The sequence below is a fragment of the Arthrobacter sp. K41 genome (assembly GCF_059089645.1).
Genome location: NZ_JBNHEW010000002.1, coordinates 113148 through 337134, shown reverse-complemented (window position 1 = coordinate 337134; position 223987 = coordinate 113148). Strand labels below are relative to the sequence as shown.

The following is a 223987-nucleotide window of genomic DNA, read 5'->3' as shown; positions in this document are numbered from 1 at the left end:
TCTCCACCGCCCTGCCCTGTTGATCCTATTGACGGCCCTGTCAGCCACTTGGGTTGGTGTGGCTACCGGAAACGCCGCACCAGTTGCTGCCTTCGGCGGGCCAAAAGAAGCAACAAGCCGCTACATCGTGGAGTATGCCGAGGGGACCGGCGCTGCAGCCGGGCCGAAAGCACTTCATGCCCGCAACCTCGCCGTTAAGCGGACGTTTTCCAAAGCGCTCAGGGGCGCCGTAGTAACGGCAACGCCGGAACAGGCCGAGCAATTGAGAACTTCAGGCGAGGTGGCAGGGGTGGAAATCGATGCACCGGTAACTGCAACTGACGTGGACCAACCGACGCCGTGGGGATTGGACCGGATTGATCAGCGCGCCTTGCCGCTGTCGGCCTCCTATACCCCTGCGGCTTCAGGTGCCGGGGTGAGCGCCTATGTCTTTGATACCGGGGTGTTGGCAACCCACACCGAATTTGCTGGACGGGTGACGGCCGGATGGACCCCCTTCCCAGAAGGCAACGGCAGTACCGACTGCAGCGGTCACGGCACGCACGTGGCAGGCACAATTGGCGGCAGAACCTACGGTGCGGCCAAGGACGTTACCATCGTTCCCGTTCGAGTGCTCGACTGCGCAGGTTCCGGCTACATCTCGGACATGATCGCGGGCCTGGACTGGGTCGTCGGGAACCACAGTGCCGGATCTCCCGCTGTGGCGAACATGAGCCTGCGCACCCCACCCAGTTCCATGCTCGACTCCGCCGTACAAAACCTCATTGCTGACGGCGTCACCACAGTTGTGGCAGCCGGCAATTCCGCTGTCGATGCCTGCACCGGTTCCCCTGCCCGGGTCCCGGCAGCAATTACAGTTGCTGCCAGCGACACCTCGGACCGACAAGCCTCCTTCTCCAACTTTGGCACCTGCACCGACATCTATGCCCCGGGGGTTGGGATCAAATCGGCAGGGCACTCGTCTGCTACAGCCGCGGCCACCCTGAGCGGAACATCCATGGCTGCACCGCACGCGGCCGGAGCGGCGGCGGTCCTTCTATCCCAAAGCCCTGCAATGGCCCCCTCGGCGGTGGCCGCCAACCTGAACGCCGCTGCAACCACCGGCGCGGTCAGCGGCACAGGGGCGGGCTCACCCAACAGGTTGCTGTTTTCTGGTCCCGCAACTGCCGCAATAGACCATGTCAAGGCAATAGCCGAGGCAGCTGCCGCTGCTCCGGGGATTGGTACAACCATGGGGCCGGTGACGTGCGGTCTGGCTAACGGCGGTTGCTACCAGAACTACCTGGGCGGTGTTGTTCACTGGTCTCCGGCTACCGGCGCGCGCATCACCAAGGGTGCCATCAACGCAGCCTGGGCAGGGCAAAACTGGGAAAACGGCAGCCTCGGATACCCCACCAGCAACGAGACCGGTGGCTTGAAAAACGGCGGCGTCTACCAAAACTTCCAAGGCGGCGTCATTCACTGGTCGCCGGCAACCGGGGCCCGCATCACCAAGGGGGCAATCAACGCCGCCTGGGCTGCGCTTAGCTGGGAGAACGGCTTCCTCGGCTACCCGACAAGCAACGAAATTACCGGGTTAAGGAACGGTGGGGTTTACCAGAACTTTCAGGGCGGGGTTATCTACTGGTCCGGGGCCTCGGGCGCACGCAGCAACGCCGGCGCCATCAGGCAAGCGTATGCATCACAAGGCTGGGAGAACGGCCGTCTGGGCTATCCAACCTCGAATGAGACTCCCTTAGGCTCCGGCGTGGTGCAGTACTACCAAGGCGGGCACATCACCTGGTCCGCCGCCAACGGCGCTGCCATCAGCTACCGGTAAGACCTCGCCGAAGCTTTGATGGCTTGGCATTCCCGACCGGCGGGTGGAGCCGCATGTGGACGTCCGCTGCCGCTGGGGGCGCTTAGCCTGGCTCGTCATTGCCCGGGCGGCGCTGCGCTCCCCCGGCGCACCAGCTCCGGGATGACTACTGTTGAACTGGCGGCGGCACCGGCCTCAATCTCCTTCAGCATGGTGTCCATGCAGCGCCTGCCCAGCTCTTCGAAGTCCTGCCGCACGGTGGTGAGCGGCGGGGTGAAGTAGCCGGACTCCGGCTGGTCGTCGAATCCCACCACGGAGACGTCGTCGGGCACGCGGACCCCTGCCTCGTTGAAGGCACGCAGCACCCCGAGGGCCATCTGGTCATTGCCCACGAACACAGCGGTGGCGGTGCGTTCGGCTGCCAGCCGGCGCCCCACCTCGTAACCGCTGCCCGCGCTCCAGTCGCCTTCCAGCAGCAGGTCGTCCTGAAGCCCTGCATGTTGCAGCGCCGCGCGCCAGCCTTCAGTGCGCAGGGCGCCGTCAATCCAGTCGGACGGCCCGGCAACATGCCCGATTCTGCTGTGCCCCAGCTCGATGAGGTGGCCCACGGCGATCTCCGCACCGCGTTTTTGGTCCACCATTGCCCCGCTGACTGCTTCATTTCCAGGCGAACCGACGGCCACAACTGGCACCCCGGGGCTGAACTCCTCAAGGATTTGCAGTGTTTCGGTGTGCGGCACCAGGAGAGCGATTCCGTCCACCGCCTGGTCCAGGAAGTGCCGCAGCGCATCGAAGATGGCGTCCCGGCCCACCGAACGCAGGGCGGCAATGCTGACGAAGTAGCCCGCGTTCCGCGCTGCCTGCTCCACGCCGAGGAGCGTGTTGGCCGGGCCGTACTGGGAGAGCTCACTGCCGAGCACACCTATGGTTTGTGAGCGCCGGGTGACGAGGCTCCGGGCTGCAGTGTTCCGCCGGTAGCCCAGCTCGGCGATGGCCGCCTCCACCTTTTCCCGGGTTGCTTTACTGACATTCGGGTGCCCGTTGACCACCCTGGAAACAGTTTGATGGGAGACGCCGGCACGTTCGGCCACGTCCTCAAGGCGCGGCAGCCGGCCGGCGCTGCTTTTTGTCATGTCCCCATTGTGCCGGTTGCCGCAAACAACAAATCCCCCGGCTGCCTCGGGGAGGCTGCCGGGGGATTTCCCGCTCTTCGCTAAAAGAGTGGGCCCTGTGGGGCTCGAACCCACGACCCACGGATTAAAAGTCCGATGCTCTACCAACTGAGCTAAAGGCCCAAGCCGGGCTGCTTCGGTACGTTGTACCGCCAACCCGGCCCATCCATTTCTGGACGTTAATACTCTAACCCATGCTCGAGGCAGCATTCGCACACGGGCCGGGCCCCGCCGTCGGCCCTGCCTGAGAGGCCCGGCAGCAATTCCTGAAGCTCGATTTAGCGCAGGGCACAGGAGTAGCGTTGGGGGCATGAGCGAGCAAACAGGTTCCAGTCATTACGGCGGCGCCAACCGGCACCACAAGCCCAAGCCTTTCGCGCCCGTCGACTTCGAACCGTTTGCCGGCGGCGCCGATCCCGCCCGCGTGTCCGAAGCCGCCCACCTCGCCGCCCAGGCGCTGGTCCGCCACGGGCGGGACAGCGACGACCCCGTAGTGACCGAGCGGCTCGTCAAGCTTGCGGACGAGCAGGGCCTGGAGGCCATCGCAGAGATGTGGGCCGAGAGCCCGGCCCGTTCACTTCCCGGAGCGCTGTGGCGGCTGTACGCCCTGCGTGCGGCCACGGTCCAGGATCCCGAACGAATTTCGGTCTACTTCCGCGCGGGCAAAGACACGGCGCAGGTCTCCAATGTGGTGGCCGGGGCCGCCGAGCCTCCCGGCGCTGATGAGATGAAGGCGATGGCGGACGCCATCCTTTCGGGAGCGTTCGACGGCGAGTTCGACGTCGCATTGGAGCGTTCCGCCGCATTCTGCCGGGTGGTGGCGCTCGGCCAGGCCACCCTCGCCGACGGCGCCGAGCACGGCAATGAGGCGCACGCGAGCAAACTCACCCGCAACTCCCACCAGCTGGTGAAGACCGCCGAGGACCTGGAGCACGCAGCCAACGCGTGGCGCCTCGGTGAGCTGGATTGAGCGAACCGCATGGCCCAGGAGCCCGGATCTGTCAATGTTGACTTGGGCCAACCAACGTAGAACACTGAAACTGGTGCCGAGCCGCGAAACCCCCGGGCTTCAACATTCAGCCGCCTAGAGCGGCCTACCGCCGAGAGGCGTATCCGGTTCGGCACCATTTTTCTGCCCAATTACTGTTTGCCCGTTTGCTTGCTGCCCAGCTACCGTCCTCCCATTTCGAAGGTGCAGTTACGGGCCGGTAGAGTTAGCGACAGTTGCGCGCCGGGGTCAAGTCACACGGCAGGCAATTCCCGCCCTGTTCTTATCCCGGAGACCGGTAACTGTGAAGCTGCGCCTTTTTCCCCAGGAGCCCGCCGGGCTGAACCTTTTATCGCAGATGGCGCAGCAAATTGTGCTGGCCAGTGCCACCCTGGCCGAAATCCTCGGTGTGCCCGCAGCCGAGCACGGCAAGCTCGTGGAGGACATGCACAACCACGAGGCCAAATCCGCTGAACTGCACTTTGCCCTTCTGACCCACATGCGCACCAGCTTCGTGAACCCCCTCCCCCGCGAAGACATGTATGCTCTGTCCCGCTACCTCAACGAGGCCATCGAGAAACTGGACGCTGCGGCGGAACTCGTGGCGCTGTACCGCCTGGAGCGGCTGCCAAAACGGGCAGCGGACCAGCTGGAAATCATCAGCCGGCAGGCCGAGCTCACCGTTGACGCTATGCGCCGGCTCGACAACCTGGATGACCTGGAGGATTACTGGATTGAAATCCTTCGCCTGGCCAAACGTGCTGAACGGACGCACCGGGTCTGGGTGGCGGACATGATCAGGGACATGAAGTGGGCGCAGTACTCACGGAATCGTGATGTCGCCAACCAGCTGGTGGAGGTCACCAAGGACATGCGGCGCATCGCCACCCAGGTAGGCAGCATCATCGTCAAGGAATCCTGAGGTGACGGCAGTCGTCTTCGGCACGGTGGTCCTGCTGACAGCCGTGTTCGCGTTCGTCAACGGCTTCCGTGACGTCTCCACCTCGGTGGCGCTTGCCGTCCGGACCCGTGCCCTCACACCCAGCGTGGCGGTATTGCTGGCCGCCTTCTTCAACTTCCTCGGCGCCCTGCTCAGCGCGCTCCTGGCTGTGGCGGTCAGCCAGACGTGGATCCACCTGCCCGAAGGGACGGACGGCCTCAGCATCCTGCTCGCCGGCCTGGGCAGCGCCACCGCGTGGGGCATCCTGCTGTGGTGGCGGGGCATACCTGCCTCGTCCACGCACGCCCTGGTGGGTGGCCTTGCCGGGGCCGGGCTCGCCAGCCTCGCACTGGGTGGCACCGGGGTAGGCGCGGTGGACCATTCACTGCTATTCCAGGTGGTACTTCCGCTGCTGCTGTCGCCGCTGGTGGCCTACAGCGGCGCCTTCATGCTGGTTTACCCGGCTACCTGGGCCGCCCGCTACACCCAGCCCAACGTGGTCAACCAACGGTTCCGCCGGAGCCAGTCCATAGCTGCCGGGGCGGTGGCGTTTGGCCACGGCCTGCAGGACGGCCAGCGGATCAGCGCCGTCCTGATCCTCGCCCTGCTGGCAGCAGGCTATTCCGACGGCGGCACTATCCCCGCGTGGGTGGCGCTGCTTACCGCGGTAATGATCACCGCCGGCACCCTTTACGGGGGGTGGAGGATCTCCCATACGATCGGCTACAAAATCACCAAGATAGACCCGCTCCGTGGCTCCGTGGCTCAGATCTTCAGCGCCCTCATGCTGTTTGTGGGTGCCATCGGCCTGCAGTGGCCGCTTTCCACCACGCATACAGTAACTTCTGCCGTGCTGGGAGCGGGCGAAAACCAGAACTTTTCGGTGACCAACCGGAAGCTGGTGATCCGCATTGTGGCACTGTGGATCCTGACGCCGGCCGCCACTGCGGCATTGGCGTTTGTCCTGGCCCTGTCGCTGTCCCCGTTGGCCGGCTGAGTAAACCCACCCTTCAGGCTGCAGAGGGCACCATGGGCCGAAGCGGCTGCCGGGCAGGGACCCATGCTGTCCCTCGGGGAGGGGGGAGCCCCTCCTGCCCTGTACAGGCAGACCCGTGTGACGTAGATTCGAAAGTACGCCCCCAAGCGCTGCTGCCGGGGCTGACATCCGCCGCCGGGTGCAGGGCCGCGGATTAACGCTGCTGCAGCATATCGGCGGCCCGGATGCACAGCGCGGAAAAGAGCAGGCATCATGTCTAACTCGAATCCCCGGCATTCCCTGCCCCAGCCCCGGCACATGGAATGCGAGATCTGCGGGACGGAACATCATCTGACCATCCATGCCATCACGGCGATGGGAGCGGCCAACGGCGACCTGGTTACCGTGTCCTACACCTGTAATGACTGCCACAGGTTCCACGAACACCTTGCGTACGCAGAGGACGTGGCCGCGGCGCTGCACCAGGTGCGCTGGATGGCCAAGGTGATCATGTTCGGTGACGAGTACGTCCACTGCGGTTTCCCCATGGAGGAAGCCGAGTTCGAAATAGAACGCCTTTGCTACCGCACCAGCAACAGCAGTGGCGGACTCAGCGCCGTCTCGCTTCCCACCAGGGTCCTGCGCTGCCGGTGCGGCTTCCAGCTGGAAGTCCCGGAGTAGCCGCCTGGTTCAGCCGGCTGTGGGGCCACGGCCGCAGGGGTCCCCGGGCGAGCGTGCGAGCCTGGTGCAGCCGGCTCTGGGCCCACAGCCGCCGGGGTCCCCGGGCGAGCGTGCGAGCCTGGTTCAGCCGGCTGTGGGGCCACGGCCGCAGGGGTCCCCGGGCGAGCGTGCGAGCCTGGTTCAGCCGGCTGTGGGGCCACGGCCGCAGGGGTCCCCGGGCGAGCGTGCGAGCCTGGGGCGCGGCTGGGGATTATCCGAACCGGCCCGAGACGTAGTCCTCGGTTGCCTTCTGGCCAGGGTTGCTGAAGATGGTGTGGGTGTCGTCCACCTCGATAAGCTTGCCCGGCTTGCCGGTGCCCGCGATGTTGAAGAAGGCGGTCCGGTCCGAGACGCGGGCTGCCTGCTGCATGTTGTGGGTCACGATCACCACGGTGTATTGGTCCTTGAGCTCGTTGATCAGGTCCTCAATGGCCAGGGTGGAGATGGGATCCAGCGCGGAGCAGGGCTCATCCATCAGGATCACCTGAGGTTCCACAGCAATGGCCCGCGCGATGCAGAGCCTCTGCTGCTGGCCGCCGGAGAGGCCTGACCCGGGCTTGTCCAGGCGGTCCTTGACCTCGTTCCAAAGGTTGGCGCCCTTCAGCGAGCGTTCCACCAGGACGTCGGCCTCGCCCTTGGAGATCTTTTTGTTGTTTAGCTTGACGCCGGCCAGCACGTTGTCACGGATGGACATGGTGGGGAACGGGTTGGGCCGCTGGAAAACCATGCCGATCTGTGAGCGGACGGTCACGGGGTCCACGCCGGGGCCGTACAGGTTGTCGCCGTCGAGCAGGACGTCGCCCTCCACTCGGGCGCCCGGAAGCACCTCGTGCATGCGGTTTAGGGTCCGCAGGAAGGTGGACTTACCGCAGCCGGACGGACCGATGAACGCGGTAACGGATTTGGCCTCGATGTTAATGGTGACGTCTTCCACCGCGAGGAAATCGCCGTAGTACACGTTCAGGTCCTTGACGTCGATGCGCTTAGACATGGTGTTCCTTCACTGACTGGGTATGAATTGAAGTTTATGATCGGGGCCGTGTGACCGGAAGGAGCAGGCGCTCAGCGGCCTGTCTTGGGGGCGAAGATCCTGGCGATCAGCCGGGCGCCAAGGTTGAGGATCATCACCAGGATGATCAGCACCAGGGCGGCACCCCAGGCCCGCTGAGACGACGGGTCCGGGTTGGCCGGCGAAGTGGGGTTCAGGATCTGGGTGTAGATGAATGTAGGCAACGAGGCCATCCAGCCGCTGAACACGTTGGAGTTAATGCTGGTGGCGAAGCCTGCCGTGACCAGGATGGGGGCCGTCTCGCCGATAACGCGGGCGATCGCCAAGGTGACGCCGGACGCGATGCCGGATATCGCCGTCGGGATGACCACCTTGACGATGGTCCGCCACTTGCGCACGCCCAGGGCGTACGCCGCTTCACGGAGTTCGTTGGGAACGATCTTCAGCATCTCCTCGCTTGACCGCACCACCACCGGGATCATCAGCACGGAAAGCGCGACGGCGGCCACTGCACCGGTTTTAGTGCCGGGACCCACCACGGCGAAGAAGAAGGCCGCGGCGAAGAGTCCGGCCACGATGGAGGGGATGCCGGTCATCACGTCCACGAAGAAGGTGATGGCGCGGGCCAGCCGGCCGTCGCTGCCATACTCCACGAGGTAGATGGCGGTCAGCAGGCCCACCGGCACCGAGATGATGGTGGCCAGCAGCGTGATCTGGATAGTACCCAGGAGCGCGTGGTAGATGCCGCCCAGCACGGGGGCACCTTCTTCCGCGGCCCGGTTGTCGAAAACGCCCGTGACGCCGTTCATGGAGTTGGTAAGGAATCCGGGAGTAAGAAGCCCGGGTACACCGTTGACCAGCACGGTCCAGATCACCGATAAGAGCGGAAGCAGGGCCACGAGGAAGGAACCCACTACGAGGCAGGTGGCCAGTTTGTCCTTTGCCTTGCGGGAACCCTCAACAACCGCGCTCCAGGACACCAGGCCGATGGCGAAAAGGAGCGCGGAGACAATGCCCCAGCCGAACACGTTGAAGCCCACCAGGGCGAGGATGGCGGCGCCAAAAATAAGCGCGCCGGCCAGGACCACGTAGGGCGCGTACTTGGGCAGCTGGCCCTTGGTGAGCGCCGAGCGCTTGCTGCGAACGGGGGTAAGCGTGGAGGTCATTTAGTTGGCTCCCGAGAATTCTTTGTGCCGGGTGATGATCCAGCGCGCGATCATGTTCACGGCCAGGGTGATGACGAACAGGACCAGGCCGGCGGCGATCAGTGTGCTGACCTTTAGCCCGCTTGCTTCCGGGAAATTCAGTGCAATCTCCGCCGCGATGGTCTGGTTGCCTGACTGGATGAGGCTGGCGGTCAACGCTCCGGAGGACAGGACCAGTGCTACGGCCATGGTTTCCCCGAGGGCACGGCCAAGACCCAGCATGACGGCGCTGATGATGCCCGGGCGGGCGAACGGCAGGACGGACATCTTGATCATTTCCCACCGCGTGGCTCCAAGGGCGAGCGCGGCTTCCTCATGCAGTTTGGGGGTCTGGAGGAATATCTCGCGGGAGAGCGACGTGATGATGGGCAGCACCATGACCGAAAGGACGATGCCGGCCGTGAGGATGGTCTTGCCGGTGGCTGAGGCCGGGCCCTGGAAGATGGGCAACCAACCCATGTTGGCCGCGAGCCAGTTGTAGGCCGGGGAGATCTCCTTGGCCAGGAACGCGGCACCCCAGGCGCCATAGACCACGGACGGGATGGCAGCCAGCAGGTCAACAACGTAGCCCAGCCCGGATGCGAGGCCGCGCGGAGCGAAGTGTGAAATGAACAGCGCGACGCCGATGGCAACGGGCGTGGCGATCACCAGTGCGATCACGGCTGCAATAAGGGTGCCGATTACGATGGGCCAGATGTAGGCGAAGAAGCCTTCGCCGCCCTGGATCTCGGCAGCCGGCGCGGTCAGCGCCGGAATCGCCTGGACCACCAGGAAGAGTGCGACGCCGAAAAGGACGGCGAGAATAAGGCAGCCGGCGGCCAGCGCGGCACTCGAAAAGATTTTGTCCCCGGCGCGGCCGGCGCCCCGGGTGCTGGTCAGGGAGGTGGCGGTCATTCGACGGCCCTTCGATCGATTGCTGGGAGGGGAAGGCGGCGACTAAAACCAAGTTCCCCGCACTGCCTCTCGGCAGGCGGGGAACCCGGATTCAGAGCGGTGATTAGGACTTGACCTTGATGGACTCGACAGCCGCGGCGGCCTTCTCGGCCAGGGCCGGGGAGAGCGGTGCGGACTTGGCGGAATCCGCGGCGGCCTGCTGGCCTTCCTCGGAGACTACGTAGTTTTCAAAGGCCTTGACCAGGTCAACAGTTTCCTGCTTGTCGTAGGCGCTGCAGACCACGTGGTAGGAAACGAGGACCACCGGGTAGGCACCGGCGGCGGTGGTCTTGCGGTCCAGCTTGATGGCCACGTCGTTGGCGGAGCGGCCTTCAACCGGGCTGCCGGCCTCGACTGCCTTGGCAGCTGCTTCGGCGGAGATCTTGACGTATTCCTCGCCTACCTTGATGGAGGCGGTGCCGAGGGCGCCGCCAACAGCGGAGTCGTCAGCGTACGTTACGGCACCGGGGGTGTCGGTAACGGTCTTGACCACACCGGAGGTGCCCTTGGCGTTCTCGCCCTGCAGGGTTGCGGGCCAGACGCCTGCGGACTTGTCGGTCCAGACCTCAGGAGCTGCGGAAGCCAGGTAGTCGGTGAAGTTGGTGGTGGTGCCGGAGTCATCCGAACGGTTCACCGGGGTGACCTTGAGGTCCGGGAGCTCCACGCCCTCGTTCAGGGCGGCGATGGCGGGATCGTTCCAGTTGGCGATTTCGCCCCGGAAGATCTTGGCCACGGTAGCGGCGTCGAGCTTCAGCTCGGTGATGCCGGGAAGGTTGAAAGCCACGGCGATCGGGGAAATGTAGACGGGGATGTTGATGGCTCCGTCGGGACCGCAGACGGCCTTGGAGCTCTCAAACTCTTCGTCCTTGAGGTAGGCGTCCGAACCGGCGAACTGTGCCGAGCCGTCAACGATGGCCTTGCGGCCTGCGCCGGAGCCGTCCGGGGAGTACTGCACGGTGGCGCCCTGGTTAGCGGACGCGAAACCGGCCTTCCATGCGTCCATGGCTGCACCGGTGGAGGAAGCGCCGATGCCGGTGAGGGTGCCGGTTACCTTGGGGCCGGCGGACGTCTGGCCGCCGGCGGGCGCAGTGCCCGTGGCGTTGTCTGAACCGCAGGAGGTGAGCGCGAGAGCGCCGGCTGCGATAACAGCGATAGCCGCGTGGCGGCCGAAGCGGAGTGCCTTCACTGAATGTACCCCTTCCAGGGTCTCAATTGCGGGCAGGACCGGAGACGCCCTGCAGCGCGATGCGTACGTTTTGTACCTTCATCGAAGTTAGGGGCCGCAGGTAACAGGATTGGCTGTCCAAAGTGAACGGAACATTAACGGCGGCGGGATATCGGCTTACAAGTGCCGGGTTCCCATTGCGCAGATCACAGGTCCGGCCGTAGTGCGGAGGCTGTCAAGGTCCGGGCAACAAATAGACTGGACGGCATGGCCCCAGCAGCAGGACTCTCAGCAGGCAGGCGTTTCCTGCGCGGCCGTATCCGCACCGGCCTGATCCGCAGCCGGAACTCGCTGGTGCCTGCCATCCAGATGACCGTCTGCGCTGTGGGTGCCTATGCCTTTGCCGAGTATGTACTGGGCCATTCCGGGCCCCTGTTCGCAGCCACGTCCTCTCTGATTGCCCTTGGCTTTTCCCGGGAGCCGCGGCTGCGGCGGGTGGTGGAGGTGGGACTTGGCTGCACCATAGGCATAGCCGTGGGTGACCTCCTCCTGCACTGGCTGGGCGGCGGTATCTGGCAGGCCGCCGTCGTCCTTCTTTTCTCCATCCTGCTGGCCCGCTTTTTGGACAGCGGCACGATCTTCACCACCCAGCTGGGGCTGCAGTCGCTGCTGGTGGTCCTGCTGCCCGCACCGGCCGGCGGGCCGTTCACGAGGAGCATAGACGCCGTGGTGGGCGGTCTCTGCGCGCTGCTCGTCACCATCCTCATCCCCAAGGACCCACGGCGGGAGCCGCGGAAAGACGTCCAGAAGCTGCTGCACGAGCTGGCCGAGGTGCTGCGTGAGTGCGGGGAGGCGCTCGTCCGGAGTGATTCCACCCAGGCCTGGCACGCACTCATCCGGGGCCGGAACTGCCAGCCGTTGGTGGACGGGATGCGCCAGTCACTCCGCGCGTCCGGCGAGGTGGCCACCCTGGCCCCCGCCTACAGACGGCACCGGGAAGAACTGGACCGGCTCAAACAGTCGCTGGATTTCATTGACCTGGCACTGAGGAACAGCCGGGTTTTCGCGCGGCGCCTTACCAGCGCCATCAACCATGCCGCGCTTTCGGACGAGGCGACGGAGAACATCGCGGAGGTGCTGCAGGAGACCGCTGCCGCCATTGATGAGCTGTCGCTGGGCTTGGCGGAAACGCACGACGGCGTCCGCCGCGCCCACCTGCGGACGGCCCGCCGGGACCTGAGCGAGATTGCCCTGCGCCTGCACCCCAAGCTGCTGGAGGTGCAGAGGCTGGAAGGGGAAACGGTGGTGATGCTGTACCGGCCGCTGATGGTGGACCTGCTGGAGGCCACCGGCATGGACGCGCGCGAGGCCAGGGACGTGCTGCCCGCGCTTTAGGAAACGCCCGGGCTGGAGTCGTTCGCGTACCGCAGGCCGAGTTGCTCCCGGGCCTGGTCCAGCAGCTCCATCACCTTTATCGTTTTGCTCCAGGGCATCAACGGGCTTTCCTGCAGGCCGGCCCGGATGCAGCGTGCTGTCTCGCGCAGTTCGTGGATGAAACCCTCGGTTTGCTCGGGGAACTCCTCTGCCCGGATTTCGCCGTTCAGGCCGCATACTTCGAGCATCCGCGGGTTGTACAGCGGGGAACCGGTCCTGATCCAGCCTGCGGTTCCGCTGATGGTGGCCATTCCCGGCCCGGCGGCCTGGATCGAGGAGGTCAGCTGCGCGGAAGCTCCTTCCGGGTACTCAAGGGCGATGGTGTTCTGGACATCCACGCCGTCCTGGTTCAGGTGGCCCCTCGCCGTCAGCTTCTCCGGGAACCCCAGCGCCGCGATGGCCCAGGTCAAGGGGTAGACCGCGAGGTCCAGCAGTGCCCCGCCGCCGGCCGCCGGATCCCAGAGCCTGTCCCGGGGGTCATAGGCAGCCGGAAAGCCAAGGTCGGCCTGGAGCCAGCAGACCCTGCCGATCTCGCCGCTGCCGATCAGTTCCAGGGTCCGGCGCATGACGGGCAGGAAACGCGTCCACACCGCCTCCATCAGGAAAAGCCCCCGTTCACCCGCCAAGCGGACCAGCTCACGGGCCTCCCGGGCGTTGATGGTGAAGGGCTTCTCGCACAGGACGTGCTTCCCGGCTTCGAGGGCTGCGCGGGCAACCTCGAAGTGCTGTGCGTGCGGCGTGGCGACATACACCACGTCTACCTTGGGGTCCGCGAAGAGCTGCCTGTATCCGGATCCGGAGGGGCCGTCGTGGTAGCTGGCGGCAAAGCCGTACTCCTCCGCGAATGCCTCCGCCGAGGCTTTGCTGCGCGAGCTCACGGCATAAAGCTCGGCGTCCTCGAGGAAGGCAAGGTCGCGGGTGACCTTGTGCGCGATCCGTCCTGTTGCCACAACACCCCAGCGAAGGGAGCGGTTAGTGTCCGTGTTGGCGCCGGGCCCGGTGGCATCCATCACGCCGACTCGCGGATCACCAGTGACGTGGGAATCTGCGTCACCCGTTCGGCGTCCTTGCCCTCAATCAGGTCCACTAGAATTTCGGCCATTTTCTTTCCATCTCAATAATCGGGTACCGCGGGCTTCAGTTTACGTGGTCCCGATTTTTCCAATGGGCAGCGGCGGTCTCCCTCCCCTCCGGGGTGGCCAAGGAATGTCAGGGCCCGCCACTAGGGTTGATCCCATGGCAACAAAGACTTCCCGGGCGTCCAAGGCGCCCGCCTACAAATGCGCCGAGTGCGGCTGGACCACCGTCAAATGGGTCGGCCGGTGCGGTGAGTGCCAGGCATGGGGCACCGTCGAGGAAGCCGGCACCGCCGTTGCACGTACGACGCCGGCGGCAACAGTCGCGGAGCCCGCCCGCCGGATTGCCGAGGTGGACGCAACCACCGCTGCTTTCCTGCCTACCGGCGTGGACGAACTGGACCGGGTACTGGGCGGCGGGCTGGTGCCGGGCGCTGTCATCCTGCTCGCGGGTGAGCCTGGCGTGGGCAAGTCAACGCTGCTGCTTGATGTCGCTGCGAAGTTTGCCCGGACGGCGCAGGACGTGCTGTACGTGACCGGGGAGGAATCGGCGGCCCAGGTGAAGCTCCGTGCCGAGCGGATCGACGCCGTGGCTGAATCGCTGTACCTTTCCGCTGAGACGGATCTGGGCCAGGCGCTGGGTCAGGTCGAGAAGATCGAGCCCCGCCTCCTGATTGTGGACTCCGTGCAGACCCTCAGCAGTGCCGATGTGGACGGCAGCGCCGGCGGTGTTTCGCAGGTCCGTGAAGTTGCCGCGTCCATCATTGCCGCGGCCAAGCAGAGGAACATGACCACCCTGCTGGTGGGCCACGTGACCAAAGACGGCTCCATCGCCGGGCCGCGGCTGTTGGAGCACCTGGTGGACGTGGTGTGCCAGTTCGAGGGCGAACGCCACTCCCGGCTTCGGCTGCTCCGTGCCGTCAAGAACCGCTACGGACCAACGGACGACGTCGGCTGCTTCGACCTGAACGAAAACGGCATCGAAGGTCTCGCCGATCCCAGCGGGCTGTTTGTCAGCCGCACCAAGGAGCCGGTCTCCGGCACCTGCATTACGGTAACGATGGAAGGCCGGCGGCCCCTGCTGGCCGAGGTGCAGTCACTGCTCGCCGAAAGCCCCAACTCGCAGCCGCGGCGGGCCACCAGCGGCCTGGACAGCTCCCGCGTCTCCATGCTGCTGGCTGTCCTGCAGCAGCGTGCCGGCACCCTGCTGCACAAGGACGATTCGTACGTGGCCACGGTGGGGGGCGTGAAGCTGAGTGAGCCGGCGACGGACCTGGCTGTTGCCCTTGCGGTGGCTTCGGCAAAGGCCCGCAAACCGCTGCCCATCCGGCTGATCGCTTTCGGCGAGGTGGGCCTCGCGGGCGAGGTCCGGCCTGTCCCCGGCATCAACCAGCGCATCCAGGAAGCCCACCGGCTGGGGTTCACCCACGCCGTTGTGCCCGCCAGCCACGCCGGGCCGGGTCCGGTGCCGGCCGGTTTCTCGGTCCGCGAAGTGGAGCACTTGACGGAGGCCCTGAGCCTGTTGATCGGCTAGCGCCGGATGGTCAGGCTAGCGGTGCTCCGGCAAGGGGTCCGGGTCGTCGCTGTGGGTGTTGAAAAGCCAGCCGGATACGTCGCTGCGCAGCACCAGGAGCGGGCCGCCGGTAGCGCTGACGTTTCCGGTGGGAACGTAGTAGCCGCGGCCAGCACCGGGTCCGCCGGCGGCACGGTCCAAGGCGTCAACCAGGTATCGCGGCAGGTGTCCCTGCGGCCCGAGGGTGCGGAGTTCATCCAGTTCATCCGGCGTGAGCCGTCCCAAAACCTCGGCTATGTTGGCCATGACGGGGTCCCTTCGAGCAGAGTGCCTAGGGGAATAACCTAAAGCAGCGCCGTGAACTGCAGGTTAACGTTGAAGGGCGGTTTCCGATCGTTTTAAAATCTTCAGCAAGTGGAGGACAGGTGCCGGTTTTCAGCGCAGGGATTCTGCTGTACAGGAAGACAGACCCGGGCGGCCTGGAAGTCTGGATAGCCCACATGGGCGGACCGTTTTGGGCGCGCAAGGACGCCCATGCCTGGTCCATCCCTAAGGGTGAATATGGCGGGGACGAGGATCCGCTGGCTGCTGCCCTGCGGGAGTTTGCCGAAGAGATGGGCTCCCCTGCCCCGCCCGCGGACTACCGGCAACTCGGACAGTTCCGGCAGCCGTCCGGCAAGATCATCACGGTTTTCACCGCGGAGCAGGACTTCCAGCCGGCAAGGATCGTCAGCAACACGTTCCCGCTGGAGTGGCCCAAGGGTTCAGGCCGGATCCAGCACTTTCCGGAGATCGACGACGCCCGCTGGTTTACGGAGGCCGAAGCGCGCCTCAAGCTGGTGAAGGGCCAGCTGCAGGTCCTCGACGCACTCACTGAAAAGATCCGCCGTCGGACGTGATAAAGCCGGCAACCCCTGGAGGGGTCACCGGCTTCAGCGCAGTTTCATCTGCGGTTCCCGGCTGCTACGCCGCTGCCAGTTCGCGCTGCTGCGTCACCCTTGTGACGGATACGTCGTCCCCGAAGTAAACCATGGTCCGGCCGGCACCGTCGGTGCGGATCATCCAGAAAACGCTCCGGTCGGAAGCGATCATGTCAATCGTCCCGGCTATGATCGTCCCGTTCGAGGAGCGCACCTCTACATTTTCGTTCCTGCAAAGCCTTGACCAGTCCGGCACCGGAGCCTCGGGCAACGACGGTCTCCGCCTTTTGGAATCGTACTTGTACATGCTGCTATCGCCCTTCCGGTGCTAGAAGTTTCCGCCGTCGGCTTTGACCGCCAGGACCGGGCGGTCAGCCTGCATCAGTATCCGCTGGGCGTGGCTGCCCAGAATGAACTTGCCTACCTGGGTGCGGTGCCGGAGCCCGATGACGATCAGGGAGGCGTCGGCTTCACGGGCCACATCAAGGAATTCATCGGCGAGGTCATGCTGGTACGGGGGCTGGATCACCCGCACCTCAACGCCGGCGTCGGCAGCACGGCGGGCGGCCTTTTCCAGCAGGTCATCCGGAGCCACAGACTTGTCCACCAGCGCACCTTCCCGGGCGGAGTTTACGATCAGGAGATCTTCGCTCCGTAACCGGGCCTCGGCAATGCCTGCTGTAAGGGCCGCTTCTCCTGCGGGTGTGGGAACAAATCCGACGACGATGCTCATACCTTTTCCTTAATGTCCGGCCTGGCGGCGGCTGTTGGTGTGGAGGAGGTCCTGCGCTTGGCGATGGCACTCCGAACGAGCGGAAGCACAGCCACCAGCAAGAAGACCAGCAGCAGGGTGGCCGAGATGGGACGGCCGAAGAAGCCTGTGGGGTCACCGCCGAACATCAGCAGCGAACGCCGGATCGAGCTCTCGAGGAGTTCTCCAAGCACGAAGGCCAGCACCAGCGGTCCGGGCTCGAAGCCGAACTTTTTCATCAGGTAACCGATGACGCCGAAGACTACAACGAGGGTTACATCGAACATGCTGTTGTTGATGGTGTAGGCACCCAGCAAGGTGATCAGAGCTGTAATGGGCGCTAGGATGGCTGCCCTGACACGCAGGATCCGAACGAAGATGCCCACGAGCGGAAGGCTCATGATCAGCAGCAGGATGTTGCCGATGTACATGGAATTCACGACGCCCCAAAACAGCTCCGGGTCCTGCTCCACAAGCTGCGGTCCGGGCGTGACGCCCTGGATCAGCAGGGCACCGAACATCAGCGCCATGGTGGCGTTGGCAGGGATGCCCAGAGTCAGCAGGGGGATGAAGGAGGAGGTTGCGGCGGCGTTATTGGCGGTTTCCGGTCCTGCCACACCTTCCGGCGCGCCCTTGCCGAAGCGCTCAGGCTGCTTGGCCCGCTTTTTTTCCATGGCATAGGACGCCATTGACGCGATCGTAGCGCCGCCGCCGGGGAGGATGCCCAGGAAGAATCCCAGTACCGAGCCGCGGCCGATGGAACCGGATGCCTGCTTCAGGTCCTTGCGCGAGGGCCACACGTTAGCCACCTTCGACGGTGCCTTGGCTGCGCGGTGCCTCTCCTCGAGGTTGTAGAGGATCTCGCCGAGGCCGAAAATACCCATGGCGATGGGCACGAAGTCGATGCCGTCGGCAAGCTGGAGGCTGCCGAACGTGAAACGGCTTTCACCGGTGAAAACGTCACGGCCTACCGTGGCGAGCAGCAATCCGAGGGCTGCTGCGATGAGCGCCTTGGCCTTGGCTCCGCTGCTGATGGTGGCTACCAGCAGGATGCCCAACAGCGCCAAAGCGGTGTACTCGGGCGCACCGAAGTCCAGGGCAAAGCTGGCAACAAGCGGCGCGAGGAAGGTGAGGCCGATGATGGCGGCCGTGCCGCCGATGAAAGAGCCGATGGAGGCCAGGCCCAAAGCGGTGCCAGCCTTGCCCTGCTTTGCAAGCTGGTAGCCGTCGAAAACGGTGACCACCGAGGACGCTTCGCCGGGAAGTCGAAGGAGCACCGAGGTGATGGTGCCGCCGTACTGGGCGCCGTAGAAGATGCCTGCCAGCATGATGATGGCGGTGACGGGTTCAACGCCGTAGGTGAGCGGGAGCAGGATGGCGATGGTTGCCGCCGGCCCCAGGCCGGGCAACACACCGATGAGCATGCCGATGACGACGCCGACCAGGCAGTAGAGCAGGTTGGTCGGCTCCAGGACAACCGCAAATCCGTTGATGACGGGATTTAGAAAATCCACGGGGTTCTCCTAGAAAAGATGGGGAATGGAGGTGTTGAGCGCCAGCACGAAGATGCCGTAAAAAGCTGCAACGACGATGGCACTGACCAGGAGCGTTGACCGCCAGGTTTCCCCGCCCAGGAAGCGCATCCAGATGATGCACAACACAAGGGCGGGCAGTTCAAACCCGATCAACGGCATGAGAGCAACCATGGCGGCCAGCGTCACGAGTCCGGTGAGGGGTGCCGTGGACAGACGGGTGAACTTTTCGGCGTCGCGGTTGTGCCGGCCCAGAACAAGCTGGAACAGGCCCAGCGCAACCATCGCGCAGCTGATGATGAATGGCCACAATCCCGGCTGGGGGCTGGCGGGAGTGCCCAGACCCATGGTTATGGACAGGACGACGGCGGCAAGCCCCACGCCGAGGACCACCAACGAGGACGCGGCGTTGGCGAGGGCGCCTGCCGCGGGGGGCTTTTCTTCTTCCCACTGTGCTGCAAGCTGCTCCGGCGTCAAATCGTCAATAAGTCCGTCAGACTCCGTGCGGGGGGCGTCCCTGCCGGAGGAGGCAGCGGTGCTGCCTCCTCCGGCAGGTACTGCGGGTGTTCCTTGCACTGGAATCACTTAGTTCCGCTGAGGCTGATGTCGTACTTCTCCACCAGTTCCTTGTACTTTGCCGCGTAGCCCTTCCACTCCGTGACTACTTCCTCCCCGGAAATTTCCTTGGGGGTAAGCATGTTCTTCTCGTTGAACTCCTTGTAGGCGTCCGACTTAAAGGTTTCCTGGAAGGATGCGAACAGCTTGTCCTTGACTTCCTGCGGCGTGCCCTTGGGCGCGGCCACGGCCCGGTACTGGGCTACGGGAACGTCATAGCCGGCTTCCTTCGCCGTCGGGGTGTCCTTCAGGAAGGTATTGCGTTCTTCGGAGAAGACCAGGAGCGGGGAAACCTTTCCTGCCTGGATCTGCGGCATGGCTTCCCCAAGCTGGATAGTGGCCAGTTCCACCTGGTTTCCCAGGACAGCCGTCAAGGCGGGCTTGCCGCTGTCAAAGGGAATGTCCGTACCGGTGACGTTGGCCTGCTTGAAGAGCACAGTCTGGGCCAGCTGGCTTCCGGTTCCAACACCGGTGGTGCCGAATGTGATGCTGCGGCCGGCGCTGGTCACGTCCTTGAAGCTCTTGAAGCCTGAATCAGCGCTGGCGACGAGGACGTAGTCGTCCTGCGAAAGGCCGGCAATGATGTCCAGGTCGTCAATGTTGACGGCCTCATCCGGGGTAACTGCGAGCGGAGTGATGGTGATGAGGGAGGCGGTCAGCAGGACCAGTTCCTGCCCGTCTGCGGGCTTACCGGCAACCTCCTTTGTAGCCAGGGCGCCGTTCGCGCCGGGCTTATTGACCACAGGCATCGGCTGACCGAGGCTCTTGGAGGCACCTTCGGCCAAGGCGCGGGCAATGAGGTCGGTGCTGCCGCCGGCTGCCTGTCCTACCGTGAGGTTGACGGGGCCGGAGGGGTATTTCGACGTGTCGTCGGCGCTGCCGCCGGCGACGTTGCCGCATGCGGTCATGGCCAGCAGGGTGATGGCGGAGGCTGCACCGAGGACGGTGCGGCGGGTGGGGAAGTGCTTCATTGGGACTCCTTTAACTGCTCCGGAACGGGTCCGGTTGTCTTTGTGAACCGAATCACTTCGGGCTCGCTATGACGAGTTTAGGGAGCAGTTATGATGCATGTCTAAGCCCATATGAGCATCAAGTGATACCTGGAAGGCATCATGTTTACCTTTGACCAGCTAGCGGGTTTCATCGCCGTGGCAGAAGAACTTCACTTTGGCAGGGCGGCGGAACGGCTCAGCATGACCCAGCCTCCCCTCAGCCGGCAGATCCAGAAGCTCGAAAAGAGCATCGGCACCGAGCTGCTCGAACGGGACAACCGGAAGGTTCAGCTGACGCCTGCCGGCGAAGCCTTCCTTGAGGAAGCAAAGCGGCTGATGGCGCTGGCTACGCGCGCTCCCATCACGGCCCGGCGGATCGCGACGGGCCGCTCCGGAATTCTCCGCATCGGCTTTACGGCCGCCAGCGGCTTCAGTATTTTGGGGCCGCTGCTGGAGGAGATGGCGGAGATCATTCCGGATGTGGACATCGACCTCCAGGAACTCGTCACCGGCGAGCAGATCCAGGGTCTCCTCACCGGCGGACTGGACCTCGGCCTGGCCAGGCCCCCGTTCGACCGTGACACCTTCGACTCACACCTGCTGTACCGGGAATCGATGATGCTCGCGGTCCCCGAAGGCCATCGCCTCACCCAGCTGTCCCGGCCGGTGGAGGATAACGACATAAGCGAGGAGCCGCTCATCATGCACTCCCCCACCAAGGCGACGTACTTCTATGACCTTGTGGTCAAGATGATTCCCATCCAGCACGCCAACGTGATCCATACGGTTAGTCAGGTCCTCACCATGGTGTCCCTGGTGGCGGCGAGGCGCGGCGTTGCCTTTGTCCCGCACTCTGCCACGTTGCTGGCAATCAAGGGCGTGGAGTTCCTCCCCGTTGCTGGAATGGAAAGCGAGCAGCCTGTTGAACTGCATGCCATCTGGAACCGGAGAGTGGACAACCCCGCCCTCCGCCGCCTCCTTCGGGACCTGGAGTTCCGTTCAGAGTAGGCTGCACAAGTATGACGGTTGATGCTCATAGAGCATCACTGGATACATAAATACACTTAGACAGGCATTACGTCCTCTGCCTAATCTGAGCAGGAACCCACAACACCTAGCCGCCCGCGGCGATCACACGGAGGACAACATCGTGGCAAAGTACTCACCCCAGGAACTGGCGGACACTCTCAAGGAAGGCCTGCTGTCCTTCCCCGTGACCTCGTTCGATGCAGAGCTGCAGTTCGATGAAGAGAATTACCGCAAGCATCTGGCCTGGCAGGCAAGCTTTCCCGTTGCGGGTCTCTTCGCCGCCGGCGGCACCGGAGAGGGCTTCTCCCTGTCGGCAGCCGAGTCCGAGCGCGTCGTCCGCACCGCCGTGGAGGAAGTGGGCGGCCAGGTTCCCGTCCTGGCCTCTGCCGGCGGATCCACGGTCCAGGCCATTGAGAACGCCAAGGCTGCCGAGGCAGCGGGCGCCGAAGGCATCCTCCTGCTGCCCCCGTACCTCACCGAAGCCGACCAGGGAGGGCTCATCGAGCACGTCAGCGCTGTCTGCAGCGCCACTTCCCTCGGCGTGATCATCTACAACCGTGCCAACGCCATCTACAAGGACACCACGGTGGCCGCGCTTGCCGACCGGCACGAGAACCTCATCGGTTTCAAGGACGGCGTGGGTGACCTCGAGCACGATGCCCGCGTCTACGCCAAGCTCGGCGAGCGGCTCTTCTACCTCGGCGGCCTCCCCACTGCCGAGACCTTCGCCCTGCCGCTGCTGCAGCTAGGCATGAGCACCTACTCCAGCGCCATGTACAACTTCGTGCCGCAGTTCGCCCTGGATTTCTACCAGGACGTGCGGAACAACGACCGCGTAGCCGTCAACAAGAAGCTCAATGACTTCGTCATCCCGTACCTGGACATCCGCGACCGGGTCAAGGGTTACTCTGTCTCCATCGTCAAGGGCGGCCTTGACGCTGTCGGCCGCTCCGCCGGCCCGGTCCGCCCGCCGCTGCAGAACCTCGCCGAGCAGGACCTCGCAGACCTCAAAGCCCTCATCGCCACCGTCTCCTGATCCACCACCTCTCATAGGAGGAACCATCGTGACCCTCACCGGACACTCCCTGATCGCCGGACAAACCGTTATCGGCGAAGGAAAAACAGCCCACGGCTACAACCCCGCCACCAACGGGCAGCTCGACCCCGCCTATTCGCTCCTGACCGAGGACCAGCTCAAGGCAGCCACCGCAGCGGCCGCCGCCGCGTACCCGTCCTTCTCGACCCTCGACCCGGAATCCCACGCGGGGTTCCTCGAGGCCATCGCGGACAACATCGAAGCCATCGGCGAGGAACTGATCATCCGTGCAAGCCAGGAAACCGGCCTCCCGGCTGCCCGGCTCCAGGGCGAACGGGCGCGCACCACCGGCCAGCTGCGGCTCTTCGCAACAGTTGTCCGTACGGGTGACTTCCGCGGCGTTCGCATCGACCCCGCCATCCCGGACCGCACCCCGCTGCCCCGGGCAGACATCCGGCAGCGCCAGATCCCCCTCGGACCGGTGGCAGTGTTCGGTGCCAGCAACTTCCCGTTCGCCTTCTCCACCGCCGGTGGCGACACCGCGTCAGCCCTGGCTGCCGGTTGCCCGGTGGTTTTCAAGGCCCACAACGCCCACCCGGGCACCGGTGAACTCGTCGGCCAGGCCGTCGTCAAGGCCGTCAAGGACTTCGGCCTGCACCCGGGAGTGTTTTCCCTGATCTACGGACCGGGTGCCAGCATCGGCCAGGCCCTCGTCGCCGACCCCGCCATCAAGGCCGTCGGCTTCACCGGCTCCCAGGGCGCGGGCATAGCACTCATGAAAACCGCCGCTGCCCGCCGCGAGCCCATTCCCGTCTATGCGGAAATGTCCTCGCTGAACCCGGTCTTCGTCTTCGAAGGTGCCCTGAGCGGCTCCACCGAACAAATTGGCGCCTTGGCCCAGCAGTACGTCACCGCCGTCACCGGCAGTTCCGGTCAGCTCTGCACCTCGCCGGGCCTGCTGTTCGCCCCCAAAGGTGAGGCAGGGGACAAACTCGCAGCCGCCGTCGCGCGTGCCGTGGCCGCCTGCGCCGGCCAGACCATGCTGACCGAAGGCATCGCCGGCTCCTGGAACGCAGGCACCGAAGCACTCGGCAACGCCGCAGGTGTGGACCTCATTGGCAAGGGCCTGGAGGGTGCAACGAAAAACGCGCCCGCTCCTGCCATCTTCGGCACGCAGGTCAAGGACTTCGTGACCAACCACGTCCTTCACGAGGAAATCTTCGGTGCTGCCAGCCTGGTCATCCGCTACGCCAGCTCGGAGGACCTGATCGAGGCCATCAGCGGACTCGAAGGCCAGCTGACAGCATCGCTGCATCTCATCGAAGAGGACTACCCGACGGCGGCACCCCTGATCCCGGCGTTGGAGCAGAAAGTGGGCCGCATCATCATCAACGGCTGGCCCACCGGCGTCGAGGTAGGCCACGCCATGGTTCACGGCGGCCCCTTCCCCGCCACCTCCGACAGCCGCACCACCTCCGTTGGAACTCTCGCCATCAACCGCTTCCTGCGCCCCGTCGCATACCAGAACATCCCCCAGGAACTCCTCCCTGCCCCGCTGCAGGACGAGAACCCCTGGAAGGTCAACCGCCTCATCGACGGCACCGTAGTCCTGGCAGCTGAAGAGAAAGCCGAGGTCGGCGCATGAGCAACCAGCCCATCATTACGGGAGTAGAGGTGGTCCCCGTTGCGGGCCACGACAGCATGCTGATGAACCTCAGCGGCGCCCACGGCCCGTTCTTCACCCGCAACATCGTCATCATCACCGACTCGGACGGGCGCACCGGCCTCGGTGAAGTTCCCGGCGGCGAAAAGATCCGCACCACCATCGAAGAAGCCGGTGCCCTGATCAACGGCAAACCGGTGGCCCGCTATCGCTCACTCCTGCGGGAGGTCGCGGCCGAATTCGCAGACCGCGACGCCGGCGGGCGCGGCCTGCAGACCTTCGACCTGCGCACCACGGTCCATGCCGTTACCGCCGTCGAGTCAGCCCTGCTGGACCTGCACGGCCAGTTCCTCGGCGTCCCCGTGGCCGAACTGCTCGGTGATGGCCAGCAGCGCACGTCCGTGCCCATGTTGGGCTACCTTTTCTTCGTGGGCGACCACAAGCGGACGGACCTCCCCTACCTGGTGGAGGACGCCCCCGCTGACCGCTGGGAGGAGCTCCGGCGCCAGGAAGCCATGACTCCGGAGGCCGTCGTCGCGCTGGCGGAAGCTGCGCAGGAACGCTACGGCTTCAGCGATTTCAAGCTCAAGGGCGGCGTGCTGTCCGGCGATGACGAGGTGGACGTGGTCACGGCCCTCGCCAAGCGTTTCCCGGACGCACGGGTCACGTTGGACCCGAACGGCGGCTGGTTCCTGGAGGAGGCCATCCGGCTGGGCAAGCGGATGCAGGGTGTGGTGGCATACGCCGAGGACCCCTGCGGCGCCGAAGGGCGTTTCTCCGGCCGGGAAGTAATGGCGGAATTCCGCCGCGCCACCGGGCTGAAGACGGCCACCAACATGATCGCCACGGACTGGCGCGAAATGTCCCACGCCATCCGCAGCAACGCCGTGGACATCCCGCTCGCCGATCCGCACTTCTGGACCATGCACGGTTCAGTCCGGGTGGCCCAGATGTGCCACGAGTTCGGCCTCACCTGGGGCTCGCACTCAAACAACCACTTCGACATCTCGCTCGCCATGTTCACGCACACCGGCGCCGCGGCTCCGGGCGAGATCACGGCACTGGACACCCACTGGATCTGGCAGGACGGACAGGGGCTGACCAAAAACCCGCTGCAGATCAAGGACGGCGCCATCGAGGTCCCGGCAGCCCCAGGCCTGGGCATAGAGCTGGACCGCGAAGCCCTGGACAAGGCCCACAAGCTGTACCTGGAGCATGGCCTCGACGCCCGCGACGACAGCATTGGCATGCAGTACTACATCGACGGCTGGTCCTTCGACCCCAAGCGGCCCTGCCTGGTCCGGTAGCACCTGCCCCGGCCAACACGCCGGCACCATCTTCCGCACGGCCGGACCTCCCTCGCAACAGGAACCGGCCGTGCGGAATTCCACGTGACAAAAAGGCAGACATCATCCGGTCCGTCCCGGCTCGTAATTACGACATCTGGAGCCCCATCGTGAAGTCCCAAACGGCACTGCTCGGCCGAAGAAACACAGTTGACGCCGCTCGCCCTGGTCCCCTTAACGTCAGCATTGCCGCGGCGATGAGTCGCGACTGCGATGACGAGTGCCACTTTTGCCAGGGGCCTGAAACTGACTGACGTCAGTCAACCGTAGGCCACGCCTGCGCCATGAGCGTTTCACCTCATTCTCCCCGCCCCGCAGCAGGCCCGGGATCTCTACCCCAAAGGAAATACATTCAATGACGTCTGTGGACAGTGCTGTCTCGGATGTGGCCACAGCCACAAAGAAGTTCTTCAAGCGCGTGCTGCCCATCATGCTGGTCATGCTGGTGTGCAACCAACTGAACCGGTCAAACATCGGCTACGCACAGGACCACCTCCAGGCTGACGTGGGCATCGGCGCCGCTGCGTACGGATTCGGAGCCGGGCTTTTCTTTATCGCCTACGCCATCTTCGAACTTCCCAGCAACGTGATGATGGAAAAGTACGGCGCCAAGGTGTGGCTGGCCCGGATCATGGTCAGCTGGGGCATCGTCTCCTTCCTGATGGCGTTCGTGCAGAACGAGACGATGTTCTATGTCCTGCGTTTCCTGCTGGGCGCAGCCGAAGCCGGGTTCTTCCCCGCCGTCATCTTCTACTTCGCCCGCTGGGTCCCCGCCGGCCAGCGCGGCAAAGCCACCGCAATCTTCATCGCCGGTTCCTCCATCGCTGCCGCGATCTCAGGCCCCATCGCCGGGATGCTGCTCAGCCTCCACGGCGCCCTTGGCCTGCGCGGCTGGCAATGGCTCTTCGGCTTCGAGGGCGCCCTGTCCGTGGTTGTGGGCTTTACCGTGTTCTTCCTCCTGGACGCCAGAATCGCGGACGCCAAGTGGCTCAACCAAGCTGAGAAGACCGCCCTGTCCCGCGCCATCGCCGATGAGGACGCCCAGCACACCGCAGCAGACGGTGGAAAGATCAACCGCTGGAAGATGCTCCTGAACCCGCAGATCCTGCTACTGTGCGGCATCTACTTCTCCATCCAGCTGTCCATCTACGCCAACACGTTCTGGCTTCCCAGCATCATCAAGCAGATCCCGGGCACCACCGACCTCACCGTGGGCTTCCTGTCCTCCATCCCGTGGGTCTGCGCAGTGTTCGCCATGTACTTTGCCGCCAAGCTGCAGGACAAAGCCAGGTCCAAGCGCCCGCTGCTGGTGGTTGCACTCCTGGTAGCCGCCGCAGGTACATTCGCCGCCGCGGTCGCCTCGCCGGTCATGGCCCTGGTCTTCCTGGCCATCGCCGCCATGGGCTTCAAGAGCGCCTCCCCGCTGTTCTGGACCATTCCGCAGTCCGGGCTGCATCCGATGGTCCTGGCTCCGGCCATCGCCATTATCAACTCCTTGGGAAACCTGGGCGGGTTCGTTGCCCCGTTCGGTTTCGGCATCATCAAGGAGCAGACCGGAAGCGTCATCCCCGGCCTGTTTGCGCTGGCAGCGGCCTCCACAGCCGCTGCAGGCCTGGTGTACTTCCTGAAGGAACGCCGCAGCGGAAACGGCGAAGCACTGGAGTCACACGCAGTCCCAGTGGAGGCACCGGTTCCGAGCCGGGCATAACGCCTTCAAGGCCGGCAGGAATCCTGCCGGCCAACGGATGAAGCCCGGAGCCAGGGAACTGGCTCCGGGCTTTTGCGTTATTCCCCCGTGATTACCAAGGCAACACTGTGCCCGCCAAACCCGAAGGCGTTCACCAGGCCCGCCGGGGCGTTGCCTGGCTGGAGCTGGCGGACGTCTTCGGTGACGACGTTGAGCTCTACCTCGGGGTCAAGTTCCTGGACGTTCAAGGTTCCCGGAAGCATCCCGGTCCGCAGTGCCTCAACCACCACAACGGCCGCGAGCGCACCGGCACCGCCCAGCAGATGGCCGGTATGGCCCTTGGTGGAAGTGACAGGGATGTCCGGACCGAAGATTGCGTTGATCGCCTGGCCTTCCAAACGGTCCCCCACCGGCGTGGACGTGGCGTGGGCATGCACAAACCCGATGTCTTCGGCAGCAAGGCCCGCGGAATCAAGCGCCTTCTGCATAACCCGCCGCTGCATGGCAGGATCAGCCGCCACAATGTCATTTGCGTCCGATGTCACAGCACCGCCTGCCACAGCACCCAACACGGCTGCGCCGCGGGCGCGGGCGTGCTCTTCGCTCTCCAGCACCACCACACCGGCGCCCTCCGCGAGGACAAAGCCGTCCCGGCCGCCATCGAACGGGCGCGAAGCCTGCTGCGGGTCCCCGGAACGGGTGGACAAGGCGCGGATCTGGGAAAAGCCGGTGATCACCAGGTCATTAACCGAGGCGTCAACGCCGCCGGCAATCACGACGTCGGCAGCACCGGAGCGGATCATCTCGGCTGCCTGGACAATCGCCTCCGCCCCGGAGGCGCAGGCGCTGACCGGCGTCCGGGCGCCGCCGCGGGCACCGAGGTCGATCGAGACCCAGGCCGCCGGGCCGTTCACCATGAGGCGGGTGAGCGTGTGCGGTGAAACCTTGCGCGGACCGGATTCGGCAAGGGTCCGGTCCTGCTCCAGGGTGGAGCCGAGCCCGCCGTACGCCGAGCCGATCACCACCGCGAAGCGCTCAGGATCCACGTCCGGCGCGCCGGCCTGCTTCCAGGCTTCCCGGGCAGCGATGAGCGCGAGCTGCCCGCAGCGGTCCATGCGCTTCATTTCGCGGGTGCTGAGGTGGCCGGAAAGGTCGGTGGTCACCTGTCCCGCAATTTTCACGGGCAGCTGTTCCGCCCAGGCTTCCCCAAGCGGTCCAATGCCCGACTTGCCGGCCACCATCCCGGACCAGGTTTCGGCCACCGAGGAGCCGAGCGGGTTGATGGTCCCGGCGCCGGTGATCAATGCGCGGGGTTGGACTGCGCTGGGTTGCACTGCGTTCACGGTTCCTACTTTGCGGGGTTGTGGGTGCCGATGGGCACGAGGGTCAGGTCCGGGTGGTTTTTTTCGATCCTGCGAAGGGCCCAGACGTCGTTGAACAGGGCGAGGTACTCGCCGTCGGACCGCAAGAGCACCTCGGCGCCCGGTACGTTGGCGAGCGCGGGCATGGCGTCCGCCGTCGTGATCCTGGCCAAAGAGTAGGGCAGGCGTTCCAGCCGCATGGGGGCACTGAAGTCGTGCGCCATCCGGTCCTCCACCACTTCGAACTGCATGGGTCCGACGGCGGCAAGCACCGGCGCCTGGTCCCCCCGGACGTCGGAGCGGAGCAGCTGGATAACGCCCTCGTGCTCGAGCTGTTCGATGCCGCGGCGGAACTGCTTGAACTTGCTGGGGTCCTTGGACCGGGCCACCTGAAAGTGCTCGGGGGCGAACAACGGGATGGCCGGGTATTCCACGGCGTCCTCAAGGTAGAGGCTGTCCCCCACGCGCAGCGAGGAGGCGTTGACCAGGCCCACGACGTCGCCGGGGTAGGCCTCGTCGATCACTTCGCGCTCCCGGCCGAAGACCTGCTGGGCGTATTTGGTGGCGAACGATTTTCCGGTGCGGGTCTGGGTGACCACCATGCCGCGCTCGAAGACGCCGGAGCAGACGCGGATGAAGGCCACGTGGTCGCGGTGGGCTTTGTTCATGCCGGCCTGGACCTTGAAGACGAAGCCGGAGAACGGGGAGGCCACCGGACGCGGCGTGCCGTCCACGTCCGGCCGCGGTGCTGCCGGCGGGGCGAAGTCCACCAGCGCGTCCAGCAGTTCCTTGACGCCGAAGTTGAGCGCGGCGGAGCTGAACAGGATGGGGGTGGTCTTGCCGGCGTGGAAGCTTTCGACGTCGAACTCCAGGTTCGATTCGATGACCAGGCCGGCTTCGTCCACAGCGTCGGACCAGTTGCTGCCCTGGCTTTCCGCCGCTTCCTCAGGGGTGAAGTACTCGGTAATGGCGATCTGTGCGCCGGCGTTGTTGCGCTGGAAACGGGCGAAGCGGTCATTGCGGAGGTCCCAAACGCCGCGGAAGTCGCCGGATATGCCTACTGCCCAGGTCAGCGGCATGGGCTGCAACCCGGTTCGCTCGGTGATCTCATCCATCAAAGCAAGAGCGTCCAGGCCGGGGCGGTCCCACTTGTTGATGACGGTGATGATGGGCAGGTTCCGCTGCTTGCAGACTTCGAACAGCTTCATGGTCTGGGTTTCCAGGCCCTTCGCGGCGTCCACGAGCATCACGGCGCAGTCGACGGCGGCGAGCACCCGGTAGGTGTCCTCCGAGAAGTCGGCGTGGCCGGGGGTGTCCAGGAGGTTGATGACGGTGTCCCGGTAGGAGAACTGGAGCGCCGCGGAACTGATGGAAATACCGCGGTCCTTTTCCATCTGCATCCAGTCCGAGACTGTTTCCTTGCGGTTTGCCTTGCCGCTGGACGCGCCGGCGGTGCCGATCACCTTGGCGTGCAGGGCCAGGGCCTCGGTGAGCGTGGACTTGCCCGCGTCAGGGTGGGAAATGACAGCAAAGGTCCGACGCCGGCCCGCCTCTTTGTGAATCTCCGAGATCCGGGCGGGGGTGAGGACATCTTGGGACACGGTGCTACTTTCGGTGCGGTTTTGGGCAAACCCCGTTCACTGCCTCATCAGGCGCGGCTGGGGGCCGGGGAAACGGGCTGGCGAACAGCCAAATTCAAGTTTATCGCAGGGCTGCAAACCGGCGGGGGCGGCGTTCGTACCTTCCATCGCCGCACCCGCCAGTCACCCGGCTCCCGGCCGGCCCACCCGATCAGGGAATGAGGTTCTCAGCCCGGTAGCGGTCAAACAGGGCAGTGAATGCCTCCAGCGTCCGCCGGTACCCGGTGAACCCGGCATCCCGGCTTTTGCCCATGTCCGTGACTACTTCAATATTGCGTCCCAGGTCGCTGTCCGTGTGCCACCAGGACGCGACGCGGTCCAGGTCCGGCTCGATCAGGTTATGGCGCCCGGCAAGTTCCCTCCACTGGTCCCCGCGCCCTGCCATGGTTTGTTCGAGGGGGCGTGGTTCCCGTTCGAACCCTTCCCAGGCCACGCCGAAGTAGGCCGCGAGCTTCGGCCACATCCAGCGCCAGCGGAAGACATCCCCGTTCACGATATTGAACGCCTCGTTGGCTGCTTTCGGCGTGGTGGCGGCCCAGACCATGTGCTCCGCAAGCACGCCCGCCTCCGTCATGTCAGTCAGTCCGTTCCACTGCGTCTCGGATCCCGGGAAAACGAACGGCTCGCCGTTTTCCCGGCAAAGTGCCGCCTGCGCCGCAAGCGTGAGGCCCATATTCATGGCGTTGCCCACCGCGTGCCCGATCACGGTGTGGGCGCGGTGGACGGACCAGGTGAAACCTTGCGCAGCAGCGGCGGCCCAGAGCTCATCCTCCTGCGCATAATAGAAGTTGGCCACCGGCAGGCGTGGCTCCTCCTCGTGGAAGGGCGTATCCGCCATTTCCCCGGCCGCATAGGCCTCAAAAGGTCCCAGGTAGTGCTTGAGTCCGGTCATCAGGGCAACGTGGGCTACGTCCTTGCCTCGGAGTGCCGCGAGGAGATCGCGCACCATACCGGCGTTAACGGTGATGTTTTCCTCTTCGGTGTCACGCCGCGACCATGCCGTGAAGAAGACATGCGAGGGGTTCTCAGGCCCCAGTGCAGCGGCCAATGACACCGCCGAGGTGAGGTCAGCGGAGAGCCAGCGGACACCGGGTCGCTCTGCTCCGGGTTTCCGGGACAAGGCCAGGACAGCCCACCCCTCCCCTGCCAAATTGTCCACAAGAGCTGATCCGGCGATGCCGGTGGCCCCCACTACCAGCGCCGTCCGCTCCGTGCGGGCTGTTGTTCCTGAGGCTAAATCCATGGTGCTCCTATTGGTCGGTGCTGCCCGTGCGGCAAACGACTCCGGTGGGCCGGGCGCCGGTGTGTAGCTGCCCTGCGGGCACGGCCGCTGCCGGGCCGATGTCGGTCTCTTAGCGACAAGCCACCTGGCCGGGCAGATATTCCTGCAGCTGCTGAGGGTAGTGAACGGAGCGGAAGCCAAAGTACTCACCCGGCCGGCCGCCGTCGGGCGCGTTAATGTACGCTTCCACGGACCCTTCAGTGGGGCACTTTAGGGCATCACCGTGCGGAAGTTGGGTTTTCTTACCCCTATCATTGAGCTTGCGGGAAAATGAGTACTTTTGTTCCTGCCGGCCAAGCGTGAAAGCCGGCATTTCTGCGGGCCGCAACCCGCACCTTTGAAGGGAAACACCTGATGGCGCGGAGCCCCGAAGAATCTTTGAGGGCAACTCTTGCCAGGGTGGCACCCGGGACCCCGCTGCGCGATGGCCTTGAGCGCATCCTCCGCGGCCGGACCGGCGCACTGATCGTACTGGGCTCGGACCGGACCATCGACTCCATTTGCTCGGGCGGCTTCGACATCGGCATTGATTTCTCCCCCACCCGCCTGCGCGAGCTCGCCAAGATGGACGGCGCTATTATCTGCGACAAGGACGCCGGCAACATCCTCCGCGCCGCCGTCCAGCTTGTGCCGGACTCAAGCATCGAAACCCAGGAATCCGGCACCCGCCACCGCACCGCCGAGCGCGTCGCCATCCAAACCGGCGTTCCCGTCATCTCCGTCAGCCAGTCGATGCAGATCATTGCCCTCTACGTGAACGGCCTGCGCCACGTCCTGGAGGGCTCGGAGAAAGTCCTGGCGCGCGCCAACCAGGCCCTCGCCACCCTCGAGCGTTACCGGTCGCGCCTGGACCAGGTCACAAGCTCCCTTTCTGCGTTGGAAATCGAAGCGATGGTGACGGTCCGGGACGTGGCCGTCACCCTGCAGCGGCAGGAAATGGTCCGCCGCATTTCGGAGGAAATCTCCCAGTACGTCCTTGAACTCGGCGAGGACGGCCGTCTCCTTTCACTTCAGCTCGATGAGCTCACCGTGGGCCGCGGCCCCGGAAGCGACGTCATTATCCGCGACTACGCCTCGCCCAACGCCTCCCCCGAGGACATCGAAAAAGCCGTCAGCGCCCTCGTGAACCTCGGGCCTACGGAGCTGATCGACCTCGGCCGGATCTCGGGAATCGTCGGCTTCGCGGGGGGCGAGGCGAACCTTGACGCCGTGGTGCAGCCCCGCGGATACAGGCTTCTTTCGGGGTTGAAGGCAGTTCCAAAGGCCGTGGCGGACCGCCTCGTGGACCACTTCGGCGGGCTGCAGTTCCTGATGGCAGCCACGATTGATGACCTGATGACAGTGGACGGCATCGGCGACCAGCGCGCCAGGACCGTACGGGAAGGCCTCAGCCGGATGGCCGAAGCAAGCCTGCTGGACCGCTTCCTCTAAAGCCTTCGCGTAACAAGCCCTTCGGAGAACCCGTCAGTTCAGCTGGAAAACCGCCTTGGGGCTGGCTTTGGATCCGAGCTTCGCAGTGAAAATGTAGTACGCCCCGCCGTCTCCTGGTTTGGCTTCCACGGGCTGGCAGCCTTCAACGCTGCGGTTCCGGGACCACGGGAAGTTGGCGGTCTCGCTGGCGCCGGGTGCGATGATTTTCACCAGGTCCTCGCTCTTTGCCTGGCAATCGCGGGACGAGAAGATGCGGTCCGGCCCACTCGTCACCAAATACTCCATCTGAGAGGTCCCGATGTTGACCTCGCAGGGCATGGTGCCGCCATTGGTCACCTTGAGGGTGAGCATCGGGTTTTCCCCGGGCCCGTAGGAGGCCTTGTCCGTGGACGCGGAGACCGTGACCAGGTTCTGGTTGCAGGTGGGTGTGGCTGATGGCGTCGGGGTGGGCGTCGGTTCCGAAGCCGAGCGCGACAGCGACGGTTCCGCTGAGGGGTCAGCTGAAGCCGTCGCGCCGGCGGTTGGGTCCGCTGAGGACGCCTGCTCAGACTTGCCGCCTAAGGCACCGGCCAGGGTGAACCCTCCGGCTACCAGAGCGATCACCATCAGCAGCGCCGCACCGAGGAACAGCCGGCGGCGGCGGTACACGGCCGGGCTCGCCTTATGTACGCTGCTGGAACCGGATGCCGTCGCCCTGCCCTGTGATGCTGAATCGCCTTGCCTGCCCATCCTTCTAGGCTAGAGAACCGGCGCGGATCTGCCTGCCCACCACGCCGCCGCCCTGCCGATGCTCTGGTCACATCCCGTTTCAACGGTGGAGCAGGATCAATTACAGTGTTGGGATCGACACTCCAGCCCCCGCCACAGCAATGCCCGCACTCTTTCCCGCCGGGACGGAACTGCACAGCCTGCACGGCGTGATTAACAACTGGTTTGCAGAAATTGCCCGGGACCTTCCCTGGCGGAAACAGGAATGCTCGCCCTGGGGCGTGCTTGTCAGCGAAATCATGCTGCAGCAGACCCCGGTGGTCCGGGTGCTGCCCGTTTGGAATGAATGGCTGCGGCGGTGGCCCACTCCCGCCGGCCTGGCCGAGGCACCGGCCGGCGAGGCAGTCCGCTCCTGGGGCCGGCTCGGCTACCCCCGGCGCGCGCTGCGGCTGCATGCGGCAGCAGTGGCGATCGTGCAGGACCATGGGGGCCAGGTTCCGGACAACTACGCTGAACTGCTGGCGTTGCCCGGGGTGGGCAGCTACACGGCGGCTGCGGTAGCTGCTTTCGCCTACGGCCGCCGCGAAACGGTGGTGGACACGAATATCAGGCGGGTCCATGCCCGGCTTGTTTCCGGTGTTGCGCTCCCCTCCCCGGCGCTGACCGCAGCAGAAATGCGGCTCGCCGCCCAGCTCCTGCCGCACGACGACGGCACGTCCGTGCGCTGGAACGCTGCGGTGATGGAACTGGGGGCGCTCGTCTGCACAGCCCGGGCACCCAAATGCGGCGACTGCCCGGTCCGGAATTCCTGTGCGTGGCGGGCGGCAGGGGAGCCGCCGCCGTCGTACATTCCGAAGGGCCAGGCATGGCACGGCACGGACCGCCAGATGCGCGGCGCCGTGCTGGCCGTACTGCGCGAGGCCGAGGCGCCCGTGCCGCCGGAGATGTTCCAGCGGGAGCCTGCGGACCTTGGTTTTGCGCCCGAGGGAATCGGCGTGCCGCTGGGCGCCCTGCACAGGCTGAATTCCGCTCCGGAGCAGCTGGAGCGGGCTTTGGCGGGACTGCTCGCGGATGGCTTGGCGGAACTTCACGGCGGCGGATACCGGCTCCCCGCCTAAGGATAACGATGTTTGTACCACTTAGTCGGGGGCGGCAGAGGTCTTTCCCGCCCGGCCGTACCCTGAAGTATGGGCAAGCGCGTGCTGCTTTTGGCTCTGATGACGACGGCGGGACTTGCCTCTGCTTGCGGCCCCGGTCCCGGCGCCGTCCCCTGCCCGGCCATCGCACAAGCCACTGCCGTCTCGGTGCGTGTTTCGGCCGACTACGCCCCGCGGGTGGCAACGCTGCATCTGCAGGCCTGCCAGGACGGCACCTGCACCGAAGATGACGTGCAGCTCCACCCGGGCAGTGCCTCCATCGACCAGGGCTGCACCCCGGAGGGTGTCTGTTCTGCCACCGCTTCCCCGGATGGCACGAAGTTCGCCACGCTGTTCCTGCAAACCCTCACCGAGGCGCCAATGTCGGTAACGGCAGCACCAGCTGCCCCTGACGGATTACCCCTACCCGTGAAGACCCTGGACTTCCGCCCCCGCGGCGACTACCCCTTCGGAAAGCAGTGCGGCAGGTTCATCACCGCATCCCTGCTGCTCGACGCAGAGGGGCTGCACGAGCAGGCCTGACGGTCAGAACAGCGCCGCTTGGCTGAAGCTTTCTTCGGTACCAGCCTGGTCCGGGCATCCCCCAACCCCTGATTCCGGCAGCCACTCGAAACCCAGCTCAACAAGGAGTTCTTCAACGGACGTCTGCCCCTCCAGCACTTCAATATCCGGGGAATTGTCTTCGAGGCACAGCCGTTCCATGGCATCGAGCATATGCGCAGGAGCGCTTTGCGGTGCCGCTAACACACCGCCCGGGCATCATCCAGGTTGGACCCTGCCGTCCTATGGTTCCCCGAAGCCGGCCTGCACCAGCCCGCCGACGTAGTTGACTGCACGTTCCGCGTCCGTTCCCCACGCTTGGACGTGCAGCACTGAACCCTTGCCGGCGGCCAGCGTCATGAGGGCTGTCATGGACGCGCCGTCAACGCCATTGACCTGGACTTCCGCATCGAGCGCTGAAAGCCCGCCGGCGATTTTCGCGGCTGGGCGCGCATGCATGCCGGCCTGGTTTACCAGCTCAAAATCTCCGGTGTAATCCGGGGCGGGACCGGTGGCAGAACCATTCCTGCCAGGCGATGCCGGTGTTTCGGACTGCAGGGCAGGGCCGCGGACGGCTTCAGCCGCCCTCTTAACCGTTTGGAGGTCGCCGCCACCCTGGGCGGCGACTGCAGCTGCCACCAGCCCCTCCACCAGGGGCGCGTCCGCCAACACCATCTTTGAGGCGTCTTCCGCAAATTCCAACGCAGACTCGGCTGTCATCACGGCCGAGCCCAGGTCGGTCATGATGACCGCACCATCACCCCCGGCCACCTTGTCCAGCGCGGCAAGAACCTTTTCCAGGCTGGTGCCGATCCTGCCGTCCATGGTGCCGCCCGCTGCCAGCAGCACGACGTCAGGCGCCATCTGCGCGGCGAGCTCCACAGCGCCGTCGGCGATCTTTCCACTATGGGAGACCACCACAATGCTGACGGTCACGCGGCCGCCTGCACGGCGGCACGGAGGATCAGGGCACTGGAAGCGGCGCCGGGGTCGCGGTGCCCGGCGCTCCGCTCCCCGAGGTAGCTGGCGCGTCCCTTGCGGGCAACCAGTGGATCGGTAGCCACCGCTCCGGCTTCAGCGGCCTCCGCCGCAGCCACCAGGACGGTCAGTGCATCCGGGCTGCTGCCGGCGGCTGCCTGGCTTGCTGCCTCCGCTGCAGGAGTCCAGGCATCCACCATGGTCTTGTCCCCCGGCTCCGCCTTTCCCCGTGCCACTATCCCGTCCCGCGCAGCGGTAAGGGCACCGGCCCAGGCGGCAGGAGCAATTTCCGCCGCGTCCCCCAGGGAAGTGGCCGCGCGAAGGAACGCCGTCCCATACAGCGGGCCGGCCGCGCCGCCCACCTTTGACATCAAGGTCATGGCGGTCAGCTTCAGCGCGGCTCCGGGGGTTTCCGGAGGGGAGTCGGACAGTTTATCCAAAACAGCCTGAAACCCGCGGTCCATGTTTTCGCCGTGATCGGAATCCCCAATGGCGCGGTCCAGCTCGATCAGCTCCACCCTGTGCTCCGCCATTGCCTGCGCGCACAGGGTCAGCCATTTGACCGTCCACACCACATCCAGGACCACAGTCACACGCCCCAGCGCAGGGCCGCCGTGTGCACCGGCGCGTCCCACAATTCGGTGAGTTCATCATCCAGCCGCAGGACCGAGATGGAGCAGCCCTGCATCTCCAGGGCGGTGATGTAATTACCTACGAGGGAGCGCTCGACGGCGGCTCCCCTGTCTTCGAGCACCTGCGCAGCCCTGCGGTAGACGATGTAAAGCTCGCTCAGGGGTGTGCCGCCCATTCCGTTCACGAACAGCAGCACCTTGTCCCCCGGCGCGATTCCCAGGTCGGTCAGTACAGGTTCGAGCAGCCGGTCAGTGATGCCGTCTGCGTTTTCCATCGCGATCCGGTGCCTGCCCGGCTCGCCATGGATCCCAATACCGATCTCAATTTCATCCTCGGCCAGATCGAAGCTGGGCGAACCCGCGTGCGGTACGGTGCACGCGGTCAGCGCGACACCCATGGTGCGGACGTTGCTGTTGACCCGTTCACCTATGGCGGCAACAGCTTCTAGTCCGTCACCGCGCTCGGCAGCAGCTCCGGCGATCTTTTCCACAAGCACTGTCCCGCCCACTCCCCGACGGCCTGCCGTGTACAGCGAGTCCTCCACGGCGACGTCATCATTGACCAGGACGGTGCGGACGTTAACGCCTTCCGCTTCGGCAAGTTCTGCTGCCGTCTCGAAGTTCAGGACGTCGCCGGTGTAGTTCTTCACGATGTGCACGACGCCGGCGCCCGAGTTTACCGCGAGGGTCGCAGGGAGGATCTGGTCAGGTGTGGGCGAGGTGAACACCGCGCCGGGCACGGCGGCGTCCAGCATGCCGCGCCCCACAAAGCCGGCATGGAGCGGCTCATGGCCGCTGCCGCCGCCCGAGACGAGGCCTACTTTCCCACCAACCGGTGCGTCCTTGCGCGTGATGTAGGTGGGATCGGCACTGACGGTAACGAGATCTGAATGCGCCAGGCCAAAGCCCTGCACCGATTCGTCAACTACCGATTTTGGATCGTTGATGAGCTTTTTCACGGGTGTGCTCCTGGTGTGCTCCTGGAGGATGACATTCCCGACCCTACTACCGGCGTATGGGGAGGCGGTAGGGTTCCCGTGCTGTCGAGCGGAGAAAAGGGACAGCCCCCAATGACTGTCCCTTTCCTTGGGCCCCCGTCCCTGCCCTCAACAGTTTATCCATTGATTCGAGTAAAAGAAAGCGCAGGTCAGGGCTATTTTGTTAGGCATTGGGAAGAAACGGGTGGTTACAGGAATTTGATCATGCGGGTGTTTCCCAAGGTATTTGGCTTGACCCTGGCCAAGTCGAGGAATTCCGCCACGCCTTCATCATGGGACCGGAGCAATTCCGAATACACCACCGGATCCACTACCGATTGGTCGGCCATTACTTCGAAGCCGTGGCGCTTGAAGAATTCCACCTCGAAGGTAAGGCAGAAAACGCGGGCGACCCCCAGGGCGCGCGCCTCCTCAAGCAGGCTCTCCACCAGGACATGCCCTATGCCTTTTCCCCGCCAGTCCGCCGAAGCGGCAAGGGTCCGCACCTCTGCAAGGTCCTCCCACATTACGTGGAGCGCGCCGCAGCCAATGACTTCGCCGTCCGAGGACTCGGCAATCCGGAACTCCTGCAGGCTCTCGTAGTAGGCCACCGTCTCCTTGGCCATCAGGATCCGCTGCTCTGCCAGCGGCGCCACAAGTTTCTTGATAGCGGAAACATCACCGGTGCGTGCAGGGCGGATATGGAAGGAGTCAGTCACAGAGCAATCCTACGAGGCGAGGGCTTCCGGTTTGGGGACTGCGACATTTACCGCGTGCTCGCTCGTTCCTCGCTTAGACGCACGCTACGTAAATGCCCCAGCCCCTTCGCCTCGTGCTTAGCCTCCTGAATGGACCTGTGCACCCATTGGTCTGCAGGGAAATGTCCCAGCCTTCGAGCCGGAGGTGAGGTGCTACAACCCCAGCTCAGGAGGCACCGGAAGGTCCTGGTCCAGCACATTCCGGGCCAGGAAGCTCTCCACGATGCCGTACCAGACCTTTGCGTGCTGCGGCTGAAGCACCCAGTGGTTCTCGTCCGGGAAGTACAGGAACCGATGCGGGGTCCGGCCGTCCTGGTCAGCCGCGAGCTGTGACCTGGACAGCAGCTCGTACCAAAGGCGCAGGCCTTCCCCGATGGGTACGCGGTAGTCCTTGTCCCCATGGATCACCAGCATCGGTGTGCTGATTTTTTCGACGTGAAGGTGCGGGGAGTTCTCCAGCGCCATCTCCTCAGTCATTTCCTTCAACCAGTACTGCGACGCGTCCGTGGTGGGGCCAAACTGGTCCAGCGCCCAGAGGCTCGCATGGGTGACGATGGCTTTGAACCGGTCGGTTTGCCCGGCAACCCAGTTGGCCATGTAGCCACCAAACGAGCCGCCCATTGCCGCAGTGCGCTCGGCGTCGATGTCAGGGCGTTCGACGGCGGCATCGGTCACGGTCATAAGGTCGGTATACGGGCTCTTACCCCATTCGCCCCAGCCCCGCTGGATGTAGTGCTGGCCGTACCCGGTGGAGAGAGCGGGGTCGGGCAACAATACGGCATACCCTTTCGCCGTGAGCAGCCACGGGTTCCAGCGCCAGGTCCAGGCGTTCCAGGATCCCAGCGGTCCGCCGTGGATCCAGAGGAGCATCGGCGCCGGGGCTTCCGCGGACGCGCCATCCGGCAGCGCGAGGTATGCCGGGACGCGTGAGCCGTCCGCCGCCGTCGCCGCAATCCGTTCCAGCTTCCCAGGATGGGAAGGCCGCTCCGCCGGTGCCGGCAACCTGGTGGTCTCCCCGGTTTGCAGGTCGATGCGCACAGCCTCCGGCGGGAACTCATAGGAACTGCGGAGGGCATAAGCACTGCGCCCCTCCGGTGAAACCACGACGTCGGTGTACGCCGCCGCGTCCTGCGTCACCCGGGTGACGCTCACTTCAGCCGCAGACGCCGGGACGCTGATCCGGAAGACGGGCGACGCGCCGTCGTCGTCCGCGGTGACCAGGAGGGCGGACCCGTCCGGCAGCCAGGCTGCCGGCTTGGCCCACCGGTCCCAGTCGTGCGCCAGGGGTGTCAGGAGCTTCACTCCGTCCGCGGCGTTATCGCTGACATCCAAAAGGTGCAGTTTCACCTGGGGCGCCTCGTGCGGGGTGGTGTCACTCTCGCTCAGCACCACCAAGGTCCGGCCGTCCGGACTGACCGGGCCGGGGAAGTAGCTCATGCCCTCGCGGTCCAGGAGCACCCTGGTATTGCCGGAGGCTGTGTCAATGGCCAGCAGGACGGAGCGGCTGTCCGCCTTGGCCAGCGGCTTGGTGTAGCTGGCATAAATGGTCCGGCCATCGGGGCTGACGACTGTTTCCGCCTCGCGCAGCCTGGCACCTGCATCAGGGGTGAGGTTCCGGAGAACCAGCGGAGCCGTGGCGTCCAGGGTGGCGGGTTTACCGGGATCCTTCTCTTTTCCGGGCTCGACAGCGAAGATCCTCGGCTGGCCGGGCCCAAGGTCCGCATCCCAGAACCGGACCGGATATCCGCTGTGGAGTATGGCGGAGACTTTGTTGTCCTTGCGTGCCTTTCGCCGCTCGGCGTCGTCGTCTTCATCGGCGGATCCCGCCAGGACCTCCGCTACGACAAAGGTGGCGTCCGCGGCTTTGGCTGTCATCACGGCAGCGACGCCGCCGGGCCGGTTCAGGACCACCCTTGCCTCGCCGCCATCGGCGGGAAGGAGCCAGAGGGCGTTGACGGGGTCACCACCCTCGGGGCTGTCAGGATCGGGCCGGGCAGAGGTGAAGTACACATCGCCGTTGGCAGCAAACGCCGCTCCAGCCTCACCCTTGGCGCTGCGCGTTATGCGGCGGGCATGCTTCTGCCCTGCCGGGTCAAGCTCCCACAGGGCCGTGCCGAATTCGGTTCCCTTGGCGTTCAGGGTGGCCACGGTGGTAACCAGCCGGCGGCCGTCGGGGCTCACTGCCAGACCACTCACCCGCGGGATGGACAGGTAATGGTCAAGATCATGAAAAGGGGTCAAAGGTTGCTCGTCCGGGATCGCCGGATTCTCAGTAGCCATGCCCCGATTCAACCCCACTGTGCCCCACATCACAAAAGACCCAACGGCGACGCTCACCATGCCCCTCATCGATGCCAAGCGCAAACGCTGCTGCGGGGCACTGGGCGGCCGCGGCTGGGGCGCTCCGGCCCCGGCGCCATTTGCCGCTTGCTGCTCCTTCGTCGCTTTGACGCAAGCTACACAAATGACCCCGGCACCCTCGCTTCGCTTAAGGCGGCAAATGCACGAGGTGCCGGGCATCAGGGATTTATGTAGGCGCCGTCAAAGCGAGGAACGAGCAGGCGCCGGGAAATCTCTGATGGCCGGCACCGGACCGAAACACTGCAGCCTCGTAAGCAAAGGTAACCGCCGGACGCCAACGCTTTGACGGGACGGGGGCAAGCGAAAGCCCCGCCTGCTCGGGGAGCGGGCGGGGCCTTTGCTTTGGTGTTTAGACGCTCGGGGCGATTTCCGGGATGCGCGGCTTGGCATTGCCGGCGAACGTGAACTTGGCGTCGTCGCCGTCGCCTTCCACATCCACTACGACGATGTCGCCGGCGTGGATTTCGCCGAACAGGATCTTCTCGGAGAGCTGATCCTCGATCTCGCGCTGGATGGTGCGGCGCAGCGGCCGTGCACCCATGGCGGGATCGTAGCCGCGGGTTGCCAGGAGAACCTTGGCCTTGGGCGTGAGCTCGATGCCCATGTCCTTGTCCTTGAGGCGCTTCTCCAGGCGGGTGACGAACATGTCCACGATCTCGATGATCTCGTCCTGGGTGAGCTGCGGGAACACCACAACGTCATCCACACGGTTCAGGAACTCCGGGCGGAAGTGCTGCTTGAGCTCCTCGGTGACACGGGCACGCATGCGATTGTAGCCGGTCTGCGTGTCGGTGCCGGACTGGAAGCCGGTGGCAACGCTCTTGGAGATGTCCCGGGTACCCAGGTTGGTGGTCATGATGATCACGGTGTTCTTGAAGTCCACCACGCGGCCCTGGGAGTCGGTCAGGCGGCCGTCTTCCAGGATCTGCAGCAGCGAGTTGAAGAGGTCTGCGTGGGCCTTTTCCACTTCGTCGAACAGGACTACGGAGAACGGTCGACGCCGGACCTTTTCGGTCAGCTGGCCGCCTTCCTCGTAGCCGACGTAGCCCGGAGGTGCACCGAAGAGCCGGGAGACGGTGTGCTTCTCGGAGTACTCGGACATGTCCAGGGTGATGAGGGCGTCCTCTTCACCGAACAGGAACTCCGCAAGTGCCTTGGCCAGTTCGGTCTTGCCGACGCCGGTGGGGCCGGCGAAGATGAACGAACCGCCCGGACGCTTGGGATCCTTGAGCCCCGCACGGGTACGGCGGATTGCCTGGGACAGTGCCTTGATTGCCTCGTTCTGGCCCACGACCCGCTTGTGCAGTTCCTCTTCCATCTTCAGCAGGCGCGAGGACTCTTCCTCGGTCAGCTTGAACACGGGGATGCCCGTGGAGTTGGCCAGCACCTCGGCGATGAGATCCTCATCCACCTCAGAGATGTCGTCCATGCCGCCGGACTTCCAGTGGCGTTCCTTTTCGGAGCGCTCGGTGATCATCTTCTGCTCTTTGTCACGGAGCGCGGCTGCACCTTCGAAGTCCTGCGCGTCAATTGCGGACTCCTTTTCCATCTTCAGCTTGGCGATGCGCTCGTCCATGGCCTTGAGCTCCGGCGGAGCGGTCATGCGGCGGATGCGCAGCCGTGCGCCGGCTTCGTCGATCAGGTCGATCGCCTTGTCCGGCAGGAAGCGGTCAGAGATGTAGCGCTCGGCGAGGCTTGCAGCCGAGGCGAGGGCGCCGTCGGTGATGGTTACGCGGTGGTGCGCCTCGTAGCGGTCACGCAGGCCCTTCAGGATCTCAATCGCATGCGCAACTGAAGGCTCCTTGACCTGGATCGGCTGGAAGCGGCGCTCCAGCGCGGCGTCCTTTTCGATGTGCTTGCGGTACTCGTCAAGCGTGGTGGCACCGATGGTCTGCAGTTCCCCTCGGGCCAGCATGGGCTTCAGGATGGACGCAGCATCGATTGCACCTTCGGCGGCACCGGCACCCACAAGGGTATGGATCTCGTCGATGAAGAGGATGATGTCGCCGCGAGTGCGGATTTCCTTGAGGACCTTCTTCAGTCGCTCTTCGAAGTCACCACGGTAGCGGGAACCGGCCACCAGGGACCCGAGGTCCAGGGTGTAGAGCTGCTTGTCCCGGATGGTCTCCGGAACATCGCCGCGGACAATCGCCTGGGCAAGGCCTTCGACGACGGCGGTCTTGCCGACGCCGGGCTCACCGATCAGCACCGGGTTGTTCTTGGTGCGGCGGGAGAGGACCTGCATAACGCGTTCCATCTCCTGCTCGCGCCCGATCACCGGGTCCAGCTTGTTCTCGCGGGCAGCCTGGGTCAGGTTGCGCCCGAACTGGTCCAGTACAACTGATCCTGCCGGCGTGCCTTCAGGCTGGCCCGAGCCGACGCCTGCGCCGGTGGTTTCCTTGCCCTGGTAGCCCGACAGGAGCTGGATGACCTGCTGACGGACCCGGTTGAGGTCGGCGCCGAGCTTGACCAGCACCTGGGCGGCAACACCCTCGCCCTCGCGGATGAGTCCCAGCAGGATGTGCTCCGTGCCGATGTAGTTGTGGCCCAGCTGGAGGGCCTCGCGCAGCGAGAGCTCCAGCACCTTCTTGGCACGGGGGGTGAAGGGGATGTGGCCGGACGGCGCCTGCTGGCCCTGCCCAATAATCTCCTGCACCTGCTCGCGAACGCCGTCGAGCGAAATGCTCAAGGACTCAAGAGCTTTGGCGGCAACGCCCTCACCCTCATGGATAAGACCCAAGAGGATGTGTTCGGTACCGATGTAATTGTGGTTCAGCATGCGTGCCTCTTCTTGGGCAAGCACAACTACGCGACGGGCACGGTCCGTAAATCGCTCAAACATTTCGCCACACTCCTAGCTACGACGTACTTTGATGCTACGTGGCCCGCCCATACTTGTGGAGCGTGTTCGCCACGGGGGAAACCGGGGTGGACCGGGAATACCGGCAGCCGGTCCCGCCAGGCACCGCCGGTAGCCGGGGGGAACCCGAAAAAGTACGGTGAAACAAGCCTTATTCCGGGCCCGATGCGGCGACCCGCTCCGGGCCTTTGGACACCGGTGCCTCCCAGCGCGGGTTCGCCTCCTGCAACGTCCTGCGCCCTATATGCAGCCCTGCACGCCGATGCCGCCGGCCTGTGGGAGTAAATGCGGCGTGACGGGCTCTTTCGGCGCGGGAAACCAAAGAAGCCCTGCCTCCCAAAGCGGGAAGCAGGGCTTATAGGCCGGCTCTGGCTGAAACTAGGAATTGGCCTTTTGGTAGGCTTCCTGGATTTCGGCCTGAATTCGGCCGCGGCTGTTAACGGTGTAGCCGTTTTCCCTCGCCCATTGGCGAATCTGCGCTGAATCGTGGCTGCGGCCGCCACTCGGTGCTTTGCTGCGGGCAGTCCGGCCGCTGCTGCCGCCGGAAGCCTTGCGTGAAGCGTTGATAAAACGTTCCAGTGAGGAACGGAGTTCAGCGGCATTGGCTGCCGAAAGGTCAATCTCGTAGTTGACCCCGTCAAGGCCAAACTTAACATTCTCGTCTGCGGATCCCCCATCCAAATCATCAACGAGGATGATGTTTACTTTCTGTGCCATTTAAAGTCTTCCTTTGGAAAGGGTTCGGTTTTCAGAAAAGCAGGATGTTTCACTGAAAGTATGACTCTTTTTATGGCAACGCGTCAAAGCGTAAATTGGTTCCTGGGGATATAAGCGGAAAGTCGAGCGGTTTATCTATTCGATTCCGGACCAGGGCTGCCGGCAGGCCCGGCAGCCTGCTCCTCTGCTTCAGCCTGGGCCTGTGCCTCCGCCTGGCGTTCGGATTTGTCCGCATTAAAGATCGCCTTCATGGCGAACCAGAAGAGGAGGCCCACTACCAGCGAAGGCAGGAGTACAGCTACATACTCCATGCTCAGTGCCCTTCCGGCTTCAGCAGCGGGAAGAGGATGGTTTCGCGGATTCCGGCACCGGTGAACAGCATTACCAGCCGGTCTATGCCAAGCCCGATACCGCCCATTGGCGGCGCCCCGTATTCGAGTGCGCGCAGGAAATCCTCATCCAGCTGCATGGCCTCGTCATCACCGGCGGCTGCGTGCCGGGACTGCTCGGTAAGCCGTTCACGCTGGATAACGGGGTCGATGAGTTCGGAGAAGGCCGTCCCGCGCTCCATGCCGCCGATAATGAGGTCCCAGGCCTCGATCAGCCGTCCGTCCTCGCGGTGCGGGCGGGCGAGCGGCTGGGCAGAGGGCGGGTAGTCGTAGACGAAGGTGGGGTTCAGTAGGGTGGGCTCCACGATTTCGCCGAAGAGCTCCACTGCCAGCTTCTCGGCGTCCCACTTGGGATCAACCTTGACCTCGTGCTTGTCGGCGATTGCGCGCAGCACCTCCAGCGGCGTCTCCGGGGTGACTTCCTGGCCAACGGCGTCGGACAATCCGGGGTAGACGGAAACCCAGGCCCATTCGCCGTCGAGGTTGATCTCCCCCGCTTCGGTCTGCAGGACGCGGCCGGCACCCACGGCGTCCGCGGCATCGAGGATCATTTCCTTGATGCGCTGCGCCATAACGAACTGGTCCGCCCATGCCTCATAGCACTCCAGGGTGGTGAACTCCGGGCTGTGGGTTGAGTCCACGCCCTCGTTGCGGAATACGCGCCCCATGTCGTAGACGCGGTCGATGCCGCCCACCACGGCCCGCTTGAGGTAGAGCTCCGTGGCGATGCGCAGGGTCATCTTCTGGTCGAAGGCGTTCATGTGGGTCTCAAACGGGCGTGCGAGCGCGCCGCCGTGGACCAGCTGGAGAATGGGGGTTTCGACTTCCACGTAGTTGTGGCGGAAGAGCGTCTCACGGATGGAGCGCGTGATGGCGGCACGGGTATAGACCATTTCGCGGGCTTCGTCGCGGACCATCAAATCCACGTAGCGCTGGCGGACGCGGGTCTCCTCGTTCAGCTCGGCGTGGAGTACCGGCAGCGGACGAAGCGCCTTGGAGGCCATGGACCAGGACTCGGCCATAACGGACAGCTCGCCGCGGCGGGAGGAGATGACCTCACCCCGGATGAACACGTGGTCACCGAGGTCCACCAGCGCCTTCCAGTCGGCCAGCGCTTCCTCCCCCACATTGGCGAGGCTGAGCATGGCCTGCAGGCGTGTTCCCTTGCCGTCGGTGCCGCCTTCCTGGAGGGTGGCGAAGCACAGCTTTCCGGTGTTTCGCACGAACACTACGCGGCCGGTGACGCCTACAACGTCGCCGGTGGTGTCGTCCGCCTCAAGGTGGGCATACTTTTCGCGGACCTCCGCGAGAGAATGCGTCCGTTCCACACCCACCGGGTACGCCTCAACGCCGCGCTCAATCAGCTTCGCGCGCTTTTCCATGCGGATGCGCATCTGCTCACTGGCATCAAGCGGCTCTGGGGCGTTTTTGGGCGAGGGGGTGTTTTGGGAAGTCACAATCATCAAGTTTACCGGGAGTTGGGCCCGCCCCGCTTCGCACCGGCGGACGGCGCCACGGCCCGCGGAGCCGCGGCACCGACCGCCGGAATCACCGCCGCTCGCCGCGGCTGAACCCGGCGAGGGCAGCCTCCCCCAGGTTTTGCCACACGTTGCGGGTCTCGTGCTGCTCACGGCGGTCCGCGGGCTCATTCCGGTCCGCCAGCCAGTCGCCGTAGTGCGTGATGTCTTCTCCCTGCGCAGCTGCGACAGCATCACAGGCGAATCCGACTGCCTTCGAACCGTCTGCCAGTTCCACCGCTCCGAGCAGCATGGGTTCGGGGAGTGCGGCCAGGAATCGCCCAAGCCCTGCTTCGGACACCAGCCACCGTTCACCCGCAAGCTCTGCGCCGCCGTCGTCCGAGCGGTACACCCCGGGTTTTGGCGGCACGGTGTCGAGGGACACCATCCGATAGCGGGCCGCGGTCCGGACCGGGCCGTCCCAAGCGGCTCCGAGTTCTTCCAGTTGCGGCGCGAGCGGCTGGCCCTTGCGGTGCGCACCCACTACTACGAGGGGTACAGCTACGGCACCCGCGGCCACCGGCCAGGGAACGGACGACGACGTCTGGCCGGAAAAATGTCCAGCTGCGGGGGCCGCGCCGCCGGCAAAGAGGGCCGGAGGATCCGGGGTGACCTCCAGGGCGCGTGCAATATCGGCAGCAACAGCATCATCGAAGGTGCGGCCCACTACCGTCAGGCCGAATTGTGCGCCGTCCACCTCGCCGGCCGGGACGGCAACAGCGCACAGGTCGAACAGGTTGCAGAAGTTTGTATAGGTACCCATCAGGGAATTGACGCCTACCGGGTCCGCCGCAACATCGGCCAGCGCGGGGTGGAAGGGTGCGGTGGGAATCAGCAGGGCGTCGAAGCCTTCAAGGCGAGACATCGCCCGGCGCTTGAGGTCTCCGAGTTTTGCTGTGTCGGTTACGTAGCGGTGGGCCGGCACCTGGCCGGCGGCCTGGATGATGCGTTTTACAGTGGGGTCGATGCCCGCCTGCGTCTGCGCATGGCCGTCTGCAGCGTCGAGGAAATTCCCGATGGCGGCGTAACGCTCCGCGACCAGGGCGCCGTCGTACAACAACCTGGCAGCGTCGAGGAACACATCGAATTCGAGAGGTTCGACTTCCACGCCCAGCGCCTGCAGCCGGTCAATGTGCCGGTGGAATTCGGCAACCCAGGCTTCGGGCAGGGCCGGCAGGGTGGCAGGGTAGGCGACGCGCGGCTTTTCCGGGGCGGCCAGCCTGATGTCCGCCGGCCAGGCCCTTGCCCCACCAGCCATTACGCCCATGGCGAGCTCGGCGGTGGACAGGTGGCGGGCAAAAATGGTCACGGCATCCCAGGACTTGCAGGCCGGAACCACTCCTTCGGTGGACACCACGTGCAGGGTCGGCTTGATGCCTACGATGCCCTGGAGCCCTGCGGGCACCCTGCCGGAACCGGCCGTGTCCGTCCCGATGGCGAGGTCCGCGAGGCCCAGTGCCACCGCGACCGCGGAACCGGAGCTTGAGCCACCGGAAATGAAGTCCGGACGGCGGGAATCGCGGACCGCCCCATGCGGGCTTCGGGTGCCTACAAGGCCTGTCGCGAACTGGTCAAGGTTGGTGGCCCCGAGTACCAAGGCTCCGGCGGAACGCAGCCGTGCCACGGCTTCGGCGTCCTTTTCCGGGAGGTAAGCGAACCCGGGACACGCCGCCGTCGTCGGGATTCCTGCCACGTCCACGTTGTTCTTGACGGCGAGCAGGAGCCCGGCCAGCGGCAGATCCGCACCACCGGCAACGGCCGTATCAATGGCAGCGGCCTCGGCCAACAGCTCGTCCGCTCCGCGCAGGGTGATCCAGATTTCCGGGCGGTCGATGGTTTCCAGGGCGGCGAGGGCAGCCCTGACCCGCCTGGTGGCCGCCCCTTCGGTTCCGTTGCTCATACTGCCAACTCCTCCAGGTCCTGCGCTTCCAGTCCGCCACCCGGAGCTGTGGTTTCCAGGTCCACGTCCGGGCCGCCCAGCACTACCACTGCTTCGCCCGCCACAACCTGCGAACCGGCGACGGGCAGGACCCGCAGCACCACGCCGTCGCAGGGAGCTTCCAGCACGGTTTCCATCTTCATTGCCTCCAGGGATACCAGCGGCTGGCCCTGGACCACCCGGTCGCCTGCCTTGACATCAACCTTCCAGACGCTGGCCGCGAACGGCGCGGCGACCAGGGAGCCGCCGTCCGGCACCGCCACCTCGTCCGCAACCGGGGAGACCACAGCGGCCAGCGCGTCCGCGCGGTCAAACTCTCCGGCGTCCGCCCAGGCCTGGCGCTCCACCGAGAACGCCGCGCCCTGCTTCTCGCGGAACGCCGCGATGGACCCGCGGTTTTCCTCGAGGAACACCTCGTGCTCGGCGAGCGAGAACGTGCCGTCCTCGATTTCCACGCCGCGGCCCCTGCCGGCCGCCATATCCGCGCGGAGATCCAGGAGTTCCTCCGGGCTGACCGGGTACCAGGAGATCCGGTCAAAGAACCGGAGCAGCCACGGCGAACCGGCCTCGAACGGGGCGGAATCCGCGTACCGGGACCAGACCTGCGTGGTGCGGCCAACGAACTGGTAGCCGCCCGGTCCTTCCATGCCGTAGATGCACATGTACGCCCCGCCGATGCCCACCGCGTTCTCCGGCGTCCAGGTGCGGGCCGGGTTGTACTTGGTGGTGACCAGCCGGTGGCGCGGATCCAGCGGCGTTGCCACCGGAGCACCAAGGTAAACGTCGCCCAGTCCCAAGACCAGGTATTCGGCGTTGAACACTGTATCGAATACGTCGTTCACCGACTCCAGCCCGTTGATCCGGCGGATGAACTCGATGTTCCAGGGGCACCACGGGGCGTCGTCACGGACACCGGCCATGTAGCGTTCGATCGCTTCACGGGTGGCGGGGTCGTCCCAGGACAACGGCAGCCGGACGGTGCGGCTGGGAACCACCAGCTCCGAACTTGCCGGGAGCGCGGCCTCGATCTCCTGGACCACATCCAGCAGGCGCCTGGTGGACAGAACGGAGGGATCCACCTTGATCTGAAGGGAACGGATCCCCGGGGTGAGGTCCACGATTCCCGGTACGCGGAGCTGCCCGAGGTGCTGGTGCAGGGCGTGGACCCTGGCACGGAGTCCCAGGTCCAGCACCATCTCGCCATACTCCACCAGGAGATTGTCATCGCCCGACCGGCGATAGGTGACCGCGGGCCTTCCGGCGCCCTGCGGCACCCGGCCCAGCACACCGTCGTCGCCATCCCCCCGTGCGGTGCGGACAGCAGAGGACAACCCGGCTGCAACCGAAGGGATGCCGCCGGACCACCCGGCGTCTCCGGGCAGCACCAGCTGGCGGCCCGGTCCAAGATCCCTGGCCGACGGCGACTGGCTGACAGGGATGGGAACGAACCGGACCTTGTCCCCCGGCCGAAGCTGGCCGAGCTTCCAGCGGTCCGCTGTCACCACCGTGACCGGGCAGACAAAGCCGCCCAGGCTGGGCCCGTCGGGACCGAGCAGGATGGGGGTGTCACCGGTAAAGTCCAGGGCACCAACAGAGTAGGCGGTGTCATGGATGTTCGAGGGGTGCAGCCCTGCCTCACCGCCGTCGGTCCGTGCCCAGCGCGGCTTGGGACCAATGAGCCGGACACCGGTGCGGGCAGAGTTGAAGTGGACCTCATACTCGGAGGCGTAGAGCTCCTCGATGTCCTCACGCTGGAAGAATTCCGGAGCACCGTGCGGCCCTTCCACAACGCTTAGTTCCCACGTTGAGGTCAGGGCGGGCCGGCTGTCCAAGGGGACTGCCGCCGTCATCGCTTTCCTGCCTGAACCTTTCGCGGCGTCTGGGGCTTCCGCAGCCGGCTGCACTGCCCGCAGCACATCCCCTGCGCGAAGGACCCGCCCCGCGTGGCCGCCGAACTGGCCGAGGGTAAAGGTGGAGGCGCTGCCCAGGTACTGCGGTATGTCCAGGCCGCCCTGGAACAGGATGTAGCCGCGGAGCCCGTTTCCGCCGGCAGTGCCGACGTCGAGGGTTCCTCCCGCAGGGACAGTGACCGGCGCCCAGGCCGGCACGGTAGTGCCGTCGACTGTGACTGTTACCTCGGCCCCGGTGACACAGAGGGTAGTGGGGTGGGTGAAGGTCAGGCTGGGGCCGGTCATGGTGAATTCCAGGCCGGGGGCGCCTTCGGGATTGCCAAGGGCGGTGTTTCCGAGCCGGAAGGAGAGGTCGTCCATGGGTCCGCTGGGCGGTACCCCGATCTGCCACAGGCCGGTCCGGCCGGGCCAGTCCTGCACGGTTGTCTGCAGGCCCGGGCGGCCCACTGTGATGCGCGGCTCCGGATCGCCCACGCTGTCCAGGGTGCTGGTGGAGTGCTGGACCGAGCGGACTTCCGTGAGCCCGGTGGCGGCGCGGAGCATTCCGAGGTTGGTCTCGATGCCGTCGATCCGGGTGCCGGCGAGCGCCGCGGCCAGGCGGTCAAGGGCTTCGGTACGGTCCGCGCCGGAGGTGATGATTTTGCCCAGGAGGGGATCGTAGTTGGTGGAAACTTCAGTTCCCGTTTCGGCCCAGGCGTCCACACGGACATCTGCGGGGTATACGGCGTTGGTCACGGTACCGGCGCTGGGCTGGAACCCACGGGCGGGGTCCTCGGCGTAGACGCGCGCCTCCACCGCGTGGCCGGTGACCGGCAGGCTGTCAGGAATCCCGGCAAGGACCGTTCCGGCGTCCGTTCCGCCCTGAGCCAGTCGGAGCATCCACTCCACCAGGTCCACGCCGGTGACCGCCTCGGTGACAGGGTGCTCCACCTGGAGCCGGGCGTTGACTTCGAGGAAGGAGGCTTCGCGGCGGGCGGAGTCGTAGACGAACTCAACGGTCCCGGCGGAGCGGTAGTTCAGGGAGGCGCAGAGTGCGCGGGAGCTGCGGTGCAATTCTTCGCGCAGGTCCTCCGGCAGGTCCGGTGCGGGTGCCTCTTCGAGGACCTTCTGGTGGCGGCGCTGGAGGGAGCAGTCCCGGTCGCCGAGGCTGACTACCCGGCCTTCGCCGTCCCCGAAGATTTGGACCTCGACGTGGCGCGCGTTCTCGACGTACCGTTCAGCGAAAACACCGGCAGTGCCGAAGCTGGCGCCGGCCAGGCGGGCGACGCGGGGGAAGCTTTCTACAAGCTCTGCCTCGGTGCGGCAGACTGTCATGCCAATGCCGCCGCCGCCGCCGGTGGCTTTGAGCATCAGGGGGAAACCAATTCCGGCGCCTGCAGCGACGGCGGCGTCTACGTCCTCAAGCAGCCCGGACCCTGCGATCATTGGCACCCCGGCTGCCCGGGCGGCGTCGCGCGCTGTGTGCTTGGTACCGAAGATGCGCAACTGCTCCGCAGTGGGGCCTACAAAAACAAGCCCCGCTGCCTCCACGGCCTCGGCGAAGCCCGCGTCCTCGGAGAGGAACCCGTAGCCGGGGTGGATGGCTCCCGCGCCGGTGGACTTGGCCGCTTGCAGGAGTGCGTCCACCCGGAGGTAGGACTCCTTGGCCGGAGCCGGTCCAAGGAGTACTGCTGCATCTGCCAGGCGGACGTGCTTGGCGCCCCGGTCCGCTTCGGAGAACACGGCCACGGTGCGCAGGCCGAGCTTTTTGGCGGACTCGATGATGCGGCAGGCGATCTCGCCGCGGTTGGCAATCAGGAGAGTGTCGAAAGTGTTCACTGGTCAGCCTCCGGCCGGGTGACGATCATACGGACGGGGGTGGGGTTGAAGCCGTTGCACGGGTTGTTGATCTGCGGGCAGTTGGAGACGAGCACCAGGGTGTCTACCTCTGCCTTGAGTGCCACGCGCTTCCCGGGGGCGGACAGGCCGTCCACAATCCCGAGTGCCCCGTCCGGGTCCACGGGCACGTTCATGAACCAGTTGATGTTGGACACCAGGTCCCGCTTTCCGAGGTCCCAGCGTGAGCCCTCGATCAGGAAGTTCTCCACGCAGGCATGCTGTTCCCGGGTGTGCTGCCCGTAGCGGAGGGTGTTGGCCTCCTGCGAGCAGGCGCCGCCAATGGTGTCGTGCACACCTACTTCGTCTGCCACCACTGTCATGAGGGCGGCTCCTGTCTCTGCCCGCAGGACGGAACCGGTAGTGAGGATGATTGACTGCTGCCGGGCGATCGTGACGGCGGCGGAGTAGCGCACGGCGGCATCGCCGGCGGCATACAGCAGGCAGTCCACGGCCTGGTTGCCTTCGAGGTCCACGATGGTCAGCACGTCCCCGGCAGCCACAACGGCGGACCAGGGGCCGCGGGCCTCGACGAACTGGTCAAGGACAACTTCGCCGGGTGCCAGCGCGATGTCGCGGGGGTCTGTGATGGGATCGATGTAGGTGGCGGTGTTCATCGGGCGTTCCTTGCGGTCAGGTCGTGTTCGGTGTTGTGCAGTGCCTGGAGGTGCTCCGGTGGCAGTGCACCGGTGAGACTGCCCGCCTCCAGTGCTGCCAGGTCCTGCGGTGCGTGCCAGGCAGCAATGTCCGCGGCGGTTCCAGTGAAGCCTGCGCGCGGGTCCAGTGGATGGGCGGTGTTGGCGAGGACCAGCACCGAATCCATTTGGAGGAGAAGTTCGACGGCGGCCCCCGGCCCGGCGCTTCCGGTGAAGGTGATGCTGCCGGCTGGGTCTACGTTGATTCCCTTGAACAGGGACAGCGAGGGCGCCACGTCACGCGGCCCCAGCCCGCTTTTCAGGGCTCCGAGCGTGAGGAGTTCGCGGGCGGCGGGCGACGCACTGTGGGCGGTACCGGCGCCGTAGCGGGCAGTGTTGCCCTCCAGCGTGGTGGCCCCGGTCAGGGCATCGTGGCGGGAGGAGGTATCGGCCACGATCGTGGCCATCAGGCGGCCGGCGTCGGAAAGGAGCGGGTGGCCTGCGCCCGGATACGCCTGCCAGGGGACCTTGACGGTGTCCGCAATGTTGAGCCGCTCGTGCAGGACCCCGGCACGGTAGAGGAGGGTGTGGACACAGGCGTCCCCGGCGGTGTCCGTAAGCCTGATCCTGGTGCCGCGGACCAGGTTCAGGGTGGTGTAGTGGCCGAAAGCCAGGGATTCGGCCCAGGTGAGGTTCGCGATGGCTTCTTCCGTCAGGCCGGCGGTGAGCCGGGCGGGGGCGGACGCGGCGGGCACGAACCGCATGGTGTCCGCGGTCCGGCCGTGCTGCTCCCTGGCGTGGGCTCGGGCGCCCGCCGTGGTGGCGGTGCCGGCTGTTGCTGGACTTTCCGTTACTTGTGTCATATCGATCCTGTGTTGGTTCGTTCGGTTGATACCGGGAAATGCTGTGGAGGTTGTGAGCTGCTCAGGCATTGGCTGCCAGGTTGCGGCGCCGGACCCAGAGGCCCAGGAGCAGGACCAGGGCGACCATGAGTGGCGCGGAGTAGAGGAGCAGCCCGTTTTCGCCCGAGGGGTCGTAGACCTCGGGCCGGGGCCAGGCAAGGTTGACCACCATCATGGCCCCGTACAGGACGGCCAGGATGTTGACGGGCAGGCCCCAGCGTCCGAGTGAGAAGAGTCCTGCCGGAAGGGTCTGCCCAACGCGGTTCCAGTCGCCCCGGAGCCGGTTGATCAGCTGCGGCACGGTGACCAGCAGGTAGGCGAGGTAGACCATCACAATGCACACGCTGCAGAGGGTGGTGAAGAGGGCTGCGTTGCCGACGTTGATGGCCAGCACGCCAACTGCCAGGGCACCGATAACAATCGACGGCCACATGGGCGTCCCGCGGATGGGGTGCACCGAGGACAGCAGCGCCGAGGCGGGAAGTTTCCCGTCCCGTGCCATCGAGAACACCAGGCGTGAGCCGGCCGTCTGGATGGCCAGGGTGCAAACGAAGATGGCGATGGCGACATCCACCAGCAGTACCTTGCCCCAGAAAGTGCCCAGGACTGCGGTGAGGACGTAGGGCAGGCCTTCGGTGGCGAGCCGGCCGTCGTCGAGGCTGGGTGCGGCCATCAGGGCGGTAATGATCATCAGTGCGCCCCCGACGCCGGAGATGAGCAGCGCGGAAAGGATGGTCCGCGGCGCGGTCCTGCGCGGGTCCTTGGTTTCTTCCGAAAGCTCGCCGGCGGAGTTGAAGCCCACCATGACGTAAGCGGCCATGAGACCCGAGACCAGGAAGGCGCCCACCGCGCCGAGGTCCGAATTCTGCAGCACGGTGGTGTCGGCCACGACTTCCGGCCCGCGCTGGGCGGCGCTGAGAAGTGCAAGGATCACGGCCACAACGCCCACGATCTCGCAGGTGACTCCCACGGAGTTCACGTGCGACATCAGCTTGACGCCGAGTGAGTTGATGATGGTGGTGGCCACCAGAAGCACGGTTCCCAGGATCACGGCGTTCGCGGCACCGGTGACAGTGTTGAGTGCCGGGTCACCGCCCACCACCTGGAAGCCGTCCCACAGCTGGGGCAGCACCACCTGCAGGGCGATGGCGGCGGCTGCAGCGGTGACCACCTGGGCGATCGCCATGAACCATCCGGCGAACCAGCCCACGCCCTCTCCCCCAACCCGCCGCGCCCACTGGTAGACCGCTCCTGACAACGGGTAGCGGGCAGCGAGTTCCGCGAAGTTCAGTGCAACGAGCAGTTGGCCCACCAGCACTACCGGCCAGGTCCAGAAGAAAGCCGGGCCCGCGAAGGAGTAGCCGAAGGCGAACAGCTGGAAAATGGTGGTGAGGATGGACACAAAGGAAAAGCCGGCCGCGAAGGAAGCGTAGCGGCCGAGTTTCCGGTGCAGGGTGGGCTCATAGCCAAGGGACGTCAGGTCCGCATCGTCCGCATGGACGGTGGGAAGAACGGTTGAAGTCATCGGATTCTCCAGGGGCTGGAACGGCGTCGGGGTGGAGCCTGCCGGCGGTGCAGCACTCGGCCGAAGGCTGCGGAATACCGGTCAATTGACAGTTTTCCAGCGGCATGTCCCCAAACCGTTTCACCTCTGTAAAAGGCACATAGACATCTTGTTTCGGCCTTATTTCCGTCCCCTCACCGGCGGAACTGCGGTGCGGACGGACCTGCCGGCCGGGGCGGGCGGCCGGGCGGGCGGCCGAGGGCGCGGCCGGGAAAGAGGGTGCAAGAATGATGCCGTGACTTCAGCCGGACCCGGGAGACCCCGCAGCCAACAGCCCTCCAGGCCCGGGGCCACCGCCCGTGAGGAAATCCTGGATGCTGCGGCCGAGCTTTTCACCACCCAGGGCTTTGCCAACACTTCCACCCGATCCATTGCCGACGCGGTGGGAATCAGGCAGTCCTCGCTCTATCACCACTTCAAAACCAAGGACGACATCCTTGAGGACCTGCTGGAGGGCACGGTATTGAGCGGACTGAAGTTCGCGCGCGCTGTGGCGGCCGTGCCGCCAACTGAAGGCCCGGACGGAAGCCGGCTCCACGCCGTCGCGCTTTATGACGGTACGCAACTGTGCAGTGCCCGGTGGAACCTCGGAGTCCTTTACCACCTGCCCGAGGCCCGCACCGCACGCTTCGGGCGCTTCCTCGCGGACCGGCAGGAGCTGCGCAACCTGTACGGGGAACTCGGAGCGGCACTTTCCCCGGCAGGCCCGGCAGCAACTTCAGGAGCCAGTCCAGGCGATCTGGCCTTCCGCCTCGTCGAATCCCTGATCAATCTCCGGGCAGACAAAATGGCCACTTCAGACTCACCGCTGCAGGCGGCAGACGCCGGACTCATCCTCTGCGGGCTTGGCAGCGGACTGCCCGTCATCCGCGAGCACAGCGCAGCGCTTATCAAACGCCTCGGCTGACAGCCGGCACGTGCTTGGGCCGCTGGCGGTCGAGGTGCCTGCGTCCAGGTTGCTCGGCTAGGCTCGGCATATGACGCGTGAGAACATCAGGACCCCCGACGGCGGCACACTGGAACTCTTCTCCACGGGCGCGGAACATGCTTCCGCAGGCTCTGGCGTAGTAGTTGTGGTCCCTTCCATGGTGACAGCTGCGGATTACACAAAGTTTGCGCAGAAGCTCAGCGCTGCCCTGGGCCGCCCCGTCCACACGTTCAACCGGCGGGGCCGTGGATCCTCCTCGCCCCAGCCGGAGGATTACACCCTTGACGTGGACATCCGCGATCTGGATACGGTGATGAAACACACGTCCAGCACGGATGTGTTCGGGCACAGCTTCGGCGGCGCCGTTGCCCTCCATGCGGCCAGGACGCTGCCGGTGGAGCGGCTCGCCGTCTACGATCCCGCCGTCTCCGTGAACCACAGCGTCAAGGCCGACTGGACCACCGAGTACGAACGTGCCGCCGCTGCCGGGGATGATGACCGCGCTCTGGCAGTCCTCCAGCGCGGCCTCGAAGCAGGCGGCGCTTTCTCGTCCCGCATGCCGCTCTCCATGCTGACCCTGGCCAACAAACTCACCGCCGGCACGTCAGAGGGCAAGCAGCAGCGCGAGCTGATGAGGACCGGTGTCCGGGAAATCAAGGCCATCATCGCCGCGGACATGCCGGCGGAGCCGTTCCTGGAGCTGCCCCTGGAAACGCTGATCGTGGTGGGCGAAAAGAGCCCGGCCTACTTCGGGGTGGCCTGCGGCCAGATCCACGACGTCCTTTCCGGCTCCAGCTACACCATCCTGCCGGGCTATGGCCACGACGGCGTCATCAAGGCCCCGGACAAGCTCATCGGAGAGCTCGCTGACTTTTACGCCGGCTGACCCAACCAGATAGCGCAAAGTGCCGATTTGAACGTTCGAAACGGCACTTCGCGCTGCCTGCGCCGGTTAATGTGCGGGACCGTGGCCCGCGCCGGCACCGTCGGTCTTGCGCATCATCGCTGAAAGCACGACGGCGGCGAAAGCGATGACGGTTGCCGTCAGGAAGGCGGCGCTCATCCCTGCAACCAGGCCCGACGCCGCGGAAACGACCGCGAAGATGGACACCAGCAGTGCGGTGCCCGCGGCGCCGGCCACCTGCTGCGTGGTGCTCATGATCGCGGAACCATGCGAGTACAGGTGGGGCGGAAGCGGGTTCAGGCCGGTGGTGAACGCCGGGGTGAAGAGCAGCGCCAGTCCGAAACTCAGCGCGACGTGCAGGGTGACGATCCACGCGATGGAAGTGCCGGCGTCGAGCATTGAAAACTGCCAGAGGGCCGCCACCATCAGTATGGAACCGGTGACGGTGAGCGGCAGCGGGCCCACCTTGTCGAAAAGCCGGCCGATGACGGGCCCCAGTAGACCCATCGCCAGGCCGCCCGGAAGCAGTGCCAGGCCGGTCTCGAGGGAGCCCAGGCCGCGGATCTCCTGCAGGTAGAGGGGCAGCAGGATGACGCCGCCGAACAGCGCCATCATGGCCACCACCATCAGCAGGACAGAAACGGTGAACATGCGGAAGTTGAAGGCGCGCAGGTCCAGCAGCGGGGCTTCGGCCTTCTGCAGCTGCAGCTGGCGAAGGACAAAGGCCGTGAGGCCGGCAACGCCGACGACCAACGCGGTGATGGCGGTGGCACCCGGTCCTGCCTGGCCGCCGTGGCCGCCGCCGATCTGGCTCAGGCCGTAGACCAGGCCGCCGAATGCAGGGACGGTGAGGACCACGGAGAGCACGTCAAGCTTTGTCTTTTCCGCCTCGCCGATGTTGGTGAGGTACTTGGCGCCGATGGCGAGTGCTGCAAGGGCCACCGGGAGGACGAACACAAACATAAAGCGCCACGTGAAGTGCTCCAGGATGAGTCCGGACACTGTGGGGCCCATGGCGGGAGCTACGGAAATGGCGATGCTGACGTTGCCCATCACGGCGCCGCGCTTGGCCAGCGGGACCAGCGTAAGGATGGTGGTCATCAGCAGGGGAAGCATGATGGCGGTGCCGCCGGCCTGGATGATGCGGGCCAGCAGCAGGATCTCGAATCCGGGGGCCACGGCGGCCAGTGCGGTGCCGCCGGCGAAAAGCCCCATGGCCAGCATAAACACGGCGCGGGTGGACAGGCTCTGCAGGATGAACCCTGTGGTCGGGATGACCACGGCCATGGTGAGCATGAATCCGGTGGAGAGCCACTGGACGGTGGGCGCGTCCACCCGAAGTTCCACCATGAGCCGCTGCAGGGCAACGTTCATGATGGTCTCGTTGAGGATCACCACAAACGTCGCCACCAGCAGCGTGCTGATAACAGTCACCGATTCGCGGGACATCTTCTCCGGTGCGGCGGGCTTGGTTCCGGGAGCTTGAACGGACTGGCCGCTGGCGTTCGGAGAGACTTCGGTAGACATGCGTGTTCCCTCAGGGAGTTGTGTAAGTGAAAGGTGCGCGGTCAATGCCGCTGCAGATTCCAACACTCTACCGCCTGGAGTAATTCCTCCACGCGGGACTTTTCTTTAACCCTGAGGGAACAGTGGGGGTCGGAAAGGGATGGGCCGGGGCGGCCGCTCCAGTCCGCTTAGGCCGTTTGGCCGGCGTGCTGGCCCTCCGAAATCTCCTCCACCAGCTTGCTGCTGTTGAAGGCCGGGAGGTCATCGGGGTTGCGGCTGGTGACCAGGCCCTGGTCCACCACCACTTCCTCATCGGTCCAGTTGGCGCCGGCATTCTTCAAATCCGTCTGAAGCGTGTGGTAGGACGTGAGGTTCCGTCCGCGCACCACGCCTGCTTCGATGAGCAGCCACGGTCCGTGGCAGATGGAGGCCACCGGCTTGTGCTGTTCGAAAAAGCTTCTGGTGAAGCTCTGAGCGTCCTTGTCCACGCGGAGGTGGTCTGCGTTGATAACGCCGCCCGGGAGCACCAGCGCGTCGAAGTCCGAGGCGTTTGCCTCTGCGACCGTCAGGTCGACGTCGAAAGTGTCGCCTTTCTCGGTGCCTTCGAACCCCTGCAGCTTGCCGCTTTTCAAGGCAACCAGCGTGGGCTCACCCCCGGCGTTCTTCACTGCATTCCACGGACTGGTGAGCTCAACCTGCTCGACGCCGTCAGTCAAAAGAAAGGCGACCTTCTTGCCGGCGATGCTGTGTTCTGACATTCGTCCTCCTCACTTGAGGCGGGCCACCGGCGCCTGTATGAGGCCGTGGATGTGCCGCCTTGAGAGTTGCTTGCCTGACAGCTTCCAGCCTAGGAAAGCGAAAAGTAATAAGCAAGCTGAGTATTTTTCATGGCGGGCGGAAACCGGACGATAGCCATCGACCGCTCATGCACGGTCGCCATACTGTGCATCCCGCCTGGAATTGTCGGTGCCTCGATGGATGATGTCGGTATGAAAAACGGCGCGGGGACAGCGGCAGCGATGAAGGGTGTTCATGCCTCCGTGGCCGTCCTGGACGCGCTGTTTCGTAAGGATGCCGCCCTCACCGCTGGCGCCGCCGGTGCCTCTGCCGGCAGCCGTGTTGGCGGCGGAATCGATGTGTTGCAGCGCGCCTACGAGCTCCGGCTGGACCGGCTGGGGCTGCTGTCGAAACTCGAAGCACAAATAGCCGGGCTGAAAGCCCGCGACGCCGCCGAGGCCCTCGACCTCCAACACGCGATGACCCCGCCGGAAGCACCCGTGCACGAACGGACCTACGCCGAAATGTCCGCGATCGAGGAAATCGCCGGCATCCTGACCATCAGCTCCCCCGCAGCCGCAGCGCTCATCACCCAGTCCCGTCAGCTCTGCACCCTGCCGCTGGCCATGGACGCCCTGTCCTCCGGCACCATCTCGTGGCAACACGCCCGGATCATCGCCGACGAAACCGAGACCCTGGGCCCCGCCGGCGGAACCGCCCTGACCGCGCACTTCCTGGACCCGGACGCACCCAACCCCGCCCGCGGAGCGGCCGCCGGGGACCTGATCCCCTCCCGGTTCCGGGCCAAAGTACGGACCTGGCGCGAACGCCACCACCCCGAATCCCTCGAAAAACGCCACAACAAAAGCGCCGCCGACCGGCGGATCGAATACAGCCCGGACCGGGACGGCATGGCCTGGATCTCCGCCTACCTCCCCGCGGACAAAGCCTCTGCACTGTGGAACAACATCACAGCCACCGCCCGTAGCCTGCAAGGACCCAACGAACCCCGCACCCTGGCCCAACTCCGCCCCGACATCCTCTGCAACCGGATACTCCGCACCCGCGAACCCGGCACACAGGAACCCGGCACGCAGGTACCCGGCGCCCGGGTCCTTCCAACCGGACCCGTTCCCGCCGGGAACGCGGCACCAACCGTTGGCGGCGGGTCAGGGCAGCCAAGCGCTGAAGTGCCCACCCCCCGGACCGAGGTGCTGGTCACCGTCCCGGTGTTCGCGCTCCTAGGCCTCACCGACGAACCCGCCATGCTCGACGGCCACGGCCCCATCCCGGCATCCATGGCACGCCAACTGGTCGCGGACGGGGCACACTCCTTCTACCGGGTCCTGGTCGACCCAAGGGATGGGGCGCCCCTGGAGATCGGCCGCAAAAGCTACCGGCTCCCCGAAACGGTGAAGCGCTGGCTGCGGATGCGGGACGGTAAGTGCACCTTCCCCTGCTGCAACAACCACACCCTCGACAACGAAACAGACCACCTGCTCGCCTGGCACCACGGCGGAACCACCGGAATCAACAACCTGGCCCAGCTCTGCCCCAAACACCACCGCCTCAAACACAACACCCCATGGGCACCCACACCAGCAACCCGAAACGAACCACCCGGCTGGACCTCACCCACCGGCCGCCACTACAAAAGCGAACAACCCGACCAGGAACCACCACACTGGCCCGACGGGTGGCATCCCACCGGACCAGACGGCTACCTTTGTGCCGGGATGACCGGCTCTGCCCCGGTGAAGCCGCCCCAGCCCCTGCATCCTCCCAGCGCCCAAGTTCCTGCCTACCGATAGGAGCCTTTTCGAAGACACTCTTGCGGGCCACTTAACCGGGTGAGGTGCTGAGCTGCGTGGGCAGAATGTGTTTGCAGGCAGTTTTGTCTGGCTAACCCCGGTGGTGCTCAATCAGCCAGCCGGCCATCTGCCGGGCGCGCCCGGCGGCCTGCACGTCCCCCTCTATGGCCTGAAGAATGGAGCCTTTCATGAGGATCAGGAGCGAACTGGCAAACTCCCCGGTGCGCACCAGCCCCGCCTCTTCGCCTGCGCCCTGGATGTGACCATGAATTTTCGCGAGGTACTCGATGCTGGCCCGCCCCAGGGGATGGGCCGGTCCCATCTCGAGCAGAACTTTCGCGAAGGAACAACCCTCGAAGTCCTCCCGCCTGAACCAGTCCGAGAACACGTCAAAAATGGCCAGCAGCTGCTCCTCGGGATTGCGGCCCCGGCGAAGGGCCTCAGAGAGTATTGCATCCACGGTCCACTGTTTGTCCCGCTGTTCAAGGAAGGCCAGGACCAGGGAGTCCTTGGACGGGAAGTGGCGGTAGAAAGTGGCCTTGGCCACGCCGGATCGTTCAATCAGCTCATTGACGCCGACGTCACGGACGCCGCGCTGGGAGAAAAGCTCGTAGGCCACCGACATGATCCTGGCAACGGACGTGCTGGCAGCGGTTTCAGGTGCGGGTGCGGCAGTGACCAGGGGTGAAGGAGCCACCGCGGAAGGCGTGGCCGAAGGTTCCAAACCCACCGCAGCCGGTGGAAGTTCCGCTTCTGGGTTCATTGCAATTCCAGCTTACCGCCGCCAGGGAAGACAGACCGGTCTTACCCGCTGTAATGTTGCTTCCAGCGCAGTGCTTGAGACGCCGCGGAGGCACCGGAAGGGCCGCTTCGGATTGGTGCAAGGAGGCCCCTATGTCAGCGGAGCGGATATTCCAAAGCGTGCCGTCGGATCCGGACCCCTGGATGTCCAACGATACGCCCGCCGAAATTCGTCGGCTCGCCCTTGAATCGCTTCGATGGCAGGCGCAGGAAATCATTGACGAAGTTCTCCACAGCAAGGCACCCGATGGAGAACTGGCCAGGGCCAGGATGCGGCGCTGCGTCGCCCGGCACCCGGGCGAACCGGAGCAGGCGTTGCTGGAGCAGCTGGCATGCAACCCGGATCTGCCGGTTTAGGGAAACTTTCTGGGCCAGAAGAGCTGGCAGCTACGAGCTCAAGGGCATATTGTCGATCAACCGCACCGGCCCCACCTTGGCGGCAATCAACGCCAGCGCTTCACCGCGGAAAGGGGTCTCGCGGCAGTTTTCGGCCAGCGGCTCCAGCGTGTCCGGATCCACCACCTCCAAGTAGTCCAACGCCACGAGCGGCTGGGACTCCACCATCGCCTGCGCCGATTCCAAATCCAGGGGTTCGCGGGATCTCGCCCTCTCCTTGAGTAACCGCAGTGCGCGGGACAGCACCAGCGCGGCTTCGCGTTCGTCCTCGTCGAGGAAGCGGTTGCGGCTGGAGAGCGCCAGCCCGTCCACGGCGCGCACGGTGGGCACGGCCACGATTTCCACCGGGAAGTTCAGGTCGGCCACCATCCGCCGGACCAGCGCAAGCTGCTGGGCGTCCTTCTGGCCGAAGTAGGCGCGGTACGCCGGCAGGCCACCCTGCACCTGCCCGGAATCCTGCAGGCCCGACCCAGGTATGCCATAGTGCAGCAGCTTGGCCACCACCGTCAGGGCGCCGTCGAAGTGACCCGGCCGTGAGGCACCCTCCCACTTTTCACCAAGAACCCCGGATGTGACGCGCACCAGCGGCTCGCCGCCCGGGTACACCTCGTCCACGGAGGGCGCAAAAACCAGGTCCACGCCCTGTTCTTCCAGGAAGGCAGCATCGGCGTCCAGGGTCCGGGGGTAGCGGTCAAGATCTGCCGCGTCGCCGAACTGCAGCGGGTTGACGAAGATGGTGGCCACCACAACGTCATTCTGTTCGACGGCGGTGCGGGCCAGGGCAGCATGCCCCTCATGCAGTGCCCCCATGGTGGGCACGAGTCCCTGGGACGTGCCGCCTCTGAGCGTCAGCAGGCGGCCGCTCTCCGCGTGCAGGTCGGCAACGGTGGTAACGATCTTGATGGGCATTCTCAGTCTTCCTCAGGTTCCAGGGCCTTGCGCAGTTCATCCAGCTGGCTTGGTTTCAGCAGCCCGCGGCCCTCGGCGCGGAGGCCCGTGGCGCGCGCCATCGCGAGGTAAGCTGCCAGCACATCGCCCTGCCCGCCGCCGTCGAACTCCCGCAGTGCCTCCGCATGGGCTTTCACCGTTCCGACGTCTCCCCGGGCAACGGGCCCGGTAAGGGCGGACTCCCCGGAGGCCAGCGCGTTCTCGAGGGTTGCCCTCAACAGGGGGCCGAGCATGCGTTCCGGCGCCTCCACCCCGACCGCACTGAGCAGCTCGGAAGCCTGCGCAACGAGGGTTACGAGGTGGTTGGAACCGTGGGCCAGGGCTGCGTGGTACAGCGTCCGGTCCGCCTCGGCGATGACGACGGGTTCGGCCCCCATCTCCACCACGAGCGCCTGCGCGATCGGCAGCATGGCAGCATCAGCGGTCACGCCGAAAGTGCAGTCCAGCAGGCGCGTCAGGTCCAGGCTCATGCCGGTGAACGTCATAGCGGGATGCAGGGCCAGCGGAACCGACCCCGCGGCGCGAACAGGATGCAGCACCCCCACCCCGAACCGGCCTGATGTGTGCGCAACCAGCTGGCCCGGCTGCCAGGCGCCCAGTTTTGCCAGTCCTTCAACCAGGCCCGGCAGGGCGTCGTCGGGCACTGCCAGGAGCACCAGCTCTGAGCGCTCCACGATCTCCTGGACTTCCAGGATGGGCACGCCGGGGAGCAGTGTCCCGGCCCGTTCACGGCTTGCTTCGGAAACGGCCGAGACGCCGACGACGGCGTGTTCAGCTGCGCGCAGGGCGGCACCGAGCACGGCACCCACCTTTCCGGCACCGATGATTCCGACGCCCAGGCGTCCGGGTTTAGCCATGCTGCTGGCCTTCCTGTTGTTCAGGCTCAACCGCCGGGGCGACCTGCGCCAGCCACTGTTCAGTAGTTTGCCGCTTCCGCGCCAGCCGGGCGCGGGCGGACTGTTCGTCAAAGAGTGTCCGCGCCTGCTCAACGCCTGCCTGCCGCAGCCGCGGCACAACCGGCCCGGCGGTGGTATGCAGGACCAGGTCAGTCACCCCGAACCGGCGCGCCACGGGGCCCTGGTGCAACGCCATCGATTGGGTCCGCTGGTGGGGCACCACCACGAGATCGCGCCACCAGCGGCCTGAGCGGATCAGCAGGGCGGTGCCGGTGGCGGTAAATCCGTTCCGCCGCCATCCCAGTGGCGCCAGGAGACGCGCCCTGCGCGGCGTGGTGACAAAACCGCCGTCGGAATCCATCCCGTGCAGCCCGGCACCGAAAACATCGCCCGGCTGCGGAGTCCCGGGGTCCGGAAGCACCAGCGCGAGAATCGACATCACATCCTCGAGCCTGCCCACTGGCAGGAGCGTTGTACGACCGGAGCCCTCGCCGGCTCCCTCAACGGCGCCGTATCCTGCGACGTTCACCTGGATCCGGTACCAGCCCAGCGCCCGCCACATCGGCGGCTGGGCTACTTTCAACGCCTGGATCCGGCCGGGCGGAAGTGTTTGGGCCTGCGTATCAAGCAGTCCGTACCGCAGCCGGATGCCATCAGGAGAAATGGCCGCAGTAAAGTTGTACCCCTTGTTGAACAGGCCCCAGTAACTGGCTGCGAGGCCAAGGGCGGCAGGGATCAGGTAGAAGTAGAACGCCGCGTTGCCGGTGATGGTGGAAAGGACCACTGAGCCCACCGCGCCCACCACCACAAAAATGCTCTGCTCGCTGAGCAGCAGGGAACCGATAAGGCGCGACGGCGGCACGGAGAGTACCGGAAATTCCGGCGCCTCAGGTGCCGGCTCCTCAGGGCGGGATGGATCCAGCGTCACTCCGGCTGCCCGGGCGAGGATGGTGGCCCGGAGCTGCCGGGCCTCGTCCATCTTCAGGTAAGCCAGCCGGACAGCGGACTCTCCGGCATCTGCAACCTCGAACTTGAGCTCGGCCAGGCCGAAGATCCGGGCCAGGAGGGGCTGCACGATGTCGATGGCCTGCACACGGTCCAGCCGGGCCTGGCGCTGCTGCCGGAAGACGAAACCGGTGTTGACCCGGACATAGCCTCCCGAGACCTGGTACTTGGTGAAATACCAGGTGAGGATGAAGCCCAGCACCGCGATGAGCAGCACCACGCCGCCTCCGGCCAGCAGCATGGGCGCCCGGCCGGCGAACTCGTCTTCCAGGATGGGCCTGCCCTGCAGCGCCCGCTCGAAAACGTCCCGGCCGAAAAAGAAACCAATGGCGGCCAGGGCTACCCAGCCACGGACAAAAGGCGACGCAGGGTGCACCCGCAGCCATTCGCCGTCGCCCGCGGCGCCCTGTGTGGACCGCGACGCGGGATTTTCGGAAGCGGGGACAGCAACGGGGTCCCCCAGTTCCGGACGCGGCCCCTCCGCCGTCACAGTCCTGCCAGCCTGGCTTCGCCCCGGGCAGCGAGCTGCTCACGCAGCCGTGCACCTTCGGCCGCGGGTAGGCCGGGGATCTGGGCGTTGGTGCCGGGTGAGGCCGTGTGCAGCTTAAGCGTGCACAGGCCCAGCCCGCGTTCCACGGGCCCCACTGCGATGTCCACGTACTGCATGCGGCCGTACGGAACAGCCATGGCGCGCTGGAAGAAAATACCCGTCCTGATCAGGAGATCGTCGTCACGCTCGGCGTATCCGATGGCCCGCACCTGGCGCGGAATCAGCACCAGCCGCCAGACAGCGAGCACCAACGCCGCCGCAGGCACGGAGGCGGCCAGCCACAGCGGCGGCCAGGCCCAGACATCCAAAAGGACAAACAGCAGGGGCAGGGACAGGACAAGCACCGTTATAAGGTTCCCCAGCGCCCACTGCACCAGCCGGACAGTGACGTACTTCGGTGATACCCGCTGCCAGACAATTCCCGGCGGATCAATCGCCTCGGTATGCATATTCGCCTTCTCCTGCGGCAGCTTCTCCGCGAACCGCGCGGCCGGGCTTGCCGTCTACGCCGTTCGTATCGCCGTCCTCCGGCGGAATCCTGCAGAACCGTTCAACCAGCAGGCCCACCACGATCATGACCAGCCCGCCGGCGGCCATGGCGAGGGCCAACCATGTGATGCCCTGGTTGCTGCGCAGGCTCCAGATCCGCAACTGGTCCAGGAAAATTCCCACGTGCCAGCCGAGCAGGACCGTCCCGGCGTAGGCGCAGGCCTGGGCCAGCACCAATGTGCGCGCTGCAAGGAGGGGATCGAGCATCCTCTTCTTTTGCGTGCTGTTGGGCTTGTTGCTGTTGCGCCACCGCAGGACCCTGACGCCGAGGACCAAAGTGATGACGACGATGACTGCCATGGTGGCGAGCGCCGTCAGCGGCAGGACCGGAGTGCCCATGCCATAACGGCTGGTCACCACGGTGGCGGACCAGCCCGCCACGGCCAGGATGAATCCGATCAGCAGGAGGCGCAGCGGGTTAAGGGGTTTCATCGCTTCTCCACCGCCCCCGCGGTGGGCAGTCCGTCAAAGTCGCCGAAGCCGTCGAAGGGGGCAATCCCGGCAAAATCCTCCGCCCGCGCGGCCAGGGTGCTGACGCGTTCGCCGTTCAACGTGGCGCCCGGCTCGATGAGCGACCAGGGATAAAGCACGAAGGCCCGGGAAGCTGCGCGGGGGTGGGGAAGGGTGAGGTCAGGATTATCGCTGCGCAGCTCGCCATAGGTGATGATGTCGACGTCGAGCGTGCGCGGCCCCCAGCGCACTTCCCGCACGCGGTGGTGCTTGTTTTCCACGGCCTGGCAGTGTTCGAGCAGTTCCTGCGGAGGAAGGTTGGTTTCGACCGTGATAACCATGTTCAGGAAGTCGGGCTGGCCCGGCGGCCCGCCAACCGGCTTTGTCTGTACTATCGGTGACACGGCGAGGAGGCGGATTTCGGGCGGGTCGACGAGGTCTGCCACCGCCTCGGTCAGCGTCTCGTTGCGCTCGCCCAGGTTGCTGCCCAGAGACAGCACCACCTTGGAATAACCCGGATTCATTGTCCCTCCCCCTGGACTGGTTTCTCCCCGTTGTTCCGGGCACGGTGGACGCTGACGGACACGTCACCGAAAGGCACCTCGATGGGGGCCTGCGGTTTGTGCACCGTGACGTCCACGGCCTGGAGCCGGAATTCGCTGAGCAGGCTCTCCGCTATCCGGACCGCCAGCGCCTCGATCAGGTTCAGTGGCTCCCCCGATATCCATTGAGTAATACGCTGAGCCACCTCGCCGTAGTGGGCGGTGTCCCGGACATCGTCAGATTCCGCCGCCGGGGCGAAATCCAGATAGAGCACCGCGTCCACAACAAAAGGCTGGCCCTCGCGGCGCTCAAAATCAAACACACCGTGATGGCCGACGGCGGTGACGCCGGTCAGCGTAATCCTGTCCATGGCTGGTCCTACTGGGTGGTTCTTGGGGCGGCCATGCGCGCGGCCACCTTGACGGCGTCGAGGCTGGAGCCGACGTCGTGCACGCGGACGGCCCAGGCACCCCGGGACGCGCTGATGGCGGTAACCGCAGCGGTGGCGGCGTCCCGCTCCTGGGGCGCGGCGGACTTGCCGGCCACGGTCAGCAGCGTCCCAAGGAACCGCTTGCGGGAGGCGCCCACGAGAATCCTGTGGCCCAGGCTTTCCAGCTGGTCCAGGTTTTGCAGGAGCTCCCAGTTCTGGGCGTCGTTCTTGGCAAACCCCAGCCCCGGATCGATGATGATCTGGTCCTGGGCAACACCCGCGGCATAAAGCTTGTCCCGTACTCCGGCCAGTTCGGCCACTACCTCCCCGGCAACATCCGTGTACTCTGCGAGGGAGTTCATGGTGCGGGGGTCGCCGCGGCGGTGCGTGAGGATGTAGGGGGCTTTGGAGGCGGCTGCGAGTTCAGCCATCTCCGGTTCCATGGAGAGGCCTGAGACGTCGTTGATGATGGCGGCTCCCGCTGCGAGGGCGGCAGCGGCAGTGGAAGCGTGGATGGTATCGATGCTGACCAGGGCACCGGCCTTCACCAGCGCCTCGATCACGGGAATCACGCGCTGCTGCTCTTCTTCCGGGCTGACGTCCTCAGCACCGGGACGGGTGGACTCTCCCCCGACATCGATGATGTCCGCTCCCGCGTAGAACATGCGCAGTCCGGAGGCGATGGCAGTGTCCGCCGTCGCGTTCTGGCCGCCGTCACTGAAGGAGTCCGGGGTGACATTGACGATGCCCATGACCAGGGTGCGGTCCGTGGGCAGGTCTTCGAACCGCGCCAGCGGACGTGGTTTCCGGAGGACCGGCAGCGGAGAGGTCGCCGGGCCGGTTCCCGGCGCTGCAGCAAGTGAATCCATGGTGATGGTTACCTTCCGAGGATGAGGCTCATGGCTTCGGCGCGGGTGGCCGGGTCATGAAGCTGCCCGCGGACCGCACTGGTGACGGTCTTCGCTCCGGGCTTGCGGATACCGCGCATTGACATGCACATGTGTTCGCATTCAACTACGACGATCGCGCCACGGGGTTTGAGGTGGGCGACCAGCGCTTCGACGATTTCCGTGGTGAGGCGCTCCTGCACCTGCGGACGGCGGGCGTATATGTCCACGAGCCTGGCGAGCTTGCTCAGCCCCGTGACCTTGCCTTCGTGCGAGGGGATGTAGCCCACGTGGGCCACCCCGTGGAACGGCACCAGGTGGTGCTCGCAGGTGGAATAGAAGGGAATGTCCTTGACCAGGACCAGTTCCTCATGGTCCAGGTCAAACGTGGTGGACAGGACGTCTGCAGGGTCGTGGTGCAGCCCGGCAAACATCTCGGCGTAGGCTTTGGCCACCCGCTTAGGGGTGTCCACCAGGCCGCCGCGGTCCGGATCCTCCCCGATGGCCAGGAGGATCTCACGGACAGCGGCCTCGATCCGGGGCCGGTCCACCTTCAGGTGTTTGGAGTGGTGGGCGCCGCCCTCCGCCGGGTATCCGGCGGAGGCGGGAACGTCGTCATCGTCGAAGTGGGTCACGTAAGAAGCTTAGCCGCGAAGGACGTCAGGCCCCGAGTCGGGGATTCCTCCCTGGAAGGGGGCGTCTTCGGAAACCCCCTGCGGATGCGGCGGCTGGGCGTCCAGCGGCTCATCCAGCCGCGCCCGCTTGGCTTCCTCCTGGGCCTCGCGCTCTGCCTTTTCCAGGCGGGATTCCACCGGTCCGGCCTTCTGGACGGGACGGGTTTCCTTGGAAAGCCACACCTCGCGGAAGTCGCGCTTGCGGATGTCGCGGAAGATGTCGGAAATCTCGTTCTGGTTCAGGGTTTCGCGTTCCAGCAGCTCGAGGGCCAGCCGGTCCAGGACTTCCCGGTTTTCGGTGAGGATGGCGTAAGCCTCGTCGTGGGCCTGGTCAATCAGCCGGCGTACTTCCTCATCCACCACGTAGGCGATCTGGTCCGAGTAGTTGCGCTCGTGCCCGGCGTCGCGTCCCAGGAACGGTTCACCGCCGCCCTGGCCCAGCCGGACAGCGCCGACACGCTCGCTCATGCCGTATTCGGTGACCATCTTACGGGCGGTTCCGGTGGCCTTCTCGATGTCGTTCGATGCGCCGGTAGACGGGTCGTGGAAGACGATCTCTTCGGCGACGCGCCCGCCCATGGCGTAAGCCATCTGGTCCAGCAGCTCGTTGCGGGTCACGGAGTACTTGTCGTTTTCCGGAACCACCATGGTGTAGCCCAGTGCCCGGCCGCGGGGAAGGATGGTGATTTTGGTGACCGGAGCGGAATTCCGGAGCGCGGCTGCCACCAGGGCGTGGCCGCCCTCGTGGTACGCGGTGATCTTGCGTTCGTGTTCCTTCATGACCCGGCTGCGCTTCTGCGGGCCTGCCATCACACGGTCAATGGCCTCGTCCAGTGCACGGTCATCGATCAGGTTCGCATTGGAGCGGGCGGTCAGGAGGGCGGCCTCGTTCAGCACGTTGGCCAGGTCGGCGCCGGTGTAGCCGGGGGTCTTCTTGGCGACCGCCTTGAGGTCAACGCCGGGCGCCATGGGCTTGCCCTTGGCGTGAACCTGCAGGATCTGGTCGCGGCCAATCAGGTCCGGCGCGTCTACGCCGATCTGCCGGTCGAAGCGGCCCGGGCGCAGCAGTGCGGGGTCCAGCACGTCCGGACGGTTGGTGGCGGCGATCAGGATGACGTTGGTTTTGACGTCGAAGCCGTCCATCTCCACCAGCAGCTGGTTGAGGGTCTGCTCGCGTTCGTCATTGCCGCCGCCGATGCCGGCGCCGCGGTGGCGGCCTACGGCGTCGATTTCATCCACGAAGATGATGGCCGGCGAGTTGGCCTTTGCCTGTTCGAAGAGGTCGCGGACGCGGGAGGCGCCGACGCCGACGAACATCTCAACGAAGTCCGAGCCGGAGATGGAGAAGAAGGGAACACCGGCTTCGCCGGCAACAGCGCGGGCCAGGAGGGTCTTGCCGGTGCCTGGAGGGCCGTACAGCAGCACACCCTTGGGGATCTTGGCGCCTACGGCCTGGAACTTGGCCGGTTCCTGCAGGAATTCCTTGATTTCCTGGAGTTCCTCCACGGCCTCGTCCGAGCCGGCCACGTCAGCGAATGTCACCTGAGGCATGTCCTTGCTGACCATCTTGGCCTTGGACTTGCCGAACTGCATGATCTTGGAGCCGCCGCCCTGCATGCGGGTCATCAGGAACCAGAAAAGGGCGCCCAGCAGGATGACCGGGATCAGGAGGGAGAGCAGGCCGGAGAACCAGTTGCTTTCAATCGGCTGGTCCGTGTAGCCGCCGGTGGGGGCAGAAGCGGTAACAGCCCGGACAACGTCCTGGGCACGGGCGTCAACAAAGTAGAACTGGACGCTTTTGCCCTTGTCCTGCCCGTCCTGCTGGTAGTTCTCCTTCAGCACCAGGTCAACGCGGTTTTCGCCATCAAAAATCTTGGCCTGCTCGACGTTGTCGCCGGCGAGCAGTTCCAGGCCCTTGTCAGTGTCAATCCGTGCGGCGCCGCCAGGGGCCAGGGTTGCAAAGGCCACCAGGAGCATGCCGATCACGACAACGATCCAGATGCCCGGGCCCTTGAAGAAGTTCTTAGCTTTCATCTGTTCGGGGGCTGGCCCCGTCCCTCCTGGTAGTGCTGCACGGCGAGTAGTCTGCGCGCGTGATGGTGCTGCGTCAGCTTCTAGCTATACACCGTCCGGAGTAGATCACGCATGGTACGGGGCAAAAGTTCCCTCTGGGCGTACTGGAGCCGCCCAGGGCAGGACCCTTCGCTGCCCTAGGTCCGGGGTCCTGCCACGGACCCGCGCGGCACCAGCGGGCAGTCCAGGAGGACCGGTTCGGTGACTGCCTCGTCAGCTGCGGAGTCCTCTTCCACTGTTTCCACCAGCCGTTCCGCGGCCCAAGCGCCCATCTCGTAGTGGGGCAGGGCCACGGTGGTCAGCCCCGGGTGCAGGTTGGCGGCAATCAGTTGCAGGTCCTCGAAGCCAACAACGGAAAGGTCGGCAGGAATGGACAGTCCCAGCTCGGCGGCAGCCCGGTAGGCGCCCATCGCCATTTCGTCGTTGTAGCAAAACAGGGCCGACGGCGGGTTGCCGGATTCGAGGATCCTCCGGACCGCCTCGTAACCTCCCTTTGCGTCGGCCGGAGCTGCCTCCACAGCCGCCGAGCCGCCGTCGAGCCCGGCGGTGATGAGGGCGCCGCGGTAACCACGCAGCCGCTCCCGCGCAGAGAGAACCTCCGCTGCGTTGTTGATAAAGCCGATGCGGGTATGCCCGGCAGCAAGCAGGGTTTCGACGGCGGTTCGCGCGCCGCCGCATTCGTCCGGAACCACCGAGGGGAAGCCAGCGCCGGCGCCGACGGCGTTCACGAGGACAGCCGGCACCTTGGCGAGACTAGCCGGGGCCTCTCCGGCCAGGTTGCACGCGGAGGCGTAAAGGACACCGTCCACCTGCCGCCCCAGCAGTTCCTCCACGTCCGCTTCCCGGGACTCCCGACTGTCAGATGGGGAGCTGCTGACCACCATCAGGGTGTACCCGCGGGACCGGGCAGCACGGTCTGCTCCCAGGATGATCCGTCCGGAATGCGGGGTGGTGGACGTACCCCCGCTGACCAGCCCCAGTATCCCGGTGCGCCTGCTGCGGAGCGCCTGCGCCAGACGGTTCGGCCCGTAGCCCAGTTGCAGGGCGGCGGCCCGCACCTTGTTCCGCGTCGCGGGGCTGATCCGCGCGTGGGCGGCATCGTTCAGGACGTGGGAAACGGTGGTAACGGACACCCCCGCGGCCAGGGCCACATCCCTAATGCCAATGTTCCCGGGCAAAGTCCGCGGCGCAGCCTACTCGTAAACGTGCGGTGCCAGGGTTCCCACGAAGTCAAGGTTGCGGTACTTCTCGGCGTAGTCCAGGCCGTAGCCCACGACGAATTCGTTGGGGATGTCGTAGCCAACGTACTTGACGTCGATTTCCACCTTCGCGGCCGTGGGCTTGCGGAAGGCGGTGCAGATCTCAACTGAGGCGGTACCACGGGACTCCAGGTTGGTCTTCAACCAGGACAGCGTCAGGCCGGAGTCGATGATGTCCTCGACGATCAGTACGTCCTTGCCCATCAGGTCAGTGTCCAGGTCCTTGAGGATACGGACAACGCCGGACGACTGGGTGCCCGAACCGTAGGAAGAAACAGCCATCCAGTCCATGGAGATGTGGCTGTGGAGTGCCCGCGCAAGATCGGCCATGACCATGACGGCGCCTTTGAGGACGCCCACGATCAGGATTTCGCGGCCCTCGTAGTCCTTGTCGATCTGGGCAGCAAGTTCGGTGATCCGCTGCTGGATTTGCTCCTTGGTGTAGAGAACGTGCTTGAGGTCTGCCTGGACGTCGTTTGAATCCACCAATGGCTCCTGTGTAGATGCGGGGTGCGACTATTTTGCGGGCGGTTTTTGAGGCCGGAATACTAGCTTCCCACAGCGTGCGCCTCCGCGGGGACCGGGTGAGTCCGGATCGGCGGCGGCAGGGCGGTCCGCGGCAGGTACGTCCTCAAGCTGCGCCAGCGACAACCTGTACACTCCCACTCCCCCGGGCAACTCAACCGGGCCGGCCGAGCCCTGCCGCCGCAGCAACGCTTCCGCCGCCAGAAGCCGCTGGTAACTGGGCTGCTGCCCGCCGACGCCGGCCGCTGCCTTGGCGATCACCCGGAACCGGATGGCGGGGGCAAGAGCGCGCAACGCCTCCTCGGGAAGGCTTAATTCCGAGCCGTTCCGCTCCACCAGTGACGTGAAGGTGGCTTCTGCCACATCCTCCAGGTAGTCGGCGTCCAGCTGAAGGATGGACGCGGTGCGGGCCAAGGATTCGGCGACGCCGGGACCCAGCTTTTCCTCGAGGTGTGGCAGCACTTCCACCCGGGTGCGTGACCGGGCGAAGGCCGGGTCAGAGTTGCTGGGATCGTGCCACGGACGCAGGTCTTCAACTGCACAAATTTCCTCGGTGTCCGCCCGGCGGAGTCCCAGGAACGGCCTCAGCAGCTTCCCCCGCGACGGCCTCATCCCTGCCAGCGAACGGGTGCCGGAACCACGGGCCAGGCCCAGCAGCACCTGCTCGGCCTGGTCATCCAGGGTGTGGCCCAGCAGGACTGCGTCCGCTCCCTGGGCGCCTGCGGCCGCTTCGAGCGCTGCGTGCCGGGCTTGACGCGCCGCGGCTTCCGGCCCGAGCCCTTCTCCGGCTACCGTCACCCGCCTGACTTCCACGGGGGCAAGGCCGAGTTCCGCCAGGACCTCCGCTGTTTCCGCCGCGACCGCTGCAGAACCCTCCTGCAGTTGGTGATCCACCACCACCGCGCCCACCGAGATGGGGTGGCCGTCAACGTGTCCGCGACGGGCGAAGTAGGCGGCCACCGATGCCAAGGCGAGCGAATCCGGGCCGCCGCTGCACGCCACCAGTACGTGCCGCGGATAACCGGCCCGGGCCAGAGCGTCCTGAAGCATCTTCCGCGCCGTCCCGACCACGGGCGCGAGCCGTCCGGGCCGCAGACGGCCGCTGCGCTGGGCGGGTTGGGGCGCGGTATTGATCAGATTCCCATCCGCTCGAGCCACAGCTTGGCGTCGTGGATTTCCGGCTCGGTGGGCAGGTGGTCCACGGACTCCCAGACCCGGTTGAAGCCGTCCATTCCGGCGGCGTCCACCACGGCACGGACAAAACGGGCGCCGTCGGAGTACTGGCGCATCTTCGCGTCCAGGCCCAGCAGGCTGCGGATGAACTTTTCCACCACGCCGCGGTCCTTGCCGCGGTCGTTGAACCGCTGGCGGATGGTCTTCACGGACGGCACGATGCTGGCATCCACGGCGTCCATCACCACGTTGGCGTGGCCTTCGAGCAGGCTCATCACGGCGGTGAGGTGCGAAATGGCGGCCTTCTCCTCCGGATCCTGCAGGAGGTCCAAAATGGCGCCCCGTCCAGGCGTGTTTCCATTGCCCGTACGGTCCTTCAGGGAACGGGCAGCGGCGGTGGCCCGCTCCATCAGCGTGTCAACGTTGCCCAGCAGATGCCCGCTGAGTTCGTCGATCTGCTCCAGCATGTGGTGCCGCAGCCAGGGAGCGGCCGCGAACTGGACCCTGTGCGTCTGTTCGTGGAGGCAGACCCAAAGGCGGAAGTCCTCGGGAGTGACGTTCAGTTCGCGCTCCACGGCCACGATGTTGGGGGCGACGAGGAGCAGTCGCCCGCCCGACGGCGCCGTGGAACCTTCGGCAAGGGCGGCAAAGGGATCGTACTGGCCCAAAACCTTGCTGGAGAGGAAGGCGAGGACCGCACCGAGCTGGCTGCCGGTGATGGCGCCGCTGACACTGGCCGCGGCGGGACTCACCGTGCCGCGCCGGTTCTCGAGCATCTTTTCCATGGCGGGCTTGAGCATTACGGCGAAGCTTTGGGTGTTGGCTTTCGCCCATGAGGCGCGGTCCACAACCAGCACTGTGGAATCGCGGAGGTCCCGCGCCGCTTCCAGGCCGGTAATCTCGTGGACGTGCTCCACCGAGGCATCCGCAAGGCGGCGAAGGCTGTCCACGGCGTCACCTATTTCCGCCTGGTTCAGGACCGGGCCGGCAGGAACCAGCCGCGCCGCGGTGGAGGCGGCGAGGTCCCAGTTGATCAGGGACGATGCCTGGCTGGACAAGGTTTGGGCTGACGACTCACTTGCAGTGGACTCCATAGCTCCCATCAGACCACAGCAGCCCCGGGATAGTCCTTAAGTTCGCTGACCGGCGAACCCCGGCACGTCCGCGAAGTGGGCGCGGTGTCCTGACGGCCTTGTCCGGCGTCACCGGCAGCCGCAGGCCGCCAGCGCCGTCGCGGCCTGGTCCAGCGCCGCCCTGTTGCCGGCGGCGCCCGGCGTAAGCCCGTTGCCTATGAAGGAGAAGACCAGGAGGCGGCCGTCGGCGTCCACCACGTAGCCGCTGAGCGCCAGCACTGTATTCAGCGTGCCGGTTTTGGCCCGGACCAACCCTGCACCCCGGGCTGTTGAGTCGTCACGGTAACGGGTGTTCAGGGTTCCGGTGAGGCCGGCCACCGGGAACCCGTCCAGGGCGGCCCGCAGCCTTTCGTCCGTGCCTGTGGTTATCACCCGGACCACTTCGGCGAGCTGCCGGGCCGAGACCTGGTTTCCCATGGCCAGGCCGCACACGTCAACCAGCGTCACCGCATCAGCGGGGATTCCGGCTTCGGCGAGCTGCGCGCGGACGGCGGCAGTGGCCCCGTCATTACTGCCTGGCTGGCCTGCCGCTGCCGCTGCCATCCGTCCGAGGACCTCCGCAAGGTAGTTGTCCGATTCGCGGAGCATGAGGTCCACATGCTCGGCCACGGTGGCGGACTCCACTTTGGCCAGTGCTGCCCCGCCTGCTTCCCCGGCCGGCCCGCCCGCTGCCTGCCCAGTGCCGGGGGAACGTTCGACGGCGGCCGCCACGGTCAGTCCCGCGGCCGCGCCTGCCGCCCGGAGCCGGGCCGCGAACTCCTCGCCTGCCGTGATGGCCGAGTCCTGCGGGCGGGGCCCGGTAGTGACGGCGGGGTCGTAGCGTGCCGAGTTCAATGCCAGAGGGTAAATTGGCGCCACTTCACCGGCCGCCACATCGCCGCTTCCCCAGGCGGGATTCAGCGCCGGGCCGGTGAAGAGGGAATCATCCACGAGGACCTTGATCTCTCCGGTTGTCCCCGCTGCAGAAAGCGCCTGGACCGCCGCGGCAGCAAGCGTGGCAAGGCCCCCGTGGCCCATCACCTCGTTCCCGTTGGAATCCCCGGGCGCCAGGAGGACGTCACCACCCCCAACAAGCACCACCTGCCCGGCAGCGGGACCTGCAACAACAGTGGTGGTGAACCGGTGTGCGGGGCCAAGGGAACGCAGGGCCGCCACTGCGGTGAGCAGCTTCAGGTTGGAAGCGGGGACCCGGCTCTCGGAACCGCCCCGGTCAAAGAGGACCTGACCGGTGAGGGCATCCTGCACCAGCCCTGTGAAGTTGCCGCCGCCGTCGGCCTTCAACAGGGGCTCCAGCTGGGCTGTGACGCTGGAGGCCAGCGGGACGGCCGCATTGTCATCCAGCGGCTCGAGTCCCTGCTCCGGACTTAGCGTGGCGGGGGGCTGCTGCCACGCAGGTGCCGGCGGAACGGGCGCGGGGGGCTCGGGCCCCAGGAAACCAGGGGCAACCAGCAGGGCTGCGGGGACCAGAAGGGCAACAAGGAGGGCTGTCAGCAAGAGCACAGGCCAGGACCTCCCGGGGCCGCCAACGCCGCCTGGGACACTGCGGCGGATACGGCCCGGCAGCGGCTCCCCGGCAGTTGGTTTGGTCATGCTGGTGCTGGTCCTCAAGTCCTGAAATATCCCCACAAGTTCCTGATTCCAGGGCCTCTCGCTATATCCTCAATAATAGTCGGCGGCACGGACACTCCTTTTGGTAGGCCGTCCAGTGTGCCGCGAACCCCCTGCAATTGCCGAGGAGCATTCCATGAAGCATGACGTGACCATCGAGATTCCCAAGGGATCACGCGTCAAGTACGAAGTTGACCACGAGACCGGCCGCGTCCGCCTGGACCGCGTCCTCTTCACCTCCATGCAGTACCCCACGCACTACGGGTTCTTCGAAAACACCCTGGGCGAAGACGGCGACCCGCTGGACGCACTGGTGCTCCTGCAGGACTTCGACCTCCACCCCGGCGTCATTGTTGAATCGCGCCCCATCGGCGTTTTCAACATGACCGACGACGGCGGCGGAGACGCCAAGGTCCTGTGCGTGCCGGTTGACGCCCGTTTCGACCACATCCAGGAAGTCAGCGACGTCAGCGACTTCCTGATCAAGGAAATCGAGCACTTCTTCACCCGCTACAAGGACCTGGAACCGGGCAAGTGGGTCAAGGCCGAGGGCTGGGGCGACCGCGCCGCCGCCGAAGCCGAGCTGGAAGCCTCCATCAAGCGTTACGTGCCCACGGGCCACTAATCCCCACTGTCCCCCTCACCGGAGCAGTACAACGGCGGGTGCCTGACTTGCGAAAGCCAGGCACCCGCCGTCGTTGTCTGTCAGTACCTCCAAGCAGGATATGAAACTCTTGATGCGTGAACTCCGCACCAACTTTCAGCCCGCCCTGCGGCCCGGTCACCGGCTGGCGGGACGGCGACGTCATCCGGGCCACCGGCATTCCCTACGCCACCGCCGGCCGTTTCCAGGCTCCCGTCCCTGCCCCTGACTGGACCGAGCCGTACGCTGCAACCTCCCCGGCTCCCGCCTGTCCGCAAGGGCCGGTGCCGTTCCTCGACGACGTCCTGGGCACCCGCTACGGCGAGCTTCCGGGCAGCGAGGACTGCCAGAACCTCTCCATCACCATGCCCGCAGACCTTGCCCCGGACGAGAGCCTGCCCGTGATGGTCTGGATCCACGGCGGCTCCTACACCACCGGTTCAGGCGACCTGGCCATCTTCGACCCGGCGGTCCTCGCGGCTGAAAACCGGGTGGTGGCGGTCTCGGTGACCTACCGCCTGGGACTGTTCGGATTCCTGGCAACCCGCAACGGCCGGCCCGGCAACCTGGGCCTGCTCGACCAGCTTGAGGCATTCCGCTGGGTGCAGCGGAACATCGCTGCCTTCGGCGGCGACGCCGGCCGGGTGACCGCCTTCGGCCAGTCGGCCGGCGGGGACGCAATCGCCCATCTCATGGCAACCCCTGAGGCGCCGTCGCTGTTTCAGCGGGCAATCATCCAGAGTGCGCCCCTGGGCATCTCGCGCGGGCGGGCAAAAATGAACCACGCGATGGGCATCGCCGCGGAAGCGGTCACGGAGGAAACCCCGGCGATGGACGTGGTGGAACGGGAGGACCACGTAGCGCAGGTGGCCCGAAAATTCGGAATGCTGGCCGCCATGCCTTTCGGGACCCAATACGGCCATGCACCCCTGCCCGGGGAAGCGGACATCGAGGCTGCCTGGAACCGCGCAGCCCCCGGCATCGAAGTGCTGATCGGACACACGTCCGAGGAGGCACGGCTCTTCCTGCCGCGCAGCCCGTACCTTCACCGGCTCGCAGGCGTGCCTGTGGTCGGCAACGCCGCCGTCAAGGCCATTGACTGGGTGGTCACCGAAACGGTCTATGGCCGGGCGAGCCGGAAATTCGCCCGCCGCCATGCCCGGGCCGGCGGAAAGGCCCACCGCTACGTGCTGGATTGGCATGCCCCCCGCAACATTTTCGGCGCTGCCCACACCATCGATCTCCCGCTGCTCCTCGGCAACCGGACCACGTGGGACGGCGTGGGGCTGATCGCGGGAGCCCGCTGGGAGGACGTGGATGCCGTCGGCCGGCAAATGCGCAGCCTTTGGGCAGCCTTCGCCCGGGGCGAGGACCTCGAGGACAAAGGTGGAATACCCGGGGCGCTGCAGCTCACATCAGAACGGCCCGCGGCACGGTCCGGCCTGCCGGCAACGGCGTTGCGGACTGCTTCCACCATGTTCCGGCGCCGGTAGCAGTCATGGCCGGCGTACTTGCGACCCCCGCGAAGCATCCCGGCTAGGCACCCAGCTTCCAGTTCGTGATCTCCTCCGGGTCCTCCCCGTGGGTGCGGGTGTGCTCACGGGCACGGATCCTGCTGTCCTGGAGCTCCTGCCGCAGCAGCGAATGCTTTTCCGCCAGGCCGGGCACGCGGTCGATGGCGTCGATGGCCAGCTGGAACCGGTCGATGCCGTTCAGCATCGCCATGTCGAAAGGCGTAGTGGTGGTCCCCTCCTCCTTGTAGCCGCGCACGTGCAGGCCCTCCTGGTTGCTGCGCCGGTAGGTCAGCCGATGGATGAGCGCGGGATAGCCGTGGTAAGCGAAGATGACGGGCTTGTCCGGGGTGAAGATCCCGTCGAAATCGCGTGCCGGAAGGCCATGCGGATGTTCGCTTGCGTCCTGCAGCCGCATCAGGTCAACCACGTTCACCACGCGGACCTTTAGTCCGGGCACCCCGGCGCGAAGCAGCCCGGCCGCGGCCACCGTCTCGACAGTGGGCACGTCCCCGGCACAGGCCAGGACGACGTCGGGCTCCTCGCCGGGGACCTCGGACCCGGCGAACTCCCAGATGCCCAGTCCCCGCTGGCAGTGGGTGGCGGCGTCGGCGGGCCCGAGCCACGTAGGTGACGGCTGCTTTCCGCTGACCACAATGTTTACGTAGTCCGTGGACGCCAGGCAGTGCTCCATCACGGACAGCAGCGTATTGGCGTCCGGTGGCAGGTAGACGCGGATAACCTCTGCTTTCTTGTTCACGGCGTGGTCTATGAAACCCGGGTCCTGGTGGGAAAAGCCGTTGTGGTCCTGCTGCCACACGTGCGAGGACAGCAGGTAATTCAGCGACGCCACAGGCTGGCGCCACGGCAGCTTGCGGTGCACCTTCAGCCACTTGGCGTGCTGGTTGAACATCGAGTCGACGATATGGATGAAGGCCTCGTAACAACTGAAAACACCGTGCCGGCCGGTCAGCAGGTAGCCCTCCAGCCAGCCCTGGCACAAGTGCTCGCTCAGCACCTCCATAACCCGGCCGGAGCGCGCAAGGTGCTCGTCGGCGTCGTCAATCCGGTACTGCCACACCTTGTCCGTGACCTCATACACGTTTTGGAGCCGGTTGGACGCAGTTTCGTCCGGGCCGAACAGCCGGAACGTTTCCATGTTCAGCTCGATGACGTCCCGCATCCACGAGCCCAGGGTGATCATAGGGCTGACGCGATCCGTCCCCGCGGCGGCAACCTCGACCGCGTGGTCCCGGTAGTCGGGCAGCTTCAAAGGGCGGCGCAGCAGGCCGCCGTTGGCGTGGGGCGTAGCGCTCATCCGGTAGTCCCCGGTGGGTGCACCCCGGGCGACCTCGGGCCGGAGCCTGCCGTCGCCGTCGAACAGTTCCTCAGGACGGTAGGACTGCAGCCATTCCTCGAGCAGCCGCAGGTGGTCCTCATTGGTGTGGACGGCCGAGAGGGGCACCTGATGGCTCCGCCAGGTCCCTTCAACCTGGAGGCCGTCAACCTCACGTGGTCCCGTCCAGCCCTTCGGCGAGCGCAGCACAATCATGGGCCACCGGGGCGCCCCGCCGTCACTTTCCTCCGCGCCGTCCGTCCCGGCGGGCGTGCGCCGGGACTCCTGGATGGCGCGGATGCCGGCCATGCAGGTTTCCAGTGCCGCGGCGAAGTCCCGGTGCGCCTGCGCGGTGTCGTCCGGGTCCTTCACGGTGACGAAACAGGGCTCGTGGCCGTAACCCCGCAGGAGCTGTTCCAGCTGGGCTTCGGGCATCCGCGCAAGGATGGTTGGGTTGGCGATTTTGTAGCCGTTGAGGTGCAGGATGGGCAGCACGGCGCCGTCTGTCGCCGGGTCCAGGAAGTTGTGCGAGTGCCAGCTGGCCGCCAGCGGCCCGGTTTCGGCCTCGCCGTCGCCAATCACGACGGCGGTTACCAGCTGGGGATTGTCGAGCACTGAACCGTAGGCGTGTGCCAGGGAGTAACCGAGTTCACCGCCCTCGCTGATGGAGCCGGGGCTTTCCGGAGCGGCGTGGCTGGGAATGCCGCCCGGGTAGGAGAACTGGCGGAACAGCTCGGCCATGCCGTCAGCGTCGTTGCCTACGTGGCCGTAGATTTCGGAATATGTTCCTTCCAGCCAGGCGTTGGCCACCACGGCCGGGCCGCCGTGGCCGGGACCTGCCACAAAGAGCATCTCGGCGGAGTCGCGGCGGATCACCCGGTTCAAGTGCGCGTAAACGAAGTTAAGCCCGGGTGTGGTTCCCCAGTGCCCCAGCAGGCGGGACTTGGTGTGCCCGGCCTTCAGCGGTTCGCGCAGCAGGGGGTTGGAGCGGAGGTATATCTGGCCCACGGATAGGTAGTTGGCAGCACACCACCAGCGGTCTACGAGTTCGAGTTCGTCCTGCCCCATGCTGCCGGCCATAACCATCCTCACGTCGGGTTCGCCGCCAAAGGCGGCCGTCGGTCCATCGCATCAGATGGCTCCGGGCGAGGCAACCCCGCTTGCCCCCACTCTGCTACCTGCGGGTAGTCTTTGGTTCAAATGTTCACCTTGACCATCAACCAGACCGACAGCCGGCGTGACGGCGACCGGGTGCCGCAGTTACTTAAGGACCTGCGGCACATTCCTGCGCGCCTGGATTTTGACCGGTCCGTGGAGGACGAGGTCCAGGGCATCGTGGACTGCCCGCACCAGGCCGTGGAAGCCGCGCTGATCGCACTGCGCTGCGGCTCCTGGTACGTGGGAATCGGCGTTGGGCCGGTCAACAAGCCGCTGCCCAACCAGATTAAGGACGCCTCCGGTCACGGACTGGTGTACGCCCGGCGTGCAGTGGACCGGCTGCGGAACAGCAAGGAGCGGGTTCCGGTGGCGGTAGAGGGACCCCTGGCCGATGTCGCCCATGACGCTGAAGCGGTGCTCCGGTTGCTGGGCCATATCGTCCGGGACCGTTCCAGCGCTGAGTGGCGGGTCCTTGACCTGCTCACCCCGGGCGTCCGCGGCCAGCAGAAGGCTGTGGCCCAGGAACTGGGCATCACCACCCAGGCGGTCAGCAAAGCAGTGGCCCGCGCGCAATGGAACGAGGAACACGCTGCCCGGCCGGCCGCAGCAAGGCTGCTCGCACTGATCCTCGAGGTGCGGTAGCGGCGCTATTGGCGTGCTTGCTGCAGTTCAGTCGACGGCGGTGATCACCTCCGTGCTGTCCGTCCCGTTGCTGCTTGGAGCCGCCCTGCTGCTCGGCTGACCTGGGGTGCGGGTCAGCCCTGGCTGGCGGCCAGCACCGGTTCGCCGTTGAAGTACTCAAGCTGCCAGCCGTCGATCGCGTGGTGGTGTGCGAGGTTCAGTACGGCGTTGTCAATGCTCTTGAGGGTGCTGCCAACGGCGCGGCTGAGGGTCACCCGAAGCAGCGTTCCGTGGGCGACGACGAGAAGCCGGCGGCCGCGGAATTCCTCAGCCAGAGCCTCCAGGGCTGCGAGTCCGCGGTCCGCTGCCTCGTCCTCGCTTTCGGCGCCCCGGAAACCACCGGGAATGCGCATCGCATCGAGTTCCGGCCCGGCGCGCATGCCTTCCGCGGGCCCGAAGCTGCGCTCGACCAGTTCGGGGACGCGCCGGACATCGCTGAGGCCAAGCCCCGCGGCGATGACATCGGCGGTCTCAGCTGCGCGGCTCAGGGGTGAGGACACGATGGCGTCCCATTCGTAGGCCGCGAGGACAGCGACTGCATCCCGCGCCTGGGCCCGGCCCACCTCGTTCAGCGGGATGTCCGTGGATCCCTGCAGCCGGCGCTGCGCATTCCAGTCGGTCTGGCCATGGCGGATGAGGGCGAACGTCGTAAGGGTCATGCTTTCCATTCTGCCCGACGACGGGCGTCCGCTTGGCCAGGGACCGTGCGCATCGGCGTGCGCTCCGCCGGCAGCTTTAGAGGAGGCTTCGCAGCACGTGGGCAGCGCCGTCGTCGAACACGGAGTGAGTCACTTCGTCCGCGGCGGCGATGACTTCCTCGGGGGCCTGGCCCATCGCCACGCCCCGTCCGGCCCAATTCAGCATCTCGATGTCATTGCGGCCGTCGCCGACAGCCACCGTGAGGTGCTGTTCGATCCCGAGGCGGCCACGCAGGCTTTCCAGGGCGCTGGCCTTGGTGACGCCGGCAGCGGCGATGTCCAGCCACGCGGTCCAGCCCACCGAGTAGGTGACGCCGGCAAGGCCGATGTGCTCGATCGCCTCAGTGAATTCTTCGGGTGTGTTTTCGGTGCTGAACACCACCACACGCACTGCCGTGGCCTCGAGCATGGTGTGAAAATCCACGCCAACGGCCTCGACGCCGAAGCTGGCATCCTGGAAGCGTTCGGTGGAAAGGAAGTTGCCGTCCTCGTCCTCCAGCGCGTACTTCGCCGACGGAAGCCGCTCGCGCAGTGCACGGAGCGCAGGAGCGGGATCGAAGGTGGCCTTGTGGATGACCTCGTACCCGTTTTCAAGATCCGGGTGAAGCCGCAGCGTCACGCCGCCGTTGCAGCACACCGCATAGCCGCGCTCGATGCCGATTTTCTCAAGGATGGGGAGCATGGCGTTGAGGGAGCGCCCGGTGGCGATCATTACCTCGTGCCCGGCTGCCACTACTGCCTGTGCCGCTTCGCGGACGGCCGGCGTCATGTGGCCGTCGTGGTCCACCAGCGTGCCGTCCACATCCAGGGCGATCATCAGCTTTTGGGCTGCGTTCTTGTTTTCGTTCTCTCGCCGGTCATCGTTGCCGGCGACTGAGGTTTCAGTCAGCGTAGTCATCCATCAAGTAGAGCAGATGCCGCCAAAATCCTGCTAGGACGCGCGCCACAGTGTTATTGAACAGTTGGTAAATGCCTCTGGCGGGCCCGGCACCGGCGAAGTGCAGGTGCAGAGTCCGCCAGAGGGGGCGAAGCCCAGGACCAGCCGAACCTACAGGACCGGGAGGACCTCCAGCCCGCCGAGGTACTTCTGCAGTGCCTTGGGCACGTTGACCGAGCCGTCCGCATTCTGGTGGTGCTCCAGCAGTGCCACGATCCAGCGGGTGGTGGCCAGCGTTCCGTTCAGGGTGGCAACAGCCCGGGTGCCCTTGGCCACGCCCTCGGAATTGAGCGCGCGTTCGCGGATGTTCAGGCGGCGGGCCTGGAAGGTGGTGCAGTTGGACGTCGAGGTCAGCTCGCGGTACGCCGCCTGGGTGGGGACCCACGCTTCGCAGTCGTACTTACGGGCGGCGGACATGCCAAGATCGCCGGCAGCGGTGTCAATGACCCGGTACGGCAGCTCGCACTTGGCCAGCATCTCCTCTTCCCAGGCCAGCAGGCGCTGGTGCTCGGCGGCCGCTTCCTCAACTGTGGTGTAGATGAACATCTCCACCTTGTTGAACTGATGCACGCGGATGATGCCGCGGGTGTCCTTGCCGTGGGATCCGGCTTCCCGGCGGTAGCAGGAGCTCTGGCCGGCGTAGCGGATGGGGCCCTTGGAAAAGTCCAGGATTTCGTCGGCGTGGTAGCCGGCCAGCGCAACCTCGGAGGTGCCCACAAGGTAAAGGTCGTCTTCGGCGAGACGGTAGATCTCGGCGTCGTGCTTTACGTCAAAGCCCGTTCCCTGCATCGTCTCCGGGCGCACCAGAGTGGGCGTGATCATCGGGACAAAGCCGGCCTCGATGGCCTGGTCCATGGCCATCTGCAGCAGTGCCATCTCCAGCCGGGCACCTACACCGCGGAGGAAATAGAACCGCGCGCCGGAGACCTTCGCGCCGCGTTCCATGTCGATCGCGCCGATCAGCTCACCGATTTCCAGGTGGTCCCTGGGCTGGAAGTCCGGGAACTCCCGCGGGGTGCCGACGGTCTTGACCACAACGTAGTCGTCCTCGCCGCCCTCGGGGACGCCGTCCTCGACGAGGTTGGGAATGGTGCGCAGCAGTTCTTCCTGCTTCAACTGCGCGGCGTCTGCCTCAGCGGAGGCGGCCTTGACCGAGTTGGCCAGCTCCTTTACCTCGGCCAGCAGGGCCTTCTTCTCGTCGCCCTTGGCCTGGGCCACCTTTTTGCCGAATACATTTTGCTCGGCGCGGAGGTTTTCGAAGCGGATCAGTGCCGCCCGGCGTGCAGAGTCCGCGGAGATGATCGCGTCCACCACTGATTCGTCTGCGCCGCGGGCGCGCTGGCTGGCTCGGAACTTATCCGGGTTTTCGCTGAGGTCTTTTACGTCGATCACCTCATAAGGGTATCCAATCCGCAGGAGTACGACGGCGGCGGGCCGGGGTACGGGACCGGCGCACCTGACGCCGGGATACTGTTGAACCACCATGAGCGACCTGATTCTCTATCTGCTGATTGCGGTGGCTCTTGCCTTCGCTGTCTCCAGCTGGTGGGGAGTCCGCAGGCTCAAGGCGCTGCACGTGCGCAGTGCCGTAGGTGGGGATGCGCACGAACCAGGGCTTACCCAGCAGCGGGTCGCCGTCGTCCTCAACCCGGTCAAGGCCCGGTCGGAAGAAGCCAGGGCAACCATCCAGCGCGCATGCCTGACTGCCGGCTGGGACGAGCCGGTGATCTACGAAACCACGGCGGAGGACCCCGGCTTTTCGCAGGTGCAGGCGGCGCTGCGGCACAAGCCCGACGTCGTTGTGGTGGGCGGCGGCGACGGCACCGTACGGGTGGTGGCTGAGTCCCTTGCCCGCACCGGAGTAGCGATGGGCCTTATTCCGCTGGGTACCGGTAACCTGCTGGCCCGCAATGTGAACCTGGATGTCAACGACCTCCACGGCAGTGTGCAGACCGCGCTCTTCGGCCACCAGCGCTACATCGACACCGCCCGGATGGGCATTGAGAACTCCCGCACCGGCCAGTCCTCCGAGCACGCCTTCCTGGTGATCGCCGGCATCGGCATGGATGCCGAAGTTCTGGCGGACACCAACGCCGGCCTCAAAAAGACGTTCGGCTGGCTTGCCTACACCGAGGCCGGTATGCGCCACCTGCCCGGCCGGCGGAAAAAAGTCTCGATCTCGCTGGACGGCAGCCCGGACCAGGTCCGGAACATCCGCAGCATCCTTTTCGCCAACTGCGGCCTGGTTCCCGGCGGCATTGATTTCATCCCGCAGGCCATGATCGACGACGGCATGCTGGACGTGGTGGTGATGAGCCCCCGCAGCGCCATCGGCTGGCTGCTGATGTACGTAAAGATCATGTTCAAGCACAGCGGGAAGCTGCCCATCATGACCGTTTACAGGTCAGGCAGGATCGTCATCAAGTGCCCGGAACCGATGCCCACGCAGATCGACGGCGACACGGCAGGAGAAGCCACCAGGGTTACCGTCCAGGTGGAGCCGCGTTCGCTGTTGGTCAGGGTTAAAGGGCAGGATTTGCTGGTCTGAGGAACGAAGATCAGGCGTGGGCTTCCTTGTGTGCCTCGGCGGCTGCTTTCGCGGCGGCGCGGGCCTCGGACTGCTCACGGATCATGGCCTGTTCCTCTTCGAAGCGCAGGCGGTCAGCCCGGTCTGCCTCGTCGCCGTCCCAGTCCTGGTTGTCGGCGGTGGGGCGGGGATTGATGATCATTCCCTGGCCATCGTTGTCAGAGCTGTTGGTACTCATGACCCGCTCCCTTCGTTAGGGGCCATCCCCCAATGTGGATCAAGTAAGCATACGCATTGTCCACAGCCCGCGGAAGTGGTAGGAAGTGCAATTACCTACGCTGTGGGCGAAGGGCCGGAACCGGTTTCCGGCCGGCCCGCGGGGGGCTGCAACCCGTCCACCCACTGCCGTGCCGCTTCGAAGGCATTGTCGGAGGTATGCGGCTCCACCCGCGTCTCCTGGCCATCGGCCCGCGGGTAGGAGCCAAGGAAACGGGTGGCCGGACTGATGCGGTGCAGCCCCGCCAGGGCATCGGTTACGCGAGCGTCATTGAGGTGGCCGTCCGCATCGATGCTGAAGAAGTAGTGCCCGAGGTACTGTCCGGTGGGCCTGGATTCGATCCGGCTGAGGTTCACGCCCCTGCTGGCAAACTGGTCCAGGATCTCCATGAGCGCGCCGGGCCGGTCCTCGGGCAGGGGCACTACAACCGTGGTCTTGTCCGCCCCGGTCCGTTCGGGCAGGATGCCGGGGCGGCTGACCAGGATGAAGCGGGTAACAGCGCCGGGGTTATCGCCGATGTCCTCGGCGAGGGCGGAAAGCCCCGGCTGTTCCCGGGCAACAAGCGGCGCGCAGATGGCGGCGTCGTAGTGGCAGTCCGCGTCCAGCAGTCCCACGGCTGCTGCGGCAGTTGACGATCCCGGCACGTATTCTGCTCCCGGCAGGTTTGCCTCCATCCACAGCCTGCACTGTGCCCAGGCGTGGCCGTGGGTTGAGACCCGCCGGATGTCCTGCAGCGCTACGCCGGGCCGGGCCACCAGGACAAAACTGATGGGTACCAGGACTTCGCGGATGATCCGCAGTTCAGGACCGGTGGCAATGGCGTCGAGGGTGGCCGTTACACCGCCTTCCACTGAGTTCTCGATGGGAACCATCGCCGCACTGACTGCTCCCTCTCGCACCTTGTCCAGCGCGGCGTTGACGTTTGACGCCGGGACGCGGTGGGCCTCGGCAGCGCCGGGCACCTTCAGAAGGGCTGCTTCGGTGAAAGTGCCCCCAGGCCCAAGGAAGGCATAGGTGGCAGCGGGCGCAGGCATAGGTATTCCTTCAAAGACATGGAAGCGCCCGTGGCCGGGCGCCGAAAGTAGCGAAGCTTGCGGGGGCCCTACAAAACCAGCGGCTTGAGCCCGTTGTCGGAGACCAGGGGCTTTCCGGCCTCCAGCCACTGGTCCATGCCGCCGGAGACATTGATCGCGGTGTAGCCCTGGCCCGTCAGCCACTGCGCTGCGCGGAAGGAACGGCCGCCGGTGCGGCAAATGACGTACAGATCCTGGTCCGGATCGAGTTCGTCCAGCCGCGCGGGAAGCTGGTCGAGGGGGATGTGGAGGGCGCCGTCAGCATGCCCGGCAACCCATTCGTAATCCTCGCGGACATCCAGGATGGCGGCATCGGCGGGGAGGTCGTTGACGCGGACGGTATCAAAATCGCTCATGGCAAGTCCTGTCTGGCAGATCGGGTTCAGGGTTAAGCCTAGTGCCCGCGCCGTGCCCGCAAGTTCGGCAAGTTCGGCAAGTTAGGCTTCTGGATAAAACTTTAGGAGGCCCTTTGCCTGCAGAGCAGCCCACCATCCTTGCCACTTCCGGCGGCATCAGGCCCGGTATGCGCACCCGCCTGGAGTTCGGCCCTTTGCTGCACCACGCCGTCGAACTTTCCGGCGTCAGCGGCCGGGCGCCGAAGGTGACCCATATAGGCACCGCCGCAGGGGACCAGCGGGCGTTCCATGCAGAACTGGACGAAGCGGCACGGCTGGCGGACTTCGACTTCAGCCACCTGAACCTCTTCACCATGCCCAATCATGCCGACCCCGAGGCGCATCTGTTGGAGCAGGACGTTGTGTGGGTCAACGGGGGCTCGGTGGTGAACCTGCTGGCAGTGTGGCGGGCCCACGGCCTCGAACATATCCTTCGCCGGGCATGGCAGAGCGGAGTGGTCCTGGCCGGTGTGTCCGCCGGGTCGATCTGCTGGTTCAAGGGCGGAACCACGGATTCCTTCGGGCCCGAACTGCGGGCAGTAACGAATGGCCTGGCCTTCCTCCCTTACGCCAACGGGGTGCATTACGACTCGGAGGAGCGAAGGCGGCCGCTGGTTCACCGGCTGGTGGCGGACGGGACGCTGGGCGAGACGCACTGCACGGACGACGGCGTCGGGCTGGTTTACCGGGGCACCTCACTGGTGGAGGCCGTAGCCGAAGTCCCCGGAAAGGGCGCCTACGTCGTCACGGCTTCCCGGAACGGAGATGGCGTGGACGAGGAACGCCTGGAACCGAGGTACCTTGCCTGAATTACACGACCTTTCCGCCGTCGCCCTTCGGGACAACCTCCGGAAAGGCGAGGTCTCCTCAGCGGAAGCGGCAGCGCACTTCCTGGGCCGGATTGACCAGCACAATCCCCTGCTCGGGGCGTTTGTCACGGTGACGGCTGAACAGGCCATGGACCATGCCCGGGCGGCCGACAGGCTTCGAAACCGGATTCCTGTCGAGGAGCTCCCGCTCCTGCACGGCATGCCCCTGGCGTTCAAGGACCTCACTGACGTGGCCGGGGTGGTGACCACGCACGGCAGTGCTGCGCTTGACCACAAACCTGCCGTGAACGACGGGCCGTTGGTGGCGCTCCTGAAAGATGCCGGCGGCGTGTCCCTGGGAAAGACCCAGGTGCCCGAATTCGGGCTGACCGCCTACAGCGAAAACCGCGTGGCGCCGCCGTCACGGAATCCGCACGCTCCCAGCAGGAGTTCCGGGGGTTCCTCGGGTGGAAGCGCCGCAGCGGTGGCCGCCGGACTTCTTCCGTTCGCGCCCGGCTCGGACGGCGGCGGGTCCATCCGCATCCCGGCCGCCGCCTGCGGATTGGTGGGGCTCAAGCCGGGCCGCGGGCTGGTGCCGGCAGGGGAAAGCCTGGGAGACCCGGCCCGGCTGGTGGTGTCCGGCCCGCTGGCCAGGAGCGCCGCCGACGCCGCCCTGATGCTGGATGCCCTCACACCTTCCGGGTCCGCCCGGGATCGCGGCTACCTCGCCCGGCTGGAACAGGAGCCGCCCCGGCTAAGGATCGGCGTCACCTTGGACAGCCCCTGGTCCGGCACCTTTCCTTTTACTCCGGACCAGGAGGCATTGGACGCACTCCGGGCGGGGGAGAAACTTCTCGAGCACGCGGGGCATTCGCTCAGCGAAGCGAACATCCGCTATGACAACCGCTACCCTGATGCCTTCACCACCGCCTGGACGGCGCCGGTGGGCACGGCCAGGATCAGTCCGCACCGGGAAGCGCTGCTGGCGCCGCTCACGCGGACATTCCGCCGCCGGGCCCAGCAGCGCAGCCAGGCGAAGGTGAACGAAGCGGTTGCTTTCCTGCGGCAGTTTGAGCGCGACACCGTAGCGCAGTACGCGCAGTGGGACCTGCTCCTGATGCCGGCGCTCGCCCAGACGCCGCGCCCGGTGGGCTGGTTCACCGGCACCGCGCACGGCGGCGACCGCTGGCCGGCGGCACAATGGGCAGGCGATGCCGACGGCGACTACCGGAAACAGTGCGAATTCGCGCCATGGTCCTCCATGGTCAATGTGTGCGGCCTGCCCGCCGTCACCCTTCCGGTCCACTGGACCGGCGACGCCCCCGGCCTCGGGCTGCCGATGGGTATCCAGCTCGTAGGTTCCTCGGGTTCCGAGAAACTCCTGCTGCAGGTGGCGCATCAATTGGGTTATTGAAGCCTCGGATGGGGGCTTGTTGACCTGGTTCTAACGCGGGTTTAATACTGCCGTAACCGTGATGCATAAGACTGGCAGCACCGCACCGGTTCCGTTCCTGCAAAGGCCAATACTCAACGAGGAGTTACTCTCATGGGCGCTGAACATTCCACCACCGCCAGCGAAACCTCCCGTCCCACGTATCAGGGCAGGCGGGACCTCAGCAACGCCAACGTCAGGGAGGACCTGGCCAGAACCGGCCGCTGCGCGTTGGTCCACTTGCCCACCGGCCGGATCTGCCTGCTTCCACTCAGGCATCACGGGCCGTGCGAGTTCCACCGGCCGCAGGACGCCGAGGACCTCATCTCCGGCGTCGCGTAAGCTGCACCTCCTCCTTGCAGGGCATGCTACGGATCCCTCGACTCCGTGGGCGAACAGGAGGACGATTAAAGGGCAGTCACCATAAGGAGGCCTGTGATGTGTTATTCCTACAGCAACAAAGACTTCGGGCGGAGCACCAGAAAAGAAGCTGACCGCCAACCCGAAGCGAAGCAGGAAAGCCCGGTAGAAACACCGGAAAAGCCGGTGAAGGCACAGAACTATACGTTCTGGGCATTCCCGAACTGGCGCAGGACGCCGGCACCGCGCACCCCTTCAGCCGAACGGAGCGAGGAAAGGGTCTGACGCCGGCATGGTCAATGACAACGGAAGGGACTCCAATGGAGGCCCTTCCGCTGTGTCGGGACGGCTCCAGGCCACCCCCATCCCGCCACGTGGTGATTTTCCAGGACTCAGCTCCTCCCCCGCGTTGTGCTGCAGGAAGACCTCCGACTAGGGTGGGACCATAAGCATGCTTAGTATTCACGTCCGCAGGAAGGGAACAGCATGAGCACGGAGAACTACCCGTCCCCCGCGCCGGACCGGCAGCCGGAGCCCGGCACCGGGAACTACACCGCGGCCCCATCTTCAGCCGGAACGTCTTCCCCCGCCGACTCCCCAGCCCCCGGGACCGGAGTAAGCCAAAGCCCGCGGGCAGCAGAGAGCACCCCGGCAAACGGACCCCTGCCTGCCGCTGACCAGCCACGGGTGACCCGTGCCGGGGTGGTGTGGGCCGCCGTCGTGGCCGCCCTGATCCTGCTGATCCTCCTGATCATCTTCATCCTGCAGAACCAGGACCAGGTGGCCGTCCGCTACTTCGGGCTGGAAGGATTTGTCCCGCTGGGGATGGCACTGTTCATCGCCAGCGTGACCGGTGGCGTCCTGGTGGCAGTGGCCGGTGGTGCCCGCATCCTGCAGCTTCGCCGGAACGCGCACCGCGCGCGCTCTCCGCAGCGGTAATAGCGCACCGCGCTCCGGCACCTGGCGGACCACACAAGGCCAGGGTGCTTCCTTACATACCCGCCACCTGATGAATAAGCTGGGGCTGTACCTGGAATACAGGAGGGCTATATGCGCGGTGATAAAGATGCCTCCGCAGAGCGCCGTCTGCGGCCCACATTGACGGCAAGGACCCGGCGCCCGCTGCCCCGCCGGATGCTGGCAATCCTTGTCCTGGCCATGGCGGGTTGTGCATCTGGTGGCGACCCCAAGCCTGCCGAACGCACCCTTTTGCCCGGAAGCACCGTCAGCACCGCATCCCTTCCGGCAGGGACCTCGGACTGGGCCCTTTACGAAAGCCCACTGGTTCCACTCGAGGACAGCTCCGCCGACTTGGCCATGCCGGTGGTGTCCGCGAAGGGAGGAATGCGCGGAACAGCCTACTTTGACCTCGTGACCGTTACTGAGTACCGGCCGGATGGAACTGAGATTCGGGAGGTCTCACACGATGACCTCACCAGCAAGAGCATCATGAAGTGGTACGAGTGGAGCAGCGGCACCGGGAACCCGCCGCCCACGTTCTCGCGGCAAACCACCGGCTACCAGGACGATGGAAGCCTTTCGATCTCCAACGCCGAGGGAGCAGACGCGATTACGGGCTGGAGCAATGACGAGCACCTGTTCAAGGTGGTGCCGGGCAACCAGTACCGGATTCACGGCTACATGCGGGGACAGGATATCGAGCTGACCGGCGCCGGAACGGACATCGGCTTCCATCTGGACTTTTACGCGTTGGAGGAATAACAGAAGGCGCCGGCCCCTTAGGCTGCCGCCAGGACACGCCCGGGCCGCCGTCGCAGGTCTACTGCCCCAAATAGGGCAGCACGTAGACGGCGAAAGTGACGAACGCCGCCAGGAGCGCGAGGGCTCCTGCTCCCGACGCGCCGTGCCGTCGAGTGTCCGGATTCCGCCCGCCGGCCGCCGTTCCGCGCACGTTTCCCTGGCCCCTGGTACGTGGAGGCACAACACGGGCAGCCGGCACGGGCCGGGGCTCGCCTCCAGGATCCGAGGGCGCGGGGCGTGCACCGGCCGGTTTCACCACCGTGCCGGAACGCACGTTGCGGAACGCCGTGATTCCGGGTTCCTGTTCGTGCGTGAGCTGCTGGCCAAGGTGGGCATAGAGCCCCGCCACGGTCTGCTGGTCCAGCACCGGCGGCAAAGCTTCAATGGCTCCCACAACGCGCTGCGAACCAGCCACGGGCACGTCAGCGTTCGTCACGCCGAACAGATCAGGTTGGGCCGCCATACAAATCAGGGGACGCACCAGCCGGCGGTGGGGCGGCGCCATCACGGAGGCGACGGCGGCGCATTGGGCAAGCGCCCCTTCCACGGCCTGGGTGCGGGCGTACCGGCCCTGCCACAGCACACCGGAGGAGACGCGCACTTCGCCCGTCCAGTTCTTGGCGTCCACCACCACCACACCGCCCGGGCCCACCAGGACATGATCCAGGCTGGCTTTTGGCCGACCCGGCCAATAGACGTCATGCAGCACGTACCAGCCGCGCGGCACGAGCTCGCTGAGCTTCTCCGCCACCACGCGCTCACCTGCTGCTCCGGCATCCCATGCCTTGGTGGAGTGCTCGGCCTGGTCGAGCCGGCGTTTGAGTCTCGCGACCCTTTCGGCGGCCAGCCTGGAGTGCTCCGCTGCCCCGTCCCCTGCCCCCATGGCCGTCCCTGCTTTCATTGGAATTTCGACGGCGGAAGGCCGTCGTCGCCCTTTGCTTACGGACTCTCCGCCCGGTTTTTCCGAAAGTAACAGGAGGCGGTGGCGGCGGTATATAAGTACTTTTCCGGACCGGTACTCAGGCGGGCTACTCGGCTGATGACGCGGTTCCGTCACAGGCGGGACACACGACCGGATTCTGGACGGGTCGTTTTGACTCCGGCCCGGGTCTGGCATGCTGTAGCCATGGCTAGCCGCGCGGGTACAGTTGCCCAACCCCAGGACCTTGTTGACATCACTGCGCTCCTTGACGCGTATTACGACATCACGCCGGATCTGGGTGATCCCGGCCAGCGTGTGGCGTTCGGAACCTCCGGGCACCGCGGCTCGAGCCTTAAAGCGTCATTCAACGAGCAGCACATCGTTGCCATCACGCAGGCGATCGTGGAGTACCGGGCAGGGCAGGGCATCACCGGCCCGCTGTTCCTGGCCAAGGACACCCACGCCCTCAGCGAGCCGGCGCAGAACTCCGCGCTCGAGGTCCTGGCTGCCAACGGCGTCCAGGTCCTTATCGACGCCCGCCACGGCTACACGCCCACCCCGGCACTGAGCCACGCCATACTCACCTACAACCGGAACGCCGGCGCCGGCGCTCCCCAGGCGGACGGCATCGTGGTCACCCCCAGCCACAACCCCCCGGCCGACGGCGGCTTCAAGTACAACCCCCCGCACGGCGGCCCTGCCGACTCCGATGCCACCGGCTGGATTGCCAACCGCGCCAATGAGCTCCTCGAAAACGGCCTGAGGGGCGTGAAGCGCGTACCGCTGGCCGACGCACTCGCTGCCGACACCACCGGCAAGTTCGACTTCCTGAGCAGCTACGTGGATGACCTGCCTTCGGTCCTGAACCTGGACGCCGTCCGTGACGCCGGCGTGCGCATTGGTGCTGATCCCATGGGCGGCGCGGCAGTGGACTACTGGAGTGAGATTGGCGAGCGCCACCACCTGAACCTCACAGTGGTCAACCCCACGGTGGATCCGCAGTGGGCGTTCATGACACTGGACTGGGATGAGAAGATCCGGATGGACTGCTCCTCCCCCGCGGCCATGGCTTCACTGATCCGGCGCATGGCTGATGCGTCGTCCTCCGGCCGGCCGGCCTTCGATATTGCCACCGGCAACGACGCCGACGCTGACCGCCACGGCATCGTCACACCTGTTGTTGATGGGGTGGGCGGGCTGATGAACCCCAACCACTACCTCGCTGTCGCCATCGACTACCTCTACCGCAACCGCAGCGGCTGGAACCCGAATTCCGTGGTGGGCAAGACCTTGGTGTCCTCCTCGATCATTGACCGGGTGGCAGAGAGCCTCGGCCGGAAGCTGGTGGAGGTTCCGGTGGGCTTCAAGTGGTTCGTTCCCGGGCTGCTCTCCGGCGAGGGTGCGTTCGGCGGTGAGGAATCAGCCGGCGCCTCCTTCAACAAGAAGGACGGCAGCGTTTGGACCACGGACAAGGACGGCATCCTGCTGGCCCTTCTCGCTTCGGAAATCACGGCGGTCACGGGCAAGTCCCCGTCCCAGCTCTACAAGGGCCTGACCGACCAGTTCGGCGCCCCGGTCTACGCGCGCATTGACGCCGCCGCTACCCGCGAGCAGAAATCTGCACTCGGCAAGCTCTCGCCGACGGACGTGACGGCAACCGAGCTGGCCGGCGAGCCGATCCTTTCCAAGCTCACGGAAGCGCCGGGGAACGGCGCGTCCATCGGCGGGCTAAAGGTGGTTACAGAGAACGCCTGGTTCGCCGCCCGCCCGTCCGGCACGGAAGACGTTTACAAGATCTACGCCGAGTCCTTCAAGGGCGAGGAGCACCTCAAGCAGGTGCAGGCCGAAGCCAAAGCCCTGGTGGACGGCGTCATCGCCTAAACGGTTGCTGCGGGCCCCTGGCCCCACAGCCGCAGGATGCGCCGGACGGTGCGGTCACCGTCCGGCGCCATGTCCACCAGGGCAATCCGGTCCAGCACCACCTCCTCACCCGGGTTCAGCCGCCTGCCGCCGTGGTGCGAAACGTGGGGCCGGTAGCCGGAGAGGGTATGGCCGGGCGTCAGGACCTTGCCGCCGAGGTTCCCAACGGCCGCCACCAGCTCTTCGTGCAGGGCCTGGAGGTCCGGCTGCGGTTCGATGAGGCTGACGGGCACGGAACCGTTCCGGCCAAACCCTGCGTCCTCCCCTGCGGTGAGGCGGGCGCCGAGTGCCCTGCGGGCAGGGCCGTCGGCAAGTGCGGCAGCGCCGACGGCAGGGTCGGAACCGTCCGGGCTGTCGACGTCGAACCTCACCAGGGTGATGTGCAGCGGCCAGTCAGTGCGCAGGAAAATTGCGTTGTCGGCCACGGCTTCGACGAACACGACGAAGATGAGATTCCGCATCTGCCCAGTCTCCCACCACCCCCCTGCGACGCTTCCTCACTTAATGCAGGTTAAGCACAAACGCTCTTTCATGGGGTGAAAGAGCGTTTGTGCAAAAGGCGCATTAAGTGAGAGAGCGTCCGGGTGGGGCGGGCGCAATCAGACGGTGCGGACGACGTCCTCGTAGGCGAACTTGGGCTTGGCTTCGCCGAAAGCGTCCTCGGCGGGCTGGCCGATGTTAACCACAAGGAAGCTCTTCTGGTCCCCGTTGGGGAAGAACGCAGCGTCAATCGCACCGAAGTCTGCGCCCGTCATGGGACCTGCGGCGAACCCGAGGGAGCGCACGGCCAGGATGAAATAGCCGGCCTGCAGGTGGGCGTTGTTGTTGCCTGTGGCGGCTGCGAGCTCCGGGTTGGCGTCATACATGGCCTTGGGGGCGTTGTAACCGGGAAGGAAGCTGTCCCACCGCCCGGCCCAGTCGGTGTCGAAGCTGAGGATGGCCACCAGCGGAGCAGAGGCGGTCTTGGCACGGTTGCCCGGCATCAGGGCGTCAACCAGTGCGGCCCGGGCCTCATCCGAGCGGACGTAGGTTACGCGCAGCGGCTGTGAGTTGAAGGCTGTTGGGCCGAACTTGGTCAGCTCGTAGATAGCCTGCGCCTGCTCCTCAGTCACCTCTCCCGTGAAGGAGTTGGCGGTCCGGGCCTGGGCAAAAATGGCGTCGACGGCAGCCGGATCGATGACTGCTTCTTCGTGGGCAATGGTCATGGGCTTACCTTTCGCTGCGCCTCCCCGCTGCTTGGGGCGGCCTCGTTGCTTTCCATACTTGCAACTTCAACCACTGCGGTCCTCTTCCCGTGACGGCCCGTGACATCCGACACAGCGGACCGGCACCTGGGGCTGGCGGTATTCTGGAGCAAACTGATCTTCGCCCTCCGCGGCACCCCCCTTTTGAAAGGCTCCCGCCATGAGCATGCTCGGAACCAAGTGGAAGCTGCACGGCACCGGCAAGTCTATCCGCCCAGGCCACGTTGTGGCCCCTGACGAGCGGCTCGCCTGGCCGCTGACCATCGGCGTGGGCATGCAGCACGTGGTGGCCATGTTCGGCGCCACCTTCCTGGTGCCCATCATCACCGGCATGCCGCCCGCCACCACCCTGTTCTTCTCGGGCATCGGCACGCTGCTTTTCCTGGTGATCACCAAAGGCCGGGTGCCCAGCTACCTCGGGTCGAGTTTCGCGTTCATCGCGCCCATCATGGCGTCCCAGCAGCAGTTCGGCGTGCCCGGGGCCCTGGGCGGCGTGGTCCTGGCCGGGGCAACCCTTGCCTTGGTGGGCGCCATTGTGCAGAAGTTCGGCGCAGGCTGGATCAACCGGCTCATGCCGCCCATCGTCACCGGGGCCATCGTCGCACTGATCGGGCTCAACCTTGCCCCGGCAGCAAAGAACAATTTCGACGCCGCCCCCGTCACTGCCGTTATCACCCTTGCCACGATCATCCTGGTCAGCGTCCTCTTCCGCGGCATCCTGGGCCGGCTCAGCATCCTGGTGGGTGTGGTGGTGGGCTACCTCGTAGCCATGCTGCGCGGCGAGGTGAGCTACGAAAAAATGGACGCCGCCGCCTGGGTGGGCCTCCCGCAGTTCCAGACCCCCGAATTCCACGTGGGCGTCCTGGGCCTGTTTGTCCCCGTGGTGCTGGTGCTGGTGGCCGAAAACATCGGCCACGTGAAATCAGTGGCCGCCATGACGGGCCAAAACCTCGACGGCGTCTCCGGCCGCGCGCTTATGGCTGACGGTGCGGCCACCGTCCTGGCCGGCTTCGGCGGCGGGTCCGGAACCACCACCTACGCCGAAAACATCGGTGTCATGGCCGCTACCAAGGTCTATTCGACGGCGGCCTACTGGGTGGCAGGCATCTTCGCCATCCTGCTGAGCTTCTCCCCCAAGTTCGGCGAGCTCATCGCCACTGTTCCGCCAGGCGTTCTGGGCGGTGCCGCCACCATGCTGTACGGCATGATCGGCATCCTCGGGGTGAAGATCTGGGTGCAGAACAAGGTGAACTTCTCCAATCCGGTGAACCTCACCACCGCGGCCGTGGCCCTGATCATCGGCATCGCCGACTACACCTGGACCATCGGCGACCTCAAGTTCACCGGCATCGCGCTCGGTTCCGCCGCTGCCCTGGTGATCTACCACGGCATGAAGTCCATCGCGAAGGCCCGCGGGACCGTGGCCGAGCCCGAAACCGAACAGGCCGGTTTGCCGCCTGCAGACAAGGCAGCCATGAACGCAGCAGCAAAGCGCACGCCCAAGAAACGCTAGCGCCGCCCTGCTAGGCCACTTCGCCAACTTCCCCGGTGTCCTCGAGCGCGCCCGAAGACACGGTTCCAGCGGGGTGGCCGGGCGGGAACGGACCAGGGCGCCCAAGTCCGAAGACCGGTCCTGGCTGGGGACGTTTCGCCGCCAGGGACTCCACCGTGTGGGGCCGGAGCCGGCTCAGCACCCAGGGGAACAGGTACTGCCGCGCCCATACCAGGTCATCGGCCCTTGCCTGCTTCCAGCCGGAGGTAGGAACAGGGCGGGGCTGCAGGGCCTTCAGGGAATGCGGGACTCCCAGTGCGTCAAGGGTAGCGGCAGCCACAGCGTGGTGGCCCAACGGTGAAAGATGCAGCCGGTCTTTGTCCCAGGTCCGGGGGTCGTGGAGCGCCGGCAGGCACCACAGGTCCACCATCACTGCGTGATGGCGCATGCCAATGCGGTGGAGGTGCTCGTTGTATATGGCCAGCCTTCCCCGGGTCTGGCCCAGCATCGGCGTGTTGCCCCAGTCCGGCCCGGCAAACAGCAGGACGGTTCCGCCCGTCCCGGCCAGCAGGCCCACCGCCTGGTCCATCTTTTCCGCCAGCTTATCCGGGTCTCCCCGGTGGAAAACCACATCGTTTCCGCCACCGGACATCGCCGTCAGGTCTGGCTTAAGGGCAAGTGCCGGTTCGAGTTGACGGTCCAGGATCTCCTGGAGCACCAGTCCCCGCACGGCCAGGTTGGCATAGGCGAAGTCGCTTTGGCCGCTGCTGAGTTCCTCGGCGGCACGGTCCGCCCAGCCACGGAACCCGCCGATGCTGCGTGGCTCCGGGTCGCCGATTCCTTCCGTGTAGGAGTCGCCGAGGGCGACGAAGCGGTGCCACGGATGCCGTTGCGCCGGGGGCCTCCCGGAGTGCGCTTCCTGCTCTTCGATGGTCATGCCGGCCGTCCTTTCGCCGTCGTCGTCGTCGTGGAAGGGAAGGCTTCGGGGGCAACCGCCTCCGATGGCTGGTCCAGCTCCGCCGGGGCCATCATGCGGAAGTCTTCCAGGTCATCCGCCGGATCCCGCCGCGGCATGGAAGGATCCCGGCCGGGGCCAGGGGCAACAACATTCAGGGCCGCATCCCGCAGGCCCAGCTCGTGGTGCATTGCCTCCCTCTGCAGGAACCGCAGGGCCCCTTCCCGGGTGAGGCCGTACTCGACTGTGAGGCTGCGCACTGCCAGGTCAACCAGGACCAGCGAGCTCTGGGCCACGGCAAGGCCAGCCGTAGCCTCTGCGCGTTCGGCCACCCGGACCACTACGCGCAGCGCGCGGGCAACCTGCTGCACATAGCTGCGGCTTCGCAGGAGGTCATCGCTGGTGAATGTGTGGGGCGATGATGCGTAGAGATTGATGGCTGCGCTTGTCACGCCCTCGGACACGATGGGCACTGACAGGAGGGCCTGGACGCCGTGGCCGGCAGCCGCGCTCGCATACCCTGGCCAGCGCCGGTCCCTGCTGACGTCGGAAAGCAGCACGAACTCACCGCTGCGGAGGGCCTCAATGACTGGACCGTCAGCGAAGGAACATTGTTCCTGGTCCGCCTCGCGCGCCTGATCATTGCTTGCGGCCAGGGTGCGAGCCTTCCCCAGGCGGAAGAGGGTGGCGGCCCAGCCGATGCCGCGGGCTTCACCCTTGATGTCCGCCATGAACTCACGGGTAACTTCCCAGAGGTAGGTTTCGACATCCTTGCTGTCGAAAACCGGCTCCGGGGGCAGTGGAAAGGGTCCCCAGCCAACCGGTTCCGTGGGTTCAGCGGCCATGTTGCACGCCTTGGTTGAAGCGCTCGCGGCCCACTGCAAAACCTGGTTCTAAGGATACGTCCCGCGGCCTGCCCGCGGGAGGGGGCAGCAGGGTACAGGCCCGGCTGCTGCACCCTGCATTCCTGCTACGCCTGCGCGTCTGCGGTCAGGACGACGTCGTAGGCCTCCACGCGCCGGTCCGTCACCGTGGTGGGGGACTCTAGATGGACAGCGCCCGAGGGAAGGATCCCGGCGGCGCCGTACCTTTCCATGACCTGCCATTGGGCCACCACGTCCTCGCCGGCGTGCTCTACGGGAAGGGTCGTCCAAAAGGCGAAGCCGCCGGCGGCATTCAAGGCTTCCCGCCGGTAAAGCACGCAGCCCCCCAGCCACGCCACCCGGTAGGGCAGCCACTCCCCCGGCGCCAGGGAAAGATCAGCGCTAAGGTGGCTGAGATTGGCGGCGTTATGAAGCGGCCAGCGGTCAAAGCCGGGGACGCCCGGCCGGATGCGCTCAGGAGTCACTGGACCGTCCCACGCTTCAAAGCCGGCTGTCTGCTCCGGCCGCTTGTCATCAAGGTAGGACAGGCCCTGCGGAGCCATCCCCACGAAGCCGCAATCCAGCTCGTCAAGAGCCCTGCTAAGCCGTTCCAGCGCTCCCGGTTCCAGCCAGATGTCGTCATCAAGGAAGAGGCACTGGCCGGCTGCCGATTGATCCAACAGGAACTGGCGGTGCTCCGCGAGCCCGCGCCGCGGGAGGTGCCGGAGCAGCGTGACCGGGCGCCCCTGGGCCTCCAGGACGCGGACCATCGCTGCAGCAGCAGGATGTTCCCAGCCGGGGGCGTCCGTGGACTGGTCGCTGACCACCACGCGAAAGGCGGGGCCCTCCTGCCCGGCCAAACCTGCCAGCGTCACGGCCAGTTCTGCCGGCCGGTTGCACGTGGGTATCAGCACATCCACTGCCACGCTGTCAGGCACCTCAACCCGCCGTGCCCACTGTTCGGACGATCTCCTGCTCAAAGCCAACCTCCTGGCGCCGCCTTGGCATTGATGGTGGGGTTCGTCTGGTTCTGTACCCAGATCAGGGTGGATGTATGCCCGGCACGGCGAAGGCCTCCCCCTACAGCCAGTGCAGGCAGTAGAGAGAGGCCTTCAGCGGTAAGAATGCCAGGTGCGCCGGGAGCGGCACCAGTTTGTTACCCGGCGTCGAAGCTCTCGCCGTCGTCGTCGTTCGGTGATTTTTCCTTGGGCAGGTCGTTGCCGCTGCCGTCCGGAATCCCAGCGGCTTCCTGGCCGGACTCCGAGGACACGGGTGCCGACCCCTGGGAGTCATCATTCGTCTCATCCAGCTCAGCTTCGCCGGAGGGAAGGTCCACGTCCCGGGGCACCGGATCACCCGTCCCGGACTGAGGCTCGTTCGTGTCCACGCCGGCCGCACCACCCGTCGCCGAACTGTCCACGGAGCCCTGAATTCCTCCCATCTCCTGTTCCGCGGTGGGAGTGCCGTAGCCGCCGGGATCCGCTTCCGGCTGGGCGTTCTGGTTTTCCTGCGTCATGTTTCCTCCTGTTATGCGTTGGATGAAAGCTGGTAGCGGGCGCTGCTTAGAGCCCCTTGCCGCCCGTGACCGGCAGCACGGCCCCGGAAATGTAGGACCCGTCCTCCGAGGCCAGCAGGACGTAGGCCGCCGCAAGCTCGGCGGGCTGGCCGGCGCGTTCCAGCGGAGTGTCCTGGCCAAACTTCGGAAGCTTTTCGGGCCATTCCGTCGCCGGAATCAGCGGGGTCCAGATGGGTCCCGGAGCCACGGCGTTGACCCGGATGCCCTTGGGGCCAAGCTCCTGGGCCAGGGCCTTGGTGAAGGCCACCTGCGCCGCCTTGGTCATCGCGTAGTCGATCAGGCCCGGCGACGGGTTGAACGCCTGAATGGATGCCGTGGTGATGATCGAGGCACCCGGCGTCAGGTGGGGCACCGCCGCGCGCGCCGACCACAACAGCGAGTACAGATTGGTCTTAAAGACCCGGTCAAACTCTTCGGTAGGCAGGGACTCCAGGCTTTCGCGGTTCTTCTGGTAAGCCGCGTTCAGCACCACTACGTCAAGACGTCCGAACTCCGCCGCCGTTTCATTCACGATCCGGGTGCTGAACTCCTCTTCGCGGCCGTCACCGGCAAACAGCAGGGCCTTTTGACCAGCCTTGCGGATCCAGTCCGCGGTGTCCTGGGCGTCCTCCTCCTCCTCAGGAAGGTAGGAAATGGCAACGTCGGCGCCCTCGCGGGCGAAAGCGATGGCGGCTGCCTTGCCGATGCCGGAGTCGCCGCCGGTGATGAGGGCTGCCTTGCCTTGCAGTTTCCCGTGCCCCTCATAGCTGAGTTCCCCGTGGTCCGGCTTGGGCTCCATGGGCGCCGTCAGTCCGGGCTGCTTCTGCTCCTGCTCCGGGAACCCGTCCGCGTGATAGCCGCCCCGGGGGTCCTTTGGCTGGTCTGTCTGCTTTTCCGTGTCGCTCATAGTCCGCCTGCTCACTGTGTCGGTTTCAGAGGGCCCCACGTGCACGGGCTCTTTGAAGCTATCCCGGCCGGAGGAGCGAAGTCCACCGTTCCGCGCGAATAATCAGTAAACTTATCAAATGTGGGGCGCGGCGCAACGTCGTCCCGGTTTCTGGGTACCTAAAGAGTAGAAAGGTTGCAGGAGCTGGACGGCGCAGAAAGGAGCGGCAATGTCGGATGTGGAGGACTACACCGGCCGGACAGGCAGGAATGAGACCCGGGAGGAGCAGCTGGACCGCAACTGGGCGGAACTGCTGCAGGAGATGCGGGTGCTGCAAATGGGCGTACAGATCCTGGCCGGCTTCCTCCTGACCCTGCCTTTCCAGGAAAGGTTTGAAGACCTCGATGACTTCCAGATTGCCCTCTACCTGACCAACGTGGTGATCGCGGCACTGACCACGGCGCTCATTCTCTTGCCGGTCAGTGTCCACCGGCGGCTCTTCCGGAAGAGGCTCAAGGAAACCCTGGTCTCCAGCGGGGACACCATCGCGAAGATCACCCTCGCCGGTATCGCGCTGCTGAGTGCCGGCACAGCAGCTTTGGTGTTCGACGTCACGGCAGGACGCACAGCCGGCCTTTCCGCCGGAGGAGCGTTGATGGCCGTGATGGTCATCCTGTTGGTTTTCGTCCCCATCCAACTGCACAGGCGGGCTGAGGCCAACAGGTAATCGCCACTTCGCCGCCCTGATGCGCAGCGGGCCTGCAAACCGGCCGGAGCCCTCAAGCACGCTTTCGTTCCGCTGAACCCCTTTTTCCCAATACCGCCGCGCGGCCGGACATCCGGCCGCGGACAACGACAGGAGAACCCTATGAAGACACTTTTGAAGACGGCCCTGGTAGCCCTGCTGCTGCTTGCCGCGCCGGCAGTTTCACTCGGCGCCGCCCATGCCTCCCCGGTGGCAGACAAAGCCCCAACCACCGTTGCGCTTTCTGCTGCTTCCCCCACGCCTTCCCCCGGGGACACCGCCTCCACCGGCCCAGTTAATCCGGGCACCGGCGAATCAGCTGAAAATGAGTCGACCCGGTTGGATTACACGCCTTGGGTGATCGGTGCGGTGGTGGTGGTGACCCTGATCGCTGTCCTGCTCTGGCAGCGGCGCCGCAACAAAACCATCGTCTAGCAGGCGCCGGCTGACCGGCGGTGACCTCGACTAGGCGCCTTCAAGTACCTGGCTTGTTGCCCAGGCCAGGTACTTGGCTGCGTTGGCCACCGCGTCTTCCGGACTGGCCGCCACGTCCAGCAATTGGGCAGCGGCAACCACTCCGTGCCCGGCGAGGTCTTCGGGGGTTACCAGGATCCTGCCGGCCACCACAATCACGGGGATACCTCGTTCCCGGGCAGCGTCGGCGAGGGCGATGGGCGCCTTGCCGGTCAGCGACTGGTGGTCCATGGACCCCTCGCCGGTGATGACCAGATCGCTTTGAGCCAACTGGCCTTCCAGCCCTGTCAGGCCCGCCACGAGCGCGAATCCGCCTTCCAGGGCTGCATCAGTAAAGGCAAGGAACGACGCCGGGAAGCCGCCGGCGGCGCCGGCCCCCTCGACGTTGACGTCCCGGCCGGTGGCTTCCCGCAGCAGGGACGCCCAGTTGCGAAGCCCGGCATCGAGCAGTTCCACAGTTTCCTGGTCGGCGCCCTTCTGCGGGGAGAAAACGTGCGCCGCTCCCAGCGTTCCATAGAGCGGGTTCCGCACGTCCACGGCGATGCGGAAGGTGGCGGCAGTGAGCCGGGGATCCAGCCCGGAGGAGTCCAGCGCCACGATGTCCGCGAGCGGGCCGCCGCCCAGTGGCACCACATTCCCGGCCGCATCCAGCGGCTTCAGGCCCAGTGCGCGCAGTGCCCCGCTGCCGCCGTCGGTCATTGCCGATCCGCCAAGCCCCAGCACAATCTCGGTGGCGCCGGCGTCCAGCGCAGCCGCAATCAGCTGGCCGCAGCCGTAGCTGTGGGCCCGGAGCGCGTTCGCGGGAGTGGGCTCCATTTCTGCCAGGCCGGAGGCCTGCGCGGTTTCAATGACTGCGGTGACCTTGCCGCCGCCGGCCTTCCGGATGGCCCAGGCGGCTCCGACTGGGGCGAGGATGGGCCCAACCACCGCGTTGATCCGCTCCTCGTAACCGGCAGCGACCGCGGCTTCAAGGGTGCCCTCGCCGCCGTCGGCAATGGGGAACTGGGTGGCGACGGCATCCGGATAGACGCGCAGGGCACCCTCGGCAATGGCGGCTGCTGCTTCAGCAGCAGTGAGGGAACCCTTGAATTTATCCGGAGCAATAAGAATGCGCATGGGCTCCATCATGCCAGCACCACATCGGAAAGCGCTTGCCCGCCTCGTAATGCTGATCCGTCAGGGACGCTGCGGGGGCTTTTACCCCTGGCGCCATCCATGGCCGGTGATGTGCGAGCCGCCCTGCGGACCCATTTGGAGCATTCCGCCGTCAACGGCCCAGGAAGCGCCTGTGACGTAGCTCGAAGCGGGAGAGGCAAGGAAAGCGATCACGGCAGCGACCTCCCTGGCGTCCCCCGGCCTGCCCAGGGGCACCCCTGGCCGCTCCGTCGTCGTCGGGTCCTCATCCTCCTGGCCCGTCATCGGAGTGGCTATTTCTCCGGGGGCAACGCTGTTGGCCGTGATGCCGTGTTCTCCAAGTTCGAGGGCCAGCGTCTTCATCAGGCCGCCCAGGCCATGCTTGGACGCATCGTAAGCCGAGGATCCCACCCGCGGCTGGAACTCGTGCACACTGGTGACGGCAATCAGCCGCCCTCCCCTGCCCGCCCGGACCATGCGGCGGGCAGCTGCCTGCAGGCAGACAAAGGCTCCGTTGAGGTTGGTGTCCAGGGTTTCCATCCAGGTGTCGACGTCCAGGTCCAGGAATTTGGTCCCGTCCCCGGTACCGGCGTTGTTGACGAACACGTCCACTCCGCCCAATTCGTCGGCCAGCTCCTCGATGACGCCGCCGGCGGCCCGGAGGTCAGTGGTATCAAGCCGGCGCACCACGGCCGTGCGTCCCAGGCTGCGGATTTCTTCGGCAGTCGCTTCGGCGCCTGCCTCGTCCGTATGCCACGTCACCCCTACGTCCATGCCTGCTTGGGCCAGCGCAACGGCGGTGGCCTTGCCGATTCCGGAGTCTGACGCGGTGACGATGGCCGTGGCGGGGCTGAATCCTGTGGTGTCCTGCATGGTGGCTCCTTTTGGTGATCAGGCGGGGCGGCGCAGTTCCGGCGGCGAGGGGTAGCCGTCATCGCTCGAAGCGGCAGGGTCGTCCCGCACGGTCAGGAGCGGGACAGCAAAAGTCACCACGGGACGTGCCTGGGCATCGTCCGCCGACCTGACGGTCAGGCTCCTGGTTCCCGGCGGCACCGAGGGAGCGAAGACCTGCAGGTTCCGGGACCCCAGGACAGCGGATTCGCGCAGCGAGTATTCCGTCCCGAAATGGTCCTGGAGGATGATGTTGGGCTCAGGTCCGTCGTCGGAGGCCAACTGGATGTTGACCACCAGGCCGGTGGCCCAGATCTCGACGGACAGAACGGTGAATGCGGTGTTGTCCGTGACGTGGCGGCCGTAAGTAGGCGGCAGCAGCATCCCGCGGAGGGAACCGGAAGGGATAAGTTCGCGCATGGTTGTTCCTGTTGGTTTTTGCGCCTGCCGACGACGGGACGGCACCGGCAGTGGTCCGGCGCTGGTCCTGCGGGTGCGGCTGGCGAAAGCGGCTTAGGCGTCTTCCCGGCCTGGGTTTTCAAGCCGGAAGAAGTTGGACTGCTGGCCGTCGCTGCGCTGTTCCTGATAAATGAAGTTCAGCTGGCGGGAGTCGAAGGTTTCGAACCACTCTTCCCAGCTGACGTGGCGGAGCTTGTCGTTTTCGCCGCCGAAGTCGATCCGGAGTACGCCAAGGTGGTCACCGTGCTCGGTGCCGTCCACCGTGGCGGGAACGCCGTCGCGCTCCTCCGCCCACTGCCTGATGACCTCGTGGTGTGTTGTGACCAGGCTCCTGCCCTCGCGCTCCGGTTCGTCATCAGTGGAGGTGACCTCCTGTGAATACTTCAGTGATTTGGATGATTCCGGTCCCGTACGGACCTTCCCTCCATCCGGGCCGGCGCCCAGGTCCTCTTCGTCCTGGTCCGTTTCAGCCTCGCGGGTTTTGTTGCCTTTGTCCTGTGCCATGGTGGCCATCCTTTCCCCTGCAGCTAACTAGTAAGTCTACTTACTATCTAGCCTCCCGCTCCGCCTCCCTGTCAAGGGCGCAGGGCCATCGGAGCGGATGGCGATTGTACCTCTGCCCCGCCTGGTGCGGCTAGGACCTGGGACGTGCCACCGCGTAGTAGCCGGGAACGAGGCTTTGCGCCGCTATGTCTGTCATAGGATTCGTTTCGATTGCGGTTGTGCCGTCTTCCAAAACTTCCCAGGTTTCGTCAGGAAGGACTTGCGCCCGTTCAGCAGGACCAAATTTGCCGGGCATGGGGAGTTCGCGAATGGCCCGCTCCAGTGGTGCCGGGATGCCCCTGGTGGTTGCGCCAAGGTGGGAGACGTAGTCCACGGGGTTGCCCTGGAAGTTGGTTTCGGCAAGGAATAGCGTTCCGCGCGTGCCGGCCAGCAGCCGCAGGTTTTCAACCAGCGCCATCTGGTCGTCCGTGTTCAGCACGTGCAGCACACCGCGGATGAAGATGTTGGCCCCCGACGCACCGGCCAGGCCGGCTGCAGCGCCGGGCCCGGTCATGTCCCGTACTTCGTAGCGGAGGCGATCGGTACTGCCCGCCGCAGCGGACTCTGCCCGGGCGCGGCCAATGGCATGGGCCGAGACATCCACACCTACTACGTCGGGAAAGACGGCGGCGAGCGCACGCGTGAAGCTGCCGTGCCCGCATCCCACATCAATGACCGGGAGCTCCGGGTCCAGGTGGCGAACCAGCACGTCCTTGTACCCAAGGAATTCACTGTCCCTGCCGGAGTCCCAAAGCACTTCACCACCGGCACCGGTGGCGTTGATGCCGGACCAGTACCGGTCCCACGCCACCGGCCGGTCCTTGTGCGCGGACCGGGACAGGCGGATGAGCTTGGGAATCATCAGATACTTCTGCAAGGCAGAGCGCATGGATTTCGCTGGGGAGGACACCGACCAAATATATGATGCAGACCACTGGACAGGAGCCAACGGCCCAACTTGCGGTGCGGCGTCACCCGCCGCAGGGCTTTTCGTCACTCTTGCCGGATGTTCAAACTCTTGCGGGTTCATCCGGGGCGCGTCGCCCTACAATGTACTCAACTGGGATCGAAGGGGGCGTTGTGACGGCTGACATGCCGTGGGACTCAGCTGTGCCTTGCACCGCTGTCCTGGCGGACCCCGACGGCGGCAGGCTGGCAGCGATCGCACAGGCACTCCGTGACGCAGGCTACGACGTGCGGACTGCCGCGACCGCGGGCGGGCTGACTGCCCTGCTGGAGGCAAGTGATCCTGCAGTGGTTGTGGTTGACACGTCCCTGTCTGCTGTGGAGACGGAAGTTCCCGTCCTGGTGATGGTGGACCTGGACAGCCCCGCTGAACTGGCAGCGATGCAGCCTCCCGGCATCCACGACTGCATCGCTAAGCCCGTGCCGCCCAAGGAACTGGTCCACCGTGCCACCGCGCTCATCAGGCAGGTGTCCCGGCGGGCCGCCGCGCGCCAGGAAGCCGAAGGGCTGCGCGAGCAGCTGCGGCTGGTGTCCGCTGCCGTGCGCGGCACCAACGAGCCGCAGGAAATTGCCCACCTTGTAGTTGAGGGTTTCGGCAGGACGTTCAGGGCTGACCATGTCCGGCTCACCACTTTTGCGGACGAGCGTGTGCCGCCGATCACCGCCGCGTGGACCAAGGCCGGGCTCGAGGAGCTGCCCGTGGAAGCGCTTCCGGATGAGGATTCAGCCCGGCACACGGCGGACAGGCTCTGGGCGGCAGCCGAAACGTTTTCCTTTGACGGGACCGACGAGGATTCACGGGCCGGTGAAGCGGCCAGCGCCCTTCGCCTTGCCCCTGCGGCGTCGTTACTGGCGGTGCCAATGGGCGAGGGAAGTTCCTCGCTGGGCATTATCTGGATCGTGACGCTGGACCAGCCGCGGCAATGGTCGCGCGCGGAGCTGGGACTGATCCAGCACGTGGCGGGCAACGCGGCTTACGGGCTGATTCAGAGCCACCTGATCAGCAGCCAGCAGCAGGTGGTCAAGCAGCTCCAACAACTGGACAAGGCGAAAACCGACTTCCTCGCCACGGTCAACCACGAGTTGAGGACGCCGCTGACCTCCATCATGGCGTACCTGGACATGATCCAGGAGAGCACTGAGCAGCCGGTCTCCCCCGAAGTCCACCAGATGCTGGACATTGTGGTCCGCAACACGGAGCGATTGCGGATGTTGATCGAGGACATGCTCAGCGTTTCCCGCAACGGGCACGACGACAACCTGATGCATCTCACCCCCGTGCGCCTGGGACAAACCCTGGACCTTGTGGCCGGCGCACTGCGGCCCCTGGCCCAGCTGCAGAACGTCACCATCGCCGTCGACCCCCTCCCGGAGGATCCGGAAATCCTGGCGGACGAGGTACAGCTGCAGCAGGTTTTCACCAACCTGGTGTCCAACGCCATCAAGTTCACTCCCAGCGGTGGCCGGATCGAGGTGGGCAGCGAGTCCCATGCTGCTGCTGACGGCACCCGGTGGGCCACCGTCAGTGTCGCGGACACCGGCATTGGGATCTCCAGCGAGGAAATCGACCACGTTTTCACCCGGTTCTACCGCGCCTCCAACGCCATGTCCGGGGCCATCCCCGGTACAGGGCTGGGCCTGGCCATCACCAAGGACATCGTGGCCCGGCACGGTGGCCGCATCGACGTAGCCTCCACCCTGGGGACGGGCACAACCGTCACCGTAAGCCTTCCCCTTGATCCTTGCCGAACCCGGGCCAATTGAACGCGGGAAGGAGGACCGATGTTTGCTGAGAACGACCCCCGGCTCTCCCAGCTGCTTGAGGGCATCGTCCGGCTGGCGTCGGGAGACCTTAGTTCGCGGATCGAGGTCTCCGAATCCCGCGATGAGCTTGACGCCATCATCATGGGCACCAACCTTCTCGCCGAGGACCTTCAGATCATTTACGAGGAACTCGAACAGCGCGTGCAGGTGCGCACCCAACTGCTGCATGAGGCCCACCTCGAAATGCAAAAAATGGCTATGCAGGACCCGCTGACCGGTCTGGCAAACCGCTCGGCCCTGCTTGAAGCTTTGCGCGCCGCGCTTGATGACGACGCCCATGACGGGCCGGTCATCCTGTTGCTTGACCTCGATGCGTTCAAATCCATCAACGACAGCCTGGGCCATACCGCCGGCGACCAGGTCCTGATCACCGTCGGGGAACGTATCCGCGGTGCGGTACGCGCCACCGACGTCGTGGCACGCCTTGGCGGGGACGAGTTCGCCATCGTCATGCCGGCAGTTTCGGCCGATCAGGCCGCCATCGTGGGACACCGCATCCTCGCTGCACTGAACGAGCCTATTGAGCTGCCGGGCCGAAGCGTGCGCTGCGGCGCGAGCATCGGACTGAGCGTGGGTGGCGCCGGGCAGACCCCTGAGGACATGCTGATGGAGGCCGATGTGGCCATGTACGCCTCCAAGGCTGAAGGCCAAAACAGGCTCCACCGGTTCGAACCCGGCCTGCTGCTGGTGCGCAGGCTCCGCAGCCAGCTGGTGGAGGACCTTCGGGCTGCTATCAGGAGCGACGGACTGACACTGCATTACCAGCCCGTGGTGGAGCTCGGTTCGGGCCGGATCGAGGGCGTGGAGGCCCTGGTCCGTTGGAACCATCCGACGCGCGGGCTCATCATGCCGGATGAGTTCATTCCACTGGCGGAGGACGCCGGACTGATCTCCGAGCTTGGTTTGTGGGTGCTTCGCACCGCGGTTCACCAGCTGCGGCAATGGATTGACGGCTCTCTCGTAAACAGCCATTTTTCCGTCCGGATCAATATCTCCGCCACCGACCTGCAAAGCCTGCAGTTCATCGAGGACGTGCGCAACGTCCTGAAGGAAACCGGGGTCCGGCCGGAACAGGTGGTCCTGGAACTGACGGAAGTGGCCATCGTCAAAGGCAACGAATTGGACCGCTACTCGCTGGGCGGGCTGCGGGGGCTCGGTGTGGGAATTGAAATTGATGACTTTGGAACCGGTTACTCATCCATCAGCTACCTGCGCCGGCTGCCGGTGGACCGGGTGAAAGTGGACCGTTCCCTCATTACCGGCCTCGGCACCGATCCCACTCAGCCGGCTCTGGTGGCTGCTGTCCTGCAGCTCGTGCGCGCATGCGGCCTGGAGGCTGTCTGGGAAGGCGTGGAGACGGCGGAGCAGGCCGAGATACTCCGCGGCCTGGGCTGCCTCAGCGCCCAGGGCTACTACTTCAGCCGGCCGGTTCCGCCGGAGCAGGTTCCCGGACTGCTCGCCGCCCAGCCGGAAAGCGCGAAGCCGTAAAGCCGTCAAGCCGTAAAGCCGTAAAGCCGTAAACTACTGCACTTTTGTTCGCCCCGATATACGATCATCGTGCTGGGTCTGATTTTCATCGCCGCGGGTACCGTGGCCTACCAGCAGCATGGGACTTTTAGAAGCGGTTGGAAATTGAACAATAAAGGGCCACTGGGTCATTACTTCGTCAACTGGGGGCGTAGCTAATGTCGGTTCGTGTACAGGCGTGGGGAATCATCGCCGGGGTTTTGGCAGATCAGGATCCGTCCGGGGCCGCTGTCCGTCAGCGCCTTAGCAACAGCCTCGATGAGAATCCCGGCGTGCCCGAACGGGCTCTTTTGGAGTACCTTCTGGAGACGCGGCGCAGCGACGCCAACACCGTTGAAACGCTGGACAGCGCCCGGAGAATGCGCCTGGAACCAGCGGCAATGCCGCCGAAACTAGCTGAACAGATCGATGCGATCCGCAGCATGTCACGCATCAGTGCGCTGCTGGAGAGCCGGATGCTGATGACGGCGTTCCAGCCCATCTACGGACTTGCCAAAGAATCCGTAGTGGGAGTCGAGGCATTGTCACGCTTCGTCAGCGACGACGGTGCAGCTGCCGAACTGTGGTTTGCCGAGGCGGCTGCCGTTGGCCTGGGCGCGAACCTCGAGTTTTCGGCCCTTGGGTCCGCCGCTGCAGCAGCCAAGGATCTTCCTGAGGACCTGTACGTCTCGCTTAACATCACGCCTACGTCGTGCCTTGACCCGCGCCTGCCGGAACTGTTTGAGCATATTGACCTTCCCATCAACCGCGTAGTGCTCGAACTGACGGAAACCATCAGTGACGAGGAATACCCGCAGTTCATCTCGGCCGTCAGCCCCTTGCGCGAACGCGGCCTGCGCATCGCCGTGGATGACACCCACTCGGGGGCCGGCGCCTTGAGCAGGATGGTGCACCTGCGGCCGGACTTCCTGAAGGTGGGCCGGAACGTCATCGGCGGCGTGGACAACGACGGTATCCAGCGGGCCATGATTGCCTGCATGGTGGACTTTGCCGGGCAGATTGGCACCACCCTTGTGGCAGAGGGCATCGAGACAGCCGGTGAACTGAAAGTCCTGACAGAGCTCGGTATCAGCGCCGGCCAGGGGTACCTGCTGGGCCGGCCGTCGGTCCGGCCCCTTGACTGGGCCAGCTGGAATACCAGCGCCGACCTGGACGGGCTGAAGCGTCAGCTCGTCGGCCCTGAGAAGTCCACGCCAGTTTTTCCCGGCACCGAGCCCCGCTGAGCACCGACCCCCGCTGAGGACAAGCCCGGCTCCGCTGACGTACCTACAGGTCACCGGCGGCCGGACGTCCTCCTTCTACTGCTTGTAGGCCGATGGAGGGGTTATTCGTCGTGGCCTTGGTCTGCGCTCATCTGGTCCTCGGCCGGCGGAGTCTCCCCGGGCGGCACTCCGCCGCCCGGTTCCAGCCCCGTAACGTTGCCTTCCGCGGGGTCCGGATTTGCGGAGCTGCCGGTGTCCCGTCCGCCCTGCTGCCCGCCGGGCTTGCTGGCCCCTGCATCGCTTGTGCCTGGCTTGCCCGGCTGATCCGGGTTCGCGGGGTCGTTTTCCGGATGGTAGCTGCTCACAGTGCTCGTCCTTCCTGCCGGCCGTGGTTGGTACCCCAGCTCTGGACTAATTGTAAGCATGCTGATAATTCTGGAAGGGTAATGGTCCGGAAGCCCACTGGGGGCGCCGGCCCGCGATGTCAAAAGGAGCAGTCACATGGGTATCGGCGACAGCATCGGCAAGGCAGCAGAGAACGCCATGGAAGACCTGGCTGGAACAAGCAAGCCCACTGAAAAACTGAACGTACCGGACCCCACGGATCCCAATGATGACGTAGAGGTCCATTCCTCCCTCAGTGAGGGATCCAACGCCATGGAGGCCGAGAAGCAAAAGGCTCCCGGGCTGAAGGCCGGGGCTGCACCGGACCCGGTGTCCGAAGCTCCCCTGGGCGGGGACGCTGAGGACGGGGAAGACACCACGGCATCACGGACCGGCCACGGTGGCGGCGGCACGGATTCAAGCGGGCTTGCCGGCAATGCCACTGCGCCCGGCGGCGGCACGGACGGGATTCCGCGTGACGTTCCGGGGTCAGCAGGCTTGCCGGAGGGTGATCCGGACGAACTGCGCGCAGATCCTTCCGAAGGGGACCAGGACCCGTCCACCAGCACAGGCCGGGGCTAAGCCTCCTCAGGATCCGGCCACTCGCCGCGCTCCAGCAGCACGTCCCGGAGGAGGTCGGCCCGGTCGGTCACGATGCCGTCAACGCCGAGTTCCAGCAGGCGGCGCATCTCTGCGGCATCGTTGACCGTCCATACGTGGACTACCAGCCCCAGGGCGTGCGCGCGGCGGACAAATCCGGGCGTGACCACTTCGATCGCCCCGTACCGCACCGGGACCTGAAGCGCGTGGACGTCCTGCAGGATCCGGCGCAGGACAACCCGGAAGACTGGTCCCGGGAGCACCCGGCCGAGGACGGTGAACAGGCCCACGGGAACAACCCCAGCCGATGACGCCACCGGGCGGCTCAGCAGCTTCAGGACCGCCCGCCGTCGCCGGTCTGAGAAGCTGGTGACCAGGATGCGCGAATGTGCCTGATGGCGTTCGATGGCGTCAGCGAGGCTTGGGACGGAGTTCCAGTCCTTGACGTCCACGTTCAGGCGGACCCCGGGCAGCCCCGTCACCAGGTCATCGAAGGTGGGGATTGGCTCACGGCCGGCGATGCGGGCGCGGGCCACGTCAGCAGCAGTGAGGTCGGAGAGCCGCCCGGTTCCGTCCGTCACCCGGTCCAGGGTGTCGTCGTGGAAGACGTGGACCACGCCGTCCGCAGTGGTGTGCACGTCGGTTTCCAGGTACCGGTAGCCGAGTTCGACGGCGGCGCGGAACGCGGCCATCGAATTTTCGAGCCCCTGACTTGAAAAGCCCCGGTGGGCCATGGCGACGGGCGGCTGCGGACCAGCAGAGCCAGGGCTGCTAAAGAACGGCAAACTCACCTTGCGAGCGTACCGGAGTGCCCGGCCTTGCCGGGCCGGAGGCTGCAGGGCCTCAGTCCTCTTCGGGAAGTATCTCCACGCCGTCACTGCAATGCAGCATGGTGCGGCCGCGGCCGCCGTCGAGGTTAATCCAGACAGCGGTGTGGTCCGCGGTGATGGTGTCCACCAAGCCGCCTGCCTCGAAACCGGGCGAGAAAACCACGCGGACGCGGTGGCCCTGGCGCAGCTGCTTCCAATGCGGCGCGGGAGTTGCCCTGCGCAGCGGCACATCTACAGCGTCGTGCCTTACGTTTTTTGCCATCATTACCCCTTGAGCCGGAAAGGGAGGTCGGCTCCCTCGCCTAACCGTATAGAGAAGAGGTGAACGCAAGGTGAGCGTCAGCTGGAAATTGGGCCTAAGGAAGTTTGACGCCCAGCGACGCCAACCGGGCCTCCAGAACCTGGGCCACGCCGTCGTCGTCAAAATGGGGCGCCTGTTGCCCGGCGGCGAGGATGGCATCCGGATGGCCGCTGGCCATTGCGTAGCCGTGGCCGGCCCAGCGGAGCATCTCAATGTCGTTAGGCATGTCCCCGAACGCAACAACATCGGCGGCGTCGATGCCCAGGGCGGCAGCATATTTGGCGAGCGTCACGGCCTTGTTGACGCCGGGAAGGCACAACTCAAGCATGGACATGCCCGGTGAGGAATGCGTGGTGGCAGCCAGATGTTCGACGGCGGGCCGAACCTCTGCCAGGAAGTCGTCCGGAGTGCCCTCCCGGACGATCGCCAGGAACTTCACGACGGCGTCATCGGCGGCGAGCGTCTCCGCCAGCGGCGCCGGGGTGAACTCACTGAGCAGCTCGCTGGATCCGTTTTCGATGAAGCCTGGCTCAAGGTGGAAGCCGGTGAGGGTTTCCGCGGCGAACAGGGCGCCTGGCCGGAGCTCCTTGATGATGCGGCGGATCTCCAGCACGGACTCGATGGGCAGGGTATGTGCCGATACCAGCCGTTCGGCTTCGAGGTCCCACACCACGGCGCCGTTGGAGCAGATGACAGTACCCGCGTGGCCCAGCCGGTCCTGCAGGGGGTGGAGCCAGCGCGGCGGCCGGCCAGTGACAAAGACGAGTTCAACGCCGGCATCCCGGCAGGCGTGGAAGGCGCGGACGGTACGGTCACTGATCTTTCCATCGTGCCCAAGGATCGTTCCGTCAATGTCACTTGCTACCAACCGCATCCTGCCAGTCTACGTGGCGGCCCCGTGCACCCGTCCGCCCAGGCGGGCGGTTACCTTCCCGGCAGCGGCGGCACAGGCTTCACCGAGCGCCTGAAGGCGGTCCTGCGAAACGCGGAACCGGGGCGCCGGGATCAGGACGGCTGCCACCACCTCGCCGCGGTGGTCATGAACGGGTGCTGCCAGGCCCACTTCGTCGATGGACGTTTCCCCGTAGTTGATGGCCCAGCCGCGGTGGAGGTCATCCTTTAACCGCACGAGGTAGGCGTCCAGGCTGGATTCATCCAGTCCCGGGTAGGTGATGGCGCCGCTGTTGAGGAGGGACCGGACGCGGGGTTCGGATTCCCGGGCGAGGAACACCTGCACGGAGGCGCTGAGGGCGTCCTTGTACCGGGCACCGAGCGGGGTGGTGTGCTTGATCTGGTGGTGGCTGGCAATCTGCTCCACGCAGATGGACTCGCCACCGCTCCAGACCATGAGGGCACTGGTTTCGCCGGTCTGCTCCGACAGTTCGCGGAGCACGGGGTAGGCGACGCGGCGCTCTTCCAGTTCAGCCAGCAGGGGTCCGGCCACGGCAATCAATCCGAGTCCCAGCCGGAACCGCCGGGTCTCGGCGTCGCGTTCCACCAGGCGTTCCTGCTCAAAGGTGGCCAGGATCCTGGAGACGGTGCTTTTGTGCAGCCCCACGCGGTTCGCGATCTCGGTGACCCCCAGGAGCGGCTCGTCCGCCGTGAAGGTGCGGAGGACCGCGACGGCATTCACGATGACGGAGGCGCCTTTGCTGTCGCCGTTGCCTGTGGTTTCGGGTTCTGTTGCGCTCATGGTGGTACCCATCATTCCCTAAGGGCGGCCGGAAGCGGCGCGATGGTGGTGGCGCCGCTTCCGGTGTCTGAGGATTAAGCGCCGATGATGTTGTGCTCGGGCCCGAACGGGAACTTGGTGATGTTCTCCGCTCCGTCTTCGCCCACCACCAGGATGTCGTGCTCGCGGTAGCCGCCGGCGCCTGGTTGACCGTCCAGGACCGTGATCATCGGTTCCATGGAGACCACCATGCCCGGTTCGAGCACCGTATCGATGTCCTCCCGGAGCTCCAGCCCGGCTTCCCTGCCGTAGTAGTGGCTGAGGACGCCGAACGAGTGTCCGTAGCCGAAGGTGCGGTTGGCCAGCAGGCCATAGCCGACGTAGATCTCGTTAAGCTCGGCGGCGATGTCCTTGCAGACCGCACCGGGCTTGATGAGTTCGAGCCCGCGCTTGTGGACTTCGACGTTGATGTTCCACAGTTCCAGGGAGCGGGCGTCCGGTTCGCCGTAGAACAGGGTCCGTTCCAGGGCGGTGTAGTAGCCGGAGGTCATGGGAAAGCAGTTCAGGGACAGGATGTCGTGTTCCTGGATCTTGCGGGTGGTGGCCCAGTTGTGTGCGCCGTCGGTGTTGATGCCGGACTGGAACCATACCCAGGTGTCGCGGATCTCGGAGTTGGGGAAGGTCCGGGCAATCTCGTGCACCATCGCCTCGGTGCCGATCAGGGCGACCTCGTACTCTGTGATCCCGGCGGTGATCGCGTTGCGGATGGCCTCGCCGCCGAGGTCGCCGATCCGTGCCCCGTGTTTGATGACCTCAATCTCCTCGGCCGATTTGATCATGCGCTGGCGCATGGCTGCCTGGGCCACGTCCACCAGGGCTGCGGACGGGAATGCGGCCTGAATCTTATTGCGGTTGTCCAGCGGCAGGGAGTCATCCTCGACGCCGAGGCGCCGCGGGTTGATGCCGCGGGTGCGCAGGACTTCCTGGATGGCGAAGATGTAGTTGTCGCGGCGCCAGTCCGTGTAGACGATGTTGTCGCCGTAGCTCCGGCGCCAGGGCATTCCGGCGTCGATGTTGGCGGTGACAGTGACTGCGTCATCCTTGGTTACCACCATGCCGTAGGGCCGGCCGAAGGTGGTGAACAGGAAGTCGGAGTAGTACTTGATGGAGTGGTAGCTGGTGAGGACGACGGCGTCGAGGTCCTTTTCTGACATGATGCGGCGGAGTCCGGCAAGCCTGCGCTCGAACTCGGTGTCCGAGAAGGTGAGGCTGACTTTTTCGCCGTTCTTGAGGACCTTCGTGCGCTCTAGTTCGGCGACGTTGGTGGCGTTCTCAGTGGTGATGGTCATGGTGGTGTTGCCTTTCTAACAGTGCTGTCTTTAGCGAAAGCCGAAGCAGTTGCGACTAACGCAACGCTGTTGCACCAGACTAGAGGCGGTAGGCGGCACAGTCAATGGCCCTGCACGCGCCTTTATTGCGGCATCGGCCCAAGCAGGTCCAAGACAGCGAACGTGTCGGTGCCAGTGCGATCCCGCGCCCTGTTGTTGCACAGGAGGAGTTGGGGTTGCAAAGAAAGGGGCAAGAAACGTGGGAAGATGTCCTTGGGCGTACGTAGTACTAGGCCCTTCTATTGACACCTGCTGTGACGGCTGACATATTTCGTGTACGCGCTATGTGCATCTTGTTGTGCATTACGCAATGAGATCCTTGATAGCTGGAGCAGCATTTTGGATTTCGAAGCGGCAGCAATGAGATGGTTGGTGCCCGGCCGGCTGACCTGCCCGCGGATACGGCGGCCAGGAGTCCCGGGACTTAGGAGAGGAACACCAGTTCGTGGTTCACAAAGTCAAGGCAGTCATTGCCAAGGAAAAAAACGCCCCGGTTTCGCTTGAGACCATCCTGGTGCCGGATCCGGGACCGGGTGAGGCGCTGGTTGACATCCTCACCTGCGGGGTCTGCCACACCGACCTGCACTACAAGCAGGGCGGCATCGGCGATGAGTTCCCCTACCTGTTGGGCCATGAAGCCACCGGCATAGTGTCCGCGGTGGGCGAGGGCGTGACCGAGGTGGCCGCTGGTGACCGCGTGATCTTGAACTGGCGTGCCGTTTGCGGCGAGTGCCGGGCTTGCGCCAAGGGCCAGCCCCAGTACTGCTTCAACACCCATAACGCCACCCAAAAAATGACCCTCGAGGACGGCACCGAGCTCTCCCCGGCGCTGGGTATCGGCGCGTTCGCCGAGAAGACCCTCGTCGCCGCCGGGCAGTGCACCAAGGTCGACCCCGAGGCGGATGCTGCCGCCGTCGGGCTGCTGGGCTGCGGCGTGATGGCCGGCATCGGTGCCGCCATCAACACCGGTGAGGTCAAGCGTGGCGAGTCCGTGGCCGTGATCGGTTGCGGCGGCGTCGGCATAGCAGCGATCGCCGGGGCCAAACTGGCCGGCGCCACCACGATCATCGCCGTGGACATCGACGCCAACAAAGTGGAAATGGCCAAGTCACTCGGCGCCACGCACGGCGTGGACTCCAGCAAGGAAGACCCCATCGAGGCCATCCGCGCCCTCACCGGAGGCAACGGCGCCGATGTGGTGATTGACGCCGTCGGCCGCCCTGAAACGTACAGGCAGGCGTTCTACGCCCGCGACCTCGCCGGACGTGTGGTGCTCGTGGGCGTCCCGACGCCGGAGATGAAGCTGGAGCTGCCGCTGCTGGATGTCTTTGGCCGGGGCGGGTCGCTGAAGTCCTCCTGGTACGGCGACTGCCTGCCCTCCCGTGATTTCCCGATGCTCGTGGCGCACTACAAGCAGGGCAACCTGGATCTGGACGCCTTCGTCTCCGAGCGGATCACCATTGACCAGGTGGAGGAAGCCTTCGCCAGGATGCACGAAGGAAAAGTGCTGCGGTCGGTTGTTGAAATCGAGCAGGCGGCTTCCTGATGGGCGTCCGGATCGAAAACCTGGTCACCTCGGGCACTTTTTCGCTCGACGGCGGCACCTGGGACGTTGACAACAACGTCTGGATCGTGGGCAACGATGAGGAATGCGTGATCATCGACTCGCCGCACGATGCCGCCGCGATCATCAGCCAGGTGCGGGGCCGGAAAGTGCTGGCCATCCTGCTCACGCATGCCCACAACGACCACATCGGCGCGGCACGCGAGGTGGCCGACGCCGTAGGAGCGCCGATCTACCTTAACCCGGAGGACCACGTCCTCTGGGAGCAGGTCTACCCTGACTCAAAGCCGGACCATTCCCTGGCGGACGGTGACGTGTTCAAGGTGGGTGGCGCGACGCTTCAGGCGATCCACACTCCCGGCCACTCCCCCGGCTCCACCTGCTTTTACCTTGAAAGCGCAGGCACGGTGTTCACCGGGGACACCCTTTTCAACGGCGGGCCGGGAGCCACCGGGCGCTCCTACAGCGACTACCCCACCATCCTCACCTCCATCCGCGAACGGCTGCTGACGCTGCCGCCCGGAACCGCGGTCCGCACCGGGCACGGAGATGACACAACAATCGAGGCCGAGCGGGAAACGCTGGCCAAGGTTTCGCAGTAGGCAGTGAACTAAGGAAGTTGGAACGATGAAGTTCGGCAAGCAGCCCGCCCCCGTGGCGGACATCGATGAGGATAACCTCGAAGTCCACAAGCCCAAAACAGAAGCGGCCGGGGTTAAGGCCGTGATGGTGGCGCTGGAGCGTGCCGTGGCGCAGGCCGGGGTGACGCGGACGACCCAGTCGCTGCTGCGGTTGAACCAGCGGGGCGGGTTCGATTGCCCGGGCTGCGCTTGGCCGGAGTCGGACAAGAAGCGTAAAGCGGCGGAGTTCTGCGAGAACGGTGCCAAGGCCGTGGCCGAAGAGAACACCCTGCGCACGGTCGGGGCGGAGTTCTGGGCCAAGCACTCCATCGCCGAACTTTCCACCAAGACGGAGTATTGGCTGGGCAATCAGGGCCGCCTGAGCGAGCCGGTGGTGATCCGGCCCGGCGACACCCACTACTCGCCCATTTCCTGGGCTGATGCGTTCGAGCTTGTTGGTGAACACGTCCGGGCCACCACCGCTGACCGGTGCGTTTTCTACACCTCCGGCCGGACCGCGAACGAGACCGCTTTTATGTACCAGCTGTACGCGCGGTCCCTGGGCACGAACAACCTGCCGGACTGTTCAAACATGTGCCACGAGTCCTCGGGCTCGGCGCTGAACCCGACCATCGGGATCGGCAAGGGCACCGTGTCCCTGGATGACATCCACGATTCCGAACTGATCTTCGTCGTCGGCCAGAACCCCGGCACCAACCACCCGCGCATGCTCTCGGCGCTGAAGGAATGCAAGGACAAGGGCGGCAAGGTCGTGGCAGTGAACCCGCTGCCCGAGGCCGGGCTGTTCAACTTCAAGGACCCCCAGACCGTTTCCGGCGTCGTCGGCGGCGGCACGCCGCTGGCCGATGAATACCTGCAGATCAAGGTCGGCGGGGACCTGGCCCTGTTCCAGGCCCTCGGCCACCTGCTCCTGGCCGAGGAGGAGCGTAACCCGGGTTCTGTCGTCGACCATTCCTTCATTGCCGCGCAGACGGACGGGTTCGCCGCCTACCGTAAAGCCCGCCAGGAGCTGGACTGGGCCGAAACGGAGAAGGCCACCGGCCTGTCCCGGACCCAGATCGAAACCGTGGCCGGGATGCTGATCCGGTCCAAGGCCACCATCTTCTGCTGGGCGCTGGGCGTCACGCAGCAGCCCCACTCCGTGGACACCATTAAGGAAATGGTCAACGTCCTGCTCCTGCAGGGCAACTTCGGCAAGCCTGGAGCGGGCGCCTGCCCGGTCCGCGGCCACTCCAACGTCCAGGGCGACCGGACCATGGGCATCTGGGAAAAACCCAAGGAAGGGCTCCTGGAAGCACTGGATGCCGAGTTTGGCATCCAGTCCCCGCGGCACCATGGCCACGACGCTGTCGAGGCCATGGAAGCCTTCGAACGCGACGAGGTGGACGTGTTCGTGTCCATGGGCGGGAACTTCTCGCTCGCCTGCTCCGACACCGAAATGCTCGAGGCCGGGATGCAGCGGATCGGGCTGACCGTGCACATCTCCACCAAGCCCAACCGCTCCCACATCGTCCACGGCCGCACCTCACTGATCCTGCCCACCCTGGGCCGGACGGACAAGGACGACAAGCACCCCAAGGGCGCCCAGTTCCTTTCCGTGGAGGACTCTATGTCAGTGGTCCACTCCACCCAGGGCCGGCTCACCCCGGTCTCCGAGCACCTGCTCGCCGAACCGGTCATCGTGGCCAGGATGGCCGAAGCGACCTTCGGCCCGGACCACCCGGTGGACTGGAAAGCCATGGCCGAGGACTACGACGTCATCCGCGACCACATCGAACGGGTCCTGCCCGGCTTCGAGGACTTCAACACCCGCGTGCGGACCAAAAACGGGTTCGTGCTGCCCAACCCGCCCCGCGACACCCGCTCCTTCGCCACCGACATCGGCCGCGGCCGGTTCACCGTCAGCCCGCTCGAATACCTCACCCCGCCCAAGGGGCACCTGGTCCTGCAGACCATCCGCAGCCACGACCAGTACAACACCACCTACTACGGCCTGGACGACCGCTACCGCGGCATCTCCGGCGGCCGCCGCGTGATCCTGATCCACCCCGAAGACCTCGCCGAACTCGGGTACCAGGACCGCGACCTCGTGGACGTCATCAGCACCTTCCGCGGTGTCGACCGCAACGCCGAAAAATTCCGGCTCGTGGCCTACCCCACCGCCAAAGGCTGCGCCGCGGCCTACTTCCCCGAAGCCAACGCCCTGGTTCACAAGGAAAACGTCGCACGCGAATCCAACACCCCCGGCTTCAAAGCCATGTTCGTCCGCTTCGTCCCACACCCCGCGGTGAGCAGCGACGTAGAAGCTGCAGGGGAGCTCGAGCCGGCGGCGGTCTAGTTCCTGGCGTACGCGAACAGCGACGGCGACATTCCGGCATGCGCCGGGTGTCGCCGTCGTTGCTTAAGTGTTGGGTTTCCGCCTACACCGGATTGTTTCCGTCGGGCTGGGCTTCCGGATCCAGGTCCTTGCCGTAGCCGGCTGCCAAACCAAGCCCTCCCACCTGTTGTCCGGCGTTTGTCAGTCCCGGCATAGAACCGCTGTCAGGAGCGTCCTGGGCTGCTCCACCGGAGTCTGGGGCGACATCCTGCCTCAGGTGCTCGTCGTCGGGAATGTTCTTGGAAACTTCTTCATCAGCCATCCCACCAGCCAAGCACCAGTGGCAGGTGCGGGCAAGGGACTGGGATGATTTAAGGGCCTTCCAGGAACCCGGCCAGCACTTCTATCCATTCGTTGACGGCGTCAAGATATGCATGGTGCGACCCCCCGGGTAGGTCTAAAGCGCGGGACGTAGTTGCCCGCCCCTGATCACGATGCAGCTTATCCCAACACCATCAGGGGCCTTCGCAGGCCTTGTTTGCTCCATTCCAGCTGTCGTCCAAGTGCTGGAACATAAGGTGGTCCTGCCATCTGCCGGCGATTTTCAAATACTTCGGGGCAAGTCCGTATTGCTGGAAACCTGTCCTCCTGAGGACGGCCTGGGAGGCGACATTGGCAACCAACGTTTCGGCCTGCACTCGGTGAAGTTTCAGTTCCGAATAGGCGAAGGCGACTGCTACCCGGACGGCCTCCGTCGCCAGGCCCTTGCCCGTCTGGTCCTCAGACAGCCAGTACCTCATGTTGCACGATTGGAAGGCGCCGCGGGTGATGCCGCTGAGCGTCAACCGCCCGGCGACCGTGCAGTCGTCATCCAGGACGACCCACGGCATTGCCTCAGTCAGGCCTTCCGGCGGCGGGATCCGCCTTGTAGTGTGATGGCGTGATCGTCCCCGACATCTCCCAGAACGCCGTGGCAGTCGCGGATCACTACGACGAGCTCGATCCCATTTATCGTCGGGTGTGGGGTGAGCATGTGCATCACGGGCTGTGGACAACCGGCCGCGAGACGCCGGCCGAGGCCGTCGGGGCGCTAGTCGACACGGTCGGCGACCGGCTGCGGCTTACTCCCGGCGAGGCGTGCGTCGACATCGGCTGCGGCTATGGCTCAACCGCAAGGCAGCTCGCGGTGACTCGCGGGGTGCGGGTTACGGGCTTCACGCTTTCCACCGAGCAGGCCCGGTACGCCGCCGCGCATGCGGTACCGGACGTTGACGTCCAACTCCGCGACTGGCTTCACAACGGGCTGGCCGATGACTCGGCAAACGCCGCATGGGCAATTGAATCAAGCGAGCACATGGTCGATAAGCCCCTGTTCTTCGCCGAGGCGCACCGCGTGCTGGCCCCCGGCGGCCGCTTCGTCGTCTGCGCGTGGCTCGCCGAAACTGACGTCAGCAGGTGGAAGGTTCGCCACCTGCTGGAGCCGATTTGCCGCGAAGGGCGCCTGCCCTCGATGGGCACGCGTGAGGAGTATGAGGCGATGGCCAGGGCGGCGGGGTTTACGGTCGATGGCTATGAGGACGTCAGCGCCCGCGTGGCACGCACATGGCGGATCTGCGCCCGGCGGCTTGTGAAGGCCTTGCTCGTCGATCGCGAGACCCGCCGCCTCGCCCTTGGCGCACGCAACCGCGTCTTCGTTCTGAGCATCCCCCGGCTGATGCTGGCCTACCGCACCGGTGCGATGCGCTATGGAATATTCACGCTGTCGAAGCCGAGGGCTGCGCCGTACCGCTAGCCGCTTAGAGGCACGCCAAAGGCCCGCCGGTCCTGGGACTTCCCAGGACCGGCGGGCTTCGTGTGGTTGGGTGCCCGCTGGCTCAGCGGACCACCTGCTTAGCCGCGGAGCCGCTCCATACCGGGGTCGAAGAGCGGTTCGGGCGAGACGGTCGCCGCGATGCGCTTGCCGAAGTATTCGACCTCCACGGCGTCGCCCTCGGAAACCGAAGCCGGCAGCCAGGCGTAGGCAATCGGCTTCCGGACCGAGTAGCCGTAAGCGGCGCTCGTAACGTACCCGGCAGCCGCGCCGTTCACGTACACGGGTTCCTTGCCCAGCACCAGGGACGTGCCGTCGTCGATCGTCAGGCACCGCAGCGCACGCGTGGCCGGCTGCTCCTTGCGTTCTGCAAGGGCTTCTGCGCCCACGAAGCCCGTCTTGTCCTTGGCCACGGAAAAGCCAAGGCCTGACTCGTACGGGTGGTGCTCGGACGTCATGTCCGTGCCCCACAGCCGGTAGCCCTTTTCAAGGCGCATGCTGTTGAAAGCGCCACGGCCGGCGGCAATGATGCCGTGCTCCTGGCCCGCCTCGAACAGCAGGTCCCAAAGCTTCAACCCGTACTCGGCGGTGGTGTACAGCTCCCAGCCGAGTTCACCCACGTAGGAAAGCCTCATGGCGGTGACCGGGATGCCGCCAACGGAGATTTCCTTGGTCCGGAAGTACTTCAGGCCCTCGTTGGTGAGGTCATCAGCGCTGACCTTGCCGATGACTTCGCGTGCCAGCGGGCCCCACAGGCCGATGCAGCAGGTGCTGCCGGTGATGTCCGTGACGTGCGCCCACTGGGCAGGATCGGCAGCAGACTGCTTGCGGGCCTCCACCCGGAGGTAGTCGAAGTCCACATTGCTGTTCACGCCCAGCTGGAATTCTTCCTCCGCCAGCCGTGCGATGGTCACGTCGCTGCGGATGCCGCCGTCGTGCTCCAGCAGCAGGCAGTACGTCACGGCACCCGGCTTCTTGGCGATGTTGCCCGTGCTGAGCCGGTGCAGCAACGCCTGGGCGCCCGGGCCAACAACGGACAGCCGCTTCAGCGGCGTCATGTCGAAAAGTCCGACGGCGGTACGCGTCTTCCATGCCTCGGCTGCGGAGATGGGGGAAGAGAACAAGGCAGACCAGGGGTCCCGCTCCGGCGTCTGCCATTCGGCAGGGAGCTCCTCCAGCAGGCCGCGGTTGGCCTCGAACCAGTGGGGCCGCTCCCAGCCGGCGGACTCCAGGAAGAACGCTCCAAGTTCCTTCTGCCGGACGTTGAACGGGCTAACCCGCAGGTCCCGCGGGAATTCCCTGGGCTGCAGCGGGTGCATCACGTCGTAGATCTCCACGAAGTTCTGCTGCGACGTCTCGCTGACGTACGCGTCGGAGGTCTGGACCTTTTCGAAGCGGGTGAGCTCGCAGCCGTGCAGGTCCGTGCGGGACCGGCCTTCCACCAGCAGCTCCGCCATGGCCTTGGCCACGCCGGCCGAGTGCGTTACCCAGACGGCTTCGGCCACGAACAGGCCTTCGAGGTCGGGCGCCTCGCCCATGAGCGGGCCGCCGTCGGGGGTGAAGGAGAAGATGCCGTTGAAGCCATCCTCGATCTCGGCGTTGCGCAGCGCAGGCAGCAGGTCCCGGCTGTCCTCCCAGGCGGGCAGGAAGTCGTCCAGGGTGAAGTCCAGGCGGGATGGCATGCGGTGGTCCGACATTTCCTCCGCGGAGACCTTCGGCAGGGCGGACATGTCCACTGGCATGGGGCGGTGGGCGTAGCTGCCGATGCCGATGCGGTTGCCCCATTCGCGGTAGTACAGGTCCTTGTCCTGGTAGCGCAGGATGGGCTTGCTGGCACCCTTGGGAAGCTCGTTGACGCCCTCAAGTTCGGGCAGCGGGGTGGTGACGGCGTACTGGTGGCCCAGCGGCAGCAGCGGGACTTCGAGGCCCACCATCTTGCCGAGTTCCCGGCCCCAGAAACCAGCACAAGACACCACGATGTCAGCCGGAATCAGCCCGTTGTCGGTTTCGACGCCGGTCACCTTGCCGCCCTCCTGGGCGATGCCGGTCACCGTAGTGGAGCCGAGGAAGGTCACGCCACGCTCGCCGGAGCGCTCGATCAGCAGTTGCACCGCACGGGCTGCCAGGGCCAGGCCGTCGGTGGGGATGAGCAGGCCGCCCAGGACTTCGCGGCCGCCGGTGAGCTTGCCGGTGTTCAGGAGGGGGTAGATCTTTTCGCATTCGTCGGCGTCGACGATCCGGCTTTCGACGCCCCAGGAGGTCATCACGCCCATCTTGCGCTTGAGGTCGGCCAGGCGCTCGGGGGTGGTTGCCAGCTCCAGGCCGCCCACCTGGTTGAAGCAGGACTCGCCGTCCTTGCTCAGGGCCAGCAGCTTGTTCACCGTGTAGGTGGCGAATTCGGTCATGGTGCGCGACTGGTTGTTCTGGAACACCAGGCCCGGGGCATGCGACGTGGAGCCGCCGGCAAGTTCCAGCGGGCCCTGTTCCACCACCGTGATGTTGGTCCAGCCGCGGGTGGAGAGTTCGTCGGCAAGGTTGGTTCCGACAATGCCGGCTCCGATAATGACAACGCGTGGTGATGCGCTCATGGGTGTGTTTCTCCTGTTTTTGCGTAAGAGGCGTTGGCGTTAGCGGAAGACGACGGTGCGGGTGTTGTTGAGCAGGACCCGGTGCTGGCAGTGCCATTTCACGGCCCGGGCAAGCGCCTGTGTTTCGGCGTCCCGGCCCACGGTCACCAGGGCATCCGCGTCCAGGCTGTGGTCCACCCGGAACACCTCCTGCTCGATGATGGGTCCCTCGTCAAGGTCCGCCGTGACGTAGTGGGCGGTGGCCCCAACGAGCTTGACGCCGCGGTCGTAGGCCTGGTGGTACGGCTTGGCGCCCTTGAATCCCGGCAGGAACGAGTGGTGGATGTTGATGGCCCGTCCGCGGAGGTTGTTGCACAGTTCGTTGGACAGCACCTGCATGTAACGGGCCAGGACCACCAGGTCGGCGTTGTACTCCTCCACCAGTTCCAGCAGCCGGGCTTCCGCCTCGGGCTTGGTGGCGGCCGTCACCGGAACGTGGATGAAGGGCAGCCCGGCGGCCTCTGCCATGGGGCGCAGGTCCTCATGGTTGGACACCACGACGGCGATCTCCGCACCAAGGCTTCCGGCCTGCCAGCGGAAAATGAGGTCGTTGAGGCAGTGCCCGAACTTCGAGACCATCACCAGCAGCCGCTGCGGCCTGCCGTCATTGAAGGTGAAGCTCATGCCGAATTCCGCGGCGATGGGACCGAAGGCTTCCGTCAGGACATCGACGTCCTGGTGGTTGAGCCCGTTGTCCTGGTGGAGGTCGGAACCAAGGGTGAAGGCGGTGCGCAGGTAGAGTTTTCCGCTGACGTGGTCGTCGAACTGCTGGTGCTCCACGATGTCGAAGCCGCGGTCCGCCAGGAATCCCGTCACTGCCCGCACGATGCCGGGCTTCTCGGGGCAGGAGAGGGTAAGGACGAACTGCGCGGGACGCGTAGCCGGGGCCGTCGTGGCTGCACCAGCTGCGGCGGTGGCGCTGCCTGGCGGGCGGCTTTCAAGAAGGATAGTCATGGTGTGCTCCTAGGGTGCTTGCGTGTGCTTGGGGGCGACGGCGGAATCCGCCGGAATGGGATCGACTGCGGTGGAGCCGGCCGTACTGGAACTGCCGTGGCACGGCGCGTCCTCTGAACAGCGTTCACCGCATTCATGCTTTGTCACGAGGTCAAACTGGGCGCCGCCGTGCTGGTCCACGCCCGTGCGGATGGCGCGCTCCACCACCGAGTCAGCCAGCCGCCGTCGCAGGGACAGCGGATCCCGGCGCAGGTCCTTGACCAGGGCGAAGCACAGCAGCAGCATGACCAGCACGAACGGCAGGGCCGCCACAATGGTGATGCGCTGCAGGCCGGAGAGCGCCTCGGACGGTTTGTCGCCGCCGGCCAGCATCATCACGGCAGCTACTGCACCTGTCAGCAGGCCCCAGAAGATGATCAGGCCGCGCTTCGGGTCAGAGGATCCGTTGGAGCTCAGGGACGCCATGATGATCGACGCCGAATCCGCTCCGGTGATGAAGAAGATGGCCACCAGGACCATGGCCAGGACGATGACCGATGCGGTCAGCCAGGCAGGCATGGACATGTTCTTCACGAGGTCGAACAGTGCTCCGTCGAAGTTGATCGAAGGTGATCCGCTTGCCATGGACACCAGGCCAGGGGTGCCGGCCTTGTCCGCCTCCTGCTGGACGTGGAAGGCCGTGCCGCCAAAGATGCCGAACCAGATGACGCTGACCACGCTGGGGACGAGCAGGACGCCGGTGACGAACTGGCGGATGGTGCGGCCGCGGCTGATGCGGGCAATGAACATGCCCACGAACGGCGTCCACGATACCCACCAGGCCCAGTAGAAGATGGTCCAGCCGGACAACCAGGTCCGCAGCGCTTCGTCACCTACGGCCTCGGTCCGCGAGGACATTTCGGCGAGGTCCCTGGCGTAGTCTCCAACCGCGGCGGGGATGAGGTTGAGGATGAACAGGGTGGGCCCGGCGACGAAAACGATGAGCGCCAGGATCACGGCCAGGACCATGTTGATGTTGGACAGCCATTGGATGCCACGGCTGATCCCGGAAATGGCCGAGGCGACGAAACAGGCGGTCAGGATGGCAACGATGGCCACCAGGACAGGGGTGCCGGTTTCGCTGATCCACCCGTTGGATGTGAGTCCGCTGCCGATCTGGAGTGCGCCGAGGCCGAGGGACGCGGCCGTGCCGAAAAGCGTGGCAAAGATCGCCAGGATATTGATGAACCTGCCCACCGGCCCTTCCACTGTCCTGATCCCGAACAGGGACGTGAACGCTGCGGAGATGAGCTGCCGGCGGCCGAGGCGGTAGGTGCCGTAGGCCATGGCGATTCCGACGACGGCGTACATGGCCCAGGGGTGAAGGGTCCAGTGGAAGATGGAAGTGGCCATGGCCGTCTGGACGGCCGCGGGCGTCCGTCCATCCACGGTTCCCGGCGGCGGGGAGACGAAGTGGTAGAGCGGCTCGGCCACGCCGTAGAACATCAGGCCGATGCCCATGCCGGCCGCGAACATCATGGCAACCCATGAGACCGTCCGGAACTCGGGCTTTTCGCCATCTTTACCCAGCGGGATGTTGCCCCACTTGCCCAGGGCCAGCCACAGGACAAAAACGACGAACAATGAGGCCAGGACCATGAAGAGCCAGCCGGTGTACTCCATGACCCAGTCGAGGGCGAGGGTGGAGGTGGAGGACAGGCTGTCCCGGCCCAGGAAGCCCCAGGCAACAAAGGCCAGGGCGAGGAGGCCCGTGATGCCGAAGGTGACTTTGTCCAGGGTGAGCTTTCGGTTCCGGCGTTCCGCCACCGCCTGCTCAGAGCGGCTCTGGCGAAGCTCCTGCATGATCTGCTCGGTGTTCTCCACCTCGGCCTCCGCGCTGTTGTTAGCGGGCTGGAGATCTGGTTCGGCCCGGACCTCTTTGTCCGGGCGGATATCGCTGTTCAAAGCCATGTCAAGTCCTTTGGTTTGAATTCATGGGCTGGCGTTGTACTCCGGCGCCCACAGGCCGGGGGGAAAGGTTGGGGCTTTGCTGGCGTTCGGCTATCGAGGTCAGCTTTGCCCTAACCCGGCGGTTGTTCCGCAAAGATCAACGCGTCTCGTAATAAGCAACAGAGTGGCCCGAATCACAACCCGATGTCAAGAAGTTACCGAAGTCTTAAGCCCTATTTCAGGGGTTTCAGCTGCGGCTTGACAATGGCCGGAACAGGGGTCAGGCATCGATCACCAGGTCGGACTGGGCAACGGAGCAGCAGGGCAGGAATTTGCCTGCAGAGATTTCCCGCGCCCTGATCCCGCCCTGGTGGTTCATTTCGACCTCGCCGGAAAGCTTGACGACTTTGCAGGAGCCGCACATGCCTTCCTTGCAGTTCGCCCCAATCCTGACGCCGGCGCGCTGGGCAACCTCAAGGATTCGCTCGGTGGGGTCGATCCGCACATTGATACCGGTGCGCATGAAGGACATGGTGAGGCTGCCTGTTCCCACCGTGTCGAAGCTGGAGGCATCAGGGGAAGCGGCTTCCGGCTCCACGCCCGGGCTGTCGGCAGAGGGGTCGGAGCCGGGCTTGTCCGGTTCGCTGATTTCCAGAGGCAGCCCCGAGGCCTCCAGTGTTCCGTCGGCGTCGTAGCCAGGCTCGTAGAGCCCGAACGCGGCGGGCTGGCTTTCGTAGTAGTCCTCGGCGGATTCGGCGATTTCCTCGGCGATTTCCTCCGCGACGTCGGCTGCGAGAGCCACCTCCGCCTGGTATTCAAGGAGCGTCTGCCGGTCTCCCGAGAAGAACTCCATGTAAATGGACGTGTCGTCGACACCAACCTTTTGAAGGAGTTCGGTGGCGGTGTTCAGGTAACCCTCGGGGCCACATGCGTATACCTGCCGGCCGTTGGCGTCGGGGGCCACCTCCTCGAGCATGGCCGCCGTCAGCCTTCCACGGAGCCCTTCCCAGCCCTCCGGTTCGCTTCGGCTGCCCAGGGAGTAGTGGACCTTGACGCGCGAGTCCACGGACGCGATGTAGGCCAACTCCCGGTGGAAGGCAAAGCCTCCGGCATCCGAGCCGTGGTAGAGCACCACAACGTCGGCGTGGCCGGGCAGGGAGTGGATGGTCCGCACCATGGACATGATCGGAGTGATGCCGGCGCCGGCAGCAAGCAAGAGATACCGTGCCCGCCGGTCGGCGTCGGGCAGGTGGAATGCTCCCACGGGTCCCAGCATTTCAAGAACGGTGCCGGGCTTAACGTTCTCGTGCACCCATGGCGAGACCAGGCCGGTGGAGTCGCATTTGACGGTGATGTTGAAGGTCCACGGCTGGGTGGGCGAGCTGGACAGCGAGTAGCTGCGGTCCACCGGGTCCTGGTCCTCGCCGTTCAAGGGGAATGCGATGTTCACGTACTGGCCCGCGCGGAACGCCAGGGGCGCGCCATCGCAGCGGCGGAACACGAAGGTCATCATGGCGCCGGCCTCGGGAATGGTCTCGACGCATTCGGCCATGAATTCCTGCGGATGCCACGGGTTCAATGCCCGGGCTGCCCGGGCAGGTGTTTCAGTGCTTCCCATCACTCTGTTCCACGGCATCTCAAGACCGCGAATTCGCTGTGGTTCCTGGATGGCCGTTTCAGTGAGGAGTTCAATCATGCCAGGTGCTCCTGCACGCGCTGCACGTACCAGTTGATGAATGCCTCAACCTGGTATTCGCTCTTCATGTAGGGGCCGGGCTCGTAGGCGGGGCTGGCGGCACCCTGCTGGCAGAGTTCCACGAACGCCTTGTCCTGCAGGTTCGTCTGCTTCCAGGTGTAGGTGAGCTTCTCCAGGTCGTAGTCGACGCCTTCCACGGCGTCGTCCGCCACCAGCCAGGTGGTGCGTACGAGGCTCTGGTGTTCGTTGATGGGGAAAACACCGAAGGTGATGACGTGGTCGCCGAGGAAATGGAACCAGCTGTTGGGCTGCAGGTGCATGGAGCAGCGGCCAAGGCGGAAGTCGGGCAAGTCACCGAGCAGCTTCTTGGAAAGCCTGCGCCCGTCGGCGGAGAACGATTCGCCCTCTCCATCGAGTGATTCCCGTGAGATCCGGATTCCCGCGATGCGGGTGTCGAGCTGCTCGACCACCTCGTAGGGAAGGCCATAGCGGCGGCAACGCTCTTCGAGCGAGGACTGTGCCTCTTTGTTACGGTCCCACACTTCTTCAAGGTGGGGCGGGACCAGGCCCTCCGTCAGGCCCCAGGTGGGGAAGAGGGAGCAGGCGAGCTCAGGGTGGCCGTCACAGTGGTAACACTCGCGGTTGTTCTCCATGACGAGCTTCCAGTTGCCCTCTTCGATGATGTTTTGCTGGTAGGCAATTTTCGTCTTGGAGAGATCGTGGGGCGCGAGGTAAGGCTCGAAGATCTTGGCGGTTTCGTCGAAGTCTGTCGGCGGTTCATCCGCGATGCAGACGAAGATGAGGCCGGCGACCTCGCGGCCGTGGGCGCGCTTGAGGCCGAAGCAGCTCTTGTCGAACTTGGTTTCCCCCGGAGCGGAGGCATGGATCAGGTTGCCCTCCGGGGAGTAGGTCCAGGAGTGGTAGCCACAGACCAGGTTTCCGGTGGAACCGGCAGCTTCGGTCAGGACGCGGGCGCCGCGGTGGCGGCATACGTTGTGCAGGACGTTCACGTCGCCGTCGTCGTTACGCAGCACAATCAGGGAGTAGGGTCCGTAGTCGACCGTCACGTAGTCGCCGGGCTCGGGCAGTTCGGCCGTGCTGGCCGCAAAGATCCAGTGCTGGCCGAAAATGGCCTTCATGTCGATGTTGAAGATCGAGGGATCGGTGTAGAAGGGTGCGTCGAGGGAGTAGCCGGTGCGCCGGAACTCAAACAACTCGGTGATTTCAGCCAGCTGCTCGGCAGGCAAAGATGCAGCGAGTTTGCCGCGTGAATTGAGGGGCACGTTCACTGAAACAGTCATGGGTTTCCTCCCGGGAGGCATGGGTAGTGGGTATTGCTTGTTGACCATGGAGGCGCGGGTGAAAGCGGCATGATCGAAAAACTTTGTAAGGATGAGATTAGAGTCACAGGAGCCGCAAAAAAAGCGCAAAATTCCGAAGGTTACCCTGCACAATAAGTGCATGATCGATTCGAGGCTTATCACACTTCGCGTGTTCGCCCGGTGCGGCACTATAGGCGCGACCGCTGAGCTTACGGGCTACTCCCCCTCCGCCGTCTCTGCGCAACTGCGGGAGCTCCAGCGCGTGCTTGGAATGCAGCTGCTGACGAAAGACGGCCGGGGCGTGCGGCTGACAGCCACAGGACGGTTTCTCGTGGCGGGTTCGGACCCCCTTATTGCGGAGTGGGAGCGCCTGCGCGCCGCGGCCATGGAGGCCGGCGACCAGGTGCAGCCCCATTTTGGCATCGGGGGATTTTCCACAGCAGCCGCCCAGTTGCTCGCGCCGCTGGCCACCACCTTACGCTCAACGCGCCCCCTGCTGGAGGTTCAGGTTCTTGAGGCCGATCCGGCCCGCTGCTTCGACTTGTTGATCGCGGAACGGATCGACCTTGCGGTCATTGTCGCCATGCAATCCGACACCTATGGTGAGGACGATCCGCGCTTCGAGCAGAAAGTCTTGCTCGACGATCCACTTGATGTCATCATTCCCGGTGACCATCCGCTGGCGTCACGGGGAACAGCCACCCTTGAAGAGCTGGCATCCGAACCCTGGATCACGGAGGCCGCCGGTTCCACCTATCATTCCCTCTTCACCGCGGCCTTCACGGCAATCGGGGTAACACCACGGATTGCCCATGAGGCTATCGAATGGGAAACCCAGATCGCGTTCGTGGGTGCGGGGCTGGGCGTCGGCCTGCTGCCCCGGCTGGCGCCTTTGCATGGTGCGGAGAACGTGGTTCGGCTGCGTATCACCGGCGAGGCTAAACCCACGCGACGCATTGTCGCCGCGGTGCGCAGGGGCAGCATAAACTCACCCCTGATCCAGGAGTCGCTCGGCATCCTGCAGGTTAACGCGAATCGGATCCTCACCGCCCGGCTCGAAGAGGATCTCTGAGCGCTGCCGTGCGGGGCGTGCTGGCATTCGGCAGCGCCCCTATCCTGCATCGGCACAGGCGCATCAGTGGCGGGCGTAGCCCAACCGCGCGCTGATTTCCAGCCCTGCTTCTTTCAGCCCGTCCAGGAGTCCCGGTTCCTTTTCCGGTTCGAAGCGGAAGGCGGGTCCGGAAATGCTAACGGCCCCGACTACCGCGCCCACATGGTTGTAGACCGGCACCGAGATGGAGTTGAGCCCGATCTCGAATTCCTCCCGCACCACGCCATAACCCTGCCGGGCCACGTCAAGTAACTGGGTTTCGAGTTCTTTCCTGTCTGTGATGGTGCGCGGCGTGCGGGCCGGGAGCCCGGTTTCCTTCAGTATCCGTGCACGCTCCTCCGCCGGCAGCCCTGCAAGCAGGATCTTGCCACTGCTGGTAGCGTGCAACGGCGTCAAACTGCCCACCCAGTCGTAGGTGGCGAGGGTGGAAGGGCCCATGGCCTGGTCCACGTTTACGGCGAAGTTGGAGCGCAGCACCGCAAGGTTGACGGTTTCCTTGAACTCCTCGGCCAGAGCTTCGAGGACCGGGCGCGCTTCCCGCACCAGGCTGAGCCTGCCGGGGATGGAACTGGCCAGGCGCAGGATGCCGAAGCCCAGCTGGTACTTGCCGCGTTCGCTGTTCTGGTGGACCATCTCGCGACTGACCAGGGAACCGAGCAGGCGCGACACCGTGGACTTGTGAATGCCCATCTCCTCGGCGATTTCGCTCACTCCGGCATGGCCGTCCCGGGCCAGGATTTCCAGCACTGCCAGGGCGCGGTCTACAGACTGAACGCCGCCGGACTGTCCCGCCTCAACGTCGATGTCGGGTTCGCGCTCATTGTTCGAAGCCATGGTCCATACTCTCAAGTAGGTTGCGCAGGGTGAAATCAACCACACGCAAAAGGTGCCCCGCTTGAGTCTTGGCGCTGCTTATCCGCAGCGCGGGCAGCAACTCCTGCATCACTGCAAAAGCCGAGGCCGCTCCGCTTCAGGCAGAGCAGACCAAGAAGCGTGCCGTCGTCGTCCACTACTGCAAGCCGGCGCCTGCCGGCTGCCTGCAGCGCAGCTGTGCCGGCTTCAACAGGCACCCGGGGACCGATACTCCTGTTGGGCATCACGCCATAGGAGAGGGCCCGGGCCGCCGGTGGTGCCCCTTTCGGGATATCGGACCGCTCCAGCGTGCCGAGGAGGCGGTTAGCCGGATCCACGATCAAGGCCATATGGACGTGGTCGTCCCCGAAAAATCTGCGCACCTGCTCGACGGTGCAGTCCTCCAGCAGCGTCTTCGGGCAGGTGATCATAATGTCTTCCACGGACCGCTGTGGGGGGTTTTTCTCAACCGTGTGGCTTTCCAACGCTGGCCCGTTCATCCCGCGTGACCGCCAATAACCCTGCCCCGGCCGGCAAGCACGCCGGTGACGGCCAGAACCGTCATAATCCCCGCGGTGACGAGGAGCGGGAGTGTCCATCCTCCGCTCACATCCCGAAGGGCCCCGAACATCACCGGCCCTACAGCAGCCATGCCATAGCCAACAGATTGCGCCATGCCGGACAGGGAGGCTGCCTGCGGGTGGCTGACGGTACGGAGGCTGAACAGCGATAAGGCGATGACAATAAGGCTTCCGCAGCCAATGGCGCCCGCAAGCACCCACAGCAGGATAAGGTCCGGCGCAAGTGCCAGCCCCAGGAAGGTCACCACCATGATTGCGCCGCTTGCGAAGGAAACGATCCGCTGGTCCGGGCCGCGGTGCAGGATTCCCCCTGCAAGAAGGCTGGCGAAGACGCTGATGAGCAGGAAGACGGACAGATGGATTCCTGCGGTTGTGGTCGGGACGCCCCGGCTCTGTTCGATGGTGGGCAGCCAGGCCATCAGGACGTAAAAGGCGATCGACTGCAGCCCCATGAAGACCGTCACCTGCCAGCCCAGCGCGGAGGACCACGGCGACCTGTAGGAGGCCACCGGTGCGGCGGCAACCAGCGGGCGGCTGTGCCGGCGCAGCCAGGGCAGGAGCACCGCCATGGCAATGAGGGCCAGTCCCACCCAGATGCCGAGTGCAAGGCGCCATCCGGCCGGCGACGTTTGGGCCACGGGAACGACTACGGCCGCCCCCATAGCGGCGACGGCGGCCTGCGTGGCGGTGTATGTTCCAGTGACCTGGCTGACTCTCGCCGGAAAGTCCCGCTTCACCAAAGAGGGCACCAGGACATTGAGAAATGCGATAGCCAGCCCGATCAATGCTGTCCCCACCCAGATGGAAGACGGCACAGGTAAGGAGCGAAGCACGATTCCCGAGGCCAGGATCAGCAGGGACATCCACAGCGCTCGGTCCAGCCCCAGACGGGCAGCGAACGCGGGTGCCACGGGTGAAAAGACCGCGAAGACAATAAGCGGAAGACCCGTGAGGAACCCTGCCGCGGCGCTGGAGAGGCCAAGGTCACCGCTGATGTTCGACAGAACGGGTCCCACGCTGACAAAGGACACCCGGAGATTGACCGCGATGAGCAGCACGCCGATGAAGGCCAGGCCGAACCTGGCAGTACGCTGCGGTGCGTTCCGGGTAACTGCGGGCATCGAGCGGTGACCATCCTTCGAAAAGTGAGAGAGCGTCGCGGTTTCGGTGGCGTTAAGGGAGAGAGCGTCCCGGTTGGCAGGGCACTCAGAGGATCTTGCGGATGGTTTCCTCGAAGCTGGTGACATGGTGCAGGGCCAGCTCGGCCGCCTTGTCGGCATCCCCTTCGGCCACCGCTCTCAGCAGGTCGACGTGCTCGGTAATGTGCCCGGTGACGGAAGGGACCTTGTCCAGCACCACGCACCAGATTCGCGTGGCCAGGTTGTCGTAGCGGATCAGGGTGCTTTCCAGATGCGGGTTCGCGGCTGCCTTGTAGATCAGCCGATGCACCATGAGGTCGTAGCGCATGAGGTCGCGTGACTCACCGGGCCCGGGGTCGATCCCGGCAATGGCATCCGCCACCTCCAGCAGTTCGCGGCGCATGGCCTCGTTTGCCCTGCGGGCAGCACGGCGGGCCGCCAACGGCTCCAGCAGTTCCCGGATCTCCGACACGTCCGCCAGTTCCGTGAAGTCCACGTTGGTGGCGAAGGTTCCCCGGCGCGGGTAGGACACCACAAGGTGGTCCACCTCCAGGCGCTTAATCGCCTCCCGGACCGGCGTGCGGCCGAATCCCAGCTCTGTAGCGAGTTGGCCTTCGTTGATCGGCTCGCCCGGCCGGATTTCCAGCATGATCAGCTTGTCCCGCAGCTGGCGGTACGCGGCCTCAGCCTGGGACGGTGCCTCGTCCTCGGTCTGGGGCAGGGCAAGAAGTGCGTTCAATGCGCCGCTCCGTTCGTTTGTACAACGTGAAACCGAAACGAAAGCTTCTTGCCGCTTCCGCACCGGCTATTGACTCTGCTGTGATCATAATCATACCATTGAGCAACACACTGATATATCAGTTATCCAGCAAGTGGTATTTCAAAGGAGCATCCGTGGTTGAGCAGTTGAACGAGCGACTTTCCGCAGTCGATCCCGAGGTCCAGCAGGCCATCGCCCAGGAGCTGGTGCGCCAGCAGTCCACGCTGGAGATGATCGCCTCCGAGAACTTCGCCCCGTCCGCAGTCATGGAGGCACAGGGCTCGGTCCTGACCAACAAGTACGCCGAGGGCTACCCGGGCAAGCGCTACTACGGCGGCTGCGAACATGTAGATGTGGTGGAGCAGCTGGCCATTGACCGTGTCAAAGCCCTCTTCGGCGCCGAGTTCGCCAACGTACAGCCGCACTCCGGCGCGCAGGCCAACGCCGCGGCCATGTTCGCCCTGCTGAACCCGGGCGACACCATCATGGGCCTTGACCTGGCCCACGGCGGTCACCTGACGCACGGCATGAAGATCAACTTCTCCGGCAAGCTTTACAACGTGGTCCCGTACCACGTGCGCGAATCCGACCTCCGCGTCGACATGGCCGAGGTTGAGGCCCTGGCTCTCGAGCACCGCCCCCGGCTGATCGTCGCCGGCTGGTCCGCCTACTCCCGCCAGCTCGACTTCGCGGAATTCCGCCGCATCGCAGATCTCGTGGACGCCTACCTCATGGTGGACATGGCCCACTTCGCGGGCCTCGTGGCCGCAGGGCTCCACCCCAACCCGGTGCCGTATGCCGACGTCGTCACCACCACCACGCACAAAACCCTCGGTGGCCCGCGCGGCGGCGTCATCCTGGCCAAGGAGCAGTACGGCAAGAAGATCAACAGCGCCGTATTCCCGGGCCAGCAGGGCGGCCCGCTGGAACACGTCATCGCCGCCAAGGCCGTGGCCTTCAAGCTCGCTGCCTCCCCCGAATTCAAGGAACGCCAGGAACGTGTCCTCCAGGGATCCAAGCTTCTGGCCGAACGGCTCCTCCGCGAGGATGTTGCCGCAGCAGGAATCTCCGTGGTTAACGGCGGCACCGACGTCCACCTGGTCCTCGTGGACCTCCGGAACTCCGAACTGGACGGACAGCAGGCCGAAGACGCCCTGCACCGCATCGGCATCACCGTCAACCGCAACGCCGTTCCGTTCGACCCCCGCCCGCCGATGGTCTCCTCCGGCCTCCGCATCGGCACCCCCGCCCTCGCCACCCGCGGCTTCGGCGCCGAGGAATTCGCCGAGGTTGCGGACATCATTGCGGCGGCGCTCATCGCCGCGGCGGGCACCGGCACCGACGGCAGCACATCCCTCAGCGATGCCGCCGTCGTCGAACTCCGCTCCCGGGTGACGGCCCTCGCCGAGAAGTTCCCCCTCTACCCCCACCTCAGCGACGGCACCGAGATTGCCGCGTTCGAAGCAGACATGATTGGAGCAGCCCAGTGAGCACCCAGCAGCTCCCCGAGCACCCGGACTTCCTCTGGCGCAACCCGGAGCCCAAGTCCTCGTACGACGCGGTGATCGTGGGCGGCGGCGGGCACGGCCTGGCCACCGCGTACTTCCTGGCCAAGAACCACGGCATGACCAACATCGCCGTCCTCGAAAAGGGCTGGCTGGCCGGCGGCAACATGGCCCGGAACACCACCATCATCCGCTCCAACTACCTCTGGGACGAGAGCGCCGCGATCTACGAGCACGCCCTCAAGCTTTGGGAAATCCTGCCGGAGGAGCTCGAATACGATTTCCTCTTCAGCCAGCGCGGCGTGATGAACCTTGCCCACACGCTGGGGGATGTCCGCGAAAGCATGCGCCGCGTCGGGGCCAACAAGCTCAACGGCGTGGACGCTGAATGGCTCGACCCCCAGCAGGTCAAGGAACTCTGCCCCATCCTGAACATCAGCGACAACATCCGCTACCCCGTCATGGGCGCCACCTACCAGCCCCGCGCCGGCATCGCCAAGCACGACCACGTGGCCTGGGCCTTTGCCCGGAAGTGCGACGAGATGGGCGTGGACATCATCCAGAACTGCGAAGTCACCGGCTTCATCAAGGACGGCAACCGCGTTACCGGCGTCAAGACCAACCGCGGCACCATCAACACCGAAAAGGTGGGCCTCTGCGCTGCCGGCCACAGCTCGGTCCTGGCCGAAATGGCCGGCTTCCGGCTCCCCATCCAGTCCCACCCCCTCCAGGCACTGGTCTCTGAACTGCACGAACCGGTCCACCCCACAGTGGTCATGTCCAACCACGTGCACGTGTACGTTTCCCAGGCCCACAAGGGCGAACTGGTGATGGGTGCCGGTGTTGACTCCTACAACGGCTACGGCCAGCGCGGCTCCTTCCACGTGATCGAGCACCAGATGGCTGCCGCCGTCGAGCTGTTCCCCATCTTTGCCCGGGCGCACGTGCTGCGTACCTGGGGCGGCATCGTTGACACCACCCTGGATGCCTCCCCCATCGTGGGCAACACCCCAGTGGACAACATGTTCGTGAACTGCGGCTGGGGCACGGGCGGCTTCAAGGGCACTCCGGCGGCCGGCCTTACCTTTGCGCACAACATCGCCACGGGTGCCCCGCACAAGCTGAACAAGCCGTTCGCCCTGGAGCGCTTCGAAACCGGTGCGCTGATCGACGAACACGGCGCCGCCGCCGTCGCCCATTAGCCGCCAGCGAACACTGCACTTTAGAAAGAAGACGCACATGCTGCTCATCTCCTGCCCCAACTGCGGCTCCCGCGACGAGACCGAGTTCCACTACGGCGGCCAGGCCCACGTTGCCTACCCGGAAAACCCCAACGAGCTGGATGACCGCCAGTGGGCCGAGTTCCTGTTCTACCGGGACAACACCAAGGGCGCCTTCGCCGAGCGCTGGCTGCACAGCACCGGCTGCCGGCAGTGGTTCAACATGCTCCGCGACACCGTCACCTACGACATCCAGGCCGTCTACCCCATGGGCACGCCCCGGCCGGACGCCGCCGGTAAGGGCACTGCCGAGACCGGGACTGCCAGCACCGCCGCTGACAGCACCACCACCGGGACCGCAGCACCCAGCATTTCCGGGACAAGCACCGCTCCAACGAGCACCTCTTCAACCAGCACCACCGCCCCGGAAGGAGCAACCAAGTGACTTCCCAGAACGCCCGCCTCGCCGCCGGCGGACGCATCGACCGCACCATCTCCTGGCGTTTCACCGTCGACGGTGAGGAATTCACCGGCCACCCGGGCGACACCCTCGCTTCAGCCCTGCTGGCCAACGGCCGCATCGCCGCCGGCAACTCGCTCTACGAGGACCGCGCCCGCGGCATCATGTCCGCCGGTGTGGAGGAATCCAACGCGCTGGTCAAGGTGCAGCCGCGTTTCCCCGGCCACGTGGCCGAGTCCATGCTCCCCGCCACCACGGTCACCCTGGTGGACGGCCTGCAGGCCGAACTGCTTAACGGCCTGGGCAAACTGGACCCGGAGGAGGACCGCGCCGAGTACGACAAGAAGTACGTCCACACCGACGTCCTGGTGGTTGGCGGCGGCCCCGCCGGCCTGGCCGCTGCCCGCGAAGCCGTCCGCACCGGCGCCCGCGTAATGCTGCTGGACGATCAGCCCGAACTGGGCGGTTCGCTGCTTTCCGGATCCACAGCACCTGAGCTGGCCGAAACCATCGAAGGCAAGCCGGCCCTGGAGTGGGTGGCGGACGTCGAAGCCGAGCTCGTCTCCGGTGCCGAATCCACCGTCCTGAACCGCACCACAGCATTCGGTGCTTACGACGCCAACTACGTCATCGCCGTCCAGAACCGCACCGACCACCTCTCCTCCCCTGCCGCGTCCGGGGTATCCCGGCAGCGTATTTGGCACATCCGTGCCAGCCAGGTGGTGCTCGCCCCCGGCGCCCACGAACGCCCGCTGGTGTTCGAGAACAACGACCGCCCCGGCATCATGCTGGCCTCGGCCGTCCGCAGCTACCTCAACCGCTACGCCGTCGCCGCCGGGCAGCGCGTGGTCATCAGCACCACCAATGACAGCGCCTACGCCGTGGCCGCGGACCTGCGCGCCGCCGGCGTCAAGGTTGCCGCCGTCGTGGACGCCCGCCCGCAGCTCACCGCAGTGGCTACGGCCGCCGTCGAAGCCGGAACGCGCGTGCTGATCGGCAGCGCCGTGGCCAACACGTCGGCTGATTCCAGCGGCCGCCTTGCCGGCGTCACCGTCCGCAGCATCAACGACGACGGCGAGCTCACCTCGGGCGTCGAGCAGATCGCGTGTGACCTGCTCGCTGTCTCCGGCGGCTGGAGCCCGCTGGTGCACCTGCACTCCCAGCGCCAGGGCAAGCTCCGCTGGGACGACGAACTGGCCGCTTTCGTACCGAGCACCGTGGTGCCCAACCAGCAGATCGTCGGCTCGGGCCGTGGCAGCTTCGCCACCGCTGACTGCCTCACCGAGGGTATCTTCGCCGGCGTCACCGCGGCTGCCGCCGCAGGCTTCACCTCCGCCGTCCAGCCGTCCGTGATCGGCGAGCCGAAGGCCTCCGCCCCCACCCGCCAGCTGTGGCTGGTTCCGGGTGAGCAGGGCACGCCGGATAACTGGCACCACCACTTCGTGGACTTCCAGCGCGACCAGTCCGTGGCCGACGTGCTGCGCTCCACCGGAGCCGGCATGCGGTCGATTGAGCACATCAAGCGGTACACCTCCATCAGCACCGCCAACGACCAGGGCAAGACCTCCGGCGTCAACGCAATCGGCGTCATCGCCGCCGCGCTCCGCACGGCCGGCGAAGCTTCCCGCGGCATCGGCGACATCGGCACCACCACCTACCGCGCACCTTTCACGCCCGTGGCCTTCGCGGCACTGGCAGGGCGCCAGCGCGGCGAGCTGTTCGACCCGGCCCGCAAGACCTCGATCCACCCGTGGCACGTCGCCAAGGGTGCCCTGTTCGAGGACGTGGGGCAGTGGAAGCGGCCCTGGTACTACCCGCAGGACGGAGAGGACATGGACGCCGCGGTGCTGCGCGAGTGCGCCGCCGTCCGCGAGTCCGTAGGCTTCATGGACGCCACCACCCTGGGCAAAATCGAAATCCGGGGCAAGGACGCCGGCGAATTCCTCAACCGGATCTACACGAACGCGTTCAAGAAACTTGCCCCCGGGTCCGCCCGCTACGGCGTAATGTGCACCGCTGACGGCATGATCTTCGATGATGGTGTGACCCTCCGCCTGGACGAGGACACCTACTTCATGACCACCACCACCGGCGGTGCCGCAAAGGTGCTCGACTGGCTGGAGGAATGGCTGCAGACCGAGTGGCCGGAGCTGGACGTGCACTGCACCTCGGTGACCGAACAGTGGAGCACCATTGCCGTCGTCGGGCCGAAATCGCGCGACGTGATCGCCAAGGTCGCACCGGAACTGGCCGCCAACGGCGGACTGGAAGCTGAAGCCTTCCCGTTCATGACGTTCCGCGAAACCACCCTCGCCTCCGGCGTCCGCGCCCGGGTCTGCCGGATCTCCTTCTCCGGTGAGCTGGCCTACGAGATTAACGTGCCGTCCTGGTACGGGCTGAACACGTGGGAGGCCGTGGCAGCCGCCGGCGCCGAATTCAACATCACCCCCTACGGCACCGAAACCATGCACGTGCTCCGCGCCGAAAAGGGTTACCCCATCGTCGGCCAGGACACCGACGGCACCGTCACTCCGCAGGACGCGGGCATGGAATGGATCGTCTCCAAGGCCAAGGACTTCATCGGCAAGCGCTCCTACGCACGTGCAGATGCCCGTCGCGAGGACCGCAGGCACCTGGTCAGCGTCCTGCCTGTGGACGGCACGCTGCGGCTGCCGGAAGGTACCCAGCTCGTTGAAAAGGGTCGGTCAACCAACCCCGCCTACGGTCCGGTCCCCATGGAAGGCTTCGTCACTTCCAGCTACCACAGCGCGGCACTGGGAAGGTCGTTCGGCCTGGCACTGATCAAGAACGGGCGCAACCGCATTGGCGAAACCCTGGTGGCTGCCGCCGGCGACCAGCTGGTGGACGTCGTCGTCGCCGAAACCGTACTTTTTGACCCCGAAGGGACCCGCAAAGATGGCTGAAACAGCAGCACCCGCAACTACCCGCCAAAAGGACCTCTCCGTGCGCGTCAGCCCGGCCGCCCAGCTCCGGGCAGCCTTTGAAACCGGCTCCGTCCAGGGGCTGGTGGAAATCAACGAAGTACCGTTCCTGACCATGGTGAACCTTCGGGTCAACAGGGACAGCGACGCCGGACAGCGCGTAGCCTCCGTCACCGGCGGCCTGCCCGCAGCGTGCGGCAGCGTCAGCGGTACCGGGGACACGTCCGTGCTGTGGCTTGGGCCCGAGGAGTTCGTGGTGGTGGCCCCCACCGAAGCGCACGAGTCCCTCGGCGGTGACCTGATCCAGGCACTCCGCGAAGCGCTGGGTGACGGCGAAGGCCAGGTGGTGGACCTCTCCGCCAACCGCACCACCTTCGACCTCACCGGGCCCCGGTCACGCGCCGTCCTCGAAAAGGGCTGTTCCCTGGACCTGCACCCCCGCGTGCTCAAGGCCGGCACCGCGCTGTCTACGGAAATCGGCAACATCCCGGTGGTCCTGTGGAAGACGGGCGAGGAGTCCTTCCGGATCTTCCCCCGGGCCTCGTTCGCGGACTTCCTGGGGCGCTGGTTCCTCGACGCCATGCGGGAGTACGCCTCCCCCGAGGTCCCCTAAATGGCGCTCAGCGTCCTGGACCTGTTCTCCGTTGGCATCGGGCCCTCCTCGTCACACACGGTGGGCCCGATGCGGGCAGCGAAGCTGTTCGCGGACGGACTGAAGGGCGACGGACACCTGAGCTCCACCAGGCGGGTCCAGGCAGAGCTGTTCGGCTCGCTGGGCGCCACCGGACGGGGCCACGGCTCGGATAAAGCCGTGGTCCTGGGTTTGAAGGGGCTCGATCCCGAAACCGTGGATACGTTCACCGCGGATGACCAGGTGGCCGCAGCCGCCCTGGACGCCGAACTGTGGATCAACGGCGACCACCGGGTGGACTTCAACTGGGACGAGGACGTGGTGCTGCACCGGCGCAAGTCGCTGCCGGCCCACCCCAACGGCATGACGTTTCGGGCGCTGGACCACGCAGGCACTGTGCTCAGCGAACGGAGCTTCTATTCAATTGGGGGCGGCTTCGTGGTTGACGGTGATGCCGGCGCCGGGGACCGCGTGGTGGCTGATACCACCGCGCTCCCCTACCCCTTCAACACCGCCGACGGGCTCCTGGAAATCTGTGAGCGCGAAGGCATGTCCATTTCGGATGTCATGCTGGCCAATGAGCTGGTCTGGCGGAGCGAAGCGGAACTGCGGGAGAAGCTGCTGGGGCTCTGGGCCGTAATGCGCGAATGCGTGGACAACGGCTGCGCTGCGGAAGGGATCCTTCCCGGCGGGCTCAACGTTCGGCGGCGCGCGCCGTCGTTGTTCCAGACCCTGACGGCGGACACCGGGGTGACCGATCCGTTGCGGGCCATGGAGTGGGTGAACCTGTTTGCGTTGGCCGTGAACGAGGAAAACGCTGCCGGCGGGCGGATTGTCACGGCCCCCACCAACGGTGCAGCGGGCATCGTCCCGGCGGTGCTGCACTACTACGTGAAGTTTGTCCCCGGCGCCAACGACGACGGCGTGGTCCGCTTCCTGCTGGCGGCGGCCGCCGTCGGAATCCTGTTCAAGATCAACGCCTCCATCTCCGGTGCCGAGGTGGGCTGCCAGGGTGAGGTGGGCTCCGCCTGTTCCATGGCCGCCGCCGGGCTCTGTGAAGTGCTGGGCGGCACCCCTGCCCAGGTGGAGAACGCCGCCGAAGTAGGCATTGAACACAACCTCGGCCTGACATGCGACCCGGTGGGCGGGCTGGTGCAGATCCCCTGCATCGAGCGGAATGCCATCGCCAGCGTCAAGGCCATCAACGCCGCCCGCCTTGCCCTGCACGGCGACGGCAGCCACAAGGTATCCCTCGACAAAGCCATCAAAACGATGCGTGAAACAGGAGCCGACATGAAAACCAAGTACAAGGAAACCTCCCGCGGAGGCCTTGCCGTCAACGTAATCGAGTGCTGAACAATGACTGCCATCCAGACTGAATCTCCCCTCACCCAGCCGCCCACCAGCGTGGAGCATGTCCTCACGCTGGACTGCAACGAGTCACCGGGCATCGTCCATGCCGTGTCCGGCTTCCTGCTGGAGCACGGCTGCGACATCATCGACAATCAGCAGTTCGGCGAACGCTCCGAAGGCCACTTCTTCATGCGGGTGCATTTCGCGTCCGACGGCGATGCCTCCACGGCGGACGCGCTGCGGGCCGCTTTCGCCCCGGTGGGCGAAAAGTTTGGCATGAGCTGGCAGCTGGAACCCCACGGTTCAAAGCGCAAGGTCCTGATCATGGTGTCCAAGTTCGGGCACTGCCTCAACGACCTGCTGTTCCGCGCCAGGATCGGCGAGCTGCCCATGGAGGTGGTGGCGGTGGTCTCCAACCACCTCGACCACCAGGGGCTTGCCGAATGGCACGGCATCCCGTTCCACCACATCCCGGTGACGGCGGCCACCAAGCCGGAAGCCGAAGCCCGGCTGATGGAACTGGTGGACGGGCTCGGGGTGGAGCTGGTGGTGCTGGCCCGGTACATGCAGGTCCTCAGCGATGACCTGACCCGCAAGCTGGACGGCCGGGCCATCAACATCCACCACTCGTTCCTGCCCAGTTTCAAAGGTGCCAAGCCGTACCACCAGGCCTACGCACGCGGGGTCAAGACCGTGGGTGCCACGGCGCACTACGTCAACGCGGAGCTGGACGAGGGCCCGATCATCGCCCAGCAGGTGGTGGAGGTGGACCACACCTACGGACCCGAGGACCTGGTGGCGGCTGGCCGTGACACCGAATGCAAGGCCCTGTCCAACGCCGTCCGCTGGCACTGCGAGGGGCGTGTGATCCTGCAGGGGAACCGCACGGTGGTCCTCCGCTAACCGCCGCCCCCACCCGACGCTCTCTCCCTTAATGCAGGTTGTCGGGCGATCCTCTTTCCCTTAATGCAGGTTTTGCCGTGACACTCTCTCACCTTTTTGGTGGGAGAGCGTCACGGCTTTAAGTGGTTCTTCGTGACTGACTACTTGGGCTGGAGCTCAGTCGCCGTTGGCAAACCCGGAGGCCTGTGGGTGGTCCAGCCACCCGTTCCGGAGGGCACGTTTGATTCCCTCCACTGCCCGCCGGAAATCGTCAGCAAGATCGTCTTTGTCGAAAACCAGGACGGTCCAGCCGGCTGATTCGAACGCCTTGTCCCGCCTCCTGTCGCTAAGGATCTGTGCCTCACCGAGGTGATGTTCGCCGTCGTACTGAATTGCAAGGCGGCGATGACGATAACCGAGATCGGCCGACGGCGACCTCGGTTCTCCTGGATGCAATGGCACCTGGAGTTCGGGCTCGGGCAGGCCCGCGTCACCGATTGCGAGTCGCAACAGCGATTCCGGCGCTGAGTCGGCACCGGCCCGCATCAGATCCAACGCTTCACGGGCCCGAACAATGCCTTGGAGATTGGGGTGCCGGGCCACCAGGATGCGCAGCCCCGAGAGGGTGTCGTACGGCTGCGTCCTTCCCTCGAAATCCACACGCGGGGTGCGGACGAGTTCGTCACCCATGCTTACCAGGTCATGGAGCGGCAGGACCCGGGCCAGATCGAGCCAGGTGCGGGACCGGGTGGTCAGATGGATGCCGTCAACCAGCTCAATTTCACCTTCAAGCACCAGGACGGTGTGCCCGAACACGCCCTTGCGGCGGACCGATGGCAACGAGTGGCCCACCACGGCTACCTGCACGAGCCGATGCAGGGCATCGACGCAGCAACGGAGGGGCGCTACATCGACCGCGGACTGGAGGCGCTCGCCAAAGCTGCGGGCGTGGAGCCGGTGGGCTTCCGGGCACCCTGGTGGGAGCTCAACTGGCACTCCCCGGCGCTCCTGGCGGACCGCGGCTTCCTCTACGATTCGAGCCTGCTCGACGGTGACGCCCCCTACCGCTTCAGCGTCGCCCCCGGTGACGCACGGGACATCGTGGAAATCCCCGTCGATTGGGCCCTGGACGACTGGGAACAGTACGCCTTCTACCCCGGTGTAACCGGCAGCGGCGTAATTGAAAGCCCGGCCAAGGTCCTGGAAATGTGGACTTTGGAGGCGGAGGCACACCACGCCCAGGGCAGCTGTTTCGTCCTTACCAACCACCCCTTCATTTCCGGCCGGCCATCCAAAGCGGTGGCCCTGGAGCGGCTGATTGAGCGGGTGAAGGGGATGGACGGCATGTGGGTGACCACCATGGAGGACATCGCAGAACACACCCGCAGGGCGGTGCAGGAGGTCCACACCCACGCCCGGATCGACGTGCCGGGCTTCCCCGATACGGGGGCAAGATTTACGGCTCCGGCCGTACGGGAGTCCACCCGCACCTCTGCGGCAGGATAGGAAAACGGAGGGGGACCGCACCTGAAGGTGCAGTCCCCCTCCGTTTCGCTTAGGGGATACGTCAGTTCCGGACGCAGTGCCTGGTGAGCGCTTTAGGCGTGGACGTTATGGACGTGACTGGCCGGCCTCGGCCAGGTCTGCGGTGGACTGTGCAGCTCCGGCGTGGACAGTGGCCCCTGCCAGGCCAGTGGAAGCCGAAGATTCCGGGGCGGAGCGCCGCAGCGCAGGTGCGGGAGTGGAGGCAGCGTGTTCGGCGAGGACACCGGTGTGGTGCCGGAGCTTCAGGCGGTACATCAGGACGCCGGTAATGATGACGGTGGCCACGAAGATCACTCCGCCCCACTGCAGGTACCACTCGAACGGCGGGACGGAGTTGTAGATTTCCGGCCTCGGCCAGATCAGGTTCAGCGTCATGGCGCCGCCCCACAGGACCGCGAGGATGTTCACGGGGACACCCCACTTGCCGAGGCTGAAGCCGGATTTTCCGTGGCTTTCGTCGGACAGCGGCCATTTCTTCAGGAAGCGCCGCCGCAGCAGCGGGACGGTGACCAGCAGGTAGGAAAGGTAGATCAGGACAATGCTGATGCTGGACAGGATGGTGAAGATCGCGGGCTGCGAGACGTTGACGATCAGCGGAATCATGGCGATGATTCCGATGACGATGGCCGCCACCGTGGGCGTCTTCCGCTCGGGGTGCACCTTGCTGAGCTGCCGGCTGAAGGGCAGATTGTTGTCCCGGGCCATGGCGAACATCATACGGATGGCGGCGGCGTGGACGGCGAGGGTGCAGACGATCACGGCCACGACGATGCACACCAGGAAGGCCTTGCCGAACGGGCCTCCCAGCACGGAGAGCACGATGTACTGCAGGCCGCCGTCGGCAGCACCCAGCTTGGGGTCGTTCAGGTCCGGGGCGGCCAGGAGGCCGCCGAGGAGGATCAGCCCGCCGAGGATGAAGGACGCTGTGATGGCCCGCAGGATGGCCTTCGGAGCAGTCTTTTTCGGGTCCTTTGTCTCCTCCCCCAGCGAACTGGCGGTGTCGAAGCCGTACATGACGTAGCCGGAAGCCATGGCGCCGATAAGGAACACCCCGAAGAAGCCCAGGTCGTGGTCCATGCCATAACCCGCGGTGCTGAACAGGACTTCAGGCCCCCGCACCACATGCCAGGCAAGGGCAAGGATCAGGAGCACGGCGGCAGCGAGCTCCACGAACACGCCGATGCTGTTGATTTTGGTCATCAGCTTCACACCGAAGGCGTTGATGAGGGTGGAAATGGAAATCATGATGCTGGCGAGCAACACACCGTTAAGGGCGAAATCGTACGTGCCGGTGCCGTCTCCGATGATCTGGAAACCGGACCAGATCTGGGGCAGCGTCAGCTGCAGCGCCAGGGCAACGGCCCCCAGCGCCACGATCGAGGAAATGAGGAGCAGCCAGCCGGCCAGCCAGGCGAACGTTCCTGATGAGAGCTGCTTCGCCCAGTTGTACACGGATCCGGCCACGGGATAGCGGCCGGCCAGTTCGGCGAAGCAGAGCGCCACCATGAGCTGGCCGACGAAGACGATGGGCCAGGACCATGCGTAGGCCGGCCCGGCCATGGCGAAGCCAAAGTAGAACAGTTGAAAAACACCGGTGAGGATGGAGATATAGCTGACGCCGGCCGCGAAGCTGGCAAACTTGCCGATGCTTCGGTCCAGGGTCTGGGCATAGCCGAACTCGTCCATGCCGCTTGAATCAGAACTTTTGCTGGGTTCCAACATACGAACTCCTAGGTGAGAAAAGCACGATGATGATGCCCCGCGGCCTCCATTGGACGCAGGTGATATCGGCGGCCGGGCGCCACGCCTGCGGCGCCCGGCCGTTTCCCCCAAATGCTGTCGCTATCCCGCGGCCCCCACCCCGGCGTCCCCGGCAGGTGAGCCAAACCAGCCGCTGGATGCGGGCTGGATGTTCTGCCAGATATGTTTTGCCTCGCGGTACTCATTGAGTCCCGCGGTGCCAAGCTCCCGGCCGATGCCGGACTTCCCGAAGCCGCCCCACTCCGCCTGCGGGACGTACGGGTGATAGTCGTTGATCCATACTGTTCCGTGCCGGAGGCCGCCCGCAACACGTTGCGCCTTCGACGCATCGGATGTCCAGACTGCGCCGGCAAGGCCGTATTCGGTGTCGTTGGCGATCGCCACGGCCTCCGCCTCGGTCCGGAACGTCTCGACCGTCAGCACCGGGCCGAACGATTCCTCCAGCAGCACGCTCATGCCGGAGCGGCAGTTGCCGAGCACGGTGGGCGGATAGAAGAAACCCTCCGCGAGGGGTCCCTCGTGCGGTATGTAGCCGCCGCACAACAGCTCGGCGCCCTCAGCAATCCCGGCCTGGACGTAGGCGTGGACCTGATCACGGTGCTTGGCGGAAATCAGCGGGCCCGTCTCGGCATCCGGATCGAACGGTCCGCCCATCCGGATCCTTTTCGCCCTCTCCACAACCTCGGCCACAAAACGCTCAGCGATGGTCTCCTCGACGACGAGCCGCGCCCCTGCCGAGCAGACCTGGCCGGAGTGCAGGAACACCGCGGTCAGGGCATTGTCGACGGCGGCGTCCCAATCCGCGTCCGCGAAAACCACGTTGGGGTTCTTTCCGCCGAGTTCGAAGGCGACGCGCTTCACAGTTTCCGCAGCGGCGGCCATGATTGTCTGGCCGGTCGCGAGGCTTCCGGTGAGGGAGACGAGGTCGACGCGCGGGTCGGAGCTGAGCGGGCCGCCCACCTTCGATCCCTTTCCGGTCACGAGGTTTGCAACGCCGGGAGGAATGCCGGCTTCGGCGAGGGTTTCCATGAGCAGGATCGAGGTGGACGGGGTGAGTTCGCTGGGCTTGAGCACAAACGAGTTTCCCGCGACGAGCGCCGGGGCCACCTTCCAGGCGGCCTGGAGGAGCGGGTAGTTCCACGGGGCGATGAGGGCACAGACGCCCAGCGGCTCGTACACCACGCGGCTGATGGTGTTAGGGCGGCCGGTGTCGATTACCCGGCCGGCATCCAGACCGGCGATTTTGCCGTAGTACCGGAAGCACGCGGCAATGTCGTCGATGTCGTACTCGGCTTCGACAAGCCGTTTGCCGGTGTCAAGTGCCTCGGCCCGGGCATAGACGGCTTTGTCCCGCTCGAGCAGCTCCGCGACGCGGAGCATAACGGCGCCCCGTTCGATGTCGGTGAGCCTCCGCCAGGGGCCGTGGTCGAACGCGGCCCGGGCACTGGCGATCGCCCGCTCTGCGTCCTCCGCCGTTGACGAGGTGACAATTGCCACCTCGCGCCCGTCCGCCGGGCAGCGCACCACCGTGGTGCCGCCGTCGGGCGCCTGCTGCCAGGCGCCGTCGATATACAGGCCCTTGACTACGTCCTGGGCTTTCCCGGCCTGGTGGACTGCTTCAACGGTGGCGGTCATCGTGTCTCCTTCTTTACATCCATCATGCCTAGACCTTTGCCGCCGCTGCAGCCGCTGCCGCAGTGAGCGGGGCGCCGTTCCGCTCCAGCGGGCTGAGGCCGTGCCGGTAGAAATCTGCGTGCTGCGGAGCCAGGGGCTTTTTGCCGGCGATCAAATCCGCGGCCTTTTCGGCAAGCATCATGACAGGCGCGTAGATATTGCCGTTGGTGACATAGGGCATTGCGGACGCATCCACCACGCGCAGGCCGCTGGTGCCGTGCACCGTCATGTCCAGCGGGTTCACCACGGCCATGGGGTCGGTGTCCGGCCCCATCTTCGCGGTGCAGGACGGGTGCAGTGCGGTTTCGGCGTCACGGGCCACCCAGTCGAGGATCTCGGCGTCCGTCTGTACGGCGCGGCCGGGTGAAAGCTCGCCGCCGTTGAAGGGCTGCATGGCGGACTGGCCGAGGATGTCACGGGCCACATGGATGGCCTCGACCCATTCGCGGCGGTCCTGGTCCGTGGACAGGTAGTTGAACACCATCGACGGGTGCACCGTGGGATCGGTGGACTTGATCTTGAGCGTGCCGCGGGCGTCAGAGTACATGGGGCCGATGTGCACCTGGTAGCCGTGCTTCGCATCCGCCTTCTGGCCGTCGTAACGGACGGCGACCGGGAGGAAGTGGAACATCAGGTTCGGGTACGCAACATCCTCGTTGGAGCGGACGAACCCGCCGCCTTCGAAGTGGTTGGTGGCTGCCGGTCCCTTCCGTCCCAGCATCCACTGCATGCCGATCCACGGCATGCGCCAGACGTCCAGGGCCGGCTGCATGGAGACCGGCTGGGTGCAGGCGTGCTGGATGTAGACCTCAAGGTGGTCCTGAAGGTTTGCCCCGACGCCGGGCAGGTTGACCACCGAGTTGATGCCCAGGGAGTTCAGGTGTGCCGCGTCGCCGATTCCGCTGAGCTGCAGCAGCTGCGGGGTGTTGATGGCGCCGCCGGCCAGGATCACCTCGCCGGCGTTGACCTGGTGGGTCTTGCCGTTGCGGCGGTAGGTGACGCCCGTTGCCACATTGCCCTTGAAGTTGACCTTGGTGACCAGGGCCCGGGTCAGGACGGTCAGGTTGGTCCGGCCGAAGTTGGGACGGAGGTAGGCGCGGGAGGCGGAGAGCCGCTGGCCCTTGTGGACGTTGCGGTCGAAGGCAGCGAAACCCTCCTGGCGGTACCCGTTGACGTCGTCCGTGCGGGGGTAGCCGGCCTCCTGCGCGGCGGTGAAGAACGCCTGGAACAGCGGGTTGGTGGCCGGGCCGCGTTCCAGGACGAGGGGGCCGTTATGGCCGCGCAGTTCATCGTCCGGGTCTGCGGCGAGGGCGTTTTCCATCCGGTTGAAGTAGGGCAGGCAGTGGGCGAAGTCCCAGGTTTCCATGCCGGCGTCAGCGCCCCACCGCTCGTAGTCGAGCGGGTTTCCGCGCTGGAAGATCATGCCGTTGATCGAGCTGGAGCCGCCGAGAACCTTGCCGCGGGCGTGGGCAACCCGCCGGCCGCCCATGTAGGGCTCCGGGTCAGATTCGTAGCGCCAGTCATAAAGCGGGTTGCCGCTGGGGAAGGTCAGGGCGGCGGGCATCTGGATGAAAAGGTCCCAGGGGTAGTCGCTGCGTCCGGCTTCGAGAACCAGGACGCTGCTGTTGCCCCCGTCGCTCAGCCGGTCGGCCAGCACGGAACCCGCGCTGCCGCCGCCGACGATGACGTAGTCGTAGCTGTCTTTTGTCATGCTGCAAAGTCTCCTTTTACCCGATGCCAGTCACTGGCCCGATCGGGTCGTCGTTCTTCCGGATGCGAAAGGGTGACCGTGTTAGCCGGAGAATCCGCGGTATTCCCTGGTGTGGCGTAGGTCATATCCAAGGAGAGTAGTGCACGTTGAACAAGTGTTCAATAGGAAAACTGGACAAGTGTTCAACAATTTACGGGCGCGAAACATCACTTCCCTAAACGGCGCGGGAATGGGCGCTTGCCCTTGCTATGTGTCGCGCTCTTGCCGGTATATGACGCGGAGCGGATAGCGTCTTCCGGGCAGGCCAACGATGTGGACTGCTGGCTGCGGCCGTTAGGAGGCGTGCTGCGGCCTGGCGTCAGGCGGCGAAGGCGATCTCTTCGGTGCGGGCGATGCTCCGCCGGATGGATTCCTTGTCCACCCCAAGGAGCGCGGTCAGCCACATACCGTTTTGCAGGACAACGATATCGGCGGCCCGCTCCTTGCATTTCGTGGCGGACAGCTCGGGCTTGGCGTTCCCTATCAGGGCGGCAAGCCCGTCCAAATACCGGTCGAACGCCGCCGCGTTGATCAGGGCGAAGTCTTCGTCCGCCCTCGCCAGCGCCCAAAGATGAAGGCGCAGGGACAGGTACCGCGTGGTCAGGAGTTCCGGGCCCGCAACCCGGCGGAGGGCATTCTGGAGCTGTTCGTCAGGGGGCAATGCCGGGTCCGGCGCAACCAGCGCAAGGTCGTGTTTATCCACGCTGTGCAGCAGCGCACGGATCAGGCTCGATTTGTCTTCGTAGTAGTAGTTCACCAGTCCGAGGGCGACACCTGCCTCGCGGGCCACCGCACGCATGTTCACTCCCGAGATCCCGCGGTGCGACAGCAGGTCCAGGGCTGCATCAAGAATGCGCTGCTGCCGGTCAACCTGCTCGCCCTGTTCACGGGAGTTCACGGTGCTTGTATCCACTTGGCCAGAATATGGGGAAACCTGTGACGGCGCATACCGACGACTGGTGATGGTGCTCTAGTGGGCCTGACGCGCACCTATTTCAACAATGAGCACTCCGGCGGAAATGAGCAGGATCCCGAAGGCCATTTGCGGCGTGAGTGGTTCCTTGAACAGGATGCGGCTGGCTACCGCCGTCAGCGCGACTCCGCAGGCCACCCAGATGCCGTACCCCACCCCCAGGGGCATCCCGCCGGCAAGGGCCAGGCCAAGAAAACCAAACGCGCTCACGTAGCCCAGGACGATGGGGACGAGCCACAGCTTCTTCTTCAGCCCCTCAGAAGCGCGAAGGGACATTGTTGCTGCAACTTCCAAAAGAATGGCCAGGCTTAGGAAAACCCAGGTCATGTCTCTTCATTTCCCTGTTTGGCACTGTGGGCGTTCTGCGCTCCGGCTTCAACAGTAATCACGCCGGCCAGGATGAGTGCGATGCCAAAGCCCATCAGCCATGTGAGCGGCTCGTCGAAAATGCTTGCCGACAGCAACGCGGTGGCGCAGACACCACCGGCGCCCCATGCGCCGTAGGCGACACTGATGGTCATGCCCAGTCGCAGGCAGACGGACAAAAGGGAAAAGGCGCTGACGTACCCCGCAATGACAAGGGCGTACCAGCCCGGGGCATCCAGGGCCGCCTTCAGTGCCAGGGTTGCCGAGACCTCCGTGATGATTGCTCCGCCGAGGCACAACCACTGCTTCACTCCGCACCGCCTTCGCCGATCAGGGAAAGGATGTGGGTGACAATTTCCGACCGGTCCGGTTCGCCGGGGGCGGCCACACCACTGGCCTGCGCAGCCCACAGTCCATCAGCTGCCAGGCGGGCAGTCATGAGCCGGGTGCGTTGGCCACGCGGTGTTCCCTCCGGAATTAGGAGCCAAGGGTCCAGATGGCGGGCCCAGGCTTCCTGGAGCTCGGTCCTGTACGCAGAGTGGAACCACAGCGCCCACTCCGCCCGCATCATCTGCCCGTCAGCTGCCGCCAGAACGTATGAGCGGTACCGCTCAATGACGCTGGCCTCCCGCGCGTCGAGGAGCTCAGTCATCCTTCGTCCCATGTGGCATGCTGCGTACTCAACCAGGGCGGTCATGAGCGCATCCCGGTTGGGAAAGTGGTACATCAGACCCGGCTTGGTAACCCCTGCCTCGGATGCCACCGCGTCCAGGGTGATAGCGGCACCTTGAGTGCCTGCGGCTATGCGTAATCCAGCCTCCAGTATCTGCGGGCGCTGGCTCTCTCTCACATTGAAACTTTACCATCCGGAAGGTAAAGCATGGGGCTGCGCTCCACGAGTTCGCGGGCGCACGAATGCGACGTGCCGCGACGTTTCTTGACGCACAACTACGGAATATTGAGCTTCCGCGTCGTCCCGTGAACCCTTGCTACAGGAACGATTGTGGGGCCGCTGGGCGCTCCGTACTCTCAACTCAGCATCAGACCCCAGCAAAGGAATTCCCCATGTCAGAACCCACAGACAAGAGCCCCCGGAACACGGAACCCTCCACGCGCATCGTCGCTGGCCAGGCAGCACCCAAGCGCCCCCTCGGCCTGAAAGTCGGCATCGCCGCAGCGGTCCTTGCCCTCGTGGGTGGTGGCGCCGCCGTCGCCTCCGCCGTCAACAGCAACAACGCCGGTACTGCTACCGCCGAACAGAGCGCCCCGGCCGGCAACCCCGCCGCTGAACTGAAGCTCGGGTATTTCGGCAACGTTACGCATGCGCCTGCGCTGGTGGGTGTCAGCCAGGGCCACATCGCAGACGAACTGGGTGACACCAAGCTGACTACCCAGGTCTTCAACGCCGGACCCGCCGCCATCGAGGCGCTGAACGCCGGCGCGATTGACGCCACCTACATCGGCCCGAATCCCGCCATCAACTCATTCGTGAAGAGTGGCGGTGAGTCGGTCAACATCATTGCCGGTGCTGCCGCCGGCGGCGCACAGCTGGTGGTGAAACCGGAGATCAACTCCGCAGCAGACCTCAAGGGCAAGACCCTCGCCTCTCCGCAGCTCGGCGGAACACAGGACGTCGCCCTCCGCGCCTGGCTCACCGCGCAGGGCTACAAGACCAACGTCGACGGCAGCGGCGACGTCGCCATCAACCCCACCGAGAACGCCCAGACCCTGAAGCTTTTCCAGGATGGAAAGCTCGACGGCGCGTGGCTGCCGGAGCCCTGGGCCTCACGCCTGGTGCTGACCGCCGGAGCCAAGGTCCTGGTGGATGAAAAGGACCTGTGGGACGGCTCGCTGTCCGGTAAGCCGGGCGAGTTCCCCACCACCATCCTGATCGTGAACCAGAAGTTCGCCGCCGAGCACCCGGACACCGTCAAGGCGCTGTTGAAGGGCCACGTGAAGTCGGTTGAGTGGCTGAACAAGGCTGCAGACGGCGAGAAAGCCAGCGTCATCAACGCCGCCCTCAAGGAGGCCGCCGGAGCCGAGCTCAAGGCGGACGTAATTGACCGGTCCCTGAAGAACATCGTATTCACCGTGGACCCACTGGCCGGAACCTACCAGAAGCTCCTGGCCGACGGCGTCACTGCCGGGACCACCAAGCAGGCCGACATAAACGGCATCTTCGACCTGCGGGCGCTCAATGAAGTGTCGGGCGAAAAGACCTCCGCTGCGGGATTGGGCAAAGAGTAACGCGGCCACCAACGCTCTCTCAGTTCCTGCAGCTTTTCCGCCAACGCTCTCTCAGTTCCTGCAGCTTTTCCGCCAACGCTCTCTCACTCTCCCTTGGGAAGTGACAGAGCGTTGGCGATTAACCCGCATCAGCTGAGAGAGCGTCGGCGTTAAACACCCATTAAGTGAGAGAGCGTCGAAGGGCACCAGACCGGTTACTCCTCCATATGCCCGTTCAGCTCCGCCCGCGTGGGCGGGTTGGCGCCGGGACGGGAGACCGTGACGGCTGCGGCCTTGGCCGCGTGCGCCAAGAGCTCGGCCAGGCCCTCGGCCGGAAGCTCCCGAAGGTCTTTGCGGTTCTGGGCGCCGTCCAGGCCTCGGTCCACCAGGCCGGAAAGCAGCGCAGCCATAAATGAGTCCCCCGCGCCCACCGTATCCGCCACCTCAACCCGGGGAGCTGCAACCCGGGCTTCGCCCGCCCGGGTGATTCCCCACGGCCCGTCTGCTCCGCGCGTGACCACCACCATGGCCGGCCCCTCGTTTCCGCCGAGGTCCAGCCACTTTCGCGCCGCATCCAGGACGTCCAGGTCAGGGTAGAGCCAGGCGAGGTCCTCATCCGACGCCTTCACCACGTCCGCGAGGCTCGCGAATTTCTCCGCATGGCGGCGTGCGTAGGCAACGTCGGTGATGATGCTGGGCCGGCAGTTGGGGTCGAAGCTGATGGTGGCCCGCGGGTGGGCGTATTCGACGGCGGCGAGCACGTCCGTGGCCCCGGGCGCCAGCATCGTGGCGATCGAGCCGGTGTGCAGCAGGGTGGTGCCCTGCAGCATAAAGGCCAGCCGGTCAGCGATCCCGGGAAGCTCCCAGGTGAGGTCGAACGTGTAGGTGGCGGCGCCGTCGTCGTCTATCAGGGCGGTGGCCACACTGGTGGGCAGCTCGTCCGGACCCAACGGCAGCATCACGGAGCTGGCACGCAGGTGGGCGGCGACGGAATCGCCGTAGGCATCACGGCCATACCTGCCAATGAACTGCACGGGGTGGTCGAGGCGGGCGAGGCCCACCGCTACGTTCAACGGGCTGCCGCCCACGTGGGCTTCAATTCCTGACGCGCGCTGGACAACGTCGACGAGGCCTTCGCCAATAACAGTGAGCATGGTCATACTCTGCCAGAGAAGTGGGACGGGCAGCAGATCGTTTCAGTGCAGCAGATCCGTTCAGCGCAGCAGCTCCTGAACCAGTTCCCGGCACTTGAGGTATACCGGCGCGGAGGGATCGATCAGCGCGTAGTGGTCCCCGGGCACGTAAATCAACCGGGCCGGCGCGGGCCCGGCCTGGCCCGCCTTCACATACGAGGTGGACATGCTGGGCGGCACGTCCTCGTCCCCGGTTGCGTGGACGGCGTACACGGGAACATCCAGCGGCAGGGCGGCCATTGGGTCTGCGTACCGGTGCCGCCCGGGGAATTCCGACGACGGCCCCTCCAACAGGTTGGCAACGGCACCGCTGCTGAGGTTGAGCCTTTCGGCCTCGGCAAGGTTCAGGACGCCGGACTGGCTTACCACTCCAGTGAGGCGGACGCCGTCAGCATTGGCGCCGACCTCGCGGTGCTCACCCTCGAGACCCAGCCCTCCCAGCCGGTCCCGCCCGGCCGCCCACACGGCGAGGTGCCCGCCCGCGGAATGCCCCAGTGCCACCACCTTGGCAAGGTCCAGAGCATGGGTCTCCGCGATCTCCCCCAGCTTGTCGATTACTGCCAGGACATCGGAGAACGTGTGGGGCCAGCCGCCCCCGTTCCCCGCCCGGCGGTACTCAACGTTCCAGGCCGCCATCCCGTGCGCAGCCAGGTCCTGGGCCAGCGGCTCCCCCAGCTCTGCCCCGTACTTCGACCGCCAGTAGCCCCCGTGGACCACCACAGCCACGCCTCGGTGAGTACCGGCGTCGGCCAGGTCAGGGAGGAACAGCTCACCCCACTGGCTGGAGTCATCGCCGTAGTAATACCTATGCCGCTGCACCATGAGCCGAGCCTACCGCCGGAGGCACCTGGCCGTTGCCGTCCGGGCGGGGCGCTGCCATTCTGGGTGGATCCACCCCTGCAGTACCTGAAAGGACACGAGATGCCGCTCTATCTGTCAAAGTTCAGCTACACGCCGGAGACCTGGGGGCGGCTGATCAACAACCCGGAAGACCGGCGGAAGGCGGCCCAGACCTACATCGAATCGGTGGGCGGAAAGCTTCACGGATTCTGGTACGCCTTCGGCAGCCACGATGGCTACAACCTCTGGGAAGCCCCGGACAACGTTTCCATGGCAGCGGTGGCATTGGCCATCAGCGGGGGCGGCGCCCTGAGCTCGTTCGAAACCACAGTGCTGATGAGCGTCGAGGAAACCATGGAGGCCCTGCAAAAAGCCGGAGAAATCAAGTACCGGCCGCCGGGCAGCTGACGGCAGGGTCAGCATCACCATTGAGCACCCGACGGCGGCGGATCACCTTAGCGCCGGATGTTCCGCCGCTGCGCGCCGCTGCCTGCCGGCTGAACTGAACCACCGGGCCCAGAGACCTGCAGCGGCGCCGGGCAGCCACCGGCACAAGGCCCAGTAGCCAACTCCCACCACCAGGGAACCCACTACGGCCAGGACCGGGTTGATGGGCAAGAGCACCGGATAGACCAGCCAGTGCGTGAGGTAGATGTACAACGACGCCGCGGCAAGCCACCCCGTGGCCTTGCGCAGGACGGCGGGCACGGGCAGCGCCGGCACCCAGACCAGCAGAAGGATGCCCGCGGCCACGGTGACCTCGCGAACGGTGCTGTTGAAGAAGCCGGGCAGGGTCAGCAGGGTAATGGCGGAGACGGTCAGGCGGTGCAGGTGGGTGCGGGCCCGGGCGAGCGCCCAGCCCAGCGCGAAGATCCAGAACACCGGCGGAGGTTTGGGCAGGCCGGGGTCAATGATGTCGTAACGGCTCAGCAGGGCGATGGCCACCAGTCCCAGCGCGAAGGCAAACGGGGCCCGCCTCTCCCAACGGTCAACCCACGGCACGGCCATGAGCGCTGCCATGGCCAGCAGGATGTACACCAGCAGTTCCACGAACCAGAAGTGCCACTGCGTGGTCACCTCCTGCGGCCCCACCATGGCATTGAGCAGGAAGATATTGGCAACCGTGTAGCGGTCCGTGAGCAGGTAGGCCAGTGCGATGAACGCCACCGACGGCACCACGATCCGGGCCGCGCCGCGGAGCTGCCGGCGCAGCCTGGGACGGCGTGCTTCTGCCAGCTGGAACCGGGCGAAGTTGTATCCCGCCACTGCGAAAAGCAGGTGGGCGGTCTGGAACATGAACAGTTCCACATGTGTGGCCACGATGCACACAATGGCGGCGGCGCGGACCACGATCGATGTCTCGAGGAAGGAGACGAACCGACGCCGCTTCGGCTGCCGGCGGCGCTCCAGTTCCTGCACGGGGATGAGGTGCCAGTCCGGCGGCAGCTGCCCCAGGACCTGCTCAAGCCGCACCGAGACCGCCACGTAGGACAGGGAGTCCCCGTCCAAAGAGACGAAGGTGTCATCGTCGGCAACGGAGGAACATTCCAGGGCATCGATGAAGATGCGCCTGATGTCCGTGTCCGCGGCCGGGCCGGCAGGAGCGGGGTCCCCGGCAGCACCGGCGGGCGCGGCTGGCGCGGCAGCGGACGCAGCGGGCTCCGCCGCAGCAAGCAGGAGTACTGCGGGGTAGTCCACCTTGCCGGTAGCCAGGCGCGGAAGGGCTTCCACCGGGTGGATTGCGACGGCGGCGCGGGGCAGACCTATGGTGCCGGCAAGGGTTTTGGCGAGCATTCCGCCGTCGTGGTCGCCTTCGGCGGCGACCACGAGGCCCTCGTCGGAGCCTGCCGCGGCGGCGGTGATCCCCATGTCGGCGAAGATTTTCTCCACCTGCCCGAGGTCAACGCGCAGGCCCACGATCTTGACGAACCGGCTGCGCCGGCCCACCACCTGGTACAGCCCGTTCGGGTGCCGCCGGGCGAGGTCGCCGGTGCGCAGTTCGTGGACTTCCCGGCCGAGTGCCAGGTCCGCCGGCTGCTCGGCGTACCCGAGCATGACGTTGGGGCCGTTGTAGACCAGTTCCCCGTCCGCCAGGTCCTCCACCGGTTCGATGCGGAAGGCGCCTCCCGGCACCGGGACGCCGATGCTTTCCGGATGGTCCGCGGCGAGATCCGGCGGCAGGTAGGCCATCCTGGCCGTCGCCTCGGTTGCCCCGTACATAACGAAGAGGTCCCAGCCGCGGCGCTGCCCGGTTTCCGCCCACGAGCGCACCTTCTCCGGCGCCAGCCGGCCGCCGGCCTGGGTGACGTAGCGCAGGTGGGGCAGGTCCTTTTCCGCAAAGCCCACCCGTTCCAGGAGGTCGAATGTGTAGGGGACGGCTGCGAAGGAGGTGGCCCGGCGTTCCCGGAAGAGGTCCCAGAAGCAGGGGTCCACCACCGAAAGGTCCGTGAGCACCAGCCCGGCTCCGCGGACCAGGTGGCTGTTGATGACTGAGAGGCCGTAGCAGTAATGGAGCGGCAGTGTGGTGGCGGCCCGGTCTTCGGGTCCGATGTGCAGGTACTCCGCTATCGCCTCGGCGTTAGCCTTGAGGTTGGCGTGCGAGAGCCGCACCAGTTTCGGGGAGCCGGTGGAACCCGAAGTGCTCAGCAGCAGCGCCAGCTCGGGATGCAGGTGGTGGCGGGTCCCGCGGCGGCGCTCCTCCAGCAGCGGTACCCCGCCGCCGTCACCGGGCCGAAGGAACACGTCCGGATCGTAGGCGTCCAGCAGGGATGCCAGGGCGTCGGGCTTGTCCGCCGGAGCTAACAGCAGTGGATGCCCCGCCGAGAGCGCCGCCAGATAGCCCACCAGGGAGTCCAGGTCATTGCGTGCGGCCAGAACCACCAGCCGGCGCTCGGTGCCCAGCCGTGCGGCAAGGTGGTCCACCAGGGAAGCAAGCTCCCGGTAGGAAAGGACGCCATTGGGGGTATGGACCGCGGGGCGGTCTCCGTGGCGGGCGAGGTCCGTGAACGCGACGCGGGCGAGCCCGGGCTGCGCTGTCAAAGCGCCACCAGGGTGGGAAGGGTAAGCATGGGGAGTGCCTAACTGAGCTGAAGTGGTACTGAAGGGCGCGGCTCCAGGGAGCTGCCCGGGGGTGGTGAGGTGATGGCGCGGTCACCGAGCAGCAGGGTGGGGGTGGTTCCTGCCGCCACCGTCACGGCTACCGGGGTGCCGATGGGGTGGCGCACGGTGTGCGGTTGCCAGGAGCGCACCGTCCGTCCCGAGGCGAGCGTGACGTAGTGGAGCACGAACGCGCCGTGGTACTCGATGGCGGATACCCGCGCGGGAGAGTCTGCATCCGGCTGCAGGGCCACCTCGTGGGGCCGCAGCACCACATCGACGTCCGCTTCGCTGTTGGCCCAGCCCGGGACGGTGGAAACCACGCCGATCTCGCAGGTCAGCAGGGCGCGGTGCACATGGGCGGGGAGGAAGTCGGCGTCGCCCATGAAGGAGGCAACGAACCGGGTGGCGGGCTGTTCGAACACCTTCTCGGGGGTGTCCGCCTGTTCAATCACGCCGCGGCGCATGACCACCACGCGGGTGCCCACGGACAGCGCCTCCGTCTGGTCGTGGGTGACCAGCACCCCGGTGGTCCCGGCCTCCTTGAGCGTAGCCACGGTGTCGCGGCGGACCTGCGCGCGCAGGGATTCGTCCAGGCTGGAGAAGGGTTCGTCCAGGAGCACGACGGCGGGGCGGGGCGCCAGGGCGCGGGCCAGGGCCACGCGCTGCTGCTCGCCGCCGGAGAGTTCGTGCGGATACCTGCCGGCGTAGTGGCTGAGCCGTACGAGGTCGAGCACTTCCCCGGTCCGCGCCCGGCGCTCAGCGCGGGTCAGGCGGTTTAGGCCGAACTCGACGTTCTGCGCCACGGTCATGTGCGGGAACAGCGCGTAGTCCTGGAAGACCAGCCCCACCCGGCGCTTTTCGGGTTCCACGAAGCGGCGGTTGTCCGCCACCACATCCCCGGCGACCCGGATGATGCCCTGGTCCGGGCGTTCCAGGCCTGCGGCGAGGCGCAACGTTGTGGACTTCCCGCAGCCCGAGGGGCCGATCAGGGTCACCAGTTCGCCGGCCGGGATGGCGAAGTCCAGGCTGTCAGCGCCCAGGGTTGAGCCGTAGTGCTTGCTCACGCCTTCAAACACCAGCGCTGCCTCAGCCCCGCCGGTCCCGCCGGGACGGTGTCCGTGTGCCCTTATGCTCATGCCGGGGCCCTTCCAGAGGTTTCAACACTTCGGGCCTGCCGGACCAGAACCAGGACGGGCAGGATGGCCGCTGCCACGATCACCAGCGCGGGCAGCGAGGCCTTCTCCCAGAAGTTTTCGCGCGCCAGCTCGTAGACCCACACTGACGCCGTCGTAAACCCGAACGGCCGCAGCAGCAGCACGATGGGCAGCTCCTTGACGGCGTCGATGGCCACCAGCATCAGGGCCACCGCGATTCCGGACCTGGCCAGGGGTACGTGCACCCGTGCGAGGATCCGGCGGGGTGCCGCGCCCAGGCTTAGGGCGGAAAAGGTGAGGGTCATGGGAATCTTCGCGAAGCTGGAGTCCACTGCCTGGTAGGCAGGCGCCAGGAACCGGATGACGTAGGCGTACAGGATGCCAAGCACGGATCCGGTGATGAGCAGTCCGGTGCCGCCGGGAACGCCTGCCGTTTCCAGTGCATCGTCCAGGGCAGCAAACGAGATCAGCACGCCGATGCCCACGACGGCGCCGGGCACGGCATATCCGAACGTGGTCAGCTGCGCCGCCCAGGAGACAAACCTGCCCCCACTCAGCCGCACTCCGTGTCCCACGGCCACGGCGATGAGCACGCAGACGGCAGCGGTAACTGCCGCCACCAGGACCGTATTGATGATGTACTCGCCAAAGCGGGGATCCGCGAGGAAGCCCGGATTCCTGGCAGCTCCCCCGGCAGCCCACGCCAGCAGCTGGAACACCGGAATCAGGAAGCCCGTGCTGACGGCCGCGGCACAAAGAGCGGCAGCTCCCCAGCCGCGGCCGCCGTCGAGCCTCCGGGACTGCAGGCCCTGCCCCCGGCCGCCCTGCCGGTGGTACCGTGCCCTGCCGCGGAGGGCCCGCTCTCCCGCCAGCACGGCGACGGCGAACAGCAGCACCAGCACGGCCAGCTGGGTGGCCGCGTGGAAGTTGAAGGTGCCCTTCCAGACCAGGTAGACGCCCACGGAAACGGTCTGGACGTTGAAGTACTGCACCGTGGCGAAGTCGGTCAGGGTTTCCATCATCACCAGGGACATGCCCGCGGCCAGTGACGGCCGGGCCAGTGGCAGCAGGACGCGGCGCAGCGCCCGGGCACGTCCTGCGCCCAGGGTCCGGGCGGCGTCGTAGGTTCCGGCCGTATGCTCAATCAGCGCGGTGCGGGCCAGGAGGTACACGTACGGGTAGAGGGACAGCGACATCACCAGGATCGCTCCCGGCAGCGAACGCACTTCGGGCACCCACACGTCTGCACCGAACGCCGTGCGGAGGGCTGTCTGCACCGGCCCGGACACGTCGAACACGGAGAGGAAGACGAAGCCCAGGATGTAGGCAGGCACGGCCAGGGGAAGAACCAGCAGCCAAACGAAGAGGTTGCGCAGGGGGAAACGGTAGGCGGTCACCAGCCAGGCCAGGCCGCCGCCCACAAGGAGCGAGCCCGCACCCACGCCGAGCATCAGCAGCAAGGTGGTCAGCACCATCCCGGGAAGATCCCGCGGCGGCGCGGTGCTGCCCAGGCTGCCTAGGCCGTCAAGGACCACCGCGAGAACGGGCGTAACAACAACCGCAGCCACCACTGCGACGAGTGCTGCCCAGGCCGGACGGCCGGCACCGGCCGTCCGGCGGGGACGGCGCTTCGGCGTCCCCGCTTCAGCGAGGACAGCCGTTTCGGTCACTTGTATCCGGCCTCGGCGAGCAGGTCGACAGCCTCGGCGTTGAGGTCGCCGTAGGCTTCGGCGTTCAACGGCATCCGCTTGAACTCCCCGAAGCCCGCAATGACCGGCTCCGGCTTGGCGGACGGGTTGACCGGGAACTCGTGGTTGGCGTCAACGAAGGCGTTCTGGCCCTTCGTGGCAAGCCATTCGACGAGCTGCTGCGCCTTTTCTGGGTTGTCGGAGCCCTCCACCACGCCGGCCCCGGAGATGTTGACGTGCGTTCCGGCGCCTTGCTGGCTGGCCCAGTAGAGGTCCACCTTGAAGTCCGGCTTTTCCTCCAGCGTGCGGGCGAGGTAATAGTGATTGTTGATTCCCACCTGGCAGGTTCCTGCGTCGATGGCTTCCAGCAGCAGGACGTCGTTGCTCATGATCTGTACGTCGTTGGCCACCCAGCCCTTGGCGATTTCCAGTGCTTTCTCCCGGCCGTGGAGGCCGATCAGGCTCGCTACCAGGGACTGGGTGTAGGAAGAGGTGGCGTCGCGCATGCACAGCCGGCCCTTCCACTTAGGGTCAGCCAGGCCCGCATAGGTGTCAGCCGCATCAAATTCTGCTGGGTCAACCTTGTCCGGGTTGTAGGTGACGGTCCGTGCGCGCATGGCCAGGCCGTACCAGCGGCCCTCCGCGTCGCGCAGGTCCTCCGGTACTGCTTCCTTCAGGACTGGGGAGTCGACGGCGGCAAGTTCGTCCTGGCGGGCGGCGTTCCACAGATTGCCGGCGTCCACGGTCATAAAGACATCGGCAGGGGTGTCCTCCCCCTCCGCCTTGAGCCGCTCAAGGAGCTCGGCGTCGTCCCCGCTGATGAACTCCACCGTGATGCCGGTCTCGTCCGTGAACTGGCCGAAGGCACCCTCCAGGTCATAGTGGCGTGCCGAGTAAATCTGCAGGTCGGCCGGCTTCCCGCCGACAATCCCGCAGCCGGTCAGGGCGGCGGTAACGGCTGCAAGGCCTGCGGTGGCAGCAATCAAGCGTCGGATTGGCACGTCTGGAGCTCTTCTCACAAGGGCGGCAGTGACCGCAAGCTGAATTTGGCAAGGTAAGGCTATCTTAATTCGGCGTGGCGGCTTGAACTGTGAACCCAAGGTGACACCCGCTGTAGGCTCGGGAGCTAACGGAGGCCAAAGGGGATCACGATGACAAGCACCACCCAGCCCGGACCGGTACCAGCCACAAAGCCTGGATCTCCCTTGGCACCGCCGCATCTTTCGCAGCTTGTGGCCAGCGCACCGGGGCGGCCAACCCAGGCGTCCTTTTCTCCGTTCGACGGCGGGGCCATCGGCGAAGTGCCCGTCTGCACTCCCGGCGACGTCGAGGCCGCCGTTGCCGGCGCCCGGGCAGCCCAGCGCAAGTGGGCCGCCGTTCCCCTCAGGGAGCGCCGCGCCGTCGTCGGGCGCTTCCGCAGGCTGCTCCTCGAGCGCGAAGCGGACATCCTCGACCTCGTGCAGCAGGAGAGCGGCAAGTCGCGGCTCAACGCGTTCGAGGAACTGGCTGATGCCGCCCTCACCGCGGCCTATTACGAGCGCAACGCCGAACGGTACCTGCGCCCCGCCCGCCGCACCGGGGCCGCTCCGGGCCTGACACGGACAATGGAGTACCGGATCCCCAAGGGCGTGGTGGGCGTTATCAGCCCGTGGAATTATCCCCTCACCCTCGCCATTTCGGACGCGGTTCCCGCCCTGCTGGCCGGCAACGGGGTTGTGCTCAAACCCGATTCGCAGACCCCGTTTACGGCGCTGCTTGCCCTGGAACTGCTGCAGGAGGCCGGGCTTCCGCAGGATCTCTTCCGGGTTGTCACCGGGCCGGGACCGGTTCTGGGGTCCGCGATGATTGGCTCCGTCGATTTCCTCATGTTCACTGGTTCCTTTGAAACCGGGAAGACTGTGGCCAGGCAGTGCGCCGAGCGGCTCATCGGTTTTTCCGCTGAACTGGGCGGTAAGAATGCCATGCTGGTCCTCGCCGACGCGGACCTGAAGAAGGCAGCCCGGGGTGCGGCGCAGGGCTGCTTCTCCAATTCCGGCCAGCTGTGCATCAGCATGGAGCGGATCTACGTGCACCGTGCCGTTTTCGAGGAATTCCTGGCTGTCCTCACCCGGCAGGTGGAAGGGATCCGCCTGGGCGCGGGCACCGGCTGGGACATCGACATGGGCTCGCTCACGGGTCAAAAGCAGCTGGAAAGGGTGACCGCCCACGTCCAGGACGCGCTCGCCAAGGGAGCCAGGATCGTGACCGGCGGCCGCGCCCGGCCGGATCTGGGCCCCTTCTTCCACGAACCCACCATCCTCACGGACGTCACGGAGGGCATGCTGGCGGCCCGGGAGGAAACGTTCGGGCCCGTGGTCAGCATCTACCAGGTAGAGCACGACGACGAAGCGGTCGCCCTTGCCAATGACTCCCGCTACGGACTCAACGCCAGCGTCTGGTCCGCCCGGCACGGTGAATCAGTGGCGCGCCGGGTGATGGCCGGGACGGTGAACGTGAACGACGGCTACTCCGCTGCGTGGGCCTCGCACGATGCGGCGATGGGCGGGATGAAGGACTCCGGCGCCGGGCGCCGGCACGGCAGGGAAGGCATCCTGAAGTACACCGAGGCCCAAACAGTGGCCGTGCAGCGGCTGTTCCCGGTTGGCGCTCCTCCAGGGGTGTCCAACGAGCGGTACACGCGGCTGGTGAAGGGTGCGCTCAGGTTGATGGGCCGGTAGCCCGCGCCTGGAAGACACCGGCCGCCGGGCGCCCGGCCGGAGTTGCGGGGCGCCCGGCTGGAGAGCACGACGGCGGGGCCTGGGGGGGGTTTTCAGGCCCGCAGCAGCCGCTCCACGTCAGCGGCCTCCGGATACGCGGCCTGCGTCCCCTTGCGGGTGGTGGCCAGGGCGGCAGCCACCGACGCGAAAGCAGCAGCCTCGGCAAGCCCATCGCCGGCGGCAAGCCGCACTGCAACGGCACCGGTGAAGGCGTCGCCGGCGCCGGTAGTGTCAACAGCACGGACCGTGGTGGGAGCAATCCTGGCCACCCTGCGGTCCTCCGGCGCCAGCGAATCCAGCACCACCGACCCCTGCGCACCGAGCGTAACCAGGACCTGCTGGATGCCGTGTTCGGCAAACCGCAGCCGCACCGTGTCCCAGTCGGCATCCGCCGCGTCAGGGCCCGGCGCAGCGGCACCGTCGCCCAGGAACAGCGCGGCTTCGTGGGCGTTGACCAGCAGGACATCGGTGAGTGCCGTCAGTTCCTCCGGCACCCCGCCGTACGGCGAGAGGTTAAGCAGAACTGTGGCGCCGGCGTCGTGCCCTGCCCGGGCGGCGGCCAGCACAGTGTCCATGCTGACTTCAAGGCACAGGCACACCACGGCTGCCTCCGCCATGGCATCAGAGGCCTCCGCCACGTCCGCCGGCGACAATGTGCCGTTGGCACCGGCCGAGATGATGATGTTGTTCTCGCCACTGGCGTCCACGGCGATAACAGCAACACCGGTAGGTTCCGGGGAAGTCCGCACATGGCCGACGTCGACCCCCGCGCCCGCGGCGGAGGACAGCAGCATGTTGCCGTTCGCATCCTCCCCCACGGCTCCGACGAGGCTCACTTTCCCGCCCAGGCGGCTTGCTGCGACGGCCTGGTTGGCGCTCTTGCCGCCTGGGTTCACGGCGAACCCGTTGCCGTGCACGGTCTCGCCGGGAAGCGGGAGGCGTTCGCAGTAGATGGTCAAGTCCGCGTTCAGGGAGCCGACGACGGCGATTCGGCCCGCGCGCCCAGCTGCGGCGTTCACTCGGCCACCTCAGCCTCAACCGGCTTGGGGATCAGCAGCGAGGCGGCGAACGCGGCCACGGTAAGGGCGAGGCCGACCACCACAACGGTCAGGTAGGACGCCTTGGCATCCCCGAGCGAAGCGGTGGCCACGAGCACGGCGGGCAGGATGAGGAAGCTGAGGCCCGCGCCGAGGTTGAAGGCGCCGGCGTTCATGCCGGGCAGGAAGCCGGGGTTGCCCGCGGGCGAGAGGACAACGCCGAGTCCGTTGAGCATGATGTTGACCGTACCGGCGTACATGATGCCCAGCAAGACGGTGCCGGCAATCATCAGCGGCAGGCTGTTCAGGCCGAGGAACGCGATGACGGCAAGCGCGGCGATGCTGCCCAGGAGGCCGATGCGGAGCACCCTGGTGTAACCCAGCACGGGGGCGAGTTTGCCGCTAAGCGGCCCCACCACCCAGCCCAGCAGGGCATATGGCGTGAGGATAATGAGCGACATTTCCGTGGGTCCGATCCCGAAACCCGGGCTGGCCGCCTGCACGTATGCGGGGACGATGCCGTTGATGACGGCGAAGATACCGGTCATGGTCAGCGTGGTGGTCAGCAGGGGCGCCCAGGTGGAGCGCTGGCGCAGGTGCACCGTTTCCACCATGGGCTGGCTGGTCCGTTTTTCCGTCCGCCAGAACAGGTAGAACGCGACCGCGGACACCAGTACCAGCGAGAGGCTCAGCATCAGGGTGCCCGATGAGAACCCGCCCACCAGCTTGGCTCCCTCGTTGAGGGCGGTGAGCAAAGCACCGACGGCCACCACAATGAAGAACACGCCAAGCCAGTCCATCCGGGTGCCTGCGGCCGGCTTGCTTTCGCCCGCCAGGAAGGTGATCAGGGCGGTGGCTACCAGCGCCAGAACCACCATGAGCCAGAAGATGCTGCGGAAGCCGTAGTGCTCGGCGAAGTACCCGCCCACAAAGGAGTCGACGCCCGCCACGCCGCCGTTGACGGCCGTGATGAGGCCCATCAGGATGCCGTACTTCCGCGGGTTGCTGACCGCGGAGCGCAGCATGATCAAACAGAGCGGCACGGTGGGGCCGCTGACGCCCTGGATGATGCGGCCCACGAAGAGCCAGGTGACGTCAGGGGCGAGGGCCGCGATGACCGAGCCGGCGGCCATCAGCAGCATCATGCCCACGAGCACCTTCTTCCGTCCCACGATGTCGCTCAGACGGGGCAGGAACAGGGAGAACAGGGCGGCTGCGGTGAAGAACCAGGTTTGGGAAAGGCCGATAACAGCCTGGTCCGTGTTGAGCTCCTCGCCCATGGTCACCAGGGCGGGGCTGAGCATCGAAGCATTGAGCTGGAAGGCCACGCAGGCTGCCAGCAGGGCTGTCATCAGGGCGGTGACGTTGCCCCGGCTGGTGTTGGTTTCGGAGACGGTGGCAGTCATTTACTTGATCCCTCCCACTGTGGCGTGGGCACGTTCCTGGTGTTCGACGCCTGCCGTGCTGCCTCCGGCAGCCGGCTCACCGATGTTAACCAGTGCGTCCGTGACGAGGTTCCAGAACCTCTCGTGGTCCAGCTCCACCGCGACGCTCGTGTTGCAGTCCGCCGGTGCGGGGGCGCGGAAGTCGGCCACCGTCATGCCCAGGGTCAGGGTGCCTTGCAGTTCGATGTTTACCGGCACCTTGCGGGTGCTGACGATGGTGGGATCGATGACGTAGGCAACGGCGCACGGATCGTGCACCGGCGGGGCGTCGAAGCCCTGCGCGTCCTTGTAGGTGTGCGCAAAAAAGTCCATCAGTTCGGTGACAAACCGGGCGGGCTTGGTGCCGATGGCGGCGATCCTTTCCACCACATCCGGGGTGGCGAGCGCCTGGTGCGTGAGGTCCAGGCCCACCATGACCACCGGCCACTTCTCGTTAAACACGATGTGGGCGGCCTCGGGGTCGATGATGATGTTGAATTCGGCCACGGCGCTCCAGTTGCCCACGTGGTAGCCGCCGCCCATGAGGACCACTTCCTTTACGCGTTCCACGATGCGCGGTTCCTTGCGGGCAGCCATGGCAATGTTGGTCAGGCCGGCAGTAGGGACCAAAGTGACGGTGCCGGGTTCGTGGGCCATGACGGTGTCGATGATGAGGTCCACCGCGTGGCGCGGGTCCAGCTCAATGGCCGACGGCGGCAGTTCCGGGCCGTCCATGCCGCTGTCCCCGTGGATGTCCGGGGCGGTTTCGATGCTGCGGACCAGGGGACGTCCGCAGCCGGCGGCAAAGGGAACACCGGTGATTCCGGCGATGGTGCCCACGGCCAGCGCGTTGCGGGTGACCTTCTCCAGCGTCTGGTTTCCCACCACAGTGGTAACGGCCAGCAGGTCGATGTCAGGGTTGCCGTGAGCGAGCAGCAACGCCACGGCGTCATCATGCCCGGGGTCGCAGTCGAGAATGATTTTCTTGCGTCCCGGGGATTCCTGGTTCAGGGACTGGGCAGTGGGTTCCACGATGATCTCCACGTCATTGGGGCCCGCGCAGGGCGGGGAGCGAAAGCGTTCAGGAGAGATCATGGCACCGTAAGCAGCGTCACGTCAAACGCTTGACGTAGCTGCAGGTCAAGCGCTTGATGCCAAGAGCCCTCACGGTTCCTTTGATTTCGACGAAACCAGCTTTAACGTTGCGCGGCGCCGTCGCTCCCGGAGTCCGCTTCTTCGGCCGGGCCGTGATGCCCGCTCTTGTGGCGCGCCTCCTGCAGGTGGTGTTCCAGCTTCTCTTCCGCGTCCCGCCGGCGCTGTCCGATGGTCCTCATCTGCTGCGTACTGGGTGCCGCATGCGCATGCTGGTGGGGGCCGAGGTCGCGCGCAGCGCCTCCGCTTGTATCGCTCATACCTGCATCGTCCCACTCGGGCGGCGCTTCAGGAAGAGGGCCGCCGTCCGCCTTCACGGCGCCCATTTCGTAAAACAGGAAGTGCACACAAAATGCACTATGATGCACTAATGGATAAAAGCACATCTGCCCTTGCGGCGGTTATCGGCGGCCGCGTGCGGCAGGAACGGCAGTCACGGGGCTTGACCCTCGACCACCTCGCCGCGGCGGCGGGCGTGAGCCGCCGCATGGTGGTCAACGTTGAGCAGGGTGCCGCCAATCCGAGCGTGGGAACGCTGCTTCGCATCAGTGATGCGCTGGGCATCGGCCTGCCCGCTTTGGTGGATTCTCCGCGTCCCAGGCCCGTGACGGTCACCCGGAGTGGAGACGGCGCGGCCCTGTGGAGTTCGGCCTCGGGTGGCCGGGGTGTGCTGGTGGCCGGGACTGAATCACCGGACGTCGTGGAGCTCTGGGACTGGACCTTTGCGGCTGGGGACCGGCATGGGAGTGAGGCGCACGCGGCAGGCACCAAGGAGCTGCTCCAGGTCCACGAAGGGTCCGTCACGGTAGTGGTGGCCGACGAAAATTTTCTCCTCCAGGCAGGTGACGCCGTCTCCTTCCCGGGAGATGTTGACCATTCCTACGCCAACCCCGGCAGCAAACCCGCACGGTTTTCGCTGGCAGTCTTCGAACCGGGCGTCGGATCGGGACACCGCCAGGAGGAAAACCCCGCAGCCGCACTATCGGGCGAAGGAAACTGAAGATGCCTCAGCGAAGTGTTCCGGTCCCGCCATGGGGGTTGGCCGTCACGGCCATCCTGTCGGTCCAGCTGGGCTCGGCCCTGTCCGTGAATATGATCGAAGCCGTGGGTCCGGCCGGAACTGCCTGGCTGCGCCTCAGCATGGGCGCCCTCATCCTCCTGGCCATCGGCCGCCCGCCGCTGCGTTCCATCCGCCGTCCCGATGTCCTGCCGCTGCTGGGACTCGGGATCACCACGGGCGTGATGACGGTTGGGTTCCTCGCCGCAGTCGAACACATACCGCTCGGCACCGCCGTCGCCATTGAGTTCCTCGGCCCGCTGACGGTGGCCGCCATCCGCAGCCACAACCGGACAGCCCTTGCCTGGCCTGCCCTGGCACTGGCCGGCGTCGTCCTGCTCACCCAGCCCTGGCAGGGCGATTTCAACCCGACGGGGGTGGCATGGGCCGCGCTGGCGGCCTTCGGGTGGGGCTTCTATATCCTGCTCACGCAACGGATCGGCGACCGGTTCACAGGCATCGGCGCGCTCACGCTCACGGTGCCCGTTGCCGCGGTGGCGGCCGCCGTCGTCGGAATTCCGCAGGCCGCTGGCCACCTCACTACCGACATCCTGGTGGCCGCCGCCGGGCTGGCCATCCTGCTGCCGGTATTGCCGTTCGCGCTGGAGATGCTTGCCCTGCGCAGGATGACGCCCACCGCGTTCGGAACACTGATGGCCCTCGAGCCCGCGGTCGGCATCGTCCTTGGGCTGCTCATCCTGCACCAGCAGCCCTCGGCAATCCAGTTTGCCGGCATCCTGCTGGTGGTCCTGGCCGGAGCGGCAGCACAGCGCGGTGGCCGGCGCCGGCCAGGCAAAAAGCAGCCAGCCAGCCCCGCCGATCTCGACTTCGTGGGCTAGCAAATGTTCACCGGCCTGAGCGCTTTTCCCCTCACCCCGCTGGCCAATGACGCGGTGGACGAAACTGCATTTCGTCCGCTTGGTGGAACGCCTCAGCGGGGCGGGCGTCGATTCCATCACCGCCCTCGGGTCCACCGGGTCCTACGCATACCTGGGTGGCCAGGAGCGGAGCCGCGTTGCCCGCCTGGCGGTTGAGCATGCCGGCTCCACCCCCGTGATTATCGGTATCGGAGCGCTCCGGACGTCGCAGGTACTTGCCAATGCGGACAGCGCGCAGCGGGCTGGCGTCTCGGGTCTGCTGCTCGCGCCGATGACCTATCAGCCCCTCACGGACGACGACGTGTTCGAGCTGTTCCGGGCGGTGACGGCGCAGTCGTCGCTGCCCGTCGTCGTCTATGACAATCCGGCCACCACGCACTTTACGTTCACCACCGAGCTTTACGGGCGCATTGCCGAACTTCCCCGCATCGCCTCCATCAAGATTCCCGGCGTACCGGCAGGCCAGGAGCAGGCGCGGGAACGGGTCCAGGAGATCCGCGGGGTTGTCCCGGCCCACGTGACCATCGGGGTATCCGGTGATCCCCGGGCTGCTGCGGGCCTGGCTGCCGGGTGCGATGCCTGGTACTCCGTCATTGGTGGCACGTTGCCCGCTCTCGCTCTGGGAATCACGCGCGCTGCCCGTGAAGGCCGGTTCGCTGACGCCTTTGCGGACTCTGAACGGCTGGCTCCGCTGTGGGAGCTGTACGCCGAGTTTGGCGGCAGCATTCGGGTGGTCGCCGCGATCGCGGAGAACTTGGGGCTGGTAAGCAGGTCCTGCCTGCCGCTGCCCATCCAAGGGCTTACAGAGGAACAGCGCAACCGAGTGGCAGGGGTCGTGGGAGCACTCGCTTCCAGCAACTAGCGCTGCTTCCCGGGCAGAGCATGCCACCGGCGGCTACTACGATCAAAGTATGGAATTTGCCGACCAGCCGCAGCAGCCCGCGCGTTCGCGGCGGGTCACGGCCGCGATGGTTGCAGCCAAGGCAGGCGTCTCGACGGCCACCGTCTCGCTGGTGGCCAACGGCAAGACGGCGGGCCGGGTCTCGGAGGACAACGTTTCCAAGGTCCGGGAGGCCATTGCCGAGCTGGGCTACGTGGTGGACGGGATCGGCAGTTCGCTGGCCAAGGGCGTCAGCTCGATCGTCATCCTGGTGGCGCCCGACATCTCCAACCCGTTTTTCGCCAAGGTGATCGCGGGAGTGCGGGAATCCCTCGGCGCGCAGTACCAGTTGCTGCTGTCCGTTACCGAGGCGGGCGAGTTTCCCCAGGCCGACGACGTCCGGCGGTTGATGTCCCTCCGCCCGGCAGGGCTCCTGGTGGACGCACCCAACGCAGGCTTCCTGGAGGACCTCGGGTCACCTTCGCCGCTGGTCCTGCTCGATGCCCCCGGGCTGGAGGCGTACGCACCGTCGGTGAACCTGGACGTGGCCAGCGGGGCGCGGGAACTGGCGGCACATCTCGCCGAGTCGGGCCACCGGCAGGTGGCATACGTGGACAGTGTCACGGGCACCGAAACGTTTGCCCTCCGCCGGAAGGCCTTCCTGGAGGAGGTGTCCGGCCGCGGTGTCACCGTGGGCGAGGAACGCATTATTGGCACCACCATCGACGTCGGCGCGGCGGCTGCCGCCTTCGCCTCCGCTTGGCCGACGTGGCAGCGCGAGGGGGTAACTGCCGTCGTCTGCGGTACTGACACCCACGCCTACGGCGTGCTGCAGGAGGCGCGGGTGGCCGGGGTGCGCATCCCCGAAGAGCTGGCCGTGGCCGGCTTCGATGACCTGCCCTATTCCGCCACGAGCAATCCCGGGCTTACCACCGTGCACCTGCCCGCCACTTCCCTGGGGTTGAAAGCCGGGGAGCAGCTGCGCCGCCTGATGGAGGGCAAGGCCCTGGAACAGACCGGGGTCACGCTGGAGAGTTCGCTCGTGGTGCGCGGCTCCACAGTGGCGGCCAAGGCCTGACGGTTCGGCCCGCCGTCGTTCTTGCTGTAATTTTCAAGGCATGGCAGGCCGGTCGCTCTCCCGCAGCCAGTCATTGAAGAACGCGGCGAGCTGCTGGCCCGAGGCTTCCTCCATCACTGCCTCGAAGTCTTCGCCGGTAGCTGACGAATCGTCATACCTGGCCAGCCATTCCCTCGCACCTGCAAAAAACGCTGTGTCCCCCACCTTCGCGCGCAAGGCGTGAAGGGCTGCTCCGCCACGGCGGTAAACCTGCTCCGCGAAGAGGTTGTCCCGTCCCGGTTCGGTAATATTAAGCGCCCAGAGGTTTTTCGTATCAAGCTCGGCAACAGTGTCGGTGAATTGCTTTGCCACTGTGGCTTTTCCCTGGTGTTCGGCCCACAACCACTCGATATACGTTGCCCAGCCCTCGTTGAGCCAGATGTCCTGCCAGTCCGCCGGGCTGACGGAGTTCCCGAACCATTGGTGCCCCAACTCGTGGGCCACCGTATTCTCGCTCGCCGCCTGCGAGTAGACCGGCCGCGTTTGGGTTTCCAGGGCATAGCCAACGGAATCGTCATCAACGATCGCGCCGAACGCCTCGAACGGGTACCGTCCAAACAGTTTTTCCAGGAAGGAGATCATCCGGGGCTGCAGGGCGAGTGAAGCGTTGGTCTCCGTGAGCGCTTGGCTCGTCACGCCGGCGTCGACAGCGTTGATGATCGGCAACCCGCGGGGTCCTTCGTCATAGGACAGGGCGTAATCACCCACGCTTGCCGTGGCCAGGTAGCTGGCCATGGGATCGGATGCCTCCCAGGTCCACGTCGTCCACCCCGCCCTGGTTTGCGGTTTAGCCGCGGGCAGGCCGTTGGCCACGGCGGTCTTTCCTTCCGGGACGGTGATGCGGAAGGTGTAGGTGGCCTTGTCCTCCGGGTCGTCATTGACGGGATACCACGTGGACGCTCCTTCGGGTTCATTGGCTACGAGGGCGCCGTCGGCGGTGGTGACCCACCCGTACAGCGCCCCGGTGGCGTCGACGGGCCGACCGGTAACGCCGGCGTAATCGATGGTGATGGTGGCCTTGTGGCCGGCCTTCAGCTTCGGCCGAAGGTTCACGGTCAGCTCCCACACGCGGTTGGCGTCGTCCCGCAGCTGGGACCATTCGGCAGGGACAGCGCCGTCCCCGGCGGTCCCCTGCTTCGCGTGCTTCCCGTCCACCTCTACTGCGCTGACCAAGAGGCCGCGCAGGTCGAAGTTGAGGGCGTTCAGATCCTGTGTGGCACGCAGGGTGATGGTGGCCTCCGCGGTGAGGTTACCTGCGAGCACGGCAGGGTCTGACGGCGGGGTGTACCGGAGATCGAGGTCGTAATGGAGGACGTCGTACCCGCCGTTACCGGCGTTGGGAAAGTAGGGGTCGCCGCTCCCGGGTGCTCCGGCGGCGTATTGCGGCGCATTATTTTGAGGCATCGCTTGCGCGGGAGCGCCAAGGCCGGCAGCAGTGGCTGTAACCAGCACCATGGCGGCCGCTATGGTGCTTGATGTTCTCATCAATATGGTCCTTGTGGTGGTCCTGAAAGGGGCAGAAGCCGGGCGCAGGCCGCTTGAATCTGCCGTGCGGCAAGTAACGTCAGTGCCTTCGCGGCAACGAGACCGGTACCTGCGGCTCCTGACGCCGCTCCCCACAGTTGGGAAGAACTTAGGCCCCGCTGCCGGGCTTGTCAACGCTCAGCTGGAAACTCCCCGCGCCGCCCGGCCGGGGCGGGCGCCGGGAGGCTGCCTCGCGCCGCCGTCGTTCTGTCCCACCCCGGCCGTAAGCTGGAATCATGCCGAGTAACTGGGACAGCCTGGACGCGAGCCTCCGCGAGTCCGTGGAGCACAACGTGGAGATTTACGAGCGCGTCCGGCCTGCCTTGAAACTGGTGACCCGGGATGTCCTGCTGCTGATGCGGGACATGCTGAAGGACAGTGAAGTTACGCCGCTGTTCGTCACCGGGCGCACCAAAACGGTGGAATCGTTCAAGGAGAAGATTTCCCGGATTGAGGAGCCGCTGGAGCCCGGCGGCCCGCCGGTGCTGAAGTTCCCGGACCCGTTCCGGACCCTGAACGACATGGTGGGCATCCGCGTGATCACCAAGTTGCCGGCCGAGAACGCCGCGGTGGCCAACATCATCAAACGCCAGCGGCAGCTGTTCGACTGCCGCGGTGACCGGGAAAAGGACATCGGTTCCATCGAGTCCGGCACTTACGGTTACTCCAGCCGGCACCTGATCCTGCGGACCATCCAGAACGAGGCCGTGAAGGAGTACCAGCAGGTTTTTAATCCGGACGCCCAGCCCAACGGCAGCTACTTCTTCGAATGCCAGATCCGCACGATTTTTGCCCACGCATGGAGCGAGATTGAGCACGACATCCGGTTCAAGGCCGAGGATCCCCGCGCCTGGTCACCGCACTTCGACCGGCAGTTCACGGCCACCGCGGCGATGCTGGAAACGGTGGAAATGGCGTTCGCAGACCTCCACGAACGCTACGAGGAAGTGCGCAGCTTCTGGGACATGGACGGCGAGGGGGCCGCGCCGCTCACGCCCAACCGGATCCGGGACGTCTGGCGCACGCTGCTGCCGCACGTGGACCGCAAGGTGGACGACGACTGGGGCTGGGCCGCCGAGCTCCTCGCCGCGCACGGCCTCAACCAGACCATGCAGCTGGCCGGCCTGCTGAGTGCCAACCGCATCACCGAAGTCCGCAAAGCCCTGGACCACCGCTACTCCCCCGGCCCGGACCGGCTGCTCGATGACCTGCTGCTCTGGCAGTACGGCACCAAGCACATCGACCTCACCGCCGAAGCGCCCGACGCCGTCCCGCACCCGCGGCGCGACAGCCTCCTGCGGCGGCTCAAAGAGATTGAGCGGTACCGGCTGACGAAGAAGTAGGAAGCGGGTTCCCGGGCGGAACTCCTTCGCGCGTCAAAGTTCGGCCGCCACCGCCCGCCGCGAGTACCGACCCAGCCAGGAACGGTCACGGGCGGGAGGAACTTGCCGGGACCAGCGGGGAACCGGCGTAGCTTCCTCCATGCTTAGTGGCGATCCTGCCGTGTCTACTTAGGATGGATCGGTGACTAATGAGCCTTCCCTGAATGACATTCAGCCCGCGGAGTTGCGGCCGGATGCTGAGCTACTCGTCGGCCTGTTGGTCTCACCCTCTTTGGCGGCGGCGTTCGGCCCGGACGCCGCCGCCGCAACACGCAATGATCTGATGCAGCAATACCCGGGGGTGCACTGGGAGCTGACGGTGGTTGAGGACAGGTTGGTGGATCCACCCACCGAGACGCTGGATCTGCTGGAGGCGGCCCGGGACCGGGTGCTGGAGGAAGGCTGGGACCTCGCCGTGGTTCTTACCGACCTGCCGCTGAAGGACGGCCGGCGCCCTGTGCTCACCCAGCTGAGCCCACTGCATTCGGTAGGACTGGTAGCCGTCCCCGCCCTGGGGGCAAGACACGTGCGGCAAAGAGCACAGGACACGACGGTGCAGGTGGTCGGGCAGTTGCTGGGCTACGACGCTGAGGACCTTGACGCTCAGCAGAATTTCACCCGGAAGGCCTTCCAGCTGTCCACCGATCTGGAGGAGCGCGCGGACGACAACGTTGTGCAGTTCACCGCTCGGGTACTCAGCGGCAACGTTCGGCTGCTGCTGGGCATGATCCGGGCCAACCGGCCGTGGGCCTTTGTGGTCCGGTTGTCACGGGCACTGGTGGTGGCAGCGGCCACCGGGGTGCTGACACTGGTTGCCTCCGACCTGTGGTTGCTGGCCCTGGCCTACGGACCCCCACGCCTGGGGTTGTTGGCGGTCATGGCGATCACGGCGGTGAGTGCCGCCCTGATTCTGGGAGGCGGATTGTGGGAACGCCCGCGGCGGCGTGCCCAGCGCGAGCAGGTAACCCTGTTCAATTTGGCCACCGCCGCAACCGTGGTCATCGGCGTCCTGGTGTTCTATCTGGCCCTGTTTATCCTGTCCCTGCTCGGGGCGTTCCTGCTCGTCGACGGGACGGTCCTGGCAGGTGTCGCAGGACGCCCGGTAAACGCGCTGGACTATGCAAAGATCAGCTGGCTTACCGCCAGCCTGGCCACCGTGGGTGGAGCACTGGGAGCGGGACTAACGGACGAGGACGTGGTTCGGGCCGCCGCCTACACGCGGTCCAGCACCTGACACTGCCCCAACGCAGGAGTCCCGGGCGCAATACTTCGCCGCGCCCCGGGGCAGCCAGGAGCATTCGCGCAACGGGCACCTTCCCGCAAAGGCGTTATGGGCCCCCACTAATTGCAGGTTTTCCGCCTGTTGGCCGCTCAGAAGCCGAATATTGAAAAGGGCGCCTTCGATGCCTCTGTTCCCCACGATGGCCGCTGCAGGTAATCCTCCAACTCGGGGATGGTGATTCCGGCAGCCCTTGCCAACGCTGAGGGGGTGATGCCGGCGTTTGTGGCTGTTCTTAGTGCGGCGCATAGCTCTTCCTCAGCTGAATCCAGCTCCCACTGCAAGCGTTCGAGCCGTGCTGACGCAAGGGTTGCGTCTCTCAACGAGTCGGTTGAAGCCTCTGCAGTCAGTTCTGGTCCCGTCGCGGCTACCCCTTGTGCATCTGGCTGAGCAGGTTTGGTGGGCGGAAGTTTGGCGGCCGGCGCTCCGTGAAATCCTGCGCGTCGGTGCTTGAGGTGCTCTGCTACGGCGGTCATTTTCATCCCCAGACGTTTTCGGGTTTTACTAGCTTGCCTAGTATTTAGGACGTCGAGCAAATTGTCCAGCTATCCGTGCTTTATTCCGCCTTGGCTACTTCATGCATGGCGTCCCGCATCCGGTTCACAAAGTCGATGACGGTGGTGAGCTCGCCTGGGCCTAAGGAGCCGATGACGTCTGCAAGGGGCCGTCGGGCTTCCTCCAGGGCGCGCGCGTCCTCGTATTCAAACTGTTCCGTGTACTTGAGGAGTACAGCGCGCCGGTCCCTTGGATGCGGTTCTCTGGCTACGACTCCACGTCGGACCAGTCGGTCAACGAGGGTAGTGACAGAGGCTGAGCTGAGCCCGAGACGTACGGCGAGCTCCGTGGGCCGGAGCCCTTCCCCGGCCGAAGAAGCTTCCTCTATGTAGCGAAGGGCAAGGGAATCGGTGGCTCCGCGGTCCATGATGGGCCGGGTTCGCCGCAGCATTGAGGTTTCAGCCGCCCGGTATTCACTGAGGGCATTGAGCAGGTCGGTGAACAGGATCTGTTGCCGCCCGGCAACGGGGTGAGCATCAAGGCCTCCTGTCACAGACATCGAAACCACGTCCACTTCCTAGGTTGCCTACTTACATGCTTGTCAAGCAACCCAGCGTACCGCGATTCGGAATGATCCGCTTAACGGTTGAGCGTCCAGTTCCACGAGCGCTCCTGCAGGAGCCGCGAAGGAGGCCGAAATCGACAGACCCCGACGACTTAGCGAAGGAGAAGGTCGCCGAGCGCCAGCTTTTTCACCAAGCCGGTTTACATTAGGTGAAATAGATCAGCTCTTGGGGGTACAAATAATGGCGTCCGTGGAACCAGGAAAAGCTGAGCTATTTTTGGATGAACACGGCGTTCTTCAGCTGAAGTGGGCCCGCAATACCACTATCCGGTCAAGTGATGCTGAGGCGGCCATGCATATGGTCAATGAGCTTTGCGGACAGACTGAGTGCCCCCTGCTGGTGGACATGGCGACAATCTCTAAAGTCAGCCGCGGAGCCCGAGTTGTCTTCGCCCGCACCTGCCAGGCCTCACAAGTCGCGCTTCTGGGCGCTTCCCCAGTAGATAAAGTCATAGCTAACTTTGTTTTGGCCCTGAACCCGCCGACCCGCCCCAAGCGCTTTTTTACGTCCCGGACAGAAGCCATGGCATGGCTACTGACAGGCACCACAGTCTGATTTGCTTCCGCTCGGGATCCTCGGAAGATTCCGCTTCCAAGCGCGGTGTGGCGCGGTTTTGAAGGCCACCCGGAGGCTTAGGCCAGCTGGCCAGCTGCCGGGTGCAGGAAAGCTAGGCGTCGAAGTGGGTGCGGATTGTTGGATCCGCGGTCAGGGAGGCGACCACTGACGCTGCGACATCACGTAGCTTCGTGTTGCGGCTGTTCGAAGCGATTTTCAGGATCTTCATGGCGGCGTCCTGACTGCAGCGGTTTTGGGCCATGATTGCCCCGGCTGCAAGGTCGATGACAGTGCGCGATTCCATTGCCGTAGCAAGGTTGTTTTTGGCCTCAGCGAGCTGGGTGATGCGTACCGCGAGCCGGAGGGCTTTGGAGGCATGGTAGGCATAGGACTGGACGTTGTCGATGTCCTCGCCGCTGAATCCGTGGGAGCGGGTGGAGTACATGTTAAGGCCTGCTTCCGCTTCCCCCTCAAGGGCCAGCGGCACCGACAGGCTGGACCTGACCTTTTCCGCCAGCGCCGCTGCTGCATAGCCGCCCCACCGGCGTTCCGTCCGGACGTCCGGCACGTGGACCGCGCTCCCTTCGCGTATGGCCGTAAGGCATGGACCATCGCCGGCGCGGTATTGGATTTCATCGAGGCGGCGTGCGGCCCCTTCGCTGCTGGCAACCGTCACGGGCTTCTTTTGGCGCAGCAGGGTGATGCTGCAGAAGGCAACGGCAGGGTCCGAAAGTGTTAGAGCAGTGAAGTTCGCCAGTTCGTCCAGCATTGCCTTGACGTCCTCGGTCCTCAGTACGAGGTCCTGCAAATGATCGACGAGCAGCTCTGGCTGCAAGTGAAGTGGTTCCTGGGCCATGACTTGGCCTCATTCCTACTAATGCCCGTACGGCAGCCTTTGATGCGGGTTCCGAACAGACGTTGCGGCCGCCTGCAGCGCCCGCATATGGAGTCTGGTTTATTAGCTGTTGCCGGTGTGGACGATGCTTTCCTGGTCCTCTTCATGGGCGGGGGCGTCGGCGAGGCCATCCGGGGTCAGGTCCATGTCCTCCAGGGCGGCATGTGTGTCAGCGGTGGTGGCGTTAGTGTCAGTCATGGAAGGCATTCCTTCGCTTCTGCCGGTGCCGTGTGATCAGGCGGGCGGCGTGCATGGAGTCGCGTCACGACTGTTCAAACCATGGCCGGATAGCTGGTGAGGATGTAGTCCGCAGCGGCAGGGCACTTCTTCATGCGCAGGCCTTCTCCCGGGCTGAGCCGTTGGGTCATTGCAGCCCAAAAGACGTGTTCAGGCTGTGGTTTCTGCTGCGACACGCAGCACCAGCTGGTGTAAAGGCCGTAAAGGGAGTCCCCGTCGAGCCTTGCGCCTGACTCGTGGTCTTTGTAGGTGGCTTCTTGAAGGAACTGGTCGAACTGTGAATGCGCCAATGTGGGGCTCTTTTCACTACAGTGCAAGTCTCCGCCGTTCGGCTACAGCGGCCTTAACTCAAATGCCATGCACGGGGCATTAAGCGTACTGACTTACCATCGCGTTTCTGACGCTCGGGCTGGTTACTGCCCCGGTGAAGCAGACGATCCTGGCCAGCACCGGAAGGGATGCTACGCCAAAGCCGCTATGTCCCGGTGGGCGCCGGAGGCCACTTTAGGCGTGCTCGTTGCGCGCTCGTTGGGGGTCTGCGTAATCATCGGTTCTCCCTTGGAGAATGTGAGCAACCTGGACGGCCCCTGCAAACCCTGGTCCCTTTACTGAAACCATGTCGACAACTTCTCTACACTGTAGACTGTATGCGTAGACTAGGTCTTAAGCAAGCTTACGTATCGCCGTGTGGGTGGGCCTGGCGTTATGGAAACAGGACGGATCCAATATGGCCTCTATTAAGAGTCGCGACGACCAAATTCCAAAAGGGCGGGGGCGTCTGAGCAGGGACATTGTGCTGAAAGCTGCTCTGGAGTTGGTGGACTCTGAAGGCCTCGATGCTTTGAGCATGCGCCGCCTTGCCCAGGAACTCGGCTGTGATCCCATGAGCCTGTACCGGCACGCAGCGAACCGGGCGGCCCTGCTGGATGGCGTCACCGAGATAGTGCTGAACGAATTGGCAATTTTTCCCGATGACCCTGACTGGCAGGCACAGCTGCGCCGGATCGCCCATGACCTCCGGCTGTTGGCCCTTCGTCACCCCAACGTCGTCCCCCTGCTGGTCACCCGGCCGTTATCCACTCCCCTGGGCTTACGCCCGCTGGGGACGCTTCGTCCGCTGGAACAAATCCGTGCGCTGTTGATAGACGCTGGATTCGCCCCCGCTGACGCCTTGCACGTCTACCGCGCCTACTACGGATTCCTTTATGGTCACATCCTCAACGAACTCCAGGAATTCATCGTGGACCCGGATGAAAACGAGGCCATCCTGCGATTGGGCCTGCACCGCTTGCCGGCCAAAAAGTTCCCCCACCTCAGGGCACTGGGGCCAGTCCTGGCAGACTACGACGGCGACGCCGAACTCGATCAAGGCCTCACTATCCTTCTCAACGGATTGAATGCCCAACTAAGGCATCTCCCCCACCGGGGATCTCCGGACCCGGATGGGGCCGACTCCTAGAGGTAGTTGTCACTCCTGACCAGCTGCAGCCATGAGCTTCTTGCGGTGATGCATTGGCTGCGCGGATTTCGTCGTAACGCTTACGGGGCGTTAGAAGCCGTCATTGCTTCAACGACGGTCTTGGCGGTCGCGTACCCGTCGGCAATCACCTTGTCCGGATCCGCTGCTCGCAGCATCATTCCCAGCACGCCGGTCAGGATCAGAGCCACTCGTTCAGCGAGGGCTTGTGCCGCACCGGTACCGACAACGGGTATGGCGAGTTCGTGAAGACGCGTGGTGAGTAGTTCCGTGTCACTGCGCAAAGCCTCATCGAGTAGCTGACTCGGGTGGGGCGTTTCTGCCGCCACACTGAGGAACGCGCACCACCGGGCCGTTGCAGGCCCGGACCGGTACCGGGCCAGGGCAGGGAAAACAGCAAGTAGCTTCTCCTTGGCCGTTGAGGCAGCACAGACTTCCCGCTGCCAGTCCTGGTCCCAGCGCGTCAGGCGACGTCGCAATGCCTCGACGATAAGCCCTTCCTTGTTCCCGAAATGGGAGTACAGGGTGGCGGGCGCAACGTTGGCCTGTTTGAGGATCACGTCGACGGGTGTCGCTGCGACGCCTTGGGTAAAAGCAAGATCTTCAGCAGCGTCGAGCAACCTTTCCCGCGCGCTGGGTTGTGCGGCCATGCTTTCATCCTATAACGTTCGTTTCAATGAAACGCGCGTTACAGACCCGTCGGTCGACAGCCCCTCGAATGTTCGCGATAAGTGCCGTTGCGCTGGTTGCGACAACCTATGGCCTGGCCCGATTCGGATACGGTCTCTTCCTTCCTTCCTTCTCTTCGTCCTTCGCGCTGACCCCGACCATCGCAGGTCTCCTCTCATCCGGCGCGTCGCTCACATACTGCGCTTCAGCCGGTTTTGGATTCCGGTACGCGCCCCGTCGGCCCCGCTTCGTAACCGTCCTCGCCGGCTCGACCGCAACCCTTGGAAGCGCGGGCATCGCGGCCGCTCAGGACACGATCTTCTTCATTTTCGCTGTGCTACTGGCCGGGATGGGGGCTGGCTTTGCATCACCTGCGCTGGTGGAACTCGTGCAACGCAACACGGCAACGGCCAAGCGAAACCAACTTCAGTCGATCGTGAATTCGGGCACCGGTTTCGGTGTCGTCGCCGCCGGCGGTATGGCCTTAGTGCTGGGCCCCTCGTGGCGGGCAGCCTGGATCCTCATAGCCGTCATGACTTTCATCGCCATGGTCGGCGTCCTTCGCTCGGACGCTTCTGACACCGAAGGGCTTAGTAAGACTGCGAATCACAATGAAGGGTCTGGTAGCGGAGCATCCAGCGTTCGAGACCTAGGTTGGCCAATCGCTGCGGCTTTCGTCCTCGGGCTTGGAAGCGCCGCCCTCTGGGTATATGGACCCTCACTCCTCGAGGACGACGGCGGGATGACAGTCGCAACATCCGCGATCGCGTGGATGGCCTTGGGGGCCGGTAGCTCAACCGCGCTCCTCCTGGCGCCCTGGCTCGCCCAGCACTCCGTCAGGACCACTTGGTATATAACCGTAGGTGCGACGTCGGCCGCCACAGTGGGATTCGCCCTGGTACCCTCCAGCCCGGCGCTCAGCCTCGCTGCAGCAGGACTTTTCGGCCTCGCCTATACAGCAGCAACCTCAGTGCTCATCATCTGGGCCTCCCTTACAGCGGCGAACAGCGCTGCAGGAACGTCAATCCTTTTCATCAGCCTCGTTCTGGGCCAGGCCCTTGGATCAACAGTTATCGGTGCCCTAATTCAAGAAACCAGCCTGGTCTTTGCCTTCATCACTGCCGGAGCCCTATGCCTCCTCAGTGCTCTCGGAGCTATAACACAGCGGACAATTCCCGGACGTCGGCAGCAAGGAAAGACTCTTGAGCGCAGGATTAGGTGAACCGGTGGTGTCCGCTGGCTTGGGTGAAAGCTCCCGTGGCCATCCGGGCACCCGGACCGCTTCCATGAGTCAACGCGAAGGGTTGATATGGCCGGGATCGGGGCGTAGAGTCCACGACGTCGGAAGGGCAAGGAGCCGATCATGGGGCAACTGGTGGTCCAAGAGTTCGTCAGCGCCGACGGATTCGCGGGCGATGCCAACAACAATTTCACGTTCTATGAGTACTTGTCCGGCGGCACTGCCGAATTTGACCGCAGCCAACTGAAGTGGCTGGAGACGGTCGACACGATGGTCCTGGGGGCAAAGACCTACCGCGAATTCGTGGAGTACTGGCCAACGCCGGCCTCAGCACATGAACTCATTACGCCGGCGCTCAACGCGCTCCGGCGTATCGTATTCTCCAATCACCTTAGGAACGCCCCGTGGGGAGACATGCCGGAAGCACGAATTGAATGCGGCGACGCCGTAGCGGCAATCAGGAGAATCAAGGCCGAAGCGAAAGCCGACGTCGTCATTTGGGGCAGCCTGACCCTCGCCGGAACGATCCTGGCGGCGGGCGAAGTAGACCAGGTGAGACTGATCGTGTTGCCGGTAGCGATTGGTGCGGGACGGGGCGTGTTTCCTTTCGAGCAACGTCCACAAGTGTTGTCCCTGCAGAGTGCAACAACATATGACCAAGGGCTGATCGAGCTTGTCTATGGAGTCCCCGGGAAGGGTTCCGGGATTCACGCCGCGGATGCGTTGCCCGAGGCATCCGGGTTCGACGAAAACTCCGGCAGCTGAAGGTTCGTAGCTGAACGCAGAGGGGCCCTGCATGCCAGAGACCTACTTAAGCGTCGATGACTATATCGCCGCGCAACCCGCTGAAACACGTCAGGTCCTGCAGGAAATCCGCAGACAGGTACACGAAGCCATACCCCACGCCGAGGAGAAGATCAGCTACGGCCTCCCCACCATCACCCTCCAGGGGCACTACGTCGTGTACTTCGCCGGCTGGAAACAACACGCTTCGGTTTACCCTGTGCCCCGCGGCGACGAGCTTCTGAGGGCAGAAATGGCTCCCTACCTGGCGGGAAAAGGCACACTGAAGTTTCCGCTGGCTAAACCCGTTCCCTACAACCTCATCGGGAAAGTCGCCGCCCAGCTTGCCGCAGAAAGACATGGCGGGGCATGACCGCCGGTGTTTCTGTGACCGCTATGGGCGCCTGGTGTCTGTACAACTAATACTTGTCCGCGGGAAACTGACGCAATGCGGAAACTGGCCTTCGCCATGAACCTGAGTGTGGATGGCTACATCGCAGCGCCGGGGGGTGACATCGGCTGGAGCGCACCGAGTGACGAGCTGTTCCAGTGGTGGTCCGATCGGGTGGGGACAACGGCGCTTGCCCTGTACGGGCGCAGATTGTGGGAGACGATGAGCTCCCACTGGCCCACCGCGGACCTACAGCCTGACGCCACACCTGCACAGATCCAATACGCCCGCCGCTGGCGGGACATGCCAAAGGTAGTATTCTCCTCGACGTCCACCACAGTCGACTGGAACACCCGCCTGGCCACGGGCGACGCCATTTCAGAGATCACCAGGCTCAAGGACGAGACCGGCGGCTTCATGGACATCGGCGGTGCCACCCTCGCCGCGGCCGCCATGCGGGCGGGGCTGATCGACGAGTACTCGATCGTCACCCATCCGGTCCTGGTGGGCGGCGGCACCCCGTTCTTCACAGCTCTGGACAGCTGGGTGAACCTCCGCCTGGTGGAGACCCGGACTTTTCCCGGCGGAGTGGTCTTGACCAGCTACGAGACCAGGCGCTGAGGCACGACGGCGAATCACCTGGACGCAGACCAGCGCCAACTGTGCACGGCTATGACGCCGAACGGCACGCCCCTGCAGTGATGGGCGGCGTCAGTTGCCCTTCCGATCAGTGTGCCGGCCGGTGAGCTTGTCCAGGAGCCGGTCCACCATGCCGACGCCGGGCCCCACGGTCTTGTGGAACAGCTCGGAGTGCGGCGCGCTGGGGTGCGGCCGGGTCGGCGCCAGCTTTTTGGCTTTCTGGACCTTCTCGCCGATGTCGACCAGTTTTTCGCGCGGGATGTGCAGGCGGAGCTTCGGGAACTGTTCGGACTCTTCGTCGTTGGCGTGATGGGTCAGCTGCTGCTCCAGCTCCTGCACCAGGTCCATGAAGGCTTGGCCGGATGACTCGGCTTTCTCCAGCTTCTTCATCAGCTTGACGATTTCGTCGTGTTCCTTCTTGTCGTGTTCGACTTCCTCCGGCCCGTTGGGCACGTGGTCCCTGATCGCAGGATAGACGTACATCTCCTCCGCGACAGCGTGCCGCATGATTTCCGCGATCAGGGTATCGGCCAGGTCCCTGCGCTCGTCCCCATTTGAGGAGCTTTTGATCTGCCCGATCAGTGCAACCATGTCCTGGTGGTCACTGGTCAGGATGTCCACGACGTCCACATTGGGTCCGGCGGAATTGGAATCACTCATGAGCTGGGCCTCCTCCTGGATCGCTTCCCGTAAGCGACGTAAGAGGGTCAAGTTACCACGCGGCAGCAACCCGATCCATAGGTGGAATCCACCGCCTATGGACAGAAAATAGGGAAGAGTGCGGTCGCGGAAAAAGGACAAGAGGGGCATCCGGAGCGACCACGGCGGTCGCTCCGGATGCCCCTCTAAGGGCCGGCACTCAGCACCGGCCGCGGAAAGTCCTGGTCAGTGGGCGCCCAGGAGGTGTTCGATGGCGAGTTGGTTGAGGCGGACGAACGCGAAGGAGCGTTCGGCTGCGGTGTCGGCGTTGAAGTCCTCGAAGGCGGTGGTGTCGGCCAGCAGGTCGGTGGCGGTTTCGCCGGCGGCGAGGGTGGGTTCGCCGAGTTCGAACACGCCCGAGGCGGTGAGTGCTTCCTGGACCTGGGGATCGGCGCGGAACGCGAGGGCGCGTTCTTTCAGGAGCAGGTACATGTTCATGTTGGCTTTGGCTGATTCCCAGACGCCGTCGTAGCCATCGGTGCGGGAAGGCTTGTAGTCGAAGTGGCGCGGGCCTTCGTAGCGGGGCCCGCCGCCCGGGAAGCCGTTCTCGAGCAGGTCAACGGTGAAGAACGCGCTGGTGAGGTCACCGTGGCCGAAGACGAGGTCCTGGTCGTACTTGATCCCGCGCTGGCCGTTGAGGTCGATGTGGAACAGCTTGCCCGCCCAGAGGGCCTGGGCGATGCCGTGGGTGAAGTTCAGCCCGGCCATCTGCTCGTGCCCGGTTTCGGGGTTCAGGCCCACGATGTCGCCGTGTTCGAGCTCGGCGATGAACGCCAGGCCGTGGCCGACGGTGGGCAGGAAGATATCGCCGCGGGGTTCGTTGGGCTTGGGCTCCAGGGCGATGCGCAGGTTGTAGTCCTTGTCCTTGATGTAGGCCGCGGCGGTGTCCACACCCTCGCGCATCCGGTCCAGGGCCGCGGCGAGGTCCTTGGACCCGTCGTATTCGCTGCCTTCACGCCCGCCCCACATCACGAACGTTTCGGCGCCGAACTCCGCGGCCGAATCGATGTTCCGCAAGACCTTGGACAGGGCAAAGCGGCGGATGGAACGGTCATTGGAGGTGAACCCGCCGTCCTTGAACACCGGGTGGCTGAACAGGTTCGTGGTCACCATCGGGACCTTCAAACCGGTCTCGGCCAGCGCCGCCTTGAAGTTCTTCAGGATCAGCTCCCGCTCCGAGGCCGTGGCCTCAAAGGGAACCAGGTCATTGTCGTGGAACGTGATGCCATACGCGCCCAGCTCAGCGAGCCGGTGCACCGCCTCTACCGGATCCAGCGCCGCACGGGTAGCCACACCAAACGGGTCAGCGCCGGTCCAGCCCACAGTCCACAGACCAAAAGTGAACTTATCAGCAGGGGTAGGGGAAAGAGTCATGATGCGTCCTTGCACTTGGGAGGAGTCAGGCCGGAGCGGCCAATTAGTTTATGCAATAAACTATATTGCGGCCGGCTCGCTGGCGTCAAGAGTGCCAGCGACCCGGCCGCCAGGGGGATCAGCCGCGGCGGGCCGGCCGGTCGAAACGCCAGCCCTCGGACTTCGACTCCGGGATGATCTGGTCTACGGCTTCCACCGTCTGGCTCCTGTCGCCGCCGCCGTCGTGCAGGAGCACCACCCCCCCTGGCCGTATGCCCTCCCTGATCCGGCGGACCAGCTCGGCGGTTCCCGGCGGATCCCAGTCGCCCACAACAGTGGCCCAGCCGAGCGGCTGCATGCCCATGTCCGCAGCCACCTGCGGAGTCCCGCCCCAGCTCCCATAGGGCGCGCGGAAGTAGTTGATCTTTGCCCCGGGAACGGCCTCGCGGATAACCGCGCTGGTCGCTTCGAGGTCTGCCCTGATGGCGTCGGCACTCCATGTGCCCATGTTGTCGTGGTGCATCGTGTGGTTGCAGAGCAGATGGCCTGCCTCGGCGATCTGGCGGACGATCTCCGGGTGCTGCTTTACGTGGTCCCCCCACAGGCAGAAGGTCGCCTTGACGTGGTGCTTCTCAAGCACCGCCAGCAATTTGGGGGTGTTGACGGGGTCGGGGCCGTCGTCGAATGTGAGGCTTAAGTACCTGCCTTCATGCCGCGTGGAATCGACGATTGCGGGAGTTGCCTGGTCCGCCTGGGCAGGAACAGCGCCGGCAAGGCCGGCGGGAATGGCGGCGACGATTGCCAGCGCGGTTGCAGCGAGGGGCAACGCCGCTTGGCGCAGAATTTTTGAGCGGTGCAAGGGGAAACTCATGGCTACCTCATTGGAGTCGCAGAAAGTTCCGGTAAGTTCCGGAACGCGCTCAGAGTAAGCTCACCCCAGGAACGGCGTCAAGGGTGCAGGCAGCAGACGGGAACCGCTGTCAGGCCTGGCGGGGCGCTCCCGTGCTCTCCCTGAGCACCAGTCTGGTGGAGAGCTCAACACGGGGGCTTTCGACGCCTTCGCCCTGCAGCATCCGGAGCACCGTGCGGGCGGCAAGTTTGCCCATCTCCGCCAGGGGCTGCCGTACGGTGGTCAGCGGAGGAGAGGCCCAGCGGGCTTCGGGAAGGTCGTCGAAGCCGACGACGCTGATGTCCTCCGGGACCCGCAGCCCCTTTTTGCGCACTGCTTCATACACTCCAAGGGCCATTTGGTCACTGGCGGCAAAGACTGCCGACGGCGGATCGGCCAGCTCGAGCAACCTGACACCGGCACGGAACCCGGACTGGTAGTCAAAGTCGCCCTCAACCACCAGGGCAGGATCGAAGGGTATGGCGGCAGCATCGAGCCCCGCGCGGTACCCGTCGAGCCGCGCCCTGCTGCACCACAGGCCGGGTGTGCCGGCAACAAATCCGATGCGCCGGTGGCCGATTCCGGTGAGATGCTCGGTTGCTCCCACCGCCCCGGTCCAGTTCGTGGCGCCAATGGTGGGGACGTCAAGGTCCGGCACGCCTGCGGGGTCAACCACCACGGCGGGAACGTGAAGCCGCTGCAGTTCGGCCCGCAGGAAGGTATCAAGGTCCGTAGTGACGAGGATGGCGCCGTCACTCGCCCGGGCGCTGACATTGTCCAGCCACTGCCGCGTGGAGGTTGGACTTGTCTTGCGGTGGATAGCGGAAACCACGGTGGAGGCGCCGGCTTCATTTGCGGCTTCCTCCACCCCGCGGATGATTTCCACGGCCCAGGGACTGTCCAGATCATTAAAAACCAGGTCAATGAGGCCGGACCGCACCTCCGGGCGGTTCCCCCGCCGCTGGTAACCGTGGTCCCGCAGCAGGGTTTCCACCCGCTCACGCGTCCGCGCGGAAACATCGCCGCGCCCGTTAAGTACACGGGAGACGGTGGGCACTGAAACGCCCGCTTCGGCTGCAATGGCCGAAATTGTTACAGCCGGGCGCTGGGTCTCGGGCACGCATTCCTCCTGGTTTCGCTGCAAGTATAGGCCTTTGCGCCATCGCGCCAGCCAAGACTTTTCCGTAAACCCTTGACGCGCTCTTTGAAACACTCCTAATCTACAACCACTGCTTTCCGGAAGTTTCCGGAAAGTGTCCGGTCGGAATTCGAGTGCCGATCGATCGTACTCAAAGGAGAGCTCTCAATGAAGGTTGCAAAACTGGTCGCTGCCGCTGTCATGGCGTCAGCGTTTGTCCTCCCAACGGCACTGCCTGCAGTTGCCGGCGGGAATGACAAGCCGCAGCCCCCCGGCCTTGCCAAGCAGGACACCCTGCGCTGGGCCGCACCGAAGGATGTCCGGATCGGCACTGCAGTTGCCGGCGGAGGCCACCACGAAACGATGCCGTATGCCAACCCGTTCACCTCGGACCAGCAGTACCGAGAGGTCCTGGCTTCGGAGTTCAGCTCCCTCTCGCCGGAGAACCAGGCCAAGTGGGAGTTTATCCACCCCCAGCGCGATCAGTACCGCTTTGCCGAGATGGACGCCATCGTGGAGTTCGCCCAGCAGAACGGCCAAGTGGTCCGCGGCCACACGCTGTTCTGGCACAGCCAGAACCCGGCCTGGCTGGAGCAGGGCAATTTCAGCAAGGACGAGCTCCGCTCGATTCTGAAGGACCATATCACCACGGTTGTTGGGCGGTACGCCGGCAAGATCCAGCAGTGGGATGTCGCCAATGAAATCTTCAATGAGAACGGCACCCTCCGCACCACCGACAACATCTGGATCCGCGAACTTGGTCCCGAGATCATCGCCGACGCCTTCCGTTGGGCCCATGAAGCCGACCCGAAGGCCAAGCTCTTCTTCAACGACTACGGTGTGGAAAGCATCAATGCCAAGAGCACGGCCTACGTCCAGCTGATCCCGAAGCTCCAGGCCAAGGGCGTCAAGGTGGATGGCTTCGCGGTCCAGGGCCACCTCAGCACACAGTACGGCTTCCCCGGCGACATGCAGGCTAACCTTCAGCGCTTCGATGACCTGGGCCTCGAGACCGCCGTCACCGAGATCGACGTCCGTATGAACATCGCCGCCGGGACCAAGCCGACGGCCGAGCAGTTGGCAAAGCAGTCCAGCTACTACCAGCGCGCGCTCGAAGCCTGCCTGAGTGTTGAGGACTGCAAGTCCTTCACCATCTGGGGCTTCAATGACAAGTACTCGTGGGTCCCGGTCTTCTTTAGCGGCCAGGGTGAAGCTACGGTGATGTGGGAGGACTACACCCGTAAGCCTTCCTACTACGCTCTGCAGTCCACACTGCTCAAGGCAAGCCCGGGCGGAGAACAGCGCCTGGACCGCCACCCCGCCTACCAGCAGTAGCGCGGCGGCAGAACTCCTGACAAAACGGCCCGGAACCATGTGGTTCCGGGCCGTTTTGTGTTGCCGCTAACCCGCCACGGCGTGGATCCGGAACGCGAGGGAGTGTGACTGGCCTGGCTCAAGAACAACAAGGTCCTGCCCCGAATTCAATGCGTCGGGCGGGCAGGTCATAGGCTCAACGGCCAGCCCCTTCCGGCCCCGCAGCTCTCCGGAGTAGAGCTGCAGCCAGGGCGTGTTGGCTCCGGTGGCTTCCACCACTGACGACAGCTGCAGGGCGGGGTTGCGCAGGGTTACGTCCCACGTCCCCTCAGGGAGGGCGGTGAAAGCGTGATCGAGCGACTGGGAGGCCAGCATCCGGAGCTCGGAGAAATCGAACTCGGTCCCCGGGGTTTCCAGAAGCCCGGTCGGCTGCAGCCTTTCGTTCGTCAGGAGCACCTTGCCGGCCAGGAACCTCAGTTCACACTTTGAAACGTCCTCGCCTCCCACGGTGATGTAGGGGTGGGAGCCGCAGCCGTACGGTGCCGGTGCTGTCCCGCAGTTGGCGGCGCGGAGCTCCACATGGAGCCCGGTGTCTGCGTCCAGGGCATAGCGGGCGGTGAGTGCGAGCTGGAATGGGTAGCCGGGTTCGCCGTGCAGCAGGTGCGTGAGGACCACTTCATTATGTGAGCGCTGCTCCAGCTGCCATGCGTTCCACAGCGCCAGCCCGTGCAACGCGCTGCCGGTAGCCGCCTCGTTCACCGGCAGCTCATAGCGCTGCCCGTCGAAGCTGTAGGCGCCGCCGGCCACGCGGTTGGGCCACGGCATGAGCACCTTTCCGGCATAGGCCGGCGATAGGGTGTCGGCAGGGAAGGGCAGCACGATGTCGTTGCCCTGGTAGGAAAGGCTGATGAGCCCGGCTCCCACGGTTGCGACAGTCGCCCTGTAGTCACCCGCCTCCAGGATTATTAACTCTCCGTTGGGAGTGGCGCTGGGTGACATTGCGTTCCTTTCCGGAAGGTGCTGCCGAGGTTCAGTCGGGGCAGGTTGCGGTGCTTTGGCGGACAACAAGGGATGTTGCAAGGTCCAGGCGCAGGTTGTTGGGCCGCTCGCCTTCGCGGAGGCGCAGGACCATCCGGGCCGCCTCTTCAGCCATTTCTATCAGGGGCTGGTGCACGGTGGTCAGCGCAGGGCTGGACCAGCGCGCCACCTGAAGGTCGTCGTAGCCCACGATGGACAGCTGGGCCGGGACGGAAATTCCCAACTGGCGGGCCGCGTCCAGCACGCCGAGGGCCTGCAGGTCACTGCCGGCGAATATGGCGGTGGGCCGCTGTTCCATCTGCAACAGCTCTCGGGCATGGTGCCGGCCGCCGTCGACATGGAAGTCACCGTAGCGGATGAGGGTACGGTCAATGGGAATGCCTGCGGTGTTCAGGGCCGAGTTGTAGCCGTCGATCCGGGCCAGGGAGCACATCATGTCCTCGGGGCCGGAAATGGCGGCAATGCGGGTATGGCCAAGTTCAATGAGGTGCCGTGTGGCCATCATGCCCCCGGCCCAGTTTGCCGAACCAACGGAAGGAACGTCCGGGGCAGGGTCACCAGCGGGGTCGATGATCACAAACGGAATGGAGCGGGCATCCAGCTGCTGCCGGTACTCCTGCGGCAGATCCGAAAAGACGAGGACAACCCCGGCCGGCCGGCGGGCCATCACGCCTTCAATCCAGTCCGCGCCAGGCGCATGCCTGGTGCCGCTCTCAGTGAGGATAACGCTCATCCCGTTCGCCTTTGCGACGTTTTCGACGCCGCGGATGATTTCCAGCGCCCAGGCGCTTTCCAGCTCATGGAAGACCAACTCCAGCAGGGCGGACTTTGACGCAGTCGTTTTACGACGCTTATAGCCGTGCTCCTCGAGGAGCTCCTCAACTTTCGAACGTGTTTTACGAGAAACGTCCGTTCGGCCGTTGAGAACCTTCGAAATTGTGGACAGCGAAACACCCGCCTCCTCGGCCAGTTGGGCGAGGGTAACGCGCGCGTCGGAAGATACAGGGCTGGACATGAGGACCAGCATAGCGGGAGTGTGGCCCTTTTGGCCTCATGAAACTTTCGCGCCTTGCGCCATGGATGTAACGCAACTTACACTTGCAGGCATCACATAACTTTCGATGAAAGCATCGAAACTTTCGAGAGGCGTTCGAAGATGAACAAGCATGGATGGGTCGCACGCAGCCTTGCAGGCAGTGCGGCTCTTGCCCTGGGCCTGACAATGGCCGGCTGCTCCGGAGGGTCCGGCGCGTCGAGCCGGCCCGAGAACGAGATCCACGTCGCCATGTACGGCGATGCAGGCAACGTAGTGGAACAGAAAATGATCGACGCCTTTAACGCTACCTCTGAGGTGAAGGTTGTCCTCGACAAAATCCCCGGCGCCGAGTACCAGTCGAAGCTGCAGACCATTATGGACACGCCAACCGCACCCGATATCTTCTTCAACTGGGGTGGCGGCAGCATCAAGAGTTTCGTTGATGCCGACCTGGTGCTCCCCCTTGACGATTTCATCAAGGAGGACGCACAGCTGAAGGACGCTTTCCTGCCGTCCGTGTTCCAAACCGCTGTCATTGAAGGCAAGTCCTACGGCGTGCCGATGCGCGGCACGCAGCCGGTCATGCTCTTCAACAACTCGAAAGTCCTCGCGGACGCCGGGATCAGCAACCCCCCGGCCACCTGGGAAGAGCTGCTGGAGGATGTAAAGATCCTCAAGGACAAGGGCATCACCCCCATCGCCCTGGGTGCCGGCGACCGGTGGCCCACCCTGATGTGGTTCGAGTACCTCTACGACCGTGTGGCGGGTGAAGGCCTTTTCCAGAAGGCACTGGAAGGGGACACCAGCGTCTGGGAATCGGAAGAAAGCCGCAAAGCCCTCGGCATGCTCCGGGAGCTCGTTGATGCCGGAGCGTTCGGCACCAACTTCGACTCAGTGAAGTTCACCGACGGCGGGTCCCCCGCACTGCTGGCGAGCGGCAAGGCCGGCTTCGAACTGATGGGGTCATGGGAGTACTCCACCCAGCAGAGCAACGACGCCAAGTTCGCCGCGGAGGTCCTCGGTTACAGCGAGTTCCCGAAGATCGAAGGTGGAAAGGGCGACGAGAACAACCTGGTGGGCAACACCAACAACTTCTACTCGATCCACAAGAACACGCGCTACCCGGAAGCTGCCCGCGATTTCCTGAAGCTCATGTACTCCGATCAGTTCGTGCAGGAGCAGGTTGCCATCGGTAACCTCCCCACCACCACCAACACGGAGAAATTCCTCGACAAGGCAGCGGATCCCGAATACGCCAAGTACCAGTTCAGCCTGGTCAAGGAAGCCCCGTCGTTCCAGCTTTCGTGGGACCAGGCATACCCGCCGGAAGCAACAGTCACCATCCTCACCGCCGTCTCACAGTTCTTCAGTGGACAGATTGACGAAGACGGCTTTATCAAGGCAATGCAGAGCCTCTAGGAAATCATGACCACGACGCTTGCAAACCGCAGGCGCCCGACAGGCGCGGGCGGCCCCGAAGAGGGCCGCCCGGCGCGACGGGGCGGCTCTTCCTCGAGCCGCCCCGGCTTTGTCTGGGCCCTTCCTGCCACTATCTTCTTCGCACTTTTCGCGCTGGTACCGCTTATCGCGGTGGCGGTGCTGTCCTTCACCACCTGGAAGGGCCTCGGCGATCCCAAATTCGTAGGGCTCAAGAACTGGGAAGCCCTCTTCCAGGACCCCGTCATGCTCCAGAGCCTCTGGCTGAGCCTGGTGTTCATTGTGCTTGGCATTGTGACCCAAACTCCGCTGAGCATTTTGCTGGGCGTCTGGGCGGCCGGCAACCAGAGAAACCGCGCCATCCTGAGCGCCATCTACTTCGTTCCGCTGCTGTTGTCCTCGGCTGCAATCTCAGTCCTGTGGCGTGCCCTGCTTGACCCTAACTTCGGCATTCCGGGGCAGATGTCCTGGCTGTTCGGAGACGGAAACGTCCTGGGTACCCAGACGGGTGCCATCGCAGTGCTGATCTTCGTGGGCATGTGGCAGTTCACGCCGTTCCACACACTTATCTACCAAGGCGCAGCCAAGCAGATCCCGCCGGTGCTGTACCAGGCCGCGTCCATCGACGGCGCCGGCACAGTCAGGCAGTTCTTCAGCATCACCCTGCCCCAACTGAAAAACAGCATCATCACGTCCGTGATCCTGATGGTGGTGGGTGGCCTGACCACCTTCGAAACAGTCCTTATCCTGACCAATGGCGGACCGGGCACCAGTACCACCATCACCGCTTTCCACATGTACCAGGAAGCGTTCCGCCGGTTCGATTTCGGTGCCGGCAGCGCCATCGCACTCGTACTGGTCATCATCTCCACGGCGATTTCCTTCGCCGTGGTCCGTGTCTCCGGATACGACAAGATGCGCAGTTCCCTGGAGGGGCTCTAAATGAAAACGCGTCCGAATTACCTCGCCGGCATCGGTGCCTTCATCTGGCTGGCCATCGTTGCTGTGCCGCTGTACGTGATGCTCTCCGCGACTTTCCAGACCCGTGCCGAGTTTGGCGACAACGGACCGCTGTCCTTTCCTACCAGCTTCACGCTGCAGAACTACGTTGATGCCATCTCCAGTGGATTCGGCCGGTACTTCTTCAATACCGTCATCGTTACGGTCGGCGTCGTTGGCCTGGTCCTGCTTCTGGTGCCCCCGCTGAGCTATGCAATCGTCCGGAGCCAGAGCCGTGCCGCCTCGGTCATCTTCCGCATGTTCCTGCTGGGCCTGGCGATCCCCGCCCAGGCTGTGATCGTTCCGGTGTTCTACCTGATCAACACCGTGGGCCTTTATGACAACCTGCTCGGTGTCATTCTTCCGACGGCGGCCTTCGCCCTTCCGATCTGCACCATCATCCTCAGCGGAACCATGCGGGACATCACTCCCGAGCTTTACGAGGCCATGGCCATGGACGGGGCCACCCCCGCCCGTTCCTTCCTTCGCCTGGTACTGCCGCTGTCCAAGGGTGGATTGTCCACCATCGCGGTGTTCTCGGCACTCCAGGCATGGAACGGATTCCTTTTCCCGCTGATCCTGACGCAGTCCGAATCCACCCGGGTGGTCACCCTCGGCCTGTTCAACTTCCAGACGCAGTTCGGCATCAACATCCCAGGACTCCTGGCGGCCGTAACCCTTTCCATGGTGCCGGTACTGCTCGCCTACCTCTTCGCGCGCCGCGCGCTTGTCCAGGGCCTCATGGGCGCTGGCGGAAAGTAATCATGACAGAAACCAAAACGCACAGCGCGCCGTGGCGCGACACCGCCGCCAGCCCGCAGGAGCGCGCGGACAGCCTCATCGCCGCCATGACGCTCAAGGAAAAGACGGCCCAGCTCTACGGAGTCTGGGTGGGCGCTTCCAGCGAAGGCGGTGAAGTGGCGCCGCACCAGAATGAAATGAACCCGCCCGTTGACCTGGACGAGATCCTGCCCAGCGGCCTGGGCCAACTGACGCGGCCCTTTGGCACTGCACCGGTGGATCCGGCACTGGGTGCGCTGTCCCTTCAGCGGACCCAGCAGCGCATTGCTGCCGCCAACCGCTTCGGGATCCCGGCGCTGGTCCATGAAGAGTGCTTGGCCGGCTTTGCCACCTGGCAGGCAACCGCGTACCCGGTGCCCCTGGCCTGGGGCGCCACCTTCAACGCCGGGCTCATCCGCACCATGGGCGCCGCGATCGGCGCAGACATGCGTTCACTTGGCGTGCACCAGGGCCTCGCCCCCGTCCTGGACGTGGTCCGCGACGCGCGCTGGGGCAGGGTGGAAGAAACCATCGGTGAAGACCCCTACCTGATCGGAACGCTGGCCACCGCCTACATCCAGGGTGTGGAAAGCAGTGGGGTTGTGGCCACCCTCAAGCACTTCGTGGGCTACTCGGCATCAAAGGCGGGCCGGAACCTCGCCCCCGTCTCCGTAGGGGCCCGTGAGATGGCAGACGTCCTGCTGCCACCCTTCGAAATGGCCGTCCGTGAATCCGGCGTCCGCTCCGTGATGCACGCCTACACGGACCTTGACGGGGTCCCCACCGCTGCTGACTCCTCGCTGCTCACCGATCTCCTGAGGGACACCTGGGGATTCGATGGCACTGTGGTGGCGGACTACTTCGGTGTCGCCTTCCTGAAGAACCTGCACGGGATAGCCGGGACGTTTGGGGAAGCGGCAGCAGCCGCCCTGGCCGCGGGCGTCGACGTCGAACTTCCCACCGTGCACGCCTTCGGTGAGCACCTCATCGCCGAGGTTGACGCCGGCCGTGTCCCCGTCAGCCTCATTGACCGGGCCCTGCACCGGGTGCTGGTGCAGAAGATTGAGCTGGGCCTGCTCGATGAGGACTGGTCCCCCGTTCCCCCTGCGCTGCAGGAGGCGGATCTGCAGAATCCTGCCGGGCTCGAAGGAAGCATCACCCTGGACACCGAGGCCAACCGGAAGCTTGCAGCCCGGATAGCCGAACAGTCGATCGTCCTGGCCAGCAACAACGGGATCCTGCCGCTGGGCAACCCGGGCCGCATCGCCGTTATCGGACCCAATGCGGACAACACCCAGGCGTTCCTTGGCTGCTACTCGTTCCCGGCACACGTCGGCGGCCAGCATCCGGACGTCCCGGTCGGCATCGAACTGCCCACCGTGGCGCAGGCCCTCGGGGCCGAATTCCCGGACAGCGCCATCACGGTAACAGAGGGCTGCTCCGTGGACGGAACGTCCACAGAGGGATTTGACGACGCCGTTGCTGCCGCCACCGGCGCCGACGTTGTCATCGCCATTCTGGGCGACCGCGCCGGTCTGTTCGGCCGGGGAACCAGCGGTGAGGGCTGCGACGTGGAGTCCCTCGTGCTCCCTGGCGTCCAGCAGCAACTACTGGACCGCCTGATCGAAACGGGTGTGCCCGTAGTGCTGGTGCTCCTCACCGGCCGGCCGTACGCCGTTGGCTCCGCCGTCGAGGATGCTGCGGCGATCGTGCAGGCGTTCTTCCCCGGTGAAGAAGGCGGTCCGGCTGTTGCCAGGATCCTCAGCGGCAGCGTCAACCCCAGCGGGCGGCTGCCGGTGAGCATTCCCGCCCGGCCGGGCGCCCAGCCGTCAACGTACCTGGCAGCCCCGCTTGCGCAGGCCAGCGGTGTCTCCAACATCGATCCTTCCGCGGCCTTCCCCTTCGGGCACGGCCTGAGCTACACCACCTTTGAATGGACCGGGCTGGAGCTCGAGGGCCCCTCAACCGTGGCAGTGGACGGCGTCGCCGAAGCAAGCATTTCTGTCACCAACACAGGTGACAGGGCCGGCGTCGAACTCGTCCAGCTGTACCTGCACGACCCCGTGGCCTCCGTGGTCCGCCCTGTGCAGAAACTGGTGGGTTACGCCCGGGTGCCGCTGGAGCCGGGCGCTTCGGCCCGGGTTTCCTTCACGGTCCCCGCCGACGTCGCGTCATTCACAGGACGCGATGGCCGCCGGATCGTAGAGGCCGGCGACCTTGAACTTCGCTTCGGAGCATCAAGCGGAGACATCCGTCTGCACGCCAGTATCGCGCTGAGCGGTGAAACGCGCGTTGTTGACCACACCCGCAGCCTGCACTGCGGCGTGACGGTGACACCGAACAAGTAATTGGACAGGCAGGCGGCCGTGCCCCTTGGCACGGCCGCCTGCCTTTACGCTGAAAGGAATCCCATGGGAACGCCGCATCGCCTAAGCATCCTTGCCACCACGACATCCGAGGCTGATGAGAAGCTCGATGCCTCCATCCACCAGCTCCGTGCCCTGGCCCAGGAAAACCCTGTCCAGGGCATCCTGGTGACGAAACACGGCGCCGGCCGCTTCACCGTGGAACTGAACGATCAGGTCCCTTACGGGGAGACGTGGGAATCCGTCCAGTTTCCGGTCGAGGCCGGCGCCCCCCGCTCCAGCTGGGACAGGTAGTTGAACAAAGCTGTGATCCCGAAGGTCCACGGCTCCATGTCCTCGGTCCTGTCCGTCCGGTTGATGAGAGAGCCGAGCAGAGGGCTGCTGATGGTGACGACGTCCCCGGGCTGGTGCGTGAAGCCGAGCCCCTCGGCATGCCGGTCCTGAGTCGGAGCGAACAGCGTTCCTGTGAAGAGAGCGAAGCCGTCGGGATACTGGTGGTGCCGGCCGTACGCGGCGTCCACGAGCTCCTCGAAGGGCCGGCTGATCCGGGCCAGGCTGTTCCGACCCTCCAGCCGGTAGCCGTCTGCCCCTTCCACGGTAAGGGTGATCTCCTCGATCCGCAGGGCGTCTAGGGTGAAGTCCTGGTGGAACAGCCGGATGAACGGGCCAATGGCACAGGATGCGTTGTTGTCCTTCGCCAGGCCGAGCAGGAGTGCGCTGCGGCCTTCGACATCCCGAAGGTTCACGTCGTTTCCCAGCGTGGCACCCCGGACCCGTCCTGCAGAGTCGGCGATCAGGACAAGTTCAGGCTCAGGGTTGTTCCACGAGGAGAAGCCGGGGATCCCGACTCCGGAACCAAAGCCTACGGAGGAGAGCACCGGAGCTTTGGTGAACACCTCAGGGTCCGGGCCAAGCCCAACCTCAAGGTACTGCGACCACATACCCTGGGCTGACAGGACACTCTTGACTTGCCGGGCATGTTCCGATCCCGGGCGCAACGCGTTCAGGCTGCCACCCATAGCGCCGGCAACCGTTGCGCGGACCTCCGCCGCCCGGTACACATCACCGGCGCACCGCTCCTCGATCACCCGCTCAATCATGCTCTCCACAAAAGTGACACCGCAGGCCTTAATCACCTGAAGGTCTATCGGGGACAGCAGGTGGGGCCGGTTACGGTCCCCCGCGCGTGACGCTTCCACCAGTTCGGCAAGGTCCCAGCCGGGATTGCCAGTTCGGTGCAGCACCAATTCCAAGGGGTCTTTGTGGTCCATAAGCCCAGCAACAGTCCGGACCTCTGGGGTCAGATCGGACACCATCCCATCCCGGACAGAGACCACCCTTGGGCCTTGGGAGACCGGATCCCAGACCCGGCCGACGAGGATCGCGCCTGCCGAGTCGGCCGGAAGGATTTGCGGTAACGGGGTTTTTGTCATTCCTGGTCCTCATCTTCAGTGGTTGCTTTCCAGCCTGCACAGAGCTGCCGTCGAAACCTCCACGGATTGTGGCCAAGGAGCGCCGGGGGGGCGCCAAGGCGGCCCCGGACCTCCCTTCGCTCAGATTGCGGGCACCGTGTCCAGGTTGAAGTAGGAGCGGGCATCCGGCGGTCGAATGTCTGCCACTGCGTCGTGAAAAATGCGCATCGGATGCGGCGTGTAGGGGTGCTCGGCGATCGCGTCGTAGTCGAGTTCGATGCCCAGCCCCACGCCGTCGGGAATGAGGATGTCGCCGTCCTCGGTCAACTGGAGGCGCTCGTTGGAGATCTCGCTCCGCCACGGCACGTCCGAGGCCATGATTTCCAGGTACCGGAAGTTGGGCAGCATCGCTCCGAGCTGGAGCGTTGCCGCGGTACTGAGGGGTCCGCTCGGGTTGTGTGGGGCGAATGGGATGTAGTGTGCCGCGGCGAGCGTGGAGATGAACGACAGTTCCAGCAGGCCGCCGGCGTGCGTGACGTCCGGCTGGATGTAGTCAACGGCGTTCCGTGCCAGGACCGGGACGAAGGTGTTACGCCCGAACCAGCGCTCCCCCGCTGCGATCGGTACCGGCGATTTGGAGCGCACCTCGATGAGGGCATCGATTCCGTCCGGCGGGCAGGGTTCTTCGAAGAACACGGGCTGGAACTGCTCGATTTCACGGGCCACCCGGATGGCTGTGGGGACATCGAAGCGGCCGTGTCCTTCGATGAACAGCTCGATATCGTCGCCTACTGCTTCGCGGACGGCAGCGACGGGCTCGAGCATGCGCCGCAGGTCCCTCGGCTCAAGTGTGAGGTCGGCTGCTTCAAACGGGTCCCATTTGAGCCCGCGGAAGCCCTGGGCGACTGTCCGGACGGCGGCGTCCGCGAAGTCCTCGGGTGTATTGGCGCCCGAGAACCAGCCATTTGCGTAGGCGCGGACTCTGTCGCGGACCTGGCCGCCGAGCATGCGGTGGACCGGGACGCCGAGAGCCCGCGCCGAAACGTCCCACATGGCCATTTCCAGGGCACTGAGCGCGGTCGTGGTCACGGGCCCGCCCCGCCAGTAGGCGTCGCGGTTAAGTTCGTAGATGTTCCGGGCGATCCGTGTGGGATCCTTGCCGCGAACAGCGCCGGCAAGGATTTCGACGGCGCCGCGGACCGCGTGCTCCTGGCCTTCGAGGGTTGCCTCAGCGACGCCGGTGATGCCGGCATCCGTGCTGAGCCGGACGAAAATGAGGTTTGTCCGGTAGAAATCGACGACGACGGTGTCCAGGTTGGTGATTTTCATCGCTGCGGCTTCATTTCTCTTCAGCGACTGCGGGGGGAGCCGTGGAGTCGCGGACAATGAGGTGGGTAGCAAGTTCCACCCGATGGGAATCGGGGAATTCGCCATCGGCCTGGCGCAGGACTGACCGCAGCGCCGCGCGCCCCATTTCCTCCAGGGGCTGGGCCACGGAACTGAGCGAGGGGACGGATTCGGCGCCCTGCTTGGTTCCGTCAAAGCCGATCAGGCTGATGTCCTCCGGAATCCTGACGCCATGGCGGCCCGCTTCGCTGAGCACTCCCAATGCGATGGTGTCGCTCCCGGCAAAAATCGCCGTGGGAAGCGGGTCGAGCTTGAGCAGCTCCTGGAACCCGGCAATACCGCTCTCCCGCCGGAACCTGCCTCCTGAAACGATGAACCGGGGTTCCACCGCGACGCCGCGGGCCATCAGGGCCGCCATGTACCCATGGAGCCGCGCCTGGTTGCACTCCGCGTTCTCGATTCCGCCGATGTACGCGATCCGGCGGTGCCCCAGGTCCAGCAGGTGTTCGGTGGCGGCCTTACCGCCGGCCCAGTTCGTGGCCCCTACGCTGACCACATCCGCGGACGGCGGGTTGAGTGGATCGATGACGACGACGGGGATTTTTCGGCGCCGGAAGGCCTGCAGCTGTGCTTCGCTGAACGCGGAAGTCACCACGATCATCCCCGCCCGCCCCTCGTCCAGCATGCGCTGTGCGCGCCGCTCGGGGCTGGGAAGGCTGGAGGGTCCAGGGCCAGTGACGCTGACCAGGATCTCCACGTCGGCAGCGGCAGCGAACTGAAGTATTCCGTTGAGGACCTCGATCATGTAGGCGGAATCGAGTACATCGATCACCACTTCGACAACAGTCCCGGCCTCCGCAGCGGAGCGCCGCAGCTGGGGCGACTGGTATCCGGACTGCTCCAGCACTGCGAGGATCCGGGCCCGGGTTTCCGGGGCAACATCTTCACGGCCGTTCACCACTTTGGACACTGTGGGAGCCGAGACGCCGGCCTGCCGCGCCACGGAGGCGAGCGTGGGCTTGGTCCGCGGAGGCGTTTTCGTTGTCATGGCGATCGCAATCTTTCGAATGTTTCGGAAATCTCATTCTGTCGGCACCCCCATCCAACGTCAAGGAAAGGTTTTGAAGCGCGAAGGTTGACAAAAAATTGTGCAAGGTACCTCTTGACCGCACAGGATTAAGCCGCTTTAGTTTAGAAAGTGATCTAAACCACAAGTTCGAAACATTTCGAAACGTGGAGCGGAGCAGTGGCTCCGATACTTGCAAAGAAGCAAATTTCCAGATGGAGAAGCAATGAAGCAGCCCCAGACCTCCCGCCGTTCTTTCCTCGCCCTTGCTGCCCTGACCCCCTTCGCGGCCATGACGGCCACTGCCTGCGGGACGTCGGGACCAGGTACCTCCAGCGGAGGCGGGGGCGCCAGCATGTGGTACCTGTCGGGTGAACCGAACCAGACCACCATGCAGAAAGCTGTCGACGCCTTCGGTTCGGCGAACCCGGACAACAAGATCGCAGTCACGTATTTCCAGAACGACGCCTACAAAACAAAGATCAAAACCGCCATCGGCGCCGGCCAGGCACCCACCATCATCTACGGCTGGGGCGGCGGCACCTTGAAGACGTATGCAGAGGCAAACCAGGTGGAGGATCTGACCAGCTGGTTTGAAGAGAATCCGGAACTGAAGGACAAGTTCTTCCCGTCGGTATTCGGTGCAGCCACGGTCAATGACAAGATCTATGCCCTGCCCAACCAGTACGTCGCCCCGATTGTCCTGTTTTACAACAAGGAACTGTTCGAGAAGGCAGGCGCCCAGCCGCCGAAGACCTGGGACGACGTTATGTCGCTGGTGAAGACGTTCAACGACATGGGCGTGGCACCCTTCGCCCTCGGTGGACAGTCCCGCTGGACCTCCATGATGTGGCTGGAATACCTGCTCGACCGGATCGGCGGATCCGAGGTGTTCACGGCCATCTTCGAAGGCAAACCCAATGCGTGGATGGACCCGGCAGTCATCGAGACCGGCACAAAGATCCAGGAGCTCGTCTCCGCAGAGGGCTTCATCAAGGGTTTCTCCTCCATTGCCGCGGACTCCAACGCGGACCAGGCGCTCCTGTTCACGGGCAAGGCAGCCATGATGCTGCATGGTTCCTGGACTTACGGCGCCATGAAGAAGGGCGGCCAGAACTTCGTCCAGGACGGCAAACTCGGCTTCATCCAGTTCCCCACCGTTGCCGGCGGCAAGGGCGACCCCAAGAACGGCGTGGGAAACCCCGCCCAGTACATGTCGATCTCCTCAAAAGCCACGGACCAGGAAAAGGAGACCGCTAAGAAGTTCTTCAAGGACGGCATCCTGACCGAAACGGTGATTGACACCTATATCAATTCCGGGTCGGTTCCCATCGTCAACGGCATCGAGGACAAGCTCGACGCCTCTCCTGACAAGGACTTCCTGAACTTCGTCTACGACCTGGCCAAGAACGCCCCGAACTTCCAGCAGTCCTGGGACCAGGCGCTGAGCCCCACCGCCGCCGAAGCACTGTTGAACAACATCGACCAGCTGTTCCTGAAGTCGATCACGCCGCAGCAGTTCGCCGAGAACATGAATGCCACCCTCGGAAAATGAGTAACGCCGTCTCCACCGCTCCCAAGACTGCCGCCCGCGGCAAGGTCGAAGGCGGGCAAAGCGGGCAGCGGAATGCCGCACTCGCGTGGCTGACTCTGCCGGCTCTGGTCTTCTTCCTCGTCTTCGCTGTTGTGCCCCTGGCGGGTGTCCTCATCCTCAGCTTCTCCAGCTGGGACGGCATCGGCGCCATCGGGGCAGCGGGCACTGACAACTGGTTCTCCGTGCTCGCCGACCCGGGCCTGTACAACGCTCTGGGACTGACCTTCCTGATCATGATCGCCTCCTGGCTCGTCCAGACTCCGATCAGCCTCCTCCTCGGAGTCTTCACGGCGGGAAGCCAGCGCTACCGGGCCGCCCTCGCGGTGCTGTACTTCCTGCCTCTGCTGCTCTCCTCGGCAGCAGTCGCCATCGCCTTCAAGGCCCTGCTGGACCCCAACTTCGGGCTGGCCACCGGGCTGGGACTGCCTTTCCTTGCCCAGGACTGGCTCGGTGTACCGCATCTGGCCCTCGGTTTGGTCATCTTCGTCATTGCCTGGCAGTTCGTGCCGTTCCATACGCTCATTTACCAGGGCGGCGTTCGCCAGATCCCCAAATCGCTCTATGAAGCGGCAGAGATCGACGGAGCAGGAACCATCAAGCAGTTCTTCCACATCACGCTCCCCCAGCTGAAGTACACCATCATCACGTCCTCCACCCTGATGGTGGTTGGATCGCTGACGTACTTCGACCTGATCTTCGTCCTGACCGGCGGCGGTCCGGGAAACTCCACCCGGATCCTGGCCCTTGACATGTATCTGCGGGGGTTCCGGGCCAACCTGATGGGTCCGGCAAGCGTGATCGCCGTCATTCTCGTACTCATCGGCCTTGCTCTTGCCTTGCTCCTCCAGCGCCTTGGAGGCAAGGACAAGCAGGGCAGCCAATTGGAAGGTATGTAGGGTGAGCACCGTCCTGAAAAGCAGCACGGAGGAAACTCCCGCCGGCTCCCCGGCCAACCCCGCCCCCGCCAAGCGCGGCTTCGGTTCCCGGATGAGGCGGCTGAACATCCCCGCAGGCCTGGGCGGCTGGATCTGGCTCGCCGTTATCATCATTCCGGTCTACTACGTGGTCATTACCAGCCTGAAGACGCAGGAAGGCTACTTCGGCCAGAATCCGCTGGCGCTTCCCACCTCACCCACGCTGGAAAACTATCAACTGGTCCTTGAGGCCGACTTCACGAAGTACTTCATGAACAGCACTATCGTCACCCTCGGTGCTGTCATCCCCACGGTACTGGTTTCCTTCATGGCCGCATTCGCCATTGTCCGGGGCCAGGGCAGGTTCCTCAAGCTGGTCAACGGCATGTTCCTGATGGGGCTGGCGATCCCGCTCCAGGCGACGATCATCCCGATCTACCTGATGATCATCCGCCTCAACCTGTATGACAGCCTGCTGGCGCTCATGCTGCCGTCCATTGCCTTTGCCATCCCGCTGACCGTACTGATCCTGTCCAACTTCATCCGGGACGTTCCAAACGAGTTGTTTGAGTCGATGCGGCTGGACGGCTGCAGCGAGTGGCAAACAATGTGGCGGCTTGCCTTGCCGCTGACCCGCCCCGCGATCGTGACCGTTGCCATCTATAACGGCCTGCACGTCTGGAACGGGTTCCTGCTTCCGCTGGTCCTCACCCAGAGCCCCGGCCTGCGCGTACTGCCCCTGGCTCTGTGGACCTTCCAGGGCGAATACAGCGTCAACATCCCTGCCGTTCTCGCCTCGGTGGTGCTCAGCACCCTGCCGATCCTCGTGCTCTACGTCATCGGCCGACGCCAGTTGCTTGCCGGCCTCACCGCGGGCTTCAGCAAGTAACGCCAGGATCTCCACGAAAGGAAACTCGCATGACCACCGCAAAACCCCTGCGGGTCGGCATGGTCGGCTACGCATTTATGGGCGCCGCCCACTCCCACGCCTGGCGCACCGCACCACGGTTCTTCGACCTGCCGCTGCAACCCCTGCTCACCGCCGTCGCCGGGCGGAACGCCGACGGCGTGCAGGCCGCAGCAGCCAAATTTGGCTGGGATTCGACAGAGACCGACTGGCGCCGGCTGATTGAGCGCGACGACATCGACCTGATCGACATTTGCACCCCCGGCGACACCCACGCCGACATCGCGATCGCCGCCCTTGAGGCCGGAAAGCATGTGCTGTGCGAAAAACCCCTCGCGAACTCCGTGGAGGAAGCGGAACGGATGACCCTCGCCGCGGATACCGCCGCCAAGCAGGGCGTCTTCTCGATGTGCGGCTTCAGTTACCGCCGGACTCCGGCCCTCGCCCTGGCCAAGCGGTTCGTGGAACAGGGCAGGCTGGGCAACCTCCGGCACGTCCGGGCACAGTATCTGCAGGACTGGCTCTCCGACGAGAACGCCCCCATGACCTGGCGGCTGGACAAGGACAAGTCCGGGTCCGGCTCCCTTGGCGACATCGGGGCGCACAGCATCGACGCCGCCCAGTGGGTCACCGGGCAGAGCATCACCGGCGTCTCCGCACTGCTCGAAACCTTTGTCCCGGAACGCCCGCTGGCCGGTGACATGATCGGCCTCGGTGGACACGGTGACCTCAGCAGCGACGCACCCCGCGGTACGGTCACAGTTGACGACGCGGCGATCTTCAGCGCAAAGTTCGACGGCGGCGGTACCTCCAGCGGCGCCGTCGGAGTCTTCGAGGCCACCCGCTACGCGCTGGGCCGGAAAAACGCCATGCGCCTGGAAATCAACGGCACCAAAGGCTCCCTCGCCTTCGACTTCGAAGACATGAACGTCCTGTCCTTCTACGACGCAGCCGAGTCCCCCGACGCCGGCTTCCGCCGGATCTTTGTCACCGAGCCGGAGCACCCTTACGTCGGCAACTGGTGGCCAACCGGCCACGGCCTTGGCTACGAGCACGGCTTCACGCACCAGGTAGTGGACCTCGTGACCGCGATCGGCGAAGGCCGCCAGCCCGAACCATCCTTCGCGGACGCACTGCAGGTCCAGCGGGTACTGGCCGCCGTGGAGTCCAGTGCCTCGAACTCCAGCCAATGGCAAAAGGTCTAGGAACATGCGGACAGGACAAGGAACCCCAATGACACGACCCATCACCCTCTTTACCGGCCAGTGGGCTGACCTTCCCTTTGAGGAGGTGGCCCGGCTCGCCGGAGAGTGGGGCTTCGACGGGCTGGAGATCGCCTGCTGGGGCGACCACCTGGACCCGCGCCGCGCCGCGGAGGACGATAACTACCTCCAGGGCCGGCTGGACATCCTGGAAAAGAACCACCTCCAGGTCTTCGCGATCGCCAACCACCTCACCGGGCAGGCTGTGTGCGATGACCCCATCGACGAACGCCACCAGGGCATCCTGTCAGCGGAAATCTGGGGCGACGGTGAAGCAGAAGGAGTGCGCCGCCGGGCCGCCGAATCGATGAAGGACACCGCGCGGGCTGCGGCCCGCCTCGGGGTGAAGACCGTGACAGGTTTTACCGGCTCTTCCATCTGGAAGGCGGTCGCCATGTTCCCGCCCGCCCCCGAGTCAATGATCGACGCCGGCTACCAGGACTTCGCCGACCGCTGGAACCCGATTCTGGACGTCTTTGAGCAGGAAGGCGTCCGTTTCGCCCTGGAGGTCCACCCATCCGAAATCGCCTACGACTACTGGACTGCCAAGCGCACCCTGGAGGCCATCGGGCACCGAAAGAGTTTCGGCCTGAACTTCGACCCGTCCCACTTCATTTGGCAGGACCTGGACCCGGTGATGTTCCTGCAGGACTTCGCGGAGCACATCCTCCACGTCCACGTAAAGGAATCCGTCCGGCAGCTTGACGGCCGCAACGGACGCCTGGGTTCCCACCTTGCCTGGGCAGATCCCCGCCGCGGCTGGGACTTCGTCACCGCAGGACACGGCGACGTGCAGTGGAACCGGATCTTCCGGACCCTGAACGCCATCGGCTACAGCGGCCCCATCAGCATCGAGTGGGAGGACGCCGGAATGGACCGCCTCATTGGCGCACCGCAGGCTCTGGCGATGGTGCAGGAACTTGCCCGGATCGCCCCGCCCGCAGCCGCCTTCGATGCGGCCTTCGCCAACCACTGACCCAGATTTTCCGGCCCCTACCGGCCGGCAGCCAAACAAAAGGAAAGCTCACATGACAGAACGCAAGAACGCCCTGGTGGTCCGCGGCGGCTGGGACGGGCACCAACCGTACGAGGCCACCGAACTCTTCATCCCCTACCTCAAGGACAACGGCTACGACGTCCGCGTGGAGGAGTCCCCCAAGGTGTACGCCGACGCCGAATACATGGCAGGGGTGGACCTGATCATGCAGTGCATGACCATGACCACCATTGAAAAGGACGAATTCGCCGGGCTGCGCACCGCAGTTGAAAACGGTACCGGCCTGGCGGGCTGGCACGGGGGCATCGCCGATTCCTATCGGAACAACTCTGACTACCTGCACCTGATCGGGGGCCAGTTCGCCTGCCACCCGGGCAAGCACCCGGACGAGTGCACCGGCGAACAGTCGGATAACTACGTGCCTTACACGGTGAACATGCTGCCTGCCGCGGCCGGGCATCCCATCACCAAGGGCCTCTCCGACTTTGACCTCGTGACCGAGCAGTACTGGGTGCTTTCTGACGACTACATCGACGTGCTGGCCACCACCACCCAGAAGGTCCGCGAGTGGGACCCGTGGAACCGCGAAGTCACCTCTCCCGCCATTTGGACCCGTCAGTGGGGCAAAGGCCGCATCTTCGTTGCGACCCCCGGCCACCGGGTGGAAATCCTCCAGGACGGGAGCGTCCGCACCATCATTGAAAGGGGCCTGCTGTGGGCAAGCCGTTGAAAGTAGGCATCGTTGGCTGCGGAGCCATCATTGCGCAGTACCTCACCAATTTCCGCAAGCTCAATGACATCGAACTGGTGGCCGTGGCGGACCTCGATCCGGCGCGTGCCCAGGCCGTCGCCGAGCAGTACGAGGGCGTCCGCGCCGTCAGTGTAGAAGAGCTCCTCACCGCCGACGACGTCGAACTGGTCCTGAACCTCACTATCCCGGCCGCACACGCCGAAGTGGCGCTTAAGGCAATCGCCGCGGGCAAAAGCGTCTACGGCGAGAAGCCCCTTGCCGCCACAACTGCCGAGGCACGCCAGGTGCTGGAGGCAGCACGGGAGGCAGGAGTCGCCGTCGGCTGCGCGCCCGACACTGTCCTGGGCACCGGCATTCAAACCGCCCGCAAAGCCATTGACGACGGACTGATCGGGGCACCAATTTCCGCCTCCGCCACCATGGTGACGCCCGGACACGAGCGCTGGCACCCGAATCCGGACTTCTACTACCAGCCCGGCGGGGGCCCGCTCCTGGACATGGGCCCTTACTACGTCACCGCACTCGTTACCCTGCTGGGCCCGGTGGTCTCGGTCATCGGCGCCGCAAGCCACACCCGCAGCGAACGCACCATCGGCTCCGGACCCCGGCAGGGCGAGAAGGTCCCCGTAGACATCGATTCCCACGTCACCGGCGTCCTGACCCACTCCTCCGGCGCGCTCTCCACCCTCTTCATGAGCTTCGACGCCGTCAAGTCCAAGTCCCCCAACATCGAGATCCACGGCGAACGCGGGTCACTGGTGGTGCCGGACCCCAACCACTTCGACGGCGAGGTCCAGCTGTTCTCCCTGGGTGCGGACGACTGGGAGACCCTTCCCGTGTCGGCCGGTTATGTCGACGCCGGCCGCGGTTTCGGCATCGCCGACCTTGCCTCCACCGCTCCGGGCGCCGAGCCGCGCCCGGGCGGCACTCTGGCCTACCACGCGCTTGAGGTCATGGAATCAGTCCTCGAATCGGCACGCACAGGCGCTGCGGTGGCAATCAGCAGCACAGCAGAGCGGCCGGAGAGCGTGGAGCTGACCGTCCTGACCGGCAACCTGGACGAGCTCCAGGCCCAGGAAGCCGCGTCCTAGGCGCCGCTGCATAAGGCGTTTCCCTCTTCAGACATCGGAGCATCTATGGCCTACACAGCCGCCAATTGGCCCATCGCTGCGGCGATGCTGCCATTCCCGGGCACCACCGGCCAAGGAACACACATCAATGACGCCGATCCGTCCGCCTGGGCCGAGGCACTTACCGAGGTCAGGGACGCCGGTTTCGCGAACGCGGACCTGACGGACAGCTGGGTCCGTCCCGGTGACCTCAGCAAGTACCGCCTCGCCGAATTCAAGCAGACCGCGGAGGACGTTGGAATTGGCCTTCCGGCCATCTCCGCCATTCGCCGCAGCGTAATAGATGAAGCCAACTGGGAAGCCAACCTGGCCTACAGCCACCGCACCATTGACGCGGCTGCAGAGCTCGGCTGCGAGGTCGTCTCCGTCGGCCTGCACCAGGCCATCACGCCCGAGCAGCAAAAACAGCTGTGGTTCTGGACTGTCGAGGGCCACAAGGACCCGGCGGCTGACAAGGAAACGTGGGGCAACGCCGTGGCCCGCCTGCGTGAACTCGGCACGCATGCCGCAGAGGTGGGGGTCCTGCTCTCGCTCGAAATGTACGAGGACACCTACCTCGGCACCGCCGACTCCTCGGTGAGGCTGGTCCAGGACATCGGACTGTCGAACGTGGGACTCAACCCGGATCTCGGGAACCTGATCCGGCTCCACCGGCCAGTCGAGGACTGGCGTGAGCTCGTAGCCAGGACCCTGCCCTTCTCCAACTACTGGCACATGAAGAACTACTACCGCGACGAGGACGTGGCCCGGGATATGTATGCCACTATGCCGGCTCCGATGCAAAGCGGCCTCATCAATTACCGGGAGGCGTTCAAAGTGGCCCTGTCAGTGGGCTTCCAGGGCATTCTCTGCACCGAGCACTACGGCGGAGACGGCCTGAGCGTTGCAGCCGGCAACCAGGATTACCTTCGCCGGCACGTCCTTCCCAAGAGGGAGGGCTACGCGCTCGGCGAGAGCCAGGTTGCACAGGGGCGGCAACAGCCGACGGCGGATCTCGCCAGGGTGTAACGGCGCCAACGGCGTCAGGCAACAGGGCGCGCCCGCTGAGGGCACGACTTTTCCAGCAGCAAGGATGCATTGAGGAAACCATGACCCAGATTTTCGACAACCCGGCCGACTTCGTGGACGAGGCGCTGGACGGCTTTGTGGCCGTCAACCGCGCCCACGTTGCCCGGGTGGACGGCGGGGTGGTCCGCTCCACCGAGTTGCCTGCGGGCCAGGTGGCGGTGGTGGTGGGTGGCGGCTCCGGCCACTATCCCGCCTTCGCCGGCCTGGTGGGTCCGGGCCTGGCTGCCGGTGCCGTCTGCGGCAACATCTTCACCTCGCCGTCCGCCGGGCAGGTGTACCGGGTGGCCAAGGCCGCGAGCGCCGGCGGCGGGGTCCTGCTGAGCTACGGCAACTACGCCGGGGACGTAATCCATTTCGGCGAGGCACAGCAGCGGCTCAACGCCGAAGGCATTCAGACCCGCACTGTCCTGGCCACGGACGACATCGCGAGCGCTCCCCTCGATGAAATCGATAAGCGCCGCGGGATTGCCGGCGACCTGACGGTCTTCAAGGTCGCCGGCGCAGCGGCCGAAGCGGGACTGGAACTGGACGACGTCGAACGGCTGGCTGTCCTCGCCAACTACCGGACCCGCACCCTCGGTGTGGCCTTCGACGGCTGCACCCTTCCCGGCGCCGCCGAGCCGCTGTTCCACGTCCCAGCCGGCCAGATGTCCCTGGGCCTGGGCATCCACGGCGAGCCGGGAATTTCCGAGCATCCTCTGCCCACGGCGTCCGAACTCGCCGATCTGCTCGTCTCCCGCCTGCTGAAGGACAAGCCCGATGATGCCGGGGACCGGGTGGCGGTAATCCTCAACGGCCTGGGGAGGGTGAAGTATGAAGAACTGTTCCTGCTGTTCGGCAAGGTGGAGAAGCTCCTCACCGCAGCTGGCCTGACCATCGTGGAACCGGAATGCGGTGAGCTGGTCACCAGCCTGGACATGTCCGGGCTGTCCCTCACGCTGCTGTGGCTGGACACCGAACTGGAACGCTACTGGTGCGCCCCGGCGGATACTCCCGGATACCGCAAAGGCAGCATGGCCGGGCCTGAACGCCGGGCACGGCGGGCCCTGGATCCGGCAGAACCCGAGGGCGCGCCGCCTGCTGAAGCGGAAGAAACGACGGCGGCAGCGGCTGACCTGGGCCGGCTGGCAGCCGCGGTCCTCGCCCAGGTGCGGGGCGCCGTCGTCCATCACGAAACCGAACTGGGCAGGCTGGACGCCATAGCCGGCGACGGCGACCACGGCATCGGCATGCGGCGCGGCGCGGAAGCGGCAGCGGCAGCCGCCCGGGACGCCACGGCTGCCGACGCTTCCGTGCAGCGGGTGCTGGCCGCAGCCGGGGAAGCCTGGAGCGAACGCGCAGGCGGAACGTCCGGGGCACTCTGGGGATCCGCGCTGCAGGCAGCCGGGCGGGCGCTCGGCAACAAACACGCATACAACGGTGGGGACGCGGCGGCCGCCGTGACCGCCTTCGTGGACGCCGTCACCAGCCTGGGCAAGGCTGATATGGGCGACAAAACAATGGTGGATGCGTTGCTTCCCTTCCGGGACGCCTTCGTGGCGGCAGTGGACGACGGGGCAACGGCGACCGGGGCCATGGCCTCCGCCGTGACCGCCGCCCGCCAAGCAGCCGATGCCACCGCATCCCTGCGCCCGCGGAAGGGGAGGGCTCGGCCGCTGGCCGAAAAGAGCCTGGGCCACCCGGATCCCGGAGCGGTGTCCTTTGCCCTCATCGCGACGCGGGTTTCTGATTACTTCGATTCCTCAGGGCCCCTGCCCTATCCCAGGGTGGCTGCATTGGTGGCCGGAAATGGAGCACAGTCATGACCACGGTTACCGGAGCAGGATGGCGCATCGTCATCGGAAACGACGAGGCCGGCGTCGAATACAAGGAAGCGCTCAAGGCGCTGCTCGAAGCTGACAGCCGCGTTGTATCCGTTGTGGATGTCGGTGTTGGTGCCGGCGACACTACCGCCTACCCGCACGTCGCCGTCGACGCCGCCCGCAAAGTGGCCGAGGGCCAGGCCGACCGGGCCCTGCTGATCTGCGGCACGGGACTGGGCGTGGCCATCGCAGCCAACAAGGTCCCCGGCATCCGTGCAGTCACAGCCCACGACGCCTACTCCGTGGAGCGCTCGGTGCTGAGCAACAACGCGCAGGTCCTCGCCTTGGGCCAGCGCGTCATCGGCCTGGAACTGGCCAAGAAACTGGTGGGCGACTGGCTCGGCTACCGCTTTGACGAAAACTCAGCGTCCGCCGCGAAGGTGGACGTCATCTGCTCCTACGAGCCCGACTACACGAAGGCAGCCTCATCATGACCGGACCAGCAAGCACCTCCAACCCTGTTGACGCCAACGGCGGCAGGAAAATTGCCGTCGTCGGCTCCGGCTACATGGGCGGCGGGATCGCCCAGGTCCTCGCCCTGGGCGGAGCGCGCGTGGCTCTCGCCGACGTGTCCGCGGAGGTAGCCGAAAGCAACTATGACCGCCTCCTCGTGGAGTCCGACCAGTTCGTGGCCGACGGCCTGTTTCCCGCCGGCTCCACGGAAATCCTGAAGCAGAACCTCTGGGCCGCCAAGGACATCGAGGAAGCTGTGGCGGACGCGGACTTCATCGAGGAGGCCGTTCCCGAGGTCATCACCATCAAGCACCAGACGCTGGCCCGCATCAGCGCCGCCGCCCGGCCGGGCGCCATCATCGGCTCCAACACCTCCACCATCTCCATTGCAGAATTGTCCGGGCCGGTCTCCAACCCTGAACGGTTCCTCGGTGTCCACTTCTCCAACCCCTCGCCGTTCATCCCCGGCGTGGAAATCATTCCCCACGCCGGCACATCGGCCGCCACCGTGGGCACTGTCCGCGAACTGGTCCACGCGGCAGGCAAACAAACCGCCGTGGTGAAGGACGTCACCGGGTTCGTGCTCAACCGCCTGCAGTACGCGCTCTTCCACGAAGCCGCGCAGCTTGTTGAGCAGGGAATCGTGACGGCGGACGACGTGGACACCCTGGTCCGCACCACCTTTGGCTTCCGGCTGCCGTTTTTCGGGCCGTTCGCCATTGCGGACATGGCCGGGCTGGACGTGTACAACTTCTGCTACACGTCCCTGCAAAAGGATTTCCCCGAAAGGTTCGCCACCCCGAAGATCCTCAGCGACCTGGTGGATGCCGGAAAGCTCGGCACCAAGACGGGCGCCGGCTTCCTCAACGTTCCGGCCGACCGCACGCCCGAGCTGATCGCCTACCGCAACAAGGCCTACGTGGCCATGCAGAAACTCCTCGATGAGCTCGGCCGCGCGCCGATCAGCTAAGGACGCTTCCACCGATGCTTCCGGAGGCGGGATACCCGCCTCTGGACAGCTTCCCCGCCAAGTAGCACCATCGGAAAGGTGACCTCCAGCCCCGTCTCCGATGCGCGCCTGCGCGAGTTGAAGGACCTTCGCCGGGTCAAGGACCGGATCGACCGGGACTACGCGCAGCCGCTGGACGTCGAGTCCCTGGCCCGGGGCGTCCACATGTCCGCCGGGCACCTCAGCCGCAGGTTCCGGCTCGCCTACCAGGAATCGCCCTACAGCTACCTCATGACCCGGCGCATTGAAAGGGCCATGGCGCTGCTCCGCCGCGGCGACCTTTCCGTCACGGAGGTGTGCTTCGCCGTCGGCTGCTCCTCCCTGGGGACGTTCAGCACCCGCTTCACCGAGCTGGCGGGCATGCCGCCCAGCACCTACAAACAGGAGGCAGCGGTGTCGACGGCGGGCATTCCCGCCTGTGTGGCCAAACAGGTGACAAGACCGGTCAGGAATCGAGAAGCACCGGTTCCGGAACCGCAACTAGCATGACTGCCATGGACATCAGCATCAGCTCAAGTTTCCTCCCGCACACCGATCCTGACGCCTCCCTGGCGTTCTACCGCGACGCCCTTGGCTTCGAGGTCCGCAACGATGTTGGCCGCGGCACCATGCGCTGGATCACCGTAGGTCCCGCGGGACAGCCGGACGTCTCCATCGTCCTGTACCCGCCGGCTGTGGATCCCGGAATCACCGACGACGAACGCCGCGTCATCGCCGAGATGATGGCCAAGGGCACCTACGCCACCGTCATCCTCTCCGCCCCGGACGTCGACGCCGCCTTCGCCCACGTGGAATCGTCGGGGGCCGACGTCGTCCAGGAACCGGTGGACCAGCCGTACGGTATCCGCGACTGCGCCTTCCGGGACCCGGCAGGCAACACCGTCCGGATTAACCAGCAGCCCTGAACTGGGAGGATGTAAGCCAGCGACGCCCGGGAGGCTGCGAGCGTGGTCCCCCCGGGCAAGGAAGCCCAACAGATGGAGACCCGATGAGCACGGACACCAGCACCGCCACGAGCACCGGCCCCCGGGCCAACGGGCTGCACCCTGCCGACACTCACGACCTCATCCGCGTGCAGGGTGCTCGGGAAAACAACCTCAAGGACGTCAGCGTTGAGCTGCCGAAGCGCCGGCTCACCGTGTTTACGGGCGTGTCAGGCTCGGGCAAGAGCTCGCTGGTGTTCGCCACCATCGCCGCAGAGTCACAGCGGATGATCAACGAGACCTACAGCGCGTTCGTCCAGGGGTTCATGCCCTCGCTGGCCCGTCCCGAGGTGGACTTCCTGGAAGGGCTTACGACGGCGATCATCGTGGACCAGGAGCGCATGGGAGCCAACCCGCGCTCCACCGTGGGCACCGCCACCGACGCGAACGCCATGCTCCGCATCCTCTTCAGCCGCCTGGGCTCGCCCTACGTCGGCCCGCCCACGGCGTACTCCTTCAACGTTCCCACCCGCAAGGCCAGCGGCGTCATGTCCACGGAAAAGGGCGGGCGGGTGGAGAAGGCCGTTGTCCAGCAGGCCGTCTACCTAGGCGGGATGTGCCCGCGGTGCGAGGGCATGGGTGCCGTCAGCGACATCGACCGGACAGCGCTGTACGACGACGGCAAGTCCCTTGGCGAGGGTGCGCTGCTTGTACCGGGCTACTCCATGGACGGCTGGTACGGGCGGCTGTTCGAGGGCATGGGGCTGCCCATGGACAAGCCAATTTCGAAGTTCACCGCGAAGCAATTGGACACGATGCTGTACGCGGAGCCAACCAAGATCAAGGTGGAGGGCGTCAACCTGACCTTCGAGGGGATCATCCCGAAAATCCAGAAATCCATGCTGTCCAAGGACCCCGAGGCGATGCAGCCGCACGTGCGCAGGTTCGTGGAGCGGGCTGTGACCTTCCAGACCTGCCCCGAATGCGCAGGCACCCGGTTGACCCGGCAGGCCCTGTCCTCCCGGATCAACGGCAAGAACATCGCGGAGCTGTGCCAGATGCAGATCAGCGACCTCGCCGGGTGGGTACGGGACCTCAAGGACCCGTCCGTTGCTCCCCTGCTCAAGGGCCTCCAGCACCTGCTGGACTCGTTCTCGGACATCGGCCTCGGCTACCTCAGCCTCGACCGGCCCGCCGGCACCCTCTCCGGCGGCGAGGCCCAGCGCACCAAGATGATCCGCCACCTCGGGTCCTCCCTCACCGACGTCACCTACGTCTTTGACGAACCGACCATTGGGCTGCACCCGCACGACATCGAGCGGATGAACCAGTTGCTGCTGCAGCTGCGGGACAAGGGCAACACCGTTCTCGTGGTGGAGCACAAGCCGGAAACCATCGCCATTGCCGACCACGTCGTTGACCTCGGTCCCGGGGCGGGCAGCGCGGGTGGCACGGTCTGCTACGAAGGCAGCGTCGAAGGCCTTCGCGCCAGTGACACCATCACCGGACGCCACCTCGGCGACCGTGCAGCTCTGAAGGACTCGGTCAGGAAGGCCTCCGGCGCGCTGGAGGTCCGGGGCGCGGCCACGCACAACCTGCAGGGGGTCGACGTCGACATTCCCTTGGGTGTCCTCACGGTGGTCACCGGGGTGGCCGGCTCGGGCAAGAGCTCCCTGATCCACGGCTCGGTGGCCCAGCGCGACGGTGTGGTGGTGATCGACCAGGGCGCCATCCGTGGATCCCGCCGCAGCAACCCCGCCACCTACACCGGCCTGCTGGAGCCCATCCGCAAGGCATTCGCCAAGGCCAACGGCGTCAAGCCGGCGCTGTTCAGCTCGAACTCCGAGGGCGCCTGCCCCACCTGCAACGGTGCCGGCGTCATCTTCACGGAACTGGGCGTGATGGCCACCGTGGAGTCCCCGTGCGAGGACTGCGAGGGCCGCCGCTTCCAGGCGTCAGTGCTGGAATACACCCTTGGCGGCAAGAACATCGCCGACGTGCTGGCAATGTCCGTCACGGAGGCGGCCGCCTTCTTCGCCGACGGCGATGCCAGGACACCGGCTGCCCGGACTGTCCTGGACCGGCTTGAGGACGTGGGTTTGGGCTACCTGAGCCTGGGCCAGCCACTGACCACGCTTTCGGGCGGCGAGCGCCAACGCCTCAAGCTCGCCACCCAGATGGCCGAGAAGGGCGACGTGTACGTCCTCGATGAGCCCACCACCGGCCTGCACCTGGCGGACGTGGAGAACCTGCTGGGCCTGCTGGACCGGCTGGTGGACTCGGGCAAGTCAGTGATCGTCATCGAGCACCACCAGGCGGTGATGGCGCACGCCGACTGGGTCATCGACCTGGGTCCGGGAGCAGGGCACGACGGCGGGCGGATCGTTTTCGAGGGCACACCGGCTGATCTTGTGGCCGGCGCCTCAACCCTCACCGGCAAGCACCTTGGTGCCTACGTCAGTGCCTGAGCCTGCCTGCCCTACGGTGGGGGTATGAGCGACAGCTACCGCTACGACGTCGAGATCCTGCACCTGCTCGTATCCCCGGCGCACGCCTACTTTGGCCGGGCACGGGACGGTGCTGCTGATGTGCCCACTTCCGATGCCGAAACGGCGGAAGTGGTGGCGGGCAAGGGCATTGCGGGCGACCGCTTCTTCGGCAAAGCCGCCCACATGGACGCTGCGGTGACCCTGTTCGCCGTCGAGGCTTTAGAGGCGATGGCTGCGGAACTGGGTGCCGGACCGTTTGATCCGTTGGCGACCCGGCGGAATGTCATCCTTCGGGGAGCACACCTGGCTCCGCTGCTGGGCCAGGACTTCGTGCTGGAATCCGGCGGCTCGCGGGTGGAGTTCCACGGCGGGCGCCCCGCACACCCATGTGCGTGGATGAACGAGGTGCTCGCCCCGGGAGGCCACGCCGCGATGCGGGGCAGGGGCGGAATCCGCTGCCGGGCAGTCTCCGGCGGCATCCTTCACCGCGGCCCGGCAGTGCTGGTCAGTCCCGTTGCACTGGATCCCGCGCAGGCGGGCGTGCCAACCCTGCTAAGGCCGGGCAGGCTGCCGTAAGCGGAGGTACGGTGACATGAATGGCTTCTCAGGGCAACAAGCCGGTTGTGGGTTACGCCTTTTGCGTGCGCCTATATCCGGCCTGCGGCAAGGTCTGCTGCGTCGGCTGCGGGATCGGCGCCGGCACGTTCCGGTGCCGATACCGACGGCGCCGGCTCTTCGACGGCCGCCTGCAACGAGCGCCGAACCGCAACTCCTGCTGCAAGGATGCCCAGCAGCGCGCCTGCCCACCACCATTTCCGTGGGGCCGGGCGCGGGGCTTCCACCCGATCCAGGGTCCCTGCCGCGGCGGCTTTCGGTGCAACACGCTTCAATTGCTCCTGGACCCGTGGAGATAGTGTTTCCACACCACCGGCAACCTCGTCGGCAAGCCGGCGCAGGACCGCCTGTAGCCGTGGGGAGGCGGTTTCTTTTCCGGTATCCAGTCCGGCCACCGCTCTTTGCAGCGCGGCCTGTACGCCAGGTGTTGCCCATTCCTTACCCCGGGCAAAATGTGCCGTGAGGTTTTCGGAAAAACGGTGGACCTGCTCGGTTTCGGTGGTGGATCCTGCCGTGCGCATGGTGCCTCCTTGGTGTGATGGTGCTCATAGCCTACGGCGGGCAGCACCTCAGCAATAGGCCGCACTTTGCCGTCTGTCTACGGTTACGATCAACGAACAGGTTTTCCGGGAGGTCGACATGCGCGGAACCAGCAACGAAGACATCAAAAAGGCGTTCAATAAGAACGCCGGCATCTATGACCGCTGGATGGGCCTCTTTGAGCGCCATGTCGCCGTCGGCGCCCGCGACTGGGCCGTGTCGATGGCACGCGGGGCTGTGACGGAGATAGGTGTGGGTTCGGGGCTCAACCTGCCGCTGTACGGCCCGGACGTGGAACACGTGACCGGGATAGAACTTTCCGAGGAGATGCTCGCCATCGCCCGCAGGCGGGTAGCCGAACAACGGATCGAAAGCGTCGAGTTGCGTTACGGCGACGCACAGGCTTTGGACCTGCCGACCCAAAGCGCCGACACGGTAGTCTCCACGTTCACGTTCTGCACCATCCCGGACCCGGCGGCGGCCAGCCGCGAGGCCTACCGCGTCCTCCGGCCCGGCGGGGTATTCGTCCTGGCTGAACACGGGCGCTCCACGCACCCGGCGGCGCGGGCTGTCATGCGCGCACTTGAACCACTGTGCGTCCGCCTCAGCGCAGACCACATCACCCGCGATCCTGTGCCATACCTGACCGGCGCGGGCTTCAGCATTACCGAAGTGCACCGGGAAGGCCCGGGGGGCATCATTTTTCGGATACTTGCCCGCAAGCACGGCTCTGACGGAAACCAGTGAGAGTTTCTGGTGGCGGCCGAGGCCAGCGCGGATGACTTCGGTGCAGGCCGTTCCGCGGCGTTCCCCGGCAGCAGATCACGGCCGTTGCGGGCGGGCCAGATGAAGGTACTGTGGGCGCATGGAGATGCGCCTTGAAGTTGTGCAGGTACCTGTGTCCGATGTGGACAGGTCGAAGTCCTTTTACACGGAGAGGCTCGGGTTCGTGCTTGACCATGATGTTGAGCACATCCCGGGAATGAGGGTCGTGCAGCTGACACCGCCGGGCTCTGCCGCTTCAATCGTCATCGGAACGGGGATGACCTCCATGGCGCCCGGAAGCCTGGAAGGCCTGCAGCTCGTGGTCCCAGATATGGGCGTCGCGCGCGCTGAGCTCCTCCGGCGCGGCGCTGAGGTCAGTGACGTCCAGGATCTGGGAGGCGTGGAGTTTGCCTTCTTTGCGGACCCGGATGGCAACCGCTGGGTTCTGCAGGGTGCTACGCCGTCCAGTGTGAGGCAGTCACATCAGGATGGGCAGCCCGCGTAGCTCCGGGGCCGGCAGTGGCGCGGATCTTCATCACGGGCTCAGCGGACGGGCTGGGACGGGCTGCGGCGCAGAATGAGCTACCTCAGCAGCGGCATGCCTCACGGCGGCCGTCCCCAGCTGGGCAACAACGGGCGCGTGTCCTACTCCGACAGCAAGCTCTTCGTCACTGCCCTTGCAGCCGTGGCTACTGGTTTCACCAGCAGCGGCATAAGACGCACCCTGCCGTTTCGGACCAGCGGTTCCAGGACGAGCTCCTGAACCGCCTGGCTACCCTTACCGGCGAGCACCTGGCCCGACTCCCCCGAAGGTGCCGGCCGGCGGAAACCCCTCCCAACCAGGCGGCGCTTCAGGAATGCCTGGATCGGCGGCATCATCCTGTCAGTCCCTGCACCTAGACTTTCTGGCATGGACAACAACCAGGAAACACTTGGCAGCCCCACTCCTGAGCCGGATGCCGGCCTCAACCGGGATCCCGAAGACTGGGTAACGGGCGACGAGCCCATGACGGCAGCGCAGCGCAGCTACCTTGACACCCTTGCCCGGGAAGCAGGAGAAGAGCTCCCGGCAGACCTCAGCAAGGCGGAGGCTTCAAAGCACATCGACCGGCTGCAGCAGCGCAGCGGCAGGGTTTCAGGAAACGACTCCGGCAACACCGAAGGCTGAAGCGCCGCCACGGGCAGTGAGCGGCGCTGAACCGAAACAGGGGTAGGTGCGTTACCAGGCCTGGTGCTCGCGTGTCAGCCCGAAGGGCACGGTTTCACTCAGATCCACGGTGAACTTGTCCATGCTGTGCCGCGTGACCAGGATGCCGTGGCGCTTTTCCGCGAGCGCATGGGCCTTTGCGGCGGTGACGGCGGCATCGATAGCGCTGTCCATGCTGTGGCGGTCGGCGACGGTCAACGTCAAGGGAAAGTTAGCAGCGGTCATGGTAAAGCCTCGAGAATTTCAGTTCAGGTGGTGGGTAGGCGGCCTTAATTTTCCGATTGGAAAGCCCGCCGGACATCTTAGTGCCTGGATCATGGTCCCCCAACACTGAACCGCCAGCAACTTGAGAAACCTACTGGGAAGTAGCCGCAGGTCAGCGGGGAGGGCCGCCGCCGCAGCTGACCATAATTACGGGGCCTGATCCGCAACACTTAGAGTTAAGCCCAAGCGAAAGCCGTTTCCAGGCGCTGCAATGCGCTTGCACGCCCGCCCCGGCATAACCCCGCACCACACCGCAACGACACTTCGTATGCCACGACCCGACAAGGATCCCGCCATTTCCACGGACGCTATTTTCGGCAATCTCACCCGGATCCGCAACGTCATTCTTCCCGCCGCCGCCCGGACCCGCCTGAACAGCGGGCGTGGACTGCTGGCCGGGTTCATCGTGGTGCACCTGGTCTTCCTCATCTTCGCCGCCTCGCTCTCAATGCGCGGTGACGCGTTCAGCGACACGTTCATTTACCGTGAGTGGGCCGTGGCCGGCTTCGACGAAGCCATCCTCGCGGGCCGCGTCAGTCCCTGGGTCTACCCAATCCTCGCGCTGGTCCCCATCGCGCTTGCCGGCCTAGCCGGTCCCGCGCCCTTCTTCTTCCTGTGGGTCCTGATGACCACCCTGCTTAACGCCTGGGCCCTCCTGAAGCTCACCGAACGGGGCCGCAACCGCGCCGCCATCCCCGCCGCCTGGTGGTGGCTGGTCTTCACCTTCCTGATGGGCTGGCTCGGGTTCGCGCGGGTGGACGGCCTCACCGCCCCGCTGGTCCTCGTAGCCCTTGCGTACGGAGTGGGCCGGCCGTTCATCGCCTCCGTCCTCCTGGCCATCGGCACCTGGGTGAAGGTCTGGCCCGCCGCCGTCATGCTGGCCCTGTTCGCGGTGGTGAAAAACCGGATGCTGGTGGTACTCGCCGGAATCGTGACGTCGGCGGGCGTGGTTGCGCTGGCCGCTGCGGTGGGCAGCCTCCCGAAACTCCTGAACTTCCTCACCCAGCAGGGCGACCGCGGCATGCAGCTCGAAGCCACCTTCACCACCCCCTGGCTTTGGCTGTCCGTCCTGAACATCGGCGATTCCCGGATGTACATGAACACGGAGATCAACTCGATGCAGGTGGACGGCCCCGGCACGGCCGTGATGTCCGTGCTGATGCAGCCCCTCCTGATCCTGGCTGCCCTGCTCGTGGCCGGCCTGACGTTCTGGGCACTGCACAACGGAAAAATCAGCGGCGGCGTGGACCGCACCGAGCTGCTCCTGGCAGGCGCCCTGACCCTGGCAACCGCGTTTGTGGTGTTCAACAAGGTGGGCTCACCACAGTTCATGGTGTGGCTGGCCCCGGCCGTCGCCGTCGGACTGGCCCACAGCTGGCGTGAGTGGCGGGTCCCGGCCGCCATGCTGATCGTGATCGCAGTGGCCACGTACTTCGTCTATCCGCTGTTCTACGACGCCCTCAGCCACAACAATCCCTGGATGGCGCTGGTGCTGACCATCCGCAACGTCCTCCTGGTGGTCCTGTTCCTGTGGAGTGTCCGCCGGCTCTACCTGCTGGGCAGGAAGACGGCCGCACCCGCTCCCGCGCTGAAGGAGTCCTAAGATTTCCACGAGCTTCTTCGACCGGCTGGTCAGCATCCGCACCAAAGTCCTACCGGCGAAGGTGGTGGATTGGTTCGCGCGCCCTTCCAGCGTGTGGTGGGGCTTCGCCGTCGTGCATCTCTACTTCCTGGGCTGGATGGCCTCCTTCTTCCTGCACGGCGATACCTTCAGCGATACCGAGCAGTACCGCCAATGGGCGATGGACGGCTACAACCCCCAGGACCTCGAGGGGAAAATCAGTCCGTGGGTCTATCCCGTGCTCGCCCAACTTCCCATCTTCCTTGCGAACATTGCCGGCCCAGGCCTGTACCTGCTGGTCTGGTTCCTGATCATCACTGCCCTCAACGCCGTCGGCCTGCTCTTCCTCACCCGGGGTCCGCGGAAAGCCAGCGGCGTCGCCCCTGCCTGGTGGTGGCTGTTTTTCACAGTATTCATGGGCTACCTCAGTTTCGCCCGGGTTGAAGGCATCACCGCTCCCATCGTGCTGATCGCGCTGCTGTATGCGGCGCAGCGGCCGGTGGTGGCGGGGGTCCTCCTCAGCATCGCCACCTGGATCAAGGTGTGGCCGGCCGCCGTGCTGGCCCCGATCGTGATCGCCAGCCAGAAGCGCATCCAGGTGGTCCTGTCCGGCGTTGCCGTGACGGCGGTTGTCGCGCTGGGAACGTGGCTGTCCGGCGGGCTGCCGCACATCATGGACTTCCTCACCAACCAGGGCGAGCGCGGCATGCAGCTCGAGGCAACCTTCTCCACGCCGTGGGTGTGGCTGAGCGTCTTCAACATCGCGGGCTCCAAGATGGCGGACAACACGGCCATCAACTCCACCGAGGTGTACGGTCCGGGAGCCAGCGTGGCGGCGTTCCTGATGCAG

At 65.3% G+C, this 223987-nt stretch carries 212 protein-coding genes, 1 tRNA gene and 2 pseudogenes (1 of these 215 running past the window's edge); 93 read left to right on the top strand and 122 right to left on the bottom strand.

Annotated features, from left to right (window positions below):
* Positions 1-58 precede the first annotated feature (58 nt).
* A complete protein-coding gene (locus tag AC5RTE_RS05870; RefSeq protein ID WP_494040465.1) occupies positions 59-1819 on the top strand; it encodes a S8 family serine peptidase in 1761 nt (586 codons plus the stop codon).
* Between the two features lie 95 nt (positions 1820-1914).
* Here AC5RTE_RS05870 and AC5RTE_RS05865 read toward each other — a convergent pair whose 3' ends face one another.
* Both AC5RTE_RS05865 and AC5RTE_RS05860 read right to left on the bottom strand, forming a co-directional pair.
* Complete coding sequence (locus tag AC5RTE_RS05865; protein WP_494040464.1) at positions 1915-2931, bottom strand: LacI family DNA-binding transcriptional regulator; 1017 nt, start codon at positions 2929-2931, stop codon at positions 1915-1917.
* An 89-nt stretch (positions 2932-3020) separates the two neighbouring features.
* A tRNA-Lys gene (locus AC5RTE_RS05860) sits at positions 3021-3093 on the bottom strand.
* A gap of 187 nt (positions 3094-3280) precedes the next feature.
* On the opposite strand from AC5RTE_RS05860, the gene AC5RTE_RS05855 reads away from it, so the two are divergent.
* From AC5RTE_RS05855 to AC5RTE_RS05840, 4 genes are all read left to right on the top strand, one after another.
* On the top strand, positions 3281-3940 hold the full coding sequence (locus AC5RTE_RS05855) for a hypothetical protein (RefSeq protein ID WP_387548135.1): 660 nt from the start codon (positions 3281-3283) through the stop codon (positions 3938-3940).
* Between the two features lie 322 nt (positions 3941-4262).
* A complete protein-coding gene (locus tag AC5RTE_RS05850) occupies positions 4263-4880 on the top strand; it encodes a nuclease PIN (RefSeq protein WP_494040463.1) in 618 nt (205 codons plus the stop codon).
* Position 4881: 1 nt separating this feature from the next.
* Complete coding sequence (locus AC5RTE_RS05845) at positions 4882-5895, top strand: inorganic phosphate transporter (protein ID WP_494040462.1); 1014 nt, start codon at positions 4882-4884, stop codon at positions 5893-5895.
* A gap of 252 nt (positions 5896-6147) precedes the next feature.
* Positions 6148-6555 (top strand): hypothetical protein, encoded by a 408-nt coding sequence (locus AC5RTE_RS05840; protein ID WP_494040461.1) that lies wholly within the window; start codon positions 6148-6150, stop codon positions 6553-6555.
* A gap of 250 nt (positions 6556-6805) precedes the next feature.
* Here the strand turns inward: AC5RTE_RS05840 and pstB are convergent, their stop codons facing one another.
* The 4 genes from pstB to pstS form a co-directional block, all read right to left on the bottom strand.
* Complete coding sequence (gene pstB, locus AC5RTE_RS05835; RefSeq protein ID WP_494040460.1) at positions 6806-7585, bottom strand: phosphate ABC transporter ATP-binding protein PstB; 780 nt, start codon at positions 7583-7585, stop codon at positions 6806-6808.
* A gap of 71 nt (positions 7586-7656) precedes the next feature.
* On the bottom strand, positions 7657-8769 hold the full coding sequence (gene pstA, locus AC5RTE_RS05830; RefSeq protein WP_494040459.1) for a phosphate ABC transporter permease PstA: 1113 nt from the start codon (positions 8767-8769) through the stop codon (positions 7657-7659).
* Positions 8770-9702 (bottom strand): phosphate ABC transporter permease subunit PstC, encoded by a 933-nt coding sequence (gene pstC, locus AC5RTE_RS05825; RefSeq protein WP_494040458.1) that lies wholly within the window; start codon positions 9700-9702, stop codon positions 8770-8772. It lies immediately after the preceding gene.
* A gap of 103 nt (positions 9703-9805) precedes the next feature.
* Positions 9806-10927, bottom strand: coding sequence for a phosphate ABC transporter substrate-binding protein PstS (gene pstS, locus AC5RTE_RS05820; RefSeq protein WP_494040457.1), 1122 nt, complete (start codon positions 10925-10927; stop codon positions 9806-9808).
* Positions 10928-11173: 246 nt separating this feature from the next.
* On the opposite strand from pstS, the gene AC5RTE_RS05815 reads away from it, so the two are divergent.
* On the top strand, positions 11174-12301 hold the full coding sequence (locus tag AC5RTE_RS05815; protein ID WP_494040456.1) for an FUSC family protein: 1128 nt from the start codon (positions 11174-11176) through the stop codon (positions 12299-12301).
* On the opposite strand, the gene AC5RTE_RS05810 is transcribed toward AC5RTE_RS05815, so the two are convergent.
* Positions 12298-13350: a Gfo/Idh/MocA family protein gene (locus AC5RTE_RS05810; protein ID WP_494040455.1), complete on the bottom strand. Its 1053-nt coding sequence runs from the start codon at positions 13348-13350 to the stop codon at positions 12298-12300. The genes AC5RTE_RS05815 and AC5RTE_RS05810 overlap by 4 nt on opposite strands.
* A gap of 226 nt (positions 13351-13576) precedes the next feature.
* On the opposite strand from AC5RTE_RS05810, the gene radA reads away from it, so the two are divergent.
* A complete protein-coding gene (gene radA, locus AC5RTE_RS05805; RefSeq protein WP_494040454.1) occupies positions 13577-14950 on the top strand; it encodes a DNA repair protein RadA in 1374 nt (457 codons plus the stop codon).
* A 15-nt stretch (positions 14951-14965) separates the two neighbouring features.
* Here the strand turns inward: radA and AC5RTE_RS05800 are convergent, their stop codons facing one another.
* Positions 14966-15235 (bottom strand): hypothetical protein, encoded by a 270-nt coding sequence (locus AC5RTE_RS05800; protein ID WP_494040453.1) that lies wholly within the window; start codon positions 15233-15235, stop codon positions 14966-14968.
* A 119-nt stretch (positions 15236-15354) separates the two neighbouring features.
* On the opposite strand from AC5RTE_RS05800, the gene AC5RTE_RS05795 reads away from it, so the two are divergent.
* Positions 15355-15828 (top strand): NUDIX hydrolase, encoded by a 474-nt coding sequence (locus AC5RTE_RS05795; RefSeq protein ID WP_494040452.1) that lies wholly within the window; start codon positions 15355-15357, stop codon positions 15826-15828.
* Positions 15829-15892: 64 nt separating this feature from the next.
* Here AC5RTE_RS05795 and AC5RTE_RS05790 read toward each other — a convergent pair whose 3' ends face one another.
* The gene (locus AC5RTE_RS05790) at positions 15893-16021 is read right to left on the bottom strand and encodes a hypothetical protein (protein WP_494040451.1); all 129 of its coding nucleotides are present in this window, start codon (positions 16019-16021) and stop codon (positions 15893-15895) included.
* Between AC5RTE_RS05790 and AC5RTE_RS05785 the strand changes: the two genes are divergently transcribed.
* Entirely contained in the window at positions 16020-16181 is a 162-nt protein-coding gene (locus tag AC5RTE_RS05785; RefSeq protein WP_494040450.1) for a hypothetical protein, read from the top strand. The genes AC5RTE_RS05790 and AC5RTE_RS05785 overlap by 2 nt on opposite strands.
* Here AC5RTE_RS05785 and AC5RTE_RS05780 read toward each other — a convergent pair.
* The 4 genes from AC5RTE_RS05780 to AC5RTE_RS05765 are packed head-to-tail and all read right to left on the bottom strand — an operon-like array spanning position 16178 to position 19718.
* Positions 16178-16582, bottom strand: a complete 405-nt coding sequence (locus tag AC5RTE_RS05780; protein WP_494040449.1) for a universal stress protein — start codon at positions 16580-16582, stop codon at positions 16178-16180. The two genes, AC5RTE_RS05785 and AC5RTE_RS05780, sit on opposite strands and share 4 nt — an antisense overlap.
* Complete coding sequence (locus AC5RTE_RS05775) at positions 16579-18114, bottom strand: tripartite tricarboxylate transporter permease (protein WP_494040448.1); 1536 nt, start codon at positions 18112-18114, stop codon at positions 16579-16581. Before AC5RTE_RS05775 ends, AC5RTE_RS05780 begins: the two co-directional genes overlap by 4 nt.
* 9 nt (positions 18115-18123) lie before the next feature.
* The gene (locus tag AC5RTE_RS05770) at positions 18124-18708 is read right to left on the bottom strand and encodes a tripartite tricarboxylate transporter TctB family protein (RefSeq protein ID WP_494040447.1); all 585 of its coding nucleotides are present in this window, start codon (positions 18706-18708) and stop codon (positions 18124-18126) included.
* Between the two features lie 5 nt (positions 18709-18713).
* The gene (locus tag AC5RTE_RS05765; protein WP_494040446.1) at positions 18714-19718 is read right to left on the bottom strand and encodes a Bug family tripartite tricarboxylate transporter substrate binding protein; all 1005 of its coding nucleotides are present in this window, start codon (positions 19716-19718) and stop codon (positions 18714-18716) included.
* A 141-nt stretch (positions 19719-19859) separates the two neighbouring features.
* Between AC5RTE_RS05765 and AC5RTE_RS05760 the strand changes: the two genes are divergently transcribed.
* The 5 genes from AC5RTE_RS05760 to AC5RTE_RS05740 all read left to right on the top strand — a co-directional run bounded on the left by AC5RTE_RS05760 (position 19860) and on the right by AC5RTE_RS05740 (position 26521).
* Positions 19860-20747 carry a LysR family transcriptional regulator gene (locus tag AC5RTE_RS05760; protein WP_494040445.1) on the top strand — a complete coding sequence of 296 codons (888 nt, stop codon included), beginning with the start codon at positions 19860-19862 and terminating at the stop codon, positions 20745-20747.
* A gap of 142 nt (positions 20748-20889) precedes the next feature.
* The gene (kdgD, locus tag AC5RTE_RS05755) at positions 20890-21804 is read left to right on the top strand and encodes a 5-dehydro-4-deoxyglucarate dehydratase (RefSeq protein ID WP_494040444.1); all 915 of its coding nucleotides are present in this window, start codon (positions 20890-20892) and stop codon (positions 21802-21804) included.
* Between the two features lie 28 nt (positions 21805-21832).
* A complete protein-coding gene (locus tag AC5RTE_RS05750) occupies positions 21833-23449 on the top strand; it encodes an aldehyde dehydrogenase (NADP(+)) (RefSeq protein WP_494040443.1) in 1617 nt (538 codons plus the stop codon).
* Complete coding sequence (locus tag AC5RTE_RS05745) at positions 23446-24774, top strand: enolase C-terminal domain-like protein (protein ID WP_494040442.1); 1329 nt, start codon at positions 23446-23448, stop codon at positions 24772-24774. Before AC5RTE_RS05750 ends, AC5RTE_RS05745 begins: the two co-directional genes overlap by 4 nt.
* Before the next feature lie 394 nt (positions 24775-25168).
* The gene (locus AC5RTE_RS05740) at positions 25169-26521 is read left to right on the top strand and encodes an MFS transporter (RefSeq protein ID WP_494040441.1); all 1353 of its coding nucleotides are present in this window, start codon (positions 25169-25171) and stop codon (positions 26519-26521) included.
* Between the two features lie 77 nt (positions 26522-26598).
* Here the strand turns inward: AC5RTE_RS05740 and AC5RTE_RS05735 are convergent, their stop codons facing one another.
* The 3 genes from AC5RTE_RS05735 to AC5RTE_RS05725 form a co-directional block, all read right to left on the bottom strand.
* On the bottom strand, positions 26599-27843 hold the full coding sequence (locus AC5RTE_RS05735; RefSeq protein WP_494040440.1) for a beta-ketoacyl-[acyl-carrier-protein] synthase family protein: 1245 nt from the start codon (positions 27841-27843) through the stop codon (positions 26599-26601).
* Between the two features lie 5 nt (positions 27844-27848).
* On the bottom strand, positions 27849-29462 hold the full coding sequence (locus tag AC5RTE_RS05730) for a peptide chain release factor 3 (RefSeq protein ID WP_494040439.1): 1614 nt from the start codon (positions 29460-29462) through the stop codon (positions 27849-27851).
* Between the two features lie 190 nt (positions 29463-29652).
* Positions 29653-30744 (bottom strand): SDR family oxidoreductase, encoded by a 1092-nt coding sequence (locus AC5RTE_RS05725; protein ID WP_494040438.1) that lies wholly within the window; start codon positions 30742-30744, stop codon positions 29653-29655.
* Positions 30745-31137: 393 nt separating this feature from the next.
* Between AC5RTE_RS05725 and disA the strand changes: the two genes are divergently transcribed.
* Positions 31138-32214 (top strand): DNA integrity scanning diadenylate cyclase DisA, encoded by a 1077-nt coding sequence (gene disA / locus AC5RTE_RS05720; RefSeq protein WP_494040437.1) that lies wholly within the window; start codon positions 31138-31140, stop codon positions 32212-32214.
* A 33-nt stretch (positions 32215-32247) separates the two neighbouring features.
* Here disA and AC5RTE_RS05715 read toward each other — a convergent pair whose 3' ends face one another.
* Entirely contained in the window at positions 32248-32943 is a 696-nt protein-coding gene (locus AC5RTE_RS05715) for a hypothetical protein (protein WP_494040436.1), read from the bottom strand.
* Between the two features lie 140 nt (positions 32944-33083).
* Between AC5RTE_RS05715 and AC5RTE_RS05710 the strand changes: the two genes are divergently transcribed.
* Together AC5RTE_RS05710 and AC5RTE_RS05705 are read left to right on the top strand one after the other, a co-directional pair.
* Positions 33084-34040 carry an HhH-GPD family protein gene (locus AC5RTE_RS05710; protein WP_494040435.1) on the top strand — a complete coding sequence of 319 codons (957 nt, stop codon included), beginning with the start codon at positions 33084-33086 and terminating at the stop codon, positions 34038-34040.
* Between the two features lie 69 nt (positions 34041-34109).
* Positions 34110-34601, top strand: coding sequence for a hypothetical protein (locus AC5RTE_RS05705; RefSeq protein ID WP_494040434.1), 492 nt, complete (start codon positions 34110-34112; stop codon positions 34599-34601).
* 3 nt (positions 34602-34604) lie between these two features.
* Here AC5RTE_RS05705 and AC5RTE_RS05700 read toward each other — a convergent pair whose 3' ends face one another.
* From AC5RTE_RS05700 to AC5RTE_RS05630, 15 genes are all read right to left on the bottom strand, one after another.
* Positions 34605-34781: a hypothetical protein gene (locus AC5RTE_RS05700; RefSeq protein WP_494040433.1), complete on the bottom strand. Its 177-nt coding sequence runs from the start codon at positions 34779-34781 to the stop codon at positions 34605-34607.
* 81 nt (positions 34782-34862) lie between these two features.
* The gene (dhaM, locus tag AC5RTE_RS05695; protein WP_494040432.1) at positions 34863-35555 is read right to left on the bottom strand and encodes a dihydroxyacetone kinase phosphoryl donor subunit DhaM; all 693 of its coding nucleotides are present in this window, start codon (positions 35553-35555) and stop codon (positions 34863-34865) included.
* Positions 35552-36184 carry a dihydroxyacetone kinase subunit DhaL gene (gene dhaL, locus AC5RTE_RS05690; protein WP_494040780.1) on the bottom strand — a complete coding sequence of 211 codons (633 nt, stop codon included), beginning with the start codon at positions 36182-36184 and terminating at the stop codon, positions 35552-35554. Before dhaL ends, dhaM begins: the two co-directional genes overlap by 4 nt.
* A gap of 2 nt (positions 36185-36186) precedes the next feature.
* Positions 36187-37188, bottom strand: coding sequence for a dihydroxyacetone kinase subunit DhaK (gene dhaK / locus AC5RTE_RS05685; protein WP_494040431.1), 1002 nt, complete (start codon positions 37186-37188; stop codon positions 36187-36189).
* Positions 37189-37415: 227 nt separating this feature from the next.
* Positions 37416-37925 (bottom strand): amino-acid N-acetyltransferase, encoded by a 510-nt coding sequence (locus tag AC5RTE_RS05680; protein WP_494040430.1) that lies wholly within the window; start codon positions 37923-37925, stop codon positions 37416-37418.
* A 192-nt stretch (positions 37926-38117) separates the two neighbouring features.
* Positions 38118-40244 (bottom strand): S9 family peptidase, encoded by a 2127-nt coding sequence (locus tag AC5RTE_RS05675; protein ID WP_494040429.1) that lies wholly within the window; start codon positions 40242-40244, stop codon positions 38118-38120.
* A gap of 430 nt (positions 40245-40674) precedes the next feature.
* Complete coding sequence (locus AC5RTE_RS05670; protein ID WP_494040428.1) at positions 40675-43167, bottom strand: ATP-dependent Clp protease ATP-binding subunit; 2493 nt, start codon at positions 43165-43167, stop codon at positions 40675-40677.
* A gap of 396 nt (positions 43168-43563) precedes the next feature.
* Entirely contained in the window at positions 43564-43902 is a 339-nt protein-coding gene (locus tag AC5RTE_RS05665; RefSeq protein WP_494040427.1) for a histone-like nucleoid-structuring protein Lsr2, read from the bottom strand.
* A gap of 131 nt (positions 43903-44033) precedes the next feature.
* Complete coding sequence (locus AC5RTE_RS05660) at positions 44034-44213, bottom strand: hypothetical protein (RefSeq protein WP_494040426.1); 180 nt, start codon at positions 44211-44213, stop codon at positions 44034-44036.
* A 2-nt stretch (positions 44214-44215) separates the two neighbouring features.
* Complete coding sequence (gene lysS, locus AC5RTE_RS05655; RefSeq protein ID WP_494040425.1) at positions 44216-45754, bottom strand: lysine--tRNA ligase; 1539 nt, start codon at positions 45752-45754, stop codon at positions 44216-44218.
* An 85-nt stretch (positions 45755-45839) separates the two neighbouring features.
* Entirely contained in the window at positions 45840-47708 is a 1869-nt protein-coding gene (gene atzF / locus AC5RTE_RS05650; protein WP_494040424.1) for an allophanate hydrolase, read from the bottom strand.
* A complete protein-coding gene (gene uca, locus AC5RTE_RS05645; RefSeq protein WP_494040423.1) occupies positions 47705-51475 on the bottom strand; it encodes an urea carboxylase in 3771 nt (1256 codons plus the stop codon). Before uca ends, atzF begins: the two co-directional genes overlap by 4 nt.
* Entirely contained in the window at positions 51472-52149 is a 678-nt protein-coding gene (locus AC5RTE_RS05640) for an urea amidolyase associated protein UAAP2 (RefSeq protein ID WP_494040422.1), read from the bottom strand. Before AC5RTE_RS05640 ends, uca begins: the two co-directional genes overlap by 4 nt.
* Positions 52146-53030 (bottom strand): urea amidolyase associated protein UAAP1, encoded by an 885-nt coding sequence (locus tag AC5RTE_RS05635; protein WP_494040421.1) that lies wholly within the window; start codon positions 53028-53030, stop codon positions 52146-52148. The genes AC5RTE_RS05640 and AC5RTE_RS05635 overlap by 4 nt, the downstream gene beginning before the upstream one ends.
* A gap of 61 nt (positions 53031-53091) precedes the next feature.
* On the bottom strand, positions 53092-54594 hold the full coding sequence (locus tag AC5RTE_RS05630) for an amino acid permease (protein ID WP_494040420.1): 1503 nt from the start codon (positions 54592-54594) through the stop codon (positions 53092-53094).
* Between the two features lie 274 nt (positions 54595-54868).
* On the opposite strand from AC5RTE_RS05630, the gene AC5RTE_RS05625 reads away from it, so the two are divergent.
* Positions 54869-55540 (top strand): TetR/AcrR family transcriptional regulator, encoded by a 672-nt coding sequence (locus AC5RTE_RS05625; protein WP_494040419.1) that lies wholly within the window; start codon positions 54869-54871, stop codon positions 55538-55540.
* 70 nt (positions 55541-55610) lie between these two features.
* Positions 55611-56447, top strand: a complete 837-nt coding sequence (locus tag AC5RTE_RS05620; RefSeq protein ID WP_494040418.1) for an alpha/beta fold hydrolase — start codon at positions 55611-55613, stop codon at positions 56445-56447.
* Between the two features lie 66 nt (positions 56448-56513).
* On the opposite strand, the gene AC5RTE_RS05615 is transcribed toward AC5RTE_RS05620, so the two are convergent.
* Positions 56514-57992 carry a DHA2 family efflux MFS transporter permease subunit gene (locus AC5RTE_RS05615; protein ID WP_494040417.1) on the bottom strand — a complete coding sequence of 493 codons (1479 nt, stop codon included), beginning with the start codon at positions 57990-57992 and terminating at the stop codon, positions 56514-56516.
* Between the two features lie 167 nt (positions 57993-58159).
* Positions 58160-58729 carry a type 1 glutamine amidotransferase domain-containing protein gene (locus AC5RTE_RS05610; protein ID WP_494040416.1) on the bottom strand — a complete coding sequence of 190 codons (570 nt, stop codon included), beginning with the start codon at positions 58727-58729 and terminating at the stop codon, positions 58160-58162.
* Between the two features lie 216 nt (positions 58730-58945).
* Between AC5RTE_RS05610 and AC5RTE_RS05605 the strand changes: the two genes are divergently transcribed.
* Positions 58946-60559 carry an HNH endonuclease signature motif containing protein gene (locus AC5RTE_RS05605; RefSeq protein WP_494040415.1) on the top strand — a complete coding sequence of 538 codons (1614 nt, stop codon included), beginning with the start codon at positions 58946-58948 and terminating at the stop codon, positions 60557-60559.
* Between the two features lie 91 nt (positions 60560-60650).
* Here AC5RTE_RS05605 and AC5RTE_RS05600 read toward each other — a convergent pair whose 3' ends face one another.
* Positions 60651-61322, bottom strand: coding sequence for a TetR/AcrR family transcriptional regulator (locus tag AC5RTE_RS05600; RefSeq protein WP_494040414.1), 672 nt, complete (start codon positions 61320-61322; stop codon positions 60651-60653).
* Positions 61323-61453: 131 nt separating this feature from the next.
* Between AC5RTE_RS05600 and AC5RTE_RS05595 the strand changes: the two genes are divergently transcribed.
* The gene (locus tag AC5RTE_RS05595; RefSeq protein WP_494040413.1) at positions 61454-61717 is read left to right on the top strand and encodes a hypothetical protein; all 264 of its coding nucleotides are present in this window, start codon (positions 61454-61456) and stop codon (positions 61715-61717) included.
* Between the two features lie 30 nt (positions 61718-61747).
* Here AC5RTE_RS05595 and panC read toward each other — a convergent pair whose 3' ends face one another.
* From panC to dacB, 15 genes are all read right to left on the bottom strand, one after another.
* Positions 61748-62665: a pantoate--beta-alanine ligase gene (gene panC, locus AC5RTE_RS05590; RefSeq protein WP_494040412.1), complete on the bottom strand. Its 918-nt coding sequence runs from the start codon at positions 62663-62665 to the stop codon at positions 61748-61750.
* Between the two features lie 2 nt (positions 62666-62667).
* Entirely contained in the window at positions 62668-63561 is an 894-nt protein-coding gene (locus AC5RTE_RS05585; RefSeq protein WP_494040411.1) for a Rossmann-like and DUF2520 domain-containing protein, read from the bottom strand.
* A complete protein-coding gene (locus AC5RTE_RS05580; protein ID WP_494040410.1) occupies positions 63554-65095 on the bottom strand; it encodes a PH domain-containing protein in 1542 nt (513 codons plus the stop codon). The genes AC5RTE_RS05585 and AC5RTE_RS05580 overlap by 8 nt, the downstream gene beginning before the upstream one ends.
* Positions 65092-65604, bottom strand: coding sequence for a PH domain-containing protein (locus tag AC5RTE_RS05575; protein WP_494040409.1), 513 nt, complete (start codon positions 65602-65604; stop codon positions 65092-65094). The genes AC5RTE_RS05580 and AC5RTE_RS05575 overlap by 4 nt, the downstream gene beginning before the upstream one ends.
* A complete protein-coding gene (locus tag AC5RTE_RS05570; protein WP_494040408.1) occupies positions 65585-66136 on the bottom strand; it encodes a DUF3180 domain-containing protein in 552 nt (183 codons plus the stop codon). Before AC5RTE_RS05570 ends, AC5RTE_RS05575 begins: the two co-directional genes overlap by 20 nt.
* Positions 66133-66678, bottom strand: coding sequence for a 2-amino-4-hydroxy-6-hydroxymethyldihydropteridine diphosphokinase (gene folK, locus AC5RTE_RS05565; protein WP_494040407.1), 546 nt, complete (start codon positions 66676-66678; stop codon positions 66133-66135). The genes AC5RTE_RS05570 and folK overlap by 4 nt, the downstream gene beginning before the upstream one ends.
* Positions 66675-67067, bottom strand: a complete 393-nt coding sequence (gene folB, locus AC5RTE_RS05560) for a dihydroneopterin aldolase (protein WP_494040406.1) — start codon at positions 67065-67067, stop codon at positions 66675-66677. The genes folK and folB overlap by 4 nt, the downstream gene beginning before the upstream one ends.
* A gap of 8 nt (positions 67068-67075) precedes the next feature.
* Positions 67076-67996 (bottom strand): dihydropteroate synthase, encoded by a 921-nt coding sequence (gene folP, locus AC5RTE_RS05555; protein ID WP_494040405.1) that lies wholly within the window; start codon positions 67994-67996, stop codon positions 67076-67078.
* 8 nt (positions 67997-68004) lie between these two features.
* Positions 68005-68649 carry a GTP cyclohydrolase I FolE gene (gene folE / locus AC5RTE_RS05550; protein ID WP_494040404.1) on the bottom strand — a complete coding sequence of 215 codons (645 nt, stop codon included), beginning with the start codon at positions 68647-68649 and terminating at the stop codon, positions 68005-68007.
* A gap of 9 nt (positions 68650-68658) precedes the next feature.
* The gene (ftsH, locus tag AC5RTE_RS05545) at positions 68659-70722 is read right to left on the bottom strand and encodes an ATP-dependent zinc metalloprotease FtsH (protein ID WP_494040403.1); all 2064 of its coding nucleotides are present in this window, start codon (positions 70720-70722) and stop codon (positions 68659-68661) included.
* 176 nt (positions 70723-70898) lie between these two features.
* On the bottom strand, positions 70899-71939 hold the full coding sequence (locus AC5RTE_RS05540; RefSeq protein ID WP_494040402.1) for a LacI family DNA-binding transcriptional regulator: 1041 nt from the start codon (positions 71937-71939) through the stop codon (positions 70899-70901).
* A gap of 15 nt (positions 71940-71954) precedes the next feature.
* The gene (gene hpt, locus AC5RTE_RS05535; protein WP_041651844.1) at positions 71955-72506 is read right to left on the bottom strand and encodes a hypoxanthine phosphoribosyltransferase; all 552 of its coding nucleotides are present in this window, start codon (positions 72504-72506) and stop codon (positions 71955-71957) included.
* 30 nt (positions 72507-72536) lie between these two features.
* The gene (gene tilS / locus AC5RTE_RS05530) at positions 72537-73595 is read right to left on the bottom strand and encodes a tRNA lysidine(34) synthetase TilS (protein WP_494040401.1); all 1059 of its coding nucleotides are present in this window, start codon (positions 73593-73595) and stop codon (positions 72537-72539) included.
* Between the two features lie 83 nt (positions 73596-73678).
* Positions 73679-74812 carry a zinc-dependent metalloprotease gene (locus tag AC5RTE_RS05525; RefSeq protein WP_494040400.1) on the bottom strand — a complete coding sequence of 378 codons (1134 nt, stop codon included), beginning with the start codon at positions 74810-74812 and terminating at the stop codon, positions 73679-73681.
* A gap of 108 nt (positions 74813-74920) precedes the next feature.
* Entirely contained in the window at positions 74921-76441 is a 1521-nt protein-coding gene (gene dacB, locus AC5RTE_RS05520) for a D-alanyl-D-alanine carboxypeptidase/D-alanyl-D-alanine endopeptidase (protein ID WP_494040399.1), read from the bottom strand.
* A gap of 154 nt (positions 76442-76595) precedes the next feature.
* Between dacB and AC5RTE_RS05515 the strand changes: the two genes are divergently transcribed.
* A complete protein-coding gene (locus tag AC5RTE_RS05515; protein WP_104044131.1) occupies positions 76596-77084 on the top strand; it encodes an inorganic diphosphatase in 489 nt (162 codons plus the stop codon).
* Positions 77085-77200: 116 nt separating this feature from the next.
* Positions 77201-78595: a carboxylesterase family protein gene (locus AC5RTE_RS05510; protein ID WP_494040398.1), complete on the top strand. Its 1395-nt coding sequence runs from the start codon at positions 77201-77203 to the stop codon at positions 78593-78595.
* 43 nt (positions 78596-78638) lie between these two features.
* Here AC5RTE_RS05510 and AC5RTE_RS05505 read toward each other — a convergent pair whose 3' ends face one another.
* Positions 78639-81029, bottom strand: a complete 2391-nt coding sequence (locus tag AC5RTE_RS05505) for a phosphoketolase family protein (protein WP_494040397.1) — start codon at positions 81027-81029, stop codon at positions 78639-78641.
* Between the two features lie 120 nt (positions 81030-81149).
* Between AC5RTE_RS05505 and AC5RTE_RS05500 the strand changes: the two genes are divergently transcribed.
* On the top strand, positions 81150-81749 hold the full coding sequence (locus AC5RTE_RS05500) for a hypothetical protein (RefSeq protein ID WP_494040396.1): 600 nt from the start codon (positions 81150-81152) through the stop codon (positions 81747-81749).
* A 113-nt stretch (positions 81750-81862) separates the two neighbouring features.
* Here the strand turns inward: AC5RTE_RS05500 and AC5RTE_RS05495 are convergent, their stop codons facing one another.
* The 3 genes from AC5RTE_RS05495 to serS all read right to left on the bottom strand — a co-directional run bounded on the left by AC5RTE_RS05495 (position 81863) and on the right by serS (position 84815).
* Positions 81863-82447 carry a histidine phosphatase family protein gene (locus AC5RTE_RS05495; protein WP_494040395.1) on the bottom strand — a complete coding sequence of 195 codons (585 nt, stop codon included), beginning with the start codon at positions 82445-82447 and terminating at the stop codon, positions 81863-81865.
* A gap of 76 nt (positions 82448-82523) precedes the next feature.
* Positions 82524-83384, bottom strand: a complete 861-nt coding sequence (locus AC5RTE_RS05490; protein WP_494040394.1) for an HAD family hydrolase — start codon at positions 83382-83384, stop codon at positions 82524-82526.
* Positions 83385-83534: 150 nt separating this feature from the next.
* Positions 83535-84815 carry a serine--tRNA ligase gene (serS, locus tag AC5RTE_RS05485; protein ID WP_494040779.1) on the bottom strand — a complete coding sequence of 427 codons (1281 nt, stop codon included), beginning with the start codon at positions 84813-84815 and terminating at the stop codon, positions 83535-83537.
* A 91-nt stretch (positions 84816-84906) separates the two neighbouring features.
* Between serS and AC5RTE_RS05480 the strand changes: the two genes are divergently transcribed.
* Complete coding sequence (locus AC5RTE_RS05480; RefSeq protein WP_494040393.1) at positions 84907-85971, top strand: diacylglycerol/lipid kinase family protein; 1065 nt, start codon at positions 84907-84909, stop codon at positions 85969-85971.
* A 10-nt stretch (positions 85972-85981) separates the two neighbouring features.
* Here the strand turns inward: AC5RTE_RS05480 and AC5RTE_RS05475 are convergent, their stop codons facing one another.
* From AC5RTE_RS05475 to AC5RTE_RS05465, 3 genes are all read right to left on the bottom strand, one after another.
* Positions 85982-86188: a hypothetical protein gene (locus AC5RTE_RS05475; protein WP_494040392.1), complete on the bottom strand. Its 207-nt coding sequence runs from the start codon at positions 86186-86188 to the stop codon at positions 85982-85984.
* Between the two features lie 95 nt (positions 86189-86283).
* The gene (gene pheA, locus AC5RTE_RS05470; protein ID WP_494040391.1) at positions 86284-87261 is read right to left on the bottom strand and encodes a prephenate dehydratase; all 978 of its coding nucleotides are present in this window, start codon (positions 87259-87261) and stop codon (positions 86284-86286) included.
* A gap of 68 nt (positions 87262-87329) precedes the next feature.
* Positions 87330-87656: a rhodanese-like domain-containing protein gene (locus tag AC5RTE_RS05465; protein ID WP_387548349.1), complete on the bottom strand. Its 327-nt coding sequence runs from the start codon at positions 87654-87656 to the stop codon at positions 87330-87332.
* A 113-nt stretch (positions 87657-87769) separates the two neighbouring features.
* On the opposite strand from AC5RTE_RS05465, the gene AC5RTE_RS05460 reads away from it, so the two are divergent.
* The 5 genes from AC5RTE_RS05460 to AC5RTE_RS05440 all read left to right on the top strand — a co-directional run bounded on the left by AC5RTE_RS05460 (position 87770) and on the right by AC5RTE_RS05440 (position 92018).
* A complete protein-coding gene (locus tag AC5RTE_RS05460) occupies positions 87770-88504 on the top strand; it encodes a Type 1 glutamine amidotransferase-like domain-containing protein (RefSeq protein ID WP_494040390.1) in 735 nt (244 codons plus the stop codon).
* A complete protein-coding gene (locus tag AC5RTE_RS05455; RefSeq protein WP_494040389.1) occupies positions 88497-89918 on the top strand; it encodes an amidase in 1422 nt (473 codons plus the stop codon). The genes AC5RTE_RS05460 and AC5RTE_RS05455 overlap by 8 nt, the downstream gene beginning before the upstream one ends.
* Positions 89919-90050: 132 nt before the next feature.
* Positions 90051-90278 (top strand): hypothetical protein, encoded by a 228-nt coding sequence (locus AC5RTE_RS05450; protein ID WP_494040388.1) that lies wholly within the window; start codon positions 90051-90053, stop codon positions 90276-90278.
* Positions 90279-90782: 504 nt separating this feature from the next.
* Positions 90783-91235: a LapA family protein gene (locus tag AC5RTE_RS05445; protein ID WP_494040387.1), complete on the top strand. Its 453-nt coding sequence runs from the start codon at positions 90783-90785 to the stop codon at positions 91233-91235.
* A 111-nt stretch (positions 91236-91346) separates the two neighbouring features.
* Positions 91347-92018: a hypothetical protein gene (locus AC5RTE_RS05440; RefSeq protein WP_494040386.1), complete on the top strand. Its 672-nt coding sequence runs from the start codon at positions 91347-91349 to the stop codon at positions 92016-92018.
* 58 nt (positions 92019-92076) lie between these two features.
* Here AC5RTE_RS05440 and AC5RTE_RS05435 read toward each other — a convergent pair whose 3' ends face one another.
* Positions 92077-92958, bottom strand: coding sequence for a nuclease-related domain-containing protein (locus AC5RTE_RS05435; protein WP_494040385.1), 882 nt, complete (start codon positions 92956-92958; stop codon positions 92077-92079).
* A gap of 225 nt (positions 92959-93183) precedes the next feature.
* On the opposite strand from AC5RTE_RS05435, the gene pgm reads away from it, so the two are divergent.
* Positions 93184-94860: a phosphoglucomutase (alpha-D-glucose-1,6-bisphosphate-dependent) gene (pgm, locus tag AC5RTE_RS05430; RefSeq protein ID WP_494040384.1), complete on the top strand. Its 1677-nt coding sequence runs from the start codon at positions 93184-93186 to the stop codon at positions 94858-94860.
* Here pgm and AC5RTE_RS05425 read toward each other — a convergent pair.
* Positions 94857-95360, bottom strand: coding sequence for a 2'-5' RNA ligase family protein (locus AC5RTE_RS05425; RefSeq protein ID WP_494040383.1), 504 nt, complete (start codon positions 95358-95360; stop codon positions 94857-94859). The genes pgm and AC5RTE_RS05425 overlap by 4 nt on opposite strands.
* 138 nt (positions 95361-95498) lie before the next feature.
* Entirely contained in the window at positions 95499-96104 is a 606-nt protein-coding gene (locus AC5RTE_RS05420) for a malonic semialdehyde reductase (protein ID WP_494040382.1), read from the bottom strand.
* Positions 96105-96303: 199 nt separating this feature from the next.
* Here AC5RTE_RS05420 and AC5RTE_RS05415 point away from each other — a divergent pair, with 199 nt between their 5' ends.
* Complete coding sequence (locus AC5RTE_RS05415; protein WP_494040381.1) at positions 96304-97656, top strand: uracil-xanthine permease family protein; 1353 nt, start codon at positions 96304-96306, stop codon at positions 97654-97656.
* A 10-nt stretch (positions 97657-97666) separates the two neighbouring features.
* Here AC5RTE_RS05415 and AC5RTE_RS05410 read toward each other — a convergent pair whose 3' ends face one another.
* The 5 genes from AC5RTE_RS05410 to AC5RTE_RS05390 form a co-directional block, all read right to left on the bottom strand.
* A complete protein-coding gene (locus AC5RTE_RS05410) occupies positions 97667-98572 on the bottom strand; it encodes an SGNH/GDSL hydrolase family protein (RefSeq protein WP_494040380.1) in 906 nt (301 codons plus the stop codon).
* Positions 98569-99435, bottom strand: a complete 867-nt coding sequence (locus AC5RTE_RS05405) for a GAF and ANTAR domain-containing protein (RefSeq protein WP_494040379.1) — start codon at positions 99433-99435, stop codon at positions 98569-98571. Before AC5RTE_RS05405 ends, AC5RTE_RS05410 begins: the two co-directional genes overlap by 4 nt.
* Before the next feature lie 125 nt (positions 99436-99560).
* Positions 99561-100433, bottom strand: coding sequence for a glycosyltransferase family 2 protein (locus AC5RTE_RS05400; RefSeq protein WP_494040378.1), 873 nt, complete (start codon positions 100431-100433; stop codon positions 99561-99563).
* Between the two features lie 176 nt (positions 100434-100609).
* The gene (locus tag AC5RTE_RS05395; RefSeq protein ID WP_494040377.1) at positions 100610-100969 is read right to left on the bottom strand and encodes a hypothetical protein; all 360 of its coding nucleotides are present in this window, start codon (positions 100967-100969) and stop codon (positions 100610-100612) included.
* Positions 100970-101015: 46 nt separating this feature from the next.
* Complete coding sequence (locus tag AC5RTE_RS05390) at positions 101016-101915, bottom strand: SDR family oxidoreductase (RefSeq protein WP_494040376.1); 900 nt, start codon at positions 101913-101915, stop codon at positions 101016-101018.
* A 208-nt stretch (positions 101916-102123) separates the two neighbouring features.
* On the opposite strand from AC5RTE_RS05390, the gene AC5RTE_RS05385 reads away from it, so the two are divergent.
* Together AC5RTE_RS05385 and AC5RTE_RS05380 are read left to right on the top strand one after the other, a co-directional pair.
* Entirely contained in the window at positions 102124-102621 is a 498-nt protein-coding gene (locus AC5RTE_RS05385) for a DUF6328 family protein (RefSeq protein WP_494040375.1), read from the top strand.
* Between the two features lie 141 nt (positions 102622-102762).
* Positions 102763-103074, top strand: coding sequence for a LuxR family transcriptional regulator (locus AC5RTE_RS05380; RefSeq protein ID WP_494040374.1), 312 nt, complete (start codon positions 102763-102765; stop codon positions 103072-103074).
* 30 nt (positions 103075-103104) lie between these two features.
* Here AC5RTE_RS05380 and AC5RTE_RS05375 read toward each other — a convergent pair whose 3' ends face one another.
* From AC5RTE_RS05375 to AC5RTE_RS05355, 5 genes are all read right to left on the bottom strand, one after another.
* Positions 103105-104229: a glycerate kinase gene (locus AC5RTE_RS05375; RefSeq protein WP_494040373.1), complete on the bottom strand. Its 1125-nt coding sequence runs from the start codon at positions 104227-104229 to the stop codon at positions 103105-103107.
* Between the two features lie 81 nt (positions 104230-104310).
* The gene (locus tag AC5RTE_RS05370; protein WP_494040372.1) at positions 104311-105120 is read right to left on the bottom strand and encodes an SDR family oxidoreductase; all 810 of its coding nucleotides are present in this window, start codon (positions 105118-105120) and stop codon (positions 104311-104313) included.
* A gap of 18 nt (positions 105121-105138) precedes the next feature.
* The gene (locus AC5RTE_RS05365) at positions 105139-105558 is read right to left on the bottom strand and encodes a hypothetical protein (RefSeq protein ID WP_494040371.1); all 420 of its coding nucleotides are present in this window, start codon (positions 105556-105558) and stop codon (positions 105139-105141) included.
* Between the two features lie 93 nt (positions 105559-105651).
* The gene (locus AC5RTE_RS05360; protein ID WP_494040370.1) at positions 105652-106101 is read right to left on the bottom strand and encodes a hypothetical protein; all 450 of its coding nucleotides are present in this window, start codon (positions 106099-106101) and stop codon (positions 105652-105654) included.
* A 130-nt stretch (positions 106102-106231) separates the two neighbouring features.
* The gene (locus AC5RTE_RS05355; protein ID WP_494040778.1) at positions 106232-107029 is read right to left on the bottom strand and encodes a class I SAM-dependent methyltransferase; all 798 of its coding nucleotides are present in this window, start codon (positions 107027-107029) and stop codon (positions 106232-106234) included.
* A gap of 191 nt (positions 107030-107220) precedes the next feature.
* On the opposite strand from AC5RTE_RS05355, the gene AC5RTE_RS05350 reads away from it, so the two are divergent.
* The 3 genes from AC5RTE_RS05350 (at position 107221) to AC5RTE_RS05340 (ending at position 111680) form a co-directional block, all read left to right on the top strand.
* On the top strand, positions 107221-108870 hold the full coding sequence (locus AC5RTE_RS05350; RefSeq protein WP_494040369.1) for a sensor histidine kinase: 1650 nt from the start codon (positions 107221-107223) through the stop codon (positions 108868-108870).
* Between the two features lie 18 nt (positions 108871-108888).
* A complete protein-coding gene (locus AC5RTE_RS05345; protein ID WP_494040368.1) occupies positions 108889-110418 on the top strand; it encodes a putative bifunctional diguanylate cyclase/phosphodiesterase in 1530 nt (509 codons plus the stop codon).
* Positions 110419-110615: 197 nt separating this feature from the next.
* Positions 110616-111680, top strand: a complete 1065-nt coding sequence (locus AC5RTE_RS05340; protein WP_494040367.1) for an EAL domain-containing protein — start codon at positions 110616-110618, stop codon at positions 111678-111680.
* A gap of 101 nt (positions 111681-111781) precedes the next feature.
* Here the strand turns inward: AC5RTE_RS05340 and AC5RTE_RS05335 are convergent, their stop codons facing one another.
* Positions 111782-112024 (bottom strand): DUF6480 family protein, encoded by a 243-nt coding sequence (locus tag AC5RTE_RS05335; RefSeq protein ID WP_494040366.1) that lies wholly within the window; start codon positions 112022-112024, stop codon positions 111782-111784.
* A gap of 136 nt (positions 112025-112160) precedes the next feature.
* On the opposite strand from AC5RTE_RS05335, the gene AC5RTE_RS05330 reads away from it, so the two are divergent.
* A complete protein-coding gene (locus AC5RTE_RS05330) occupies positions 112161-112625 on the top strand; it encodes a hypothetical protein (protein WP_494040365.1) in 465 nt (154 codons plus the stop codon).
* Here the strand turns inward: AC5RTE_RS05330 and AC5RTE_RS05325 are convergent.
* The 5 genes from AC5RTE_RS05325 to AC5RTE_RS05305 form a co-directional block, all read right to left on the bottom strand.
* A complete protein-coding gene (locus AC5RTE_RS05325; protein WP_494040777.1) occupies positions 112622-113377 on the bottom strand; it encodes a glycerophosphodiester phosphodiesterase family protein in 756 nt (251 codons plus the stop codon). The genes AC5RTE_RS05330 and AC5RTE_RS05325 overlap by 4 nt on opposite strands.
* Before the next feature lie 109 nt (positions 113378-113486).
* Positions 113487-113735 carry a hypothetical protein gene (locus AC5RTE_RS05320; protein ID WP_494040364.1) on the bottom strand — a complete coding sequence of 83 codons (249 nt, stop codon included), beginning with the start codon at positions 113733-113735 and terminating at the stop codon, positions 113487-113489.
* A gap of 94 nt (positions 113736-113829) precedes the next feature.
* Positions 113830-114648 carry an HAD family hydrolase gene (locus tag AC5RTE_RS05315; RefSeq protein ID WP_494040363.1) on the bottom strand — a complete coding sequence of 273 codons (819 nt, stop codon included), beginning with the start codon at positions 114646-114648 and terminating at the stop codon, positions 113830-113832.
* Between the two features lie 9 nt (positions 114649-114657).
* The gene (locus tag AC5RTE_RS05310) at positions 114658-115467 is read right to left on the bottom strand and encodes an IclR family transcriptional regulator (protein ID WP_494040362.1); all 810 of its coding nucleotides are present in this window, start codon (positions 115465-115467) and stop codon (positions 114658-114660) included.
* Between the two features lie 74 nt (positions 115468-115541).
* Entirely contained in the window at positions 115542-116795 is a 1254-nt protein-coding gene (locus tag AC5RTE_RS05305; protein ID WP_494040361.1) for an aminopeptidase P family protein, read from the bottom strand.
* A 484-nt stretch (positions 116796-117279) separates the two neighbouring features.
* Between AC5RTE_RS05305 and AC5RTE_RS05300 the strand changes: the two genes are divergently transcribed.
* From AC5RTE_RS05300 to AC5RTE_RS05290, 3 genes are read left to right on the top strand one after another with little or no spacing between them, the layout of a single operon-like run.
* A complete protein-coding gene (locus AC5RTE_RS05300) occupies positions 117280-118380 on the top strand; it encodes an S-(hydroxymethyl)mycothiol dehydrogenase (protein ID WP_494040360.1) in 1101 nt (366 codons plus the stop codon).
* On the top strand, positions 118380-119000 hold the full coding sequence (locus tag AC5RTE_RS05295) for an MBL fold metallo-hydrolase (protein ID WP_494040359.1): 621 nt from the start codon (positions 118380-118382) through the stop codon (positions 118998-119000). Before AC5RTE_RS05300 ends, AC5RTE_RS05295 begins: the two co-directional genes overlap by 1 nt.
* A 25-nt stretch (positions 119001-119025) precedes the next feature.
* Positions 119026-121377 carry an FdhF/YdeP family oxidoreductase gene (locus AC5RTE_RS05290; protein ID WP_494040358.1) on the top strand — a complete coding sequence of 784 codons (2352 nt, stop codon included), beginning with the start codon at positions 119026-119028 and terminating at the stop codon, positions 121375-121377.
* Between the two features lie 82 nt (positions 121378-121459).
* Here the strand turns inward: AC5RTE_RS05290 and AC5RTE_RS05285 are convergent, their stop codons facing one another.
* The gene (locus AC5RTE_RS05285) at positions 121460-121678 is read right to left on the bottom strand and encodes a hypothetical protein (RefSeq protein WP_494040357.1); all 219 of its coding nucleotides are present in this window, start codon (positions 121676-121678) and stop codon (positions 121460-121462) included.
* A gap of 193 nt (positions 121679-121871) precedes the next feature.
* Positions 121872-122246 carry a GNAT family N-acetyltransferase gene (locus AC5RTE_RS05280; protein WP_494040356.1) on the bottom strand — a complete coding sequence of 125 codons (375 nt, stop codon included), beginning with the start codon at positions 122244-122246 and terminating at the stop codon, positions 121872-121874.
* Positions 122247-122296: 50 nt separating this feature from the next.
* On the opposite strand from AC5RTE_RS05280, the gene AC5RTE_RS05275 reads away from it, so the two are divergent.
* Positions 122297-123148, top strand: a complete 852-nt coding sequence (locus AC5RTE_RS05275; protein WP_494040355.1) for a class I SAM-dependent methyltransferase — start codon at positions 122297-122299, stop codon at positions 123146-123148.
* 98 nt (positions 123149-123246) lie between these two features.
* On the opposite strand, the gene AC5RTE_RS05270 is transcribed toward AC5RTE_RS05275, so the two are convergent.
* The 5 genes from AC5RTE_RS05270 to AC5RTE_RS05250 form a co-directional block, all read right to left on the bottom strand.
* Entirely contained in the window at positions 123247-125754 is a 2508-nt protein-coding gene (locus AC5RTE_RS05270; RefSeq protein ID WP_494040354.1) for a GcvT family protein, read from the bottom strand.
* Between the two features lie 39 nt (positions 125755-125793).
* Positions 125794-126747: a formyltetrahydrofolate deformylase gene (purU, locus tag AC5RTE_RS05265; protein WP_494040353.1), complete on the bottom strand. Its 954-nt coding sequence runs from the start codon at positions 126745-126747 to the stop codon at positions 125794-125796.
* A 9-nt stretch (positions 126748-126756) separates the two neighbouring features.
* A complete protein-coding gene (locus AC5RTE_RS05260; RefSeq protein WP_494040352.1) occupies positions 126757-128697 on the bottom strand; it encodes a BCCT family transporter in 1941 nt (646 codons plus the stop codon).
* Between the two features lie 259 nt (positions 128698-128956).
* Positions 128957-130372, bottom strand: coding sequence for a ferredoxin reductase (locus AC5RTE_RS05255; protein WP_494040351.1), 1416 nt, complete (start codon positions 130370-130372; stop codon positions 128957-128959).
* Positions 130369-131673 (bottom strand): aromatic ring-hydroxylating oxygenase subunit alpha, encoded by a 1305-nt coding sequence (locus tag AC5RTE_RS05250; protein ID WP_494040350.1) that lies wholly within the window; start codon positions 131671-131673, stop codon positions 130369-130371. The genes AC5RTE_RS05255 and AC5RTE_RS05250 overlap by 4 nt, the downstream gene beginning before the upstream one ends.
* Before the next feature lie 160 nt (positions 131674-131833).
* On the opposite strand from AC5RTE_RS05250, the gene AC5RTE_RS05245 reads away from it, so the two are divergent.
* Positions 131834-132766: a LysR family transcriptional regulator gene (locus AC5RTE_RS05245; RefSeq protein ID WP_494040349.1), complete on the top strand. Its 933-nt coding sequence runs from the start codon at positions 131834-131836 to the stop codon at positions 132764-132766.
* A gap of 63 nt (positions 132767-132829) precedes the next feature.
* Here the strand turns inward: AC5RTE_RS05245 and AC5RTE_RS05240 are convergent, their stop codons facing one another.
* From AC5RTE_RS05240 to AC5RTE_RS05225, 4 genes are all read right to left on the bottom strand, one after another.
* Complete coding sequence (locus tag AC5RTE_RS05240) at positions 132830-133639, bottom strand: IclR family transcriptional regulator (protein ID WP_494040348.1); 810 nt, start codon at positions 133637-133639, stop codon at positions 132830-132832.
* A 35-nt stretch (positions 133640-133674) separates the two neighbouring features.
* Positions 133675-134088, bottom strand: coding sequence for a CBS domain-containing protein (locus AC5RTE_RS05235; RefSeq protein WP_494040347.1), 414 nt, complete (start codon positions 134086-134088; stop codon positions 133675-133677).
* A gap of 65 nt (positions 134089-134153) precedes the next feature.
* Positions 134154-135359, bottom strand: coding sequence for an MFS transporter (locus AC5RTE_RS05230; protein ID WP_494040346.1), 1206 nt, complete (start codon positions 135357-135359; stop codon positions 134154-134156).
* A gap of 85 nt (positions 135360-135444) precedes the next feature.
* Entirely contained in the window at positions 135445-136116 is a 672-nt protein-coding gene (locus tag AC5RTE_RS05225; RefSeq protein WP_494040345.1) for a GntR family transcriptional regulator, read from the bottom strand.
* A 155-nt stretch (positions 136117-136271) separates the two neighbouring features.
* On the opposite strand from AC5RTE_RS05225, the gene glyA reads away from it, so the two are divergent.
* Genes glyA through purU (AC5RTE_RS05190) form a run of 7 tightly spaced genes read left to right on the top strand, consistent with a single transcriptional unit; the run spans position 136272 to position 145151 of the window.
* Entirely contained in the window at positions 136272-137627 is a 1356-nt protein-coding gene (gene glyA / locus AC5RTE_RS05220; protein WP_494040344.1) for a serine hydroxymethyltransferase, read from the top strand.
* Positions 137624-138844: a sarcosine oxidase subunit beta family protein gene (locus AC5RTE_RS05215; RefSeq protein WP_494040343.1), complete on the top strand. Its 1221-nt coding sequence runs from the start codon at positions 137624-137626 to the stop codon at positions 138842-138844. Before glyA ends, AC5RTE_RS05215 begins: the two co-directional genes overlap by 4 nt.
* A gap of 37 nt (positions 138845-138881) precedes the next feature.
* Positions 138882-139307 (top strand): sarcosine oxidase subunit delta, encoded by a 426-nt coding sequence (locus AC5RTE_RS05210; RefSeq protein WP_494040342.1) that lies wholly within the window; start codon positions 138882-138884, stop codon positions 139305-139307.
* Positions 139304-142246, top strand: coding sequence for a sarcosine oxidase subunit alpha family protein (locus AC5RTE_RS05205; RefSeq protein WP_494040341.1), 2943 nt, complete (start codon positions 139304-139306; stop codon positions 142244-142246). The genes AC5RTE_RS05210 and AC5RTE_RS05205 overlap by 4 nt, the downstream gene beginning before the upstream one ends.
* The gene (locus tag AC5RTE_RS05200; RefSeq protein ID WP_494040340.1) at positions 142239-142877 is read left to right on the top strand and encodes a sarcosine oxidase subunit gamma; all 639 of its coding nucleotides are present in this window, start codon (positions 142239-142241) and stop codon (positions 142875-142877) included. The genes AC5RTE_RS05205 and AC5RTE_RS05200 overlap by 8 nt, the downstream gene beginning before the upstream one ends.
* Positions 142878-144251 carry an L-serine ammonia-lyase gene (locus tag AC5RTE_RS05195; RefSeq protein WP_494040339.1) on the top strand — a complete coding sequence of 458 codons (1374 nt, stop codon included), beginning with the start codon at positions 142878-142880 and terminating at the stop codon, positions 144249-144251.
* Positions 144252-144254: 3 nt separating this feature from the next.
* Positions 144255-145151, top strand: a complete 897-nt coding sequence (gene purU / locus AC5RTE_RS05190; RefSeq protein WP_494040338.1) for a formyltetrahydrofolate deformylase — start codon at positions 144255-144257, stop codon at positions 145149-145151.
* Positions 145152-145307: 156 nt separating this feature from the next.
* Here purU (AC5RTE_RS05190) and AC5RTE_RS05185 read toward each other — a convergent pair whose 3' ends face one another.
* Positions 145308-145997, bottom strand: a complete 690-nt coding sequence (locus tag AC5RTE_RS05185) for an endonuclease domain-containing protein (RefSeq protein WP_494040337.1) — start codon at positions 145995-145997, stop codon at positions 145308-145310.
* On the opposite strand from AC5RTE_RS05185, the pseudogene AC5RTE_RS05180 reads away from it, so the two are divergent.
* Positions 145959-146636, top strand: a pseudogene (locus tag AC5RTE_RS05180) (polysaccharide deacetylase family protein); the annotation flags it as partial. The gene AC5RTE_RS05185 and the pseudogene AC5RTE_RS05180 overlap by 39 nt on opposite strands.
* Before the next feature lie 105 nt (positions 146637-146741).
* Here AC5RTE_RS05180 and AC5RTE_RS05175 read toward each other — a convergent pair.
* From AC5RTE_RS05175 to AC5RTE_RS05145, 7 genes are all read right to left on the bottom strand, one after another.
* On the bottom strand, positions 146742-148397 hold the full coding sequence (locus AC5RTE_RS05175; protein ID WP_494040336.1) for an APC family permease: 1656 nt from the start codon (positions 148395-148397) through the stop codon (positions 146742-146744).
* Between the two features lie 120 nt (positions 148398-148517).
* Positions 148518-150071 carry an aldehyde dehydrogenase family protein gene (locus AC5RTE_RS05170; protein WP_494040335.1) on the bottom strand — a complete coding sequence of 518 codons (1554 nt, stop codon included), beginning with the start codon at positions 150069-150071 and terminating at the stop codon, positions 148518-148520.
* Positions 150072-150099: 28 nt separating this feature from the next.
* Complete coding sequence (gene betA / locus AC5RTE_RS05165; RefSeq protein WP_494040334.1) at positions 150100-151821, bottom strand: choline dehydrogenase; 1722 nt, start codon at positions 151819-151821, stop codon at positions 150100-150102.
* Between the two features lie 358 nt (positions 151822-152179).
* Entirely contained in the window at positions 152180-152773 is a 594-nt protein-coding gene (locus AC5RTE_RS05160) for a TetR/AcrR family transcriptional regulator (RefSeq protein WP_494040333.1), read from the bottom strand.
* A gap of 57 nt (positions 152774-152830) precedes the next feature.
* Positions 152831-153160 carry a DMT family transporter gene (locus AC5RTE_RS05155; protein ID WP_494040332.1) on the bottom strand — a complete coding sequence of 110 codons (330 nt, stop codon included), beginning with the start codon at positions 153158-153160 and terminating at the stop codon, positions 152831-152833.
* Positions 153157-153510, bottom strand: coding sequence for a DMT family transporter (locus AC5RTE_RS05150; protein WP_494040331.1), 354 nt, complete (start codon positions 153508-153510; stop codon positions 153157-153159). The genes AC5RTE_RS05155 and AC5RTE_RS05150 overlap by 4 nt, the downstream gene beginning before the upstream one ends.
* Positions 153507-154049, bottom strand: a complete 543-nt coding sequence (locus AC5RTE_RS05145; RefSeq protein ID WP_494040330.1) for a TetR/AcrR family transcriptional regulator — start codon at positions 154047-154049, stop codon at positions 153507-153509. Before AC5RTE_RS05145 ends, AC5RTE_RS05150 begins: the two co-directional genes overlap by 4 nt.
* A 215-nt stretch (positions 154050-154264) precedes the next feature.
* Between AC5RTE_RS05145 and AC5RTE_RS05140 the strand changes: the two genes are divergently transcribed.
* Positions 154265-155446, top strand: a complete 1182-nt coding sequence (locus AC5RTE_RS05140) for an ABC transporter substrate-binding protein (RefSeq protein ID WP_494040329.1) — start codon at positions 154265-154267, stop codon at positions 155444-155446.
* A gap of 194 nt (positions 155447-155640) precedes the next feature.
* Here the strand turns inward: AC5RTE_RS05140 and AC5RTE_RS05135 are convergent, their stop codons facing one another.
* Positions 155641-156579, bottom strand: a complete 939-nt coding sequence (locus AC5RTE_RS05135; RefSeq protein WP_494040328.1) for a carbohydrate kinase family protein — start codon at positions 156577-156579, stop codon at positions 155641-155643.
* Positions 156580-156639: 60 nt separating this feature from the next.
* Positions 156640-157440: an alpha/beta hydrolase family protein gene (locus tag AC5RTE_RS05130; protein WP_494040327.1), complete on the bottom strand. Its 801-nt coding sequence runs from the start codon at positions 157438-157440 to the stop codon at positions 156640-156642.
* A 99-nt stretch (positions 157441-157539) separates the two neighbouring features.
* Here AC5RTE_RS05130 and AC5RTE_RS05125 point away from each other — a divergent pair, with 99 nt between their 5' ends.
* Complete coding sequence (locus tag AC5RTE_RS05125; protein WP_494040326.1) at positions 157540-157866, top strand: GYD domain-containing protein; 327 nt, start codon at positions 157540-157542, stop codon at positions 157864-157866.
* A 42-nt stretch (positions 157867-157908) separates the two neighbouring features.
* Here AC5RTE_RS05125 and AC5RTE_RS05120 read toward each other — a convergent pair whose 3' ends face one another.
* Genes AC5RTE_RS05120 through AC5RTE_RS05105 form a run of 4 tightly spaced genes read right to left on the bottom strand, consistent with a single transcriptional unit; the run spans position 157909 to position 164400 of the window.
* Positions 157909-160497 (bottom strand): AMP-binding protein, encoded by a 2589-nt coding sequence (locus tag AC5RTE_RS05120; protein ID WP_494040325.1) that lies wholly within the window; start codon positions 160495-160497, stop codon positions 157909-157911.
* Between the two features lie 38 nt (positions 160498-160535).
* Complete coding sequence (locus AC5RTE_RS05115; RefSeq protein WP_494040324.1) at positions 160536-161693, bottom strand: ABC transporter ATP-binding protein; 1158 nt, start codon at positions 161691-161693, stop codon at positions 160536-160538.
* Positions 161690-163381, bottom strand: a complete 1692-nt coding sequence (locus AC5RTE_RS05110) for an ABC transporter permease (RefSeq protein ID WP_494040323.1) — start codon at positions 163379-163381, stop codon at positions 161690-161692. The genes AC5RTE_RS05115 and AC5RTE_RS05110 overlap by 4 nt, the downstream gene beginning before the upstream one ends.
* Entirely contained in the window at positions 163378-164400 is a 1023-nt protein-coding gene (locus AC5RTE_RS05105) for an extracellular solute-binding protein (RefSeq protein ID WP_494040322.1), read from the bottom strand. The genes AC5RTE_RS05110 and AC5RTE_RS05105 overlap by 4 nt, the downstream gene beginning before the upstream one ends.
* 150 nt (positions 164401-164550) lie before the next feature.
* Between AC5RTE_RS05105 and AC5RTE_RS05100 the strand changes: the two genes are divergently transcribed.
* Positions 164551-166116: a succinic semialdehyde dehydrogenase gene (locus AC5RTE_RS05100; protein WP_494040321.1), complete on the top strand. Its 1566-nt coding sequence runs from the start codon at positions 164551-164553 to the stop codon at positions 166114-166116.
* A gap of 92 nt (positions 166117-166208) precedes the next feature.
* Here AC5RTE_RS05100 and AC5RTE_RS05095 read toward each other — a convergent pair whose 3' ends face one another.
* The 4 genes from AC5RTE_RS05095 to AC5RTE_RS05080 form a co-directional block, all read right to left on the bottom strand.
* Positions 166209-167174 (bottom strand): ribokinase, encoded by a 966-nt coding sequence (locus AC5RTE_RS05095; protein WP_494040320.1) that lies wholly within the window; start codon positions 167172-167174, stop codon positions 166209-166211.
* Complete coding sequence (uriT, locus tag AC5RTE_RS05090) at positions 167171-168598, bottom strand: uridine transporter UriT (RefSeq protein ID WP_494040319.1); 1428 nt, start codon at positions 168596-168598, stop codon at positions 167171-167173. Before uriT ends, AC5RTE_RS05095 begins: the two co-directional genes overlap by 4 nt.
* Positions 168599-169711: a uridine-preferring nucleoside hydrolase UriH gene (gene uriH, locus AC5RTE_RS05085; protein ID WP_494040318.1), complete on the bottom strand. Its 1113-nt coding sequence runs from the start codon at positions 169709-169711 to the stop codon at positions 168599-168601.
* 101 nt (positions 169712-169812) lie between these two features.
* Entirely contained in the window at positions 169813-170028 is a 216-nt protein-coding gene (locus AC5RTE_RS05080; protein ID WP_494040317.1) for a hypothetical protein, read from the bottom strand.
* 110 nt (positions 170029-170138) lie between these two features.
* On the opposite strand from AC5RTE_RS05080, the gene AC5RTE_RS05075 reads away from it, so the two are divergent.
* The 4 genes and pseudogenes from AC5RTE_RS05075 to AC5RTE_RS05060 all read left to right on the top strand — a co-directional run bounded on the left by AC5RTE_RS05075 (position 170139) and on the right by AC5RTE_RS05060 (position 173661).
* The gene (locus AC5RTE_RS05075) at positions 170139-170768 is read left to right on the top strand and encodes a helix-turn-helix domain-containing protein (RefSeq protein WP_494040316.1); all 630 of its coding nucleotides are present in this window, start codon (positions 170139-170141) and stop codon (positions 170766-170768) included.
* Between the two features lie 2 nt (positions 170769-170770).
* Positions 170771-171664 carry an EamA family transporter gene (locus tag AC5RTE_RS05070; RefSeq protein WP_494040315.1) on the top strand — a complete coding sequence of 298 codons (894 nt, stop codon included), beginning with the start codon at positions 170771-170773 and terminating at the stop codon, positions 171662-171664.
* 3 nt (positions 171665-171667) lie between these two features.
* Positions 171668-172565 (top strand): annotated as a pseudogene (locus tag AC5RTE_RS05065) (dihydrodipicolinate synthase family protein).
* Positions 172566-172671: 106 nt separating this feature from the next.
* Complete coding sequence (locus AC5RTE_RS05060; protein ID WP_494040776.1) at positions 172672-173661, top strand: LacI family DNA-binding transcriptional regulator; 990 nt, start codon at positions 172672-172674, stop codon at positions 173659-173661.
* 33 nt (positions 173662-173694) lie between these two features.
* Here AC5RTE_RS05060 and AC5RTE_RS05055 read toward each other — a convergent pair whose 3' ends face one another.
* Positions 173695-175185, bottom strand: coding sequence for a M1 family metallopeptidase (locus AC5RTE_RS05055; RefSeq protein WP_494040314.1), 1491 nt, complete (start codon positions 175183-175185; stop codon positions 173695-173697).
* A gap of 275 nt (positions 175186-175460) precedes the next feature.
* On the opposite strand from AC5RTE_RS05055, the gene AC5RTE_RS05050 reads away from it, so the two are divergent.
* Together AC5RTE_RS05050 and AC5RTE_RS05045 are read left to right on the top strand one after the other, a co-directional pair.
* A complete protein-coding gene (locus AC5RTE_RS05050; protein WP_494040313.1) occupies positions 175461-176567 on the top strand; it encodes a GTP pyrophosphokinase in 1107 nt (368 codons plus the stop codon).
* A 181-nt stretch (positions 176568-176748) separates the two neighbouring features.
* The gene (locus tag AC5RTE_RS05045) at positions 176749-177840 is read left to right on the top strand and encodes a hypothetical protein (protein ID WP_494040312.1); all 1092 of its coding nucleotides are present in this window, start codon (positions 176749-176751) and stop codon (positions 177838-177840) included.
* Positions 177841-178441: 601 nt separating this feature from the next.
* On the opposite strand, the gene AC5RTE_RS05040 is transcribed toward AC5RTE_RS05045, so the two are convergent.
* Entirely contained in the window at positions 178442-178939 is a 498-nt protein-coding gene (locus AC5RTE_RS05040; RefSeq protein WP_494040775.1) for a MarR family winged helix-turn-helix transcriptional regulator, read from the bottom strand.
* A 256-nt stretch (positions 178940-179195) separates the two neighbouring features.
* Here AC5RTE_RS05040 and AC5RTE_RS05035 point away from each other — a divergent pair, with 256 nt between their 5' ends.
* Positions 179196-179561 carry a DUF7793 family protein gene (locus AC5RTE_RS05035; RefSeq protein WP_494040311.1) on the top strand — a complete coding sequence of 122 codons (366 nt, stop codon included), beginning with the start codon at positions 179196-179198 and terminating at the stop codon, positions 179559-179561.
* A 112-nt stretch (positions 179562-179673) separates the two neighbouring features.
* Here the strand turns inward: AC5RTE_RS05035 and AC5RTE_RS05030 are convergent, their stop codons facing one another.
* The 3 genes from AC5RTE_RS05030 to AC5RTE_RS05020 form a co-directional block, all read right to left on the bottom strand.
* Positions 179674-180417 (bottom strand): GAF and ANTAR domain-containing protein, encoded by a 744-nt coding sequence (locus AC5RTE_RS05030; protein WP_494040310.1) that lies wholly within the window; start codon positions 180415-180417, stop codon positions 179674-179676.
* Between the two features lie 102 nt (positions 180418-180519).
* On the bottom strand, positions 180520-180654 hold the full coding sequence (locus AC5RTE_RS05025) for a hypothetical protein (protein ID WP_494040309.1): 135 nt from the start codon (positions 180652-180654) through the stop codon (positions 180520-180522).
* Between the two features lie 74 nt (positions 180655-180728).
* Positions 180729-180983, bottom strand: a complete 255-nt coding sequence (locus AC5RTE_RS05020) for a hypothetical protein (protein WP_494040308.1) — start codon at positions 180981-180983, stop codon at positions 180729-180731.
* Positions 180984-181420: 437 nt separating this feature from the next.
* Between AC5RTE_RS05020 and AC5RTE_RS05015 the strand changes: the two genes are divergently transcribed.
* Positions 181421-182152, top strand: a complete 732-nt coding sequence (locus AC5RTE_RS05015; protein ID WP_494040307.1) for a TetR/AcrR family transcriptional regulator C-terminal domain-containing protein — start codon at positions 181421-181423, stop codon at positions 182150-182152.
* 80 nt (positions 182153-182232) lie between these two features.
* Here AC5RTE_RS05015 and AC5RTE_RS05010 read toward each other — a convergent pair whose 3' ends face one another.
* Positions 182233-182820 carry a TetR/AcrR family transcriptional regulator gene (locus tag AC5RTE_RS05010; RefSeq protein ID WP_494040306.1) on the bottom strand — a complete coding sequence of 196 codons (588 nt, stop codon included), beginning with the start codon at positions 182818-182820 and terminating at the stop codon, positions 182233-182235.
* Positions 182821-182888: 68 nt separating this feature from the next.
* Between AC5RTE_RS05010 and AC5RTE_RS05005 the strand changes: the two genes are divergently transcribed.
* The 4 genes from AC5RTE_RS05005 to AC5RTE_RS04990 all read left to right on the top strand — a co-directional run bounded on the left by AC5RTE_RS05005 (position 182889) and on the right by AC5RTE_RS04990 (position 185874).
* On the top strand, positions 182889-184061 hold the full coding sequence (locus AC5RTE_RS05005) for an MFS transporter (protein ID WP_494040305.1): 1173 nt from the start codon (positions 182889-182891) through the stop codon (positions 184059-184061).
* A 141-nt stretch (positions 184062-184202) separates the two neighbouring features.
* The gene (locus AC5RTE_RS05000) at positions 184203-184844 is read left to right on the top strand and encodes a dihydrofolate reductase family protein (RefSeq protein WP_494040304.1); all 642 of its coding nucleotides are present in this window, start codon (positions 184203-184205) and stop codon (positions 184842-184844) included.
* A 31-nt stretch (positions 184845-184875) separates the two neighbouring features.
* Entirely contained in the window at positions 184876-185235 is a 360-nt protein-coding gene (locus tag AC5RTE_RS04995; protein ID WP_494040303.1) for an iron chaperone, read from the top strand.
* A 75-nt stretch (positions 185236-185310) separates the two neighbouring features.
* Positions 185311-185874, top strand: a complete 564-nt coding sequence (locus AC5RTE_RS04990) for a dihydrofolate reductase family protein (protein WP_494040302.1) — start codon at positions 185311-185313, stop codon at positions 185872-185874.
* Between the two features lie 90 nt (positions 185875-185964).
* Here the strand turns inward: AC5RTE_RS04990 and AC5RTE_RS04985 are convergent, their stop codons facing one another.
* From AC5RTE_RS04985 to AC5RTE_RS04970, 4 genes are all read right to left on the bottom strand, one after another.
* Positions 185965-186552 (bottom strand): hemerythrin domain-containing protein, encoded by a 588-nt coding sequence (locus AC5RTE_RS04985; RefSeq protein WP_494040301.1) that lies wholly within the window; start codon positions 186550-186552, stop codon positions 185965-185967.
* A 225-nt stretch (positions 186553-186777) separates the two neighbouring features.
* Positions 186778-187965: a xylose isomerase gene (gene xylA / locus AC5RTE_RS04980; protein ID WP_494040300.1), complete on the bottom strand. Its 1188-nt coding sequence runs from the start codon at positions 187963-187965 to the stop codon at positions 186778-186780.
* A 118-nt stretch (positions 187966-188083) separates the two neighbouring features.
* Complete coding sequence (locus AC5RTE_RS04975) at positions 188084-188815, bottom strand: polysaccharide deacetylase family protein (RefSeq protein ID WP_494040299.1); 732 nt, start codon at positions 188813-188815, stop codon at positions 188084-188086.
* 109 nt (positions 188816-188924) lie between these two features.
* Positions 188925-189953, bottom strand: a complete 1029-nt coding sequence (locus AC5RTE_RS04970; RefSeq protein WP_494040298.1) for a LacI family DNA-binding transcriptional regulator — start codon at positions 189951-189953, stop codon at positions 188925-188927.
* Positions 189954-190139: 186 nt separating this feature from the next.
* Between AC5RTE_RS04970 and AC5RTE_RS04965 the strand changes: the two genes are divergently transcribed.
* Positions 190140-191306 carry an endo-1,4-beta-xylanase gene (locus AC5RTE_RS04965; protein WP_494040297.1) on the top strand — a complete coding sequence of 389 codons (1167 nt, stop codon included), beginning with the start codon at positions 190140-190142 and terminating at the stop codon, positions 191304-191306.
* Between the two features lie 66 nt (positions 191307-191372).
* On the opposite strand, the gene AC5RTE_RS04960 is transcribed toward AC5RTE_RS04965, so the two are convergent.
* Both AC5RTE_RS04960 and AC5RTE_RS04955 read right to left on the bottom strand, forming a co-directional pair.
* Positions 191373-192284 carry an aldose-1-epimerase gene (locus AC5RTE_RS04960; protein WP_494040296.1) on the bottom strand — a complete coding sequence of 304 codons (912 nt, stop codon included), beginning with the start codon at positions 192282-192284 and terminating at the stop codon, positions 191373-191375.
* A gap of 31 nt (positions 192285-192315) precedes the next feature.
* A complete protein-coding gene (locus AC5RTE_RS04955) occupies positions 192316-193338 on the bottom strand; it encodes a LacI family DNA-binding transcriptional regulator (RefSeq protein ID WP_494040295.1) in 1023 nt (340 codons plus the stop codon).
* 141 nt (positions 193339-193479) lie between these two features.
* Between AC5RTE_RS04955 and AC5RTE_RS04950 the strand changes: the two genes are divergently transcribed.
* The 5 genes from AC5RTE_RS04950 (at position 193480) to AC5RTE_RS04930 (ending at position 199235) form a co-directional block, all read left to right on the top strand.
* Positions 193480-194778, top strand: a complete 1299-nt coding sequence (locus AC5RTE_RS04950; RefSeq protein ID WP_494040294.1) for an extracellular solute-binding protein — start codon at positions 193480-193482, stop codon at positions 194776-194778.
* A gap of 6 nt (positions 194779-194784) precedes the next feature.
* Positions 194785-195738 (top strand): carbohydrate ABC transporter permease, encoded by a 954-nt coding sequence (locus tag AC5RTE_RS04945; protein ID WP_494040293.1) that lies wholly within the window; start codon positions 194785-194787, stop codon positions 195736-195738.
* The gene (locus tag AC5RTE_RS04940) at positions 195739-196557 is read left to right on the top strand and encodes a carbohydrate ABC transporter permease (RefSeq protein WP_494040292.1); all 819 of its coding nucleotides are present in this window, start codon (positions 195739-195741) and stop codon (positions 196555-196557) included. It begins immediately after the preceding gene.
* Positions 196558-196559: 2 nt separating this feature from the next.
* Positions 196560-198923: a beta-xylosidase/alpha-l-arabinosidase gene (locus tag AC5RTE_RS04935; RefSeq protein WP_494040291.1), complete on the top strand. Its 2364-nt coding sequence runs from the start codon at positions 196560-196562 to the stop codon at positions 198921-198923.
* 63 nt (positions 198924-198986) lie between these two features.
* The gene (locus AC5RTE_RS04930; protein WP_494040290.1) at positions 198987-199235 is read left to right on the top strand and encodes a hypothetical protein; all 249 of its coding nucleotides are present in this window, start codon (positions 198987-198989) and stop codon (positions 199233-199235) included.
* Here the strand turns inward: AC5RTE_RS04930 and AC5RTE_RS04925 are convergent.
* From AC5RTE_RS04925 to AC5RTE_RS04915, 3 genes are all read right to left on the bottom strand, one after another.
* The gene (locus AC5RTE_RS04925) at positions 199163-200374 is read right to left on the bottom strand and encodes a fumarylacetoacetate hydrolase family protein (RefSeq protein WP_494040289.1); all 1212 of its coding nucleotides are present in this window, start codon (positions 200372-200374) and stop codon (positions 199163-199165) included. The genes AC5RTE_RS04930 and AC5RTE_RS04925 overlap by 73 nt on opposite strands.
* Before the next feature lie 120 nt (positions 200375-200494).
* Complete coding sequence (locus AC5RTE_RS04920) at positions 200495-201682, bottom strand: mandelate racemase/muconate lactonizing enzyme family protein (RefSeq protein ID WP_494040288.1); 1188 nt, start codon at positions 201680-201682, stop codon at positions 200495-200497.
* Between the two features lie 10 nt (positions 201683-201692).
* Positions 201693-202748 carry a LacI family DNA-binding transcriptional regulator gene (locus AC5RTE_RS04915; protein WP_494040287.1) on the bottom strand — a complete coding sequence of 352 codons (1056 nt, stop codon included), beginning with the start codon at positions 202746-202748 and terminating at the stop codon, positions 201693-201695.
* Positions 202749-202992: 244 nt separating this feature from the next.
* Here AC5RTE_RS04915 and AC5RTE_RS04910 point away from each other — a divergent pair, with 244 nt between their 5' ends.
* The 15 genes from AC5RTE_RS04910 to AC5RTE_RS04840 all read left to right on the top strand — a co-directional run bounded on the left by AC5RTE_RS04910 (position 202993) and on the right by AC5RTE_RS04840 (position 218701).
* Positions 202993-204321, top strand: a complete 1329-nt coding sequence (locus AC5RTE_RS04910; RefSeq protein WP_494040286.1) for an extracellular solute-binding protein — start codon at positions 202993-202995, stop codon at positions 204319-204321.
* Complete coding sequence (locus AC5RTE_RS04905; protein ID WP_494040285.1) at positions 204318-205256, top strand: carbohydrate ABC transporter permease; 939 nt, start codon at positions 204318-204320, stop codon at positions 205254-205256. Before AC5RTE_RS04910 ends, AC5RTE_RS04905 begins: the two co-directional genes overlap by 4 nt.
* Before the next feature lies 1 nt (position 205257).
* On the top strand, positions 205258-206163 hold the full coding sequence (locus AC5RTE_RS04900; RefSeq protein WP_494040284.1) for a carbohydrate ABC transporter permease: 906 nt from the start codon (positions 205258-205260) through the stop codon (positions 206161-206163).
* A 29-nt stretch (positions 206164-206192) separates the two neighbouring features.
* Positions 206193-207386 carry a Gfo/Idh/MocA family protein gene (locus AC5RTE_RS04895; RefSeq protein WP_494040283.1) on the top strand — a complete coding sequence of 398 codons (1194 nt, stop codon included), beginning with the start codon at positions 206193-206195 and terminating at the stop codon, positions 207384-207386.
* Positions 207387-207414: 28 nt separating this feature from the next.
* The gene (locus tag AC5RTE_RS04890; RefSeq protein ID WP_494040282.1) at positions 207415-208419 is read left to right on the top strand and encodes a sugar phosphate isomerase/epimerase family protein; all 1005 of its coding nucleotides are present in this window, start codon (positions 207415-207417) and stop codon (positions 208417-208419) included.
* 52 nt (positions 208420-208471) lie between these two features.
* Positions 208472-209170, top strand: coding sequence for a ThuA domain-containing protein (locus AC5RTE_RS04885; RefSeq protein WP_494040281.1), 699 nt, complete (start codon positions 208472-208474; stop codon positions 209168-209170).
* Positions 209155-210282: a Gfo/Idh/MocA family protein gene (locus AC5RTE_RS04880; protein ID WP_494040280.1), complete on the top strand. Its 1128-nt coding sequence runs from the start codon at positions 209155-209157 to the stop codon at positions 210280-210282. Before AC5RTE_RS04885 ends, AC5RTE_RS04880 begins: the two co-directional genes overlap by 16 nt.
* Positions 210283-210327: 45 nt before the next feature.
* Entirely contained in the window at positions 210328-211329 is a 1002-nt protein-coding gene (locus tag AC5RTE_RS04875; protein ID WP_494040279.1) for a sugar phosphate isomerase/epimerase family protein, read from the top strand.
* An 80-nt stretch (positions 211330-211409) separates the two neighbouring features.
* Positions 211410-213194 (top strand): dihydroxyacetone kinase family protein, encoded by a 1785-nt coding sequence (locus AC5RTE_RS04870; protein ID WP_494040278.1) that lies wholly within the window; start codon positions 211410-211412, stop codon positions 213192-213194.
* Positions 213191-213685: a ribose-5-phosphate isomerase gene (locus AC5RTE_RS04865; RefSeq protein ID WP_494040277.1), complete on the top strand. Its 495-nt coding sequence runs from the start codon at positions 213191-213193 to the stop codon at positions 213683-213685. The genes AC5RTE_RS04870 and AC5RTE_RS04865 overlap by 4 nt, the downstream gene beginning before the upstream one ends.
* Entirely contained in the window at positions 213682-214674 is a 993-nt protein-coding gene (locus tag AC5RTE_RS04860; protein WP_494040276.1) for a 3-hydroxyacyl-CoA dehydrogenase family protein, read from the top strand. Before AC5RTE_RS04865 ends, AC5RTE_RS04860 begins: the two co-directional genes overlap by 4 nt.
* Before the next feature lie 78 nt (positions 214675-214752).
* A complete protein-coding gene (locus tag AC5RTE_RS04855; RefSeq protein WP_494040275.1) occupies positions 214753-215202 on the top strand; it encodes a helix-turn-helix transcriptional regulator in 450 nt (149 codons plus the stop codon).
* A complete protein-coding gene (locus tag AC5RTE_RS04850) occupies positions 215199-215618 on the top strand; it encodes a VOC family protein (RefSeq protein ID WP_494040274.1) in 420 nt (139 codons plus the stop codon). The genes AC5RTE_RS04855 and AC5RTE_RS04850 overlap by 4 nt, the downstream gene beginning before the upstream one ends.
* Before the next feature lie 83 nt (positions 215619-215701).
* Complete coding sequence (locus tag AC5RTE_RS04845) at positions 215702-218104, top strand: ATP-binding cassette domain-containing protein (protein WP_494040273.1); 2403 nt, start codon at positions 215702-215704, stop codon at positions 218102-218104.
* A gap of 24 nt (positions 218105-218128) precedes the next feature.
* Entirely contained in the window at positions 218129-218701 is a 573-nt protein-coding gene (locus AC5RTE_RS04840) for an MOSC domain-containing protein (RefSeq protein ID WP_494040272.1), read from the top strand.
* Positions 218702-218772: 71 nt separating this feature from the next.
* Here the strand turns inward: AC5RTE_RS04840 and AC5RTE_RS04835 are convergent, their stop codons facing one another.
* Complete coding sequence (locus tag AC5RTE_RS04835) at positions 218773-219261, bottom strand: hypothetical protein (RefSeq protein WP_494040271.1); 489 nt, start codon at positions 219259-219261, stop codon at positions 218773-218775.
* 118 nt (positions 219262-219379) lie between these two features.
* Here AC5RTE_RS04835 and AC5RTE_RS04830 point away from each other — a divergent pair, with 118 nt between their 5' ends.
* The 4 genes from AC5RTE_RS04830 (at position 219380) to AC5RTE_RS04815 (ending at position 221213) form a co-directional block, all read left to right on the top strand.
* The gene (locus AC5RTE_RS04830; RefSeq protein WP_494040270.1) at positions 219380-220027 is read left to right on the top strand and encodes a class I SAM-dependent methyltransferase; all 648 of its coding nucleotides are present in this window, start codon (positions 219380-219382) and stop codon (positions 220025-220027) included.
* A 118-nt stretch (positions 220028-220145) separates the two neighbouring features.
* Positions 220146-220550, top strand: coding sequence for a VOC family protein (locus tag AC5RTE_RS04825; RefSeq protein ID WP_494040269.1), 405 nt, complete (start codon positions 220146-220148; stop codon positions 220548-220550).
* Positions 220551-220622: 72 nt separating this feature from the next.
* The gene (locus AC5RTE_RS04820) at positions 220623-220808 is read left to right on the top strand and encodes a hypothetical protein (protein ID WP_494040268.1); all 186 of its coding nucleotides are present in this window, start codon (positions 220623-220625) and stop codon (positions 220806-220808) included.
* A 147-nt stretch (positions 220809-220955) separates the two neighbouring features.
* Positions 220956-221213 (top strand): DUF3072 domain-containing protein, encoded by a 258-nt coding sequence (locus AC5RTE_RS04815; protein ID WP_494040267.1) that lies wholly within the window; start codon positions 220956-220958, stop codon positions 221211-221213.
* A 51-nt stretch (positions 221214-221264) separates the two neighbouring features.
* On the opposite strand, the gene AC5RTE_RS04810 is transcribed toward AC5RTE_RS04815, so the two are convergent.
* A complete protein-coding gene (locus AC5RTE_RS04810) occupies positions 221265-221477 on the bottom strand; it encodes a hypothetical protein (protein ID WP_494040266.1) in 213 nt (70 codons plus the stop codon).
* A 307-nt stretch (positions 221478-221784) separates the two neighbouring features.
* Between AC5RTE_RS04810 and AC5RTE_RS04805 the strand changes: the two genes are divergently transcribed.
* Entirely contained in the window at positions 221785-223119 is a 1335-nt protein-coding gene (locus AC5RTE_RS04805; protein ID WP_494040265.1) for a glycosyltransferase 87 family protein, read from the top strand.
* A 61-nt stretch (positions 223120-223180) separates the two neighbouring features.
* On the top strand, positions 223181-223987 hold the 5' portion of the coding sequence (locus AC5RTE_RS04800) for a glycosyltransferase 87 family protein (protein WP_494040264.1). It continues 417 nt past the right edge of the window; 807 of the gene's 1224 nt are visible here — the first part of the coding sequence; it begins with the start codon at positions 223181-223183; its stop codon lies off the right edge, out of view.

What these genes read in the sequence shown, in the direction of transcription:
- AC5RTE_RS05865 (WP_494040464.1), bottom strand. Translation starts at nt 2,931, where the DNA reads ATGACAAAAAGCAGCGCCGGCCGGCTGCCGCGCCTTGAGGACGTGGCC.
- AC5RTE_RS05855 (WP_387548135.1), top strand. Translation starts at nt 3,281, where the DNA reads ATGAGCGAGCAAACAGGTTCCAGTCATTACGGCGGCGCCAACCGGCAC.
- AC5RTE_RS05840 (WP_494040461.1), top strand. Translation starts at nt 6,148, where the DNA reads ATGTCTAACTCGAATCCCCGGCATTCCCTGCCCCAGCCCCGGCACATG.
- pstB (WP_494040460.1), bottom strand. Translation starts at nt 7,585, where the DNA reads ATGTCTAAGCGCATCGACGTCAAGGACCTGAACGTGTACTACGGCGAT.
- pstA (WP_494040459.1), bottom strand. Translation starts at nt 8,769, where the DNA reads ATGACCTCCACGCTTACCCCCGTTCGCAGCAAGCGCTCGGCGCTCACC.
- pstC (WP_494040458.1), bottom strand. Translation starts at nt 9,702, where the DNA reads ATGACCGCCACCTCCCTGACCAGCACCCGGGGCGCCGGCCGCGCCGGG.
- AC5RTE_RS05815 (WP_494040456.1), top strand. Translation starts at nt 11,174, where the DNA reads ATGGCCCCAGCAGCAGGACTCTCAGCAGGCAGGCGTTTCCTGCGCGGC.
- AC5RTE_RS05810 (WP_494040455.1), bottom strand. Translation starts at nt 13,350, where the DNA reads ATGGATGCCACCGGGCCCGGCGCCAACACGGACACTAACCGCTCCCTT.
- radA (WP_494040454.1), top strand. Translation starts at nt 13,577, where the DNA reads ATGGCAACAAAGACTTCCCGGGCGTCCAAGGCGCCCGCCTACAAATGC.
- AC5RTE_RS05800 (WP_494040453.1), bottom strand. Translation starts at nt 15,235, where the DNA reads ATGGCCAACATAGCCGAGGTTTTGGGACGGCTCACGCCGGATGAACTG.
- AC5RTE_RS05785 (WP_494040450.1), top strand. Translation starts at nt 16,020, where the DNA reads ATGTCAATCGTCCCGGCTATGATCGTCCCGTTCGAGGAGCGCACCTCT.
- AC5RTE_RS05790 (WP_494040451.1), bottom strand. Translation starts at nt 16,021, where the DNA reads ATGATCGCTTCCGACCGGAGCGTTTTCTGGATGATCCGCACCGACGGT.
- AC5RTE_RS05780 (WP_494040449.1), bottom strand. Translation starts at nt 16,582, where the DNA reads ATGAGCATCGTCGTCGGATTTGTTCCCACACCCGCAGGAGAAGCGGCC.
- AC5RTE_RS05765 (WP_494040446.1), bottom strand. Translation starts at nt 19,718, where the DNA reads ATGAAGCACTTCCCCACCCGCCGCACCGTCCTCGGTGCAGCCTCCGCC.
- AC5RTE_RS05760 (WP_494040445.1), top strand. Translation starts at nt 19,860, where the DNA reads ATGTTTACCTTTGACCAGCTAGCGGGTTTCATCGCCGTGGCAGAAGAA.
- AC5RTE_RS05745 (WP_494040442.1), top strand. Translation starts at nt 23,446, where the DNA reads ATGAGCAACCAGCCCATCATTACGGGAGTAGAGGTGGTCCCCGTTGCG.
- AC5RTE_RS05740 (WP_494040441.1), top strand. Translation starts at nt 25,169, where the DNA reads ATGACGTCTGTGGACAGTGCTGTCTCGGATGTGGCCACAGCCACAAAG.
- AC5RTE_RS05725 (WP_494040438.1), bottom strand. Translation starts at nt 30,744, where the DNA reads ATGGATTTAGCCTCAGGAACAACAGCCCGCACGGAGCGGACGGCGCTG.
- disA (WP_494040437.1), top strand. Translation starts at nt 31,138, where the DNA reads ATGGCGCGGAGCCCCGAAGAATCTTTGAGGGCAACTCTTGCCAGGGTG.
- AC5RTE_RS05715 (WP_494040436.1), bottom strand. Translation starts at nt 32,943, where the DNA reads ATGGGCAGGCAAGGCGATTCAGCATCACAGGGCAGGGCGACGGCATCC.
- AC5RTE_RS05710 (WP_494040435.1), top strand. Translation starts at nt 33,084, where the DNA reads ATGCCCGCACTCTTTCCCGCCGGGACGGAACTGCACAGCCTGCACGGC.
- AC5RTE_RS05705 (WP_494040434.1), top strand. Translation starts at nt 34,110, where the DNA reads ATGGGCAAGCGCGTGCTGCTTTTGGCTCTGATGACGACGGCGGGACTT.
- AC5RTE_RS05700 (WP_494040433.1), bottom strand. Translation starts at nt 34,781, where the DNA reads ATGGAACGGCTGTGCCTCGAAGACAATTCCCCGGATATTGAAGTGCTG.
- AC5RTE_RS05675 (WP_494040429.1), bottom strand. Translation starts at nt 40,244, where the DNA reads ATGGCTACTGAGAATCCGGCGATCCCGGACGAGCAACCTTTGACCCCT.
- AC5RTE_RS05670 (WP_494040428.1), bottom strand. Translation starts at nt 43,167, where the DNA reads ATGTTTGAGCGATTTACGGACCGTGCCCGTCGCGTAGTTGTGCTTGCC.
- AC5RTE_RS05665 (WP_494040427.1), bottom strand. Translation starts at nt 43,902, where the DNA reads ATGGCACAGAAAGTAAACATCATCCTCGTTGATGATTTGGATGGGGGA.
- AC5RTE_RS05660 (WP_494040426.1), bottom strand. Translation starts at nt 44,213, where the DNA reads ATGGAGTATGTAGCTGTACTCCTGCCTTCGCTGGTAGTGGGCCTCCTC.
- lysS (WP_494040425.1), bottom strand. Translation starts at nt 45,754, where the DNA reads ATGATTGTGACTTCCCAAAACACCCCCTCGCCCAAAAACGCCCCAGAG.
- atzF (WP_494040424.1), bottom strand. Translation starts at nt 47,708, where the DNA reads ATGAGCAACGGAACCGAAGGGGCGGCCACCAGGCGGGTCAGGGCTGCC.
- AC5RTE_RS05640 (WP_494040422.1), bottom strand. Translation starts at nt 52,149, where the DNA reads ATGAACACCGCCACCTACATCGATCCCATCACAGACCCCCGCGACATC.
- AC5RTE_RS05635 (WP_494040421.1), bottom strand. Translation starts at nt 53,030, where the DNA reads ATGACACAAGTAACGGAAAGTCCAGCAACAGCCGGCACCGCCACCACG.
- AC5RTE_RS05630 (WP_494040420.1), bottom strand. Translation starts at nt 54,594, where the DNA reads ATGACTTCAACCGTTCTTCCCACCGTCCATGCGGACGATGCGGACCTG.
- AC5RTE_RS05620 (WP_494040418.1), top strand. Translation starts at nt 55,611, where the DNA reads ATGACGCGTGAGAACATCAGGACCCCCGACGGCGGCACACTGGAACTC.
- AC5RTE_RS05615 (WP_494040417.1), bottom strand. Translation starts at nt 57,992, where the DNA reads ATGTCTACCGAAGTCTCTCCGAACGCCAGCGGCCAGTCCGTTCAAGCT.
- AC5RTE_RS05610 (WP_494040416.1), bottom strand. Translation starts at nt 58,729, where the DNA reads ATGTCAGAACACAGCATCGCCGGCAAGAAGGTCGCCTTTCTTTTGACT.
- AC5RTE_RS05605 (WP_494040415.1), top strand. Translation starts at nt 58,946, where the DNA reads ATGGATGATGTCGGTATGAAAAACGGCGCGGGGACAGCGGCAGCGATG.
- AC5RTE_RS05600 (WP_494040414.1), bottom strand. Translation starts at nt 61,322, where the DNA reads ATGAACCCAGAAGCGGAACTTCCACCGGCTGCGGTGGGTTTGGAACCT.
- AC5RTE_RS05595 (WP_494040413.1), top strand. Translation starts at nt 61,454, where the DNA reads ATGTCAGCGGAGCGGATATTCCAAAGCGTGCCGTCGGATCCGGACCCC.
- panC (WP_494040412.1), bottom strand. Translation starts at nt 62,665, where the DNA reads ATGCCCATCAAGATCGTTACCACCGTTGCCGACCTGCACGCGGAGAGC.
- AC5RTE_RS05585 (WP_494040411.1), bottom strand. Translation starts at nt 63,561, where the DNA reads ATGGCTAAACCCGGACGCCTGGGCGTCGGAATCATCGGTGCCGGAAAG.
- AC5RTE_RS05575 (WP_494040409.1), bottom strand. Translation starts at nt 65,604, where the DNA reads ATGCATACCGAGGCGATTGATCCGCCGGGAATTGTCTGGCAGCGGGTA.
- AC5RTE_RS05570 (WP_494040408.1), bottom strand. Translation starts at nt 66,136, where the DNA reads ATGAAACCCCTTAACCCGCTGCGCCTCCTGCTGATCGGATTCATCCTG.
- folK (WP_494040407.1), bottom strand. Translation starts at nt 66,678, where the DNA reads ATGAATCCGGGTTATTCCAAGGTGGTGCTGTCTCTGGGCAGCAACCTG.
- folB (WP_494040406.1), bottom strand. Translation starts at nt 67,067, where the DNA reads ATGGACAGGATTACGCTGACCGGCGTCACCGCCGTCGGCCATCACGGT.
- folP (WP_494040405.1), bottom strand. Translation starts at nt 67,996, where the DNA reads ATGGATTCACTTGCTGCAGCGCCGGGAACCGGCCCGGCGACCTCTCCG.
- ftsH (WP_494040403.1), bottom strand. Translation starts at nt 70,722, where the DNA reads ATGAAAGCTAAGAACTTCTTCAAGGGCCCGGGCATCTGGATCGTTGTC.
- tilS (WP_494040401.1), bottom strand. Translation starts at nt 73,595, where the DNA reads ATGCTTCAGGACGCTCTGGCCCGGGCCGGTTATCCGCGGCACGTACTG.
- AC5RTE_RS05525 (WP_494040400.1), bottom strand. Translation starts at nt 74,812, where the DNA reads ATGGAGTCCACTGCAAGTGAGTCGTCAGCCCAAACCTTGTCCAGCCAG.
- dacB (WP_494040399.1), bottom strand. Translation starts at nt 76,441, where the DNA reads ATGACCAAACCAACTGCCGGGGAGCCGCTGCCGGGCCGTATCCGCCGC.
- AC5RTE_RS05515 (WP_104044131.1), top strand. Translation starts at nt 76,596, where the DNA reads ATGAAGCATGACGTGACCATCGAGATTCCCAAGGGATCACGCGTCAAG.
- AC5RTE_RS05505 (WP_494040397.1), bottom strand. Translation starts at nt 81,029, where the DNA reads ATGGCCGGCAGCATGGGGCAGGACGAACTCGAACTCGTAGACCGCTGG.
- AC5RTE_RS05500 (WP_494040396.1), top strand. Translation starts at nt 81,150, where the DNA reads ATGTTCACCTTGACCATCAACCAGACCGACAGCCGGCGTGACGGCGAC.
- AC5RTE_RS05495 (WP_494040395.1), bottom strand. Translation starts at nt 82,447, where the DNA reads ATGACCCTTACGACGTTCGCCCTCATCCGCCATGGCCAGACCGACTGG.
- AC5RTE_RS05490 (WP_494040394.1), bottom strand. Translation starts at nt 83,384, where the DNA reads ATGACTACGCTGACTGAAACCTCAGTCGCCGGCAACGATGACCGGCGA.
- AC5RTE_RS05480 (WP_494040393.1), top strand. Translation starts at nt 84,907, where the DNA reads ATGAGCGACCTGATTCTCTATCTGCTGATTGCGGTGGCTCTTGCCTTC.
- AC5RTE_RS05475 (WP_494040392.1), bottom strand. Translation starts at nt 86,188, where the DNA reads ATGAGTACCAACAGCTCTGACAACGATGGCCAGGGAATGATCATCAAT.
- pheA (WP_494040391.1), bottom strand. Translation starts at nt 87,261, where the DNA reads ATGCCTGCGCCCGCTGCCACCTATGCCTTCCTTGGGCCTGGGGGCACT.
- AC5RTE_RS05465 (WP_387548349.1), bottom strand. Translation starts at nt 87,656, where the DNA reads ATGAGCGATTTTGATACCGTCCGCGTCAACGACCTCCCCGCCGATGCC.
- AC5RTE_RS05450 (WP_494040388.1), top strand. Translation starts at nt 90,051, where the DNA reads ATGGGCGCTGAACATTCCACCACCGCCAGCGAAACCTCCCGTCCCACG.
- AC5RTE_RS05445 (WP_494040387.1), top strand. Translation starts at nt 90,783, where the DNA reads ATGAGCACGGAGAACTACCCGTCCCCCGCGCCGGACCGGCAGCCGGAG.
- AC5RTE_RS05440 (WP_494040386.1), top strand. Translation starts at nt 91,347, where the DNA reads ATGCGCGGTGATAAAGATGCCTCCGCAGAGCGCCGTCTGCGGCCCACA.
- AC5RTE_RS05435 (WP_494040385.1), bottom strand. Translation starts at nt 92,958, where the DNA reads ATGAAAGCAGGGACGGCCATGGGGGCAGGGGACGGGGCAGCGGAGCAC.
- pgm (WP_494040384.1), top strand. Translation starts at nt 93,184, where the DNA reads ATGGCTAGCCGCGCGGGTACAGTTGCCCAACCCCAGGACCTTGTTGAC.
- AC5RTE_RS05425 (WP_494040383.1), bottom strand. Translation starts at nt 95,360, where the DNA reads ATGCGGAATCTCATCTTCGTCGTGTTCGTCGAAGCCGTGGCCGACAAC.
- AC5RTE_RS05420 (WP_494040382.1), bottom strand. Translation starts at nt 96,104, where the DNA reads ATGACCATTGCCCACGAAGAAGCAGTCATCGATCCGGCTGCCGTCGAC.
- AC5RTE_RS05415 (WP_494040381.1), top strand. Translation starts at nt 96,304, where the DNA reads ATGAGCATGCTCGGAACCAAGTGGAAGCTGCACGGCACCGGCAAGTCT.
- AC5RTE_RS05410 (WP_494040380.1), bottom strand. Translation starts at nt 98,572, where the DNA reads ATGACCATCGAAGAGCAGGAAGCGCACTCCGGGAGGCCCCCGGCGCAA.
- AC5RTE_RS05405 (WP_494040379.1), bottom strand. Translation starts at nt 99,435, where the DNA reads ATGGCCGCTGAACCCACGGAACCGGTTGGCTGGGGACCCTTTCCACTG.
- AC5RTE_RS05395 (WP_494040377.1), bottom strand. Translation starts at nt 100,969, where the DNA reads ATGACGCAGGAAAACCAGAACGCCCAGCCGGAAGCGGATCCCGGCGGC.
- AC5RTE_RS05390 (WP_494040376.1), bottom strand. Translation starts at nt 101,915, where the DNA reads ATGAGCGACACGGAAAAGCAGACAGACCAGCCAAAGGACCCCCGGGGC.
- AC5RTE_RS05385 (WP_494040375.1), top strand. Translation starts at nt 102,124, where the DNA reads ATGTCGGATGTGGAGGACTACACCGGCCGGACAGGCAGGAATGAGACC.
- AC5RTE_RS05380 (WP_494040374.1), top strand. Translation starts at nt 102,763, where the DNA reads ATGAAGACACTTTTGAAGACGGCCCTGGTAGCCCTGCTGCTGCTTGCC.
- AC5RTE_RS05375 (WP_494040373.1), bottom strand. Translation starts at nt 104,229, where the DNA reads ATGCGCATTCTTATTGCTCCGGATAAATTCAAGGGTTCCCTCACTGCT.
- AC5RTE_RS05370 (WP_494040372.1), bottom strand. Translation starts at nt 105,120, where the DNA reads ATGCAGGACACCACAGGATTCAGCCCCGCCACGGCCATCGTCACCGCG.
- AC5RTE_RS05365 (WP_494040371.1), bottom strand. Translation starts at nt 105,558, where the DNA reads ATGCGCGAACTTATCCCTTCCGGTTCCCTCCGCGGGATGCTGCTGCCG.
- AC5RTE_RS05360 (WP_494040370.1), bottom strand. Translation starts at nt 106,101, where the DNA reads ATGGCACAGGACAAAGGCAACAAAACCCGCGAGGCTGAAACGGACCAG.
- AC5RTE_RS05355 (WP_494040778.1), bottom strand. Translation starts at nt 107,029, where the DNA reads ATGCGCTCTGCCTTGCAGAAGTATCTGATGATTCCCAAGCTCATCCGC.
- AC5RTE_RS05345 (WP_494040368.1), top strand. Translation starts at nt 108,889, where the DNA reads ATGTTTGCTGAGAACGACCCCCGGCTCTCCCAGCTGCTTGAGGGCATC.
- AC5RTE_RS05340 (WP_494040367.1), top strand. Translation starts at nt 110,616, where the DNA reads ATGTCGGTTCGTGTACAGGCGTGGGGAATCATCGCCGGGGTTTTGGCA.
- AC5RTE_RS05330 (WP_494040365.1), top strand. Translation starts at nt 112,161, where the DNA reads ATGGGTATCGGCGACAGCATCGGCAAGGCAGCAGAGAACGCCATGGAA.
- AC5RTE_RS05325 (WP_494040777.1), bottom strand. Translation starts at nt 113,377, where the DNA reads ATGGCCCACCGGGGCTTTTCAAGTCAGGGGCTCGAAAATTCGATGGCC.
- AC5RTE_RS05320 (WP_494040364.1), bottom strand. Translation starts at nt 113,735, where the DNA reads ATGGCAAAAAACGTAAGGCACGACGCTGTAGATGTGCCGCTGCGCAGG.
- AC5RTE_RS05315 (WP_494040363.1), bottom strand. Translation starts at nt 114,648, where the DNA reads ATGCGGTTGGTAGCAAGTGACATTGACGGAACGATCCTTGGGCACGAT.
- AC5RTE_RS05310 (WP_494040362.1), bottom strand. Translation starts at nt 115,467, where the DNA reads ATGAGCGCAACAGAACCCGAAACCACAGGCAACGGCGACAGCAAAGGC.
- AC5RTE_RS05305 (WP_494040361.1), bottom strand. Translation starts at nt 116,795, where the DNA reads ATGACCATCACCACTGAGAACGCCACCAACGTCGCCGAACTAGAGCGC.
- AC5RTE_RS05295 (WP_494040359.1), top strand. Translation starts at nt 118,380, where the DNA reads ATGGGCGTCCGGATCGAAAACCTGGTCACCTCGGGCACTTTTTCGCTC.
- AC5RTE_RS05290 (WP_494040358.1), top strand. Translation starts at nt 119,026, where the DNA reads ATGAAGTTCGGCAAGCAGCCCGCCCCCGTGGCGGACATCGATGAGGAT.
- AC5RTE_RS05285 (WP_494040357.1), bottom strand. Translation starts at nt 121,678, where the DNA reads ATGGCTGATGAAGAAGTTTCCAAGAACATTCCCGACGACGAGCACCTG.
- AC5RTE_RS05280 (WP_494040356.1), bottom strand. Translation starts at nt 122,246, where the DNA reads ATGCCGTGGGTCGTCCTGGATGACGACTGCACGGTCGCCGGGCGGTTG.
- AC5RTE_RS05270 (WP_494040354.1), bottom strand. Translation starts at nt 125,754, where the DNA reads ATGAGCGCATCACCACGCGTTGTCATTATCGGAGCCGGCATTGTCGGA.
- purU (WP_494040353.1), bottom strand. Translation starts at nt 126,747, where the DNA reads ATGACTATCCTTCTTGAAAGCCGCCCGCCAGGCAGCGCCACCGCCGCA.
- AC5RTE_RS05260 (WP_494040352.1), bottom strand. Translation starts at nt 128,697, where the DNA reads ATGGCTTTGAACAGCGATATCCGCCCGGACAAAGAGGTCCGGGCCGAA.
- AC5RTE_RS05255 (WP_494040351.1), bottom strand. Translation starts at nt 130,372, where the DNA reads ATGATTGAACTCCTCACTGAAACGGCCATCCAGGAACCACAGCGAATT.
- AC5RTE_RS05250 (WP_494040350.1), bottom strand. Translation starts at nt 131,673, where the DNA reads ATGACTGTTTCAGTGAACGTGCCCCTCAATTCACGCGGCAAACTCGCT.
- AC5RTE_RS05245 (WP_494040349.1), top strand. Translation starts at nt 131,834, where the DNA reads ATGATCGATTCGAGGCTTATCACACTTCGCGTGTTCGCCCGGTGCGGC.
- AC5RTE_RS05240 (WP_494040348.1), bottom strand. Translation starts at nt 133,639, where the DNA reads ATGGCTTCGAACAATGAGCGCGAACCCGACATCGACGTTGAGGCGGGA.
- AC5RTE_RS05235 (WP_494040347.1), bottom strand. Translation starts at nt 134,088, where the DNA reads ATGATCACCTGCCCGAAGACGCTGCTGGAGGACTGCACCGTCGAGCAG.
- AC5RTE_RS05230 (WP_494040346.1), bottom strand. Translation starts at nt 135,359, where the DNA reads ATGCCCGCAGTTACCCGGAACGCACCGCAGCGTACTGCCAGGTTCGGC.
- AC5RTE_RS05210 (WP_494040342.1), top strand. Translation starts at nt 138,882, where the DNA reads ATGCTGCTCATCTCCTGCCCCAACTGCGGCTCCCGCGACGAGACCGAG.
- AC5RTE_RS05200 (WP_494040340.1), top strand. Translation starts at nt 142,239, where the DNA reads ATGGCTGAAACAGCAGCACCCGCAACTACCCGCCAAAAGGACCTCTCC.
- AC5RTE_RS05195 (WP_494040339.1), top strand. Translation starts at nt 142,878, where the DNA reads ATGGCGCTCAGCGTCCTGGACCTGTTCTCCGTTGGCATCGGGCCCTCC.
- purU (WP_494040338.1), top strand. Translation starts at nt 144,255, where the DNA reads ATGACTGCCATCCAGACTGAATCTCCCCTCACCCAGCCGCCCACCAGC.
- AC5RTE_RS05175 (WP_494040336.1), bottom strand. Translation starts at nt 148,397, where the DNA reads ATGTTGGAACCCAGCAAAAGTTCTGATTCAAGCGGCATGGACGAGTTC.
- AC5RTE_RS05170 (WP_494040335.1), bottom strand. Translation starts at nt 150,071, where the DNA reads ATGACCGCCACCGTTGAAGCAGTCCACCAGGCCGGGAAAGCCCAGGAC.
- betA (WP_494040334.1), bottom strand. Translation starts at nt 151,821, where the DNA reads ATGACAAAAGACAGCTACGACTACGTCATCGTCGGCGGCGGCAGCGCG.
- AC5RTE_RS05155 (WP_494040332.1), bottom strand. Translation starts at nt 153,160, where the DNA reads ATGACCTGGGTTTTCCTAAGCCTGGCCATTCTTTTGGAAGTTGCAGCA.
- AC5RTE_RS05140 (WP_494040329.1), top strand. Translation starts at nt 154,265, where the DNA reads ATGTCAGAACCCACAGACAAGAGCCCCCGGAACACGGAACCCTCCACG.
- AC5RTE_RS05135 (WP_494040328.1), bottom strand. Translation starts at nt 156,579, where the DNA reads ATGCTCACTGTTATTGGCGAAGGCCTCGTCGACGTTGTCCAGCGCGCG.
- AC5RTE_RS05130 (WP_494040327.1), bottom strand. Translation starts at nt 157,440, where the DNA reads ATGGTGCAGCGGCATAGGTATTACTACGGCGATGACTCCAGCCAGTGG.
- AC5RTE_RS05125 (WP_494040326.1), top strand. Translation starts at nt 157,540, where the DNA reads ATGCCGCTCTATCTGTCAAAGTTCAGCTACACGCCGGAGACCTGGGGG.
- AC5RTE_RS05115 (WP_494040324.1), bottom strand. Translation starts at nt 161,693, where the DNA reads ATGAGCATAAGGGCACACGGACACCGTCCCGGCGGGACCGGCGGGGCT.
- AC5RTE_RS05100 (WP_494040321.1), top strand. Translation starts at nt 164,551, where the DNA reads ATGACAAGCACCACCCAGCCCGGACCGGTACCAGCCACAAAGCCTGGA.
- uriT (WP_494040319.1), bottom strand. Translation starts at nt 168,598, where the DNA reads ATGACTGCCACCGTCTCCGAAACCAACACCAGCCGGGGCAACGTCACC.
- uriH (WP_494040318.1), bottom strand. Translation starts at nt 169,711, where the DNA reads ATGATCTCTCCTGAACGCTTTCGCTCCCCGCCCTGCGCGGGCCCCAAT.
- AC5RTE_RS05080 (WP_494040317.1), bottom strand. Translation starts at nt 170,028, where the DNA reads ATGAGCGATACAAGCGGAGGCGCTGCGCGCGACCTCGGCCCCCACCAG.
- AC5RTE_RS05075 (WP_494040316.1), top strand. Translation starts at nt 170,139, where the DNA reads ATGGATAAAAGCACATCTGCCCTTGCGGCGGTTATCGGCGGCCGCGTG.
- AC5RTE_RS05070 (WP_494040315.1), top strand. Translation starts at nt 170,771, where the DNA reads ATGCCTCAGCGAAGTGTTCCGGTCCCGCCATGGGGGTTGGCCGTCACG.
- AC5RTE_RS05060 (WP_494040776.1), top strand. Translation starts at nt 172,672, where the DNA reads ATGGTTGCAGCCAAGGCAGGCGTCTCGACGGCCACCGTCTCGCTGGTG.
- AC5RTE_RS05055 (WP_494040314.1), bottom strand. Translation starts at nt 175,185, where the DNA reads ATGAGAACATCAAGCACCATAGCGGCCGCCATGGTGCTGGTTACAGCC.
- AC5RTE_RS05050 (WP_494040313.1), top strand. Translation starts at nt 175,461, where the DNA reads ATGCCGAGTAACTGGGACAGCCTGGACGCGAGCCTCCGCGAGTCCGTG.
- AC5RTE_RS05040 (WP_494040775.1), bottom strand. Translation starts at nt 178,939, where the DNA reads ATGTCTGTGACAGGAGGCCTTGATGCTCACCCCGTTGCCGGGCGGCAA.
- AC5RTE_RS05030 (WP_494040310.1), bottom strand. Translation starts at nt 180,417, where the DNA reads ATGGCCCAGGAACCACTTCACTTGCAGCCAGAGCTGCTCGTCGATCAT.
- AC5RTE_RS05025 (WP_494040309.1), bottom strand. Translation starts at nt 180,654, where the DNA reads ATGACTGACACTAACGCCACCACCGCTGACACACATGCCGCCCTGGAG.
- AC5RTE_RS05015 (WP_494040307.1), top strand. Translation starts at nt 181,421, where the DNA reads ATGGCCTCTATTAAGAGTCGCGACGACCAAATTCCAAAAGGGCGGGGG.
- AC5RTE_RS05010 (WP_494040306.1), bottom strand. Translation starts at nt 182,820, where the DNA reads ATGGCCGCACAACCCAGCGCGCGGGAAAGGTTGCTCGACGCTGCTGAA.
- AC5RTE_RS05005 (WP_494040305.1), top strand. Translation starts at nt 182,889, where the DNA reads ATGTTCGCGATAAGTGCCGTTGCGCTGGTTGCGACAACCTATGGCCTG.
- AC5RTE_RS05000 (WP_494040304.1), top strand. Translation starts at nt 184,203, where the DNA reads ATGGGGCAACTGGTGGTCCAAGAGTTCGTCAGCGCCGACGGATTCGCG.
- AC5RTE_RS04995 (WP_494040303.1), top strand. Translation starts at nt 184,876, where the DNA reads ATGCCAGAGACCTACTTAAGCGTCGATGACTATATCGCCGCGCAACCC.
- AC5RTE_RS04990 (WP_494040302.1), top strand. Translation starts at nt 185,311, where the DNA reads ATGCGGAAACTGGCCTTCGCCATGAACCTGAGTGTGGATGGCTACATC.
- AC5RTE_RS04985 (WP_494040301.1), bottom strand. Translation starts at nt 186,552, where the DNA reads ATGAGTGATTCCAATTCCGCCGGACCCAATGTGGACGTCGTGGACATC.
- xylA (WP_494040300.1), bottom strand. Translation starts at nt 187,965, where the DNA reads ATGACTCTTTCCCCTACCCCTGCTGATAAGTTCACTTTTGGTCTGTGG.
- AC5RTE_RS04975 (WP_494040299.1), bottom strand. Translation starts at nt 188,815, where the DNA reads ATGAGTTTCCCCTTGCACCGCTCAAAAATTCTGCGCCAAGCGGCGTTG.
- AC5RTE_RS04965 (WP_494040297.1), top strand. Translation starts at nt 190,140, where the DNA reads ATGAAGGTTGCAAAACTGGTCGCTGCCGCTGTCATGGCGTCAGCGTTT.
- AC5RTE_RS04960 (WP_494040296.1), bottom strand. Translation starts at nt 192,284, where the DNA reads ATGTCACCCAGCGCCACTCCCAACGGAGAGTTAATAATCCTGGAGGCG.
- AC5RTE_RS04955 (WP_494040295.1), bottom strand. Translation starts at nt 193,338, where the DNA reads ATGTCCAGCCCTGTATCTTCCGACGCGCGCGTTACCCTCGCCCAACTG.
- AC5RTE_RS04950 (WP_494040294.1), top strand. Translation starts at nt 193,480, where the DNA reads ATGAACAAGCATGGATGGGTCGCACGCAGCCTTGCAGGCAGTGCGGCT.
- AC5RTE_RS04945 (WP_494040293.1), top strand. Translation starts at nt 194,785, where the DNA reads ATGACCACGACGCTTGCAAACCGCAGGCGCCCGACAGGCGCGGGCGGC.
- AC5RTE_RS04940 (WP_494040292.1), top strand. Translation starts at nt 195,739, where the DNA reads ATGAAAACGCGTCCGAATTACCTCGCCGGCATCGGTGCCTTCATCTGG.
- AC5RTE_RS04935 (WP_494040291.1), top strand. Translation starts at nt 196,560, where the DNA reads ATGACAGAAACCAAAACGCACAGCGCGCCGTGGCGCGACACCGCCGCC.
- AC5RTE_RS04930 (WP_494040290.1), top strand. Translation starts at nt 198,987, where the DNA reads ATGGGAACGCCGCATCGCCTAAGCATCCTTGCCACCACGACATCCGAG.
- AC5RTE_RS04925 (WP_494040289.1), bottom strand. Translation starts at nt 200,374, where the DNA reads ATGACAAAAACCCCGTTACCGCAAATCCTTCCGGCCGACTCGGCAGGC.
- AC5RTE_RS04920 (WP_494040288.1), bottom strand. Translation starts at nt 201,682, where the DNA reads ATGAAAATCACCAACCTGGACACCGTCGTCGTCGATTTCTACCGGACA.
- AC5RTE_RS04915 (WP_494040287.1), bottom strand. Translation starts at nt 202,748, where the DNA reads ATGACAACGAAAACGCCTCCGCGGACCAAGCCCACGCTCGCCTCCGTG.
- AC5RTE_RS04910 (WP_494040286.1), top strand. Translation starts at nt 202,993, where the DNA reads ATGAAGCAGCCCCAGACCTCCCGCCGTTCTTTCCTCGCCCTTGCTGCC.
- AC5RTE_RS04905 (WP_494040285.1), top strand. Translation starts at nt 204,318, where the DNA reads ATGAGTAACGCCGTCTCCACCGCTCCCAAGACTGCCGCCCGCGGCAAG.
- AC5RTE_RS04895 (WP_494040283.1), top strand. Translation starts at nt 206,193, where the DNA reads ATGACCACCGCAAAACCCCTGCGGGTCGGCATGGTCGGCTACGCATTT.
- AC5RTE_RS04890 (WP_494040282.1), top strand. Translation starts at nt 207,415, where the DNA reads ATGACACGACCCATCACCCTCTTTACCGGCCAGTGGGCTGACCTTCCC.
- AC5RTE_RS04885 (WP_494040281.1), top strand. Translation starts at nt 208,472, where the DNA reads ATGACAGAACGCAAGAACGCCCTGGTGGTCCGCGGCGGCTGGGACGGG.
- AC5RTE_RS04875 (WP_494040279.1), top strand. Translation starts at nt 210,328, where the DNA reads ATGGCCTACACAGCCGCCAATTGGCCCATCGCTGCGGCGATGCTGCCA.
- AC5RTE_RS04870 (WP_494040278.1), top strand. Translation starts at nt 211,410, where the DNA reads ATGACCCAGATTTTCGACAACCCGGCCGACTTCGTGGACGAGGCGCTG.
- AC5RTE_RS04865 (WP_494040277.1), top strand. Translation starts at nt 213,191, where the DNA reads ATGACCACGGTTACCGGAGCAGGATGGCGCATCGTCATCGGAAACGAC.
- AC5RTE_RS04860 (WP_494040276.1), top strand. Translation starts at nt 213,682, where the DNA reads ATGACCGGACCAGCAAGCACCTCCAACCCTGTTGACGCCAACGGCGGC.
- AC5RTE_RS04850 (WP_494040274.1), top strand. Translation starts at nt 215,199, where the DNA reads ATGACTGCCATGGACATCAGCATCAGCTCAAGTTTCCTCCCGCACACC.
- AC5RTE_RS04845 (WP_494040273.1), top strand. Translation starts at nt 215,702, where the DNA reads ATGAGCACGGACACCAGCACCGCCACGAGCACCGGCCCCCGGGCCAAC.
- AC5RTE_RS04840 (WP_494040272.1), top strand. Translation starts at nt 218,129, where the DNA reads ATGAGCGACAGCTACCGCTACGACGTCGAGATCCTGCACCTGCTCGTA.
- AC5RTE_RS04835 (WP_494040271.1), bottom strand. Translation starts at nt 219,261, where the DNA reads ATGCGCACGGCAGGATCCACCACCGAAACCGAGCAGGTCCACCGTTTT.
- AC5RTE_RS04830 (WP_494040270.1), top strand. Translation starts at nt 219,380, where the DNA reads ATGCGCGGAACCAGCAACGAAGACATCAAAAAGGCGTTCAATAAGAAC.
- AC5RTE_RS04825 (WP_494040269.1), top strand. Translation starts at nt 220,146, where the DNA reads ATGGAGATGCGCCTTGAAGTTGTGCAGGTACCTGTGTCCGATGTGGAC.
- AC5RTE_RS04820 (WP_494040268.1), top strand. Translation starts at nt 220,623, where the DNA reads ATGAGCTACCTCAGCAGCGGCATGCCTCACGGCGGCCGTCCCCAGCTG.
- AC5RTE_RS04815 (WP_494040267.1), top strand. Translation starts at nt 220,956, where the DNA reads ATGGACAACAACCAGGAAACACTTGGCAGCCCCACTCCTGAGCCGGAT.
- AC5RTE_RS04810 (WP_494040266.1), bottom strand. Translation starts at nt 221,477, where the DNA reads ATGACCGCTGCTAACTTTCCCTTGACGTTGACCGTCGCCGACCGCCAC.
- AC5RTE_RS04805 (WP_494040265.1), top strand. Translation starts at nt 221,785, where the DNA reads ATGCCACGACCCGACAAGGATCCCGCCATTTCCACGGACGCTATTTTC.